Annotated in this window: 178 protein-coding genes, 1 tRNA gene, 2 pseudogenes and 1 other annotated feature (1 of these 182 running past the window's edge); of the genes and pseudogenes, 93 read left to right on the forward strand and 88 right to left on the reverse strand. The window is 54.1% G+C overall.

The genetic code is table 11. The features are described 5' to 3' along the window. From LARV_RS06065 to LARV_RS06195, 27 genes are all read left to right on the forward strand, one after another. On the forward strand, nt 1-617 hold the 3' portion of the coding sequence (locus tag LARV_RS06065) for a glycosyltransferase family 2 protein (RefSeq protein ID WP_075072790.1). 331 nt of this gene lie to the left of the window's left edge; the window shows 617 of its 948 coding nt (coding positions 332-948); its start codon lies off the left edge, out of view; its stop codon occupies nt 615-617. Beyond that, the gene (locus LARV_RS06070) at nt 604-1,329 is read left to right on the forward strand and encodes a GNAT family N-acetyltransferase (protein ID WP_075072791.1); all 726 of its coding nucleotides are present in this window, start codon (nt 604-606) and stop codon (nt 1,327-1,329) included. Before LARV_RS06065 ends, LARV_RS06070 begins: the two co-directional genes overlap by 14 nt. Nucleotides 1,330-1,340: 11 nt before the next feature. Further along, nucleotides 1,341-2,492, forward strand: a complete 1,152-nt coding sequence (rffA, locus tag LARV_RS06075; RefSeq protein ID WP_075072792.1) for a dTDP-4-amino-4,6-dideoxygalactose transaminase — start codon at nt 1,341-1,343, stop codon at nt 2,490-2,492. Nucleotides 2,493-2,580: 88 nt separating this feature from the next. Continuing rightward, nucleotides 2,581-6,285 carry a hypothetical protein gene (locus LARV_RS20565; protein ID WP_075072793.1) on the forward strand — a complete coding sequence of 1,235 codons (3,705 nt, stop codon included), beginning with the start codon at nt 2,581-2,583 and terminating at the stop codon, nt 6,283-6,285. Between the two features lie 91 nt (nt 6,286-6,376). Next, the gene (locus LARV_RS06085) at nt 6,377-7,969 is read left to right on the forward strand and encodes a hypothetical protein (RefSeq protein ID WP_075072794.1); all 1,593 of its coding nucleotides are present in this window, start codon (nt 6,377-6,379) and stop codon (nt 7,967-7,969) included. 17 nt (nt 7,970-7,986) lie between these two features. Further along, a complete protein-coding gene (locus tag LARV_RS06090; protein ID WP_075072795.1) occupies nt 7,987-8,850 on the forward strand; it encodes an ABC transporter permease in 864 nt (287 codons plus the stop codon). Further along, the gene (locus LARV_RS06095; protein ID WP_075072796.1) at nt 8,847-10,118 is read left to right on the forward strand and encodes an ABC transporter ATP-binding protein; all 1,272 of its coding nucleotides are present in this window, start codon (nt 8,847-8,849) and stop codon (nt 10,116-10,118) included. The genes LARV_RS06090 and LARV_RS06095 overlap by 4 nt, the downstream gene beginning before the upstream one ends. 16 nt (nt 10,119-10,134) lie before the next feature. Further along, nucleotides 10,135-11,379 carry a polysaccharide pyruvyl transferase family protein gene (locus tag LARV_RS06100; RefSeq protein ID WP_075072797.1) on the forward strand — a complete coding sequence of 415 codons (1,245 nt, stop codon included), beginning with the start codon at nt 10,135-10,137 and terminating at the stop codon, nt 11,377-11,379. After that, nucleotides 11,376-12,659 (forward strand): glycosyltransferase family 4 protein, encoded by a 1,284-nt coding sequence (locus tag LARV_RS06105; protein ID WP_075072798.1) that lies wholly within the window; start codon nt 11,376-11,378, stop codon nt 12,657-12,659. Before LARV_RS06100 ends, LARV_RS06105 begins: the two co-directional genes overlap by 4 nt. After that, nucleotides 12,646-13,875: a glycosyltransferase family 2 protein gene (locus tag LARV_RS06110; protein WP_075072799.1), complete on the forward strand. Its 1,230-nt coding sequence runs from the start codon at nt 12,646-12,648 to the stop codon at nt 13,873-13,875. Before LARV_RS06105 ends, LARV_RS06110 begins: the two co-directional genes overlap by 14 nt. Nucleotides 13,876-13,892: 17 nt before the next feature. Beyond that, nucleotides 13,893-15,032 carry a glycosyltransferase family 2 protein gene (locus LARV_RS06115; RefSeq protein WP_075072800.1) on the forward strand — a complete coding sequence of 380 codons (1,140 nt, stop codon included), beginning with the start codon at nt 13,893-13,895 and terminating at the stop codon, nt 15,030-15,032. 36 nt (nt 15,033-15,068) lie between these two features. After that, nucleotides 15,069-16,211 carry an NAD-dependent epimerase/dehydratase family protein gene (locus tag LARV_RS06120; RefSeq protein ID WP_075072801.1) on the forward strand — a complete coding sequence of 381 codons (1,143 nt, stop codon included), beginning with the start codon at nt 15,069-15,071 and terminating at the stop codon, nt 16,209-16,211. Nucleotides 16,212-16,260: 49 nt separating this feature from the next. Beyond that, nucleotides 16,261-17,532: an ArnT family glycosyltransferase gene (locus LARV_RS06125; protein ID WP_075072802.1), complete on the forward strand. Its 1,272-nt coding sequence runs from the start codon at nt 16,261-16,263 to the stop codon at nt 17,530-17,532. A gap of 22 nt (nt 17,533-17,554) precedes the next feature. After that, nucleotides 17,555-18,820, forward strand: coding sequence for an ArnT family glycosyltransferase (locus LARV_RS06130; protein ID WP_152031724.1), 1,266 nt, complete (start codon nt 17,555-17,557; stop codon nt 18,818-18,820). A 31-nt stretch (nt 18,821-18,851) separates the two neighbouring features. After that, on the forward strand, nt 18,852-19,703 hold the full coding sequence (locus LARV_RS06135) for a PIG-L deacetylase family protein (RefSeq protein ID WP_075072804.1): 852 nt from the start codon (nt 18,852-18,854) through the stop codon (nt 19,701-19,703). Continuing rightward, nucleotides 19,700-20,677, forward strand: coding sequence for a glycosyltransferase (locus tag LARV_RS06140; protein ID WP_075072805.1), 978 nt, complete (start codon nt 19,700-19,702; stop codon nt 20,675-20,677). The genes LARV_RS06135 and LARV_RS06140 overlap by 4 nt, the downstream gene beginning before the upstream one ends. Next, a complete protein-coding gene (locus LARV_RS06145) occupies nt 20,677-21,888 on the forward strand; it encodes a glycosyltransferase family 4 protein (RefSeq protein ID WP_075072806.1) in 1,212 nt (403 codons plus the stop codon). The genes LARV_RS06140 and LARV_RS06145 overlap by 1 nt, the downstream gene beginning before the upstream one ends. Nucleotides 21,889-21,891: 3 nt before the next feature. After that, nucleotides 21,892-22,785, forward strand: coding sequence for a glycosyltransferase family 2 protein (locus LARV_RS06150; RefSeq protein WP_075072807.1), 894 nt, complete (start codon nt 21,892-21,894; stop codon nt 22,783-22,785). A gap of 9 nt (nt 22,786-22,794) precedes the next feature. Further along, nucleotides 22,795-24,030 carry a glycosyltransferase gene (locus tag LARV_RS06155; RefSeq protein WP_075072808.1) on the forward strand — a complete coding sequence of 412 codons (1,236 nt, stop codon included), beginning with the start codon at nt 22,795-22,797 and terminating at the stop codon, nt 24,028-24,030. Next, complete coding sequence (locus LARV_RS06160) at nt 24,017-25,480, forward strand: O-antigen ligase family protein (RefSeq protein ID WP_075072809.1); 1,464 nt, start codon at nt 24,017-24,019, stop codon at nt 25,478-25,480. Before LARV_RS06155 ends, LARV_RS06160 begins: the two co-directional genes overlap by 14 nt. 11 nt (nt 25,481-25,491) lie before the next feature. Then, complete coding sequence (locus tag LARV_RS06165; protein ID WP_075072810.1) at nt 25,492-26,406, forward strand: glycosyltransferase family 2 protein; 915 nt, start codon at nt 25,492-25,494, stop codon at nt 26,404-26,406. 26 nt (nt 26,407-26,432) lie between these two features. Next, nucleotides 26,433-27,590: a prenyltransferase/squalene oxidase repeat-containing protein gene (locus LARV_RS06170; protein WP_075072811.1), complete on the forward strand. Its 1,158-nt coding sequence runs from the start codon at nt 26,433-26,435 to the stop codon at nt 27,588-27,590. A gap of 18 nt (nt 27,591-27,608) precedes the next feature. Further along, entirely contained in the window at nt 27,609-28,811 is a 1,203-nt protein-coding gene (locus LARV_RS06175) for a glycosyltransferase family 2 protein (RefSeq protein WP_075072812.1), read from the forward strand. Nucleotides 28,812-28,814: 3 nt separating this feature from the next. Continuing rightward, nucleotides 28,815-30,116 carry an ArnT family glycosyltransferase gene (locus LARV_RS06180; RefSeq protein ID WP_075072813.1) on the forward strand — a complete coding sequence of 434 codons (1,302 nt, stop codon included), beginning with the start codon at nt 28,815-28,817 and terminating at the stop codon, nt 30,114-30,116. Next, a complete protein-coding gene (locus LARV_RS06185) occupies nt 30,113-31,321 on the forward strand; it encodes a glycosyltransferase (RefSeq protein WP_075072814.1) in 1,209 nt (402 codons plus the stop codon). Before LARV_RS06180 ends, LARV_RS06185 begins: the two co-directional genes overlap by 4 nt. A 109-nt stretch (nt 31,322-31,430) precedes the next feature. Further along, nucleotides 31,431-32,984 (forward strand): polysaccharide biosynthesis tyrosine autokinase, encoded by a 1,554-nt coding sequence (locus tag LARV_RS06190; RefSeq protein WP_075072815.1) that lies wholly within the window; start codon nt 31,431-31,433, stop codon nt 32,982-32,984. A 60-nt stretch (nt 32,985-33,044) separates the two neighbouring features. Next, nucleotides 33,045-34,547 carry a DNRLRE domain-containing protein gene (locus LARV_RS06195; RefSeq protein ID WP_075072816.1) on the forward strand — a complete coding sequence of 501 codons (1,503 nt, stop codon included), beginning with the start codon at nt 33,045-33,047 and terminating at the stop codon, nt 34,545-34,547. 61 nt (nt 34,548-34,608) lie between these two features. On the opposite strand, the gene LARV_RS06200 is transcribed toward LARV_RS06195, so the two are convergent. Together LARV_RS06200 and LARV_RS06205 are read right to left on the reverse strand one after the other, a co-directional pair. After that, nucleotides 34,609-36,273, reverse strand: a complete 1,665-nt coding sequence (locus tag LARV_RS06200; RefSeq protein ID WP_075072817.1) for an O-antigen ligase family protein — start codon at nt 36,271-36,273, stop codon at nt 34,609-34,611. Between the two features lie 2 nt (nt 36,274-36,275). Beyond that, nucleotides 36,276-36,782 (reverse strand): hypothetical protein, encoded by a 507-nt coding sequence (locus LARV_RS06205; protein ID WP_152031726.1) that lies wholly within the window; start codon nt 36,780-36,782, stop codon nt 36,276-36,278. Nucleotides 36,783-37,090: 308 nt separating this feature from the next. Between LARV_RS06205 and ppk2 the strand changes: the two genes are divergently transcribed. From ppk2 to LARV_RS06225, 3 genes are all read left to right on the forward strand, one after another. Further along, a complete protein-coding gene (gene ppk2 / locus LARV_RS06210; protein WP_075075132.1) occupies nt 37,091-37,927 on the forward strand; it encodes a polyphosphate kinase 2 in 837 nt (278 codons plus the stop codon). Between the two features lie 573 nt (nt 37,928-38,500). Then, entirely contained in the window at nt 38,501-41,263 is a 2,763-nt protein-coding gene (locus LARV_RS06215; RefSeq protein WP_075072819.1) for a cadherin domain-containing protein, read from the forward strand. Between the two features lie 436 nt (nt 41,264-41,699). Further along, on the forward strand, nt 41,700-45,902 hold the full coding sequence (locus tag LARV_RS06225) for an alpha-amylase family glycosyl hydrolase (protein ID WP_075072821.1): 4,203 nt from the start codon (nt 41,700-41,702) through the stop codon (nt 45,900-45,902). A gap of 3 nt (nt 45,903-45,905) precedes the next feature. Here LARV_RS06225 and arfB read toward each other — a convergent pair whose 3' ends face one another. From arfB to LARV_RS06250, 5 genes are read right to left on the reverse strand one after another with little or no spacing between them, the layout of a single operon-like run. Beyond that, nucleotides 45,906-46,334, reverse strand: a complete 429-nt coding sequence (arfB, locus tag LARV_RS06230; RefSeq protein ID WP_075072822.1) for an alternative ribosome rescue aminoacyl-tRNA hydrolase ArfB — start codon at nt 46,332-46,334, stop codon at nt 45,906-45,908. Between the two features lie 56 nt (nt 46,335-46,390). Beyond that, nucleotides 46,391-48,298, reverse strand: coding sequence for a beta-galactosidase (locus LARV_RS06235; protein ID WP_075072823.1), 1,908 nt, complete (start codon nt 48,296-48,298; stop codon nt 46,391-46,393). A 30-nt stretch (nt 48,299-48,328) separates the two neighbouring features. Further along, nucleotides 48,329-49,168: a carbohydrate ABC transporter permease gene (locus LARV_RS06240; RefSeq protein WP_075072824.1), complete on the reverse strand. Its 840-nt coding sequence runs from the start codon at nt 49,166-49,168 to the stop codon at nt 48,329-48,331. Between the two features lie 8 nt (nt 49,169-49,176). Continuing rightward, nucleotides 49,177-50,139 (reverse strand): carbohydrate ABC transporter permease, encoded by a 963-nt coding sequence (locus LARV_RS06245; RefSeq protein ID WP_083522362.1) that lies wholly within the window; start codon nt 50,137-50,139, stop codon nt 49,177-49,179. A 4-nt stretch (nt 50,140-50,143) separates the two neighbouring features. After that, nucleotides 50,144-51,478, reverse strand: a complete 1,335-nt coding sequence (locus tag LARV_RS06250) for an ABC transporter substrate-binding protein (RefSeq protein ID WP_075072826.1) — start codon at nt 51,476-51,478, stop codon at nt 50,144-50,146. A gap of 352 nt (nt 51,479-51,830) precedes the next feature. Between LARV_RS06250 and bglX the strand changes: the two genes are divergently transcribed. Beyond that, on the forward strand, nt 51,831-53,924 hold the full coding sequence (bglX, locus tag LARV_RS06255) for a beta-glucosidase BglX (protein ID WP_269084970.1): 2,094 nt from the start codon (nt 51,831-51,833) through the stop codon (nt 53,922-53,924). Nucleotides 53,925-54,006: 82 nt separating this feature from the next. Next, nucleotides 54,007-55,260: an ROK family transcriptional regulator gene (locus LARV_RS06260; protein ID WP_083522364.1), complete on the forward strand. Its 1,254-nt coding sequence runs from the start codon at nt 54,007-54,009 to the stop codon at nt 55,258-55,260. Nucleotides 55,261-55,497: 237 nt separating this feature from the next. Here LARV_RS06260 and LARV_RS06265 read toward each other — a convergent pair whose 3' ends face one another. From LARV_RS06265 to LARV_RS06340, 17 genes are all read right to left on the reverse strand, one after another. After that, on the reverse strand, nt 55,498-56,550 hold the full coding sequence (locus LARV_RS06265) for a DMT family transporter (RefSeq protein WP_075072829.1): 1,053 nt from the start codon (nt 56,548-56,550) through the stop codon (nt 55,498-55,500). A 186-nt stretch (nt 56,551-56,736) separates the two neighbouring features. After that, nucleotides 56,737-57,222 carry a hypothetical protein gene (locus LARV_RS06270; RefSeq protein ID WP_075072830.1) on the reverse strand — a complete coding sequence of 162 codons (486 nt, stop codon included), beginning with the start codon at nt 57,220-57,222 and terminating at the stop codon, nt 56,737-56,739. Nucleotides 57,223-57,251: 29 nt separating this feature from the next. Beyond that, nucleotides 57,252-59,393: a pentapeptide repeat-containing protein gene (locus LARV_RS06275; RefSeq protein WP_075072831.1), complete on the reverse strand. Its 2,142-nt coding sequence runs from the start codon at nt 59,391-59,393 to the stop codon at nt 57,252-57,254. A 37-nt stretch (nt 59,394-59,430) separates the two neighbouring features. Continuing rightward, complete coding sequence (locus tag LARV_RS20130; protein ID WP_152031727.1) at nt 59,431-59,679, reverse strand: hypothetical protein; 249 nt, start codon at nt 59,677-59,679, stop codon at nt 59,431-59,433. A gap of 248 nt (nt 59,680-59,927) precedes the next feature. Further along, nucleotides 59,928-60,455, reverse strand: a complete 528-nt coding sequence (locus LARV_RS06280; protein WP_083522365.1) for a cupin domain-containing protein — start codon at nt 60,453-60,455, stop codon at nt 59,928-59,930. A 29-nt stretch (nt 60,456-60,484) separates the two neighbouring features. Continuing rightward, nucleotides 60,485-61,027, reverse strand: coding sequence for a GNAT family N-acetyltransferase (locus tag LARV_RS06285; RefSeq protein ID WP_075072833.1), 543 nt, complete (start codon nt 61,025-61,027; stop codon nt 60,485-60,487). Nucleotide 61,028: 1 nt separating this feature from the next. Beyond that, a complete protein-coding gene (locus LARV_RS06290) occupies nt 61,029-61,595 on the reverse strand; it encodes a GNAT family N-acetyltransferase (protein WP_083522366.1) in 567 nt (188 codons plus the stop codon). Continuing rightward, nucleotides 61,582-62,091: a GNAT family N-acetyltransferase gene (locus tag LARV_RS06295; RefSeq protein WP_075072834.1), complete on the reverse strand. Its 510-nt coding sequence runs from the start codon at nt 62,089-62,091 to the stop codon at nt 61,582-61,584. The genes LARV_RS06290 and LARV_RS06295 overlap by 14 nt, the downstream gene beginning before the upstream one ends. 60 nt (nt 62,092-62,151) lie before the next feature. Continuing rightward, nucleotides 62,152-62,538 (reverse strand): hypothetical protein, encoded by a 387-nt coding sequence (locus LARV_RS06300; RefSeq protein ID WP_075072835.1) that lies wholly within the window; start codon nt 62,536-62,538, stop codon nt 62,152-62,154. A 26-nt stretch (nt 62,539-62,564) separates the two neighbouring features. Continuing rightward, nucleotides 62,565-63,296, reverse strand: a complete 732-nt coding sequence (locus LARV_RS06305; RefSeq protein ID WP_075072836.1) for an L-2-amino-thiazoline-4-carboxylic acid hydrolase — start codon at nt 63,294-63,296, stop codon at nt 62,565-62,567. Then, nucleotides 63,293-63,748, reverse strand: coding sequence for an NUDIX hydrolase (locus LARV_RS06310; protein WP_075072837.1), 456 nt, complete (start codon nt 63,746-63,748; stop codon nt 63,293-63,295). Before LARV_RS06310 ends, LARV_RS06305 begins: the two co-directional genes overlap by 4 nt. Next, nucleotides 63,741-64,169, reverse strand: coding sequence for a GNAT family N-acetyltransferase (locus LARV_RS06315; protein WP_075072838.1), 429 nt, complete (start codon nt 64,167-64,169; stop codon nt 63,741-63,743). The genes LARV_RS06310 and LARV_RS06315 overlap by 8 nt, the downstream gene beginning before the upstream one ends. A gap of 37 nt (nt 64,170-64,206) precedes the next feature. Next, the gene (locus tag LARV_RS06320; RefSeq protein ID WP_075072839.1) at nt 64,207-64,800 is read right to left on the reverse strand and encodes an HD domain-containing protein; all 594 of its coding nucleotides are present in this window, start codon (nt 64,798-64,800) and stop codon (nt 64,207-64,209) included. 5 nt (nt 64,801-64,805) lie between these two features. Continuing rightward, nucleotides 64,806-65,570, reverse strand: a complete 765-nt coding sequence (locus LARV_RS06325; protein ID WP_075072840.1) for a tryptophan-rich sensory protein — start codon at nt 65,568-65,570, stop codon at nt 64,806-64,808. 54 nt (nt 65,571-65,624) lie between these two features. After that, a complete protein-coding gene (locus LARV_RS06330; protein ID WP_236709933.1) occupies nt 65,625-66,452 on the reverse strand; it encodes an alpha/beta fold hydrolase in 828 nt (275 codons plus the stop codon). Continuing rightward, nucleotides 66,449-67,237 carry a hypothetical protein gene (locus tag LARV_RS06335; RefSeq protein ID WP_075072842.1) on the reverse strand — a complete coding sequence of 263 codons (789 nt, stop codon included), beginning with the start codon at nt 67,235-67,237 and terminating at the stop codon, nt 66,449-66,451. Before LARV_RS06335 ends, LARV_RS06330 begins: the two co-directional genes overlap by 4 nt. Next, nucleotides 67,224-68,084 carry a GNAT family N-acetyltransferase gene (locus LARV_RS06340; RefSeq protein ID WP_075072843.1) on the reverse strand — a complete coding sequence of 287 codons (861 nt, stop codon included), beginning with the start codon at nt 68,082-68,084 and terminating at the stop codon, nt 67,224-67,226. The genes LARV_RS06335 and LARV_RS06340 overlap by 14 nt, the downstream gene beginning before the upstream one ends. A 211-nt stretch (nt 68,085-68,295) precedes the next feature. Here LARV_RS06340 and LARV_RS06345 point away from each other — a divergent pair, with 211 nt between their 5' ends. Then, on the forward strand, nt 68,296-69,105 hold the full coding sequence (locus tag LARV_RS06345) for a glycerophosphodiester phosphodiesterase (protein ID WP_075072844.1): 810 nt from the start codon (nt 68,296-68,298) through the stop codon (nt 69,103-69,105). Here the strand turns inward: LARV_RS06345 and LARV_RS06350 are convergent. Next, nucleotides 69,102-69,539 (reverse strand): hypothetical protein, encoded by a 438-nt coding sequence (locus LARV_RS06350; protein ID WP_075072845.1) that lies wholly within the window; start codon nt 69,537-69,539, stop codon nt 69,102-69,104. The genes LARV_RS06345 and LARV_RS06350 overlap by 4 nt on opposite strands. 203 nt (nt 69,540-69,742) lie before the next feature. On the opposite strand from LARV_RS06350, the gene LARV_RS06355 reads away from it, so the two are divergent. From LARV_RS06355 to pheT, 4 genes are all read left to right on the forward strand, one after another. After that, nucleotides 69,743-70,300, forward strand: coding sequence for a nitroreductase family protein (locus LARV_RS06355; RefSeq protein WP_075072846.1), 558 nt, complete (start codon nt 69,743-69,745; stop codon nt 70,298-70,300). 96 nt (nt 70,301-70,396) lie between these two features. After that, nucleotides 70,397-70,652 (forward strand) — a binding site (T-box leader). 63 nt (nt 70,653-70,715) lie between these two features. Beyond that, nucleotides 70,716-71,759 carry a phenylalanine--tRNA ligase subunit alpha gene (pheS, locus tag LARV_RS06360; protein ID WP_075072847.1) on the forward strand — a complete coding sequence of 348 codons (1,044 nt, stop codon included), beginning with the start codon at nt 70,716-70,718 and terminating at the stop codon, nt 71,757-71,759. Nucleotides 71,760-71,824: 65 nt separating this feature from the next. Continuing rightward, entirely contained in the window at nt 71,825-72,349 is a 525-nt protein-coding gene (locus LARV_RS06365) for a four helix bundle protein (RefSeq protein ID WP_075072848.1), read from the forward strand. A gap of 13 nt (nt 72,350-72,362) precedes the next feature. Continuing rightward, on the forward strand, nt 72,363-74,897 hold the full coding sequence (gene pheT / locus LARV_RS06370) for a phenylalanine--tRNA ligase subunit beta (protein WP_075072849.1): 2,535 nt from the start codon (nt 72,363-72,365) through the stop codon (nt 74,895-74,897). Between the two features lie 318 nt (nt 74,898-75,215). On the opposite strand, the gene LARV_RS06375 is transcribed toward pheT, so the two are convergent. The 4 genes from LARV_RS06375 to LARV_RS06390 form a co-directional block, all read right to left on the reverse strand. Then, the gene (locus tag LARV_RS06375) at nt 75,216-76,178 is read right to left on the reverse strand and encodes an aldo/keto reductase (protein ID WP_075072850.1); all 963 of its coding nucleotides are present in this window, start codon (nt 76,176-76,178) and stop codon (nt 75,216-75,218) included. 131 nt (nt 76,179-76,309) lie between these two features. Further along, the gene (gene kamA, locus LARV_RS06380; protein WP_075072851.1) at nt 76,310-77,647 is read right to left on the reverse strand and encodes a lysine 2,3-aminomutase; all 1,338 of its coding nucleotides are present in this window, start codon (nt 77,645-77,647) and stop codon (nt 76,310-76,312) included. Nucleotides 77,648-78,023: 376 nt separating this feature from the next. Continuing rightward, nucleotides 78,024-79,610, reverse strand: coding sequence for a hypothetical protein (locus LARV_RS06385; RefSeq protein WP_075072852.1), 1,587 nt, complete (start codon nt 79,608-79,610; stop codon nt 78,024-78,026). Between the two features lie 75 nt (nt 79,611-79,685). After that, nucleotides 79,686-81,344 carry a sulfatase-like hydrolase/transferase gene (locus LARV_RS06390; RefSeq protein ID WP_075072853.1) on the reverse strand — a complete coding sequence of 553 codons (1,659 nt, stop codon included), beginning with the start codon at nt 81,342-81,344 and terminating at the stop codon, nt 79,686-79,688. A gap of 264 nt (nt 81,345-81,608) precedes the next feature. On the opposite strand from LARV_RS06390, the gene hrcA reads away from it, so the two are divergent. From hrcA to prmA, 5 genes are all read left to right on the forward strand, one after another. Further along, the gene (gene hrcA, locus LARV_RS06395) at nt 81,609-82,679 is read left to right on the forward strand and encodes a heat-inducible transcriptional repressor HrcA (RefSeq protein WP_075072854.1); all 1,071 of its coding nucleotides are present in this window, start codon (nt 81,609-81,611) and stop codon (nt 82,677-82,679) included. A 107-nt stretch (nt 82,680-82,786) separates the two neighbouring features. Next, nucleotides 82,787-83,296: a nucleotide exchange factor GrpE gene (locus tag LARV_RS06400; protein ID WP_172797795.1), complete on the forward strand. Its 510-nt coding sequence runs from the start codon at nt 82,787-82,789 to the stop codon at nt 83,294-83,296. A gap of 13 nt (nt 83,297-83,309) precedes the next feature. Further along, on the forward strand, nt 83,310-85,229 hold the full coding sequence (dnaK, locus tag LARV_RS06405; RefSeq protein ID WP_075072856.1) for a molecular chaperone DnaK: 1,920 nt from the start codon (nt 83,310-83,312) through the stop codon (nt 85,227-85,229). A gap of 105 nt (nt 85,230-85,334) precedes the next feature. Then, on the forward strand, nt 85,335-86,447 hold the full coding sequence (gene dnaJ, locus LARV_RS06410) for a molecular chaperone DnaJ (RefSeq protein WP_075072857.1): 1,113 nt from the start codon (nt 85,335-85,337) through the stop codon (nt 86,445-86,447). Continuing rightward, a complete protein-coding gene (prmA, locus tag LARV_RS06415; protein WP_075072858.1) occupies nt 86,440-87,357 on the forward strand; it encodes a 50S ribosomal protein L11 methyltransferase in 918 nt (305 codons plus the stop codon). Before dnaJ ends, prmA begins: the two co-directional genes overlap by 8 nt. A 109-nt stretch (nt 87,358-87,466) precedes the next feature. Here the strand turns inward: prmA and LARV_RS06420 are convergent, their stop codons facing one another. Further along, the gene (locus LARV_RS06420) at nt 87,467-87,646 is read right to left on the reverse strand and encodes a hypothetical protein (protein ID WP_075072859.1); all 180 of its coding nucleotides are present in this window, start codon (nt 87,644-87,646) and stop codon (nt 87,467-87,469) included. A 175-nt stretch (nt 87,647-87,821) separates the two neighbouring features. Between LARV_RS06420 and LARV_RS06425 the strand changes: the two genes are divergently transcribed. Then, on the forward strand, nt 87,822-88,592 hold the full coding sequence (locus LARV_RS06425; RefSeq protein WP_075072860.1) for a CPBP family intramembrane glutamic endopeptidase: 771 nt from the start codon (nt 87,822-87,824) through the stop codon (nt 88,590-88,592). 212 nt (nt 88,593-88,804) lie between these two features. Here LARV_RS06425 and LARV_RS06430 read toward each other — a convergent pair whose 3' ends face one another. The 3 genes from LARV_RS06430 to LARV_RS06440 form a co-directional block, all read right to left on the reverse strand. Beyond that, complete coding sequence (locus LARV_RS06430) at nt 88,805-89,206, reverse strand: nicotinate phosphoribosyltransferase (protein WP_075072861.1); 402 nt, start codon at nt 89,204-89,206, stop codon at nt 88,805-88,807. A 57-nt stretch (nt 89,207-89,263) separates the two neighbouring features. Next, nucleotides 89,264-89,662: a hypothetical protein gene (locus tag LARV_RS06435; RefSeq protein ID WP_075072862.1), complete on the reverse strand. Its 399-nt coding sequence runs from the start codon at nt 89,660-89,662 to the stop codon at nt 89,264-89,266. A 359-nt stretch (nt 89,663-90,021) separates the two neighbouring features. Continuing rightward, nucleotides 90,022-91,365: a nicotinate phosphoribosyltransferase gene (locus tag LARV_RS06440; RefSeq protein ID WP_075072863.1), complete on the reverse strand. Its 1,344-nt coding sequence runs from the start codon at nt 91,363-91,365 to the stop codon at nt 90,022-90,024. Between the two features lie 113 nt (nt 91,366-91,478). On the opposite strand from LARV_RS06440, the gene LARV_RS06445 reads away from it, so the two are divergent. Beyond that, the gene (locus LARV_RS06445) at nt 91,479-91,712 is read left to right on the forward strand and encodes a DUF2905 family protein (RefSeq protein WP_075072864.1); all 234 of its coding nucleotides are present in this window, start codon (nt 91,479-91,481) and stop codon (nt 91,710-91,712) included. A gap of 261 nt (nt 91,713-91,973) precedes the next feature. Here LARV_RS06445 and LARV_RS06450 read toward each other — a convergent pair whose 3' ends face one another. Then, nucleotides 91,974-92,777 (reverse strand): FTR1 family iron permease, encoded by an 804-nt coding sequence (locus tag LARV_RS06450; RefSeq protein ID WP_075072865.1) that lies wholly within the window; start codon nt 92,775-92,777, stop codon nt 91,974-91,976. 134 nt (nt 92,778-92,911) lie between these two features. Here LARV_RS06450 and LARV_RS06455 point away from each other — a divergent pair. Continuing rightward, nucleotides 92,912-92,983 (forward strand) — tRNA-Met (locus LARV_RS06455). Nucleotides 92,984-93,073: 90 nt separating this feature from the next. Next, a complete protein-coding gene (locus LARV_RS06460) occupies nt 93,074-94,087 on the forward strand; it encodes a tyrosine-type recombinase/integrase (RefSeq protein WP_075072866.1) in 1,014 nt (337 codons plus the stop codon). A gap of 71 nt (nt 94,088-94,158) precedes the next feature. Here LARV_RS06460 and LARV_RS06465 read toward each other — a convergent pair whose 3' ends face one another. The 21 genes from LARV_RS06465 to LARV_RS06565 all read right to left on the reverse strand — a co-directional run bounded on the left by LARV_RS06465 (nt 94,159) and on the right by LARV_RS06565 (nt 114,480). Further along, on the reverse strand, nt 94,159-94,368 hold the full coding sequence (locus LARV_RS06465; protein ID WP_075072867.1) for an AbrB/MazE/SpoVT family DNA-binding domain-containing protein: 210 nt from the start codon (nt 94,366-94,368) through the stop codon (nt 94,159-94,161). Beyond that, a complete protein-coding gene (locus tag LARV_RS06470) occupies nt 94,365-94,721 on the reverse strand; it encodes a hypothetical protein (protein WP_152031728.1) in 357 nt (118 codons plus the stop codon). Before LARV_RS06470 ends, LARV_RS06465 begins: the two co-directional genes overlap by 4 nt. Further along, nucleotides 94,690-95,124 (reverse strand): helix-turn-helix domain-containing protein, encoded by a 435-nt coding sequence (locus LARV_RS06475; protein ID WP_075072869.1) that lies wholly within the window; start codon nt 95,122-95,124, stop codon nt 94,690-94,692. The genes LARV_RS06470 and LARV_RS06475 overlap by 32 nt, the downstream gene beginning before the upstream one ends. 61 nt (nt 95,125-95,185) lie before the next feature. Beyond that, nucleotides 95,186-96,646 (reverse strand): AAA family ATPase, encoded by a 1,461-nt coding sequence (locus LARV_RS06480; protein WP_075072870.1) that lies wholly within the window; start codon nt 96,644-96,646, stop codon nt 95,186-95,188. A 199-nt stretch (nt 96,647-96,845) separates the two neighbouring features. Continuing rightward, entirely contained in the window at nt 96,846-97,313 is a 468-nt protein-coding gene (locus LARV_RS06485) for a hypothetical protein (protein WP_075072871.1), read from the reverse strand. 20 nt (nt 97,314-97,333) lie between these two features. After that, nucleotides 97,334-97,618, reverse strand: a complete 285-nt coding sequence (locus tag LARV_RS06490) for a hypothetical protein (protein WP_152031729.1) — start codon at nt 97,616-97,618, stop codon at nt 97,334-97,336. Further along, complete coding sequence (locus LARV_RS06495; protein ID WP_152031730.1) at nt 97,576-98,214, reverse strand: ParM/StbA family protein; 639 nt, start codon at nt 98,212-98,214, stop codon at nt 97,576-97,578. The genes LARV_RS06490 and LARV_RS06495 overlap by 43 nt, the downstream gene beginning before the upstream one ends. A gap of 45 nt (nt 98,215-98,259) precedes the next feature. Beyond that, the gene (locus LARV_RS06500) at nt 98,260-98,556 is read right to left on the reverse strand and encodes a hypothetical protein (RefSeq protein ID WP_075072874.1); all 297 of its coding nucleotides are present in this window, start codon (nt 98,554-98,556) and stop codon (nt 98,260-98,262) included. Nucleotides 98,557-98,702: 146 nt separating this feature from the next. After that, nucleotides 98,703-99,143 (reverse strand): MerR family transcriptional regulator, encoded by a 441-nt coding sequence (locus LARV_RS06505; RefSeq protein ID WP_075072875.1) that lies wholly within the window; start codon nt 99,141-99,143, stop codon nt 98,703-98,705. A 793-nt stretch (nt 99,144-99,936) separates the two neighbouring features. Beyond that, a complete protein-coding gene (locus LARV_RS06515; protein ID WP_075072877.1) occupies nt 99,937-100,779 on the reverse strand; it encodes a DUF2971 domain-containing protein in 843 nt (280 codons plus the stop codon). Between the two features lie 344 nt (nt 100,780-101,123). Beyond that, nucleotides 101,124-101,855 (reverse strand): hypothetical protein, encoded by a 732-nt coding sequence (locus LARV_RS06520; RefSeq protein ID WP_075072878.1) that lies wholly within the window; start codon nt 101,853-101,855, stop codon nt 101,124-101,126. Then, entirely contained in the window at nt 101,855-103,816 is a 1,962-nt protein-coding gene (pglZ, locus tag LARV_RS06525; protein ID WP_083522374.1) for a BREX-3 system phosphatase PglZ, read from the reverse strand. The genes LARV_RS06520 and pglZ overlap by 1 nt, the downstream gene beginning before the upstream one ends. Nucleotides 103,817-103,820: 4 nt before the next feature. Next, on the reverse strand, nt 103,821-104,120 hold the full coding sequence (locus tag LARV_RS20135; protein ID WP_152031731.1) for a bactofilin family protein: 300 nt from the start codon (nt 104,118-104,120) through the stop codon (nt 103,821-103,823). A gap of 98 nt (nt 104,121-104,218) precedes the next feature. Then, nucleotides 104,219-105,022, reverse strand: coding sequence for a hypothetical protein (locus tag LARV_RS06530; RefSeq protein WP_075072880.1), 804 nt, complete (start codon nt 105,020-105,022; stop codon nt 104,219-104,221). Between the two features lie 20 nt (nt 105,023-105,042). Then, nucleotides 105,043-107,742, reverse strand: a complete 2,700-nt coding sequence (locus tag LARV_RS06535; protein WP_083522375.1) for a DNA methyltransferase — start codon at nt 107,740-107,742, stop codon at nt 105,043-105,045. A 44-nt stretch (nt 107,743-107,786) separates the two neighbouring features. Beyond that, the gene (locus LARV_RS06540; RefSeq protein WP_075072881.1) at nt 107,787-108,077 is read right to left on the reverse strand and encodes a hypothetical protein; all 291 of its coding nucleotides are present in this window, start codon (nt 108,075-108,077) and stop codon (nt 107,787-107,789) included. 223 nt (nt 108,078-108,300) lie between these two features. Beyond that, complete coding sequence (locus tag LARV_RS06545; protein WP_152031732.1) at nt 108,301-108,930, reverse strand: DUF3800 domain-containing protein; 630 nt, start codon at nt 108,928-108,930, stop codon at nt 108,301-108,303. A 3-nt stretch (nt 108,931-108,933) separates the two neighbouring features. After that, entirely contained in the window at nt 108,934-112,710 is a 3,777-nt protein-coding gene (locus tag LARV_RS06550; protein ID WP_075072883.1) for a DUF6079 family protein, read from the reverse strand. 3 nt (nt 112,711-112,713) lie between these two features. Continuing rightward, nucleotides 112,714-113,193: a BREX-3 system P-loop-containing protein BrxF gene (brxF, locus tag LARV_RS06555; protein ID WP_152031733.1), complete on the reverse strand. Its 480-nt coding sequence runs from the start codon at nt 113,191-113,193 to the stop codon at nt 112,714-112,716. 10 nt (nt 113,194-113,203) lie between these two features. Continuing rightward, the gene (locus LARV_RS06560; protein ID WP_075072885.1) at nt 113,204-114,091 is read right to left on the reverse strand and encodes an ImmA/IrrE family metallo-endopeptidase; all 888 of its coding nucleotides are present in this window, start codon (nt 114,089-114,091) and stop codon (nt 113,204-113,206) included. After that, entirely contained in the window at nt 114,088-114,480 is a 393-nt protein-coding gene (locus LARV_RS06565; RefSeq protein WP_075072886.1) for a helix-turn-helix domain-containing protein, read from the reverse strand. The genes LARV_RS06560 and LARV_RS06565 overlap by 4 nt, the downstream gene beginning before the upstream one ends. A gap of 171 nt (nt 114,481-114,651) precedes the next feature. On the opposite strand from LARV_RS06565, the gene LARV_RS06570 reads away from it, so the two are divergent. Continuing rightward, a complete protein-coding gene (locus LARV_RS06570; RefSeq protein ID WP_075072887.1) occupies nt 114,652-114,888 on the forward strand; it encodes a DUF2188 domain-containing protein in 237 nt (78 codons plus the stop codon). A 52-nt stretch (nt 114,889-114,940) separates the two neighbouring features. Next, nucleotides 114,941-115,243 (forward strand): DUF3892 domain-containing protein, encoded by a 303-nt coding sequence (locus tag LARV_RS20925; RefSeq protein WP_075072888.1) that lies wholly within the window; start codon nt 114,941-114,943, stop codon nt 115,241-115,243. A gap of 490 nt (nt 115,244-115,733) precedes the next feature. Here the strand turns inward: LARV_RS20925 and LARV_RS06580 are convergent, their stop codons facing one another. The 3 genes from LARV_RS06580 to LARV_RS06590 all read right to left on the reverse strand — a co-directional run bounded on the left by LARV_RS06580 (nt 115,734) and on the right by LARV_RS06590 (nt 118,683). Beyond that, nucleotides 115,734-116,579, reverse strand: a complete 846-nt coding sequence (locus tag LARV_RS06580) for an SDR family NAD(P)-dependent oxidoreductase (protein ID WP_075072889.1) — start codon at nt 116,577-116,579, stop codon at nt 115,734-115,736. A gap of 88 nt (nt 116,580-116,667) precedes the next feature. Then, nucleotides 116,668-117,231 carry a TetR/AcrR family transcriptional regulator gene (locus LARV_RS06585; RefSeq protein WP_075072890.1) on the reverse strand — a complete coding sequence of 188 codons (564 nt, stop codon included), beginning with the start codon at nt 117,229-117,231 and terminating at the stop codon, nt 116,668-116,670. A gap of 33 nt (nt 117,232-117,264) precedes the next feature. Further along, complete coding sequence (locus LARV_RS06590) at nt 117,265-118,683, reverse strand: MFS transporter (protein ID WP_075072891.1); 1,419 nt, start codon at nt 118,681-118,683, stop codon at nt 117,265-117,267. 512 nt (nt 118,684-119,195) lie between these two features. Between LARV_RS06590 and LARV_RS06595 the strand changes: the two genes are divergently transcribed. From LARV_RS06595 to araD, 8 genes are all read left to right on the forward strand, one after another. Next, nucleotides 119,196-120,224, forward strand: coding sequence for a LacI family DNA-binding transcriptional regulator (locus LARV_RS06595; RefSeq protein ID WP_075072892.1), 1,029 nt, complete (start codon nt 119,196-119,198; stop codon nt 120,222-120,224). A 172-nt stretch (nt 120,225-120,396) separates the two neighbouring features. Further along, entirely contained in the window at nt 120,397-121,464 is a 1,068-nt protein-coding gene (locus LARV_RS06600; protein WP_075072893.1) for an ABC transporter substrate-binding protein, read from the forward strand. Nucleotides 121,465-121,741: 277 nt separating this feature from the next. Then, entirely contained in the window at nt 121,742-122,836 is a 1,095-nt protein-coding gene (locus LARV_RS06605) for an ABC transporter permease (protein WP_075072894.1), read from the forward strand. Further along, a complete protein-coding gene (locus LARV_RS06610; RefSeq protein ID WP_083522378.1) occupies nt 122,820-123,800 on the forward strand; it encodes an ABC transporter permease subunit in 981 nt (326 codons plus the stop codon). Before LARV_RS06605 ends, LARV_RS06610 begins: the two co-directional genes overlap by 17 nt. Before the next feature lie 45 nt (nt 123,801-123,845). After that, a complete protein-coding gene (locus tag LARV_RS06615) occupies nt 123,846-125,357 on the forward strand; it encodes a sugar ABC transporter ATP-binding protein (protein ID WP_075072895.1) in 1,512 nt (503 codons plus the stop codon). A gap of 432 nt (nt 125,358-125,789) precedes the next feature. Further along, complete coding sequence (locus LARV_RS06620) at nt 125,790-127,349, forward strand: xylulokinase (protein ID WP_201785885.1); 1,560 nt, start codon at nt 125,790-125,792, stop codon at nt 127,347-127,349. 92 nt (nt 127,350-127,441) lie between these two features. Then, nucleotides 127,442-128,920: an L-arabinose isomerase gene (araA, locus tag LARV_RS06625; protein WP_075075136.1), complete on the forward strand. Its 1,479-nt coding sequence runs from the start codon at nt 127,442-127,444 to the stop codon at nt 128,918-128,920. A gap of 1 nt (nt 128,921) precedes the next feature. Beyond that, entirely contained in the window at nt 128,922-129,611 is a 690-nt protein-coding gene (gene araD, locus LARV_RS06630) for an L-ribulose-5-phosphate 4-epimerase (protein WP_075072897.1), read from the forward strand. A gap of 256 nt (nt 129,612-129,867) precedes the next feature. Here araD and LARV_RS06635 read toward each other — a convergent pair whose 3' ends face one another. Together LARV_RS06635 and LARV_RS06640 are read right to left on the reverse strand one after the other, a co-directional pair. Further along, nucleotides 129,868-130,800, reverse strand: coding sequence for a heparan-alpha-glucosaminide N-acetyltransferase domain-containing protein (locus LARV_RS06635; protein ID WP_075072898.1), 933 nt, complete (start codon nt 130,798-130,800; stop codon nt 129,868-129,870). An 8-nt stretch (nt 130,801-130,808) separates the two neighbouring features. Further along, nucleotides 130,809-132,263: a PIG-L deacetylase family protein gene (locus LARV_RS06640; protein ID WP_083522379.1), complete on the reverse strand. Its 1,455-nt coding sequence runs from the start codon at nt 132,261-132,263 to the stop codon at nt 130,809-130,811. An 860-nt stretch (nt 132,264-133,123) separates the two neighbouring features. Here LARV_RS06640 and LARV_RS06645 point away from each other — a divergent pair. The 8 genes from LARV_RS06645 (at nt 133,124) to xylB (ending at nt 143,606) form a co-directional block, all read left to right on the forward strand. Then, nucleotides 133,124-134,143 carry a LacI family DNA-binding transcriptional regulator gene (locus LARV_RS06645; protein ID WP_075072900.1) on the forward strand — a complete coding sequence of 340 codons (1,020 nt, stop codon included), beginning with the start codon at nt 133,124-133,126 and terminating at the stop codon, nt 134,141-134,143. 201 nt (nt 134,144-134,344) lie between these two features. After that, the gene (locus LARV_RS06650) at nt 134,345-135,709 is read left to right on the forward strand and encodes an extracellular solute-binding protein (RefSeq protein ID WP_075072901.1); all 1,365 of its coding nucleotides are present in this window, start codon (nt 134,345-134,347) and stop codon (nt 135,707-135,709) included. 195 nt (nt 135,710-135,904) lie between these two features. Next, complete coding sequence (locus tag LARV_RS06655) at nt 135,905-136,849, forward strand: carbohydrate ABC transporter permease (protein WP_083522381.1); 945 nt, start codon at nt 135,905-135,907, stop codon at nt 136,847-136,849. 13 nt (nt 136,850-136,862) lie between these two features. Continuing rightward, a complete protein-coding gene (locus tag LARV_RS06660) occupies nt 136,863-137,732 on the forward strand; it encodes a carbohydrate ABC transporter permease (protein WP_075072902.1) in 870 nt (289 codons plus the stop codon). A 117-nt stretch (nt 137,733-137,849) separates the two neighbouring features. Continuing rightward, complete coding sequence (locus tag LARV_RS06665) at nt 137,850-139,994, forward strand: glycoside hydrolase family 3 C-terminal domain-containing protein (RefSeq protein ID WP_075072903.1); 2,145 nt, start codon at nt 137,850-137,852, stop codon at nt 139,992-139,994. A gap of 9 nt (nt 139,995-140,003) precedes the next feature. After that, nucleotides 140,004-141,170 carry a xylose isomerase gene (xylA, locus tag LARV_RS06670; protein ID WP_075072904.1) on the forward strand — a complete coding sequence of 389 codons (1,167 nt, stop codon included), beginning with the start codon at nt 140,004-140,006 and terminating at the stop codon, nt 141,168-141,170. Nucleotides 141,171-141,218: 48 nt separating this feature from the next. Further along, nucleotides 141,219-142,106, forward strand: coding sequence for a hypothetical protein (locus LARV_RS06675; RefSeq protein ID WP_075072905.1), 888 nt, complete (start codon nt 141,219-141,221; stop codon nt 142,104-142,106). Nucleotides 142,107-142,109: 3 nt separating this feature from the next. Then, nucleotides 142,110-143,606 carry a xylulokinase gene (xylB, locus tag LARV_RS06680; RefSeq protein WP_075072906.1) on the forward strand — a complete coding sequence of 499 codons (1,497 nt, stop codon included), beginning with the start codon at nt 142,110-142,112 and terminating at the stop codon, nt 143,604-143,606. Nucleotides 143,607-143,930: 324 nt separating this feature from the next. Here xylB and LARV_RS06685 read toward each other — a convergent pair whose 3' ends face one another. From LARV_RS06685 to LARV_RS06730, 9 genes are all read right to left on the reverse strand, one after another. Then, nucleotides 143,931-144,359 (reverse strand): DUF3795 domain-containing protein, encoded by a 429-nt coding sequence (locus LARV_RS06685; protein WP_075072907.1) that lies wholly within the window; start codon nt 144,357-144,359, stop codon nt 143,931-143,933. A gap of 14 nt (nt 144,360-144,373) precedes the next feature. Continuing rightward, nucleotides 144,374-145,393: an NAD(P)-dependent alcohol dehydrogenase gene (locus tag LARV_RS06690; RefSeq protein WP_201785887.1), complete on the reverse strand. Its 1,020-nt coding sequence runs from the start codon at nt 145,391-145,393 to the stop codon at nt 144,374-144,376. Beyond that, nucleotides 145,360-145,962, reverse strand: coding sequence for a hypothetical protein (locus LARV_RS06695; RefSeq protein WP_152031735.1), 603 nt, complete (start codon nt 145,960-145,962; stop codon nt 145,360-145,362). The genes LARV_RS06690 and LARV_RS06695 overlap by 34 nt, the downstream gene beginning before the upstream one ends. A gap of 14 nt (nt 145,963-145,976) precedes the next feature. Further along, a complete protein-coding gene (locus tag LARV_RS06700; protein WP_075072910.1) occupies nt 145,977-146,663 on the reverse strand; it encodes a DUF4386 domain-containing protein in 687 nt (228 codons plus the stop codon). A 53-nt stretch (nt 146,664-146,716) separates the two neighbouring features. After that, nucleotides 146,717-146,992 (reverse strand): hypothetical protein, encoded by a 276-nt coding sequence (locus LARV_RS06705; RefSeq protein WP_075072911.1) that lies wholly within the window; start codon nt 146,990-146,992, stop codon nt 146,717-146,719. A gap of 175 nt (nt 146,993-147,167) precedes the next feature. Beyond that, entirely contained in the window at nt 147,168-149,846 is a 2,679-nt protein-coding gene (locus tag LARV_RS06715; protein WP_075072913.1) for a LuxR C-terminal-related transcriptional regulator, read from the reverse strand. Between the two features lie 278 nt (nt 149,847-150,124). Beyond that, complete coding sequence (locus tag LARV_RS06720) at nt 150,125-159,067, reverse strand: GH36-type glycosyl hydrolase domain-containing protein (RefSeq protein WP_075072914.1); 8,943 nt, start codon at nt 159,065-159,067, stop codon at nt 150,125-150,127. Between the two features lie 2 nt (nt 159,068-159,069). Continuing rightward, nucleotides 159,070-160,158 (reverse strand): universal stress protein, encoded by a 1,089-nt coding sequence (locus LARV_RS06725; protein WP_075072915.1) that lies wholly within the window; start codon nt 160,156-160,158, stop codon nt 159,070-159,072. Between the two features lie 59 nt (nt 160,159-160,217). Then, entirely contained in the window at nt 160,218-160,973 is a 756-nt protein-coding gene (locus tag LARV_RS06730; RefSeq protein ID WP_075072916.1) for an SDR family oxidoreductase, read from the reverse strand. 162 nt (nt 160,974-161,135) lie between these two features. Between LARV_RS06730 and LARV_RS06735 the strand changes: the two genes are divergently transcribed. Further along, on the forward strand, nt 161,136-162,920 hold the full coding sequence (locus tag LARV_RS06735; RefSeq protein ID WP_075072917.1) for a sensor histidine kinase: 1,785 nt from the start codon (nt 161,136-161,138) through the stop codon (nt 162,918-162,920). Between the two features lie 12 nt (nt 162,921-162,932). After that, entirely contained in the window at nt 162,933-163,616 is a 684-nt protein-coding gene (locus tag LARV_RS06740) for a response regulator transcription factor (RefSeq protein ID WP_075072918.1), read from the forward strand. Between the two features lie 126 nt (nt 163,617-163,742). Here LARV_RS06740 and mgtA read toward each other — a convergent pair whose 3' ends face one another. Beyond that, nucleotides 163,743-166,346 (reverse strand): magnesium-translocating P-type ATPase, encoded by a 2,604-nt coding sequence (gene mgtA / locus LARV_RS06745; RefSeq protein ID WP_236709934.1) that lies wholly within the window; start codon nt 166,344-166,346, stop codon nt 163,743-163,745. Nucleotides 166,347-166,591: 245 nt separating this feature from the next. Here mgtA and LARV_RS06750 point away from each other — a divergent pair, with 245 nt between their 5' ends. The 21 genes from LARV_RS06750 to LARV_RS06850 all read left to right on the forward strand — a co-directional run bounded on the left by LARV_RS06750 (nt 166,592) and on the right by LARV_RS06850 (nt 182,441). After that, a complete protein-coding gene (locus tag LARV_RS06750; RefSeq protein ID WP_083522383.1) occupies nt 166,592-167,134 on the forward strand; it encodes a Dps family protein in 543 nt (180 codons plus the stop codon). 63 nt (nt 167,135-167,197) lie between these two features. Further along, nucleotides 167,198-167,434, forward strand: a complete 237-nt coding sequence (locus LARV_RS06755) for a hypothetical protein (protein ID WP_075072919.1) — start codon at nt 167,198-167,200, stop codon at nt 167,432-167,434. 212 nt (nt 167,435-167,646) lie between these two features. Next, nucleotides 167,647-167,952 carry a hypothetical protein gene (locus LARV_RS06760; RefSeq protein WP_236709935.1) on the forward strand — a complete coding sequence of 102 codons (306 nt, stop codon included), beginning with the start codon at nt 167,647-167,649 and terminating at the stop codon, nt 167,950-167,952. Between the two features lie 228 nt (nt 167,953-168,180). Then, nucleotides 168,181-168,696, forward strand: coding sequence for a YggT family protein (locus LARV_RS06765; protein WP_075072921.1), 516 nt, complete (start codon nt 168,181-168,183; stop codon nt 168,694-168,696). 332 nt (nt 168,697-169,028) lie between these two features. Next, on the forward strand, nt 169,029-169,238 hold the full coding sequence (locus LARV_RS20145; RefSeq protein ID WP_152031736.1) for a hypothetical protein: 210 nt from the start codon (nt 169,029-169,031) through the stop codon (nt 169,236-169,238). Nucleotides 169,239-169,663: 425 nt separating this feature from the next. Continuing rightward, on the forward strand, nt 169,664-169,879 hold the full coding sequence (locus LARV_RS06775) for a CsbD family protein (RefSeq protein ID WP_075075140.1): 216 nt from the start codon (nt 169,664-169,666) through the stop codon (nt 169,877-169,879). A 125-nt stretch (nt 169,880-170,004) separates the two neighbouring features. Next, nucleotides 170,005-170,259 carry a GlsB/YeaQ/YmgE family stress response membrane protein gene (locus LARV_RS06780; protein WP_075072923.1) on the forward strand — a complete coding sequence of 85 codons (255 nt, stop codon included), beginning with the start codon at nt 170,005-170,007 and terminating at the stop codon, nt 170,257-170,259. Between the two features lie 63 nt (nt 170,260-170,322). Beyond that, nucleotides 170,323-170,481: a lmo0937 family membrane protein gene (locus LARV_RS20150; RefSeq protein WP_152031737.1), complete on the forward strand. Its 159-nt coding sequence runs from the start codon at nt 170,323-170,325 to the stop codon at nt 170,479-170,481. Nucleotides 170,482-170,605: 124 nt separating this feature from the next. Beyond that, nucleotides 170,606-171,265: a rhomboid family intramembrane serine protease gene (locus LARV_RS06785; RefSeq protein ID WP_075072924.1), complete on the forward strand. Its 660-nt coding sequence runs from the start codon at nt 170,606-170,608 to the stop codon at nt 171,263-171,265. 402 nt (nt 171,266-171,667) lie between these two features. Continuing rightward, on the forward strand, nt 171,668-172,231 hold the full coding sequence (locus tag LARV_RS06790; protein ID WP_075072925.1) for a hypothetical protein: 564 nt from the start codon (nt 171,668-171,670) through the stop codon (nt 172,229-172,231). After that, nucleotides 172,228-172,797, forward strand: coding sequence for a hypothetical protein (locus LARV_RS06795; RefSeq protein WP_075072926.1), 570 nt, complete (start codon nt 172,228-172,230; stop codon nt 172,795-172,797). The genes LARV_RS06790 and LARV_RS06795 overlap by 4 nt, the downstream gene beginning before the upstream one ends. A 383-nt stretch (nt 172,798-173,180) precedes the next feature. Beyond that, entirely contained in the window at nt 173,181-173,516 is a 336-nt protein-coding gene (locus LARV_RS06800; protein WP_075072927.1) for a hypothetical protein, read from the forward strand. 15 nt (nt 173,517-173,531) lie between these two features. Then, nucleotides 173,532-174,806, forward strand: a complete 1,275-nt coding sequence (locus LARV_RS06805; RefSeq protein WP_083522384.1) for an AI-2E family transporter — start codon at nt 173,532-173,534, stop codon at nt 174,804-174,806. Beyond that, nucleotides 174,803-176,050 (forward strand): AI-2E family transporter, encoded by a 1,248-nt coding sequence (locus LARV_RS06810; RefSeq protein ID WP_075072929.1) that lies wholly within the window; start codon nt 174,803-174,805, stop codon nt 176,048-176,050. Before LARV_RS06805 ends, LARV_RS06810 begins: the two co-directional genes overlap by 4 nt. Next, nucleotides 176,037-176,930, forward strand: a complete 894-nt coding sequence (locus LARV_RS06815) for a YihY/virulence factor BrkB family protein (RefSeq protein WP_075072930.1) — start codon at nt 176,037-176,039, stop codon at nt 176,928-176,930. The genes LARV_RS06810 and LARV_RS06815 overlap by 14 nt, the downstream gene beginning before the upstream one ends. Before the next feature lie 81 nt (nt 176,931-177,011). After that, nucleotides 177,012-177,992, forward strand: a complete 981-nt coding sequence (locus LARV_RS06820; protein WP_075072931.1) for a diacylglycerol/lipid kinase family protein — start codon at nt 177,012-177,014, stop codon at nt 177,990-177,992. Further along, the gene (locus LARV_RS06825) at nt 177,985-178,740 is read left to right on the forward strand and encodes a phosphatase PAP2 family protein (RefSeq protein WP_075072932.1); all 756 of its coding nucleotides are present in this window, start codon (nt 177,985-177,987) and stop codon (nt 178,738-178,740) included. The genes LARV_RS06820 and LARV_RS06825 overlap by 8 nt, the downstream gene beginning before the upstream one ends. A 155-nt stretch (nt 178,741-178,895) precedes the next feature. Further along, the gene (locus LARV_RS06830) at nt 178,896-179,444 is read left to right on the forward strand and encodes a Dps family protein (RefSeq protein WP_172797800.1); all 549 of its coding nucleotides are present in this window, start codon (nt 178,896-178,898) and stop codon (nt 179,442-179,444) included. Between the two features lie 586 nt (nt 179,445-180,030). Beyond that, nucleotides 180,031-180,435, forward strand: coding sequence for a hypothetical protein (locus tag LARV_RS06840; protein WP_075072934.1), 405 nt, complete (start codon nt 180,031-180,033; stop codon nt 180,433-180,435). Between the two features lie 64 nt (nt 180,436-180,499). Continuing rightward, nucleotides 180,500-181,996 (forward strand): RNB domain-containing ribonuclease, encoded by a 1,497-nt coding sequence (locus LARV_RS06845; protein WP_075072935.1) that lies wholly within the window; start codon nt 180,500-180,502, stop codon nt 181,994-181,996. Nucleotides 181,997-182,117: 121 nt separating this feature from the next. After that, a complete protein-coding gene (locus tag LARV_RS06850) occupies nt 182,118-182,441 on the forward strand; it encodes a hypothetical protein (protein WP_075072936.1) in 324 nt (107 codons plus the stop codon). A 607-nt stretch (nt 182,442-183,048) separates the two neighbouring features. Here LARV_RS06850 and LARV_RS06855 read toward each other — a convergent pair. The 5 genes from LARV_RS06855 to LARV_RS06875 form a co-directional block, all read right to left on the reverse strand. Then, entirely contained in the window at nt 183,049-183,669 is a 621-nt protein-coding gene (locus LARV_RS06855; protein ID WP_075072937.1) for a putative hemolysin, read from the reverse strand. Continuing rightward, on the reverse strand, nt 183,666-184,373 hold the full coding sequence (locus LARV_RS06860) for an NAD(P)-dependent oxidoreductase (protein ID WP_075072938.1): 708 nt from the start codon (nt 184,371-184,373) through the stop codon (nt 183,666-183,668). Before LARV_RS06860 ends, LARV_RS06855 begins: the two co-directional genes overlap by 4 nt. 1 nt (nt 184,374) lies before the next feature. After that, entirely contained in the window at nt 184,375-185,079 is a 705-nt protein-coding gene (locus LARV_RS06865) for a DUF4386 family protein (protein WP_152031738.1), read from the reverse strand. Nucleotides 185,080-185,157: 78 nt separating this feature from the next. Further along, entirely contained in the window at nt 185,158-185,406 is a 249-nt protein-coding gene (locus LARV_RS06870) for a hypothetical protein (RefSeq protein ID WP_075072939.1), read from the reverse strand. 172 nt (nt 185,407-185,578) lie between these two features. Beyond that, a complete protein-coding gene (locus tag LARV_RS06875) occupies nt 185,579-188,212 on the reverse strand; it encodes a LuxR C-terminal-related transcriptional regulator (protein ID WP_201785888.1) in 2,634 nt (877 codons plus the stop codon). A gap of 564 nt (nt 188,213-188,776) precedes the next feature. Here LARV_RS06875 and LARV_RS06880 point away from each other — a divergent pair. Beyond that, nucleotides 188,777-189,790: an SMI1/KNR4 family protein gene (locus LARV_RS06880; RefSeq protein ID WP_075072941.1), complete on the forward strand. Its 1,014-nt coding sequence runs from the start codon at nt 188,777-188,779 to the stop codon at nt 189,788-189,790. Nucleotides 189,791-190,059: 269 nt separating this feature from the next. On the opposite strand, the gene LARV_RS20785 is transcribed toward LARV_RS06880, so the two are convergent. Beyond that, complete coding sequence (locus tag LARV_RS20785; protein WP_269084971.1) at nt 190,060-190,815, reverse strand: ATP-binding protein; 756 nt, start codon at nt 190,813-190,815, stop codon at nt 190,060-190,062. Further along, nucleotides 190,813-191,274, reverse strand: a pseudogene (locus tag LARV_RS20790) (uroporphyrinogen decarboxylase family protein); the annotation flags it as partial. The gene LARV_RS20785 and the pseudogene LARV_RS20790, both read right to left, overlap by 3 nt. 62 nt (nt 191,275-191,336) lie before the next feature. Here LARV_RS20790 and LARV_RS20155 point away from each other — a divergent pair. The 5 genes and pseudogenes from LARV_RS20155 to LARV_RS20570 form a co-directional block, all read left to right on the forward strand. Further along, nucleotides 191,337-191,495, forward strand: a pseudogene (locus LARV_RS20155) (transposase); the annotation flags it as partial. Between the two features lie 1,145 nt (nt 191,496-192,640). Continuing rightward, on the forward strand, nt 192,641-199,726 hold the full coding sequence (locus tag LARV_RS06895; protein ID WP_075072943.1) for an RHS repeat-associated core domain-containing protein: 7,086 nt from the start codon (nt 192,641-192,643) through the stop codon (nt 199,724-199,726). 8 nt (nt 199,727-199,734) lie between these two features. Then, nucleotides 199,735-200,454 carry an Imm5 family immunity protein gene (locus tag LARV_RS06900; protein WP_172797802.1) on the forward strand — a complete coding sequence of 240 codons (720 nt, stop codon included), beginning with the start codon at nt 199,735-199,737 and terminating at the stop codon, nt 200,452-200,454. A gap of 79 nt (nt 200,455-200,533) precedes the next feature. After that, nucleotides 200,534-201,415 carry an SMI1/KNR4 family protein gene (locus LARV_RS06905; protein ID WP_172797803.1) on the forward strand — a complete coding sequence of 294 codons (882 nt, stop codon included), beginning with the start codon at nt 200,534-200,536 and terminating at the stop codon, nt 201,413-201,415. Nucleotides 201,416-201,466: 51 nt separating this feature from the next. Continuing rightward, entirely contained in the window at nt 201,467-201,760 is a 294-nt protein-coding gene (locus tag LARV_RS20570; protein WP_075072946.1) for an SMI1/KNR4 family protein, read from the forward strand. Between the two features lie 114 nt (nt 201,761-201,874). On the opposite strand, the gene LARV_RS06915 is transcribed toward LARV_RS20570, so the two are convergent. From LARV_RS06915 to LARV_RS06965, 11 genes are all read right to left on the reverse strand, one after another. After that, nucleotides 201,875-203,695, reverse strand: a complete 1,821-nt coding sequence (locus LARV_RS06915) for an ASKHA domain-containing protein (protein ID WP_083522389.1) — start codon at nt 203,693-203,695, stop codon at nt 201,875-201,877. Continuing rightward, nucleotides 203,668-204,417: a DUF1638 domain-containing protein gene (locus LARV_RS06920; RefSeq protein WP_075072948.1), complete on the reverse strand. Its 750-nt coding sequence runs from the start codon at nt 204,415-204,417 to the stop codon at nt 203,668-203,670. The genes LARV_RS06915 and LARV_RS06920 overlap by 28 nt, the downstream gene beginning before the upstream one ends. Next, nucleotides 204,417-205,361 (reverse strand): uroporphyrinogen decarboxylase family protein, encoded by a 945-nt coding sequence (locus LARV_RS06925; protein WP_172797804.1) that lies wholly within the window; start codon nt 205,359-205,361, stop codon nt 204,417-204,419. Before LARV_RS06925 ends, LARV_RS06920 begins: the two co-directional genes overlap by 1 nt. A 47-nt stretch (nt 205,362-205,408) precedes the next feature. Beyond that, nucleotides 205,409-206,053, reverse strand: coding sequence for a cobalamin B12-binding domain-containing protein (locus LARV_RS06930; RefSeq protein WP_075072950.1), 645 nt, complete (start codon nt 206,051-206,053; stop codon nt 205,409-205,411). Continuing rightward, nucleotides 206,050-207,117 carry an alpha/beta hydrolase-fold protein gene (locus LARV_RS06935; RefSeq protein ID WP_075072951.1) on the reverse strand — a complete coding sequence of 356 codons (1,068 nt, stop codon included), beginning with the start codon at nt 207,115-207,117 and terminating at the stop codon, nt 206,050-206,052. Before LARV_RS06935 ends, LARV_RS06930 begins: the two co-directional genes overlap by 4 nt. A 3-nt stretch (nt 207,118-207,120) precedes the next feature. After that, nucleotides 207,121-208,911: a glycoside hydrolase family 13 protein gene (locus LARV_RS06940; RefSeq protein ID WP_075072952.1), complete on the reverse strand. Its 1,791-nt coding sequence runs from the start codon at nt 208,909-208,911 to the stop codon at nt 207,121-207,123. Beyond that, nucleotides 208,904-209,977 carry a uroporphyrinogen decarboxylase family protein gene (locus LARV_RS06945; RefSeq protein ID WP_075072953.1) on the reverse strand — a complete coding sequence of 358 codons (1,074 nt, stop codon included), beginning with the start codon at nt 209,975-209,977 and terminating at the stop codon, nt 208,904-208,906. Before LARV_RS06945 ends, LARV_RS06940 begins: the two co-directional genes overlap by 8 nt. Before the next feature lie 17 nt (nt 209,978-209,994). Beyond that, a complete protein-coding gene (locus LARV_RS06950) occupies nt 209,995-211,101 on the reverse strand; it encodes a uroporphyrinogen decarboxylase family protein (protein WP_075072954.1) in 1,107 nt (368 codons plus the stop codon). A 4-nt stretch (nt 211,102-211,105) separates the two neighbouring features. Continuing rightward, nucleotides 211,106-211,969, reverse strand: coding sequence for a sugar ABC transporter permease (locus LARV_RS06955; protein ID WP_083522390.1), 864 nt, complete (start codon nt 211,967-211,969; stop codon nt 211,106-211,108). Next, nucleotides 211,966-212,901, reverse strand: coding sequence for a carbohydrate ABC transporter permease (locus tag LARV_RS06960; protein WP_075072956.1), 936 nt, complete (start codon nt 212,899-212,901; stop codon nt 211,966-211,968). Before LARV_RS06960 ends, LARV_RS06955 begins: the two co-directional genes overlap by 4 nt. A gap of 65 nt (nt 212,902-212,966) precedes the next feature. Then, nucleotides 212,967-214,120, reverse strand: a 1,154-nt coding sequence (locus LARV_RS06965; RefSeq protein WP_075072957.1) for a sugar ABC transporter substrate-binding protein, incomplete at its 5' end; no start/stop codon positions are given.

A 214,120-nucleotide genomic window follows, 5' to 3' on the forward strand; every position in this document is an offset into this window, starting at 1 on the left:
ACGGCTACGACGTCGTCTATGGCCGGCCGGCGCAGGAACAGCATAATTTCCTGCGCGACCTGGCTTCGAAGATCACCAAGATCGCGCTGCAAAGCGCCATGGGAGCTGAGACGGCCCGCAACGTCAGCGCGCTGCGCGCCTTCCGCACCGCCTTGCGGGATTCCTTTGTCCAATACCTGGGCCCATTTCCCTCGGTGGATGTGCTGCTCACCTGGGGCACCAGCCGTTTCACCGCCGTGCCGGTGCATCACGAACCCCGCAAATACGGCGAGTCCAACTACACCTTCGGGAAGCTCGTCCGGCATGCCATGAACATGATGACCGGCTTCAGCATCGTACCGCTTCAATTGGCCAGTTGGATTGGTTTCATCTTTACCATTTTTGGCCTGTTGGTGCTGGCCTATGTCATCGGGCGCTACATCATCCTCGGCGGAAGCGTTCCGGGCTTCCCTTTTCTGGCTTCGATTATCGCCATCTTCTCAGGGGCGCAGTTGCTGGTACTGGGCATTATGGGCGAATATCTGGCGCGCATGCATTTTCGGCTGATGGACCGGCCAACCTATACTGTACGCCAGCAATCAGCCCGGCAGACTGAAGGGCAGCATGGACGCGGGTGATCGAGTCCGGTTTTTAACCTGGGACTCAGATTTTTTCAACCTGCGCATCGCGCGCATCCAGTCCGATCGCCTGGACGCGGCCGGCCTGGCGGAAATTTTCGCCTGGCGGCAGGCCGAAGCCGTGGATTGCCTGTATTTTCTCGCCGATCCCAACCATTCCGAATCGTTGAGGTTGGCCGAGAGCCACGGGTTTCGGTTGGTCGATCTGCGACTGACATTGGAATGGCGCGCTGAGGGTCAGGCGCCGGAGATGCCGCCGGAAGTGCGTCTTTTTCAACCGCAAGATCGGGCGGCGCTGCGCGCGATCGCGCGCGTCAGCCATACCGATTCGCGTTTCTATTTTGACGGCCATTTCGCGCCGGAAGACTGCGACCGGTTGTATGACACCTGGATCGATAAGAGCTGCGATGGCTATGCAGACGTGGTGCTGGTCGCGGATGTGGGCGGACAGGCCGTGGGGTACATGACCTGCAGCCGGGAAAACGGCGAGGGAATCATCGGCCTGGTCGGCGTTCACCCGGACTATCAGGGGCGGGCGTTGGGGAAGGCCCTGGTCCATTCATCCCTGGCGTGGTTCGCCGGACAGGGATTGAACCGGGTATCCGTCGTTACGCAGGGGCGTAATATTCGGGCCCAGCGCCTGTACCAACGCTGCGGTTTTCTGAGCCGGTCGGTTCAATTGTGGTTTCACTGGTGGAATGAATCCCGCTAAAGGATCAAACGATGCAATCCAACCCGAATCCCATCCAAATCCCATTCAACCGCCTCAGCCTGGTCGGAAGTGAAATCGAATACCTGCAATCGGCCATCCAGAGCGGGCATGTTTCGGGCGACGGCAGTTTTACAAAGCGCTGCCACCAATTGCTCGAAAGCAGCCTGGGCAGCGCCAAAGCCCTGTTGACGACTTCCTGCACGCACGCGCTGGACATGTCGGCCCTGCTGTTGGAGATCGAACCCGGCGACGAGGTCATCGTTCCCGACTTCACCTTCGTTTCGACGGTGAATGCCTTCGTGTTGCGCGGCGCGCGCCCTGTTTTCATCGATGTGCGCCCGGACACGCTGAACCTGGACGAACGTTTGCTGGAGGGCCTGATCACCCCGCGCACCCGGGCCATCCTTCCCGTCCATTATGCCGGGGTGGGCTGCGAAATGGACTCCATCCTGGAAATTGCCGGCCGGCACAACGTCCCGGTCGTCGAGGACAATGCCCACGGCCTGTTTGGAAAATACCGCGGTCGCTACCTGGGCACCTTTGGCTGCATGGCGACGCAAAGTTTTCATGAGACGAAGAACTTTTCGTGTGGTGAAGGCGGCGCGCTGCTCATCAACGATCTGAAATACGTCGAGCGGGCCGAGATCATTCGCGAGAAGGGCACCGACCGAAGCCGTTTCTTCCGCGGCCAGGTGGACAAATATAGCTGGGTGGATATCGGCTCCAGCTATCTGCCGTCGGATATGCTGGCGGGCTTTCTGCTGGCCCAATTGGAGAAACGCGAGCTGATCCAGACCCGGCGCCAGGCCATCTGGGAGACCTACCGGGATGCGCTGGACTACTGGGCAGCGGCCATCGGAGCGACGCTGCCGATGGTGCCGGCTTACTGCGAACAGTCCTACCACATGTTCTATCTGTTGATGCCGGATTTGGATTCACGCCAGCGCTTCATTGCCCACCTCAGAGAACGTCAGATCCTGAGCGTTTTCCATTATCTACCGCTTCACCTGTCTGTGATGGGCCAGAAGTTCGGCGGCCAACCCGGCGACTGCCCGGTGACCGAAGATGTCAGCGACCGCCTGGTGCGGCTGCCGTTTTTCTACTCCCTTGCGGAAAATGAACAGAACCAGGTGATCGAAGCCGTTCTGTCCTTCGAGGGCTGATGGGCGCAATCCTTAACGAACCCGAAGATATGGAACACCCCGGAAATGTTATATTTTAATATCGGGATAGTCGATATAAGGGGTTGATATGCGGCAAAACAGCAGGCTATTAACGGTATTTTCGTGGTTAACCATCGCGGTTCTGTGCGCGACCGCGTTCTTCGGGTCGGTGCAGCCGGCTCGTGCCCAGAGTTCAGCGACGCGCGCGGACGCGGTCGTGCTGGTAAACTCGGCGAGCCCGGCTTATTCTGATTTCCAGACCCTGGTCCAACCCTATCTGGACCAGTTTGGGGTGCCCTATCACATCATCGATGTGTCCACAACGCCTGTTCCGGCCGATCTTTCGACGTATGCCCTGATCATCATCGGGCACGGCCGAATCGACACCTCCGGAACGCTGTTGGACAGCGCCGAGCAGCAATCCATTTCCGGCGCGGTCAACCTGGGGACCGGGCTGGTGAATTTCGACAGCGTGCTCGTCAACGGAACCACGCCGTATTACGGGTACGTTCAGAGTATTTTTGGCTTCGGCTACACATCCGCCAGTTCCTCTTATTCAGTTCAGGTTAATTCCAACGCCGCGGTCGGCGCCTACATTCTGGCCGACCAATCCACCAATCAGGTCTATAACACGCTGGAACCGTTCACCCCGACCGGCGTCACCCTGCCGGCGAATGCTTCCGCTTTGTTGAGCGTTGGCGGGCAGCCCCTGCTGGTGGCGCGCAATTATGGTCAGGGTCGCGCCATCCAATGGACATCCATCGATTGGATCCGGCGCTATGTCTGGGGTCCACTGCGCGGCTGGGATGATATGGTCTGGCGCAGTCTGGTCTGGGCGGCCCGCAAACCTTTCGTGCTGCAGGGCATGCCGTCCTTCGTCACCCTGCGTGTGGATGATGTGGACGGTCCTTTTGGCTGGCTGCCCATCACGACCCAGTCCGGTTTTCGTCCCTGGTTGGGCATTTTCATGGACACGATCGTGGATGTACCCACCCTGAAACAGGTGGTGGATACCGGGAACGCCACCGTATCGATCCATTCGCGCGCATCTTACGACTGGTTCTATTTCGATCACATTTCGGTCAGCAACTGGCCGGACGCGACGGTTGCCAAGAATTTCGCCGACGGCACCGCCTGGCACACCCAGAATCAGATTCCCATCTCGAAATATGTCGTGCCGCACTATTATGAGTTCGGCACCAACGTTTTCGGCGGCCTGCGAGACTGGGGGGTCGAATTTATCGGCACCCCGACCCTTCCGGGGGACGAATATGGGGGCATGTGCCTGATCGGGAAACCCTACCGGCTGACGAATACGGATTGTTACAGCGCAGATAACAATCCATTTTATTACGCCGATTTCCTGCAGGTTCCGGGGCACCCCGAGTTCAACGGCCAATTTTTCAACGTCCTCACCGAAATTCGGGGCGAACCGGCTTACGAATGGGCTCCGGATAACGACGTGACCTCGACCATCAACCGCGGCGTGACGCACCTGAGCCGGGCCATCCAGGGCATGGACCTGGCGACCCTGTTCACGCACGAGACCTACATTCAGGGCATTACGACCAGTAACTGGGACGCCATCATGAGCGGTCTGGCGGCCGCCCTGCAGCCGTACAATCCTGAATTCGTCACCATGGATTACGCAGCCCAGTATGTGCGCGCCGTTTATACATCGAATATCTCGGACAGCGTCATTAATTCGAGCAGCGGGCTGCTGGAAACGACCCTGACCGGCTCGACGGACATGGCCACCCGGTTCATGTTATTCTCGGAGGCCAACGGGCAGATTCAGCGTAGTTCAGTATACGTGCCAGTCTTCTCGGGCAGCACGGTTGTGGTGGTCGATCCGCAATCCCCGCCGCCGCTGCCCACGGCCACGCCGACGGTCAGCCCCACGGCTACGCCGGTGAGCGCCACGCCGACGCCAACGCTTACGCCACTGCCTTCCTTTACGCCCACTCCCACCGTGACCGGGGTCATTCCCAGCCCAACGGCAACGAACACCGGTTTGCCGCCCACGTTGACGCCCACATCGGCGACTTCCACTCCGCTGCCGAGCCCAACACCCACGACCAGCGCCGGCACGCCCATTCGCATCAACCTGTATGAAGATAATCACCAGGACCCGGTGCTGGCGACAACCACCGACTCCGGCGCCTTGAGCGCGACCGACAACCAATGGACTGAGTTTCTCTACCAACCGCGCGGCTACCCGGGGATTTTTGCAGCCACGAGCGAGCAGCCGCCGTTGATGCGGTTCTATGCAACGATACCTTCCGGCACGTATACGCTGGTGGCCAATCTGTACCGGCATGCCAACCTGCGTTATTTCTGGGGATATTCCGCAAGCACCCCTCAGAGCAACTCCTACGATGTGACGACGGGCACGGGCGGAAGTTTCACTGAATTTACCCTGGGGACGGTGACGGTCAATAATAATCTGCTCGAAATCTACGTCAATCGCGCCGATTACCTGCCCGGAGCCAGCACCTATCCATATTACGGGTGGTCCTATATCCGCCTGATTCCACTTTCTGTACCGACGGCGACCTCTACTCCACAGCCGCCGACGGCAACCAGCATCCCATTGCCGACCGCGACCCTTACCCCGCTGCCGCCGACGGCCACGAGCACTCCGACCCCCGCACCGACTTTCACGCCGTTGCCTGTAGCAACCAATACGCCGCTGCCAACCGCGACCAATACCCCGCTGCCAACGGCGACCAATACGCCATTGCCGACGGCAACCAATACTCCGCTGCCAACGGCGACCAATACCCCCCTGCCAACCGCGACCAATACCCCGCTGCCAACCGCTACGAACACGCCGCTGCCAACCGCGACCGATACTCCAATCCCGCCAACCGCTACGAATACGCCGTTGCCGACGTCAACCAATACCCCACTGCCGACGGCGACCAATACGCCGCTGCCGACCGCGACCAATATGCCGTTACCGACGGCAACCAATACGCCAATCCCGCCAACCCCTACGAATACGCCGCTGCCGACAGCAACGAATAAACCAATCCCGCCAACCGCTACGTATACGCCGTTGCCGACGTCAACCAATACCCCACTGCCAACCGCAACCAATACGCCATTGCCGACGGCAACGAATACGCCAATCCCGCCAACCGCAACGAATACGCCGCTGCCGACCGCAACCAATACGCCGTTACCGACCGCGACCAATACGCCGCTGCCGACCGAAACCGATACACCAATCCCGCCGACGGCAACGAATACGCCGCTGCCCACGGCGACCAATACCCCGTTGCCAACGGCGACCAATACCCCGCTTCCCAGCCCAACACCGACCGCCACGCAATCGCCGATCCGCTTCGACGTCTGGGCCGACGCCAACCAGGAACCCATCCTGACCACGACCAACAATGTCGCGGATTTGATCGCCACGGATAACCTGTGGACCGAATTCCTGTACGAACCGCGCGGCTACCCGGGCGTGTTCGCCAGCTACAACGAGCAACCGCCGGTCGAACGCTTCTATGCCTCCGTACCGGACGGCACCTACACCTTCTACGCGGGCCTGTACTTCCACGCCAACCTGCGCTACTACTGGGGATTCTCGGCCAGTTCGCCCGAGACGAACAGCTTCGAGGTTCGCAAAGGCACACGCGGCACGTTCAATGAATACAATCTGGGCACCGTCACGGTGACCAACGGCGTTTTCCAAATTTACGTCGACCGCGGAGATTTCATCAACGGCAACGGCAGCTATCCCTTCTACGGCTGGGCCTGGATTCGCCTGGCGCCGCTGCCCTGATTTGATTTCCACCTTCCACCGATAGAGGTCCTGATCGATCAGAACCTCTATTGAGCGTTCAGATCCTCGACAGATACCTAAGGCGGACATTTTGAAGACCAACCCCTGGTTGCTGGCAATTGGGCTGATCCTGCTATCGATATTGGCGTTGATCCTGGGACGAGCCATGATGCCGGTTACGCCCGCGCTGACGCATGATTCGGCCGCTTACCTGAACGCGGCTGAAAACCTGGCTTCCTCTGGCCAACTGCGGATCGACATGACGCTGACGACCGCCCAGGAATCGTCCCGGCGTTTGTGCGCCTATATGCCCGGTTACGCCGTCTTCCTCTCCGGCCTGCTGCGCCTGGGGATTTCAGAAAGCGCGGCGCTCTACGGGTTGACCCTGGCCGGTCTGATCCTGATGGGCCTGATGGTGGCCGTACTGGTCCGGGAATTGACTCACAGCCTGTTCCTGGCCATCGCGGCCGGCGCAATTTTGTTGATTTTCCAGCCCCTGCTGGACACGATGACCTACGCGTTAACCGAGACGCTGTACATCCCGGTTTCGCTGGCGCTCATCTGGGTCATCTCGCGCTACGTCCGCAGCGCGCGCCCCGAGATCGGCGTGATCATCCTTCTTGTGGCCTCGATGGCGGCGTTATCCCTGCTGCGCATCGTCGGCGCCATGCTGGTGGCCGTGGCCGGGGGCGTGTTGGTGTTGCGTTCGCTGTTGAACCGGCGCTGGAGACGGGCTGCCGGCGAGGTCGGTCTGACGGCCTTGTCGCAGATCCCGGCGGCGGCCGTGCTGCTGGCCAACTACCAGCAGACCGGGCGCATCTACTGCGCGACGAACTCGGCGGGCTGGAACATTGAACGCACAACGCGCGGGCTGCTGGCGCAGTTGCTGCTCGGCCAGTTCAAGCCGGATCTCAGCCTGGGGTTGGGCCTGCGCGGTTTCGTCGAAGCCCTGCCGGGTATCGCGATCGGGATCGTCCTGGTTATTTTGGCCCTGGCGTTGGTATATCTGGCCTGGCGCGCGCGCAAACAACTCGGGCAGGCCGGCCGCGATCTGGCGACCTGGCCGGTGCTGGTGATGGTCCTCTATCTGGCCGTCTATTACGGATTCTTCTTCGTTTTTGGCAATACCTGGGCGCGCTGGGACTTTCCGCGCTACTTCGTGCCCGGTTATCCGTTCATCCTGATCCTGGGCCTGCTGGTCCTGGACGCCCTGTTCCGCCGGCTGCCGTATTGGCCGGTGCGCGTCGCCCTATTGCTGGGGCTGGCGGGTGTGGTCTTTGCCTATGCCCAGACCAGCCTGCGCCAGATTCCGGTGGCGGCCGCCGGGCGCGGCATCGAGGCTGCCGAGGTCGGCGATCAGCCGGTGATGGCTTACCTGCGCCAGAATTTGAAAGAATCCGACCTGCTTTTCAGCACGCGCGAGCCGACCCTCTGGTACTATTTTCGCAGGCCGGTGCGGCGCGTAATGGGGCTGACCGAAATTTCCTGCCGACAGTTGCAAGCGCCCCCGGCCGGCGGGCGCAGCCTCTTCGTGCTGTTCCCGGAAGGCAACTACCCGGGCGACCCGGCCAGCGCCGAAGACGAGAGCTGGTTCAGGGGGTGGATCGAATCCTGTGGAAGGGTCGCGGATCATCAGGTGTTTGGGGATAGCGCGGTTTACATCATCGAATGGAACAACCGGTAAGATTCTGAAAGGGTCGAATGACAGCATACGACTTGAAACATGACTTCCCTGCGGCCGGTTCGCAGATGACGACCGTGATTCAGGCGACACACGGTTGGGCATCTCTGGGGCTGCACGATATCTGGGAATACCGCGAACTGCTTTATCTGCTGGTCTGGCGTGAGATTCGCGGCATGTACCGCCAGACCGCGCTGGGCGCCTCCTGGCTTTTCCTGCGCCCGATCCTCAACGTGGTCGTCCTGACGGTTGTCTTTGGCGTTTTCGTGAAAGTGCCCAGCAACGATCTGCCCTATGCCCTGTTTTCGATGTCGGCGCTGCTGCCGTGGACTTATTTCTCCAACGCGGTGCTGCGCTCGGCGGGCAGCCTGGTCCAGAACATGGAGATCATCTCCAAGGTCTATTTCCCGCGCGTGATCATTGCCATCGCCGGGGTGCTCTCCGGATTGGTGGATCTGGCGGCTTCCTTTATCGTTTTTCTGGGCTTCATGGTGTATTTCAAACTGCCGTTGCGCATCGAGATGCTCTGGCTGCCGGCGTTCATTCTGGCATCCATCCTGCTGGCGTTGACGGTGGGATTATGGCTGGCCACGTTGTCGGTGCGCTACCGGGATGTCTCTTTCGCGGTTAATTTCATCCTGCAGGCCGTCATGTATTTATCTCCGGTCATCTATCCGATTTCATCGGTGCCTGAAAAGCTCGTCTTCCTGTACCAGATGAACCCCATGGCTGGCATCATCGAGGGTTTCCGCTGGTCGCTGCTGGGCGCCGGCAGCCCACCCGGGACGACCTTCTGGATCTCGCTGGGCATCATGCTGATCTTACTGGTCTTGGGCGCCTTTGTCTTCCGGCGCACCGAACGCACGATCGTGGATGTGCTATGAGCGAAATTGCCATTCAGGTCGAAAACCTCACCAAACGTTATCGCATCGGCAAGCTGCAGAACGGACAACCCAAGTCGCGTTCGTTGGTCCAGCGGGCGGCCGATCCGTTCCGTTATTTGGTCACCACGCTGCGCCCGCCGAGCGAAGCCGAAACGCTGTGGGCGTTGAACGGCGTTTCCTTCGATGTGCAGCGCGGCAATGTGCTGGGCATCATCGGGCGCAACGGCGCCGGCAAGAGCACGCTGTTGAAACTGCTCTCGCGCATCACCGAACCCACCTCCGGCCGGGCCATCATCCACGGCCGGGTGGGCGCGCTGCTCGAGGTGGGCACCGGCTTCCATCCCGAGCTGACCGGCCGTGAAAACATCTTCCTCAGCGGGGCCATTCTGGGCATGCGGCGGGCCGAGATTGCCCAGAAATTCGACGAGATCGTGACTTTCTCGGGCGTGGAACGTTTCATCGACACGCCGATCAAATATTACTCCTCCGGCATGCGGGTGCGCCTGGGATTCGCCGTGGCGGCTCACCTGGAGCCGGAAGTGCTGCTGATCGACGAAGTCCTGGCGGTCGGTGACGCCGAATTCCAGAAGAAGTGCCTGGGCAAGATGAGCGAGGTGGCCAATCAGGGCCGCACGGTCCTGTTCGTCAGCCACAACATGGCGGCCGTCCAATCCCTGTGCACGCATGGCATCTACATGCAGAACGGCAAGGTGCTGGTGAACGGTTCGATCCGGGACGCGGTGGAGATCTACCTGCGTCAGTTGGAAGAGCGCACCCAGGAGGACCTGGCCCTGCGCGTGGACCGCACCGGCCAGGGTGAAATCCGCCTGAACAGCGTGGAAATCTGGACGCAGACCGACCCGCCTTCCTCGACCCTGATCACCGGCCAGCCGGCGCGCTTCGAGTTCTACCTGAACCGCCCGGTGAAGAGCGTGCGCTTCGAATACCTCGATTTCACCATCTACGACTCCCAGGGCCGCCCGGTGGTCTACTTCAACAGCAGCGAACAAAGCGGCCTGGACCGGCTGGATGAAGGAATGGGCGCGCGTCTGGTCTGCGAGGTGGACGATTTGCTGCTGCTTCCAGGCCGCTACCGCCTGAATGTGGGTCTCAAAGCCAACGGCGACCAGCAGGACCATGTGGAAGGCGCGGCGTTCTTCAATGTTGAAGAGGGCGCCATCCAGGGGCGGGCCGTCGACCAGGCGCGCAGCCGCCGGCCGGGCAGCGTGTACTTCCTGCACCGCTGGGTGCGGCCGGCGTCCGAATGAGAGAGGACAGCTTCAAATGACCCTAAAACAACGCCTGGCCGGTTGGCTTCTGGAATTCTATACGCTGATTCTGCGCGTGCTGCGCCGGGCAGACCGCAACTGGGCGCGGCCCGATTCGGTCATGCTGCTGCCGCCGACATCGCCGGGCAGCCTGGGCGATCAGGCCATCATGCGCGCCTCGGTCGGCGAGTTTCTCGCGCAGGGCGTGCGGCGTATCGTCGTTGTTTCGTATCAGGAGGATGACGATTGGCGCTATTTGGCCGCGCCGCAGGTGGAGCTCCTGCCCATGCAGGATTACTTCGCCTATTCCGCCTGGCGCATGCGCTTCCGCTTCGCGTACCTGGCCAGCCGCCAGCGCCATTTCTATTTTTACGGCACCGATCAGATGGACGGTTTCTACCACGAAGCCTACCTGCTGAAACAGCTCGATCTGCTGCGCCTGGCGGCAAAGACCGGCACGCCGGGCACGATTGTCGGCTTCAGCTACAACAAGAAGCCCACCCCGAAAGCTGTTCAGGCGGTTCAGGACCTGCCCGCCAATGTGAGCCTGTGCGTACGTGATCCCATTTCCCTCAAACGCGTGGCCCGGCACATCCACCGCAGGCTCGAGTTGACCGCCGATGCCGCCTTTTTGCTGCGCCCGGCCAAAGACAGCCCGACGCTGGCCGAACTGCGCACCTGGATGCAGAAACAGCGCGCGGATGGGCGGGTGCTGGTCGGAGTCAACCTGAATTATCTGTTCCTGAACCAGGTCGCGAACTTCTCGGTGGACGAACTGGTGCGGACCTATCGGGCGGCGTTGGCGGAAATGCAGGCCAGGCACGGCAACCTGAGTTTCCTGCTTCTGCCGCACGACGCGCGCGGCGAGGTCAGCGACTTTGCCCTGGCCGGGGCGTTGCTGGCGTCCCTGCCCGAAGCGGACCGTCCGCGCTTCGCCTGCCTGCCGGATGCGATCCAGGCGGATGAGATCAAATCCGTGTGCGGCGAACTGGAAATTGTGCTCAGCGCGCGCATGCACGTGGCGATTGCCTGCCTGGGCATGGGCACGCCGGTAGCCTGCATGACCTACCAGGACAAGTTCGAAGGCCTGTACGAGCATTTCGGGCTGCCGGAGATGACCATCTCCCCCGAGCGGGCCCTGCAGCCGGGTGAGTTCGCCGGTTTCTTTCTGCCGCTGGTCCAGCGCCGGAGTGAATTGCGGGCCCTTATCCAGCGCGAATTGCCGCGCGTGATCGAGTTATCCAGGGCGAATTTTCAGTGAACATTCTGGTCGTTTCCCCCATGCTGCCCTACCCGCCGGACAATGGCGGAGCCGCCCGGCTGTATAACCTGTACAGCCGGCTGGCGCGCCAGCACGCCATCACCTGGATCTGCCCGGTCTGGGAGGGCGAGGAAGCCAACGTCCCCGGCGCGGAACAGTTCTGCCGGCAGGTGGTGCGTCTGCCGCTGGGCGAGCAGCGCCCACTGCCCGAGCGCGGCTGGGCCGGCCTGCTGAAAAAGGGAGTGGCTCACCTGCATTGGGAGCGCCTGTTCGTGTACTGTTTCGGTTACGTTCAGGCGCCGGGCATTTACTGGCTGCCGGCCACGCCGGAGCGCCTCGAAACCGTGGCGCAGACCTTCGCAGAAGGCGATTTCGATCTGGTGGTCAGCGAATTCGAAGGCAATGCTGAACTGATCCCGCCGACGTTGCGCGTCCCGCGCGTGCTCTCCACCCATAATGTCCTTTCCAGCATTTTCAACCGCATCCGCGGCGCGGGTACGGTCAGCCGGGAGGACCGTTTGTTCGCCGGGCTCGACCTGCAGAAAATCATCCGCTACGAAAAGAAGAATTACGCAGCTTATGACGGCGCCGTCGCGGTCTCGGCGGAAGACCAGCGCGTGCTACGCCAGCGCTGCCCGGCCCTGGCGGTGGAGATCATTCCGAACGGCGTGGATGTTGCCCGTTTCCACCCCGGAGACCTGCCGGTCGACGAGCATACGATGGTCTACGTGGGGAACTACAACTATCCTCCTAACGCGGATGCCGTCCTCTATTTTTGCCGTGAGATTTTTCCCCGGGTGCGCAGCCAGGAAAAGGACGCCCGCCTGGTGCTGGTCGGCGCCAACCCGCCGGCTGAACTGGCCGGCCTGGAGGGCGTGGAACGGGCCGGTTTTGCCGCCGATATTTCTCCATTCGTGCAGCGCGCCGGGATGATGGTGGTCCCGCTGCGGTTGGGCGGCGGATCGCGCCTCAAGATTCTGGATGGGCTGGCGATGGGTAAGGCCATCGTCTCGACGACCATCGGCGCGGAGGGCCTGAACGTCACCCATGGCGAGAACATCTGGCTGGCCGACCAGCCGGAGGATTTTGCCGCTGCCGCGCTGCGCCTGATGGCCGATCCGCAGACCCGCGAGCGCCTGGGCGCCAACGGGCGGGCTCTGGTTGAACTCGCATACGACTGGAACATCCTGGCCGGACGCATGAATGCCTGGTTCGAGCAGGTGGTCCGCGAATATCACGCCCGCGCGCAAAAATCGGAGAGGCAACGTGCCCAAGGTTAGCATCATCATCCCAACCTACAACAGCGCTCGTTTTCTGCCGGCCACTCTGCAGAGCGTGCTCGCCCAGACCTACCGCGATTATGAAATCCTTGTGGTGGACGATGGTTCCACGGATGATACTCCCGCGGTCCTGCAGCCCTACCGCTATGAGATCACCTATATTCATCAGGAGAACAAGGAACGGTCCGCGGCGCGCAACAACGCAATTGACCAGGCCAGCGGCGAATACGTCGCCTTTCTCGATTCGGACGACCTTTGGGCGCCGGAAAAGTTGAAACGCCAGGTGGCCGTGCTGGACGCTCATCCTGAGGTGGCACTGGTCTATTGCCAGGCGCGCTATATCGATGAGAACGGCCAGCCAACCGCCTTCTGCGGCGATTGGATCGACGGGCCCAAGGGCGACGAGCTGGTCATCGCGGATTATTTCGAAGCCCTGCTGGGCGGGAATGTCATCTCGGGCGGGGGCTCGACTTCGATGGTCAGGCGGTGGATGCTGAACCAGGTCGGGCCGTTCGATGTGACGTTGAACCACGGCGAGGATTGGGACGTCTGGCTGAGGCTTTCCCGCCTGGGACCCTTTGCGTATCTACCCGAGCCGCTGACCTCATACCGGGTCTATGGGTGGAAGCGGCTGCTCACCCACCAATCCACGTCCCAGGCCATCGAGCAGCACCTGCGCGTGATCGATAAGAACATGGCCGGGTGGGACGGCGATCCGGTGCGGGGTGAAAGGCTGCGCAAGAATGCCATGCGCGGCGCTTACCTGCTGGCCGCATTGGGGGGTTATCAACTGGGTAATTTCGCCAGCGCGATGGATTCCCTGGCCAGAGCGGTTCAATTGGATCCAAATCTGGGCGCAGAACAGGAAATCCTGTGGCTGGCCGTCGACCGCGCCAAGATCATCGAGCGCGCGAGTGGATCATACGCCGAAGCCATCGGTTTCATGGACAACGTTTTCGATCATTTGCCGCCCGAGCTTTCCGGCCTGCGCATTTCCCGCCGTCAGGCCGCCGGGTGGTTGTACATCAGCGGGGCGTTCGAACAGCACCAGCAGCGCAACGATGCCAGGGCGCGCCGTTTGTTGGTCAGCGGACTGCTGCGCGCTCCGCGGGCGCTGCGCAACCGGGGTGTGCTTTCCATCCTGGCGGATGTGAGCCTTGGGCGGCCGCTGGCTGCGTTTCTCAAGGGTCATCCCGATGAAGAAAAAGCGGCCTGAGACAGGGGTAAAAAGCTGTGCCAAAGGTTAGCGTTATCATCCCTTCTTACAATCGAGCCGATATGGTGCTGGATGCCGTGCGCAGCGTCCAGGCGCAGACCTTCACCGATTGGGAACTGATCGTGGTAGATGACGGCTCGAAGGATAACACCCGTGAGGTGATTGGCGAGGTGGCCGACCAGCGCATCCGCTATATCTATCAGGAGAACAAGGGGCTGCCTGGTGCGCGCAATACGGGCATTCGCAATGCGCGCGGCGAATGGATTGCTTTTTTGGATTCGGATGACGCTTTCCTGCCCGGGAAGCTGGCGGCGCAGTTGGCGGTGATGCAGGCCCGCCCCGGGCTGGGGCTGCTGGCGGCGGGTTTTATCGAAACGGATCGCGAGCTGCGCCCGCTGCGCGAGATGCGTCCCTGGGAAAATCAACCCACATTGACGCTGTTGGATTGGGTGCGGGGCTGCCCCATCTGCCCGGGCGCGCCGCTGGTGCGCAAATCCTGGTTGGAAAAAGCCGGCCTGTTCGACGAGCGCATGCCGTTCGTCGAGGATTGGGACCTGTGGCTGCGTATGGCTTACCTGGGCTGCCCGATGGATTGGCTGCCGGTTCCGGTGTGCTATTACCGCATTCACGGCGGCAACATGGTGCGGCAGGCCGTTCTGATGAAGAACGGGATGCTGACCCTGTTCGATAAGCTGTATTCGCACGAGGACCTGCCTGCCGAGGTACTGGCCCTGCGGGACCAGGCGTACGCCAACGCTTACCTCAACGGAGCGGCGCGGGCGTATGCCGGCAAAGACCCCGGAGAAGGCTGCACCTCATTGAGCAAGGCGCTGCGATTCGATCCGGATCTCCTGCAGGGCCGCCCGCCGCGAGCCTTGAGTTCGCTGATTTCTTTCGCGCTTTCCCCTTTATGTGGGGATGCGCCGGGATTCTTAAACAGCATGCTGGATGCGCTGCCGCCTGAGGCAAGCGGGTGGACCCGGCGCCAGGCCTTCGGCGCGTTTCACGCCGTGCGGGCTTTCGAAGCCGCGCGCTACGGCCATCCGGATACGATTTTCCGCGATGCCGCAGCGGCGGTGTGGCAGGATCCATCCTGGCTGGCCAACCGCGGGTTGATCGCGATCGCGCTGCGGTCCCTGCTCGGGTTGAAGGACTGAACCCCGTACTCGATTTCATTTCGGAAAAGGATGCACATGGCAAAAGCATTGGTGACCGGTGGGGCAGGCTTCGTGGGTTCGCATATCGTCGACCGTCTCTTGCAGGACGGTTATGCCGTGCGCATTCTGGATGCGCTGGATGAACGCGTGCATCCCAACGGAAAGCCGGTCTGGGTTTCCAATGAAGCCGAGTTCGTTCAGGGGGATGTGCGCGACCCGCAGACCGTGGCCAGGGCGCTGCAGGGCGTGCAGGTCGTCTTCCACGAGGCGGCTTATCAGGATTACATGCCCGATTTCAGCCGGTTCCTGCACGTCAACAGCGTCAGTACGGCCTTGATTTTCGAATCGATCCTGGCCAACCACCTGGAGGTCGAAAAGGTCATCGTTGCCTCCAGCCAGGCGGTCTACGGCGAAGGCCAGTACTGCTGTATGAATCCAACCTGCGCGATGAAGGGGCAGATCGTTCAGCCCCCCACGCGCGGCCAGGGACAGATGCAGACCGGCCAATGGGAAATTCTGTGCGAGCTCTGCGGCCAACCGATGGAAGCGCTGCGCCTGCGGGAAGAATATGCCAATCCATACAATGCCTATGCCATCAGCAAGTTCGCGGAAGAACTGGCCGCGGTCCGGTTGGGAAGATTGCACGACATTCCGAGTGTCGCGCTGCGCTATTCGATCGTTCAGGGGCCGCGCCAGTCCCTTTTCAACCAGTATTCGGGAATCTGCCGCATTTTCTCGCTGCGGCTGCTGAATGATCTGCCCCCCGTCATTTATGAAGACGGCCGCCAGACTCGCGATTTCACCCACATCCAGGACGTGGTGGATGCCAATATGGCCGTGCTGCGAGATCCGCGGGCTGATTTTCAGGTTTTCAACGTTGGCAGCGGGCAGTCCCTGGCGGTTCTGGATTACGCCAGGACGCTGATCCGCAAGCTGGGAAAATCCATTCCTCCGCTGGTTCCCGGCGAATTCCGGGTGGGCGACAACCGCAACAGCGTTTCGGATATCTCGCGCCTGCAGTCCCTGGGATGGCGGCCCCGGCACGGCATCGAAGATATCCTGGACGATTACCTGGGATGGATACGCCAACAGGACAGCCTCGAAAGTTATTTTCGGGACGCCGAGAATTTGATGAAGCAAGCCGGTGTCGTTCAAAAAGTACTGACCCAGTCAGCATGAGAATACCAGACCCGGGCCGGCGATCAGGTTTACAAAAGGAAAGCTACTCATGATCCAGAAACCATTTGCAATGGATCGACGCAGTGTCCAGGCCGGCATTCTGGCTTTGATCGTGTTGCTGGGATTAGGCCTGCGGGTTGCCTACCTGTTCATCTCCGGTTCTTGGGGCGCGCCTCCCGCGGATGACGGCATTGAGTACCAGATTTTGGCCGGCAATCTGGCGGCCGGCAAGGGCTATGTGACGCCTGCGGGGGACGCGTATATTTTTCGACCGCCCGGTTACCCCTTCTTCCTGGCGGTCGTGTACGCCGTGACCGGCCCGAATCCGGATGCAGCGCGCCTGGCCAATGCCCTGGTGAGCGCGCTGGCCTGCCTGCCCATCTACGGCTTCGCCCGCCGCCTGTGGAACTGGAAAGCCGGCCTCATTGCCGCGGCCGGACTCGCCTTTCACCCGCTGCTGATCTACCTGGTCGGGCTGATCTACCCCGAGTCGTTGACGGTTTTTCTGGTTGCTTTAAGTTTCTACCTGACCCTGGTCGCCCGCCAATCGTCCCGGGCCTGGCCCTTGCTCCTGCTGGCCGCGACCCTGGCGGAATTGATTTACGTGCGACCCAATCTCCTGATCTGGGTACTGGCGCTGATTCTTTGGGCGCTGGCTGCTTTCCGGACGCCACGCAGCCGGGTCCGGGCGGCCGTGATCGTGATCGGGGGCGCTGTGTTATTGATTGCCCCCTGGTCGCTGCGCAATGCCATCGCATTTGGCGAATTCACCTGGATGTCCACCAATGGCGGGGTGACTTTTTGGGCAAGCAACAATCCGCTGGCGGACGGCGGCTGGATCGAGCCAAGCGCAGCGACCTGGCAGGGCGCCGACCCGCCGGCCGACCTGCGCGGCTGGCCGGACCTGACCCCGCAGGAAAGCGAGCGCCGTTTTCAGGCCCGGGGCATGCAATGGGTTCGCGAGAATCCGGGGGCTTTCCTGGCCCTGATGCCCAGGAAACTGGCCCGTGCCTTCGAATTGAGTTTCGGCAATGAAAGCCGGCAGCTCAATCTGCCGGGCGCCGTGCAATGGCTGTATTATGGCTTCCTGGGGGTATGCCTGTTGGGCGCAATCGTCTCCTGGCGCCAGTGGCGCGACCTGCTGCCGCTCTACCTGCTGACGCTGGTCTTCCTGGCTTCCACGGTGGTGTATTACGGGTCGACGCGCCAGACGACGATGCTGATCCCGGTGATGATCGTATTCGCCGCGAAGGCCATCCTGTGGGCCGTGGAGAGTCTGCTGCGCATCGGGCGCAAAAATCCGGTTGTTGTTCCATCCTGAGCAGGCAGGCGGGTTTCGATTGTTGACTTCTCTGAAAAACAAATCCTGGATCGCGGCCAACTGGGGTCTGATTCTGATCCTGAGCGGCGCGGTCGTGTTGCGCGTCGGGGTCGCGGTATATCTCGGCAACAGCCCTTCCCAGATGCCGGGCATCTATGACGAAGTCTCTTATCACACGCTGGCCCTGCGCCTGATGGAAGGGTACGGCTACAGCTTCCCGGAAAACTGGTATCCATTCACCCTGGCGAATACGCCCACGGCGCACTGGTCGTTCCTTTACCCGCTGTATCTGGTGGGGGTCTACCGCCTGTTCGAGCCTGGCGTCCTGGCAGCCCGTCTGATCCAGGCCGTAATCGGCGGGGCCGGGATGGGTTGGTTGATCCATCGGATCGGAACACGCCTGGCCGGTCAACGGGTTGGCCTGGCCGGGACCGGGCTTTTCGCGGTGTACGGTTACTGGATCTATTACAACGCCGCCCTCATGACCGAGACCTTTTTCACGCTGGCGCTGCTGGTGGCATTGGATCGGGCGCTGGCACTGCAGGAAAAACAGACCCTGCGGCGCTGGGCCGGGCTGGGCGCGGCGCTTGGCGTCGCCAGCCTGTCGCGCCAGACTGCCCTCTTCCTCATCCCGGTATTCCTGGCCTGGCTGGCCTGGACGTTGCGGCGCAGCATCCAATGGCGCGGACTGGCGATGGCTGCGTTGCTCCCGGCCGTTTTTATCGCGCCGGTGACCCTGCGCAACCAGCGCGTTTATCACCAGTTTCTGCTGCTCAATTCGAACTCGGGCTATGCCTGGTACGCCTCGGTCAACCCGGGCCTGGGAACTCGTTGGGATGCGGATAAGGTGGTAGTGCCGGTGCCGGATGGACTGGCCGGGCTCAACGAGGCCCAACTCGACCGCGAGCTTTCGCGGCGCGCCCTGAACACTGTCCTGGCGGATCCGGGCCGCATCGCCGCCCTGACGATATCCAAAGCCCTGGATCAGTTCCGGTTCTGGCCTTCGCCCCAATCCGGCGGGTTCAGCAACCTGATCCGGGTGGGCTCTTTTGGATGGTATTTGCCGCTGATGCTGGCTGGATGGGTCCCGTCGGCGCGGCGCTGGCGGGTTTATCTGCCGGTTTATCTGGCGGCAGTCGTCCTGAGCGCGGTGCACATCCTCACCTGGCCGGCAGCCCGTTACCGCCTGCCCGTGGATGCGCTGATGATGCCGGCGGCCGGATTGGCGCTCGTGGCACTGATGGATTGGATCACATCTCGAACCCGACGGCGCGCCGTCGCAGCCTAGGGATGGGCTTTCTGGAGACCGTTGAACAAGGATGAATTTGGAACACATTTACCTCTCCCCCCACCTCGACGACGCTGTCTATTCCTGCGGCGGGCGGATTTTCAACCAGCGCCAATCCGGCCAGGCCGTGCGTGTGATCACCATTTGCGCCGGGCAGGCGGATGCGGTCTGGTTCTCGCCATTCGCGCAAGAATATCATCATCTGTGGGGCGATCCACCCGACCCGGTCGGGCTGCGTTTGGAGGAGGATCGCCGCGCGCTGGCGGTTTGGAATGTCGCGGGTATTTACTGGCCGACTCCTGACAGCATCTACCGCTTCCTGAACGATCTCCCGGTCTATCCAAACCAGACTGCTTTATTCAGCCCGCCGCATCAACAGGAGGCGCACGGCCTGCTGATGGAATGGATGCAGCGGTGGGAAGCGCTGGATTTGAATCTTCATGATGTCCGGCTGTATGCCCCCCTGGCTGCGGGCCGGCATGTCGATCATGTGCTCGTGAACCGGTTTGCCCGTCTGCTGGAAAATCTGGGTTGGAGTGTGTGGTATTACGAGGATTTCCCGCATGCTTATGATCGCGCCACACTAGATGCCGCCCTGGCGACGTTCGGCCCGGCGACTCGCACGGCGCACACCGAAAGGATCGACCTGCAGGCCAAGCTGACCGCCATGCTGGTTTATTCCTCCCAGGTCAGTATGATGTTCGGGGACGCGGACGGTTTGAAGGCGCGGGTGCGCGATTTTACGGCCGATCGCGCGGTTGCCATTGATTTCGGCGAGCGCATGCGCTGGTTGCTGGCCGGGGCCGGCGGGCGGCGCGAGCGGCTCTGGCGCTCGATCTTTGGCTATCACGCCTTTGCCGAACGCTACTGGAGCATCGAATGACGCAACTCGCGCAAAACGGCTATTTTCCCAGTGTTTCGATCGTCATCCCGGTCTACAACGGGATGCGCACCCTGCGTCCGTGCCTGGATGCCATCTTTCAGCAGGATTACCCGCGCGAGCGCTATGAAGTGATCGCCGTGGACAACAATTCGGTGGACGGTTCGCCCGAGTTCCTGCGCCAGTATCCGCTGCGGCTGGAATTCGAACGCGAAATCCAGGGACCCCACGCCGCCACCAACACGGGTGTCAGGGTAGCCACGGGCGAAATCCTGGTGTTCACCGATTCGGACTGCGTCCCCGAACCGGATTGGCTGCGAAAGCTGGTGGCGCCATTTTCAGATGAGTGCATCATTGGAACCGGCGGCCGGATCGAGGCTTACCGGCCGCAAACGCGCATCGAGCGCTTTTTGGATGCGATGAAGCCGTTCAAGAATGCCTACCAGGGATCGCCGGATTTTCCGGCCGCTTTGGTGACCGGGAACTGCGCCATCCGGCGGGCGGAGTTCATGGCAGCCGGGATGTTCAACCCAAACATGTACACCGGCGCCGAAACCGATTTAAGCTACCGCGTCCAACTGCAAACCGGCAAACGCGCCTGCTACGTGCAGGATGCGGTCGTCTATCACATGTACAATCCGACCCTGAAGCGCCTGGCGCGCCATTTCTACATCTACGGTTATTCCGAGATCTTGCTGGGTACGATCTATAAAGACACGCCCGGTTATCCCTGGCCGCCCAGGGTGCAGGCCGGCGTGATGGTTCGCCAGATCGGCGCGCTGGTGACGTACGCCGGATCGCTGATCTACCGGACATTGACCTATCCGTTTCGACGGGGGGTGGACAAAGACTATTTGTGGTGGCCGATCCTCTGGATGGTCGTGGAAAGCAATAACCTGCGCGGTAAACTGGAAGGGCTGGCCGTAACCCGATTTTACCGGCGTAAATTCTGGGAGGAAGGCGTGCGGGTGATTTGATGGCGCGCATCGCGGTCTTTCACAACCTGCCCTCCGGCGGCGCCAAACGGGCCCTGTTCGAATGGACGCGCCGGCTGGCCGAACGCCATACCCTGGATGTGTTTTCGCTGAGCACAGCTAATCATGGTTACTGCGATTTACGGCCGTACACCTCGGATTACCAAATTGCGGACTTCGAACCGCTGGCATTGTTTGCCAGCCCGTGGGGACGCCTGAACCAGCTCCAACGCTGGCGCGACCTGGGCCGTCTGCAAGCCGTCTATCGCAGGCTGGCAGCCCGGATCGACGCCGGCGGTTATGATGTGGTTTTTTCCAATTCCTGCTCGTTTACGTTCATTCCCCTCCTGCAGCTCTATTTACAGACGCCCAGCGTGTATTACCTGCACGAGCATTTTGCCAACCTCGTCCGCCGCGATGTTCACCGCCCGTACCTCAAACAGAATTCGGCCCGTCAGCGCCTGGACCGGATCGACCCCTTCATTCCGCTGTACCGCAACCGTCTGGCGACCCTGCAAGGCGCGGCCGTCAAGCGCACGCCGCGCTTGCTGGCGAATTCCGAATTCACCCGCCGGCAGTTCGAGTCCGATTTTCACGTCCCGGCGCCGGTGGTCAACCTGGGTGTGGACGGGGCTCAGTTTCATCCCCTGAATGAGGGAATCCGGGACAGGCATCTCCTCTCGGTGGGCGAATTGTCGCCCCGCAAAGGCTTCGATTTTCTGGTGGAGAGCCTGGCGCTGGTCGCGCCGGAGAAACGACCGGCGTTGCGGCTGGCCTGCAACAACCAGATCCCGGAAGAGCGCGCCTATATCGAGAATCTGGCCGCGCAGCGCGGCGTGAGGCTCGAAATTTTGACCAACCTGAACGGCGGACAACTGCTGCTGGAGTACAACCAGGCGCAATTGTGCGCCTATGCCCCGCTGCAGGAACCCTTCGGCCTGGTTCCGCTGGAGGCGATGGCCTGCGGAACGCCTGTGCTGGCCGTGGCGGAGGGCGGGGTATGCGAATCGGTGCGCGAGGGCTTCAACGGCCGCCTGACGCCGCGCGATCCGCGCCGGTTTGCCGCAGCGCTGGAAGATCTGCTGGAAGATCCGGTTGAACTGTCACGCCTGGGAAAAAATGGCCGCCAGGACGTTCTGGAAAATTGGAGCTGGGAGCGCTCGACCGGCCGGCTGGAAAGCCATTTGCTCGCGGCCGCGGCTCGAGAGTCCTGATCGATGAAGAATAGCATTGCCGCAGTGATCCTCAACTGGAAAAAACCGGCCGACACCCTGCTCTGTCTGGAAACACTGGGCGACAAGGTGAGCGCGGTGGTGGTCGACAACGGTTCACAGGACGGCTCGGTCGAACGCATTCGCATGGCGAAACCGGACGTGCCGTTGATTTCGCTGGAGAAGAACAACGGTTACGCCGGCGGGAACAACGCTGGAATCATCTGGGCTCTGGCTCAGGATTTCGAATGGATTCTGCTGATCAATGAGGATGCATTGCTTCCGCCGGAGGCTCTGGACAGGTTGGTCAAAGCCGCCAGACAGGACCCACGGGTGGGCTTTGCCGGTCCGTTGATCTTGCATGCCCAACCGGAAAACGTCATCCAGAGCGCGGGCGGGCTACTCGATGAGCGCTGGCGCGCCAGCCACCGCGGGCAGAACCAGGTGGATGAGGGTCAGTATACCCACCCTGAGGAAGTGCGCTGGCTTTCAGGCTGCGTGTTATTGGTGCGGGCCCGCATGGTCCGCGAGATCGGAATGTTGGACGAGCGCTTCTTCCTGTACGAGGAAGAGCTGGAATGGTGCCTGCGTGGAGCCCAGGCCGGTTGGAAGGCGCTGTTCGTGCCGTCGGCGCGCGCCAGCCACGCGGGCGTGAGCCTGGAGTATGAACCCCAACCCTACGTGACGTATTACATGACCCGCAACCATTTTCTACTTCTATCGAAACAGGGCGCCGGGCTGCTTCCCTGGTCCGACGCGATCCTGAGCACACTGCGCACGTTGGCCAGTTGGACCTTCAAACCCAAATGGCGTTCCAAGAACGCCCACCGCAATGCGATGTGGCTGGGAATGCTGGATTTCGCCCGGCGTCATTGGGGCGAGATGAAGGAAACGGTCTAGGAATTCGATATGCAGATCTTGTTTCTCTCCAGGTGGTACCCCTATCCGGCGAACAACGGCTCTAAATTGCGCATCTGGAATCTGCTGCGCGCCCTGGGCCGCCGGCATACGGTAACCCTGGTCAGCTTCGTCGATCCCGCGGAAGGGACGCCCGACCTGGAAGGCCTGCGGGGCATCGTCTCCGAAGTGCATACGGTTCCGTGGCGCGAATTCGACCCGGGCAGCCTGCGCGCCCTGGTGGGTTTTTTCGCGTTGGCGCCGCGCTGGATGGTGGATACCTTTTCACCCCAAATGGCGGAGACGATTCGTCGGGTTCTGCATTCGCAGAAGTACGATCTGGTGATCGCCAGCCAGGTGGTCATGGGCGCGTACGCGGGCCACTTCGAAAACGTCCCGGCCATCCTCGAGGAAGTCGAACTGGGCGTTTATTTTCAAAAACAGGAGCGCGCTGTCAGTGCGTTCAGGAAGATCCGCCACAGCCTGACCCTGTTCAAACTCAGGCTGTACCTGAGGAATTTGCTGAAGCGATTCTCGGGGTACACCGTCGTTTCCGAGCGCGAAAAAGGGTTGCTCGAGGGCATGGTTTCTGGCAGCGAGCGCGTGCGGATAATTCCCAACTGCGTTGAGCTGGAAGATTACCGCGATATTCGAATGCCCAAAAGAGAAAATTCATTGATTTATGCCGGGTCTTTTCGGTATGATGTTAATTACGAGGCCATGCAGTGGTTCGTTGGTGAGGTCTTTCCACGGATTCTGGCCGAAATTCCCACGGCGCAATTGACGATCACCGGGGATCCGGCCGGGAAGCGCATTGAACCCCGGACCCATGTGATGCAGGTCGGTCTGGTCCCGGACGTGCGGCCGGTGGTGGCATCGTCCATGATCAGCCTGGCGCCGCTTCAGACCGGCGGGGGGACCCGGTTGAAAATCCTGGAAGCCATGGCGCTGCGTTCGCCGGTGGTCTCCACCTCCAAAGGCGCCGAAGGCCTGGAGGTTCGCGCGGGCGAACATTTGCTGGTCGCGGATAGCCCGCAGGATTTCGCCGCTGCTGTGATCCGATTGTTGAAGGATGAAACCCTGCGGGAGTCGATCACCGAGGCGGGCTACCGGCTGGTGGAGGAAAAGTACAGCTGGCAAAAAGCGCTCATCTTTTTTCTGAAATGGATCGAGACGATCCCCACCGGCAGCCTTTCAGGCATTTCGCAGCTTGAAACCAGACATGTGGATGATGATGAAAAGAATTAGAAAGTGGATCGATCCGCTGCACTCCTTTAACTTTACCTGGCAATGGTTGGAGCAAAATCGCGCCCTGCTCATCCGGGCGATCGTGCTGTCCGTTCTGGCGATTTCCATCCTCTACATGGTTCCACGCATGGCGGTCGGCATGCATCGCATCCCGCTGCTTTTCATCGCCGCCATTATTGGTGTGGCAGGGCTGGCCGTGTTGATCGCGAATCCGTCGCTGGCCATCGTGGGCATCATTCCGGCGGCCCTGGTCATTCCGTTTGGCATTGGGACGGGCACCGGCACCGAACTGCATGCCGGCATCTTGATCGTCCTGGCGGCGACCGGCCTGTGGTTCCTGGATATGCTGGTGGTCAAGCGGGATTTTCACCTGCTGGCTTCCCGCCCGGTGGTTCCACTGCTGTTGTTGGTGGTGAGCACGCTGATTTCCTTTGGCTTTGGCCAAATGCCGTGGTTCTATCGCCAGCATGCCTCGATTTCCGCGCAGCTCGGCGGAACCATGCTCTACATCCTGGCGGCCTGCGCGTTTTTGGTAACGGCGCACCGCCTGAGCGAACGCGGCCTGGTCTGGGCGGTGGGGATTTTCATCGCACTGGCCGGCCTGTTCATGGTCACGCGCTCGTTCAGCGACCGTTTTCCAGGCCTGACTTGGCCCATTCTGAACCGGTATGCCGACGGATCGACCGGGAGCCTGTTCTGGGTATGGGCATTCTGCCTGGCGATATCGCAATTTGTGTTCAACAAGCGTCTGAAGTTGCGTTGGAAAGCGGCCCTTGGGGTTGTTTTGCTGGCTTTCTTCTTCACGGCCTTTTATCAGGCCCGGGATTGGACCTCGGGTTGGCTGCCGGCCTTGTTTGGGGCTGCGTTCATGTTCTTCATCAGTTTTCGCAAAGCCCGCGTCCCCCTCGTTCTGGCAGTCTTTTTGATCCTGGCCCTGAATTTTTCACAAATCCAGAATATGCTGATGGGGGGCGGCAATGAATACAGCATGGTAACCCGGTTGGAGGCCTGGCAAATTCTATTCAAGATCATTGCCATCAATCCCATCCTGGGGGTGGGGCCGGCCAACTACTACTTCTATACGCCGCTCTTTCCCATCCGGGGTTACTCGGTGCAGTTCAACTCGCATAACAACTACGTCGACCTGTTGGCCCAGACGGGCGTGATCGGGTGCGGGTTATTCGTCTGGTTCATGGTGGAGGTTACGCTTCTCGGGATGCGTCTTCTTTCCCGGGCGCCGGAAGGTTTTCCACGCGCTTTTGTTTACGGCGCCATCGGCGGTGTCATCGGAACCGCCGTGGCTGGGATGTTCGGCGATTGGATCATCCCGTTCGTCTACAACGTTGGGTTCGCCGGGTTCCGCGCCAGCCTGATCGGCTGGTTGTTCATGGGAGCCCTGGTGGCAATGGAACGCTTTTATCCCGCAAATACAGCTTCTCCAACGGCTTGAGGAGATTCTCCATGGAGCTATCGATCATCATTGTAGGTTGGAATGTAGCGGATCTGCTCAGCGCCTGCCTCGAATCGATCCTTGCCCATCCGCCGCAGGCTGAGTATGAAATCTGGGTGGTCGATAACGCCTCCAGTGATGATACGGTCAAGCGTGTCAGAGGTCAGTTCCCACAGGTCAAACTCATCGCCAACGCGCAAAACACCGGTTTCGCGGCCGCCAACAATCAGGCCATCGAACTTTCGCAGGGGAAGTCCATCCTTTTATTGAATCCGGACACGATCGTCTATGAGCGGACCCTGCAATCCATGCTGGATTTTTTGGAAAGCCATCCGCAGGCCGGAGCCGTGGGCTCGATTTATTTTTCCCCGGACGGCAATCTGCAAAAATCCTGCATGCCATTTCCGACCGTTTCCCGGGAATTGTGGCGCCTTTTTCATCTGGACGTCCTGTGGTCCTATGGCCTGTACGACATGGCTCGTTGGAGCAGGACAGAACCCCGGGAAGTGGAGACCCTGCAGGGCGCCAGCCTGATGCTGCGCCGTTCAGCGCTGATGCAGGCCGGTTTATTGGATACGGATTATTTCATGTACACCGAAGAAGTGGATCTGTGTTATCGCCTGTATAAATTAGGCTGGAAATTATATTGGCTGCCGGAATCCAAAATTACGCATTACGGCGGACAAAGCACGCGCCAGGTGGCGACCCGCATGTTTTTGAACCTGTATGGCAGCAAGATACTGTTCTTTCGCAAACATTATGGTGAAAAAAAAGTCAGGCAGTACAAGCGCGTCCTGGATTTCAGCTCGAAGATTCGGCTGGGAATTCTGCCGGTTGCCGCCGTGCTTCGACCCGGGCAATGTGAAAAATACAATGAAATTCATTCAAATTATGCACAACTCATCAAAGCCTTGCCGACCTTATGAATTTGAAAAAATAATGGAGACTTCGGATGGCTGATCGCCTTTTGTTCCCGTATGTATTGTCTCTGACTCAGAAAAATAAGCCCGCTCCCTATCCGCTGCGCGACCTGGACGAGCACCTGGATGCGGCGTTGCATTGGATCGAACAGGCCTCCCGGGCCGTGGGCGGCGCGGGGATCTCGAAAGGTTACGATTTGCTGCGCTCGCGCTGGTTCCCGGCTTACCCCGAAACCACCGGGTATACCCTGCCGACCCTGATCAACGCCTCCCGACTCCTGGGAAATGATGCCTGGCGCGAGCTGGCGATTGGACACGCGGAGTATTTGTTAAATTGTGTGACCGAAGATGGCGGGGTGCTGTACTGGAAGAAGAGCAGAAAGGCGAATCCGATCGTCTTCGACACCGGCCAGGTCATTCTGGGCTGGCTGGCCGTTTTTCGCGATACGGGGGCCGAAAACTTCTTGCGCGCGGCGATGCGTTCGGGAGATTGGCTGGTAAAGGTTCAAGAGCCAGATGGGATCTGGAAAGAACACCAGTATCGGAGGGTGTACAAGGTCATCGATGCCCGGGTGGATTGGGCTCTGCTGGTATTATTCCAGGCGACCGGGGAAACCCGCTATCGGGATGCTGCCGTGCGGAACCTGGAGTGGGTATTGGCCCAGCAGACCTCGGACGGTTGGTTCCAGAACTGCGGTGTTGTGCCCAACCAGGTTCCGGTCACGCATTATCTGGCCTATGCTGCCGAAGGTTTATATCTCAGCGGAGATCTGCTGAAGGAACCGCGATACCTGCAGGCCGGGAAAAAGACCGCCGATCGACTGCTCGATTTGCAGAGATCAGATGGATACCTGGCAGGCGCGTTTTCCGCGGATTGGAAGGAAACCGAGGCTTCCTGCTGCCTGACCGGCGACCTGCAGATGTCGATCTTATGGATGCTCCTGTGGGTCAAATCCGGAACGCCGGAGTATCACGAAGCTGCCCGGCGGGGATTGGAATTCGTGTGCCGGACGCAGTTTTTGGACACCCCGGATCTGAATATCCGCGGCAGCATCGGCGGTTCTTTTCCCCTGTACGGCAAATACGAGCGCTATAAATTGCCGGAATGGGCGGCCAAATTCCTGATCAGCGCCATTTTATGGGTCAAAGCGCTTGAGGGGGATCGTTTACCGGAATTGCTTCCCGGATAACCCGTTGTAGGGGGACTGATGACACTGATATCCATAATATTATTGGCCTTGTTTTTCATCCCAACCCTGTATTTGCTCGCCATGGCGTTGGCTGCCATTCGCCCGGCGCCGGCCGTACGTTGGCATGACCGCCAACCGCGCACGCGCTTTGCCATTGCCATCCCGGCCCACAACGAAGAAACCGTGATTGCGGGTACCGTGCAGCGCTTGATGGCTCTGGATTATCCGTTCGATCGTTTTCGAATTCACATCGTGGCCGACCATTGCACCGACCAAACGGCGCTGTTGGCGCGCCAGGCCGGCGCGGAGGCGCACGAACGCAACGAAGGCCCGCGCTCCGGCAAGGGCGCCGCGCTTTCCTGGTTGTTTGGGCGCATCCTTCAGGATGATCAGGTGGATGCCCTGGTGATCTTCGACGCGGATACACGCGTGGACGCCAGCTTCCTGCGCGTGATGGACGCGCGCCTGACAGACGGTGCGCAGGTGGTGCAGGGGCAGCACCGCATCAGCAATCCCAAATCCGGCTGGTTTCCGGCGTTGACCTGGGCGATGTTTCTGATCGACAACCGTTTTCAGAATCTGGGACGCAGCAACCTGGGCTGGTCGGCCAAGCACATGGGCGATTCGATTTGTTTTCGAGCGGATGTGCTGCGCCGGTTGGGCTGGGGGGAAGGATTGACCGAAGATTACCAGTTGCGCCAGCGGCTGCTGCTGGAGGGGATTCACATCGTCTACGAACCGGCGGCGCTCGGATTGGGCGAAGCGCCACTCACCTGGCAGCAGGCGCGCGCCCAGCGAGCGCGCTGGCTGCGCGGCACGCACGATGCGAGCCGCCAGTTCGCCGGACAATTGCTGCGGGAAGCGCTGAAACGCGGCGACGGCGCCTTATTGGATGGAGCCCTGCAGGCCTATTTACCCTCCTATTCGACGCTGACCCTGCTGGCAGTTTTACTGCTGGTCGTGCAGTTGGTCCTCTTGGGGTTGGGCGGGACCATCGCTGCGGGCGCCAGGATCGGTTGGGCGGCGCTGGTCGGGCTACTGTATGTGTATCCACTGTTCGGGCTGGTCCTGGAACGCGCGCCGCTGCGGGCTTACGCGGCCATCCTGACCGGACCGGTGTTCATGCTCTGGCGAAGCGGGCTGGCCTTGCAGGCCCGTCTGGGCCGCCGGCCGGTGACCTGGGTACGGACCGCGCACGGGGGAAGTGAAAAAGGCAAATAGACCATGAGAAATTTCATCAAACACAATCTGTTGATCCTCATTCTGGGGTTAGCCGTGCTGCTGCGCGTTGCTGCGGCGGTTTACATGGGCGACACGGTCCAAGTGCTGCCCGGCACCTCCGACCAGGTTTCCTATCACAATCTGGCGTTGCGCGTGTTGGGCGGGCACGGTTTCAGCTTTGGCGAAAATTGGTGGCCGGCCACGCGCGCCAATGAGCCGACCGCGCACTGGAGCTTTTTGTATACCCTGTATCTGGTCGGCGTTTACGCGCTGTTTGGTCCCCATCCGCTGGTCGCGCGCTTGATTCAAGCCGTGATCGTCGGGCTGCTGCAACCCTGGCTCACTTATTTACTGGGCAAACAGTTGTTCAATGCCCGGGTGGGGCTATGGGCGGCCTTTCTCAATGCCATTTACGCTTATTTCATCTATTACGGCGGCACCTTGATGACCGAGCCGTTCTATATCACGGCCATCCTTGGCGCGCTGCTGCTGGCAATTCGGCTGGTTCAGCCGCCGGATGAAAATACCCGGCGTGGGTTGCTGGCGGTCGGGTTGGGTCTGCTCCTGGGGGCGGCTGTCCTGCTGCGTCAGCTCTTCTTGCTGTTCATCCCGTTCTTGCTGCTGTGGATGTTTTGGGCCAGCCTGCGCAGGCACAGCGCATTGAAGTGGGTGCATTATGTGCTGCCACTGGCGGTGGTGGCGGCGATGATCGCGCCCATCACGATTTACAACGCGCAGCGCTTTGGCCAGTTCGTGCTGCTCAACACTAATTCGGGCTATGCTTTCTACTGGGGAAATCATCCCTATTACGGCACTCATTTTCAACCCATCCTGAGTAATGAAGAATACCAGCAGTTATTGCCGCAGGATCAACTGAACCTGGACGAAGCGGCGTTGGATAAGGAATTGCTGCGCCGCGGAATGCAGTTCGTTCTGGAGGATCCCGGGCGGTATGCGCTTTTGAGCCTGAGCCGCATCCCCGCCTATTTCGAGTTCCTGCCCAGTTCTGACTCGGGGACAATCAGCAACCTGAGCCGGGTCCTTAGCTTCGGCATCCTCTGGCCGTTCATGCTGGCCGGCCTGATCATGGCCTGGCGCAAACGCTCGCACCGCTTCTGGGACGCGCTGGCTTCGCCAAAATTCCTGCTGGTTTTGTTTGCCCTGGTTTACACCGTTATTCACGTCCTCACCTGGACCTTGATCCGTTACCGTCTGCCCGTAGACGCGACTTTACTGGTATTCGCGGGTGTGTGTTTCGACGGCATCGCCGTTTACCTGTTTCAGAGAAAGAAGCCGGCTGGATGAAGATTCTATTCGTGGTGCCGTATACGCCCAACCTGGTGCGGGTGAGACCCTACAACCTGATTCGCGCGCTGGCCGCGCGGGGCAACGCCGTGACCGTGGCGACATTGACCGGCGGGCCGGACGACACGGCGGATGTGCGCCGCCTGGAGGCGGCTGGCGTTCGCGTGATTTCAGCCCGCCTGACTCGCTGGCGTTCGGCGCTGAATTGCCTGCTGGCCGTACCCTCGCGTATGCCGCTCCAGGCGGCTTTCTGCTGGCAGCCCGAACTCGCCGCCATGATCCGGCGCGAAATGGCGGCGGGCGGTTTCGACGCGGTGCACGTGGAACATCTGCGGGGCGCGCGTTTTGGTCTGGCCCTTCTGGATGGCAATTCTGTTCCGGTCGTTTGGGACAGCGTCGACAGCATCACCCACCTTTTCCGTCAGGCCAGCGCCCGGGCCAATTCGATCAAGAGCAAGGCCATGGCCCGCGTCGAACTCAAACGCACCCAATCCTATGAAGGTTGGCTGGCGAGGCAGTTCGCGCGTGTGCTGGTCACATCGCCCATCGACCGCCAGGCCTTTCTGGAACTGGCGCCGGATTGCGAAGATCGCCTGGTCGTATTGCCCAATGGCGTGGACCTGGATTATTTTCGGCCGGATGGAGAAGCGCCGCGCGCGCCGGCTGAACTGGTGATCAGCGGCAAGATGAGCTACCACGCCAATATCGCCATGGTGCTGCATCTAGTGAAGGATATTATGCCGCAGGTGTGGGCCGAACGGCCGGACGTGAAATTGACCATTGTGGGCAAAGACCCGCCGCGCCAGGTGCTGGCCCTGACCGAAAATCCGTCCATCCTTGTCACCGGCTCGGTGCCGGATGTGCGCCCGTATCTGCAACGCGCCACGTCGGCGGTGGCTCCCATTACCTACGGCGCGGGCATCCAGAACAAGGTGCTGGAGGCTCTGGCCTGTTCGACCCCGGTCGTCGCCAGTCCGCAGGCGGTATCGGCCCTGCAAATTCGAGCCGGGGAAGAAATCTTGGTCGCCGGCGAACCGCGCGAATTCGCGCGCCAGTTGCTGCTGCTGCTCGCCGATCCAGCCTTGCAGCATCGCCTGGGTGAAGCCGGGCGCCAATTTGTGGAACGCCAGCATTCATGGGACAGCGCAGCAGCTCGATTGGAAGAAATCTATCAGGCGGCCGGCCGCGAGAACCGTCCAGCCTGATCCGGCATGCTGCGGGAGTGACTTGGATTGCAAAAGTTGATAAAATAGATAGCAAGAGTTGGGCCGACGCTGAATGCCTGTCCGTTCGACACCGGCCAAAGGATCAATTATGACTTTCAACGACTATATCGCTCCGCTCCGTAAATGGTGGTGGCTTCTGGTTGCAGCAACACTGGTGGCCGCGATTGCCAGCTTGCTGTATTCGTTTACCCAGCCAAAGATTTATCAGGTGCGTACGACTCTGATGGTGGGAAATTCCCTCAATGCAGCCAACCCCAACGGCGGCGAGTATTATCTGCAGCAACAGTTGGCCGGGATTTACGCGGATATCGCTTATCGCGAACCCATCCGCCAGGCGACCATGGGGGCGCTGGGCATCGATTTTCTGCCGGAATATTCGGTGCGCGCGCTGCCCAACTCGACATTGATCGAAATCGTCGTCAACGACACCAACCCGCAGCGTACTGCGGCGGTGGCCAATGAGCTCGCCAATCAAATGATCAACCGCAGCCCCACCCTGGAAGGCGAGGATGCCCAGGTGCAGCAGTTCCTGCAGGATCAATTATCGATCATCCGTGGACAGATCGAAACGACCCGCAAGGACCTGGAGAGTTATCAGGAGCAGCTCACCAAACTGACCTCGGCGCGCCAGATTTCCGAAGTTCAGGGCCAGATTTCGCTGCTCGAAAGCCGCCTGAGCAATTTGCAATCCACTTACGCGGCCCTGTTATCGAATACCCAGGGCGGCGCGACCAATGCGCTGTCCGTGATCGAGCAGGCCGAAGTGCCCACCCAGCCGGTTGGACCCAACCGGTTGATGATTGTCCTTCTGGCGGCGGCGGTTGGTCTGGCACTTTCGGCTATCGCAGCCTATGTGATCGAATTTCTGGATGACAGCGTCAAGGGCCCGGAAGACATCAAGCGCATTCTGGATGTGCCCATCGTCGGCGAAGTCGGAGATTTCCCGCCCGGCAAGGACCCGTGGTCTTACGTCATCGAAGAACCGCGTTCACCGGTGGCGCACGCCTTTCGGGTGATGCGAACCAACCTGGATCTGTTGAACCCGGACGAGCCGCTGCATTCTTTTCTGGTCACCAGCGCGGGCATGTCGGAGGGCAAATCGACCATCGCCGCCAACCTGGCGGTGGTGATGTCGCAGGGCGACCGCAGGGTCATCTGCGTCGATGCAGATTTTCACCGCCCGATGCTGCACAACGTGGTCAGCATCGATAACGAACATGGCCTGAGTGATGTATTCAAGGGCTCCATGGAGCTGCAGGACGTGGTGGTGCCCTGGAACACCGGAAAACTCAAGCTGATTCCTTCGGGGATCATGCCGCCCAATCCTTCGGAACTGCTCGAGTCGAAAAAGATGAACGCGATCATCGACTCGCTGACCCAAATGGCGGATGCCATTATCCTGGATGGGCCGCCGTTCTTCCTCTCGGATGCATCCGCCCTGAGTACGAAGGTCGACTGCGTGGTCCTGGTGATCCGGCCCGGATATACCCGCAAAGATGCCGTACGCGCCATGAAGGAGGAAATCGCAAAATTGCGCCTGAAAAAGGTGGTGGTGGTGCTCAACCGTGTACCCAAGAGCGAGTCGTATTACAGCAAATATTATCCCTATGAATACGAAAAGCGAGCCAAAGCCAAAGTTTAGGGCTTTTAAGGATTGCGCCGTTTGACAGAAAATCGCTGGCTGTGATATAAGTCTTGGTGTATGAAAAAGATTCACATTATCGCCATACTCCTGACTTTATTGGCTTTGCCAGTTAACACCACAGCAACATACGCAGCGCGGATAGGGGGACCTTCCCGCGCTGGTTTTTATCAACAAAGCAACGCTGGTTCAAGCAACACGGTCTTTCTGCCGCTGGTTTCATCGGAAGAAAGCACTCCCGTTGTCACTCCTTATTCGAATCCTTACCGCATCAACGCCCGCTCTCTGTCCGATGACACCTGGCTGGCCCCAACGGCCATCTTTTGGTTTGGGCAATTGAGCCTGTCCGATAACTATGTGGATGCGCGCGTGGGATATACACCGACCGATCTGGTCGTGCGGCTGACCGTTCTGGACCGCCTGCTCTTTTACGATACCACGCCTTCAGCGGCCGACCTGACGAATTACGACGCGGCCGTCCTGTTCCTAAGGACGAACGGCCCAACCGGATCGGCGCCGGACGCGAACAGTTTCAAATTCGTGGCCCAGCAATTCCCCTTCGACAAGGATCCAACGCCTTTCAAGGCCGCGTATCAGGGAAATGGAACGAACTGGCAGGCCGCCAACCTCTCCTTTAACATCAAACCGGTTTACCGCGGCGGCGGCGGTTTTAACAACATGAAAGACAATCAAGGCTGGTCGATCACCTATACCATTCCTTACGCCAGCCTGGGTCTTTCCGGGCAGCCTGCGACCGGCACGGTGTGGGGAATTGGCGCCACCGTTTACGATCGGGACGATCCAACCGCGTCGGTCCACAGCATAAGCTGGCCGCCCGAGATGGAACAGACCGTCCCCTCGAAGTGGGCCCAGTTGGGATTCGGACTCCCACAGTACACGGCCCCCGCGCACAGGAACGAACAGTCGATCACCATCCGGCGCGGCTTGAACGCAACCAACGTGCCCGATGCCAGCGTTGGCGGCAGCACGGTTTGCGGCCTGGGCGTCGATAATTACTTCCTCGATTGGGGAAATAAACCTGAAAGTTTTTACGCAAACAGAACCGTCAATAACACCCAGTTCAACATTCAAAATCAAGGCGACCTGTCCGATTTCCCCTGTTTTTCCAAGTATTACGTCACCTTCCCGTTGGATGCCATCCCGGCTGGAAAGGTAATCGTTTCGGCCAAACTCGTACTGCATCATTGGGGCGGAGCGGCGACGTATTCCGCCACCGAATCGCTCATTCATGTGATGTCCGTCGCGCAGGATTGGAATGAATCCACCCTGACCTGGAACAACGGGCCTCTGCCGGTCGAGAACTTCGATGCCAAGTGGATTCAACCCCTGCTCAACGATCCCGGGCCGGTCGGCATCCCATATGAGTGGTCCGTGTCGCCAGCGTTGGCCGGCGCTTACCAATCCGGCCAACCCCTGCGCCTGGTGCTGTACTCAACGGATGAGGCAATGGACAGCGGCAAGTATTTCTGGGCATCCAACCGACCGGACGGCGAAGAATCGCGCCCGACGCTGATCGTAACCTATGCTGATCCGGTAAATTAAGTGGATCCATCCTGAAATTGAATAAACGCCGGCCGGGATTTTCTCCGGCCGGCGTTTATTTTTACGGCTCACCCAGTTTATTCTGGAGGATCCGGATCATTTCCCGGGTGTCGGATTGGTCCGGCACGAGGCGGTCGAGCAATCGATAGGCGTACAGGGCAGTCTGGTAATGGTACAGGTCGTTGTATTCCCGCCAGGCGAGTCCCTGGAGTTCTTCGATGATCTCGGGCATTCCGCCGAGCACCGCCTGGGCGCGATCGAGATCGCCGCTCCACAGGTACGCCAGCCCCAGCCCTTTGCGCCCGCCGATGTGGTTGGGCGCGGCCCGCCAGGCAATTTCGAGATGCGGGATGGCTTCGGAAAAGCGACTCTCTGCCAGCAGGAGCAGCCCATAGCGCCGGTTGATCGGGGTGCTGCCCGGATCCTGGCGCAGGGCGCGTTGAAACAGGCCCTCGCTTTCGCTGCGCATAGCCGAACGAAGATCGGGCGTGAGCGTTTCATCGAGGTCGGCGCGGGTTTGAAGCAGTGCGGCCTGGTTGGCATTCCAGGCGGCCGCCGGCGGCCAGGAATTCGCCAGAACGCCCCCCACGAGGACCGCGGTCGCAATCCCGGGCAGAAGCCAGCCCAGCCGGGGACGAGATAAAGGCCGGGCGTGCAATAAACGCGCGGCGCACAACCCCAACAGGTAGAAGAAGGGCAGCCAGGTCCACAGGGATGGATACTGGCGCGCGTCGCTCAATCCGTGCAGCAGCGTTGCCGTCAGACCGGCGCAGGCAGCCTGAAAGCGCAGGTCGCTTTTGAAAGCCGGATAGCGCAGCAGGGAGGTGTACAACGCGGCGACCAGCCAAACAAAAGCGGCGGCTCCGAGCAGGCCTTGCTGCAGCCCGACCTCGAGCAGCAGGTTGTGCGAATATCCCAGGAAGGGCACATCCAACAGCAATTCGTAGCTGGAATAGACCCTACTGAAGGCGTTGCCCAGGCCGATGCCGCTGAAAGGTTGCTCGGCCAGCAGCGCCAGGCTGTGGGAGTAGACCTGTAGCCGGTCGGGGCGTATGAAAAGCGCTCCGGCCAGATTCCCCGCCACGGGAATTTCCGCCAGGGCGTGGATATCCCCGCGAATCAGCACGAACAGGACCATCCCAAGCGCGCCAAGCCCGGCCAGCAGCGCCAGCCAGCGGGCGGGTTTCCAATGCACGGCGGCCCAAAGCAGCGCGGCGCCGAGCACACCCAACCACGCGCCGCGCGAAGCCGAGAAGAGAATGGCGACACTGAGCAGGCCCACTGCCGCCCAACCCAGGATGCGCCGGCCCGGTCGTTCTTGCAGCAGGGCCAGCCCGGCGGTGAGGAAGAGGATGCTTTCCAGAAAGGTCGCCAGGCTGTTGGGCACCGGCTTCCAGATGGGAAAAGCCGGCAGGATCGACGAAACCCATTTAACAACCCGGTCGATTGCCCCGATTTTCTCGTCGTAGGCAATATGCCCGGCCTGAGTGATGAAATAGAACGCGGCGAGTGCGCCCAGTCCGGCCAGAAGGACGGAAAATTCATCCCAGTGCCGGTCAGAAACGGCGACGCGCGAGACCAGGCCGTACAGGATCAACATGCCGAGCAGGGCGATCCACGTGCGCTGGCCGAGTCCGCGGTCGTAAACCACGGCCAATCCCAGCCACGCACTGGCTCCAAAAACGGCCAGGGAAAGGTCGAAGGGCGCCAGGCGGATGCGTTTCAAGGTCAGCCCCCCAGGTTGCGGATGTCCTCGCGGCAGCGTTCGATTTCCCGGTTCAATTGCGCGCGCTGCCGCAATAGAAGAATGGTTCGCGCCGATATGTAGATCAGGGCCAGCCCGCCCAGGATCATCAACCCATCCGGTAGAAAACGGATCCAGCCCGAATCGGGGGTGAAGACCAGCCAGCGCCTGAGAAAATAGCCCATTCCAAATACCAGCAGGCTGACAAAAATAACCCGGGTCCGCTCTTTGAGAGTAGCCGATAATTGCCCAAGCTTGATCAACAGCCCGGGCAGCGCCTGCGCCGAAACAACCCGGCGGCTGTTGGTCTGCAGGTCGTTCAATTCGGACTTCACCTGGTCGAAGTTTTTCTGCAATTCTTTCATCCAATCCGGATGATCGCTCAAACGATGGATCGCCCCGCAGTAAGGGCAAACATAGCTATCCTGTCCGGCAGATTCCAATGTTCCGCCGCAGTTGGGACATGTCAGGGTGATCAAAGGGGTTGGCAAAAGCGCTCCAATCTGCCTCCATGAGCGATTCGGATCCGTTTGGATGAAATCGACTGCACGGAATGCAGAAAACCTTCCTATAATAAAAATATCCAGAAAACGGGTGCGGATCTAGAGTGATTCTAACCCGGAATTCGAACCAGGGAAAGCAGCGGGAGGCGAGTATGTCCAAAAAGGATAAAAACGGACACAAGCCGCATTCGGATGGCAAACACGGCCGCAAGTCAAAAGAAGATGCAGCACCGGCGCCGGTCGAGCAGGCCGTTCAGGCTGTCTCTGCCGTCCAACCCACACCGACGGCGCTGCACATGAGCACGCCGGCTGAACCGGAGGAACAAATCCACCTGACCAGGAAAGCCTACGATAAAGAACTGGCCAGACTGCAAATCGAACTGGTCAAAATGCAGGAGTGGGTGCGGGCCAGGGGGCTGAAGGTGGTGATCATTTTCGAGGGGCGCGATGCGGCCGGCAAGGGCGGGGCGATCAAACGCATCACCGAGAGCCTGAACCCGCGCGTGTGCCGGGTGGTGGCCCTGCCGACGCCCACCGAGCGTGAGAAGACGCAGTGGTACTTCCAGCGCTATACCGCCCACCTGCCGGCCGCCGGTGAAATGGTGCTGTTCGATCGCAGTTGGTACAACCGGGCCGGCGTGGAACGGGTGATGGGGTTCTGCAGCGAGGACGAATACCGCGAGTTTCTGCGTTCGGTGCCGGAATTCGAGCGCATGCTGGTGCGCTCCGGGATCATCCTGATCAAGTACTGGTTCTCGGTGAGCGACAAGGAACAGGAAAAACGTTTCCAGGCGCGCATCGACGATCCGACCAAGCGCTGGAAGCTCAGCCCGATGGACATGCAATCGCGGGCGCGCTGGGTGGAATATTCCAAGGCCAAGGATGAGATGTTCGCCCACACGGACATCAAACAGGCGCCCTGGTACGTGGTCAACGCGGACAACAAGATGTGCGCGCGCCTGAACTGCATCCGCCACCTGCTCAGCCTGATCCCGTACGAGGATTTGACCCCCGAACCGATCGTCCTGCCGCCCCGCCAGCCGGACCACGGCTACGTACGCCCGCCGATCACCGACCAGACCTTCGTGCCCCAGGTCTACATGCCGCAGGATGAGAAAGAGGACCAGGACTGACGGGCCGCGTCATAAATCGAATTGATTGGTCCAGGCGTTGGGAAACCAGGTCGGGATGGTGGCGTCCGGGGCGGTCGCGGGCGGGCACGGCCGCACGCAATTCGTAAGCCCTTGCGATTTTGTCTTTGCCTGCGAAAAGCAAGGGCCGATTATTCGTAAATCCGTTTGATCTTCAACGAGTGGGATTGGGCTCCATTTTCTGATTGAAATTCAGAATGGAGTTTTTCGCAGTTGTATCCATGGATAAAACTTCATATACTATATCTAAATAAGTATTGGTAAAGAATATCCTTTATATATTATCTGTGCTGGTATTGATTAAAAACAGAGGCATAAAGCACTGAACAGAGACTTCTTCTGCGCGCGTCGCTAAAGGAGGAAAAAGTCCTGATTGACCGCTGGTGAAATCAATCGATTCAAGTCTTCGGCGCGCGACCGTGGGGAATAACCCACCTGCCGCCGTTGAGAGGGATTGCACGCCTGGGCCGATCAGAGTGAATTCGATTACCCGTAGGCCGGAAATATGGGTAGGTCGGACCTGCAATTGTTTTCGAAGCAATACCGGAGGGTCTGATGTTCAACCGAAAATCCATCTCAAAATCGTGTTCCATCCTGTTCATCCTCGTGATTCTGCTCGCGCTGGCCTTCAATCCCCAGTATGGCGCGTCTGCCCAGGCGCCTGCGATTCTCTATGCGACTCCGAGCGGGACGGGCAACTGTTCGACCTGGGGAAATGCCTGCACCCTGGCAGCCGCGTTGACCAGCGCGGTTAGCGGCGACGAGATCTGGGTCGCGGCCGGGCTGCACCGGCCGACCACCGGCACACTTCGTTCCGCCACCTTCCAACTCAAGAGCGGCGTCGCGGTCTATGGCGGATTTTCCGGGACGGAAACCGAGCGTGCCCAACGCAATCCCATGACCCATGTCACGATCCTGAGCGGCGATTTGCTTGGCGACGACGTGGGTTTCACCAACAACACTGAAAACGTCTATCACGTGGTGATGGGCGCGAACAGCGCGATCCTGGACGGTTTTACCATTACGGGTGGGAATGCGAACGGCCTGACTGTGCCGGATGACACCGGTGGGGGCATGTTTATTTACCAACGCAACCCATCACTGACCAACCTGACTTTCTCATACAATAGTGCTTCCACCATGGGCGGCGGACTCTACATCGACAATGGTACTCCCGCGCTGACGGATGTTAGCTTTACGAACAACTCGGCCACCTGGGGCGGTGGGATGAACGGTTATGCAAGCAGTCCCATATTGAACCGGGTTACCTTTTCCGGTAATGCAGCTCAATCGGCTGGCGGCGGACTGCTCATCTGGAGCGGCGGCACCACTTTGTTAACAAATGTCACTTTCTCAGGGAATTCGGCGACGGATCACGGCGGCGGAATGATGATCGAAGGTGACAGCAATGCCACGCTGACCAACGTGACCTTTGGCGGGAACACTGCCAATCAAGGGGGTGGAATTTACAACTCCGGCACAGCGCCGTTGATCCGGAACGCAATTCTTTGGAACAACATTGCAGCCGGCGGCGGCGCTCAAATCTACAACAGCAGCACCGCTTCCGTGGTGACCGACGGGGTCGTACAGGATGGTTGCCCGGCAGGGAGCACCTGCACGAATATCATCATCGCCGATCCACACATTGGAGTCCTTGGCAATTATGGCGGCGCCACACAAACCATCCCGCTTTTGCTCGGTTCATCGGCGATCGACACCGGCAATGATTCTTTTTGCCCGGCCACGGACCAGCGCAGCATTGCCCGCCCGCAGGGGGCCCATTGCGACATCGGCGCGTATGAGTTTGTGAATTTGGCTCCCACTGATATCCTCCTCTCCAACAGCACGGTGGCGGAAAATGCCAATCTTAATACGTTGGTAGGCGCTCTCTCCAGTGTCGATCCGGACCCGGACAATACCTTCACCTACAGCCTCGTTCCAGGCGGCGGCGACACGGATAATGCCTCCTTTACGATCTCCGGCGACACGCTGCGCACTTCGGTGGTCTTCGACTTTGAAACCCGCCCCAGCTACTCGGTACGCATCCGCACCACCGACCAGGGTGGAGCCTGGTATGAAGAGGCCTTCACGATTACCATCACCAATGTCAACGAAACCCCCACCGATATTCAACTTTCGCACACCTCGGTGCTGGAGAACGCCGCAATCGACACTCCGGTGGGCACCCTTTCCAGCGTCGATCCGGATTCGGGCAATACCTTCACCTACAGCCTGGTTTCAGGGAACGGTGATACGGATAACACGTCTTTCAATATCTCCGGCGACGCGCTGCGCACCTCGACGGTCTTCGATTATGAAACCCGTTCCAGTTACTCGGTGCGGGTGCGCACCACCGATCAGGGCGGGCTGTCGTATGAAGAAGCCTTCACCATCACCGTCACCGATGGCAACGAATTCCCCACCGATATCCAGCTCTCACACAGTTCGGTGGCCGAGAACTCCGTAATTAACACTGCGGTGGGCACCCTTTCCAGCACCGATCCTGACCCGGGCAATACCTTTACCTACAACCTGGTTCCCGGCGACGGGGGCGCGGATAATACCTCCTTCAACATCTCCGGCAATACACTGCGAACCTCGGTCATTTTCGATTTCGAAACCCGGCCCAGCTACTCTGTGCGCATCCGCACCACCGACCAGGGCGGTTTGTCGTATGAAGAGGCCTTCACCATCACCATCACCAATGCGAATGACGCGCCGGTGTTGGCTTCGATTGCGAATGCAACCATCGATGAAATGGCGGCATTTACCTTTACCGCCTCCGCAATAGATGTGGACCCCGCCACCGTTCTCACCTACAGCCTGACCGGATCGGTTCCGGCGGGCGCAACCATTAGCCCGACCGGCGGCGTCTTCAACTGGAGACCCACCGAAGTCCAGGGACCGGCGTCTTTCACCTTTAACGTTCGGGTGTGTGATAACGGCAACCCGTCCCTGTGCGATCAGCAGGAGATCACCCTCAGCGTGAGTGAAGTCAATCTTGCGCCCGTCGCCGGGAACGACGCCTATTCTGTAATGGTGAACCAGACGCTCAGCGTCCTTGCCCCGGGCGTGCTGATCAACGATGGGGATGCCGACCTGCCGCCCAATACGCTGACTGCGATCCTGGTGGCGGATCCGGCACATGGGACGCTGACATTGAACGAAGATGGCAGTTTTACCTACCTGCCCAATAATTGGTACGGCGAGGACCATTTTACCTACCGGGTATTTGATGGAGGACTGTCCAGCCCTCCGGCCACGGTGACCATCACCGTTACGCCTTTGACCGTTTTCATCCCCTTGGTCTTGCGCTAAATCGGGGACCATTGCCGGCTGACCCGGAAAACGAAAATATATAGCAAATCAAAACCACCCGCTACACGGGTGGTTTTGATTGTAAAAATATCCATATCCGAAGCAATAAAAGGCTGTCTGGAATCACCCATCAGCCAGTCCCGATCCTGTTACCGCAGGGAGGATCCTTGATAATCCGATCAGACGATGTTCCTCTCATCAAAATGAAATTCATTCAATGGCCCGTTCCGTATTCAGCGCTGCCCAATGATGTTGGCTTCGGGATTTCGATAATTGACTTGATCTATCGATTTTGCTACTATATTTTTACTGGCACGTATCAGCCTGCATCGAATTGCCTGACCGCCAACATTCAGGAGGGAAATCAGTTGGCTGTTTTATTTTAAGCCTCTGGTTCTTCCGCTCTTTTTTCAGGGATCCAAAAAGGAGCAAGTAAATGAATGCGCACCATTCTTCGAACACGATTCTGAATCTGTGCTGGAACCTGATGGTTGTCGTTAGTATTTTGATATCCCTGTCCTCTGCGACGCCGGTCAAGGCCGCCGACACGCCAGACCCGACCGCGGTAACCATCGCCGGCTCGCTGCAATCCGAGCTGGGCTGCCCCGGCGACTGGCAGGCGGATTGCGCGGCCACGCACCTGGCCTATGACGCGAACGACGACGTCTGGCAGGCAGCCTGGACGGTTCCGGCCGGCGCCTGGGAATATAAGGCCGCGCTCAACGACAGTTGGGCCGAAAACTACGGCCTGCATGCCGGTCGCGACGGCGCAAATATTCCACTGAGCCTGGGCGCGTCCACCCCGGTTAAGTTTTATTACGATCACAAATCCAGTTGGGTGACCGATAACGTGACCTCGATCATCGCCACCGTGCCCGGCAATTTTCAGAGTGAACTGGGCTGCGCGGGCGATTGGGATCCGGGCTGCCTGCGTTCCTGGCTGCAGGACGTGGATGGGGACGGTACGTATACCTTCAGCACCACCGTTCTGCCGCCCGGCAATTATGAAGCCAAAGCGGCCATCGCTGAATCCTGGTCCGAAAATTACGGCGCGGGCGGGGCGCGCGACGGCGCTAATATCCCCTTTGCGGTCGTTGTGCCCAATTCGACGGTGGACTTCAGCTACGTCGGCAGCACGCATCTTCTCACCATCACAGTGACGTCGCCTGGCCCAAGCCTGGACAACAACGTGGAATGGGACGGCCTGCGGCATGACTCACGCGATACGCTCTACCGCACGCCCGGCGGGGCGGTTGCGGCCGGAACGCCGGTGCTGCTTCGCTTCCGCACCTTCCACAATGATGTGAACAGCGTCAGGGTGCGCATCTACGATCTGAACTCCGGTTCGCAGCGCATCGAGAGCATGGCGCTGGCGGCCGGCGACGTGTCGTGTTACCAGGCCGGCCTTGAGGAAGACCGCTGCGACTTCTGGCAGGCGGCGCTGCCGAACGAGGAGCCGGACAACCTGTGGTACCGCTTCATCATCACCGACGGCACCAAGACGGTGTATTACGCGGATAATACTACGGCGCTGGACGGCGGCCTGGGCAGCCCCAGCGACGATCCGATCGATAACAGCTACGCCTTGATGGTTTACGATCCGTCCTTCAGCGCGCCGGACTGGGCGCAGGACGCCGTGATCTACCAGATCTTCCCGGATCGCTTCCGCAACGGGCGCGCCGATAATGATCCGAAAACCGGCGATGTTCGCTATGACGATCCGGTCCTGAAACTCCCCTGGAACACGCTGCCCGAAGGCTACTGCCGGGGCTATAGCGACGCGCTGATCAACTGCCCATGGCGCTTTGGCGATCCGCCGGCCTGGGGCGTAGGTCAGCCCGAAACCCCGCGCGGCCGGGATTACATGGGCGGCGACCTGAAGGGCGTGGACCAGAACCTGGGTTATCTGGTGTCGCTGGGCGTCAATACCCTGTACTTCAACCCGATCTTCGACTCGGGTTCCAATCACGGTTACGATACCCAGGATTACTACAAGATCGATCCCTACTTTGGCACGCAAAAGGACTGGGAAAACCTGGTCAAACACGCCAACCAGCTCGGGGTGCGCATCATCCTGGACGGGGTGTACAACCACATGTCCTCCGACAGCGCCTTCTTCGACCGTTACCATCACTACAGCACGCTGGGCGCCTGCGAATCGACGGCATCCCCTTATCGAAGCTGGTTTACCTTCCATGAGGTGGCGGCCGGAACCGGGCCGTGCGCCGGAGCGAGCGGTCCGAATTCGGCCACTTACGACGGCTGGTTTGGCTTCGACACCATCCCGGTGCTGAACAAATCCAACCCCGAAGTGCAGGCTTACTTCCTGACCAACGCTGACAGCGTGGCGCGTTACTGGCTGGTGAACGGCGCCAGCGGCTGGCGGTTGGATGTGATGGGCGACTCTTCCTTCCCGAACGGCTACTGGGAAAGCTTCCGCCAGGTGGTGAAGGCCAAATCGTCCGATACCTTGATCATCGGCGAGTTGTGGCAAAAGGACAGCACGCTGCTGCGCTTCCTGCGCGGCGATCGGGCCGACACCACCATGAACTACCGCCTGCGGGATGCCGTGCTGGGCCTGCTGACGCCCGGAGCTTTCGATTCGAAGGGTTTTGGCGACAGCGGCCGGCAGATCAGCCCGAGCGAATTTGCGGCCCGCATTTCCTCCATCCAGGAAGATTACCCGCAGAGTGTGCTGTATTCCACCATGAACCTGCTCGACAGCCACGATACGGTGCGCATCCTGTGGGCGCTGACGCCCGGTCTGGCCAACCGCGCCGACAAGGAGTTCAACGCCGCCAACCTGGCAGCCGGCAAACAGCAGCAAAAGATCGCCTCGCTGATCCAATTCACCCTGCCCGGCGCGCCGACCATTTATTACGGTGATGAAGTTGCCCTGACCGGCAATGACGATCCGGATGACCGGCGCACCTATCCGTGGGCCGACAAGGGCGGCAGCCCGGATCTGACGATGTTCACGCATTACCAGACCCTGGCGAACCTCCGCAAGACCCATCCGGCGCTGACGGCCGGCGACCTGCGCATGCTGCTGGCGGACGACGCCGCTGAAACGGTGGCGTACGGGCGCAAGACGACCGATCAGGCCGCGCTGGTGGTGATCAACCGCAGCACCGAAGCGCGCACGGTCGACATCCCGGTGGCCGGCTATCTCCCGGACGGCGTGACGTTCAACTCGTTGTACGAGGTCGGCAACGGCGGCGCCCTCTCGACGGTTTCGGAGAACGGCATGGTCAACGTGTGGGTTGCCCCGCGCAGCGCCTGGCTTCTGGCCAGCGGCGCGGTCGATCTGCTGCCGCCGGACGCCCCGACCGGGCTGACGGTGGAGGAAGGAGACGGCCAATTGTCCCTGGCTTGGAACGCCGTGGCCGGCGCGGCCGGGTACAATGTCTACCGCAGCCCGTTGAGCGGAGGCGGCTGGGTGAGGGCGAACGAGGCACCGATCACAGGGATAACCTTCGTCGACAGCGGGCTGATGAACACCCGTCCGTATTTTTACGTGGTTACCGCACTGGACAGCGCGGGCAATGAAAGCGCGTACTCCACCGAAGCCAGCGGCATTCCGCACTACACCATCGGCTGGGCCAACCTGCAGTGGCCGCCGAGCATGACCCATACCATCAGTGCCGTCGACCGCACCGATACCGCCTACGGGCAGGTCTGGATCGACGGCGTCACCAACCAGCCTGGCCCAACGCCCGGCCTGATGGCCCAGCTCGGATTTGGACCCGAGGGCAGCAACCCGGCCGGCAATCCGGATTGGACCTGGGTGGATGCCGCTTTCAACATGAACGCGGGCAACAATGACGAATTCATGGCCAGCCTGCTGCCCGAAAGCGTGGGCGTCTTTGATTACCTGTTCCGTTACTCGACCACGAACGGCCGGGATTGGCTGTATGCGGATCAGAGCGGCCCGATCGCGGCCGGAACTCTGCCACCCAACCCGGGCAAGCTGACCGTTGCCAGCAGCGGAGATACCACCCCGCCGGCAGCGCCGGCCAACCTGCGCGCCGAATCGGCTTCACCGGCGGCAATCGAGCTGGCCTGGGATGGGGTGACAGGCGACCCGACGCTGTACGGCTATGAGGTGTTGCGCTCGGATTCCAGCGGCGGCCCGTACCTGCTGCTGGGGTTGGTGGTGGGCGCGACCCAATTCAGCGACACGTCGGTGGGTGAGGGCGCCACCTACTTCTATGTCGTCCGTTCGGTCGATCTGTCCTTCAACCGTTCGGGATACTCCAATGAGGTCGAGGCGACCGCTGAACTGCGCACGGTGACGGTAACCTTCAACGTGACCGTGCCGGCAGCGACGCCCGTCGACCGCAGCGTCTACATCGCGGGTTCGCTGGACCGCCTGGATGGCAGTCTGCCCTCGTGGGACCCGGCCGGCGTGGTGCTGACGCAGGTGGATGCGACCCACTGGACGATCACGCTCAGCGGCAAGGAGACCACCCAGATCGAATACAAATACACGCTGGGCAGTTGGGATTACGTGGAGAAAGGCGCGGCCTGCGATGAAATCGCCAACCGTACATTGACGCTGAGTTACGGCGCCGACGGGAATATGACGGTCAATGATACCGTTCTGAACTGGCGCAACCTGGGAGGTTGCCCCAACTAAGATTTAATCTTCCCAATCCGCCGGGTTATAACGGCGCGTGCGCTTGACGGCGCCGCGCCGTTTCTTATCGTCCACGCGCGCAGCCGAGGCCGTGACACTGGGGCGGGTCTTTTTGCGTTCTTTGGGCTTTTCGAGCGCCTTTTGCACCAGCGCGATCAGCCGCTGGATGGCGTCCAGGCGGTTCTGCTCCTGGGTGCGGTAGCGCCTGGCCTCGATGATCAGGACGCCTTCATCGGTCATACGGCTGCCGGCCAGTTTCATTAGGCGTTCCTTGACCTCCGGCGGCAGGGCAGGCGTGGAGCGCACGTCCCAGCGCAACTGGCAGGCCGTACTGACCTTGTTGACGTTCTGTCCGCCGGGGCCGGCCGAACGAATGAAGTCGAATTGCAGTTCGCTTTCGTCAAGCTGCAGGGATGGGATGATCTCGACCATGCGATAAGTATATCTGAATTCACCCCGGCCTGCGCCAACATTCCGGGGGATGAAATTTACTGCAGGCGAAATGCCTGTACGGAGCGCGCGGGCAGGGCCAGGGTTAACCTGTTTTGCACGACCGGAACACTGCGCTGATCACCCATGAGAGAAACCCATTGGTGAATTCCGGCATCCCGGATCTCGAATTCGCAATCCAGCGCGGCGGCGTTTGCATTCAATACAAAACAGACCCGCCCGGATGCATTCTCATGGATCGTCGTGATCACTCCCCCGGCGGTCGGCGAAATTTCCGGACGGATGGACCATTGCGCCAGCCGGTCACGGATATTTTCAGCGCTGGTCTGGCCGGTATTCGACGGATCCAGAACGATCCTGCCTTCGCCATAGCGTTGAGACTCTGCGTTCGATAAAGCCTGGAATTTTCCAGCCGCCGCCAGGAATGGCCCGGGATCGGCCGCGAAAATGCACAAGGTTCCACCGCGGGCGGCGTAATCCAGCAATTGGGCCAGGACCTGAGGCTGGATGTCTTCCTTCGGCGTGTAGTAAATCGCTTCGAATTGGTCCAAGTCAATCGGCGGAAGGTCGAAATCGATGATAGCCGGGTTGAAATTCGCCGTGAAAAGGGCATCGAACGCGGCGCGAAATCGCTGATAGCCATTCATCGTCTGGGTTTCAGGGCTATCCGCGCTTCGCGCACTCTGGATGTAATCCTGGCGCGCATCGCGGTGCGCAAAAACAACCCCGACCTGGGAATTCTTCTGGAGGGAAAAATAATCCGGAATTCGTTTGAGGAGCTGGATCAAGTTTTTGACGCTCGAATAGGTGCTTCCGGGTCGGCCTGCCACGGTCACGGGCGCATCCGCCCAGTTCTCGCGGTTGACCGCCATATAGAAGTTGGCGCCTTTCAAACCCAACGCGAAGGCGGAATACTGGAAGAATGCCAGATCCGACAATCCGAAGCCCGGGTGGTCCTCATCCACTCCGGGAGAGATCCAGATGCCGGCCATCAATTCCGGCGCCCACACCAGTGGAGCGACGGCCTGGCTGTAGCTGATGGCAAAGGCCATGTTCACACAATCCTGCCATTTGAACGGCGGAATGAAGTAGTAGTCATAGCCGATGAAATCACAGGCCTTTTGCAGAAGCATCCAGTTGTTGGGGGTTGCCAACTGGGGATGCTCGTTGATGTTGAGGGTGTATAAAACATCCAGCGGGCGCTGCCCTTGAAAAGCCTGCTTTAGGAACTGGATGTGATCCTGCAGAAGAAATTCTTTGTATTCCGTCCAGTCGAACAAATCCTGAGTGGAAGCATGATCGAAGGAACGCGGCGCGGAAGAAATCGGCGTTCTGCCGGGATATCTGGATTCGAGCCAGCGCGGATAAAGCCCATTTTCGGCGACGATGCTGGGATTGTAATCGCCTTCGAACAGGCGATCGTGAAAAGTCATGCTGGGTTCGTTATCGAGCTGGACCAGGATGATGGGTCCGTGCGGGTAGAAATAGCCCTCCAGCGCGGCGCGGACGGCTTCCAGCCATTTCCGGGCGTAGGACCGGTATAAAGGATGCGCATAACTCGGGATCGGCGCCCGAAAGGGCGGGTTATACCCCTGGATGATCTTTCCCTTGCTGTCGAGCGCCAGGAGTTCACGGTGTTCGATCAACCAATCCGGATATCCTCCGTTTTTTTCCTCGGCGCAAATCCAGGGGCCGGGCTTGAGATGCACCCGGACATGATGCTTCTGACAAAGGTCCAAAAACCGCCTGACATTCAAACGCGGATCGGTCCTGCCGTCGAAATCGAATTGACCGGGAGCGGGTTCGAACCGGCGCCAGCTAAAATAGGTGGCCACGATTTCGAAGCCGATATCCTTGAGCGCCAGCAGGCAGGGTTCCCAATCGGCCGGGTCCAACCTCCAGAATTGAATCTCAGCGCTGAGCAACGGCGCCGTTTCAGCGCCCATGCGTATTCCAGACGAGTTGACCTGCATGCATTAACCCTTGACCGAACCGGAAATGAGCCCCTGGGCGATATATTTCTGGATGAGTAGGAACAGAATCAAAACCGGGATGGTCGCCAGCACGGTGGCCGCCGCCAGTTGATTCCACTGAATTTCATAGGAGGTGATGAAACGCGACAGGCCAACCGGCAGGGTGCGGATGGCCTCGCTCGAGGTGAAGGTCATGGCGTAAACCAATTCATCCCAGGAGCCGATGAAGACATAAATGCCGGAGGCGATGATTCCGGGCAGGGCCAGGGGTAGGATGACCCGCACCATCGCTCCGATGCGCGAGCAGCCGTCGATCATGGCGGCTTCTTCCAGGTCGTGGGGAATCTGGTCGAAAAAGCCTTTCAGCAGCCAGGTGCAAAGCGGGACGGCAAAGGTCGTGTTTGCCAGGACCAGCGCGCCCATGGTGTTCATCATGTCGAAGGCTTTGATCAATCGAAAAAGTGGGATGATCAGGAGAACGCTCGGGAACATCTGCACCATCAGGAAGCTAAACAGGACGAACTTGTGGCCTGGAAAATGGTAGCGCGAGAAACCATAACCAGCCAGAAGGCTGACGAAGAGGGACGCGATGGTTGTGCCAATGCCGACCAGGAAGCTGTTGCGAAAATACAGGCCGAACGATCCGCGCTTCATGATATAGGAATAATTCTCGAGGGTCGGATGGTCTGGAAATAATTTCGGGATGCTGGTATACAGCTCTGAACTGTTCTTGATGGAGGTACTCATCATCCAGACGAAAGGCAAAACCGAGAAGATGACCAGCAGAATCAGAATCAGAATCGAAATCCATTTTATCCAGCGGTTGCTAAACAATGCGGTCATTTTCTACCCTAGCCTTCATTCATCCCGTTCCGGGCCGATAGTTTTATGTATCCCAGGCAGAGCAAGAATACAATAATGAACAATGCCACGGATAACGCTGAAGCATACCCAAAGTGGAAGAAATCAAAACCATTCTTATATACATAAGTCACCAGAATATCCGTCTTCCCGGCCGGTCCACCGCCGGTCAGAATATAGATATAGGTGAAGTTGTTGAAGGTCCAGATCCCGGAAAGCAAGGTTACGACGAAAATAACCGGGGTCAGCAGCGGCATAATGATGTATTTGACCTGCGGCCAGAAGGTGGCGCCGTCGACCGCCGCGGCCTCATACAGTTCCGTGGGGATATTTTGAATCCCTGCCAGAAGCATCAACATCATGAATGGATAGCCGCGCCAGGCATTCGTCAGGATGGCGGCCGCGGTGGCGATATTGGCATCTCCCAGCCAGTTGATATTGTGGGAAACCAGATGTAACCCCACCAAAATGTAGTTGAGCAGGCCATATTGGGCGTGGTACATCCATTTCCACGAAAGCGCGCCGGCGACGCTGGGCATTGCCCACGGGATCAAGATGAGCGCGCGGGCCAGGCTCCGGCCGCGGAAGGATTCATTCAAGATCAGCGCCGCGACCATTCCAAGGAGGAACTGCAGGAGCACCGATCCGAAGGTCCAGATGGCCGTTTGCAGCAGCGCGTGGCTCAGATCCTGGTCTTGAAGGATTTTCAGGTAATTTTTCAACCCGATAAAGTATTCACCCGCGTGACGCAAGGGCTCGATATCATACAGACTCATTCTTACCAACGTCAGCAACGGGTAAACCATCACCACGGTCAGCAATAATGCAGCCGGCAATATCAGGAAGCAGCCCATCCGGTTTTTGCGGAAGGATTCTTTCCATTGCTTGAGGGGGAGGGGAACGCCCCTCAAATTGCTTTGAGAGGCGCTCCCTTTGAACGTGTGGATCGACATTCTGTTATTGTTTCAAGATCTCAGCAGCTTTGGCAGCTGCATCGTCGAGGGCTGCTTGCGGGGTCTGACCGCCGGAGAGGGCAGCCTGAACCGCTTTGCCGAACAGGTCATCGATTTCTCCAGCCTGGCTGATGGTCGGGCGGGAAAGCGAATTCTCCAATGCGGCCGAGAAAACCTGCATGAAGGCATCGTCCTTGAAGGTCGGGTCCGAATACATCGATTTCTTCAAGGGCAGCAGGTCCAGCGATTTGGCCCAGTCGACCTGAACCTCATCCTGCAACAGGTAATTGATGAAGCGGGCAGCCTGTTCTTTGTGGGTGGATTGATCGAGAACGATCAGGTCCATGCCGCCCAGAACGGACGCAGATTTTTTACCGGCGGGTAATGGAGCGATGGCCCATTTGCCGTCGATCTCGGTATTTCCCTTCAGGCTGGCAACCGTCCAGGGACCGGAGGTGAACATGGCGATTTGGCCGGCGACGAACGGGCCCTTGATCTCATCTTCGCCATAGGTGGCCGTACCGACCGGCATGACTTTGTACTTGTTGGCCAGATCCACCCAGAACTGCAGGGCAGACACGCCTTCGGGGCTGTTGAACGCGGGGGTTACGGCGCCGTTATCGTTATTGAGCATCACACCGCCAGCCTGCCAGAACCAGGGATAGAATTCGAAAGCGCCCCATCCACCGAACAGGCCAATGCCGTAGACTTCCGGATTGCCGTCATTATTGGTGTCCTTGGTCAGAGCCTGGGCATCTGCGAGCAGCTCATCCCAGGTTGCGGGCGGGGTCGCGATGCCGGCTGCTTCGAAGAGATCGGTGCGATAGTACAGGACCATGGTGGAAACATCCTGGGGCACACCATACAGCGAGCCGTCTTTTACGAGTGGCTCCAGCGTGCCGGGGAAGAACTGATCGCGCAGATCTGCGGCGATGAATTCATCCAGGTTCGCGGCATAGCCGGCCGAAATATATTGCGCGGCCTTGACCGGTTCTACGCGGGCGATATCCGGGGCGTCTTCACCCAGGATCGAGGTCACCAGTTTGTCGTAGAAATTCGAGTCGTTATTGCGCTCGACCTCGATTTTGATATCCGGATTTTCAGCTTCGAATTTCTGGATAATCTCATCCAACTTGGCGCTTTCGGTGTCGGAGAACTGGTGAGCAAAGCGAATGGTCACCGGTTCAGCAGCCGGAGCTTCGGTCGCCGGGGCCTGGGTTGGGGCGGCTTCCGTTGCAGCCGGTTCAGTTGCGGCAGGTTCAGTCGCCGCGGGGGTCGCCTGAGCGCAGCCAGCCAACAGCATGCTTGCGACCACCATGAGCCCGATAAGAACGAACATTTTCTTCTTCACAGTCTCTACTCTCCTTCTTCAAATTTTTAAGTATACGCGATGGCAACGGGTTTGGGTGAAATCTGGTCAGGTCACGGAGTTCACATTTTCAGCGCCGGCCGCGCATACCTAATTACTGGGGGTTATGAATATTGACACGGATGTAGAATGTGCTATATTTAATGAGTTATTTCAAAGGTTATTTTATATCAAAAAATATCGTCTGTCAACTACCCATGACAACGAAATCTCCAGCAAAAGAAAGGTTTTTTCTGTTATGGCGTCGCCCGCTTCATCCATCATCAAAAAGGAAGCCCAAAATTTACCCCGCGAGGAATTCTGTTCCAACCTTCTTTCCCAAATGACGCTGAAGGAAAAGGTGGGTCAGATGGTTCAAGCTGACCTTTCCTGGAGTGAAAATGTAAAACAATTACTGCGGGAGGGCAGAATCGGTTCGCTGCTGACCATTCAGGATGTGAGATCCATCAACGAACATCAACACATCGCCGTCGAAGAATCGCGCCTGGGAATTCCGATCCTGGTGGGGAATGACATCATCCACGGCTATCGCAGCATCTTCCCCATTCCGCTGGCGCTTGCCAGCAGTTGGGATGTGGACCTGGTCGAAGCCGTTGCGCATGCGTCCATTTCCGAAGCCATTGCAGCCGGGACGACCTGGAATTTTGCCCCGATGGTGGATATCACCCGCGATCCGCGCTGGGGACGGATTGCCGAAAGCGCCGGCGAGGATCCTTTACTCAATTCGAAAATCGGCGCGGCCTGGGTGCGCGGATATCAAGGTTATCGGAGTGAAACCGGGCGGCAGGCGGCCGCCTGTGTAAAACATTACGCGGCCTACGGCGCGGTCGAATCCGGCAAGGATTACAACACCACCGACATGTCCGAGCGCCGCTTGCGCGAAGAATACCTTCCGCCGTATAAGGCCGCGATCGACGCCGGCGTGAAGACGATCATGACCTCGTTCAACGATTTGAACGGCCTTCCGGCCACCATCAACCCGCTGCTGCTGAAACAAATCCTGCGCAAGGAATGGGGCTTCGAGGGCGTCATCATCAGCGATTATGACTCGATTGGCGAATTGATCTTTCATGGCGTCGCTCGCGATCATAAAGAAGCGGCGCTACGCAGCATTCTGGCCGGCGTGGATATCGACATGATGGGAAACGCCTATCATTATCACCTGGCCGACCTGGTGCGGGATGGGCAGGTGCCCGAGGCGCTGCTCGATGAAGCGGTCCTGCGCATTCTGCGCCTGAAATACGATCTGGACCTGTTCGATCACCCCTACGCAGAAGAATCCCGGATCTCATCCTCCCTCATGCGGCCGGAAACATTAAACCTTGCCGCTGAAGCGGCTGCGAAAAGCATCATCCTTTTGAAGAACGATCCCCGGTTGCTGCCTTTGCACCTGGAAGGAAAAACAATCGCCCTGATTGGGCCTTTCGCCGATGAGCGTCAAAGCCTGTTGGGCTGCTGGAGTTTTGACGGTAAGGCCGGGGACGTGGAGACTTTGCATGAAGCCATCGAACGAAACCTGCCGCCTCGCGCCAGCCTGAGGGTTTGTTCGGGCTGTTCGTTCGACGGTGATGCTGCGGATCTGGCTTCGGCCGTTGCGGTTGCCCGGCAGGCAGACGTGGTTCTCCTGGCGGTGGGTGAGACGGACCGCATGAGCGGCGAAGCCCATTCGCGCGCGCATCTCGGGCTGCCCGGCCGGCAGCAGGAACTGGTGGATGCCGTGGTCGCAACCGGAAAGCCGGTGATCGCCGCAGTCTTTACCGGCCGCCCGCTGGCAATACTGAAATTGGCGCAGGAAGTGCCTTCGATCCTGCTCGCCTGGCACGGCGGGACCCGCGCCGCGCAGGGCCTGTGTGATGTTCTTTTGGGTCGCGTGAATCCTTCCGCGAAGCTGAACGTTTCATTTCCGCGCAGCGAGGGCCAGATCCCGGTCTATTACGCACACAAGAGCACCGGACGCCCGGCCGAATCGAGCGGCGTTATTCAATTCAACGAAGCCGATAAATCCGTGTACCTGGATGAAAGCAACGATCCCCTGTTTGCATTCGGTTTCGGGTTGAGTTACACGAATTTTACCTATTCCGATCTGCGGGTGCTGACGCCGGTCGTGGAGAAGGATGGGTTCCTGCGGGTCTCTGCGACCCTCACGAACGCCGGAAATTTTACGGGCACGGAGATCGTTCAATTGTACGTGCGCGACCTGGTAGGAACGGTGACCCGACCGGTGAAGGAGCTGAAAGATTTTCAAAAGATGACTCTCGCGCCCGGCGAGAGCTGTTCGGTGGAGTTCGATTTGCCGGCCGGGGAGCTGGCTTTTCTCAATGTCGACCTCAACCCGGTCCTCGAAGCCGGAGAATTCAAAGTCTGGATTGGGCCGGATTCAACCCGGGGACTCGAGGGCCATTTTGCCGTCCGGTAGAATGGATTGCCAGTATATAATGGATGAGCTCACATTGAACGAATCCAGATGAAATTATTCCTTCACTGCATGGATAGGGTCGATGAAATATAAAAAACCAACTCCTCAAGATCTACGGCGGGTCAACCGGGCCGAAATTCTGCGCAAGATCTACTTCGAAGGGCCCATCTCGCGGCTCGAAGTCAGCCAGCAGATCGGCATCAGCCCGGCCACGGTGACGAATATCGTCAATGCCCTGCTTGAAAAGAAGATTTTGATCGAGTCGGGAATCAAGCGCTCCGAAGGCGGCCGGCCCAGCACGCTGATTACCATCAACCCCGATTATGGATATTTCTTTGGCATCGAGGTCGGAGAGACCTTTATCCAGGTCGAGTTGTTCGATATTCTTTTCAACTCCTGCCAGGGAGCCTCGTATCCGCTGGTCGAACCGCAAATCAATTCCCGCCAGATCGTTTCCGGCATGCTCCAGGGCATCGAAGAGGTGATGAAGAAAGCCGGCATCCAGGAAAAGGATGTCATTGGGGCCGGGATCGGCTTTCCGGGCATGGTCGACCCCGCCAAGGGCGTTTCGATCTTCACGCCCAACTGGGGATGGCACAACGTATCCATCACCAGCGCTTTACGCAAGCGCCTTTCGATCCCGATGTACCTGGATAACGGCGCCAAAGCCATGGCAATGGGCGAGGCCCTTTTCGGCGCGGGCCGGGGGGTGAACAACCTCGCGGTTCTGCTGGTCGGCACGGGCGTGGGCAGCGGAATCATCACCGGACGCGAGCTGTTTCGTGGGTCTTCGAATAACGCCGGCGAGTTTGGCCATACGACCTTGAACGTCGATGGGCCGCTGTGCCGCTGCGGCAGCCACGGCTGCATGGAAGTCTATATCGGCGCGAACGGCATCATCGACCGGTACTGCGGGTTGATCCACGATGAAAAACAGCCTTCGCGGGGTGACCAGGCGGCCTTTATCCAGTACCTGATCGCGGAAGCGGAACGGGGAAAGCCAGAGGCCGTCCAGACCATCGATGAGACCATCCGCTATCTTGGCGTCAGCATTGCCAATCTCATCAACGCTGTCAATCCCGAATTATTGCTTTTGGGCGGCTGGTCCGGGCTGCTCCTGGGCGTGAAATATCTGACCCGAATCGAGGAAGTTGTATCCCGATACGCGCTGCAGCAATCCCTGGCCAAGACGACCATCCGGTTGTGCCAGTTGGGCCAGGGGGCGGTCGCCAAGGGCGCAGCCGCGCTGGTGCTCGAACATTTCTTCGAGACGGCCGGCGAATCGGAAGCCTTCATGGTCGGCGGCGAAGCGATCGATAAAGCCAGCAAGGCCTGATCGCTATTTATATATAGGACAATAGACATTAAGTGTCTATTATCCTATATGAAATCGAAGATTCTCTCTTCTCTCGAACCTTTGCCTTATTTCACCATCGAAGCAGTCAGGCAGCTTATGGGGGATCAAACCGTTGCCGGCACGCTGCCGGCCGAATTTTAGTGTTGGATGAAATCCGGGCAGATCCTCCAGTAATAATATCCTCTCCGCGATAGAGTCCACCTTTTGCGCAGATATTCAATCCCCATTTGCGTGCAAATGGCGGTGGTGCAGATCCGGCCAGTGGGGATGGGAATGAATGTTCTCCGGGTGATAATGCGGGTGAATGTGGCGCGTGGAAGCCGGTAAACCGGGATGGCTGTGCAGGTGGTGGCCGTCGTCATGCGAGTGCAGGTGCTCGTGGGCCTGCGCCAGGTGATGATGGCGGTGCGAATGCTGCTCGCGCGCCAACAACAGGATGGCCAGGACCAAAATAACGGCGGCGGCCATTTGCTTCAGGCTGAGCGATTCGCGCAGGAAAAGGACCGACAGCAACACCCCCCAGAACGGCGCGCTGGAGAAAATAAGCTGGCTGCGCGTGGCGCCCAGCGACTGCGCGGCGGTGATGTAGAGCACGATGCTCAAACCGTAAGAGATGAAACCAATCCCCAGGCCAAAGGCAATCCAGCGCGGCGCGGCAACCATCGGCGCCAGGCTGAGGCCGATGATCAGGTTGGTCGACCCGGCGGCCAGGCCTTTCCAGAAAGTCGATTGAGCCGGGCTAATCCCGTCGATCAGCGCCGTGAAGTGATTGTCCAGTCCCCAGCACAGGCAGGCCAGGGCCACCAACGCGCCGGCTTTCACTGCAGCCGCGCCGTCTCCGGCGGCCAGGATCAAGGCGGCGATGAAAATGCCGGCAGCGGCCGCCCAACTGCGCCGGGTGAGGTAATCCTTGAAAATGAAATGGCCCAGCAGGGCGGTGAATACCGTTTCCAGGGTCAGCCACATCGAAACCGAGGTCGCCGAAGCCAGGCGCAGCCCGGCCAGCAGCGCCAGCGGGCCGAAAATGCCGCCGCAGAGGATGGACCCGGCCAGGCGGACGGCGTTATCGCGATCCATGCGCCAGGGCAGGTGAAACCTGTGCTCGCGGAATAGAATGGGCAGCACGCCGACCGCAGCGCCCAGGTAGAGCAGTCCGGCCAGTTGAAAGTCGCTCAGGTTCGCCAGTAAGGGTTTGCTGATGGGGGTGGCTGCGCCGAAGAAGAGCGCGGAAATCATGGCTAATGCGAACGGCAGGGAGGACCGCTTCAATGGCTTTTCCTGAGAGGAGATTTAGTAGAGACTAATTTTACTTCCTTATTATCCCGTAGAACTGATGAATGAATTTCAGTAGAAAGGTGAATATTACTATCCAGCCGATAAATCATATAATTCATTTCCTTTACGAAATGAAATGATTAGAATCATAAATTATATTGAAGGGTGCTACAATTAAAATTAGTCTAATGGATGATCACTTAGATGACGGCAAGCTTGATCGATAGCTTCTTTTAACATTTGTTGGTTCTTTTCAAATGATTCTAAGCGTACTTCATCTTGAATAATTTGACACCAATATGATCGAATTTGGTTTGTTCTATTTATGAACCCTATGTAAGAAACTTTTAACAAAGCTTGGTTCGATATAATTTTTTCAAGTTTTTCAGGTGAACCTTTCCATAATCTACCAAAAGAAATAAATATTAGACCAATCATCAAAATAATTAAATTTAGGCTAATTTCAATACTTGACCTTGCATTTATTAGCAAGTGGAGTAAACCAAAAACTGAGATGATAACCCCTAAGGACATAAGAATAATGCCAATTATTCGATCAATAGTCACTTGAATTCTGACCAATTTCATAAAGTTATCTAAATGTTCCCTTGTTCTTTCTTCCAGGACGTCTAGCTTTTCAAAATTCACTTCTGGGTGCTGCATCATCGTTTTTCTCCTTTGGAGTTTTGGAATTATTATTCCATCTCTGATTCAAACCCACTTACCCCTGGAATATCACTAATAATTGCATTCTTAATTTGAGGTTGGGTATATATAGCATTGGTTAATTTGGTTCTTATAAGTATAGTTTTTGATAAATCAGCGCCACTCAAATCTGCATTTGATAAATCGGCATCAGATAAATCAGCGCCCGATAAGTTAGCATTCGTGAAATTCGCATTTTGCAGCTTCGCAAATTGAAGGTGGGCACCTATTAATCTCGCTCCTATAAAGCTGGCATTATTCAAAGTTGCATAGTTCAACCAAGCTGATGACAACTCGCATTCATCAAGGTTACTATTCACTAAATAAATATTAGACATTTCACTCTCTTGCAAAAATGCTTTCGAAAAATCGGAATTTCCCGCTATTGCCCCACTAAGTAGGCAAGGAGTCATAATGGCATTAGTAAATGAAGTGCTTGTTAAATTTGCCCCGGTAAAATCACTGAGTGTTAACACGGTATCATATTTACCAAAATCATGAGGATTTTCATAATATTTATTAAAGTAATTGTGTTGACATACAATAAATGTCCAAAGATTTGGAAATATCTTTTTCAGTAACCAAAACTTCTTGGATCGTAACAGTAAACCTTTATTATCAAAATAATGGTCATGACTAATTGGACAAATTTCAGAAGAAAAATCAGCTCCAACTAGTGTTGCTAAAGTAAAATTCGCTCTGTAGAGTTGAGAACCTCTAAAATTGTAACCAGATAAATCCCCATTAAAATCCATACCTGCCAACATAGCATCACTAAAATCAAGATTTTGGATACCTGCTTGTTCAATTCCATTGGTAAAATCAATAATTACTTTCCATTTATGTGAGAGAATAGTTTGATCGTCGATTTTAACATCGTTTAATACTGCCAATCGAAGATCAGCCCCGGCAAGATTCGCCCCACGTAAATCAGAGCCTGTTAAATCGGCCTCGTTAAAATTTGTTCGCCGAAGATCAGCATTCCGAAAATCTGAAAACCGGAGATTTGCTTTTGAGAAATTTGCTTTACACAGAATTGCCCCTACGAAAGACACGCCAGCTAAATACGCTCCATGTAAATCTTCGCCGACTAAGTATTGATTTGATGAATTCGAATTGTGAAGATATATTACAACAGCTTGTTTATAATCAAGAATCGTTGAGCTATCAATAATAGCTTCGGAAATATCAGTCTCTATAAATTCCACCTTTCTTAAATTTGCATGTGAAAAAATGGCATTTTCTAAAATGCAATTATCAAATAGACATCCTTCCAAATTACAACTACTAAAATTCGCGCCAGAAAAATTACAATTTATAAACTTTGCTTTTCGAAGTGAAGAGTTATTGAACCTAACACTAAAGAAATTTATACTCCGACAATCTACAGAGTCCCATTTAGATTTTATTACCCAAACACCTTCCAAATTCATATTTGTAAATTTCCGTTCACTCAGATCGGCATTAGAAAACCTTAAGCTTTTCAGATTTACTATTGGTGTGAGTTTATCCAATTCCTCCGGAGATAAATCTGATAACACCTCGGGGATTTCTTCAAATTCTAAATTTTCATTTACATTGTAATCTCTTGCTAATCCTAAATAGTAACTATCAAGGAGATCTATCGCAACACCAATCCAATGACCATGCAAATTCTTTAATAGATCTCTCGTATACGCTTGAATCATTACTCTTGATTTTTTCCCTTTTTCGTAATCAAAAAAAACAGGGTCTAAGTATAAAGTTTCTAAGGTCTCCAGGTATTTTTCAATTAATGCCGATTGTTGTCTTTCGTTTGCATCTCTAGATTCAATGGACTTAAACGCTTGTTCAAAAAAGATCGTCCCGATTGCAATTAAGACTGGAATAATTAGAATCTCAAAAAGATCAAATAGGGTTTTTGGTGCTCTAGGATTTGGGGACCTTATACCGAGTAAATTTACGAGATTTGGATTATTAGAAAAATCAAGTATATTATAGGCCTCAAGAAAACCAATCACAACAATTATCGATAATAAACCACCAACACCTATTGTAAATACCATTAAACATCGAACGACATTTATCCTTATTTTCTCTGACTGGTTATTATCATGGTAGAAATTTTCATTAATTTTTTTCCCTCCATGCATATTTTTCCCCCAATAGAAAGACCCGATTAGAAATTTTCTATATATCTATATCATTTTTCTTTTTTAAGAAATTCTTACTCGATTCTAATTGGTTCCTTTTAATTGTTTGTAATGCACGTAAATAATCTGGAACCATTCGAGGAGAAACGCCAGCTCGTTTTCCTATAATATCAAAAGAGGGCTCTTTACCATTATATGCATGAAGATAGTAATTATAAGCTTCTAGAACCCTTACTTCTGGACTTCTGAACTCTTTATTCTTATAATACATCATTCGATTCTTCATGAAATCAATCCATTTTTCTCTGATACATATATTTTTAAGTTTACCTGATTTAAACAAATTAGTCAAACCATAATTATAAACATAAAGATTATCCTTTCAATAGTCGTAATAGTAAATTTTGTTCATAGGCTCAATATTTTTTTCTCAGAACTACTTAATTGAACAGTGCCTTTATTATTTTTAACGGAATACTCTGACCTTTTACACCGTGTTATTAATTTTGGATGGCTTTTGTAAAATTGCGGCTATTACGGATTCGAGCGCGTCAGCGCGGCGATTCGCTCGCGTGCGCCGGGATAAGCCGCTGACAGGCTTTCACGATCCGCGGCCGCGAAATCTTCGATTTGAAACGCCGGCGCCATGGTGGTTCCAAACAGGGCGTACCTGCCGCCCGCCATCAGACGCGATCCCTGCCAGACGCCGGCGGGGATCACGAACTGCACCTGTTCCCCCGCGAACACGTTTTGCCCCAACGTCACCGTCTGGAACGAACCATCCGGGTGGAGCAATGTCAATTCGATGGGGTCGCCCAGGTAGAAATGATAGATTTCATCGGTTTTCAGACGGTGCAAGGCCGAAAAGCTGTCTGGGTCGTCGGTGAAAAGCATCAGAATAGCCGAGCCAAAGGCATGCTCCAGCCCGGCGTAGCGCGCGGGAAGCTGGTCTCCGGCGTATGTCCCTTCCGAGCGGTAGGTTTGAACAAACAGGCCACCCTCGAACGCGAGTGGTTTCAGATTGTACCGTTCGATGAGTGCTTCGACGACGGCCTTTGACATGGGATCTTCCTCGTATGTGGAGTCAAAACTCATTCCAGCGCGATCCAGTAGCGTTTGACCCATTTCCCGCTTTCCGGCGAGAGGCGCAGGTCTTCCAGCACGCCGCCGTTCTTCTCGATGGTGCGCGCCGAGCCGGTGTTGTCGTCATCGCAGGTGACCAATACGCGCGCCAGGCCAATGGCGCGGGCCCGCTCGAGCATCAGGGACAGTTGGCGCGTGGCGCAGCCCTGGCGCCGCGCCGACGGGCGCACGGCGTAACCGATATGCCCGCCTTCGATCTCCAGCGAGGGATTCAAGTGGTGGCGCAGGCGGGTGATTCCCAGCAGCCGGCCCTGCGGTTCGCTCAGGAAAAATGTGGTTTGCGGGACGTAAATCTCGGGTTTGTATTTCCCCCGCGCGCAGGTATCGATGAAATCGAGAAATTCGCGGAAGGAACGAAATTCCAGGTATTCGTTCAGCCAGCCGTAATGGGTTTCGCCGGCGGCAAGAAATTCCTGCATGAAATCCCGGCAGGCGGTTTCGTGCGCGGGGGTCAATTGGATGAGGGTGAGGCTTTCCAGATCGATGCTCATTTCAACCCAGTTTTCTGCGCAGAAACACGGCCACTTCGCCGTCTTCGGCGTCTTGATTCGTGTAGTACGACAGGTCGATGCCTTCGATGCTGAAACCGGCCTGTCGATAGAAATGGATGGCAGCCACGTTGGTGTTTTGCGTTTCGACCGTCAGCGCGCGCAATCCCAGGGCGCTGGCTCGGACGGCCAGTTCGTCCAGCAGGCGGCGGCCGATGCCCTGCCGGCGGTGGTCGGGGTGGACGTGCAGTTCCCACACGCTCAATACGCGGTTCCAGCCCTGAACTTCGGCCAGCGCGACGCCGATCCACGCGCCGTTCCGGTACGCACCCAGTGAAAATCCTTCGGCCAGGAAGCCTTCGTAACGCTTAAGGTCGTCCTCCGACAGACACTCCCAGTAGTTCCGGACGTGCGGCGCGGCCAGCGGCTCGAGTTCGAGCGCGATCACGGTGCGCCGGTCGCTTTCCTGTTTGCGCGCGGCATAGCGCTGGGTCGAGGTATAACCGGCCATGATCTCGCGCAGGCGCGGGCGGTCGAGCTGTTCGAGCGGGCGAATTTCAATTCGATCCATGCAGGTCCTTCAGCAACGGGATGGAAGTGGTGCCGTCAGCCTGTTTTTGCGGCGGGCCGGCGGAACGAAAACCGCAGCGCAGCCAGAAGCGCATCGCGGCGCGGTTGTTGACCTGAACGCCGCTGGCGATTTGAGCGGCGCGTCCTTCCTGACGGATGCGCTTTTCGATTTCAGCGACGATGGCGTGGCCCAGGCCCTGGCGCCGGTACGGTCTGGCGATCATCAACAGCTCGATATCGGCCGTGTCGGCCTGGCCTTCGAAGCCGCCGGCCCTCCAATCCGCCACGCCGATCAGGCGCCCGCTTTCGTCCCGGATGCCGTGGAACTGGCTGCCGGAGGAGCGTGATAATTCCAGGTCGGCCCTGACCATTTCGGGGCTGGCCTGCGGGTGCGGCCCCAGCGCGAGGAAATCTTCACAGCCGCGGTAAACTTCCAGCAGCGCGGGTAGATCGGTTTCGTCAACGGGGCAAAGGTGAAAAACGATGGGATGAGTCATGGGATTCAAAGCAGGGTTGGCCGGGGCGGTGCATGGATTGGCTGGCGTGCAAACGGGGGACTAACTTTGCTCGGCTTTACCAAACAGCTTGCGTTTTTCGAACCAGGGTCGCAGCAGCAGGTATACGCCCAGGATGATGAGCAGGAAGGCGCCTTCCATGTTCTTGACGCCCAGCAACTGGACCACGCCGCCGATGATCGCGAGGATGCCCAGGACGGTGGTAAAACCGCTCATCCGGATTTTGTTAAAATAGCGCGCCACATTCAAACCCAGCATGATCAGGCCGACGCCGATCGACCACAGGCCGTCCGGAGCCAGGTTCTTGGGTACGAACATGAACCCGCCCAGCATGACCAGAAACAATCCCCAGGCGGTGGTTTCGAGGCGTTTGTTAAGTTCGATCTTCTGGGTATCGATGGGGTTGGGAGTAATCGTCGAGTCGCTCATGAGAGACCTCCGGAAAGATTTCGAATTCAGAGTTGTTTTTCATTCATGAAATCGATCGAACGGCCGGCGGGTGTACAGTAGCGAAAATCGCAGTGCGTTTGGCCGCGGCCGAGTGTACCGCTGCGCTCGAACAGGATGCCGGGCGGCATTTGCCTGGCATCGTAATCATCCAGTGCGCAGAAGGTGCCGGTCAATTCCGGCGCGCCCAGCGTGGTCAATACATCCAGGTAGAAACAGCGCGAAATGTCCATGCCGATGCGCTGTTCGTTATCCTCGACCCATTGGGTCTCCCAGCCTTCCACGGGGAATTCGAACCGCATGATCCAACGCAGCGCGGGGCGCATCAGACGGAAGGGTTGCGGAAGAAGGCCCAGCATTTGCCAGAGCGGTTTGCGCCCGGGTACGAAATTGGCGGCCAGGATATGCCCGGTTTCTGACTGGGCTGCTGCCCGGTCACCCAGTTCGTCGCAAAGAACCTGATAGGTCGCCAGGCCGGGCAGAATATTGCCCTCAAGGTGCCAGCGCAGCGCCGGATGGCTGAAACGCGGCCGGTGGGCCATCAACTGGTCGTACTTTTCCTGGATCCGGCCGGCCAGGAAACCGGCGCGCACCTCGCCGTGCAGTTTGGCCAGGGCGCGTTGGGTGGCATATAAATTGGGCATACTGCGCGGTCGAGTGGCCAGCCAGGCGATGGCGGCGCCTGAGGCCAGGCCAAAAACGGCCCAGAACAAACCTGAGGATGAACGCTTCTGGATCATTCCGCTTCCTCCCTGAAGATCAAGGGTTGGGACGGCCAGCCCCGGGTTTGGGCGGTTTGCACCAACTCGATCAGCGGGCGCGGCAGGACCGGATAACGCTGCAATTCGGTCACCGGCAGCCATACCGGCAGATAGGTGCCCGATTCCGGCCGGAACGGCGCGGTCATTTCAGGCCCCTGGCCGCTGCCAAACTGGCCGCCGGTGACCGCGCACTCGAAATACAGTTGCTTCCGGCCGCGGTACCAGGTCTGCGCCACCAGGCGGCCAACGCTGATGACCAGGCCAAGCTCCTCTTCGACTTCCCGGGCGGCGGCCTGCTCGGCCGTCTCGCCGGATTCCTGCTTGCCGCCCGGAAAAACGTAGTACAACCGTCCGGCCTTTTCTCGCCGCATGAGGGCGATTTGCCCGTCCCGGACGATGACGGCGGCTGCCCGGCAGTCGGACTTAGCCATTCTTGATGTCATGCGACATGATTACCAGATCCACACGCTGCGCCCAGCCGGTCTTCTTCCAAAAGGCGATGGCGTGATAATTTTGCTCGTAGACGAACAGGTGGCACTTCTGGATGCCCTCGGTGCGCAGGTGTTCCAGGCAGGTTTCGGCCAGGGTGCTCCCGATATTGTGCATGCGGTACGGCCGGGCGACGGCCAGGTGGTGCAAATATCCGCGCCGTCCGTCGTGACCGCACAGCACTGCGCCAACCAATTTTTCACCTTCGCGCGCAACCACGCTCAAATTGGGGTTGCGCTGCAGGAAAAGGTTGATGCTCCGGCGCGAATCAGCGTCCGATAGCCCAACCCCTTCGGTTGTCTTCCACAGGTCTATGACTTCATCGTAATCATCGATCGTCATCGGACGGTATTCAATGGCCATGGATGCCTCCTCGAATGAATGCACACCACCGATATGATTATACGAGATTTGTATCCCCTGAAACCAACGATTCCAGTTCGAACACAGCGCTGGCAAGCTCGTCCAGCAACGCGGGCGGCAGGCAGGAACGCTGTTCGAGGGCCGTGTACATTGCCCGGCTGAACCACAGTGAGCCATCCCGCCCTCCCCTGAAGTCCCGCCACAGCTCCTCGCCAAGTTCGCGGTACTGGCGAGCCAGGGAACGAGTGTTGTGCAGCTTGTCGGCGGCGATGACCAGGCAAGCGGATGGCGAAGCGGTCCGGATGGACTCGATGAAGGCTTCTTTCCGCGCGCGCCAGGGCGGCTTGGGGTGGGTCTGGGTGTCGCTGCACGCTTCGACGATCGCCAGCACCGGCTTTCCAAACAGGATTTCGATTTCTTCCCGCGTCTGGCCGTTCTTTGGCTGATCCTCCAGTGCATCGTGCAACAGGGCGGCAATGGCTTCCTCCTCACTGCTGCCGTATTCGAGCACGATTCCGGCCGTGATCAGCAGATGGGCTACATAAGGAGTCTGGCTGCCCTTGCGCAACTGGCTGGCGTGCAATTGAGCCGCATAGGACAGCGCCTGTTGAAACCGTTCGCTTAGAGACATGGTGTTTACCTCGCGGTTGGCCGGCGCAGCCAGCGCAGGCTGCCCGCCACGACCAGCACCAGCACGGCTCCCAGGGCAGTCCAGGCGGCTCCCGAAACCAGCGGATCGGCGGCCTGCCGGACGGCAATGCCGGCAAAAGCCCACATCAGCACCAGGCCATAGAGTCCATCATGCCGCAGAAAGCTGGCCAGTCCTCCCAGAATGACCGCGACACCCAGGACGATCAGGGTCCAGATTTGCGGCGCCAACCCCAGGCCGTCCCATTTCAGGCTGGTCAGCAGGATGGCGGCATTGGCGATGGTGGCCACACTGATCCAGCCCAGGTAGATGCTGAACGGCGCGCGCGCCAAAAGCTGTTCGGAAAGCGGCGCCGGGCTGCGGCCGATTTCAAGACGCACGTAAGCCATGATCAGGCTGCCGAGCAGCACCAGCATGGCCAGCATGCTGAGCGGAAATTGAAGATAATGCCAGCAAAACAGCCAGGCCATGTTGGCGATGCAGCTTAACACAAACCACCCGCCGGCGGCGCGCAAACGCGGATTGTCCTTCTGGGGAGCCAGGGCCTGGTAAACGACATATACCAGGAGCAAAAGATAGATCAATCCCCAGATGGCAAAGACATAGCCGGCCGGGGTGAATAAGGTTGGATAATCATTCGAAATTTGGCCGGTATTCAGACCATTGAAGGGAATGATGTTGGCCAGAGCGTTGACGATTACGGTTGCCAACAGAAAAACGATCACTGCGGCCTGTCGCAAACTGTCCTTCATATCGCCCTCCCTAGAAATACCAGTTGTTCTCAATCGATCGATTCTGATGCCATTTTACAAGACGCTTTTTAAGAAATCCTCCAGCAAACGATTGAACTCAGCGGGGTGTTCCAGACCCGGCAGGTGACCGGCATCAGCGATCATGGCCAGGCGCGCCCCGGGGATGCTGCTCGACAGCTTTTCCGTGTACGGAGCCATTTCCGGGATGTCCTCTTCGCCGCCGATGACCAGCGTGGGCGTGTGGATTTCTCCCAGGCGCTGCACTGCAGGGGGAGCCGGTCGGACTCGATTTCCCAGGCCCTCGGGCGTATCGAAGCTGGTGCGCAGCATCTCCTTGACGAAGTCGCGCACACGCGGATTCACCTCTTCTGGTTTGCGGCGCGGCCCGTCGATCCACAGGTGAACGACGGCCTCGGCATAACGATCGAAGTCATGCCGCTTCTGGGCTTCCACCGCAACCTGCCACTGGCGCTCCGATTCCGGGGTATCCTGCCCCTCGAAGCCGTCCACATCCGAACTCACCGTTACCAAAGCCAGGACGCGATCCGGGTTCTGCAGGGTGAAGTTGATCACGGTGTTGCCGCCCATCGAGCAGCCGATGACCACCGCTTTTTCGATCCCCAATCCATCCACCACCGCCCGCAGGTCGTCCGCGAGGTAATAATCGCCGGCCGCCATGGCGGTCTGGCCGTAACCGCGCAGGTCAAAGGTGATCACCTGGTAGCGCGCTGAAAAATGCTCCACCTGTGGCTGCCACATGCGGCTGTCGGCGATGCCGGCGTGCACGAAGACCAGCGCCCGACCCTGCCCGGTGCTGGTGTAGTGGATGCGGGTGTTGTTGTAATCGATAGACCCTTCTCGGATTTGAGGTGCAGTCATCATTTCAGCCATTCTGGCCGGTTGTCCTGCACGGCCTCGCCCGGCCTGAGGAACTCGCGAATTTGTTTGGCGGTGGCTTCCTTGCCACGAATGCCGCTGCTGTATTCGGTTGTCAGCGGCAGGTGGCCGCCATCGCGGGTGACCAGGGCAATGCGGCAGGTGTTCCGGCCATATTCCAATACCGCGTCGGTGAAATCGCTGAGCGGATATTCGCCCTCGCGCACGCCCGTCAGGCCGGTGCGCTTGAGCGTGACCAGACCGGTGACGCGATCGAGGCGCAGGGTAACGATCTGGCCGATGAAAAGGATCATCAATAGACCGGCCAGGGAGAAAATGCCGCCAAAAAGGGCGGCGAACAGGCGGTCGTCCTGGCGGATGTTCAATTCGGTCTGGCTCTGGTTCTGGATGAAGGTGTTGATATTCTGAACAACGTCATCTTTTGAAGACCATCCGGAGGAATAGACCTTCGTCAGGGGAATCCATTTTCCCTGAACCTGAAAGGCGACCCGGTAGGTATCCCCGTCGTCGCTGTCTTCGGAGACCTGTAATTCAGCGGCCTGCAGGTCTTCAACGGCGAAGGTCATGACGCTGGCCGGGCCGATAAAGCCGCGGGTACTGAACTGGCATTCGCCGCCTGAGCCGGATCGCTGGCAGTGCAGGGTGGCCAGTTTACCAACCAGCATTCCGCAAACCAGACCGACGCCGATGAACACCAGGCTGAACAGCCAGATTCCGATGGGGACGCGCCGCAGCGCAAGTGTGGTGGGGGAGGATTCAATCGTTTTCAAAGTGATACTCGGTGTAATCGAAGATGGGACGATAGCCAATGTGTTGATAGATCGCGTTGGATACCGGGTTGGCAAGATCGGTAAACAGCGTGCAGAATTGATAGCCTTCATCCAGCATATGTTGGCTGAGCACGGCCACGCAGTTGGAGGCATAGCCCCGGCCGCGCTGGCGCGGCGGCGTATACACAAAACTGACCGAGATGCCGTGCGGGGTTGGCCGCCCAACCGCGGCCATCGAGACTGGTTCGTTCGCATCCCAGACGTACAACTGCCGGTCATCGATTTTAAGCGCTGTCATCGCGCGAGCCTGTTCGAGGGTGAGGTCTTCATGCAGTGCATCCTGATAAAAGGCGCGCGCCCATTCCGTCAGCAGCGGCAGATCGGACAGTTCGGCCGGCCGGAACCGGCCCGGGGCAGGCAGCGGCGGGATGACCTGGCGCAATTCGAAACCGCGTTGTCGCTGGTGGACGCGCGCCTGACAGCCGGTACGCTGCGCCCAGCGCTCGGCAAACCGTTCACTGATGGCCGCCGGGCCCAGAACCCCCGGGATTGCCCATCCCTGGGCGATGAGGTGCCCGGCCAGCATCTCCAGGATCGATGGATCGCAGGTCTCAGCGCAATGCAAAATAAGATTGTGCGGCGGCGTCATGATGGCGGCCAGAACGATCTGATGCGGCTCACGGTCGATCGTAAACAGGAACGGCGCGGCCAGGATGCGTTCGGGATAGTCGCGCAGCCGGATGCAGATGCCCAGCATCAGGCCGTTGGCCGCTTCATCTTGCAGCAAGGTTGTCTGGGCGTGCTGCAGGAAGGCGTCCGCGCTGGCAAATTGAATGGGTGAAAGCATGTCCCGCCTCTGGAGAATCGTGGATACGGTGTAAAAAAAGTATATCCCAGCCGGGCGGGTGATTCAATGCAAGGATGGAGGGAATTCAGCGTTCTTTCGAAACCGTTATCCCCCTTCCCTTTGGCGCGGAGGACAGTACAATGGAGAAACCGAAATTTTCCATCCTGGGGCCGACGATTTTTTGCCCGCTCCGACTGAGGAGAACCCGAACATGAGTGTATTGAACATTGCCCACCGCGGCGCGCGTTCGCTGGCGCCGGAGAACACCCTGCTGGCGGCTGAGAAGGGTCTGGCACTGGGCGCCGACCTGTGGGAGCTGGACGTGGCCGTCACCCTGGATGGCGAGCTGGTGGTGCTGCACGACGACACCCTCGAACGCACTTCGAACGTCGCGGCGGTATTTCCGGAGCGCCGGCCGTGGTCGGTGTGGACGTTTGCCCTGGCCGAACTGCGCCAGCTCGATTTCGGTTCCTGGTACGCAGAGAAGGATCCGTTCAGCCAGGTCCGAGCCGGCGCCGTCAGCGCCGGCGAACTGGCTCGTTTCAAGGGTGCGCCCATTCCGACGCTGCGTGAGGCGCTCGAGTTTACCCGTTCCCATCAATGGCGCGTCAATATCGAGATCAAGGATGCCGCGCACACCCCGGGCGACGCGTTTGTGGTCGAGAAAGTGGCCGGGCTGGTCAAAGAACTGGACATGCTCGACCGGGTGATCCTCTCCTCCTTCAACCACGACTATATCAAGCGCGTTAAGACGGCCGACGCGGATATCGTCACGGCGGCGCTGGTCGATCAACCCGCGCCCGATCCGGTGGCACTGCTGGAAAAAACCGGCGCGCAGGCTTACAACCCCAACGGAAAGTTCCTCGACGAAAAAACCGTGCGCGCGGTGCGCGCCGCCGGTTACGATGTGCTGGTGTGGACGGTGAACGAAGAGGCAGATCTGCGCGTCCTCATGGAATGGGGCGTGAGCGGCATCTTCACCGATTTTCCGCAGCGGCTCAACCGGCTATTGGGGCGTTAGGTTGTCTCAACGGGTTTTCGACGCTTGAGCAGCAGTCCCAGCAGACCGGCTACGGCCAGGATTCGGGCAGTATACAGCACGTGATCGCCCGATAAGATCGGAATTCGATAGGATTCAGGTATTAAACCGTGCATACCCGCAAACGCAACCAAAGGCGCGTAAAAGGAGATCAACAATCCGAAGATGAGGAATAGCCAATGGATCATCGGTCCGCGCGCCGAACCGTCGATCACCCACAGGGCTAACAGGAAGGCGAGAAGCACGGTGAGCAGTCCCAGGGCATAAAATCCCCACCAGCCCGGCAGCAGGACGAATTCTTTGGCTGTCTGAATGCGAAGTCTGATCAGTAACTGGTCGACGTAAGAGGCGGCGGCAATGAGCGCCGACATGGCAAGCAACGCAAAAACCTGTTTGGTGGCTGTGCTTTCTTTCATGGTGCCCTCCTCGTTGAATCTTAGCAATGGATCGGCAACTTTACAACAGTCCCTGGCCCGGGTAAGTCTCCGGAATATTGCTCAAACGGCTCATCCAAAATGGTACAGGCGCAATATAATTCCGATCGAATCAATTTCCGCAGATGCGCTTCGATCAACAATCTTGCGATCGTAAAGTGAAAAAGAATTAAGGAGAACCATCGATGAACGAAACATTGAACGTTATTCATAATCGGCGCAGCATCCGCAGCTATACGCCGGAACCGATTACGGATGACGAACTGCACGAAATCATCCAGGCTGGCATCTATGCTCCCAGCGCTCGCAATTCACAGGACTGGCACTTCAGCGTGGTGCGCGACGCGGCGGTGCTGGGCAAATTAAAAGAGATCATGAAGGAAAACATGCTGAATTCGGGCGTCGAGTTTCTGACCAAACGCGCCAGCGAGCCCGGTTTCGTGGCCTTCTTCGATGCACCCATGCTGATCCTCCTCTCGGCGGACGAGAAGGAACGTTTCGCGGCCATCGACTGCGGCGCCGCGGCCGAGAATATCGCCCTGGCGGCCGAATCGCTCCACATCGGCACCTGCCTGATGACTTCATCTGAACTGCTGTTCGCCAGAGATGCAGATGGCAAATTGAAGAAATCCCTGGGCATCCCGGACGGGTACCGACACGTTTGTGCCCTGACCGTTGGTCACAAGGACGGCGAACAGCCTGCTCCCGCGCCCAGAAAAGAGAATCTGGTCAATACGATCTGAGGCTAGAGGCGGCGCCATGTCTCGTTCAGCGTTGCCGGCCCGAAACGCCCCTTGACAAGGGCGGTCTTTTGTCGATAATAGAGTCCACATTATGAATCAAAGGCTGTGACGGAGAAAAGTAAGCCGGCGCTAACGCCCAGGGAGGCAGGGGCATTGACTGAGACCCTTGCCGCGTGAAGTCCGGATGAAGTTCCCTCCCGAGCCGCTCAGGGGAAAGCCCTTTCCGGGCGAGTAGTTTGAGACGCAATGCCAGCGTTACAGGGCAAACCAATCGCCAGACAGGCTGGCCGTTGGAGTGAGTGGACCCGAAAGGTCAAACAGGGTGGTACCGCGGATAAAAACCGTCCCTATCCAGGGACGGTTTTTTGTTTTAACCACGGATGATCCGTGAAGCAGGAGAGATGAAGGAGGTTCCATGAGCGAAGGTAACGATATCCTGACCGAGTTGGATGCGATTCGACAGCGCGCGATCGATGCGTTGGCTGCGGTGCAAGATGAAAACACATTGCAAACCTGGAAGACGGCCCACCTGGGCCGCTCGGCGGCCGTGATGCAGATTTTCAGCCAGATCGGGCAGGTGGATAAGGCGCTGCGCGGGCAGGTGGGTCAAAAGGCCAACCAGGTGAAGCAGGCGCTGGAAGCCGCGCTGGCCGAAAAGGAACAGGCCGTGCGCGAGGCCGTTCTGGCGCGCAAGCTGGTTGCCGAGAAGTTGGATGTGACTCTTCCGGGGCGCAAGCCGGCCTACGGGCGGCTGCATCCGGCGACGCTGGCCCTGGAAGATATCTGCCAGAACCTGATGGAGATGGGTTTCCAGATCTATCGGTCGCCTGAGGTGGAAACGGACGAGAACAACTTCGAGCTGCTCAACATCCCGGCTTACCATCCGGCGCGGGACATGTGGGATACCTTCTACACCACGAAACCGGGCGTGCTTCTGCGCACACATACCTCCCCGGGGCAGATCCGGGCCATGCGCCAGGTGGCGCCCAAACCGCTGCGCGCGATTCTGCCGGGCATGTCCTACCGCTACGAGCAAACCGACGCCAGCCATGAGTCGCAGTTCGACCAGGTGGAGGTGATCGCGGTCGGCCCCGGCATTACCTTTGGTGACCTGAAGGGTATGATCGAGGACCTGGCGCACCGCATGTTCAGCCCGGACGTGCACATTCGCCTGCGCCCGTCCTACTTCCCCTTCACCGAACCCAGCGCTGAAGTCGATATCGAGTGCTTCATTTGCGGCGGCAAGGGCTGCGCGGTTTGCAAGGGCGGCGGCTGGCTGGAAATCGGCGGCTGCGGCATGATTCACCCGACCGTGCTGCAAAACGGCGGCTACGATCCGTCCAAATTCTCCGGTTTCGCCGCCGGCTTGGGTCCCGAGCGCATTGCCATGCTGAAATACCACATCGAAGACATCCGCTATTTCTGGGGAAATGATGCGCGGTTTTTGGAGCAGTTTTGAAGGAAGTGATGAGTGAAGAGTGAAGAGTGAAGCGTGAACAGTAAAGTGTGATGAGGCAAAGAACCATGAACGATCAAACCGCGGGACAAAACACCGATGCCGGCATTGAAGGCTTGTTGGTATGGCGAAAAGCCATCGATCTGGCGGTGTATCTATGTCACGATGTGCTGCCGACTTTCCCGGATTATGAACGATATGCACTTGCCAATCAACTCCGCCGTTCTGTTCAGAGTGTACCGGCAAATATCGCAGAAGGATATGGCAGGTTCTACTATCAGGAGGCCGTTCGGTTCTGTTACATTGCACGGGGCTCATTGGAAGAAACGCGTACTCATTTAGTCCTGGCATCTAGACTGGGTTATATCAATACGGATGTCTTCCAACAACTTGATCGTCACGCTGTGGAAATTCGAAGCCTTCTCAATGGATACATTTCGTTTCTGAAGCGATCAAAACGGGGTATCAACGAGCCGGGTTCTACGATAAACGAACCATCCGGATTCTATTCCACCGATTCCCTAGAAGATCTTGATGAATCTTCTCTTCCTCAGAACTCAGAACCCATTGACTCAGAACTTGATAGTGAATGAAAAGGAACACAACATGAAAATACCCCTTTCCTGGCTGAAAGATTACATTGATATCGACCTTTCGGTCGAGGAGCTGGCGCGGACACTGACCAACGCCGGACTCGAGGTGGAAGAGATTACCCTGATCGGGCTGCCGCGGGTCGAAGGCGAGCGGCGCGAGTTCAAGATGGACGGGTTGAGCTGGGAGCCGGACAAGATCGTGGTGGCGCAGATCAACGAGGTCATGCCGCACCCGAATGCTGACCGGCTGACACTGTGCCGCCTGGACGACGGCACGGGCGAATCGGTCGTGCTGACCGGCGCGCCCAACCTGTACGAATATAAGGGCAAAGGACCCCTGCCCAAACCGCTCAAGGTGGCCTATGCCAAAGAGGGCGCCCGAATCTACGACGGCCACCAGCCCGGGCAGGTGCTGACCACGCTCAAGAAGGCCAAGATTCGCGGCGTCGAATCCTCCTCCATGGTGTGTTCGGAAAAGGAACTGGGCATCTCGGAGGAGCACGAAGGCATCATCCTCCTGGATGACGACGCACCCACCGGCATGCCTCTGGTGGACTACATGGGCGATGCCGTGCTGGAGCTCTCCATCCTGCCGAACATGATCCGCAACGCCAGCGTGATCGGCGTGGCGCGCGAACTTTCGGCTGCCACAGGCAAACCCCTGCACAAACCCCAGCCCGAATTGGATCCGAACGGCCCCAGCATCGCCGGCCAGGTCAGCATCCAGATCGCGGACCCGACCCTCAACCCGCGCTTCGTACTCGGCCTGGTGCGCGGCGTTGAACCCCGACCCAGCCCTTACAAAATTCAGCGCCGGCTGCGCCTGGCGGGCATGCGTCCCATCAACAGCATCGTCGACGCCACCAACTACATCATGCTGGCCACCGGCCAGCCGCTGCACGCCTTCGATTACGACGTGTTGGTGAAACGCGCCGGCGGCAAGGCGCCGACGATCATCACCCGTTCGGCGCAGGCCGGCGAAAAACTGACTACATTGGATGGCGCAGAACGCACGCTCGAACCGGTTACCATCCTGGTCTGCGATACCGCCGGCTCGCTTTCGCTGGCTGGTGTGATGGGCGGGCAGGAGAGCGAAGTCACCGACTCCACGCGCAACGTACTGGTGGAAAGCGCAAGCTGGAACTTCATCAACGTGCGCCGCACGACCACCTACCTGCACCTCAGTTCCGAAGCCGGTTACCGCTTCGGGCGCGGCGTGCACCCGGCCCTGGCGCCCTACGCCGCCCAACTCTGCATGGCCTGCCTGGTCGAATGGGGCGGCGGGCAAATGACCCGCGACCTGGTGGATGCCTACCCGCGGCCGGTTGTCGATCCGACCGTCGAACTCGCGCCCAAGGACGTGATTCGCATGCTGGGCATAGCCATTGCCCCGCAGGAGATCGTCGGCATTCTCGAACGGTTGGGTTTCACCTGCCGCATCCAGGGTGATACGGTGATCGCCAAGGCACCGCCCAACCGCCTGGATATCGGCGAGGGGATCATCGGCAAATCCGATTTGCTGGAAGAGGTGGCCCGCATCTACGGCTACAACCGCATCCCGACCACGCGCATGGCGGATCCGCTGCCCGAGGCGCACCTGCGCCCTGAACTGACCCTGGAAACCAGCCTGCGCCACGCGCTGGCGCGCCTTGGAATGCAGGAGGTGATCAATTACCGGCTGACCTCTCCGGAGCGCGAGAAGCTGCTGTACCCGGCCGGCCAGGAACCCGCCGCGCCCGAATATATCCGCCTGAAGAACCCGCTCTCACCCGAGCGTTCGGTTATGCGGCGCAGCCTGCTGGCCTCGGTGCTGGATACGCTCGAGAAAAACGCCCGCCTGCGCGACCGTCTGGCAATTTTCGAGATCGGACCGGTGTTCGAACCCCGGGCTGACCAGGTGCTGCCGGATGAGCCCGTCAAACTGACCATGGCGATCACTGGAACGCGCCTGCCGCAGGCCTGGGACCGCAAAGACACGGCAAAATTCGATTTCTATGATTTGAAGGGTATCGTTGAAGGAATGCTGGAACAGGTGCACGCGCAGCAGGTGCATTTCGTCGCGGCCGGTTACCCCAGTTACCATCCGGGCATGTGCGCCGAGGTCTACGCCGGTGAAACCCGGCTGGGCGTGATCGGCGAACTCCACCCACTGGTCAAGGAGCGCTACGATTTCATGGCGCCCCCAGTGATGGCGGCCGAATTCGACGTCAAGGCGCTGCTGGCGGCGACCACCAGCCATTACGACACGAGCGGCGTTTCGACCTTCCCGCCGGTGCTCGAGGACATTGCGCTCATCGTGGATGAGTCAGTGCCGGCCGATCAGGTTGAACGCCTCATCCGCCAGACGGGCGGCAAGTTGCTGGCCGATGTGCGCCTGTTCGACGTCTTTCGTAGCGAACTGATCGGCGCCGGCAAGAAAAGCCTGGCTTACAGCCTGACCTATCAGGCGCCGGATCGCACGCTCAACGATCAGGAAGCCTCGCAGTTGCGCGGGCGCATCGTGAGACGGCTGGAGATCGAATTGGGCGCGAAACTGCGCAGCAATTAAGCGAAGATAGCCACAGAGTACACAGAGAACACAGAGTAAAACCTGTAGGTCGGGTTGGAGGGGGAAGAATGCCAATAAGTGATATGGGTATTTACTTCCCCCGTAAACCCGACGTCCAAAGACGTGGCGTAGACGTCGGTTCTCCGGGGAGAGCATGAGACCAATAACGGCATGTCTCTGCCACCGCCAAAGAGGAATCAACCACAGAGACATTATGCCCGAAGGGTACAGAGTAAACGGAGAAGATAATAAGAAAGAAGAGGAGATCATCTCCTCTTCTTTCTTCGATATTCTCTGTGTTCTCCGTGACCTCTGTGGCTACTTTTCTTCCAATGGGCTGATGATGCGGAAAATCTCATCCACCAGCTCTTCGCTGAGCTGTTCGTGGGCCTCGATCGCGCCCAAATTTTCATCCAACTGCTCGATGCGGGTGGCGCCGGTGATCACACTGCTGACCTCTTTACGGCGCAGGATCCAGGCAATGGAAAGCTGCGCGGTGGTCAGGTCGAGGCTTTCGGCCAGGGAAGTAAGCTGGCGCACCGCCGCAATGCGCTCGGGGGTGATCTGGTCGCGAATCCAGCTCATCTCGGGCAGGGTGGCACGCGAGCCGGCCGGAATGCCGTTGTTGTACTTGCCGGTCAGAATGCCGTAATGCAACGGGCTCCAGGTGGTCAGGCCTATGCCCAGTTCACGGGCGACGGGCATCAGGTCGTTCTCGACGCGTTTGCGATGGAACAGGCTGTACTGGGGCTGCTCGGCGGCCAGTGGAACCAGGTTGTACTGGCGGGCCGTCCCGTAGGCCTGCGTCACCTGGGATACCTCCCATTCGGAGGTGCCCCAGTAGAGCACCTTCCCCTGATGCACCAGGTCGTCCATGATGCGCACCACCTCTTCGAACGGCGTGTCGGGGTCATAGCGGTGGCAATAGTACAGGTCGAGGTAGTCGGTATCCAACCGTCGCAGGCTGGCATGAACAGATTCGAAGATGTGCTTGCGCGACAGACCGCGCCCGTTGGGGCCCGGCATGGTGGGCCAGAAGACCTTACTGGAAAGCACCAGCGCCTCGCGGGGCAGGCCTTTGATGGCCTTGCCCAGCGCCACTTCGGCTTTTCCCCCGGCGTACATGTCCGCCGTGTCGAAGAAGTTGACGCCCTGGTCGTAGGCCGCGCGGATGATATCAATGGAAGCCTGTTCATCCACCTGGTTGCCGAAGGTGACCCAGGAGCCCAGCGATATTTCGGATACTTTCAGGCCGGTCCGGCCAAGTCGTCGGTAATGCATGGTATTTCTCCGTAAGAGTTGATGCGTGATGAGTTGATGAGGTCTGAGGGAAGCCTCTGAATTATTTTCCCAAGCCTTTATTATCATAACTCAGAACCCATAACTCATAACTCAGAACACATCACCTTATTTCACTTTTCCTCGCCCGGACCAATCCCGAGCGGCTTCCATTTGCTCGAATCGGCGCGCAGGCGATGTTCGCCGCCGCCGCGATTGTGCAGTTCGTCGAAGCCCTCGGGTTTGATGAACATCTCGTCGCCGTCCAGCAGGCCGGTGATACCGATCTGGCCGGGCTCGACGCGTTTGTTCTTGCAGTACTCGCAGGTCTTGGGATCGTGTGGCTTGTAATTGATCGGCTCCTCGTAGGTGGTGACGTAACCTTCGTAGTTGCGCAGGATGATCTTGTGGTCCGACATGCTGATCTGATAATTGGGCATCAGTGGGATCTTGCCGCCGCCGCCAGGCGCGTCGACGACGTAGGTGGGCACCGCAAAACCGGAGGTGTGGCCGCGCAGCCCTTCGATGATCTCGATGCCCTTGGCCACCGGCGTGCGGAAGTGCCCGGCGCCTTCCACCAGGTCGCACTGGTAAAGGTAGTATGGCCGGACGCGGATGCGCACCAGGTCCTGCACCAGCTTGCGTTGAATGTGGACGCAGTCGTTGACGCCGGCCAGCAGCACGGACTGGTTGCCCAGCGGAATGCCGGCGCGGGTCAGCCGGTCGGCTGCCTGAGCCAGCTCGGCGCTGATCTCGTTGGGGTGGTTGACGTGAATGTTCATCCACAACGGGTGATACTTTTGCAGCATATCGCACAGCTCGGGGGTGACGCGCTGGGGCATGAAGACCGGCACGCGCGATCCGATGCGGATGATCTCGATGTGCGGGATCTCCCGCAAGCGCATCAGCAATTCCTCGAGGATTTTGGGCGCCAGGGTGAGCGGGTCGCCGCCGGAGAGCAGCACATCGCGAACCTGGGGGGTGCGGCGCAGGTAATCAAGTTGGGCTTCGAAATCCTGGTGCGAGAAAGTCGCGCTGGGATCGCCGACGATGCGCGAGCGTGTGCAGTAGCGGCAGTAGGAGGCGCACTGCGTGGTCACCAGCATCAGCACGCGGTCGGGGTAGCGGTGCACCAGGCCAGGCACCGGTGAATGGCGGTCTTCGGCCAGCGAATCTTCCATCATCCCGGTGAAGGGCACGATTTCATCTGCGCGGGGCACGACCTGCTTGCGAATGGGATCGTCCGGGTCGTTCGGGTCGATCAGCGAAGCATAATAAGGGGTGATGTCGACGCGGAACAATCCCTGCGTCGTCAGAGCTTTGCGTTCGCTGTCGGTGAGGTTCAGGACTTTTTCGAAATCCTCTGCGCTGTTCAGGCGATTGCTCAACTGCCAGCGCCAGTCGTTCCATTTTTCGTCAGGCACATCCTGATAGATGGGGGCGCGTTTAGAAATGAAAGGGGAAGGGGTCATGTCTTATAGACTCCAGTAAGTTTGAATTCGATTGCGCAGCATGGGCGGATGATCGGGTTAATGCCACTGCGAAAGGTGATAAACGGGCAAAGCCTCTAAGAGGCCATAATGGTCTGGTGGTATGCCAGGGTTACTGGCGGATCATGATCTGTGCGCCAGAAACCTGCCAGAAACAGATACGATGTCCAAAGAGTCATCATAACACTTAATTGTATAAAAGAAGGCGCGTCAGGTCAATTTGAAATGCCAATTGAAATTATCACGCCATTATTTTTTTTCAGGCCGATATGACCGAAATAATACAAATCCAACGTCGACTGAGTAACGGATTTGGCATTGTAATCGGGCGGCCCAATAACCACCGATGGATGCCTGATTAGTATTTCTCGTTGAGATATTGTGTAACATTCGTTAGCGCGAAAGGCGATAAAGACGATGCGAAATATTGGCTGTTTTCCAAATAGGGAAAGTCGGAATTGAAGCAGGTGTTGAAGATGTATCTGAATGAGTTGACAGGTGTAATATCGTTTGGTATTGGGTTGTCCGAACCACAAGGAATATAAGAAGCATATAAAATTGCGTAACGCTCTTCCAAATGGTCCGATTCTAATGTCAAAGTATTAAATTGCGACCCGGGACCGTGATCGCCATGGATGATGATAATAGGAGGTGTGTTGGATTTTTCGAAAATTTCCTGGACGGTTTTGAGTATCTCTTGGTTAATATATGAAACCTGGTTGGTATAACCGGTCCGATATTCTTCCAGTGTGCCGAAGAGCATGAAATCTGAGGCATCAAATGTCGAGTAAGGATGGTCAGGAGTGATACTTTCACCATTGGCTCCAAAAACGAAAGGAGGATGTGGTGAAATGATATGTGCAAATACAAAATCAGGCCCAACCTGCGTGCCAGCTTCAGCAATATAGTTCAAAGTGAAACGCACTTGTTCGCGATGAATGTTGTGCAACTGGCTGTTCCATAAAAGCCAAAGAGGAGTGGTGGTGATTACAAGCATCTCGAATTCATTTGGATATAATGTTGGATGGAATAGTTCATCTGCGGCAATAAACTCAATTTCTGAATTACCGGTTGCAAAGGTGTTCACACGATAGCCAAGACGGGAAAGCTGGTCTACGACCCGATTATCTCGAGTAATAGTATTAAGCGGTGAGTAATCGAAAGCATCGCCGTAGTCCTCTTCAAGCCAATTGATAAAATCCATGTTGAGTAGAGATGCAAGAGCAGGATTGGTTTGCTTGTAATTTGCACGGCTATCCTTCGCTACTGAAAGGCCAAGATCTTTGAGCGAATTCAGGAAAGACTGGTTATCAAACCCATAAAACTTTTCAAGAATATCATCGCGACCGTAGCCATCCAAAACAATATAGTAGATATCTGGAAGCGTTTGACTTGCCTGCAAATAATTTGGCTCCGCCTCCAATGTTTTATGCCACTTATTAACAAGGCGATTTGAATCCATCGACTTCTCATTTCCCCTTTGTTGGATAAGGGTAACGGTGGATGATCCCATGACAATTCCTATTAAGCCGATGGCAAAAATGTTCGCCATGCGGTTTGCAGTTCTTGGTTCTTTTTTGCTGATTAAAATAATCAAAAAAATGAAGCAATACAGGATGCTTAAAATAATCGCACATGCTTTGGACGCCTGTTGATAAGCTGGCACTTCTGTATGCTGGACAATCTTATTAAGAATAAGCAGTGATAGCTTCGTGATGCTATCGAGATTGAAGAAGAAAATGAAGAAAATGCTTGCAAGGAATGCTGCTTTTTCAAATGAATGGCAGATACGATATAGAAAGAAGTAAATCAGGACGCTTGATATGAATACTATTAACAAGGATAAAAGGATATCTTCAATGCCCACTTTATTCAAGTTTTGAGCAAAAAGATAGAAAATAAAAAAAAGTGGAATCACGATTACATGAAAATTTATGCGTTTCAAGGGTGACATCCTTTTTAAGCAATGCATGGAAAAATGATGTAAATCTTCGTTATTTCTCGAAGTTAAAAAGGGTGGTTAATTCTTTTCAGTCTTATGCCACAAAATGACATGGCTATTCTGACCATCTTTATTGTTTGCCGTCACTTTTTCGGTGACATCTGTAACCAGATAGGGTGTCTCATTAGACGAGTAATATTGCCGATTTTCCAGGTAAGGCAAATCTGCACGAAAACAAGCATTGAAAATATACCGAAAAGAATTAACCGGTGTAATGTCATCAGGTATTCCACTCCCGTGAGAACATGGGAGAAAATACGCAAAAAGGATGGGATAACGTTCCGAAAGGTTGCTGTTTTCGAGGATCTGATGACTGAATTGAGATCCGGGCCCGTGGTCACTTTGAATGATGATAATGGGCGGGATACGGGATGTTTCAAGAATTTCCTTTACGGCGTCGATAACTTCTTGGTTAATATAAGCGAGTTGGTTGATATAGCCAGTTTTATATTCTTCAACCGATCCATCCGCCAGAAAATCAGCGGCATCGACTGTCGTAAACGATCGATCTGGAGTAATACTTTTTCCTTGCGAGTCGAAAACAAATGGCGGATGGGGGGCAGGGATATGCGCGAAAATAAAGTCAGGTCCATCTTGATTTCCGGCTTCTGCCAGATTACGCAAATTATATTTAATCCTTTCTCGGTGAATTGTGTAAAGCTCCTCATCCAAGAAAAGGCTGATTGGCGTTGTGCCAGTCTCCATGATTTCAAATGTATTGAGGGAGGCTTTGGATCGTAAAGTTAAATCTGCGGTTTCTGATTCCAGGGTTTTGAAACCAGAGGAGAAGACATTGATATGGTATCCAACACGCCGGAGTTGTTCAGAGGTCCGGTTATAATCGAAAATTAAGTAGAGTGGTCCATAATTGCGATTTTCCTTGCCGATTTCATCTCCAATCCAATTGATATATTCCATATTTAAAAGAGACGCGAGGGATAAATCGGTCTGTTTGTAATTACTCAGGCTATCCTCACCCACTGTAAAGCCTTCGGCAGTGAGCGCATCGAGAAACGGTTGATTGTTATAAGCGTAGAGTTCCGCCAATACATCGTTCCGGCCATAGCCGTCCAGGATAATATAATAAAAATCGGGAAGCTCGCCTTGTGGATGTAGAAGATCGGGTTCATTATGAAGGGTATCTACCCAGCGTTTTGAAAATTCGGTGAGGTTTCTTTCGGAATTACTTGTTATTTTTTCTATTGAAAAGGAAATTGAAGTACCTACCAGGATGCCTATCAAACCGATGGAAAAGAAATTGGCGAACCTGGTTAAGGACGCCGGCTCATATTTTTTCTTGACCAAAGCTAACAATGCAAGGATGAAAATTGCCCCGATACCGAATGCGCAAATTTTCTTTACATCAAGAAATGCGAAAGTGTCTACTTGATCGCCTGTGATGATTATTCGAAAATAATAAAAGATTTTTGAAATAGTCTCATGATTGAAAAACAGCAAGGAGAATAAGGCTGTCAGTAGAGAAGATTTCTTCCATGAGCGGGTAATTAACCCAAGAATGACAAAGAGCAACCCGGTGGATAGGATGGCAATCCACAGCGAACGGAGGATATCCTTAAAAGCGACGAGATTGGCATTCTGCCAGTAATAGAAGAGTATAAAGAAAAGTGGAATTGTGAAAACATTGGCAAATGACAGCCAATCCAATCTGGATTTCATCGAGTATTTCCCCCTTTTATTCGATTCTTACATTTCTAAAACAGCTAATAGTCTACTTTGTATTAAATTTGGTGCCTTCTTTCATTTACAAAATAGAAGATACACACAATTATATTGCAATAATTCAATTTTGTATCCAGCCAATTGGATTTATTAATTCTTTATCAGAATGCTCGAAGCATGCTTGACGCTCATTTTCGGGCATGGTATCATCAATACCAGGTTGTTAGCACTCGAAGCCTTAGAGTGCTAAAACGGATAACAATGGACGAGCTGACTGAACGCCAAAAACTGATCCTCTCGGTAGTGATCCATGAGTACGTGCGAACCGCCAATCCAGTGGGTTCGATGCACCTGGTGGAACGCTACCATCTGGATATGAGCTCCGCCACCGTGCGCAACGAACTTTCGACGCTGACGGAGATGGGCTATTTGCGCCAACCGTACACCTCGGCCGGGCGAGTTCCCACCGAGGAGGGTTACCGGTATTTCGTCGGCCGTTTGCTGCAGGAAACCAACCTGCCCGATACCACCCGGCGCACCATCAGCCACCAGTTCTATCAGAGCCGCAACGACGTCGATCAGTGGATGCGGCTGGCCGCCTCGGTGCTGGCCCATCAATCACGGGCGGCTTCGCTGGTGACCGCGCCGCATCCGGCGCGCGCCGTAATCAAGCATCTCGAATTGATCTCCACGCGCGGGCGGCAGGTGCTGTTGGTCCTGGTGTTGGTGGGCGGTGAGGTTCACCAGCGCTTGATCACGTTGAGCGAATCGGTCTCTCAGGAACAACTTTCGACCTCGGCCAGCCATCTCAAGCAACTCTTCCAGGGCCAGGATGTCGAGGGCGTGCAGGCTCTGTCGGCGCAACTGCCGCCCCTGGAGGCCGAACTGACCGAGTATGTGGTGGATGAAATGAACCACATGGACGCGCTTGTCTCTGGAGAGGTTTACCTGGATGGCCTGACCAACGTCCTGGCTGAACCGGAATTCTCCGGGTCGGATGATGCGCGGCGCGCCATCCGCGTGCTGGAAGAACGGTCCATGTTGCAGGAATTGCTGGCACGAACTGTGCTATCTTCCAATTCGATGAACGGCGTCCAGGTTTTGATTGGCGGCGAAGGCACTTCGTGGGACGAATTACGCCAATGCTCGATTGTACTGGCGCGTTACGGAACACCCGGCCTGACCACCGGCACATTGGGCGTATTAGGTCCCATGCGCATGCCTTACGGTCGAACCATTTCGGTCGTGCGTTTCCTTTCCGGGCTGCTCAGCGACCTGGTTTCGGAAACGATGGAGGAAGAGCTCTCAAACACTTCGGGTGAGGTGAATTGATGGAAGAAGAAAAGAAGAAGCATACGAAAGCCGCTGTGGGTTCAACCGGGAAAGAACCGACAGCGTCGAAAAAACAATCGGCCCCGGTCGAGCAACAGGAAAAAGAATTGGAAACAGAAACTACCGCAGCAATCGAAGAGAAATTCATCGCCGAAAACGCCGCGCTCCGCGAAGAACTGGATCAGGCGTTGCAAAAGGCCAAAGAGAATATGGATGGCTGGCAGCGCGAGCGGGCTGATTTTATGAACTACAAAAAGCGCATCGATCGCGAACAAGCCACCCTCAAAGAAAACATCACCGGGGAAATTCTGAAGAAATACCTGGTCGTTGTGGATGATCTCGAGCGCGCGTTGAAGGTTCGGCCTACGGAAGGGGACCTGGCCGCCTGGTCTGAAGGCGTCGAGCTTGTCTATCGCAAGCTGATTGGCATCCTTGAATCCGAAGGCGTCAGGCGCATCCCGGCCGAAACAGAGAAATTCGATCCGAGCCGCCATGAAGCCATTTCGCATGAAGACAACCCGGATCATGAAAGCGACGACATCATCGAAGTCGTTCGTCAAGGTTACACCATCGCCGACCGCGTGCTTCGCCCGGCCCTGGTGCGAGTTGCCCGCTAGGAGGAATTAATCAATGTCAAAAATCGTCGGTATTGATCTTGGAACCACGAACTCTGTCGTCGCTGTCATGGTAGGCGGCGAACCAACCGTCATCCCCACCGCAGAAGGGGAACGGTTGCTGCCCTCAGTCGTGGCGGTCAACAAGAACCATGAACGTCTGGTCGGGCGCTCAGCGCGGAACCAGGCCATCACCAACTCGGAAAACACGGTTTTCTCGATCAAGCGCTTCATGGGTCGCAAGTTCGAGGATCCTGAGGTGCAGCGCACCATCAGCCGTGTTCCGTACAAAGTGGCCAAGGCGCCCAACGGCGACCTGCGCGTGGTGATGGATGGCAAGGAATATTCACCCCCGGAAGTCTCGGCCATGATTCTGGCTAAGTTGAAGACGGACGCCGAGGCGTATCTTGGCGAGCCGGTGACGCAGGCTGTCATCACGGTTCCGGCCTACTTCAACGACGCGCAGCGCAACGCCACCAAAGACGCCGGCAAGATCGCCGGGTTGGAAGTGCTGCGCATCATCAATGAGCCGACGGCTTCTTCACTGGCCTACGGCCTGGATAAGAAGAAGAACGAAGTCATCGCCGTGTACGACCTGGGCGGCGGCACCTTCGATATTTCCATTCTGGACGTGGGCGACGGTGTGTTCCAGGTCAAATCCACCAGCGGCGACACCTTCCTGGGCGGCGATGATTTCGATATCCGCCTGATGGATTATTTGATCGATGAGTTCAAAAAGGAAACCGGCATCGATCTGCGCAACGACCGCCAGTCGCTGCAGCGCCTGCGCGAAGCGGCTGAAAAGGCCAAGATCGAGCTTTCGTCGACCATGCAAACCGAGATCAATCTGCCGTATATCACGGCGGACGCCTCGGGCCCCAAACACCTGGTCAAGACGGTTACACGTGCCAAACTCGAGCAAATCACGGCCGATCTGGTGCAGAAATCGCTCGATCCCGTTCGCCGGGCCATTTCGGACGCCGGCCTGCGCACCTCGGACATCAATGAGGTGGTGCTGGTGGGCGGTATGACCCGTATGCCCGCCGTGCAGGAAGCCGTGAAACGCGAATTCGGTAAGGAGCCCCACAAGGGCGTCAATCCGGATGAGGTGGTGGCGGTTGGCGCTGCCATTCAGGCGGCCGTGTTGGGCGGCGAGGTGAAGGATATCCTGCTGCTGGACGTGACTCCGCTGACCCTGTCGGTGGAAACGCTTGGCGGCGTGGCGACCCCGTTGATCGAGCGCAACACCACCATCCCGACCCGCAAGAGCCAGATCTTCTCGACCGCTTCCGATTCGCAGACCTCGGTGGAAATCCATGTGCTGCAGGGCGAACGCCCGATGGCCGCGGACAACAAATCGCTGGGTAAGTTCGTGCTGGATGGCATTCCCCCGGCGCCGCGCGGTTTGCCGCAGATCGAAGTGACCTTCGACCTGGATGCGAACGGCATTCTCAAGGTGACCGCGTCCGATAAAGCCACCGGCCGCAGCCAACACATCACCATCACCGCTTCGTCCGGCCTGTCCGACTCGGAAATCGATAAGATGCGCAAGGAAGCCGAAGCGCATGCCGAAGACGACCGCCGCCATAAAGAATTGGTGGAAGTGCGCAACTATGCCGACAATTCGGCTTACGCCGCCGAAAAAGCACTGCGCGATTACGGCGACAAAGTCGACGCTGGTTTGAAATCGCAGATCGAGGAGAAGGTCAAAGCGGTGCGCAATGTGATGAGCAGCGAAGACCCCGAAGCGATCAAACGCGAGACCGAGGCCCTGGGTCAATTGATCCAGAAGATTGGCGCGGGAATGTATCAGCAACCCGGAGAAGGCCAACCGGGCGGCGCCGGCGGCCCGCAGGGCGGCCCTGAGCCCGGTTCAGAGGGCGGTTCCGGAAAATCTGGCGACGATGTCGTAGATGGCGAATTCAAGAACATCTAACCAATCCTCTTCGTCGAGGTAAGAAATTTCCCCCTTCTTCCCGCTGGTTCTCTTTCAGTGGGAAGAAGGGGATTATGATTTATAACGATTGGATGAATAGAACGCATGGCTTCGCGCGATTATTACGAAGTGTTAGGGGTAAATCGCAATGCCTCGCCGGATGAGCTGAAATCGGCCTTCCGAAATCTGGCGCGCCAGTATCACCCAGATGTAAACAAGGCGCCGGATGCAGAAGAGCGGTTCAAGGAAATCAACGAGGCGTATGCTGTACTTTCGGACGCCGACAAGCGGGCTGCATACGATCGCTACGGACAGGCCGGGTTGAACGGCATGGGCGGCGCGCCTGACTTTAGTACAGTCGATTTTTCGGACATTTTCGAAGAATTCTTTGGCTTTGGCGGCGGTTCCAGCCGGAGGCGAAATGCGCCCCGGCGCGGCGCTGACCTGACCTATACGGTTACATTGGCTTTCGAAGAGGCCGCGTTTGGCGTCGAAAGGGAAGTGGAAATCACCCGCGATGAGACCTGTTCCACCTGCCGCGGCAGCGGCGCCGAGCCGGGCACCAGCCCGGTGCGCTGCGCCACCTGCGGTGGCAAGGGTGAGGTCCGTCAGGTGCGCCAGACCTTCCTGGGTTCGATGGTCCAGGTGACCACCTGCCCGACCTGCAACGGCTCAGGCGAGGTGATCAGCACGCCCTGCCATACCTGCCGCGGGCGCGGGTTGGAACGCAAGACGGTCAAGAAGACGGTGCCAATTCCGGCCGGCGTCGATACCGGCACCCAGATTCGTTTGGCCGGAGAGGGGCAGCCGGGTTCCAACGGCGGCCCCAACGGCAACCTGCTGCTGGAAATCCAGGTCAAGCCGCATGCTTACTTCCGAAGAAAGCAATATGATATCATTCTGAATCTGGGCATCAATCTTGCCCAGGCCGCATTGGGCGCCGATATCGAAGTGCCCACCCTGGAGGGCAAATCCAAATTGTCCATTCCGGCGGGCACGCAACCCGGAAAGGTGTTTACCCTGAAGGGGAAAGGCATTCCGCACGTGCGCAGCACGGGACGCGGCGATGAACTGGTGGTGGTGGATGTGGAAGTGCCCACCCGCCTGACCGATGAACAGCGTGTGCTTTTCGAGCAGTTGGCCAAATCACTGGGTAGCGAAGTGCACACCAGGGAAAAGAGTTTTATGGACCGGTTAAAGGAGGTGTTGGGTGGCTGAAGCACGCTGGCTTGAAGTTTCTCTGACCGTGGATGGCGAGTTGGCTGAGGCGGTTTCTGAAGTGTTGAACCGTTTTGTATCCCAGGGCGTAGTGGTCGAACAGGCGGTTCGCTACAATGACGCGGAAGATGTCGGAACCCCGTACGGCCCGGTGCGGGTTTTTGGATATCTACCGATCGACGAACAGGTGGAAGATACCCGCCAGCGCCTGGAAGAAGCCCTCTACTATCTGGGGCGCATTCAACCTCTGCCCAAACCCGAGTTCCGGGATATCGCAGATGAGAACTGGATGGAATCCTGGAAGCAGCACTATCATCCCATCCCGATTGGTAAAAAACTGCTCATCCTGCCGGCCTGGATCGAGGAATATGATCGGGAACGCATCCCGGTGCGCATAGACCCCAGCATGGCGTTCGGCACCGGCACGCACCCGACCACACAATTGTGCATGGAGATGGTGGAAAAATATACCCTGCCCGGCAAGCCCATCATCGACGTGGGCTGCGGTTCGGGCATCCTGTCCATCGCGGCGCTCAAACTGGGCGCCAGCCGGGCGGTGGGTGTGGATATCGACAGTGCTTCCGTCAAAGCGACCTACGAAAACGGCGCGGCCAACGACGTGGAAGACCGGTTGGAGGTCGGCGTCGGTTCGGTGCGCGAACTGCGCCAGGGACATTTCAGCATCCGGCACGCGCCGGTGGTGGTGGCTAATATTTTAGCCCCGGTCATCATCCGTTTGTTCGACGCCGGCCTGGGCGAACTGCCCGAACCCGGCGGCACGCTGGTGCTCTCGGGCATTCTGGCCGAACAGGCTGCCGGCGTGGAAGAAAAGGGCAAGGAAATGGGCCTGGAGTTCGTCGAACGCGTCCAGCAGAAGGATTGGGTGGCGATTGTGATGAGGCGCCCATAGGGTGCAGGCGCCCATAGGGTGCAGGCGCCCGTAAAAGGAACGAGACAGTTGGATTGATAACCTTGCAGCGGCCAATTTTTGGCCGCTGCGGCTGTTTAATCGGTGGGCGTCAACCAGCGGCCTTTCGGCCGGTCTTGAGAAGATTGAAGACGCCAATCACAATCCAGAGCCCGGCCGTCAGGTTCCCATACGTGACCTGCAGGGTCTGCAAAGGATGCAATTGTGACTGGATGGGCGCCCGTCCCAGGAGAATCAACAGGCAGTCGATTGCCAAGAACAGAACGGCCACTGTTGGCACTATTCCACCATCGCGACGAGTATAAACATCGCCCAATGAAGAAGGCCGGCAGATGTCACCGTTCATTCGGGCTGTATTCGCAACATGAAGCTATAATTCAAGAGAAGGGACGTCCCTCAAGCCAAATGGCTTCTTGCTGCTTGAAAAGGAACATGGGAGATAAACAGTGGCCATCGATCAAGAACTACCTCGAAATCCATACAAGAACAACGACCTTTCATTGCTTAAGGTGATTCTTCTGATTTTTATTCCTACAACGGTATTAACCTCCATCTATTTGCTTGTGGGTTATGCACATACCACAATCCCTTCCGTTATATTGTTCTTCCTTTTAGCCATGCTGTTTCTTTTTCCGGTCGAAATTGCGATCGTATTGCGAGCCAGCAAGAAGGAATTCGGCAGTTATTCGTTTCGAAGCGCGTTTGTAAATCAGGGGAAGGCCGGGTGGAAAAGAACGCTGATCATCGGCCTGCTGTTGTTTGGCTTTGCCGGAATTATGTCGATTACCTTGGGCCCTCTTGAGAAATCTCTGACAGCTTCCCTTTCGGCCAAATTGGCTGCCGTTCTGCCTGCATATTTTGATTGGACCAACCTTGACCACTTTAGACAATATTCTGGAGTGAGTCTGCTGTTGATGAGTACGGTGTACTTAATTCTTAATGGCTTTGTTGGACCAATCGTAGAGGAACTCTTTTTCCGGGGTTATCTCACCTCAAAATTGAGTCGCTATGGCAAAGTAGCACCCGTCATCGTAACGGTGCTTTTTTCCCTCTACCATTTTTGGCTTCCATTTCAGAATTTGTTTCGCATCAGCGTCTTTCTGCCGGCTGCCTATCTTACGTGGAAGGAAAAGAATATATACATCGGTATGGTATTTCATTGCATCAGCAACATCTTTACAGTCATCAGTTTTCTTGTTGCCCTGTATGCTGTATAGACCGGCGCCATAACCGGAACGATGCTTAATGCCTGTTCTTGAAAGATATCAAAATGGGTCGATCAAAACCGGCAACTGCGCAGTGGAATGACGGAAGAAATACCATCCTGCCGAGCCATTTCTGATCGTCCTGCCAAACAAGGGAAAAACCGTGGATGGATATGCCAGAAGCTTTCCGGCATCGATAATTCCAACAGCGGAAATTCAAGTGATCAAAACTGCCTTCCAAGGGATATCTCATTGGAAGGCAGTTTTTTTAGTTGGCCTGTCATTCTGGATTGGATTCCCGGCAGGGATTGGCAGATCCGTTCGAGATCGGGATTATCCACGGCGTGGCGGCCGACCTTGGCCAGGTCCACCCACGTGTCGCGCACCTTCACGCGCACCACGTCGGCGGTGTAATCGGTGATCGTGCCCTCGTGGTTGTCGAAGAGCGAGGAGCCCACCGCGTAAACGTCAACCGGCACGCCCAGTTTTTCAAAACGCGTGATGCGTTCGGCGTTGAAACCGCCCGAAACCACGATTTTCACGCCGCGGCAGAACGCGCGGGCCTGATCGCGCAGCCGTTCGGGAATGTCCCAGCTTTCGGCAGCCGTGTCCAGCGCCTGGCGCATGTTGGAAACCAGGCAGCGGCTTATTTTTTACCACTGCTTTTGTATATTCGGTGGGCGTCAGCCAGCGGCCTGCCGGCCTGGCTTGAGAAGATTGAAGACGCCGATCACGATCCAGAGCCCGGCCGTCAGGTTCCCATACGTGACCTGCAGGGTCTGCAAAGGCAAGGGAAGCAATCGCGAGCGGATGGGCGCCCATTCCAACAGGATCAACAGACAGCCGACAATCATGAACAGGATGGATGGGAACAGCGCCAGCCGGTCCTTTTGCGTGGCGTGAACGACCCCATAGAAAAGACCGAGAAAAATGAAATTGGCGAGGAGCAGGAACAGGATGCCCGGCGTGAAGTTGAAATTCTTACCGGAATCCGCTTTGAGCAACGCTTTTCCGTAATCGGCGCCGAACGCCAGCAGCGTAATCAGGATCATCATTCCGACAGACCACAGTTTTTTATTCATACGAATCCGTGTCTCCATTTTATTTAGCCATTTCCTCATTCAGGTCATAAGTTTAGAAGAGAGGTATACACATTCATCAGGATGTGCCTCCCAGCTTACACTTGCACCTCCCTACACCACGCGATCTATTGGCTCACGGCTGGATCCATCACGAACGAGAATGTTACCAACTCGATATGCTGATAATCTAAATCACAAATCATTATAGTTGGACCAGGCCAGGATGGGTAATGAGAATGTGGGGTCGATTCTTGAAAATCAATCCGCTGCAATCATAAAAACTGCCTTCCAATGCGCCAAGCATTGGAAGGCATCCTCGTAGATTGATCGGTTTTTCTGGATCGGCTGGTCGGCAGAAATTACCAGACGCGTTCGAAATCGGGGTTGTCGACGGCGTGGCGGCCGACCTTGGCCAGGTCCACCCACGTGTCGCGCACCTTCACGCGCACCACATCGGCGGTGAAATCGGTGATCGTACCCTCGTGGTTGTCGAAGAGCGAGGAGCCCACCGCATAAATGTCAACCGGCACGCCCAGTTTTTCAAAACGCGTGATGCGTTCGGCGTTGAAACCACCCGAAACCACGATTTTCACGCCGCGGCAGAATGCTCGAGCCTGATCGCGCAGCCGCTCCGGGATATCCCAGCTTTCGGTGGCCGTGTCCAGCGCCTGGCGCACGTTGAAAACAAGACGCGGGGTGACGCCCATGTCGAGCGCCGGATCGCCAATCGGCTGGACGGATACGTCGCGCAACGAGGCGCTGGTATCCATGCGCACGCCGTACAGGCGGTAACGTTCGGCCATTTCTTTATTCCCGGCTTCGAGGTACTGGATGTAGCGGTCGAACATCAGGCGGCACACGCGCAGTGAGACCGCCACGCAGTCGTTCGAGAAGTCGACCAACGCAATGCGCGGCACCGAGACCGGCATGACCTGCGAGAAGGCCAGCATGGCCTCGGCGGAATCGCCCAGGAAGCTGGCGATGCCGGAATGCGAGACCGTGCCGCCGCCGTAGCCGCCCCACCAGTCGCCCTGGGCATCGGTCGAGACGAACGGGCCCAGCTTGGAGGCGTAGTCCATGTTGAAGCGCTGCAGCGCGATTTGATAGGCGTAGCCGTCGGCTGCCTGGACTTCATGCAGGTCGAAGCGCGCCGGGAAGAACATCATGGGTTTGCCGCGCGCGGCGATCAGCGTCTCGTAGACGTTGGTGGCCACCCGGCTGGCGCGGGTCAGAATGCCCAGGATGGGGGTTTCGAGTATGGCGAAATCGCGGTAGCGACCTCGTACGCGCATCACCGGGCTGACATTGAGCGGATTGCCGTTGTAATGCACCGTGCAGCCATCCTGGACTGCCCAGACCTGTAATTTATCGGCCGTGTTGACGAACCTTTCGTCTTCCCAGTACCCGGTGCAGTGCTGCAGCATGGTGAGCGCCTTATCGACGCCGACCACGATGGTGGTGTTGGGACGGCGCGTGAACATCTGCATCTCGACTTCGATATCGCCGCAGGCAACCCCTTCCGGAGAGATGCCGGCGGGCAGGCGCTGGTCTTTGCCCTGGTAGGTATACCCTTGCTTCGAAAGAACGGTCAGCATATTCGCGATGTTGGTGAAGTATTTATCGGTGTACCAACCCCGGCGCATGCGCTCGATATCCAGCTTGAAGGCTTCGTTACTCAGGCGTTTCCCATCGAAGAGGCTCATGGACACTCCTTGGTGATCCAATATGGTTACTTTGTGTATTTGTTACACGATTATAAGCCGGAACTCGGGTCTGTCAAGATGTGATAGACTGTGGGGTGAAAAGCGAGGAACAGATGGGAAACCTAGAAAATTTGGGCAAGCTGCTGGTTGTATTGGGGGTGGTCGTCGTGGTGACGGGGGGAGTCATCTGGGTGGCGGGCCGTTTTTTTGGCAATCGGCAGCTTCCGGGGACAGTCCACATCGATTTTCCAGGTGGAAGCTGCATCATTCCCATCCTGGCATCCATTGTCATCAGCCTGGTGCTGACGGTTGTCTTGAACCTGGTGATCCGTTTATTGCATAAATAAGACGAATAATGTCATATGAGTCACCCGTACATTTGTCAGACAAACATAGGAGAAGGGTCACTACATCGATCCGGCGCGGATTGGTATAAATAGCCCTGTTCCTCTGGAACAGGAACGATTGGCTGCACAGAGAAGCGGCTGTACAGCCGGAACAGTGACGCAAGTCAATAGATTCTCTCCTCCTTTTGGGTCTGAGCTGGCTCACATGCTTTCGCGTGTGAGCCAGCTCTATTTAACCCTGAAGAGCGGCGCAGATCAGATTCAGGCGGCAGATTGCAGACGCGGCTGGCGCGGGCGGAAACCGATCCAGATACCGAGGATGAACAGATATCCTGAATAAACCAGTATTTCAACCAGAGAGGGCTTGCTGTTATAACCGAAGAGCGCCTTGAGCAGGCCGCCAACGACTGAATTTTCGCTGAGGATACGGTTGAAATCATAAACCGGTGAAATCAAACCCGGAAGCCAGCCGATTTCGATGAATTCGTGGACGCTGTGGGCCACCAACCCGGCCGCCACCAGGAGCAGAAGAATGTTCGTGGCCTGGAAGAAGGTTCGCAGCGAAAGGCGGTTGGAAGAATGGAAGGCCAGCCATCCAAACAGGACGGCCGCGCCCAATCCCAGCAGCGCGCCGCTGAGGGACTGCCAGGGAGCGGAATTGGCGCCAACGGCCAGCAGGAACAGGGCCAGTTCGATTCCTTCGCGGAAAACAGCCAGAAAGGCCAGCCAGAAGATCGGCCGGCGCCCGGTCAGCGAATTGCGGACCTGTTGTTCCACGCCGCTGCGTTGATGGTTCACCCTGAAGAGCACCCAGGTGAGCACAGCGGTGGCCAGAAGCAGGGTGACGCCCTCGAAGATTTGTTCGGCGGGTGCTTCCAGCGTGGCGTCGAAAAGGCGCAGCCCGATTGCAATGGCCAGGCTGACCAGCCCGGCGAGTCCGGCGCCTGCCCAAACGGGGCGGCTGAGATCGGTACGATTCAAGGCGCGCAGGGTGGAAAGGACGATGCCCAGGATCAGGGCAGCTTCAACGCCTTCGCGCAATGCGAGTAGGAAAGAGGGCAACATGGGAAGCGGGCTCCTTGGGAGGGTAAATTTTATAAATTTTACCTATAATATCTAAATAATACAAGGTCGAAGGATTGGAGTACGAGGGGCGACCTTGACGCGTGCTGGAAAGCGTGTATAATAATGAGACTTGATGCGGGGTAGAGCAGAGGTAGCTCGTCGGGCTCATAACCCGGAGGTCAGTGGTTCGAATCCACTCCCCGCTACTAACGAGAACCGTAGTCCTTGGGGCTACGGTTTTTTGATAGGCCTGAGGGTCGATGGTTACGAAAAATCACTTTTAGGAGGATTTTTCGATGAACCGTAATCCCTCAGGCCTGTTATTTTCTCTTTGTATTGACGGTTTCGTCAAATACAAAACCGCCGAAGGCTTAAGCCAACGGACGGTCGATTCGTATGAGTGGGTGCTGCAAAAGTGGCTGGAAAAGATGGGCGATCGGCCAGTTGGCAAGATCACTTCTGCCGACGTGCTCGATTACATGACCTATCTGCGTACCGAGTATGTCCCCCACACTTTTGCCAAACCGAACCCTGCACATGAAGCTTCGCCCCGTAAACTCTCCCCCAAAACCCTGCGAAACCACTGGGTTACTTTCAAAGCTTTCTTTAGTTGGGCGGTTGCCGAGTTTAAAATCAAGAATGCTATGGAAGGTATCCCTGGTCCACGCTACAAAGAAGCACCTGTGGCTGCTTTCACGCAGGATGATCTGGTTGCTTTGCTCAAAGCTTGTATCTACTCTCGTGAATACAATCCAATCAACAGGCATAGCTTCGTCACTCGTCGGCCCTCTGCTAAGCGGGACGAGGCGATGATCCTCTTCCTTTTGGATACCGGTCTGCGAGCATCCGAGCTTTGCAGCCTGAAAATCGGTGAAACGGATTTGCGAAACGGTAAGATCGTGATCAAGCACGGCGATGAAGGCGGCGCAAAGGGTGGCAAAGGGCGCACAGTATTCATCGGCAAGAGCACCCGTCGGGCGGTATGGCGCTACCTGGCTGAGCGCGAAGACCGCGATGATCCAGAAGCGCCAGTATTTATCAACCGCGGCAATCACTCGTTTAACTCCAACAGCTTGCGCCATTTGATCGTGCGCCTGGCTGATAAAGCGGGTGTCAAAGGGGCTCATCCACATAAATTTCGGCATACTTTCGCAATCACTTACCTCCGTTCAGGTGGGGATGTTTTTACCCTACAAGCCCTGTTAGGTCACAGCTCGTTGGATATGGTCCGTCATTATGCTCAAATCGCTGAGATGGACATTGAACGAGTGCATCGGAAAGCCAGCCCAGTTGATAACTTGAGGTTCTAAAAACGATCATTTGCTCTTTATGTAAGAGCTGGAGGAAAGGATTCGGCAAACCTTTCCTCCAGCCATTCAGGTTATTTGCGTTTTTGGGTCTGGCAGGGAAGTTTGCATGTTGGACGGAGCGACGGCGAATCGCAGCATTCCTTGCGCACCAAAATGATTGAACCATTTGCCATGACTTCATAATCCAGGCAGTCACCAGGTTGTAAATCCAACAGGTTACGAACCTTTTTAGGGATTGTGATAGCGTTGGTCGCGGTAATGATAATCGGTCGTTTTTTCAAATAATCACCTCCTTTCCTTCCGTGATTGCTGAAATTTTTATAATCCAGCTCAGATGGATATTTTTAAACTCATCCGGGAACATGGCTTTCGTCCACAAGAAAAAACGCTGGTTGGTATTCAAAATGTTCTGTAATTCTGCCTGATCCAATCCTTTATCGACTTTCTGAAAAAGGAAATCAGGGAGACTGGTGTTGAAAGCGGGCGCTGAACTGAGCGGTTGTGAGCCAGCCCAGAGAAGCAGCGTTTTAAGATGCTCGAAATCGTTAGAGATCTGAAGCGAAGAACGCCCATGAACATCTCGTGAAAATTTCAGGAACAACTTAACCTTGAGATAGTTCTGCCGATCCAGCATTCCAAATCCCGCGATTGACAATCCCGCCGCAGTTGGGGCATTTGCCTTTCAGATGGCTCAGGCGGCCTTTGACAGGGTGAATTTCCCCATTTTGAATTTTGACGATCGTATTGCAACGCATGCAAAAGCCTTCCCCTGTTTGAAGCGGATGGGTTGGTTTCTTTCTAACGTTCCGTTGGTTATCAACCCAGGTGGCAAATTGCTTGCCGTCGATCCAGATATGATTGGATTCGTCCCGGCTGTGTGGCGCGCCATGGTTGAGCCAATCTCGCAAGGTGGTTTCAGGAACGTTCAGGTCTTCAGCGATTTCCCGCGGTGTGTAAAGCATGGGCAGCAAACCGGGGGCTTTGATCAGGACATTCCTGGAAATCCGGCAATTTGAGCTATTTTGGTTTTCTGACATTCTTCTCCTTTGTATTTGTAAACTTTGCATGAAACAAACATACGCCAGCCATGCCAACCCCTTAAGGGAATGGCGTGGCTGGCGTATCCTCTTCCCATTGATAGGTGTTGAAAGATCCTCGTTTTGTAACTCTGATACGAGGATCAATATTGAGTTTTGAAAATGCTCGGTCGATCGTCCTGGTACTGCTGCTAATTTGCAGGGCTGAGATGAGCTCGTTCTTCTTGAATTCCTGCGCCGGTACACTCTGTAGATATTCCAGGACATCTGCAAAGATCAATTCCGCCTGACCAGGAGCGCGCAGCAGTTCAGAAGCATTCGCTTCAGAAAATCGAAGAGCGATGCTCTCTTCGGTCGATTCAATTTGGAACTGCAACTGCGCGGGTGGCAGGGATTCACGCACCTTTTGTGGAATGATCGTTCGCATCGAGTGTGCCGAATGCTGGTTTTCGTGGGTAACCACAATGGCGGTATCGACAGACCCCAAAATATCGGATGAGCCCCGAACGCGATAGGAAAGATCGGGATTTCCACCCTTATTGAGGTGATGAATCAGAATGAAAGTCGTACCGGTCTGGTTGGCAATTTCCCGCAGGGTGTTCATCATCGGGGAAATTTCTGCGACTGAATTTTCATCTGCACCAGGCATAAATTTGGCCATGACATCAAAAATGACGACAGAGGCATCCAATCGATGAATGCGTTGACGCAATGCCAGTACTTCGGAAGTGACTTTCAGGTTAAGCGGAGAAAAGTCGAAAATGAGGTTCGCTGGCGGTTGAATGCCCCGCGCGTGGCACAATTTGAGAACGCGTGAGCGCATACCCCGGTAGCTGCCATCCAGGAAGTGATACAGCACTTTGCCCTGGGTTACCGATCGGTTATCCCACGCCAGTCCAGAAGAAGCCATGCCAATTGCCAGGTCCAGAGCGAGAAAACTCTTTCCGGCTGCCGGCATACCGGCGATCAAGTTGATCCCCCCGGCCATAATCCAGTCTTTGAGAATCCAGGTCAGTTCACCCATCTCCGACAAACACAATTTCTCTGCGGTCATAACCATTCGCTCCGTGACACCCGACAAGGCAGATGAGCTGACAAAGAATTCTTCCATCTGCTGCAGAGCTTCAGAAAGCGGTTTATCTTGAATAGCATTTTGCGCAAGGTGTGTAGCGACCTCCAACGCTTTTCGCATAAATGCTTTTTCACGCACGATCTTCGCGTAAGACTCGGAGTGCATGGAAGTCGGAGTTGCATTGAGCAGCCCTGTGATGTACGCCGGCCCACCTATTTCCTTTAGTTTTCCGCTGGTATTCAAAGCATTACACAAAGTGACATGATCGATCTGTTGCTCAGATTCCAACAGGTGATTCATTGCTTCCCAAATCCAGCGGTGTGAGTTGCGATAAAAATATTCCGCTTTCACGATGGTGACCAAATCCTCAAATAAATACGGTGCAATCATGATCGAACCGAGCAAGGCCTGTTCGGCATCAATATTTCTGGGCGGAATGGGATCTGGCATCAAAGTCTCCAATTGGTTTAATAATTTCTCCATACAACAACACAAAGGTCATCTGAGAAAACGAAAAGCGACCGGCATAACAATTAACTTTGTTATGCGGCCGCTCCTACGATTTGATGGATGTCCAAGGAGATCAGCGACCCGAAACGATTACATTTTTATTCTACAAATAAATCAGGCATGATCCAAGGTGGTCAGGTTAATTCGTATGTTCAGCGATTTGGACAGGCCGGAACTGACAACCATACGCGGCAGGTTCACCCAGCATCGTCCAGGATAATCGCTCAACCGTTTTCCACCAGATATCCGGGATTTCATACCAGGCTGCGCCGGTAACATCCCGCGCAATATCCGGGTCCGGAGCGGTTCCCTTGGCCAATGCACTATCTGGATTGACCGCAACCGTTGTGTACACTACTGAATAGATTGGCCCAAGCGCAGCCAGTGACAGCATCATTCCCCATCCGCATTGAGACGTTTTGACCGTTTTCGCAGCATCGATCCGATCTGCCATGAATTCGAAATAGGTCATACCCTGTGGTGCCTGAGGAACGCTTATCGGCTGATTGCCCCGGTAAGCGATAAACAGAATGGTTGCCATCACCATCAGAAGCAAAGCGTTTTTGAAAATCTTGAAGACTAAATGAAATCCCTTCAACAGAAACATACCTTCCTCCAGAAAATTGATTAGCCAAAAACCAGACCCTGAATGGTCAAATCAAGATCATCCGTGACTGTAACGGATTCGGTTTTTCGTGAAACACCCCCAGCCCGTAAAGCGGCTTTCAAGGCTGCAGCTCGCCTCCGTTCGGGAATATCGGAAAAGAAGAAGAGCAGATCATCATCCTCCCCTTCTCGCAGACTCAGCGTAAAACGAATCTGATAAACCTTGCAATCCAGCTTTGGGCGACCGCGCTTTGAACCCACGTTTAGTTTTTTCGATTGTGGTTCTGAAATAGCGATAGTTTCCATAAACCCCTCGCAATCGATTGAACGGGATCGTCCGCCAGGATACCTTTGCCGTTGAAGAAATAAGGCAATGAGTTCTTGAGTAGGATCGCCCCACCGCCTACCAGGATGACGGCTGTGAAACGCCGCCAGGCTTTGCCCCACCGCTTTTCAATCTCTCCAGTGACCTCACGCTCCCAGATTGGTAGTGCCTGCGAAATGTCGAGCTTATTGGCGCGCAGGAGCGTGTCCAATTCACCCAGGGAGTAAAGCTGCTGACCGTTGACTAGCTCTAAAAGCCGGCGTACACCAGTGGTTGAAGCACCCGTAAAGCGTTGAACAGGAACTTTTTCGCGCACCACCAGCAATTCGGTCGTGTTCATGCCGATGGATACAATCCCGACCTCCTGGGTGTATGCGCTGCGTCGCTCAGGAACGATCTTGGCTTCATCATCCAGCACATAATCAAACAGTGCACCAGCTGGCTGAGAAGTAACCCGAACCTCGGTCACATTCAGGTGATGTTCCTGGTCATTGGCTTTCCAGATGTGATCAGCCTTCATCCAGCGCTGAATGCTCTCCACCGTGGTTCGTGCTTCCTCTCCGGAGAGGGTATCCAATGGCAAACCACAGGTGATGCTGACAGGCTGAGAAATATTCCCTGATCACAGGATCAAGCGGGTGAATGCCCCATAGAATAGTGCCAGCATCTCCGGCGAACCGGCAAAACGATCCATGCTCAGGTTTTCTACTGGCCGTCCACTGTCGTGTGCGCCGCTATCAACAAAAAACGTATTTCCCGACGGCAAAGCGATTCGCAGCGGCAGGCGGGAACTGCCCAACCCCAACATACGCCCTACCAGCGGGCCATTATTGACCGCGACCTGAGAGATCAATTGAATGCTCTGCTGATTCCCGTGCAGCTTGAGCGCTCCCATTCCCAGATCAAGTCCAAAATTCATTGTTTCTATCATGAAATCTCCTTTAATTCTACAAGATATAAGTTAACTTGGAGTAAATTGAGGTAAAAAAATCAACCTCATCGGTTGAATTTATTGTAGCATATTACTCCATGTTAATCAATATCATGTAGCAAACATTTTGGAGATTACTTTTTATATGGACGTCCCGAATCATCAAATGCCCATTTGCCCTGGCCGCTGTTTTGGCGATAGACTCTGGTGCAGTAAGCCACATCCGCTTCATCCAGCAGTGTCTTTCGACCCTCTTTTCCCAATTGGTGGATTAGACCGCGCTGCATCCAGCGCGTGAGGGTAGAAGTGTTGAGCATGTATTTCCGACCGGCTTCATTGATGCTGATCGGAACGCCTTTAAGGCCTGCGTTGAGCTGGTACTCAGGTAAGGCTTCCTTGGGTAGCAGATTGTTGACGCTGATTTGGCTGATACCAATACTTCTATCCGTCATCACGGCTGCCTGAAGTTTTCCCTCATCTGCCAATTGATAAATGGAATCCAAATCCAACCCAAGCTGTTTGGCGGCCTGTTCGGGAGTGACGTAATATTCCAATCGGGATTGATCGAGTTTCACGGACTACTCACAAAATTCGATTTACTACAAGTTAATCATACAGTGAAAGTGAAGGATCGTCCAGCAATAGAGGATTATTGCATGACCTCTGAAATTTAGGTTAACTGACCTGAAGGTTAAGTGACCTGAAAATCCGGATGACGTATCCTATTGTTTGGTTGATGGTTTCAAAGTCTAGAAAAGACTGAATAAAATATTCGACAAAAAATATGGGTCTGCGTCCTCGCTGACGTGCCGCAGACGCCTTGTTGACACGCCGCAGACGTTGACGCAGACCTTACCGCAGATGTTGATTGAACAGGAAGAGCGCTGAAGCGCCTTTTACCATAAAGGGATATGGAAATACCATTTGACCTGGAATGACCTCTCTATCCCGAAAACTTGACTCTAAATGGGCATAAATTGCACCACCATACATAGGTCAAATGGAGAATCTAGCAGATGAGAGACTGGAAATATTTGCACAAATAAATCGGCATATTTTTTTGTGCAAGGAAAAACTATCTTGATCCATTGGAACGGAGTGCACTCTGTTCCATCCACTTTGATCCCCTAGAGTCTTAAGGGGGAACGGGTCAACGGAGTGACACATCGTTCTCTGTTGGATGGTCCTTGATAGTTTTGAGAATATCACCCAATCGCCAGGGATGATACTCCCTGACCTCAATACTCATTTGATATGGTATGGTCCATGGACTGGCAATCGAGGTGCTGTTTTTATTCGAATAGCGCCTTTCATTGAAGCCTAGCTGAAAGTGGTCAGGAAGGATTTTTTTGTTTTGCTCCCCTAATTTCATATTTTTCTAGGCCTCATTGAATAGTACACGGAATTTTCAACGATTCCCATTTTATAAACTGGACAATTTAGCAATTTTCCGATTCTGACTAATTCTTTCACGTATTCAGCAGCACAATTCATGCCTATAAATATTTTTTTGACATGTAAGCCAGTTGATGACAAAGGTACTGTTTTCCCGGGTTTCTCTTCTTCATCGTTAAAATCGAAAACCCTGTATTCATGTTCATATTTCCATTCTGAACTTTTCGTGCAAAAAGTGAGAAATAAAATTCGGTAATAATGCCAAAAATCCGAACCAGGTTCTTTTCTCTGCTCATAACCATCTAAAAAAGCCTGACACAACTTGGTGACAATTGTTGCCGAGATTAATCTTTGATTAGAATAACGAACCGGAAAGATTTGATTCTTATCAGATATTCCATACTCAATGCAAAATCCTTGGTGATTATTAGCGTAATGGGCCCATAAAGGAATTCTTTTTCGAATTCCATTGCTAAAGCAACAGACCAATATATTTCTTGAAAGCTGGTTGATTATTTTCTCGCATAATTTGACATCCCAACCGGCTTTTTCAATACGTTTTAGGTCTAGGGTCAACGCTTTTAATTCAAATGGGTCATTTAATTTCTTAGGTGTGGATGTCCATATATTTTGGTTTTCCAGACTATTCAATCTGAGCTTATTTTCTTCGGAAAATTTTGAATGAGTGTCGTCATATAATGGAAAATACTTGTAGATTTTATCGGGTACCGATTCGTTCTTTATTCTGATAGTTTCATCCCAATTGTTATTATTTAAGGCATTGACAAATTCAATTCCCCACGCTTTAGCATTCATGTTTCATCCTTTTTTGAATTACGGCGTAATTATTCTCAATTTGCGATTATTACTCGTCCTGTGGGTCTGGTTGTTTATCCCGGTAGAATAAACACAAGTATGGTTCTCCTTAAGGCTTTACTCCACAAGTCACTGTGTGTACACTAGCACCTAATAACTGGTAGATAGAAGATGAATTACTTCTCCTGCAACTACCTACACCTTACACCTTCAAAAAACCGTTTTCAAATGCGCCGGGAAACTCGAAACGCATTTGGCCCTGTTCACAAGCACCCATTTGAGTCGCTATTAACCTTTAGGATGCTAAGCTCACAATTAATGAATTTGACATTTTATCTCCCCCTTTATTTTTCAGTTTCGGCTATTTTTACCATATCCAACCCGCCGCCCTGTCGTTGGACCTCAAATCGTCTATCCCTTCGTAGACAATCCACCCCGATAGTGATTCTGAATGGATAGAGCTCGGGTAAATGTACTAGGTCATCAAAGGGGATGGCATCGGATGGATGTGCTTGAAGAGCACAAGATAATAGCCAGCTTTGTAGATTTTCGGAGGAAGCAAAATTGTGCAGAAGGATTCGATAATTTTGTTTTTGTTCTGTATGTGCCAATATCCCCCAATTTGTCAGAGATGCAATGATGCGCTCAACAGATCGATCCAACGCCCCTAAGTGACCATATTCGCCTGCAATTCTGTCTTTGATCATTTTCCGGGTAATGATTTCTTCAGTACGGCTGATCTGACCAATGGCGGCTACACATTTCCTGAAGAAAGGATAGCAAACCAGGGTCAATCCATAATGGAGCCAGAGGCGTTCACCTGATGACGATAAAGTTGGAAACAACGCAAGCGCTTCCTGATGGATGCGAGGTGCTGTCTTCCCAGTTTTTACCCAAATTGCTGAAAGGACATCAATGGTTTTTCGCTGGGCATCAATGCCGGTAACGGTTCCTGAAATTGTGTTTGCTAAACGTTGTCGGATCCCTAAAGGGTCCATCTTTTGAACAACCAAAGATGCGGTCACATCCAACCAATCCAGTAATATCGTGCGGCTAAATCCAATACCTTTATCCATTATTTTCTCTCTTTTGTAATTTGAATAAATGGAACAATTACTTCATCAATGGAAATACCACCGTGGGTTACAACTACCTCCCCGGCAGTCGCAAACGCCTCGCGCTTTGCCGGCATTAACGCTGACATCTGTTCCAGTAAAAGGCCATCATTATCCCACAAAATAGTGCTTGCAAAGGCGTCTTGAACTCTCATAGCAGCCAGTCGATCCAAATAAATTCGAGCGCGTTTTCCACGTGTTTGTGCTAGCAAGCCTTCCGATGACTGACCGAAGCCAGTTGCTTCAACATGCCCATGATCGCTGGCAATAAATACGGAGAAATCGTGATCTAAATACCAATCAAGTTGACTTTCTATAACTAAAGAATTTTGCTCATGCGCAGGATCCAGCCATAATCGCAGTGAAGATTGCTGATCCGCTGCGCCGAGTGTGGCATTATGGGCTAATTTATCCAAAGTATCATCAATTAAGCACCAAAAATTCACCCTGGGATCTTGTAGCTCTGGTTGTTGGTCGATCTGTCGATCATAATAAAGGGGAAGCAGCTTGCATGTATCCTCACTGAAACCTTCGCGGGACCAGAAGAGTTCCCAGGCACGGGACTCGGGAACATTATGTTCAATTTCTCCAGCAAAATCAGCGGGACGGAGACCAGATATCAAGGCGTATCTCGAAATAGATGTGATGGTTGGAATTTGGGCAAGCAGGGTTTCTGTCTTGATCCTCCAATCGGCATGCCGTTTGGTCCAAACAGGAGAAATCACCCGCCAATCAGCCAATGAAAGACAATCCATGACAAGGAGCACTACTTTGCTCAGATTTCCGAGATTGTGAAGATAAGCCAAATAGTGCGGAATGTGGTTCACATGGTGAGGAGCGGGCAAACGCTGTACACCCAGCGCAGTATAGTTTTTCTGAAGCCAGTTTGTGAATAAAAGATCAGCGTTTGAAATAGAGTTCTGGAAAGTTGTTTTTTGGTGCGGTTGAATCACAAGACCCGCTTGAGCCATGAGGCTGCAAGTCTCAGCCCAATCCTGGGCAAAATTCTGCCAGGTATTCCAACCTATTTGATCAACTTTCATGACTGTCAATTGGTTCTCAATATTTTCCAACAATGTCTTCAGCCGTTGAAGGCGAACATCTATCATGGTGATGCCGGGTTGAGCCCATCTTGGCAATTCTTTTTGGTTATTTATTTTTACTGGCTGGAGGGTTCCCTGTCGAACAAGACTGGGTACTAAATCTTGCAATTGTGGATCACGAGAGAAAGGAATGAAATAACCAGCTGGAGTTTCTTTGATCTGTTTACCTGAAAGAGATTGGTCAATGGATAGCTGCCACTGATGTTGGACAAAATCCTGGAAAGTATGAGAATCCCTGATGAGAAGATCGATATTCCATTCCCGATATTCAGGAATTTCCCTTACCCGCTCTACCAGGTTGGTTCGTAAAAGTTCTGGGAGAGGTGATTGTCGGTGATGATAGTCATTTATCCAGGCAATCAAAGAGGATGGTTGAGAAAGCGAACCAGGATCAGCGTTGAAAACCTCTTGTAAAAGATAGTTAATGGTTTTTTGCCGGCTCAATGGTTGGACCGGCTGCAGGCGTGATTCAAGTATTTCAATTTGATCAGGGCTAAGCATTTGCAGCACCGGATACGCCAGGTTAGGGAAATACTGGTGCAAAGAAAGGTTGATACGATACGCGCCTTGATAAAGATCGTACGGCAGGTCTTCCAGTTGGCCTGTGGTGGTCAAGATGATTGGGTGATCTGTTGTAAAGGGTCGTGCTTCTTCCATACGATGGCGCAAGAGCGCCGGGTCAGTTTCCTGGATGACCTGAAACCCACGCTGGGTAAGTTCTGCCATCAGCGTTTCACCTGCCATCAAGCGGTCAGGATCGCTTACCAGGGTGAGGGGATGGATATGAGAAGGAAAGTAATTTCTAAGGGAAGCTATCATTAATTTATTTGTTTTGGATTAATGCATTTTTATCAATCAACGTGATGCCAGAAATTTCTAGCACACGACCCACTACTAATCCATACACCTCTAAATTGCCACCTCTGTTTTCTATGTTCCCTGATACCATGCCGTGAACAATAGCTTTGGCATTTTTTTCAACGATTAGGTTTTTTCCACATAATCCATGTAGAAAAAGTGAAACACCTGATAAGACCGTAATCGTTCCAGTTACCATTCCATGAATTTCAGCATCATCATTGAGACTTAAATCTCCGTTTATTTTTCCATTGATATTTCTCATCTTTCCTCGCATTATCTCTTGAATAAAAATTAGCTGAAAAATACATTAACTGGTCATGTTTATCATTCAGCTTACCTTAGGAAAACCAATGTGTTACATTAAGCCCCCATCCTTTTTAAAAACTTTTTCAAAACTTTTATAAGGCTTTGTTGAAAAAAAGGCCGATCCTTTTCTTCTATTAGTGTTCGTTGTATTCTCAAAGATTCTTCATCGGGAGATTCCACCAGAAGAGAATTAAAACCTTTCACACTTTTAAATTCTTTCACAAATGCATCAAGATCATTATGGATCGAGGATAAATGTTCCTCGATGCTCTTTCCTGGGACTGTTGCCTGTTTGAGATAAGATAAGTCAGTTTCAATACTTTCTGAAAACTTTTGATGACTTACCGAGTAATAAGAAATTGTGTAATCGAATTTGGTAGGTTTACCTTCTGCAAGTATTGTGAAACCATTATTGACTAATTGGCGATAAATCTGGCCGGGAACAATGAAACTAATCGGTTTTGAAAACAGTGAGACCTCTCCTAAAGGTCTTTTCGCATAATCAAGAGGCGCATTACCAAACTTGACCGTTACATCTACGGCAGGTGAATTGCCAAAGTTTTGGATGGTGAAATAGATCACACCGCTATTGCCAGAATCAAAAAAACCTTGGATGTAAGGACGTTCATTGTTCTCGCGTTGTTTCTGGGCTTCAACGGCAGATAATAGATTAGCAATCGCACTTATCGCTGCTAGAAAAGCCGAAATTGAGGCGATGCCGATCGCGATATTCTCTTTAGAGGATGTGCCAGTCGAGATTAGCCAGATCAGTAGAATTCCTACTCCGATGATCAGGATAGAAATGACAATAACGCTTCTCTGCCCTAACCAAGAAAGGAGCCCTTTGATTTTTTTCATTCCTCATCCCCTTTCATTTCCTACTTCTTCCTCAACAACGCGCTGTCATAGTACATCAGAAGATCGGGATCTTCGCGCAACACGTCTTCAGGTAACCGTTCGGCCACCGTGACGATGGTTTCGTAGTCCTGACGCTTGAAGCAATCGGCAAAGCCAGCACGCACCGCTTCACTGCGGAATACTTTCAGTCGACCACTGCTCTCGGTATATTCCTTGAATTCCTTCAGCAAGGCGCGCTGACGTACTTTTTCCAGGTCAGTGGCTTTGTTGTGATCCGGAACATACCACTTGCCTTCCGCGTCTTGCAGGAAGTTTTGCTTCAGGAGCTCGATCAGCTCCAGCGGCTGCTCGTGTTTGGCACGGTTCATCACACGGTTGAAATCATTGGTCAGGTCGCCCTGGGTCTTTGGTTCGCCGCCTGAATCTGGGTCAAGCTGCTGACGTAGCCAGGTGATGGCTGTCTTTTCATCATTGACGAACAGGGTGAGTTGTACTGGTTTTTTCGCATTGAGCATTGTGCGGTCGTACTCGGCTACTTGGTCAGGTAGGAAAAACATACCGTCGCGGCGGGTAAAGCGTTGCTCCAGCCCGGCGTAGAATTCAGGGGAAGAGAGCGGCACCATCACCCCGCGCTGGATGTGGAAGGCCACCATGCGATCAAACAACAGGAAAGCCTGGCGTTCCGCGTTGATAATGGCTGTGCCATTAGATCCGTTGACCACTGGCAACTTGCCCAGGTGGTAGCGCACAAATTCCCATGCGCCGTCCTCTGTTCCGGCTTTTAATCGGAAGTTTTCTTCCAAATTACCATTGGGTTTGTAGGCGGAGATGATCAAATCCTGTTTGACCGCTGCGGTTGTGTTGGCTTGTTTGAAGGTTTCTTGCTGTTTATCCAAGACACGTACATCGGCAATCACAAACCCAGCACGCTGCAAAGCCTCCTGGATGGCATTCCATACCGAGTTTTGTGAATTATGAAATTCAATCGTCATCCAGCGCCCGGGCTTTAATACTCGTAAGAATTCATCGAAACATTTTTGAATCAAACCCTGATATTCTACCAATCCTTTATGCTGCTCTTTGCTCATAATGGCTTCTGAGCGGTTATTGGTAAACACACGAAGCCAGGCTTCCCAAAGAAAGTTTAATTCTGAGTACATAAGATTCCCGCCAAAAGGCGGATCAACAAAAATATAATCTAGATAATTACTCTTAGAATGATTTTCAGAACTCGATTGAGTTGTGAGAATTATTGGATTATTCTCAATTTTCCTAATTCGTTCATCAAAAAGCTTTCCAAGTTTTCTTTGTAAAAAAGTGAAAGCGTTTGTTTCCCTTATTGTCGACCCAACATATAGGGTGCCAGATAGTTTGCTAGGTAACCCTGAAATTCTTTCGCGATTCAATTTTGAACTTCCTTCTGTCACACCGGTAGAAGCCCATATTTCAGCATCACGAAGATGGAGTAGGTTTTGATATTTCTTTACACAACCAATAAATATACTTATGGTCAACAAATTGCGACGAGTATAATAATGATGAACGTGAGTCAAACCTATAGCGTCATTTCTTCTGCTTTCCGATCCTTCAGGCATTCGATCCTTAGGAATTGAATATGAGATTTCACTATCTTCAATTTTGTTAATTAGCTCTAGGTCAAACAAATCTGGTTTTTTTTCAAAACGTTTTTTACCAATACTGTAGTTGATTAATACGGGTACTTGTTTAATTTGGCGAATGGTTTGCTTGAGCTCGCGGTCAAAACGTGTTTCCTGGCCACGCTCTGCCTTAAGTGCACTACTATCCCTTTTGGAACTTTTGGCTAATAAAGTTTCGCAACCTGGGCAATTCCACGTGTCGTGTATCTCTTCATTTACCTGATCTATAGCAATGTCCCAAAAAACAATTTCCTTACCGCAGTTTGGGCAAACGAAAACATCCGACCAGATGGTGTAGTTAATCCTGCCTTTTACTCTATTGGGGTCATCGCAATTTGGATGCCAGGTCTCGTACATCCATCCGCATTCCTGCTCCACCTCACGCAAAATTTGTCTGGCTTCGCGCTCGAAGGCGGCAGCATCCACCGGGGTGTTGTAATTGTAGGCAATAAAGGTGGCAGCCGGCGAAAGGTCGTTCAACACTGCCTTGCGCGCTCCCAGGCGCGAAATGGCTTTTTCCCCCTCCCAAACCACACCTTGGTTATCCACACGGTAGCCAAGCGATTCGACTTCTTTCTTATTTCCGCACAACTGCGCTGCCACACCGGTCATGCCCGTGCCGCAAAAACCGTCAAAAACGATATCGCCTGGGTCGGTGTAATGGAGAATGTAACGCATGATGGCTTTATGCGGTACCTTGGTGTGGTAGGAATGGGCGTTGTAGATCGGGTCATTCTTGCCTTCAGAGACATCCGCAGCAAAAGGTTCACGCTGGTATTTTTCTTCCTTCAACCCGAGTTTCTGCCGGATCTCCTCCCGCTCCTGCTGCCACTGATCGATGATCTCCGGCAGGAAGGGATTGGGGCAGGCGGTGTAATAGGGCGGGTCCGACAGCGCCAGAATGTCCTCATCCGTACCAATCGGGAAGCCCTCGGTGGCCCGGAAGGTGGGATCTTTGAGGTACTCGACCAGCCTGCGGCGGTATTCGTCGCGTTTTGCCTGCTCTTCAGGTGTCTCGGTTGAGTTTGTTTGGGGAATCAGTTCGGGTTGATGTTCGGTCATAGATTCACCTTATCGATTATTGAGATCCTTCATTAATTCCATCGCTATTTCAAATATCCTAATTCATGCAAAATCGCCCAGGCATAGGCCGGTCGGTCATCAGCAACCTGGTCGCGGTAGTCCTTCGGACCGTTGATTGCCACACCTGCCTGGAGTATGTGAACAGCTTTTTCCAGGTTTACGCGGCTGATGGTGTGCTCCTCTCCGGAACGAACGCGCACGGTTATTGTTTCTTCGGACGCTGCGACAACCTGAAAAGGTACTCTAGTTTTTGTCAGCAGAGTGGTCTTTCGGTCTGCAAGATTTTTGATTTCTTCCCAATTGAGTGTTATCATGGGGCAGTCTCCTTTCAGCAAGAACCATTTCTTCGGAATTGGGGTTTGAACTTTTTCATATAACGTTATATAATAATGTCAGAGCGGTATCGTAAAGCCTGGTGACCCCGGCCACTCGTAGAGTGTCCTAGCCTCCGTTGGAATGCGGCGGGAAATATTGAAATCAAGGCCCAGGGTGAGCCGCTCGTGAGATCCCCCAATGCGGGGGATTTTTCTTTAATGGTCACTTTGTCCAATCCCTTTCCTGAATTATTTCCTCAGCAATGATTTTTGAAGAGATCAATTCATAAAAACTGGCATTGTCGCGTTCATACTTCTGAAAAAAAGCCCATGCAACAGCATCTACTGCCTGCAATTCCTTGCGGCTGATGGAATTTTCTTGCTGGATCATGACCACTTTTTGAGGTAGATCCTGGATGGATTCTCGAATTTTTGATTCGAGTTCAAAACGATGGCGTTCATTGGTATAGCGACGATCCAAACAAATATTCACCCGTGGGCACTGCTCAACCAGCTTATATACCGTTTTTGAAACCGCTCGGCGGTATATTTCTTCCATTTCTGCGGGCGGTTTAACAATCACGCTTTGATCTACAATAGTTGCAAAAATCGATACATTCTCTTTGGCGATTTCAGTTAGTAAACGGGTAATTGCTTTTTCTTCGAAGTTCGCAGCTTTTATCTCACCACGGCTTAAACTTGGGCCGTATTTCTTCATAGCATGACGAATGGGCAATTCGATTTCTCGGGGTTGACCTGTACTTAAGAGAGCCACAACCAAAAAATGGGTGCCCCCAGGAATGCCAACCGTTCCTGATTCATCAATGAAGGCGAAATGCATTAAATCCGGCATCAATTATTGGTCCAGTGTCAGGCGAGTATTGCCAGCATCATGGCCACGCATTTGCTGGTCCAAAAATTGTTTGAAACGATTTTGCAATTCTTCACGCGTGCATGGCAGCCCCCCGGCTTTTAATGCTTGCATCAGCAAATCAACCGGTAAAGTTACCGCTTGTATCCCACGTAAAGCCTGGATAGCTGACGGAACAAAGTTCACCGGCAGGTTTTCTGCGTCATCGCCTTGCTGCAAGAAATCATCCACCGGTTTGCGTTCAGCTGGCGACATGGCTTCCAAGCTGTGTTGGGCGATATTACTGTTCAGGTTGTCGCGAAGCGCTTTGCGCCAATTCTTAAGCAGGTCGCTCAACTTGTCGTCCAGCAGGTGCACCAGGGCATCTGAATGGACTGCCGTGCGTAGTTGCGCTGGACGCAGATGACAGTAGGGACAGGTGGGTGAATCAGTCAACACACCTTCGTGGAACTCGCGGCACGAGACCAACCCGGTGAGCTGCTGCTTCCAGAATTCAAAATCACCACTTCGCGTCAACAACTCAATGGCGGATAGAGCACGCATGGAATCAAAACGCGCATCCCGATAGAGGCGCTGGCGCAAATCGTCTCCGCTGGCTGTGAGCACAGATTTGCGGTGCAGGTCACTGTAAATCTTGATATAGTCCTGTTTTAGCTTTGTCAATTCGCGCAGAACAGCCTGTTGATCAAAAGCTGCGTTGCCCTTCCCAAACCGCCGGATAGAGTCCAGTGTGTTTTTCTGAACTTGACGGGCATGTTGGGTCCATTCGTGATCTTCTGGTAAATTTGCCTGGGCTTCAGCCAGGTACGTGGTGTAAGGTTGGATTTGATTGACTGCATCTAAAAGTTGGCGCGCACGTTGAACGGTGAGCCGGTACTCCAAATTTTCCTGAATTTGCCCAGGGGTATAGCGCAGATTTCGCAATTTTCCGACAGTGGTGTATTTATTCAATTCTTCCAAAAATTGTTTATATCCGCGTAGGCCGGGTAAAAGATCCATGCTGGATAGAGAAAAATCTGGAGCATCGCTGCCTACCACAGTACCCTGTTCCACAACAAAGGTTAATCGATCGGTGAAGATCGGTGTGTTCCATAGTTGCGCACCCTGTTCCAACCGGTTTTGCAGTTGTACGACCATTTCTAATTCTGCATGTACCAGCCGCTGTAATTCAGTTACTGCATTTTCTCGTGTATTTTCATCCCGTACCAGGCCGGGCTGTAATCCTAATCCTTCGAAAATCATGCTCCATAGGTTGATGGGTAATGTACGTGGGCGTTTGTAGAACCGGAAGTTGATGATATCGGTCATTGAGCGGGTTAAGGCGCGTTCCAATGAGCCGGCATCCAATTCTTCGCGGCCGTCCAGGCTAAGAACAATATCGCCGTTATACACTAAAGCGGACAAAATTACAGAGATCCACTCCGGCTCAAGGTTATATTTGATATCTTTTTCCACTGGTTGGATTCCGCCAGCAACCTGATCAATCACTTCACCGCGATTGATCACCTGACCCTCAGGTTTGTCGTTGAGTAGCTTTAGGAAATGTCCTGTGTAGTGAGAGTCATAAGGCCGGATGTTGCCTTGTTCATCCAGGATACCTAATCCTTCCAAGACACCTGAACCCAAGTTGGAAGTACGCCCGCATAGACGGCGAATCGCTTCCATGGCACTGTTGGCGCGTGCGGTTTCGGTCACAGGTTGGCTCAATCTAGAGAACTTTGGATAATCAGGGTATCGGTCCTCAAATTCAGGCGAGAACAAGTGTGAGGAAACCAGGCGGATAAATTCCTCAACATTCTGACTGGCAGTGCTATGCATACGTGTTAGGACGGATTGAATAGGTTCATCCACACCTTGATAAATGATGTGCAGCTTCTCCACTAAATGGTCTTGCAGCCAGCGCATCAAATAGCGAAAATTGGTTTCAGCTTTGTTGGCGTATTCTGTTCGATATTCGGTAGATTCATTCGCCATAGATCGCGCGCCTGCATATAGGCGAATTTTCTCTTCAAATTCATGGTCCAAACCGGTAAGATAGAAGAGTACTTCATCTGGCAACTTTTGGTCATTGAAGGATCGATTCGGGAATGGCGGGAGGAAATAAATATAGAAATCTCGCGGCGGTTGAGCTGTAGTTCGTTCATCCGGTGGTCCGAAGAATAAATAACCAGGACGGGTTGCTTTATGGTTTGCCCATGGCAATTCATAGAACCAGATACTGTATCCTGTGAGATATGTAGAGTCGCTTAGATTGAGTGCTTGACGCAAGGCATCATAAAAATAGGTGTTAAGGTCTGACTTATCCATAAAGTCGCCGCGTTCATGGATTTTTTGATCAAAATCTACTGCCTTTTTCAAGTCCAGGTAATATTGACCATTTTCGGAATTATAGGATAAGAATTGACCTTGAACGGTCTTCATCATTTCTTTCAATGCAACCTGGACCTGATCCAACAAGAAGTCCGCATTATTTGTCTCCGCCGGCAAGCGTTGGAAAAGGCACAAACCGTCTCGTAGACTTTCTGCTGTCACACCAAGAGGCACAAACACATCGCTCGTGGCCAGCCGTTGCACACTCAACGCCCGAATGATTCGGATTGCCATCTCCTTAAGGTTGGGACGGGTATAGGCATTTTGGATCAATCCCTCCAGAATATTGCTTTTTTGAATCACGCGAGAGATATCATCAATGCTGCGTAAGCTGGGATCATCTTGGATCAATTTCCAATATTGATCATAAGAAATCAATCCAGGCTGGTCAGGTGGAACCTCTTGATCCAAAACGGATCGAATTGCAGTACTAAATGTTTTTAATACCTGACGTTTTTCAGCAATAGCCAAATTTTCAAACGTTTCTACATAAACTGGATGAATAGGGAAGAGGTCCACATATTCATCTAAACGATCAGCCATAGATTTGTATAGGGGCGCAAATTTCCGTAAATAGTTAGTAATCTTGGCTTTCTGTGCATCTGTCTTTTTGAGTAAGCGCTGAGAAACAACGAAAGTAATATCTTCGCGGGCAATATTGATTTGCTCAAAACGATCTTTAACACGGCGTAGCTGTTCTGCCACAAAACTAAATCGTGGATTTTCAAACAAAGTCTCTTGTAAGCCTCCCATAAACCGGAAAGGACAGGATGCGGCCACTTCACCTAATTCTCTTAAGAACCCCAAGTCGAGTATTAAAGCGCGCTGTTCGCGGGTGCGCAGATAATCCAACAATTCATCTACAACCAACAGAATTCCCATCCCGGGATATTTTTCCTGAAATGCAGCAACTGCTTGAATAATGACTGTTTTATTATTGTTTACTTGGTCAGCTGAAGGAAATATAAAAGATACACCCCAAGTATTGAGAGCGGACTGGAGTTCATCTAGCAAGATTTCTCGTAAACCTCTGGTCACACTGCCAATTTCTACACGGACAACTTTGAACTTGCCCGCAAAACTTCCTGATGCATCCTTTACCTTTTCATTGGTCAGTTGATCTTTTAGCTCAGCCCTTTCCGCAATTGCAGAAATGACAGACATTAAGTGGCTTTTACCGGTACCATAATTGCCAACTATTAAAACTCCCTTGTTATCTTGTGGCCGTTCAAATTGCAATTGGGGGAACGCCATATCGACCAGTTTATTCGCCATGGCGTCTGATATCACATATGTTTGCACAAGACTTTTCGCCGCAGGTTCTTTTTCTGCGTCGCGCAATTGGATGATAGATTCAATGGGTGTAAATTGGACGAGGTCTCTATACAGCATAGTTTATGCTCCTTGTGCAGCAGAGATAGGATAGATCGAGATTTTAGGTTGAATTAACAGTGATTCAGAAATTTTCCAGACTTCATAATGATGATGATCTGGAATAGCGTAGGTAAGTGTATCTTTAGAATATTCTCCTGGCCAGAGAATAATGACTTGTTTTATTCGAGCGACTTGACGGATCAAAGTGAAAAAATCAATTTTAAGCGAAGGATGAAAGAAGAGATCAGGGTGAGAACATAATACCGTTTTTTCTTTTAATTCTCTGAGAAGGTTCTTTAACCACTCTTCCGCAAAGAGTCCACGTTCGTTAGTTGGGATTGTCATCAATGCATTACCCAATTCCTTGCTTACATTGAGATGCATAACCCCAAAGGATTGAATTTTTTCTGAAATTTCATCCAGAATTTGAACTTGTGGATTTACCAAAACCAAACAATCATAAGGTTGTGCAAGCATTGATTCTAATGAATAGTTGGACAATTCCCCCTCCTTAAATATGTTCAATCAATGATAACACCTGCGTTCCACCATTCATGCTAAACGGTAGATTCTCGGTCCGAAACACTCGTGATTTTCTACCGTCCAGACACAAACGTTCTTCTCCCGAAGTAAAAGATCCTGTTTGACAAGCTTTGAAAATTAGCGAAGTTTCTTCTACCGATTTGTCTTTTGGAATAAATGGTGCACTATCACTTCCCATTGACCATTCGACTCGTAGCTTCATCGCTGGAAGGGAGCTTGAATCATCAAATAATCCTAATTGAGCATTCGATACTTCATTCTTTATTTCAGAAGGTTTATTCTTCAACTTCCATAGAACAACAGAATGATTTCCCCGGCTAGTTCTAGCAACCTGAACTAGCGCAGCTGATAGTGAGATCTCGCACTCACTTGAAATTATTCGGGCGCAATCAAAATTTGCACCATGCTGGTTTATTTGATTAGTCACGTATACAGGTGGCATTAATAAGTTTGCAGCTGTCCGATTACACAAATACTCTTTCATTGATTCAGTAAATCCCCCTGGTTTTTTCAACGTCCAACCATTGCCAATTTCTTTTTCATTGGGTAATGAGTTAAAAAGGAACTCGACTAATTCATGGGCTTGCGAGAACTTTTGCCGACTAGGTGGATCGTTCGAATTTATTACTACTATCCCATTGGTGGCATCTAATAATAGTCCCTGCTGACCTGGAAGTGGTTTTTGTATTGGTGTTGGAATTTGGAAACGCTTAAAAATAAGAGAAAGATCAACAGGGATAACATGATCCTGGCCTGATTCTTCCAGTAAGAAATCTGCATAGGCTAGTACATCTTGGGCAGAATTGATCTGCCCATGTTTATTAATGAACATCAGGCCTGGATCGATTACTTTCATGCAGTTTGATCCCCATTGATAAACTGACTAATGGCATCATATAAGGCTCGCCACTCGGCTACAGATTTAGGTTCTTTACCCCTCCTTGGAATATTTACTAATTTGTCAATCACTTCATAAGATAGATTGTCCTGAAGCGCTAATTCGCGTAGGGGGGGGGGAATCATAACGGTTGAAGGAGTTGAAGACTCACCAAGATCTGATGGGGATACACCCAAAGCGATTGCTAACTTATTGATAATTTTTATTGAAATACTCTCAGCCTCGCCTCGTTCTATTTGGGATACATAATTTCGTGAGATTTCAGCCATATCACCAAGCTGTTCCTGACTCCACCCCTTTTCTTTTCTCTTTGCCAAGACTTGACGACCAAGCTCCTTGGGATCCATTTCTCACCTCATATATAGAAAATAAGCAGAGCTTCATTTATTTAATTATAGATGCAAAGTTTATCCATGTCAACAAGAATGGTAAATTGACAACTAAAGCTTGCAAATATCTAAGAGGTATGCTATTATAAATGTGCAATGTAAACTAAATAGTGCAAAATAGGAGCAAATATGGCAGGAAAAAACCAACATGTTGTCCCCACGCCAAAGGGCAAATGGGGAGTTCGTGGTGAAGGTAACTCAAAAATAACAAAAGAGACCTCCACTCAAACACAAGCAATTGATATTGCTCGAGGTATAGCGAAGAATCAAGAATCAGAGGTGGTTATCCACAGGAAGGATGGAACGATAAGGGATAAAGATAGTTTTGGAAAGGATCCTTGTCCACCAGTGGATAAAAAGCATTGATATCCACCAAATAAACAATTTCCGATTTCAAACATAACCAAAGGAATATCCAATGACAACCTATCGTGTTATTTGCACGAACCAAGAGCCAGCATCTCAGCCACCACAACATGCCCATATCGTGGCTATCGGAGTAGGAAGTACCGCCGATCATTACTCTCAACGATTTTCGTTATCACAAGTGATCCAAATGATGCAAAATGGGGACCGATTCTACACTTTAGGCCCTCGAAGTGGAAAGACCGCTTGGGTTGAAAAATACTACTGCACCTATTGCCGACAATATCACATAAAGTCAGCGGCTGATGCAGTAGAGGACAACAACCTTGATAGTCTGCCGTATTGTCAAATATAAAGGAGGAAGTCGAGAAACTGAAGATTTAATAATTCAACAAAATATTGTCAAAAAAGGGGAGCGTCGCTTCCCTTTTTTTCTATTTGAAAACCTAGAAATGATTACAAACAACCATTGTCCTCCGGGTCGCGAGAAAACTACTACTTGACCCTGTCATGAAAAGTCGCTATCATACGTCTAATAACTCGTAACCAAAGATCCTCCGGCCTCTTCAGAAGAGCGTCCCTCAGGCCAGGCTAAAATGCGGAGCCTGAGTGAAAAACATTCCGAAACCAGGAATATCTCTCATAACCCGGAGGTCAGTGGTTCGAATCCACTCCCCGCTACTAGAGAGAACCAGAGTACATAGTACTCTGGTTTTTCGTTAACCCGGCGTACTGCGGGTAAATTTATCTCAGAATCGGAGGATTTTTCAATGAACCGCAGTAGGCTTAGCTCGTCAAAAAGACCGGATTTCCATCCCCATTTCCAAGGCGATCATCCAAAATACTTAACTCTTCGTTATTCGAACCTTAATTATGGGAGTTGAAATGGGAGCGTGGGTGATCCACCTCCAGAGTTCCTTGCCAACCCCGGCTATCAAGCGACCAAAAGACAGGAAGTTCACGATCAGTCCATTCCTGCGATCCGTGGCTGACGAAGCCATCCAAACCACTTTTCGGGCAGGCACTTCTGGCAGATTTCCCCAGAAACGGATGACAGTATTCAACGGCAGCACTTTCTTTTCAAACCCGACGATGGCATCCACCTGAGTTAGCATTTCTGTGATCACCAGCCCTGGATTAAAGGCCATCACTTCAATACCCGTCCCAGCATATTCCCTGGCAAGAGCCTGGGTGAAATTCTTGACCCAAGCCTTACTGGATGCATATGCATTCTGATAAGGCATCGGCCCAGAATCTCCGCGGCCAAGCAGGTTGATCAGCTTTCCAGAGCCTTGAGCTAAAAACTGCCGCATGGCCACATAGGAACCATGGTAAACACCTATGATATTTGTGTCCACTACTTTTTTAATCCGTTCCGGCGAGATGGACATGGTTGATCCATATGGAGCGCCAATTCCTGCATTGTTGACCCAAATATCCAGGTGACCAAAGGTTGAAACAGCCCTCTGTGCCAACCCCTCCACATCCTCAATTCTTGCTGTATCGCAGATGAAGCCTTCAGCCTGGTATCCCTGATTCTTCAACTCAGCGACGGCTGAATTGAGGGTATCTGCCGTTCGGGCCGCCAGAACAATGCTGGCTCCCTGCTCTGCAAACGCTTTGGCAATAGCAAAACCTAACCCTCTGCTTGAACCGGTAATAACGGCTGTCTTTCCTTCAAGTAATTTCATTAACCTTTTCCTAATTCGAATGATATAACTTCTGTTTTCCAAAGGATGGTATAGGTGATGATGGCTGCGGCCATGTTACGATCCCTTTTTAGCCCTTCTGGATGCCTTTCATGTACATACTGATAATGAGCTCAATCTTGTCAGCCGAAAGTGCAGAAAGACCAAAATGGTTGGGATACATGTAGGGATACAGTAAACCCAACAATCCCCAGATGGCAATATTCGTATCCATTTCGCGAAATTCACCGTCTTCTATGCCAGTTTGGATCATTGTGCTCAGCTTTCCGGTGAATTGGTTGTAGTATGACTCGTCAAATATCTGCCTTGAAGCAATACTTAATTGTGTGAATTCCTGTGTTCCGAGACGGATGACTGCACGCTGCTCCGTGGGTTGAGTCAAAACGTATTTCATGAACAAGCTTAATTTTTCATAACTGGTGACCGGCTGGTTGTTGATCGTGTCGATCATTCTGCCGATCTCTTCAAGGCCGTTTTTCAACACGGCGGAAAAAAGTTCCTCCTTGTTTTTAAAGTGATAGTACAAGGCAGGTTTTGAGACACCCACCTTCTCAGCAATCTCACGCATCGATAGACCGCGATAGCCGTGTTCGATGAAAAGGCTTTTTGCCTTTTCAATGATTGTGTTTCGCATGCTAGATTCTTCAACAACCATTTTCGACCTTTTTTATGATTCTGCCTGAGTGTCCAGTTGATTGTTTTGCACAGTAAGCAACTCATGCTGCCTGTTCTTCAACCCAAGGGCCAAAACGATCATGATCACTGCCATGAAACCCACCACACGATAGGCTCCGCCATAACCAGCTACACCACCGCCCTTTGATGCAGCAACTGCACCAATCAGCGCGCTGCTGGCCAATTGGCCAATACTGGTGAACAGCGAAATAAGCCCCTGAGCAGAAGTGCGATCCCTGGCAGTGGTTTCATTCAACATAATGTATCTCATGGGCGCACCCAACAGCGACGAAAGACCGAAGCCAATCACCACTCCCGAAAGAATGAATCCCCAAAGCGTCTCTGAGATGGCACTTGTGCTCAACAACATCATCCCGACCGCCAGCAAGAGCGTACCAGAAATCACCATAACCTTGGATCCGAACCGATCCATCAAACGGCCTACTAAAGGAGAACCAACAGACATGGCCAAGACCACCGGAAGTATCATATAACTTGAAGTATGTGAATTGATGATCCCTGGCAAAGCTGCCACTGCAAGTGCTGGCATGAACGATAAACCGGATTCGCCAAGGCCTGCACCAGCTGATAAAAAGCTTGAAAGCCTGATCTGTCGGCTGTGGAATAGACTCATGTTGACAATTGGATCACTGGCTTTCCGTTCGATGGTTGGAAATACCAACATCAAGACCAACCCGAGTAACAAGAACGGCAACACCCGCACGGAAACAAGACTGCTAAAGAAATGCTGGGTGTCGATTTGGTTGAGGGCGTAGGTTAATGAAGCCAGGAGCACACTCAATATGAGCAGCCCATTCCAATCAAAACGCAACTGTGAACCTGAACCCTTTGAGGGCAGCAGCCGCCAACCCATCACAATGACCACCAGCGCAATGGGCAGGTTTATGATAAACAACCATTGCCAGGTGGTGATCGATAAGATAACCCCACCCAGTACTGGACCGACAAGGAAAGCCAGGCCGAACACAGCCCCGATCAACCCCAGCGCCCTTCCGCGATTTTCAGGCGGAAAAGTATCGCCGATGACAGCGCTGGCCACCGGAAAAATGCCCCCCGCGCCAAAACCCTGCAAGGCTCGTCCGGCCAGCATTACAGCAAACGACTTCTGCGGAGACAATGCGACCACGATGGAGCCCAGGACAAACAGCACTACGTCCAGAATGTATATGAAACGCCGGCTGAATTTATCAGACAACTTAGCCATCAACGGTGTGCCGATCAGGTTAAACAGAACATAGATGGTGAAGGTCCAGGCTAGGATGCGTTCGCCGACGCCGAAATATTTTTGGATGGATGGCAGGGCGGGAGCCACAATGGCAATATCCAACGCGCCCATAAGAACACCCAGGAATAACACCAATAAGATCTTGTTGCGAGACTTGTCATTCACAATAATCAATCTCCTCTTACTTACCGGTCGGTAAGTAAATGGATTATAACCAGCAAAAATGTCAGTGTCAATGGGTTTTTGTAAGAGTTGGATTAGAAAATGAAAGGGATGAAAAAGGCCCTGTTTACAATTTGAAAGTCGTTATTTACGAAACTGGCCTGCCCCCAGCGACAATACGCGCCTGGAGCGCCGGTCTGGGCTGTTCAAACCGCACCGCCCACCAGGGCAGGTGCAAGTGTTTGCAGAACCCACCGCACAAACCCATGCACTTCGTGCAGGGCGTACCGGCGGCACGGATTCGGGATTTTGACTTACACCGCGCCGGGTGCTGGTGTACCCTAAAGGGTATTTCACGACCCGGAGGTAACGAAGTACTCCCTTGAAGATCATTTATGAAGAATATTAATAATTTCCCGATTACCCTCTTGACTTTTGTCTGCAAATTGCTAATATAGATGTGACCGGTCACGTGACCGGTCACAATCCCCCAACCGCTGTTCTTTGAGGCAGCCTTGATCAAAAAGAATAAAGCCACCATTTACGATGTCGCCGAAAAAGCCGGTGTGTCGAGGCAGACGGTTTCACGCGTTTTAAATAACCGACTGGAAGTGTCGGAGGAGACCAGGCAACGGGTTAAAGAAATCATGGCCGAACTCAACTTCCAGCCAAACGCTGTTGCGCAGAGTCTGTCCAGACAAAAAAGCTTTCTATTTGGGGTTGTAACCTCCGGCTTGAAATACCTGGGTCCTTCGCGGGTGTTAAGCGGAATTACGAACAAAGCCGAAGAATTGGGTTATGGCTTGCTGCTAAAAGAGGTCCAAAATTCAAATTCCGCCAATATCATCCCTGTACTGGATTGGTTTAAAGCGCATCAGGTGGATGGGATCATCTGGGCAGCTCCAGAGGTTGAAGATAACAGGCAATGGATTAAAGATGTTCTCCCCATGATCGATATCCCGATCATTTTCCTGACCATGGAAGAAGAAGAAAACGTCACGATTGTCACAACCGACAACTTTACCGGTGCCAGGGTGGCAGTAAACCATTTGATCCAGAAGGGCAGGAAAAACATCGCTCATATTTCTGGTCCGCTCGATTGGTGGGAAGCCAGGCAACGGAAGATGGGCTGGGAATCGGCATTAACAGAAGCCGGGATCCACGTGGACGATCGCATGTGGACACAGGGTAACTGGTCTTCGAAAAGCGGAAAAACAGCCTTTCTGGAATTGATTGAAAAATATCCCGAAGTCGATGGGATCTTTGCCGGGAACGACCAGATGGCTTTAAGCATCCTCCAGACTGCACCAGAAATTGGCAAAAGGATTCCACAAGATCTTTCGATCGTCGGGTTCGATGGGATTGCTGAGTCGGAGTTTTATATCCCGTCGTTATCGACTGTTTATCAAAATCAGGACGAACTGGGGCGTATTGCAGTAACTGAGTTGGTTTCACAAACTGAAATGAAATTGAAGGAAAACAAAGCCGTGGAGCCAAAATACATCACAATTCAACCTGAATTAATAATCCGCCAAAGTTCGTAAATCGAAGAAGGAGGTGGTTACTTTCACGATCTTGTTAATGCGGAAATGCTCCAATTGATATGGGACCAACCAGAGCATTTCCAGGAAAGACGAACAAACTCATGTGATGTTGAGTTTATTCGTTCGTTAAATTGTAACTCAAAACGATCAAACCTGTCATTAGGAGGAGAGTATGTCTATCCGGAAGAACTCGTTCAAGTTCCTGCTTCTGGCTGTGATTCTTACCATGGCTCTCAGCGCCTGCGGCTCTGCAGCAACCACCGCTGCCCCCGCTGCCACCACTGCCCCTGCTGCTCCTGCTGCCACCACTGCCCCCGTTGCCGAAAATACTGCTCCCTTCGGCCAGGCGGCCTGTGGCCCGAATTGTACCTACAAAGACATGGTAATGTGCTTCCCTCAGCTTGGCGCTGAAAGCGACTGGCGCACGGCCGATACCGCTTCATTCAAAGATGAAGCTGCAAAAGACGGATTCCAGTTGGTATTCTCCGATGCCCAGCAGAAACAGGAAAACCAGATCTCAGCGGTTCGGGCCTGCATCCAGCAGGGTGTCAGCGTAATTGCCCTGCCCCCTGTGGTTGAAGACGGATGGGACGCTGTGTTGACCGAGGCTCATAATGCCGGTATCCCCGTCATCATCGTCGACCGCTCCGTCAGCGCAGACGCATCCCTCTATGTTTCCCACATCGGCTCTGATATGAAGCTGGAAGGGCAGCGCGCCGCGGATGAATTCAATAAGAAATTCCCCGATGGCGCAAAGATTTTGGAACTCTCCGGTACCACCGGCTCCGGTGCTGCAGTTGGTCGGGCTGAAGGTTTCCGCTCCAAACTCAACGCAAACATCGAAATCATCGATTCCCAGACCGGTAACTTCACCCGTGCCGAAGCTGTTCCTGTAATGCAGGCCTTCTTACAGAAATACAAAGCCGGCACCGATTTCCAGGGCATCTTCATTCACAATGATGATATGGGCCTTGGGGCTATCGAAGCTTTGAAGGCTGCTGGTGTGAAACCGGGCGATCTCTTCATCGTTTCCGTTGATGGCACGCGCGGTGGTTTCCAGGCCATGATCGATGGCTGGTTCCAGGCAGATGTCGAATGCAATCCTCTGCTCGGACCGCAGGTTGCAGAGATGTCGTTGAAGATCATGAACGGCCAAGCAGTCGAAAAGAATGTTTTGACCAATGAGACCGTTTACTATCCCGATAACGCTGCCGAGCTGCTGCCAAGCCGCAAATACTAGATCGGGCTTGAACTCTGCGAGAAGTCTCCGCACTTCCGCATGAGTGAATCTGGTGTTGACAGGGAGCGGCATGGCAAGTACCTGCCGCTCCCTGCAGAGAAACGCAATGAATCATTGAGGATCTCATCGTTTCGGATGGGCTGACGGGTTGCAAGTGTAAAGAACGGACACTTCGCAGCAGTGATTGCAACAAGTTCCATTACGATCATGGCTGGGAAGTAAAGCGATCCGATCATGTCGATGATCAGTCTCCGATCTAGAGCGTGGCAGGAGAGACATGAACCAGAAGTCATTTTTTAGACGATTCCGTGACAGCCAGATTTTCTGGCCCCTTGTGGCCTGGATCATTATCCTGGTTTTCGATGCCATTATCGACCCCACCTTTTTCAAACTTGGTATTATTGAAGATCCGACCTACGGGAAGCATTTATACGGCAACATCGTAGATATTTTCAACAACGGCGCGCCCCTCATGCTGGTGGCCATCGGTATGACGCTGGTGATCGCCACTGGCGGCATCGATCTATCGGTCGGCGCCGTGATCGCGATTTCCGCAGCAATGGGCGCGGTATTGATCAACCCGGCGCTCGGAAACCAGTTGATCTCGAATGAGATCCTGACCAAGAATGCAACAAATACCCCTCTGCCGATCATCATTCTGGCGGATTTACTGGCGGGCACACTATGCGGGCTCTGGAACGGTCTTCTGGTCTCCAGGGTGAAGATCCAGCCGATGGTGGCTACGCTGATCTTAATGGTTGCGGGCCGCGGGATTGCCCAACTCATCACGAACGGCCAGATCATGACGATCTATTACACACCCTATTTTTGGTTTGGCAACGGCTATATCCTGGGATTACCAGTTTCAATTTATATCGTAGCGTTGATTCTGATTTTGGGTTGGGCTCTGGTCCGAAAAACATCCATCGGCCTGTTCATCGAAACGGTCGGGACCAATGCCAGGTCGGCTTATTACAGCGGTATCAACGAAAAGAATGTCAAATTATTTGCCTACATGTTCTGCGGTTTCTGCGGCGCGATCGCCGGTTTGATCCTCAGCTCCTACGTTCACAGTGCGGACGGAAATAACAACGGCTTGAATTACGAACTGGATGCCATCCTGGCGGTTGTCATGGGCGGTACGATGATGACCGGCGGGCGGTTCAACCTGCTGGCCAGCGCGATCGGCGCAGTGGTGATCTGGACCTTTACGGTTACGGTCTATCACCTGGGCGTGCCGGCCAATGCGCTGCTGGCAGCAAAAGCCATCCTGGTCCTCGTTGTCATCCTGCTTTATTCTGATTACACGCGCCGGTTTGTCAATCGAATCACCACGAAACGAAGAGTAGCCAAGCATGAAACATCAAATTAGCCGCTTCTTGATAAAAAACGGTGGTGTGCTCTTACCCTTTGCGGTTTTCCTCGTGATTTATTACGCCGGCGGAAAATTGTATCCCACCATGCAGAAGCCGCAGGTCTTCTTCAACCTTTTCATCAATGATTCCAGCCTGTTGCTCGTAGCAATTGGCATGACGCTGGTGATCCTGACGGGTGGGATCGATCTTTCGGTAGGTGGAATCATCGCCCTCGTCAGCACGGCTTCGGCGGCGATGCTGAAAGACGGTGTCAGTGCGTATATCGTCATGCCGCTGATGATCGTCCTCGGTGTTGCCCTGGGCGGCCTCATGGGTTGGATCATTCAGGACCTAAAAGTTCAACCCTTCATCGCCACCCTGATGGGGCTTTTCTTCGCCCGGGGCATGGCATATATCATCAGTCTGACCTCTGTTCCGATCAAGAACGAAGTCTATAAAACCATCGCCCTGACCCCCATTTACATTCCCTTCTTCCCGAAAACGTACATCTATATTCCCACACTGGTCGGTCCGATCATGCTTCTGGTGGTGATCTACCTGGCCTATTTCACGCGGTTTGGGCGCACGATCTACGCCATCGGCAGCAATGAACAATCGGCCATGCTGATGGGTTTGCCGGTGCGGCGTACCAAGATCATGGTCTATGCCTTCAGCGGATTGTGCTCAGCCCTGGGCGGGATCGTCTTCAGTCTGTCGTTATTGGCAGGCTACGGGCAATTTGCCACGGGCATGGAGCTCGACGCCATCGCGGCGGTCGTGATCGGCGGAACTGCATTGACCGGTGGAATCGGCAACGTGATCGGCACCCTATTTGGCGTGTTGATCCACGGCACGATCGTTTCCGTCCTCCAGTTCAATGGGACGTTAAGCTCATGGTGGACCCGTATCGGTGTGGGATTATTGACCCTGCTTGCCATTGGCGTGCAAAGTGCCTTCTATGTCAGGAAAAAGCGCTCCTAGGAATCTCATACTGACTGAGCCAACCGGAAAAGATCGAGGTAATGTATGAGCGAGACAGTGGACAAAATCGTCAACATGGAAGGCATTTGCAAAACCTTCTTGAGCGTACAGGCGTTGGATAACGTCGATTTCTCACTGATGAAGGGCGAGATCCATGCCCTGGTGGGCGAGAATGGCGCGGGGAAATCCACCCTGATCAAGATACTCACGGGCGTTGAACAACCCGATGCCGGCGTCATCCTGATCAACGGACAAAAAGAGGCCATCCGCTCCACGCAAAATGCCCAGGCACTTGGCATCAGCACGGTGTACCAGGAGGTCAACCTTTGTCCGCATTTAAGCGTGGCAGAAAACATCCTCATTGGCCGGGAACCGCATAAATTCGGTTTCATCGACAGAAAGGCCATGGACGCCGGAGCCAGGGAGATACTACGCGGGCTGGGCGTGGATATGGATGTTACCCAGCAGTTGGGGACCTGCTCTGTGGCTGTGCAGCAAATGGCAGCCATTGCGCGCGCTCTGGAAATCGCGAATGCCAAAGTCCTCGTGCTCGATGAGCCAACCTCCAGCCTGGATGCCAATGAAACGGCGCAGCTTTTCACAGTGATGCGCAGGTTGAAGGGCGAAGGTGTATCCATCATTTTTATTACTCATTTCTTGAACCAGATCTACGAGGTTGCAGACCGGATCACGGTTTTGCGCAACGGCAAGCTGGTCGGCACTTACGACGTCAAATCGCTGTCGCGTTTTGAATTGATCACCAAGATGATCGGCCGTTCCCTGGTGGAATATGACGAGATGGTGAATATCAAGAAGGAGAGCCGAAAATTCATCAAGAGTGAAGCCTGGCTGAAGGCGGAACAACTGTCCCGCGCCGGGTCGGTGGAACCGTTCGACCTGAATCTGCGCGAGGGGGAAGTCGTCGGGCTTGCAGGCCTGCTGGGTTCAGGGCGTACCGAGATCGCCCAACTCCTCTTTGGGATCGATAATCCCACAGGTGGGACGTTGAGCATCGATGGCGCCAAAATCGAAGATTTCGCGCCGCTGAAATCCATCGGGCGCGGGGTGGCGCTCTGCCCGGAGGACAGGAAGGAGTCCGGCATCATAGGCGACCTGACGGTTCGTGAAAACATTATCCTGGCCATGCAGGCCGGCCTGGGGTGGTTCAGGTTTCTTAAAAAGCAGGAACAATACGAAATTGCAGACAGGTACATAAAACTTTTGAATATTGCCACTCCATCTGCCGACCAACAGGTAAAGAATCTGAGCGGTGGTAATCAGCAAAAGGTCATTTTAGCCCGATGGTTGGCAACCAATCCCCGGTTGCTCATCCTGGATGAACCCACAAGAGGAATAGATGTGGGCGCAAAAGCGGAAATCCAGAAGCTGGTTCTCTCGTTGGCAGAGGAAGGTAAATCGTGTGTGTTCATATCTTCAGAATTGGAGGAGGTGTTACGGACCAGCCACCGGGTGGCTGTCATGCGTGAACGCAAGATGGTAGCTGAATTCACAGATGAATCCGGCGACCAGATCATGCAGGCAATCGCTGGAAGCTGATCGTGAAATGGATCGAAGTTTTCAACAGGAGAGGTTGATGTGATACTGAAAAACCCCGAACCCTGCCTGGGGAGTATTTATCATAACTGCTTTGTTCATTAAGAGATGAGTTTTATGCGGAGCGGCAGGGTAGGGCAGGAAACAACGGAATCATGGTTATTGCGCGAAAACCTCTCAGATTTTGAACAACCGGACGGATGTCTCATTGGAGACTCGCGGACGGGATCAATCGAACACCCGAAATGTGAATCCACTCCAGAGCTTTGGAGTGTGGTTTGGTTCAACAGCGCAGGATTCACTTTGACGAAATCAGGAAGATTCGGAAGCCGGATAAACGGGGCGCGTGGAAAAAGAGCTTATATGTTGGAAGAAAGGGTGGTGTGATCGATGGAAGGTTGTCAGAATTCACAGAAGGGTTACGAGTGCGGAAAAATGATCCTGGGGATCGAATTTGGATCCACTCGCATTAAAGCCATCCTGATCGATCAAAACCATGAGCCAATCGTCAGTGGCAGCCACGAATGGGAAAATCAGTACGTGAATGACTTTTGGACGTACAGTCTCGAAAGCATTTGGGTGGGTTTGCAGGATTGTTATTCAAAGTTGGCAGACGCTTTCAATCAAAAATTCCAACACCCATTATCGGCAGTCTCTGCTATCGGTTTTAGTGCCATGATGCACGGATATATGCCATTTGGAAAGGACGGTGATTTACTGGTGCCGTTCCGTTCCTGGCGCAACACAACGACGGGACAGGCCGCCGAACAACTGACGGAGCTATTCCAATTCAATATTCCTCAAAGGTGGAGTATCGCTCACCTGTATCAGGCGATCCTGAACGGGGAGAGCCACGTCGCAGACGTCCGTTACCTCACCACGCTGGCCGGCTACATCCATTGGAAATTGACCGGCCGGAAAGTTTTGGGCATCGGCGATGCGTCGGGTATGTTCCCGATAGATGGCAGCAGCCAAAACTTCGACCGGCACATGATGGAGTTGTTCAACTCGAAAGTCGCAGAGAAGAATTATCCATGGAGGCTCGAGGAGATTTTACCCGAGGTAGCCATGGCGGGTAACCCGGCTGGCTTTCTTTCAGAGGAAGGCGCGAGATTGCTTGATCCCAGTGGGCGGTTACAGGCAGGTATCCCCCTGTGCCCGCCCGAGGGTGATGCAGGAACAGGCATGGTTGCCACCAACAGCGTGGCGGAACAAACGGGCAACATCTCTGCTGGCACGTCGATTTTTGCCATGATCGTCCTGCAAAATAAGATTTCCAAAGTTTACCCGGAGATTGATATCGTCAGCACGCCAGCCGGTAAACCCGTGGCGATGGTCCACAGCAATAATTGCACCTCCGATCTCAACGCCTGGGTGGAGTTATTCCATGAATTCTCGAGCGCGATTGGCCAGGAGGTCAGTCAGCCCGAGATATTCGAAAGGCTTTTTCAAAAAGCGTTGGAAGGCGAGGCGGACTGCGGAGGTCTGCTCGCTTATAACTATTTTTCCGGTGAACCAATCACGCGTCTGGAAGAAGGACGGCCGTTGTTCGTCCGCATGCCCGATAGCCGATTTTCATTGGCCAATTTTATGCGGATGCATCTGTATTCGGCGATCGCCACTTTGCGGATTGGCATGGACATCCTCTTTATCGATGAACAGGTCAGGATCGGTCAATTGCTGGGTCACGGCGGTTTTTTCAAAACCAAGAGTGTGGGCCAGCGCATCATGGCCGCGGCGTTGAATGTCCCAGTTTCTGTTATGGAGACTGCAGGTGAGGGGGGCGCCTGGGGGATCGCCCTGCTAGCGGCGTACATGTTGAATAAGGGCAGCGGCGAGTCGCTGGAATCTTATCTGTCAAAAAGGGTTTTTACCGGTGCACCCGGCTCGACGATCTACCCTGACCAGGAGGATGTTCGTGGATTTGCGGTTTTCATGGGTCGCTACAAAGAAGGATTGATCATTGAAAAAACCGCGGTGCAATCCATGAAGTGATGAATATTGATCGTTGTTTTGGTCTGCGCGTAAAAAATTCCGCTACAGGACAACGAATTAACGATAAATGGAAAAACATGATGGAGGAAACAATGCCAAAAATTGAAGAGAATGAAGTCTGGTTTGTCGTGGGTTCACAGTCATTGTACGGATCCGAAGTTCTGGAGACTGTGGCGCGACGCAGCCAGGAAATGGCATCGTATATCAACTCAAACAAAAACGTTCCCTGTAAATTTGTTTACAAGGGTACGATCAAATCAAATGAAGAAGTCACCGCGATCGTCAAACAGGCGAATTTCGATGATAACTGTGTAGGAATCGTCGCCTGGTGCCACACCTTCTCTCCTTCAAAGATGTGGATCAACGGGCTTAACCTTTTACAAAAACCCTATTGCCATTTTGCGACCCAGTACAATGTCGAAATTCCCAACGAAGAAATCGACATGGACTTTATAAACCTCAATCAGGCAGCCCATGGTGACCGCGAGCATGGATTCATCGGAGCGAGAATGCGTCTGCACAGGAAAGTGATTGTCGGTCACTGGAAAGATGAAAATGTCTTAAAGGAGTTGGGGAAATGGATGCGTGCCGCGGTAGGTTATAAAGTTAGCCAGAACCTTTCCGTTGTCCGCTTCGGTGATAATATGCGCGAGGTGGCCGTCACCGAAGGCGACAAGATCGAAACGCAGATCAAATTGGGTTGGCAGGTCAATACCTGGCCGGTGGGAGATCTCGTGGACGAGATCAGTAAGGTGACAGACGAAGAAGTACAAGTGAAAGTCAAAGAATATCGGGCAGAATACCAACTCGACACCGATGATCTTCACGCCGTTAATTATCAAGCCAAGGAAGAAATCGCCATGGAACGCATCCTGCAAAGGGAGCATGCGGATGCATACACCAATACCTTCCAGGATTTGTGGGGGATGGAAGAGCTTCCGGGCATCGCCTCACAGCACCTGATGGCCCGGGGTTACGGCTACGGCGCGGAGGGTGACTGGAAGACCGCTGCGATGGTCCATATTATTAAAGCGATGACGCAGGGGCTCAAAGGCGGCAGCTCTTTCATGGAGGATTACACCTATCATTACGAAAAAGAGAATGGTTACTCGCTTGGCGCCCATATGCTCGAAGTTTGCCCGTCCATTGCAGCAGCAAAACCGCGGATCGAGGTTCATCCGCTTGGCATTGGCGGAAAAGATGCCCCAGCTCGACTCGTATTCGAAGGGCACGAGGGGAAAGCGGTGGTAATTTCTCTGATTGACATGGGAGGAAGGCTGCGCCTCATTGTGCAGGATATCGAGTGCGTCAAACCGATCATGGAGATGCCGAACCTGCCCGTTGCCCGGGTGATGTGGAAGATCAAACCGAACCTGCGCGAAGGCATTCGCCAGTGGATCACAGCCGGCGGCGCTCACCATACGGTGCTGACCTATGATGCAACACCAGAGATGCTTGAAGATTGGGCAGAGATGATGGATATTGAGTTTGTCCATCTCACACAGAACACCACTACTGAAGAATTGAAAAAGGAACTCCACGTCAACGACCTGCTCTGGAAATTGAGGTGATATGCTGGAACAATTACGACAACAAGTGTTGGAAGCCAACCTGCTTCTACCTAAATTCGGACTTGTTCAGTTCACCTGGGGTAACGTCTCGGGGATTGACCGTGCCAGTGGGCTCGTAGTGATCAAACCATCAGGTGTGAAATATGAAGCGTTGACCGCGGAGGATATGGTAATCGTTGACCTCGACGGAAAAACAATAGAGGGCAAACTCAATCCTTCCTCCGATACACCAACGCATATTGAACTCTACAAAGCATTTCCAAACATTGGTGGCATCGTGCATACTCACAGTCGTTGGGCGACCAGTTTTGCTCAGGCCGGTAAACCGATCGAACCAACAGGCACAACGCATGCAGATTATTTCTATGGCACAATTCCCTGCACCCGGCACATGACTTCCGCTGAGATTACCGGGAATTATGAGATGGAAACGGGCAAGGTGATCATCGAGACATTCCTGTCCCTTGATCCCGATTCGATTCCGGCGGTTCTTTTCCAAAACCATGGCCCCTTCAGCTGGGGGAAAACGCCCGAAAAAGCTGTCGAGACCGCGGTGGTTCTGGAGGAAGTTGCCTTTATGCAATACCATGCACTGATGCTCAATTCAGGCCTCCTGCCCATGCAGAAAGAACTCCTGGATAAACACTTCCTCAGGAAACACGGGAAAAATGCCTATTATGGACAGAGGTGATAAAAACGCAAAATATAAAGATCAGGGGAGGAATTTACTATTCTGTATAAATTGACAGCGATCACCTAGAGTATCTTGTTCGACAATACATTCTGCAATTAATGACCTGCCGAACCAAGTAAAACCGATTCGATACGAACGCTGATCGGCAATATCATCCCCTTGAAAAACCGCAGCATGAGCAGGCGTGGATACCTTACAGGGTGCTTCGTGATCCGAGTTCTTCAGTTTGCCCCTTTTATCTTTTTTAAAGTCCCTAAAACGAAAAATGTACTTTCTTTCTGTGCAAGAATTTAGCTAAATAATTGAGCAGAATCAACATCACCAAGGTTCTTATCAAAGATAGCCACGCTGGAGGCTCAAACCAAAGGTTTGGAATATGGAATAAGCCGATAAGCGCATAATGCGCCAAATAAAGCACCAGGGGGTTTTCACCCCAGTCACACAAAAAATCTCGGCGTTCTTCTAAATGAAACCATCGTCCTATCGCATCTACCGCCCCGAATATCGCGCCACATAACGCCAAGCTTACTAATATATAGCTCGCAGAAACGAGGTGTTTGGAAATGGGTGCAATGGGGGAAAGAGCGAGTCCCCCCAAAGCAAGCAATAAAACGGCGTAAGCCATGGTTAGCTTCTTTTGAGAATACATCTCAAGTAGAACGGTCGCCAATATCAGCATCGCGCCCCAGGAAATGGCACCCAGTATCCCGCCATGGAGATGCGTTAAAACCTGTTCTGAAAGCCAATAGGTTATCGAACACTGATAGATTGCGAGTATTGCCATCGCGATCAAGGTGCGCCATACTGGTTTCAAACGAATTACCGCAAGGGACATAAGCCCCGATACACCGAGTGCTTGAAGGACTCCCCAATCTGCTCCTTGTACAAAATAGACGCCGACTCCGCTAAATATTGCTCCCAGACCAATAAATGCCAGATTGCGCTTTATCATAGAAACATAGGCATCGACTTTATTATTGGCATATCGCTTTTGGAAGGATGCCATAAAGGTCAATCCCATGGCAAAGATAAACATAGGCGCAACAACATCAGCCAGAGTGTATCCAATGCCTGGCGCGTGTTTCAGAAAAGCAGGAATGCCATTGGCTGTGGCCAGGTCGTTAACCACCGCCATCAATAAGATTGCAAAGCCACGATATCGGTCCCAACTCAATATTCGCTTCATGCGATATCTTACGGAAGTGCGTTTTGGGGAGGAAATATCAGTTCCTGCCAGATGGTCTTGGATTCGACGCGCTCAAAAATGGATGCCGAGGTCTGAATAATACATGATTTTGTATCGACAAACTCGGAATACGGTATTGCGAGATGAATCCAAGCTTCGTTTGTTTGAACCAAATCAATCGAAGAATCGAAGCCGACTGTATAGACCTGTCCGTTCTGTACGGTGATGGTCGAGTGTGATATTTCCCCTGAATTACTTTCGGAAATCAGCATAAATTGATATATAACTTTGGGATTAACAGACCCTATCGTTTCAAGCATTAGATGTAAGATTCCATCCGTAGATATTTCCCCATAGAGGGCTTTAATATGCTTCGCATCGTCAGCAGAACGCGAAAAAATGCTGCCGGTAGGAGTGACGCAAATCTGGTTGTCCACGGAGGGTCGTATCTGGTCGCCAGTATGCTTGCCATATTGGAGCACCGGCTGTTTATAAACTGCAAATAGTTCATTATCGCGCGCAAAAGAATGAAGATACTTGTTATCAACAATCAGTTGACTGGGATATTGGTCAATGACATTTAGAGCCAATTGTTTGTCTTCTGCTGTGATGGGCAGAATCTGCCATTCAGTAACCGATAAGCGCAAGTTGACGGGGGGCACAAGGTACGGTCCCGCGTTTCGAGGATACATTGCCTGGGGCCAGGTGTTGAAGGCATGGTGTGTGAGATATAGATACTGAGGTATGCCATCCATTCCAAGGGAGCGTAGCGCAAATTGCATCATGGCATTAACCGATGCATGATCAAGATTTTCGTCATATGGATGCGGCATGATGATCAGGTCGGGCGAAACCTCATTAAGAACAGTTTTAATATCCTTAAACAGACTCTCACCTGCTAGTGCAGGCATATCGCCATTACTATTCTCATACGGAACGACACTTGATCTTGTCCAGGGGTCAAAGTAAGGAGCCTTAATAAACCAGTGGTAAAGTAGCATCTCCTGGCACCCACGATCCGGGTATCCAAAGAATCGAATGTTTTCAGGTGGAATGCCCAATAAGGCAAGGCCATTAATTGTCTCACGCTCACGAAGTTGCCCCAATCGAATATAGTCGCTGCCCGTCAGGTTCAGTTTCTTTGAGCTAAGCATGATGTCCGGCGTGAAGCCGTCTCCGTTAGTAATAATTGCGAAATAAACTTTGCTGCCCTGACTAAGAAGACGTTTAATTAGAATAGAATCAGTCAGCATCTCATCATCATTATGAGGTGCTACGACCAGAACTCTGCTTGCCTGGGGAATTTGCATTAATGGTAGAGTATGATAATAATCCGAATTGACTTTACAAAATATCAACCATACTCCTCCATAGCCTACAAGAGCAATTGCTAAACAAGCTAGAACAACCTTAAAGCTGCGTTTCAGACAAAGTCTTTGGCATTTTCCTTTTAAGGCCGTCATCGTTTATCCCTTCATAATAGCATCTCTCGCTTTTTCGTTAATCTTCGCTAAAAAAGAGATGCTAACAATTCTGAAATTCCACATCCGATGGTTTTTACCGACAAATTTATCCCAGAAGGGTGAAGGTTGTGGCTGAACACAATAAATTAAAGCATAGTTCCCTCCATTGTACGGCATATTAGCGATAAATTTCATAAACGAATGTGGAAATGCTTTTTCTCGGTCTGGTTCATTTACAAACAACAAATTGGGAAATAGAAACAGGTTTTTTCAGGAAAGACTTTTAGCTTAGCTATCTTGATAAGGATATTTTCTTGAGAGTTTCTACACAACACTTCTTGCCATTCTGATGATCCTTCCGGCTAGAAATATGTACTTCATGCGAAAGGTCTTGGTTTGTTGGTGGTATTCCGTTCCACTTGCAAGGTCCATCTTGCCTGCGCTGGCGAAGCAGGAACAGGTGAACAGTAGAATTTGGTCGTTATGCCACCCTCAGTACCTGAAAGATGGTTTCTTTCACCCAAAGGATTGGCCATCCGGGCAGGTGAATCCTCTACCCGCTCCTTTTTTCATTGCCCAATGGGCCGCGGACGCGAGCCCTGCGCACAGCGGTCGTAAAATGTTGTGCCTGTTTCCATGCATCGCGAACCGAAGAATGAAAAACAGCTCGGGACGAGCTGTCCACGTGACAATTGGCCTTGCGTTGAATCATCCGTTGTAATGAATCGGGAGGTAAGAATACCGTCATTTGGATGATTTTTTAACCTTAAAAATAGTTGTATTTCTGTTTGATGCATGTCATAATATCGGTATCGATACCGGTATCGTTACCGGTATCGATACCGAAAAGGTCCCCCCGCATGAACAATAAAAAACAATCTGTAACCATACAAGATGTTGCCAGGGATGCTGGCGTGTCCGCCTCCACAGTTTCTCGGGTGTTAAATGGCAAATCCGATGTTGCCAAAGAGACCCAGGACCGCATCCTTTCAGTCATTGAAGAATTGGGCTTCACCACCAATCTGGCCGCTCGCAGCATGAGAAGCCGGAAGAAGAACCTGATCGGTTTAATCATGCCGGATATTGCTTATCCTTTTGCAATTGAAGTCATGAAGGGTGTGAACCGGGCAATTGCGGAATCGGAATTTGATCTTCTGGTTTACACAACAGGTAACGTGCGCAAAAGCGGCCGTGCACACCATGAAAGAAAATATGTTTCTCTGTTAACCAAATCCATATCTGACGGGGTAATCATTGTTGCGCCCGTAGTGGGTGAATTCAATACCGATGAACCCATCGTTTCCATCGATCCGGTCATGAGCAATCCGACAAATCCTTCCATCCACGCCACCAACTATCAGGGCTCCATGGAAGCAATGGAATACCTGATCGGACTGGGGCACAGAAGGATTGGGTATATCGGTGGGCGTATCGAACTTGAAAGTTCGAACCGTCGTTTGCTCGGATACCGTGATTCCCTTAAAAACGCCAATATTCCTGTTGACGAAGAATTGATCGCTTCAGGCGATTTCACAACAGAGACGGGCATCAGTTGTTCTCGAACGTTACTCTCATTGCCAAATCGTCCTACGGCGATCTTTGCATCCAATGACCAGATGGCAATGGGTGTTTTTCAAGTTGCCGAGGAGATGGGGCTGCGCATCCCAGAAGATTTCTCCCTGGTTGGTTTTGACAATATCCCCGAATCAAAATACCTGGGCTTAACCACAGTGGATCAATTTATCTCTGAAATGGGATATATTGGCACGCAAATGTTGATCAAGATTATCAATGGAATTCCTCTGGATCAGCAGACTTATCGCATGCAAACACGATTGGTGGTTCGAAATTCCTGTCGTGCACTAGAACCCATGAAATGAAATAAATACTCAAATAATGCTCGAAAATTTTGAGTCATTGAATTTCAAGGAGAAGGGAGGTAAGGAGACTCAAACAATTGCATGAATAGCAGGTCTTCTCTTTGACCCTGGTGAGCTAAAAGAAGACCTGCCGATTTGTGTGGAGGATTTCTCCGCACGTCTCAATTATATCGTGTAAGTAACCTGAAAAGGAGAAGAATCATGGCTCGTAAGTTGTGCTCTTTACTCAGCGTTGTGTTCATTGCAGCTTTTTTGCTGTCTGCCTGCGCAACCCCTACAGCGGCGCCAGCTGCTGCCACGGATGCTCCTGCTGCTGCCACTGATGCTCCAGCTGCTGCCACGGATGCTCCTGCAACTGAAGTTGCTGCCGAACCAGTGACCATCACCTGGTGGCACATTTCCACCAAGGACCCTGCTCTTTCGGATTGGCAGAAGATGGCTGATGATTATATGGCTGCCCATCCCAATGTGAAAATTGAGATCACCGTCCTTGAGAACGAAGCTTTTAAAACCAAACTGACCACCGTGATGCAATCAGGTGAAGTTCCCGATATCTTCCAATCCTGGGGTCAGGGTGGCATGATCGAGCAGGTAAACGCCGGTTTATTGAAAGACATCACCGCAGATCTTGACGCCAATGGCGGCGAATGGCGCAACAGCCTCGGTGCCTTGGACGCCTTCGCTGTGGATGGTAAGAACTACGGCGTTCCCTGGGATATGGGCGCGGTTACCTTCTGGTACAACAAAGATCTCTTCGCCCAGGCTGGAATCAAACAGGTTCCCACCACCTGGACAGAATTCCTGGCCGACTGCGAAACTTTAAAAGCTGCCGGCATCACCCCGATCTCGGTGGGCGAAGGCGACAAATGGCCCGGTATGCACATTTGGGCTTATCTCGTCTCCCGTATTGGTGGCGCTGATGCATTCGCCGCCGCTGCTGCAACTGGCGATGCCCGAACCGGCACATTTGAGGACGAAGCTTTTGTTAAGGCTGGGTATGAACTGAAGAAGCTCGTCGATGGCGGCTACTTCCAGGAAGGTTTCTTGGGCGCGACCCACGATGAAATGAACGCCACGTTTGGCAATGGCAAAGCCGCCATGGAACTTGGTGGACAATGGTCTCCCTCTGTTGAGGCTGCCAACAGCGCCGATTTGGTTGGTGTTAAGAACCTCGGCATGTTCTCCTTCCCGGCAGTTGAGGGTGGCAAAGGGCTCGTGACCGATATTGTTGGCGGCGGTAATGGTTTTGCCATCGGCGCCAACGCTGAACCCGAAGCCATTGACTTCGTCAAATACCTCACCTCTCTTGACAATCAGAAAGTCATCGCCGCCTCCAACACCGGTATCCCGGTGGCAAAGGGCGCCGGCGTAGCTCTGGCCGATCCCAACATGGTGTTGGTATCGGATGCAGTTGCCAATTCCACCTACTATCAACTGTATTTTGACCAGGTGTTACCCCCCGCTATGGGTGGCATCATCAATGACGCAGTACAGAAGATCTTCGCTGGAACAGCAACGCCTGAAGAAGTCTGCGCCGAAATCGAAGCCGGTTTCTTGGCACAATAACCATCTTTGCCAGGTCTGACAGGTGCGTGGGAGGCTTTACTTGCCAACCCGCACCTGTCAGAAACTTGAACGATCATTTCCCCAGGTGTATTTATCGACATGAAGTTAACCCAGCAGACGCTTTCTATGGGGCTGTATTTGTAAGGTCGATTTTTCCCGGACGCCCGAATAGACCAGACGCAGAGAAAGAGCAAAATGCAATCCTATTCCGCCACTCAAAATTCTATCCTGCCTAAGAAAGGTTCACGCATCTCGCGTCGTGTGAATGATCGGTTGGTTATCGTTCTTTTTCTGCTGCCGGCTCTCATTATTTTCCTGCTTTTTGTGATTTATCCCATATTCCGTTCAATCTACTACAGCACTTTTGATTGGAAAGGTCTGGGGGCAGCGGTTAATAATGTAGGTTTGGATAACTATATAAAGATCCTTGATGATGAAGTATTTCTAAAATCTGTAAAAAACGTCCTGATTATTATTGTGCTATCTTTGGCGCTGCAGCTTCCCGCGGCGATCGTCCTGGCAAACATGGTTGGGCGCAACCTGCCGGGTAGAGCGCTGTTCAGGACGACATTCTTTCTACCTTATGTGCTCTCAGAAGTAAATACGGGCATCATGTGGATGTTGCTCTACAACCCCGATCCGGAACGCGGATTTATTAACGGCATTTTGGTTCAATTGGGTTTGCACCCTGTAAATTGGCTCGCAGATTTGAACGTGGTTCTCATCGCAGTCTTTATTTCCCTGACGTGGAAATACTTTGGTTTTCACTTGCTTTTGTATCTCACCGGGCTTCAGAACATTCCTACGGAAATTGAAGAGGCTGCACGCATGGATGGCGCGAATTCTATTCAAAGCTTTTTTTTCATCACCATACCGTTGTTGAGCAGCACAATTAAAACTTCAGTCTATATGTCAGTTTTAGGATCCATTCAGCAATTTATTTTGGTTTGGATAATGACAAGGGGTGGACCGGTAAACGCCAGTGAGACAATGGCGACCTATATGTACCGATTTGGATTTGTCAGATTTCAATTCGGATACGGGTCGGCAGTCGCGATCATCATGTTCATCATCTGTCTGATTCTCTCACTTGTTTACCTGCAGTTAACCCGTAAACCTGATTATCTTACCGGTTTATAGAAAGGGCCTCGTCATGCGAAAAATCATCCCCACCCCTCGCTGGATGCAGAAGAGTGTTCCAAGGATTTTTCAATATCTCATCCTTACGATTACGTCAATCCTGGTTTTCATTCCCATTGTGATCCTGCTTTTTGGCAGTGTAAAAACCACGGGGCAGATGTATTCTCATCCCTACTCGATTCCCAATCCGCCCAATTGGGATAATATCATCGGCATATTGTCGACGTCCAGTTTTTGGCGATTGATGAAAAACAGCTTGATCGTCATGTTGTCGACCACGACGATTACTGTTACTGTGTGTGCGTTGGTCGCTTTTGTTTTCGCACGCATGGAATTCCGAGGCAAGAATTTCTTTTTCAATCTTTTCACCCTTGGTTTAATGTTTCCCATTAACGTGGCGATCTTACCGGTCTACTTCGTCTTAAGGCAGATGGAACAATTCGGCATCAATGTGATCGACAGCCTGGCGGGTGTCATTTTAGTGCAAGCCGCATTCCAGTTGTCGGGTAACATTATGATTCTGCGTGGATTCTTCACAGCAGTCCCCCAGGATTTGCAGGATGCCGCCTATATCGACGGCTGCACCAATTTTGATTTCTTCTGGCGCATTATGATCCCATTAGTCAAACCATCCTTGGCAGCTGTGGCGGCGTTGGTCATGATTGCCAGTTGGAACGATCTGCTGGTTCCACTTGTGGTTCTCAATAGCGATTCATTGTGGACCTTGCCGTTAGGAGTCATGCAATTCCAGGGTCAATACGGTCAGGATTTAGCGTTGATCTCAGCATTTGTGGCGTTGTCATCCATTCCGACGATTATTTTTTACTTCTTTGCCGAAAAACAGATCGTATCGGGCTTGACGGCCGGAGCAGTCAAAGGGTAATCGTCTTGATGCGAATAATGCAATCCTTGTCAACGATCGGTTTACGATAACCATCCTGTCATTGGTTGTATCTACTAAAGGGAATTTATTTGGAGTCTTTGATCTAAGGAGCATTTCATGACCATTATTTCTACATCGGAGAAGCCAATTTATCTGGATTCATCGGTATCGGTTTCCGAACGGGTAAAGGATCTTGTCGGTCGTCTCACATTGGAAGAAAAAGTTGGTCTGATGGGCCATGAATCAAAAGGTGTACCCAGGCTCAATATTCCTCGATATAACTATTGGAGTGAAGCTCTTCACGGGATTGCCCGAAGTGGAAAGGCAACGGTGTTTCCGCAGGCAATCGGCATGGCCGCAACCTGGAACAAGAATTTAATCCGCGAGGTTGCCTCTGCCATCGGTGATGAAGGCCGGGCAAAATATCATGCCGCCTTGCGCCGTAACGGCTACACAGACCAATACCAGGGACTAAATATGTGGTCTCCAAACGTGAATATCTTTCGTGACCCGCGCTGGGGGCGCGGACAGGAAACCTGGGGAGAGGACCCATTCTTAACAGGCGAAATGGCAGCCGAATTCGTTCGCGGACTGCAGGGTGATCATCCAAAATACCTGAAAACTGCCGCATGTGCCAAACATTTAGCGGTTCATTCTGGTCCAGAAAAAGATCGTCATACCTTCAACGCCATTGTTACCAAACGTGAACTTTTTGACACATACCTGCCTGCATTTAGGAAATTGGTGGTTGAAGCCGATGTCGAAGCTGTAATGGGTGCGTATAATCGAATCCTGGGTGAGGTATGCTGCGCCAGCAAATTACTACTTGAAGATATTCTGCGCGACCAGTGGGGGTTTAAGGGTCATGTGGTCTCCGATTGTCTGGCGCTTGCGGATTTTCATCAAAGCCACAAGGTAACAAAAGATGCGGCAGAATCCGCTGCACTGGCGTTGAAACACGGCTGCGATTTGGGTTGCGATCATGTTTTCGATGAGATCCCTGAAGCCATTGCCAGGGGATTGATCACAGAAGCGGATGTTGACCGGGCGCTCGAGCGTTCCCTTGCCACCCGCTTCAAGTTGGGCATGTTCGACCCGCCTGAAGAAGTGCCTTATGCCTCCATCACCACCGATGTGGTGGGCTGCGAAGCTCACCGGCAATTGGCATATCAGACGGCTGCCGAAGCGGTGGTGCTGCTGAAAAACAAGAACAACATCCTGCCGATCAAACCTACCACCAAGAAAATATTCGTCACGGGGCCTACGGCAACCAGCGTGGAAGTCCTGTTGGGCAATTATTATGGATTTAACAATCAAATGGTGACGCTGCTTGAAGGGATCACCGGTCGAGTTCCTGAAGGCATGGGAATGGAATACCACTCGGGCGCCATGTTGAAACATCCCAGGGAGATCAAGGAAACCTGGGCACCGGCCATGGCGCAGAACTCAGATCTGGCAATCGTGTGCGCGGGGTTTTCTTCGTTTCTCGAAGGTGAAGAAGGTGAGTCTTTGCTCTCTCCGCAAAATGGCGATCGGAGTAGTATTTCCTTACCGGCCAGCCAGGCGAACTACATTAAAGAGCTTGCCATTCATGGCGTAAAGATTGTGCTTGTCTTGACCGGAGGCAGCCCCATTGCCCTGGGAGAGATCGAAGACATGGTGGACGCCGTGGTGTTCATCTGGTACCCCGGAATGGAGGGTGGTAGGGCGGTGGCCGATGTTCTGTTTGGTGATACTTCTCCTTCAGGCAAGCTACCGCTGACATTCCCAAAATCGCTGGATCAACTGCCTGCTTTTGATGATTACAGCATGAACAGGCGCACTTACCGATACTCAACCGAAGAACCGCTTTATCCTTTTGGGTTTGGCCTGAGTTACAGCCGATTTGAGTATACGGACTTGCAGATAGACAAACAGTCGATCAAAGCAGGCGAGGTTTTGCCCGTCAAAGTCACCCTTCGCAACCAGGGCAATCGGCGAGCTGCAGAAGTTGTGCAGTTATATCTGAGCGATCTCAAAGCATCGACGATTGTGCCGCTTCATCACCTGATCGGATTCGAGAAAGTCACGCTTGAAGCTGGAGAGAGCCGGGACATCCGTTTTTCTGTGACACCAGACATGCTGTCTTTCTATAATGATGATGGCAAACTAACGCTTGAACCCGGAGAATTTAAACTGGAAATTGGCGGGTGCTCACCCGGTAAACGCGGCCAGGAATTGGGCGCTCCATCACCTGTCATCGCTTTTTTCGAAGTCAAATAGGAGGAATTTATGGCAACTTATCAACCCAAACCCGAGGATAAATTTACCTTTGGATTATGGACCGTCGGGAATCGTGGTCGAGATCCGTTCGGATGTGAAATCCGCGAAGCGAAAACCCCCGCAGAAATTGTCTATATGTTGGGAGAAGTAGGGGCCTACGGGGTTAATTTTCACGATAATGATCTGATCCCCATCGATGCAACATCCGGCGAAACGGAAGCAATCAAAGGCGAATTCCGAAAAGCATTAAAAGATACGGGGTTGGTTGTTCCCATGGCAACCACCAACCTGTTTTATGACCCGATTTTCAAGGACGGGGCATTTACTTCAAACGATCCAAAAGTTCGAGCTTACGCGCTTCAAAAAACCATGAAAGCGATCGACCTCGGTGTAGAATTCGGTACCGGGATCTTTGTTCTCTGGGGAGGTCGCGAAGGTACGGAAACGGACGCCAGTAAAAACCCGGTCGACGCCATCAAGCGCAACCGTGAGGCCATAAATTTCTTGTGCGATTATGCGCTCGAAAAAAAGTATGATTTGAAGTTCGCCCTCGAAGCCAAGCCTAACGAGCCGCGCGGGGATATCTATAATCCCACCACAGGTCATATGTTGGCTTTTATTGCCACGCTCGATCATCCTGAAATGGTTGGCGTCAACCCTGAGGTGGCTCACGAACATATGGCCGGTATCAATTTCATGCACAGCGTGGCTCAGGCCTGGGAAGCTGGGAAACTCTTCCATATCGACCTGAATGACCAGTACCCCGGTCGCTACGACCAGGATCTGCGTTTCGGTTCGCGTGATCTCAAGGCAGCCTTCTTCCTGGTCAAGTTCCTTGAGGATGTCGGCTATGCCGGCTCACGCCACTTCGATGCTCATGCCTACCGCACCGAGGACTATGATGGCGTGAAAGACTTTGCCCGTGGCTGCATACGCACCTATCTTATGCTGAAAGATAAGGCTAAACAGTGGAATGCAGACAAAGAGATCCAATCTCTCGTTTCAGAGATCAATGCGGATGATGGAGCGATGAACTTGTTCCTCGGGAAGTACTCGGCGGCTAAGGCAGCTGCCCTCAAAGCGCAGCCCTTCGACCGCGCTGCAATCGCCTCCCGCGGATTGAAATACGAGCGGCTGGACCAGCTCACCATCGACCTGCTGCTGGGTAGTCGGTAGATAAGGAAGGGAGAGAGGGGTCGATCCTCCCTCCCTTTTGCATATCCTATGGTGAAAACGACCAACTTTAACGATCTCGAATGCATTGTGCTGGAAAATGATCTTCTGCAGATCCTGGTGCCGAAAGCACTGGGACCGCGGATTCTTTCCCTTCGATTCCGCGGAGGTGAGAACCTGCTGGCGGAACTGCCGGATGTCATCACCGAACGCCCGGATGGCAAGCCGTATCACTTTTTTGGCGGGCACCGTCTGTGGCTGGCGCCGGAGGACCCGCTGCTCAGCTATGCCCTCGATGACCAGGCGGTGGTGATCACCTCGTCAGAAGCCGGCCTGCTGATCCGCAAGGTGGTGGAAGCGGAGACGGGTGTGGAGAAGTCCATCCTGCTGCACCTCGACCCGCAGCAGGCGAGACTGACCCTGACGCACCGGCTCACGAATCGAAAACGCCTGCCGGTGGAATACGCTCCCTGGGCGATCACTCAGTTCCGGACAGGCGGATTGGCCATCCTCCCCCAGTCCGGTGCGCAAACCGGGCTCTTGCCAAATCGGATTCTCTCCTTGTGGCCGTATACGGATATTTCATCCCCGTGCCTTGATCTGGGGAACCAATACATTCTTCTGCATGCAAACATGCAGACGCCGCTCAAGGTCGGTTTCCCAAATCCGCGCGGCTGGCTGGCATACTGGATGGATGGCGTGCTGTTTGTCAAAAAGGCAGCCTTCGATTCGCAGGGGCGCTACCCCGATCACGGCTGCTCCAGCGAATGCTATTGCAACCAGTCCTTTCTGGAACTGGAGACCTTAGCGCCCTTGGTTCGGATCGAGCCCGATGCCTCCATTACGCATACGGAAACCTGGGAACTGCATCCAGATATTCCTCTGCCGAATGATGAATCTGCGATACAGGCAATCCTGCAAAAAATCGGATTGGAGTAAACGATGCCCTATTTTCTTGGTATCGATGTTTCCACCACAGCCACCAAGGCCCTGCTGATCGATTCCGCGGGGAAAGTGATCGCAGTCCATTCCACCACCTATGGCTTCGAGACACCGCATCCATTGTGGAGCGAGCAAGATCCCGCGCTATGGTGGAACGGGACCCAACGGTCCATCAGGGCTGTTCTGGATGCATCAAAGATTGATCCTTCGCAGATATTCGGTGTGGGCTTGACCGGTCAAATGCATGGCCTGGTGCTGCTGGATGCGGCAAAGAATGTCCTACGTCCAGCGATCCTCTGGAATGACCAGCGTACCCAGGCTCAGTGCGATAAAATTCACCAGCGGATCGGCAGAGAACGCTTCATCCAGATCACCGGCAACGTCGCCCTGACCGGCTTTACCGCTCCAAAAATTCTGTGGGTTAAAGAAAACGAACCGGAGATTTATGCTCGAGCCGCGCATGTGCTTTTACCGAAGGATTACGTCCGCTACAAGCTGACAGGTGAGTTTGCCATGGATGTGGCTGACGGCGCCGGTACCGTGCTGATGGACTTGCAGCGGCGCGACTGGAGCACGGAAGTTTTGTCTGCCCTCGACATTCCGCGTGATTGGGTGCCGCCCCTGTACGAGGGGCCCCAAATCACCGGACGGCTGACGCCGGCGGCCGCGGAAGCGACCGGCCTGTTGACCGGGACTCCCGTTATGGCGGGCGGCGGCGATCAGGCCGCCGGTGCGGTCGGGATGGGCGTGGTCAAGCCGGGTGTTGTCGGGCTGACGGTCGGGACGAGTGGCGTGGTCTTTGCTACCACTCCCGCGGCGTTGGTCGAGCCGGGAGGTCGCCTGCACGCCTTTTGCCACGCCGTACCGGGAATGTGGCATTTTATGGGCGTGATGCTCTCGGCGGCAGGCAGTTTGCAGTGGTACCGCGACACGCTCGCGCCGGGCGTTGGTTTCGATGAGCTGGTGAAGGAAGCCGAATCGATTCCGGCCGGGAGTGAAGGCCTGCAATTCCTGCCCTACCTGAGCGGCGAGCGTACCCCGCATCCGGATCCATTTGCGCGCGGGGCGTTCATCGGGTTGACCGTACGCCACGGACGTGGACACCTGACCCGCGCCGTGTTGGAGGGCGTGGCCTACGGGCTGAAAGACAGTTTTACATTGATCCAGAATGCCGGGTTGGGTGAGATTACCCAAGTCCGCGCTTCCGGCGGCGGAACGAAAAGCCGCTTATGGCGCCAAATATTGGCATCCGTTCTGGAAGCCGAACTTGTTACAGTGAACACAACGGAAGGGGCGGCTTACGGGGCAGCACTGCTTGCCGGGGTTGGTGCAGGTAATTGGAAGGATGTCGATGCTGCATGTAGGGCAGCGATTGTGATTACCGGAAAAGAAAATCCGGATGGCGCTCAGGTCGATTCATATCGAAAGGGGTATGAAATTTATCGGGACCTCTATCCAACCCTAAAAAGCACATTTCGGAAGATGGGTGGAAGTTGAGATTGATCGATCTCGACGTCAAGAAAACCAGGTTCGAAGAATGACGCTTGGCTAACCCATGGAAAAAGATACTGTACGGACGCCGATTAAGTATATCGTCCCCTGGTGGGACCGCAGCGTGCCCGGCAAGCATGGACCCTTTACAGGGGGCTGCGCGACCTAGAGTTCGTCAAGTCGGCTAATTGTAGAACTCGCCCAAGCAAACCCATGCGCTTCGCGTAAGGCGTAACGGCGGCACGGATTCGGGATTTTGACTCACACCCTCACGCAGGCGTTCCAGCCGCGCCGGGTGCTGGCGTCACCCGGAGGTTACGGCAGTGCCCTTTATAGTTCCGCTTTATAGTCTTTCACGGTTTGACCGCATTGAGAACAAGTCTCGTGATACCAGGAATGGGGTTCGCCGCATTTCTCGCAACGCCAGCGTTTGCTTTGCATTTCCAGCCATGCCGGAAGGCCAATCTCTTTAATCAATTCCATGTTCTTCATTACACATTGCCCATAAGGGTACTGTGTGTCCGACCTGAATTTAAGCATGAGGTCACAAGCCATCAATTTGTTGCATTGAATGCAGAATTCGAACTCCTTGTTTATAGCGCACGCTTTGATCCCGCATGTTTCGCAAAACCCTGTAGGTTTCTCACTTTTGCATCCGTAGCACTGCTGATCCTCTTCCAGCTTCCCGGTTTTTGTCGCCAACAAGATGGGGCAGGCACCGCAATACACACCACAATAACCATCCAGAACGTAGTCCATGTTTCCTCTCCGTGTTAACAATTAGGGGGCCATACATCAATTACGACTTTTTCCTTTGGATGTTCTTTCTCGAAGTATCGGAATGCCTCGGGGGTGTCCTTAAGCGGGTAACAGTCATCAATCACCGGTTTGATAGCTCCTGGTTCAAGTAATTCTTTGATAAAGAGTAGATCATTCCTGTGCTGTTCCAGGGAAAGAATTCTGATTTTTTGTTGATTTGAAATGTGTTTGTTGGTGCTCTCCGCCTGGATGAGTTGTCGTATAGAACCCCCGGCAACGACATAAGATCCATTCGGTTTTAATACACGGAGGTAATCTTTGATTGGATGATTTCCATTCACAGCCAGGATCAGGTCGTACTGCTGCCCTTTTTTAGTGAAATCTTCTTTCTTGTAATCGATGACATGGTCTGCTCCAAGAGAGCGCGCCATTTCGAGGTTCCGCGTGCTGCACACAGCGGTGACTTCCGCCCCAAACACCTTGGCAATTTGCACCGCAAACGTGCCAACGCCACCCGATGCGCCATTAATCAACACCTTTTGTCCGGGTTGAATATTCCCTTTATCGCGCAAGCCCTGCAAGGCGGTCATCGCCGTCAAGGGAACCGCTGCTGCCTGTTCGAAGGATAGGGTGACAGGTTTAAGGGTTAAGAACCTTTCACTGGCGCATACATACTCTGCAAAAGTACCGCGACCGGTTGTACTGGGTAGATACCCGAACACCTCGTCACCGGGTGCGAATAGCCTGACCTTGTGGCCAACCGCTTCGATCCAGCCGGCAAAATCAGCTCCCAGGATAGGATTCTTGGGGTGAAATAAGCTTCCCGGAGCAAGGCGGACGAAGAACGGCTTCGCCCGCAGGAAATGTAGATCGCGGGAATTGATGGATGCGGCTTGAATTTTGATCAGCACCTCATCTTCCTGCGGAACGGGTTTTTCAACCTCCCGCAATTGAAGAACATCCGGCGAGCCATATCGCGGGCAGATGATTGCTTTCAATTTCACACCTTTCTTTTTTGTTTTTCGAATAAACAATCCATGCTCCTGGCAAAATTGCCAGTCGCTTTACGAATTGATGTGATGCTTGCCATTTGCTTCGATTTGTGACCTGGGATACCATGATTGTGCCCTTCATCCAAACCAACTGGTCGCGCTGCAACTACGAAATGGCCCATGTTTTTGTACTTTCTTTTATACACACAGCCTATTGCAAGTCCGAGAGCAAGTATCCGGATCACGTTAATCACAGTGCTGATGATGAAATACCGCACGACATTATTCGTCGCATAAAAACTCGAAGGACCTCCAGGCAGGATCGTGACGATGACTAACGCAGCCGCGCTTAATGTGACTGACTTAAGAATTGGATCCTTTACTGGGATCCTGTCAAAGAAACATAACAAGGAATAGCTAACCCCAAACCCTATGGTCAAACCGCCAATCAAGGATTCCAGGAGCATTGGATAATAGGAAATTGACATGGCAGCCCTGTATTCCGCTGCAATGCTAGTTCTTGAAATCGCGAAGTTCGCCAGCCAGAAGGCCAGGTCTCCCACCAGGGTCAGTACGACAGTCTTTTTCCAGATTCCTTTTGAATTTTTCATCTTTACTCTTTTCTCTAGATAGGATTCACGGATAACCGAGGTTTCACCGCATTGATGGAAAGCCACAAGGCCAGGGATACTTCTGCAATAAAACTGATCACCAAACAGGGGTAAGCGATGATCGCGAGATCAGGGAGGATCAAACGCTGGCAGACATATACGAATTGACAAATTCCATCCGCGATCAACAACATGCCGAGAATCTTTGGAAGAAATCCCGATTTAAGAACGAGGTAACCTAGTGGAAAAAGCCAGACCCCGTAAGGCACCTGCGCTATAAAGGCCCCGGTTTTATATAAACCGAAGAAAAACACTGCCAGCGCCTGGAGTTGATCCGGTTGGTAAGCTTTGATGGCTTCTGGCCCGTTCAAGATCACCAGGCTGCCAAACAGGCAGAGCGAACTGAATAACCAGACCGCAAAACCGGCAACATTAAATAACAGGAAAAGTAAAGCCAGGTCTTTATTCACCGGTTTCAGGAGCACGTACAAAGCCCAGGCTGCCATAAGGAAAATAGCGGCTGAGAATAGGTTGATCACAAAACCAATGCGGAATTGGGTTGCATGGGTCAAAATGTGATTGACAGTGACCGGGGCTTCGACGAACACAAATTTGCCGAATAGATTGGCAACAACCGAGGTGAGAATGTAAAGCAGATACAGAAGGCCAGCGGTTCTGGCAATTTTATGGATTGAATTCATTTTTATCTCCTTACTGGGGTTGATTTTGGCGTAAACAAGCCGGCAACGCCAAATTAAGATCTGATATTTGTCCCATCTGTCTGGTCAGGTTCAACAGGACTGATCGAGACCAATGGCATACCCAGATCACGCACTTTTTTGAGTAACCCGTGCAATGCGGCTTGATCGGCCAAGGGGCCGGAAAGAAGCGTCGTGCCATTCTCTTCAAGTGTGATGGTCAAGCCGCTAAACCAGTCTTTCCACTGACTGTCCAGGTGTCCCTTAAGGCGGATTTCATAGCACGGTTGCTGGTTATTTTTTACGTTGTCGGCAGATTGGTTGTCTCTCATGCTGAGTCTCGCGTTATTCCTTTCGTTGTTTATCTGCCAAAAGGATACCGCCCGATATTGTGAGGTGTCATCACAACATGATGTGATTGGGGGTTGTGATTTTAGTGAAAATATAAAGCCCCACCAGATGTTTTTAGGACACCTGCCGGGGCTGGGGATGGAAATATCGGGCCAGCTAGAATAGTTCCAGATCTTCGGCGCGCCGGATTGCTGCCCGGCGATCGTTGACCCTCAGTTTAATGAAAATGTTTTTGGTGTGGGTGCGAAACGTGTTAATCGATACGCTCAGTCGTCGAGCGATTTCCGGTCCGCTTAAATCGCTTCGCAGCAGCTTGAGCACTTCAAGCTCACGTTCACTCAAAGGCTCTATCATGTCTGATTTTTGATGAATGATTTCCCTGGCCTGGCCAGGACGGGCTGATTTTGGCGCAACCACTGGTTGTGTAAAGGCAGCCAGAAGTTTGTCCGCATAACCGCTCTGTGGATGGTTTCGACTGTGCGATCGTTTTTCAATCAACAACCGCATCGCTTCGCCTTCATCCACAAAGGTACGAATATTGCCTCCCGGCTCTGCCAGAGCCAGCGCTTCACCCAACACTTGCACAGCCTTTTCCATTTCGCCATGTGCTTGCAAGGCGATTGTCTGCAGAACCATCACCTTGAGCAGTTCATCCTGCCAACCCTTTTCTTCCATCTGCATGCGCGAGGACTCCAGCAGTGCCAACGCCTTTGAGGTCTCACCTTGGGCCAAGAATATACGCGTCTGGCTGAGCGGGAGTGCATATTTTCCGGCCAGAACAGCGGCTGCCGCCTGCTTACCCTGTCTTAGCAGCACCAGTACCTGCGCGGCTGCAACTTCAGGTTTGCGATACTCAAAATTATCCTGGCGAACGGCCTGCTCGGTCGCCTCTAGCATGGCGGTTGCACCAGCCACATCTCCCTGAGCCAGTTTCAGGCGGGCGAGAAACACCTCACAGAGAATGTATCTGTCAATTACTCTTTCATATTGTCGAGCCAGGTGAAGGGCTTGCAGACCGTGCTGCTCAGCAGCATCCAGGTCATTCCATTCGTAGTATATCTGGGCCAGGCCGAGGTGTGATTCGCAGGCAATTGGCAAAGGTTGAGCGCCAAACAGTTGCAAGGCTTTCCGGTGAGTCTCAGCAGCCGTGTAGAGATTATTTTGCATAATTTGCATATTGCCAAGAGCCATTGTGGCCAGGGAAGTCACGAAGGTGTGTCCAGTTGACTGGCTGATGGAAATGGCATCTGAAAAAGTCTGGATGGCTGCAGGGCGGTTCCCTTTTTGCATAAAGCCTACCCCCAACGTGAAGGTGGTAATTGTACGGGTCGGAAGGTTGTCAGGGCTTAAATATTCCAATGCGCGCTGCGCCTGAACAATGACCTCGTCTGGTTGGTACTTAGTGTACGCCAGGGTAGCCCGGTTGCTGGCAATACATCCGATAATGTCCCGGGTTTCGACGCTCAACTCGGCGTCTTTCAAAGCAGTTTCAGCAGCCTGAAGTTTTTCTTCGACACCGCTCGCCTGACCGGAGGACGTTAACACTCTGGCGTACATCAACCATAACGCCGGTCTTTTATCAAGTTCTGGTTTTGGCAACGACTCCAACCAATCTAAAATAGGAACCAATGCACCGCGATGGTACAGGGGGATTCCTTTTCCTTCGATCAGACGCACGGCGTGGTCAACTTCACCTGCGGCAGCCGCATGCTGAAAAGCTTCAATATCCAGGTCATGATCTTCATACCACTGGCTAGCCCGGCTGTGCAGTTCGGCCACATTCATCCCATCTCCTCCTGCAGACGAGGAGGCGCTCTGTTGCAGTCGCTGCCGCAGCAAATCCGCAAAGAGATGATGATAGCGATACCAGCGCCGCTCGTTATCCAGGGGGACTATGAACAGGTTGGCGTGTTCGAGATATTTCAGGGTTTCTTGTCCAGAACCAGAGGGGGCAAGCAGAACTGCGTCACAAAGGGGACCACACAGGCGTTCGAGAATCGATGTGCGCAGTAAAAATGCCTGGACGCTCTTGGTCTGCTGTTGCAGTACTTCCTCCATCAGATAATCCAGCACAAAATGGTGACTACCGGTGAAGGTCTTGATAAAACTGGTGGCGTCTGACTGTCCTTGCATGGAAAGCGCAGCCAACTGAAGGCCGGCAATCCAACCCTCGGTGCGGGTTTCCAGTGCCTCTACATCTTCTACCGAAAGGTTCAAATCCATTACCTGGTTGAGAAATTCGGCGGTTTCCTCTAGGGTAAAGCGTAGATCGCCAGCGCGAAGTTCTTTTAATTGACCTCGGGCACGTAACCTTGCCAGGGGTATATCTGGATCTTCTCGTGTGGTGATGACCAGGCGCATCTGCTTGGGAAGATGTTCAATCAGAAAGGTGAGAGCCTTGTCAACTGGTTTGGAATCAATGGAGTGGTAGTCATCGAAGACGAAGATAAAGATATCGGGGACGATGGAGATCTCATTGATCAAGGTTGACAGAATCGATCCCGTGGACGGCGGTTGGGGGGATTGGAGCGAACCCAAAACTCCTTCACCGATAGTTGGTGAGATTGTCTGCAGAGCAGCAATGAAGTACACCAAAAAGCGTGTGAGGTCATTATCCCCATCATCCAGTGACAACCAGGCAACCGGACATCCGCAACTGGCAATCCATTCACTGACCAGCGTAGATTTTCCAAAGCCGGCGGGTGCGGAGATGAGAGTCAGTTTGCGGCTTTCCAGAAGACCCTCGTTCAGCCGCTCTATCAAGCGCGGACGGAGGACAACCCTGGACCGAGGTGGGGGGAGATATAGCTTGGTGGTTAAAATAGGTGCAGACATCCTGAAATTGATTATACATCGCACCTATTTAAGGGAAGTATAAAGATACTTTACGCACATCGATTAGTTATAACATCCCCTTGTAGGACCGCAGCGTGCCCGGCAAGCATGGACCCTTTACAGGGTGCTTCGCGACCAGAGTTCGTCAGGTCGGCTGACACCTGCACTGGCAGCAGGTGCAAGCGTCGGCAGAGTCCGCCGCACAAAAGGCACGGATTCAGGATTTTGACTCACACCGCGCCGGGCGCTGGTGTAATCCCAATAAACAAATCCATGTTCTAATTCCCCAGGGTCACAACCACCCGATGCGCATGCTTATCATCGACCAGGGCGATCGATCCATTGATCAGCGCTTGCTCATCCAGCAGAATCTGCCGGACATGTTGGCTTATATGATCGGGATTGTTCACCTGGATCTGGTAGACGGATCCCCCGAATTTGTAAATAACCTCAAAGCCATCCCAATCCGGTGGGATGACAGGATCGATGCGCAAGGAATTTCCGATCTTATGGAAGCCAAGGATGGCCTCCAACCCCAGCCGGTACATCCAGGCGGCCGAACCCGTATACCAGGTCCACCCACCCCGGCGCATGTAGGGTGGTTGACTGTAGATATCGGCGCAAATCACATACGGTTCGACCCGGTAAATCAGGGCCTTTTCTTCGCTATCGGATTGGAAGATCGGATTGAGCAGGTCAAAGAGCGCCGTTGCCTGCCTCCCATCGCCCAGGCTTGCGAAAGCCCAGGCGGTCCAGGTGGCGGCATGCGTGTACTGCCCACCATTTTCGCGGGTACCCGGTGGATAGCCCTTGATATAACCGGGGTCGCTCGAAGTTTTATCGAAGGGTGGGGTAAAGAGCAGCGCCAGGCGATCCTGAGGTCGCACAAGCCGTTCCAGCACCGACTGTATTGCCCGGCGGCTGCGCTGAGGGTCACCGGCCTGGCTGAGCACGGCCCAGGATTGGGCAATGGAATCAATCTGGCATTCCTGATCAAGGATGGAGCCGAGCGGCGTTCCACTGTCATCATAGGCGCGCCGGTACCAGTCGCCATCCCAGGCGGATTGCTCGACGGCGGCAGCATATTCTTTTGCCCGGGCTTTGAACCGGCGTGCGGTTTCGACTTCATTGTTTTGTTCGCAGATCACGGCAAAACGTTCCAGCACGTCGCACAGGAACCAGGCCAGCCAGACGCTCTCTCCCTGCCCATTTTTACCGACCCGGTTCAGACCATCGTTCCAGTCACCGGTGCCGATCAACGGCATGCCGTGCGGACCCGTGGTGGCGCCTTTCTCGATCGCTCGCAGGCAGTGTTCCATCAGCGAAAACGATTGTTCCGTGGTTGGAAATTCACCATAATGCTCATCTTCACCCGCCGGGAGAATGGGGGCATGCAGGAAAGGAATTTGTTCAGCCAGAATGCTTCGATCTCCAGAGGCTTCAATGTACAGCGCTGTGACATAAGGCAGCCACAACAGATCATCCGAAAAACGCGTGCGCACGCCACGCCCCGATGGCGGGTGCCACCAGTGCATCACGTCGCCTTCCTCGAACTGGCGCCGGGCTGCAATGAGAATCTGGCTGCGGGTAATCGACGCATCCACCGGCAGAAGGGCTAAAACGTCCTGAAGCTGATCGCGGAAACCAAATGCTCCGCTGGATTGGTAGAAGCCTGTGCGCCCCCAAATTCGGCAGGAGAGTGTTTGATAGAGCAGCCACCGGTTTAAGATCAAATCCGTAGCTGCCTGGGGGGTATTCACCTGCACAGTCCCGAGTAGCTGGTCCCAGAACACATGCGTTCTTTCATAAGCAGCGCTAACAAAGTTGGGATCATGATATTTCCGGGCCAATTCCAGGGCGTGTTCTTTATCCATTCCCTGCCCGAGCACGAAGTAAACCTCTTCGGTAGCCCCGGGTAGCAGGTCGATGTGGATTTGTAAGACAGCACAGGGATCTTCACCGGCCGTGATGCGCGTTTCGAGGCCCAGACGGTGCAGCGCCGCTGGAAAGGAGGGTGTTCCGCCGCGGCCAAAAAACTCGATGCGGTCAGCGGTCAGGCCGTGGAGGGATTGACTGGCAATCAGAAACGCAACCCGGCTGCCGAATTCTGGATTGTAAGGATTGCTGGCCAGAAGGCATTCCTGGGCAGAGTCATACTCCGGAATGATATAGGCCATGTTGGCTGCATGGGTGGTGCCCAACACCCACTCGACATACTGGGCCGCGGTGATCCTTCGGGTGTACTGCAGGGTATTTTCTACCTTTAGATGGATGATCTTCACCGGATCTTCCGGGCTGGCAAAAAGTGTCAGAATTTGACGAAGCCCATGTGAGTTGTGTTCGAAGATGGAATAGCCCGCCCCGTGTTTCACCCGGTAAGGCTGCCTGGAGCCAGCCGGCAGCGGCGTGGGGGTCCATACCTCACCGGTTTCTTCATCGCGCAAATAGAGCGCTTCGCCGGTTGGATCGCGAACCGGATCGTTTGACCAGGGGGTGAGACGGTTTTCACTGCTGTTGGATGCCCAGGTGCACTGGCTGCCGGCTTCGCTGACCAAAAAGCCAAACTCTGGATAGCCGATCACATTTACCCATGGGGCAGGAGTGGTCCTGCCGGGCAGTCGTTGATCTCTTTTTGGGGTTGCGGCATTCCAATCGATAATGTATTCGCGCCCATCGGCACTGAAGCCACCATAACCATTGTAGTTCGTCAAACTGCCCATTTCCTCAAGTGGAAAACATTGAGGAGGTTGGTCTGCAAATTCCTCTTCGGCAGGTCGGGTTGCAGTAAATTCGGGTAAATGATGCACCGGAAGGGCAAACCCCGGCATCTGATCCTCCAGCGATCCATTGGCTCCCTTGAGAAGAACGCAGGCTGCTGTTTGAAGCAGGGTGTGTTCTTCAGCCCCCATTTGGTCGTTATAAAGGATGAAGATTCCGCCGCGCTGGTGCAGCCATACTTCACCATCCATTTTGCTGACCATGCGATAGAGCATCCCATTCAACTCGGCGCCGTAATTGGTTGGCTGGCGATTGAGAATAACGATATCCATCTTAAACCGGCGGGTGTGCAGGTATCTGTGCACTTGCAGGGCTTCGCGCACCAGGTCGATCTGTTGGGGATCGTCCAACTCGACCAGGAGGATGGGATAGTCACCTGAGATTCCAAAACGCCACAACCCGGATTGCCCAAGCCGGTTCGCAGCAATCGTTTCTGAAGAAGCACGAGCGGCCTTTGATGGATAGATCAACGCCGACAGGATTTGCAGGGTGTTCTTCAGAGCTTGGGTGGCGATGTCTTGCTTCCCCAACCAGGCCTGAGCGGAGATATTCGCCTGGTAGAAGGCATGCCCAATCAGCGTCCAATTGTGATACCGTCTGGCCAGCGCGAGAATCCCTTCGCGGCTTTCTGCTGCGAAGGTCAGATAGGCCAAATCCGCACTGGCGTGTGGATACAGGCGGATTTCCTGCCCAAGGGCGAAGATTGGGTCGAGAGTCGCACCGGTTGCGCCAGTGAGATACTGTGGCGAGGTCAGAGCGGCTGGAGAGCGCAAGGATTGGTCGCGGCCAATAAACGGATTGCGATCTGCCTCATGCCGCGCGACTGCCTGACTCCCTTCGACCACCAGCATGTGCCCCAGGTAGATATTCGTTTCCTGATCGGAGCGCGGACGGCGCATGAAGATTTGTAAATTCAACTCCGGAATGAATTCACTCTCGATAAATAACTTGTTGAAAGCCGGATGGCGGGCATCGGCAGCCTGGGGCGCAAGGATCACTTCGCCATAGGATGTCAGTCGAACGTCGCGCGGCCGTCCGATGTTATTATGCAGGTGGATACGGCGAATCTCTACCGGATCGTCCGGAGCAACCGTGACCTGCATGGTAGAAGTCAGATCATTTTCTGTGCGCCGGAAGACAGCCATATGGGCGAAGAAAGTGACCTGCATATCCGCTGCATTGCCGGGAATAGGTTGGTGAGCAGCTGACCAGAGCTTACCCTGTCTTATCGGGTCCGCTCCAATTTCCTGGATGTAGATCCAGGTTCCCCACGGGTCCATTACACCGTCAGGTTGCCAGCGTGTTAGATCAATTTCGCGCCAGGAGCTGTATCCGCCGCCCATGTTGGAAAGAAGCACGTTGTAGCTGCCGTTTGAAAGAAGGTTGACCTGGGGAATGGCAGTTTGCACGGGCACTCTCCAGGGGATGATTTCTTCCGGAACCGCTGTCAGGCGTTGCACCCCCTTAACATCCTCAGCATATGGATCTTGGGATGGCACCGCATGCGGGATTTGCTCTTGTAGAAGCAACTCAACGCTTTGGATGCGCGGGTCGCTGTGCAGGCGTTGGACCATGATGTCTTCATGGAGGAAGTTGGCGATCGCCATCAGGATCATGCCCTGGTGGTGTGCCATGTATTCGCTCACCACAGCGGATGTTTCATCCAGCAACAAACGGTCAGGGGTGAAATCGATCGACTCATAAACGCCGTACAGGCCAATCATTTTTTGTTCGATCAGGCTGGTCAGGTTGTGAAGTACGGCATGTGGGTCATAACCAATGGCCATGAGAGAGGCATAAGGGGCAACCACCAGATCGTCTCCCAACCCACGTTTAAAGCCCAGCCCGGGTACGCCAAAAGCACGATACTGGTAATTCTGATTGGCATCGAAGCGGTAAAATCCGGATTCGGAGATGCCCCAGGGAACCCCTTTTGCTTTCCCATAGGCAATCTGATGAAGAACTGCTCCCTGAGCGCTATCAGCCAGCAGCGTGCCAGGGTAGGAGCGCAAAAAGAGCGGCGGCATCAGGTACTCGAACATCGTCCCGCTCCATGAGAGCAAGACGTATGAATTTTCCACTTTTGTCACCGGGCGCCCCAGGTGCAGCCAGTGCGTCTGTGGCACATCGCCTTTGGCGATGGCGATAATCGAAGAAATCCGCGCTTCTGAGGCCAGAAGATCGTAATAATTCTGGTCGAGCTGACCCGTGACGAGGTTAAAACCGATGTGGAAGACGCGGCGCTGTGTATGATAAAGGAAGTTGAAGTCCATCTCATTGACATACTGTTCGGCGCGCGCCTGGATTTGAGCATATTTCGTCACCAGCGAAACGGCATTCGCATCAGCATGCTTGAGTACCTCGACCATCTTTTCAAGCCATTCCCGCGCTGCGTCTCCTGACCAAAGGACAGGTTTATCGACCGTCTTCGGGATTATCTCTGCTTTTGGTAATAAATTACGCAGGCTTTCGATATGGCGATACGCTTCCTCGATGCGGTCGTGAACCTGCCCAAACGCAATATTATTGGGTAAACAGGTTCTCAGGGCGATCATGGTCTCCAACAATTGAGGTTCATGGAACTGTAAAGGGAGATTCTCGAATAAGGGAATCCAGGGTACCAACTCAGTGATCGTCCGCTGCACGGCCAGGTGGTGCCGTTCTGTCTGGGCGGCAACCTCCTGCAGCTTCCCAAGGGATTCCAGATTGAAAGCGGATCGGCCTACCATCACGAGTTTCATCAGGCGCTGCGAAAGATCCTGCCAGAACGGTCCGCTAACCTTCAGATATAGGGGGTACCACCGGTCGGGCTGCAGCCGGACAGCCAGAATTTCAGCGTGAATGGCTGTGATTCGTTGGTCGATTTCTTCGACTTGCGGATCGAATTCGGCTTTGCTCATCCATGTCAGCGTTTCGGTCAGGTTGGCAAGTGTGTCCAGATATCCCTGCCACAGCGCCCAGCGGAATATGGGTTCGTTTGGCATTGTCTTGCAGGCCTGGGTGGTCACGATGAGACTGGCCGCCAGATTACCGCTATCTACGGTGGAGATATAGCGTGGAAGCAATGGTTGCAGGGTCAGGGTATCGTACCAATTCATGAAGTGTCCGCGGTAACGCTCCAGTTGGCCGAGCGTCTCCATCGTAGTGGCCAGACGGGTTGCCAATCCCAATTGATCCAGATAGCCGAGATCATAAGCCGCCAGCGTCGAAGTAAGCAGCAGACCGATATTGGTCGGTGATGTGCGGTGAGCAATGGCTCCAATGGGTGATTCCTGATAGTGGTCGGGTGGCAGCCAGTGATCTTCTGGACCCACAAATCGTTCGAAGAAACCCCAGGTTCGGCGGGAAACCTGACGTAAGAGGTTGACCTGGTTATCGTTCAGAGGAATTGCATATTCGACGATCGGTCGATTAACCCACCAGGCAAGCAGGGGAGAGAGTACCCACAGCAGCAGCACCGGTGAAGCATACATCAGCACCGGCGCCATACCGCTTCCGGTCAGGCTCCAAATGAACTGCAACACCGTTGTGAGAATCAGTCCCAACCCGGCCACTACGATCATTTTTTGCCAGGAAACATTTCGGCGGGCTTGTAAACCAAACGCTCGGGCAGTTTGGGCAGCTGTCGTCCACTGCAAGAGATCGCGGCGGCTGATGAGGACGCGGTAAAGCGTAGTCAGCACAGCGTCTATCGAAAAATAGGCTTCATAAGGCAGGAAAGCGATTGCCAGCAGCCAACGGATGGTGTTCCAGGCCAATGGACGCAGGGCAATCCTCAAGACTTCGCCACCCAGGATTTGCACCGTGCTACGAGCCAGACCGGTAAATAGAGGAATGCCGAGAGAGAGCAAAATAATCGCTGTCCAAAGCCCGGCAAGACCGGGTAGAAAAACGGTGCCCAGCAGGAAGATCAGGAGGAGGGCTGGGGCGAGTAAGGCCCGGCGTAGATTGTCGAACATTTTCCAGCGATCGATCAATGAGAAAGTCACCCCAAACCGTCCAGGCTGGAATAACCAGGGTAGAAGCTGCCAATCCCCACGAATCCAGCGCCGTTGACGCAGGGCCTGGATGATGTAGTTTTGCGGGTAATCTTCGATCATGGTGATGTCAGTGACCAGCCCGGCGCGGCCCATCAACCCTTCCAGTAGATCGTGACTGAGAACGGTGTTTTCTGGAATGTGGTTATCCACACTGTTCATGAATGCGTCTACGTCGTATATGCCCTTGCCAACGTAGATTCCCTCCCGGAATAAATCCTGGTAGGCATCGGAAACGGCCAGCGTATACAAATCCAGGCCGGCATCTCCCGCGAAAAAGCGCGTGAACCAGGAGCGATTTGTACTTTTAGGATGAATCTCCATCCGTGGCTGTAACACCGTGTACCCCGAAATCACCTGCCCGGTCTTCTCATCGAATACGGCCCGGTTGAGCGGATGCGCCAGTGTACCAGCCAGACGACAGGCGGCTCCACGAGGCAGGATGGTATCGGTATCAAGGGTGATGACATAACGAACCTCCTGCAGCGCTGCGAGGTCTGCGTTCGTTTCCCCGGTTGCATCGGTAAGGGTCATAAAGGAAAGGTTTTCGCCGCCGCGCAGGAGTAGATTTAACTCATGCAGCTTGCCACGCTTGCGCTCCCACCCCATCCATTTTCTTTCGGAAGGGTTCCACAACCGCCTGCGATGCAGGAAGTAGAAGATATCGGCGCTGTCCGGATGCCCGTTATCTGGAGTCCTGCCAGGATCATCCTCGGGAGAAAGGGCCGCATATTTTTTGTTGAGCGTCTCAATCGCCGCCGCGGCGGCTTGCACCAGATTCTCATCTTCGGGAAGGGATTCATGGTCCGCATCCTGGAAGTCGGTGAGCAGCGCAAAAACCAGCCCGGGTTCCGGATTGCGCAGATAATGTTGTTCGAGTTGGTGGACGAGAGAGTCGATTTCCTTGGAATTGGTGATCATCGCGGGAATGACCACCAGGGTTTTGAAGGGCGCGGGAATCTCTTCCTTGAAATTCAGCTTGGGCAAAATATGCGGCCGGATCACCAGGGTGATCAGCCAATTGACCAGGCTGGTGGCAATCGATAAGGTTGGGATCAGGAACGCGAATATCAGGAATATAACAATGATCCATTGAGCCGGGACGTTTCCAGCACCGGGCATGAAACTCCAGAGAGTGCTGGCGGAGGGAAAAGGAATGGCTTTGAGCAATTCCGGCAGATGCGCCGCCAGCAGAAAAGACATTATGATCAGAAGGCTCAGCAGCAGAATAATCGATAAATAAAGGGCATCTGCGTGCCGATCAACCCAGCGCTTGAATGTGGTCTTCGGGTTGGGCTGGTAGCCAATCTGTCGTTCCAACATTGAGCGGCCATTCCCGAGCAGCACCTCGCCGATATGCATACCCGGGGCTGGTGAAATGAAATGATCTTTGGGCTCATTATCTTTCTTCGTCTGGAGTTGAGGGTCCGAATCCGTCCTTGAGACAGGCAATTGTGCTTGCGTAAAGATAGCCGGATCGCTCACCATTCCGGAACGGGCCAGGGTCACAAGGGTCTCGGCCAGTTCGTTTTCCTCCCGGCCGGTCGCCACGGAGAGTTTCTCGATCTCTTTGCGATAGAGGTCGCGGGTTTTGAAGTCCATTTGCGAATAGATCCCGGCCGGATCCCTGCGAAGCGTACGCTCCTGACGACTCACGGATTCAAAAAAATCACTCCAGTCCTGTTCGGAAATTGACCTCAGGCTGAGGATGATATTGGAAATACCATCTGTGGCAGCTTCACCGGGAGAAGATAAACCTTCTACCTCTGCAAGCGGCTGAGTTATCGCCGGTAAATCAGGTGGACTGGCTGGATGAATGGTCGAGACAAGTTCTTGCGCCAGAAACTCGACCAAGCCATACCTCAGGAAGATGGGTAAAGCCCATATTTCACCCATGGTCAGCGAAACATGGTCCTGCAGTTGGATCAAAATGGTCTGCAGGTCGACCGGCTCCAACAGAAGATGCTGATACGCGAGGATCGCTCGCGCAATGGCATAAATACGCGGAAAACCCTGCAACGGACCGTCGATCAGCCCTGGCAACTCGTTGTAAAACGAATATGGCAAATCCTCTTTGATCTGCTGGAGTGCCTGCCGGATGATGTAGTAATTGTCCAATACCCACTCAGAAGCATAGGTAAGGGGTGCTTTTTGTTGTGAGGCTTCCTGAAAGTAACGATGAGCCTCTGTAAGCCAGGATTCATACAACGCCAGGTTGTTGCCCGGCAGGTCTCGTTCTGGCGCGAATAATTTCGATACCCGCGCTGGTTTCTCCCGACTGACCTGCTGGTAATTGTTTGCCAGGGCGTCTACGAATTCCAGGATCTGTTCTGTTTTGGAACCCAATGAATTCACGCTGGAATCAGCGCCCTGTTCCAATGCCTGACCGATGCGGTCCTCCGACATGATTACCGCCCCCCAGATTTTTGAGCGGCAAGCTCAGCAGCTGTGAGCTGAACCTGAGAACGCGGAACATCCTGGATGACCAGAACGGGTTTGGTGCCATGTTCGATGTAATTCCGCGCGATGCTTCCATATGGCCACGCAAATTGCCCGGTATACCCGTGGGCGCACAGCACCACCAGATCAATGTCCTCTTCCTGACTGGCGAGTTCTTGAATGGCAGCCGACACACTGATGTTCTCGAGGACTCTCGTTTCGCATTCCACGGGTAAGCGTTCTTTCATTTCAATCAGGTAATTGCTCACCGCTTCACGGCTGATGTCCATCAACTGTTGCGAGAGCTGCTCGATTTCAATGGGGTACGGTTCCGGGATGGGCAGCTCAGGGGGTTTGATCACGGCAGTCAGGATGAGTTTTGTCGGGGCCGGAGAGACTACCGGCGCAGTGCGGCGATTCGTGCGATTATTCGGCTCAGACGCCAATCTCAGGGCCATCTCACCCCGGGCCAGAGCAATTCCCGCGGAAAGGGAACACTCTGCGCGGCGTGAACTGTCGATTGGGAGGAGAATACGACGGTAATGGACCCTGTCGACCAGAGTTGCAGGCTGGTGATAGGCACGCACGATGAGAACAGGTAAATAAATCAAATTGATTACTTTTTGGGTGACGCTGCTGATATTCCAGCGGCTTAATCCGCCCGCGCCGTGGGTACAGATTATGAGCAGGTCGATATTCTCGCTGTGGGCGAAATTTACAATGTTTTCCGCCGTTTTTCCTTCCCGAATGGAATATTCGACCTTCGTTTTTGTACCGACTCCAGCCTGGTCTTGTGTGCCTTTGGTGCCGAGTGGTTCTTCATGAAGATCTTCACGAACCCGGGCCGCGATCCCTTGCAGGTACATATCGGATTCGGTTTTACGGATCTGCCAGCTCAATGGATCGACCGAACTGGGGTTCTCATGATACGAAACCGGATCAAGGACCTGCAAAAGGATAATGCTGGATCCAAAGATGCGGGCAAACTGTTCAGCATGAGGAATCGCGCGCTCAGCAAGCGTCGACCCATCCAGCGGGACAAGGATTCGATTAAACATGATTTTTCTTCCTTATACCTTGCTCTTTCTGAATTGCGTTTTCGGACTGCATCGTCAGTTTAGCGGGACAGATAGCCTCCATCCACAGCATAATAGGCGCCGGTAACAAAGGAGGCGTGATTGGAACTCAACCAGATGACCAATTCGGCAACTTCCTCAGGCCTTCCCAGACGGCCAATCGGGTGAAGGGCGACTAAACCGTTTAACACATCTGCATTTTCCTCAAGTGAAGTGAGCATAGGGGTTCTAATGAAGGCGGGGCCGATCGCATTGACTCGAATCCCTTTTGCTGCGTATTCTAACGCTGCGGTCCTGGTCAATCCGATCACACCGTGTTTCGCTGCAACGTAAGCCGGTGCACCGGCAAAGCCTACCTGACCCAGGATGGAAGCCATGTTTACGATGACGCCTCCACCGACTTTGAGCATTTCGGCAATTTCATATTTCATACAGTAAAAAACACCGGATAGATTGACACCAATCACCTTTTGCCATCCCTCGATGCTATAATCGGCGGTCTGGCCTTGCTCTCCCCCAATGCCGGCATTATTACAGGCGATATCAAGTCGGCCATAATTCTCGATCGTCCTTCTAACCAGAGCTTCGCAATCCGCAGGGTTCGCCACATCCGTTTTGATGAAAAATGCTTCGCCAGATTTTTCTCGAATCAGCCGGACAGTCTTCCGTCCGCCTTCTTCATCAATATCTGACACAACCACATTCGCACCCTCTCGAGCATAAAATAAAGCGCTCGTCCGCCCAATTCCTGAAGCTGCGCCTGTTACTATTGCGACTTTTGCAGCAAATTCGACCATCGTATTCCTCTTTTCACAGGATCCCTAAGATTAGTTTATGAGGATGAGGCTATCAATGTCCCTGATACAACCTATAAAAAATCTATCAATTATTTCGGGACAGTTTCGATTCGGAAAGTGTCGACTTTGTAAGTCGACAAAGTAAGCTATATAATGAAAAGCATGAAAGAAGCTATTCGAGAATCGCAAATTCAAACCGGAAATGCGTCAGAGAATCGCAAGAATTCCCCTCAAACAGGGTCAGGAGAATTCCCGGCGGAGAACCCCAAGGAATCCATTCAGCAGAATTGGAGGAGCCTGGTTGAAAGTGAACTCCTCCTTAATCAGATCGTGCAAAATATCGAGCAAGTCATTTGGCTGCGCGATAATCGTTCGGGCCAGATCGTCTACGTCAGTCCGGCTTTTGAGGCGGTTTGGGGTCGATCTTGCGATAGTCTGTATGCCGACCCCTTCGTTCTGATCGAAAGCGTTCACCCGGAAGATCGGGTACAGGTCATGGTCGCCAGACCTCACGGCGATCACCAGCCCTTCAATCAGGCTTACCGGATTCTGCGCCCGGACGGTAGTCTACGCTGGATTTTTTCGCGCACATTCTTGATCCATAATAAAGCCGGAGAGTCAAATTATCTGTTTTGCATCGCCCAGGATATCACGGACCAGAAACAGGTTGAACTGGCGTTGCGCAGAACCCTGGATCGAACGCGCGAACAATTCGACCTCAGCCGCAAAATGAGCCTGGCTCGCAAGTCTGAAGCGGTGCTTAAAGCAGTCATGTCAGCTCACGAACTGCGTTCTTCTCAACGTGCGGCTTTGCTATTTTTTGACAACCCGGATGTCGGACCAACTCGTGGGGTGGAATTGCTGGCGACCTGGTTATCGAGCCAGACCATTTCTCCCTGGCTGAGCGAATCCAACCTTTACGAAGAGCCTGGTTTTTGGGAACTGCTCCAACCTCACCGGACGGTGGTCATTACAGGAATATCCTCGGACCCGCGTTTGACTCCTCTGGTGCGTGATTTTTTGATGGAAGGTCAAATACAAACGATTGTGATCTTCCCGCTGGTGACATCAGGGGAATGGCGCGGTTGTCTGTTGGTATATTACCATCAGGAGCATCCTTTCGATCATGTCGAATTGCGCCATCTTAAAGTACTCGTCGATCAGGCTGCGATCACCCTTTACAACCTGCAACTGCTCGAGGTGGAGGAGGAATCCCGGCATGAAGCTGAACGAGCCAACGAAATCAAAACTGAATTTCTTGCGATGATTACGCATGAACTGCGGACGCCGTTGACGTCGATTGTCGGGTTCACCACTACATTGTTGGCCGAGGATGTCGTCTGGGAACCGGACGAACAACGCGATTTCATCCAGACGATTCAGCGGGAAGCTGACCGGCTTCAAGAGCTGATCGATCACTTACTGGTTCTATCCCGCCTGGAAGCGGGCATGCTGCCGATTTCGCAGGAAATTCATTCACTCCATGAGATAATGGAGGATGCATTACCGCAATTGCGCACCCTGACCAGCGGCCAGACCTTTAGTATCCACCTGCCCGCCAACCTGCCGCCGGTTTATGTGGATGCAAAGCGAATTGCTCAGGTGCTGGTCAACCTGGTGCGAAACGCCTCCACCTATGCCCCGCAAGGAACAGAAATCGTTATCACCGCCAGCGTGCGGGGAAGCTTTGTGCAAATGAACGTCAGCGATCAGGGGCCGGGCATTCCACCGGCTGAGCACAAACGGGTATTCAAGGCCTTCCGACGGGGAGCAAACGTTGAGGATGGCTCAGCGCAAGGCGCTGGATTAGGATTGGCCATTTGCAGGGGGTTGATCGAAGCGCATGGCGGTCGCATTTGGATCAAACGGAAGACTACACCTGGAACGACGATGTCCTTTACAATCCCACTCGCTCCTTCGCATCTCCCGGTAAAGTCTGTAGAGTAGGAGGGGAGGCAGATGGGAAATATATTAATCGTCGAAGATGATCCAAGCATTCGCAAACTGGTGCGGGTCAACCTGGTGAAGCGCGGCTATACGGTAAGTGAAGCCGGCGATAGCCATCAGGCAATCGCCCTGTTTCAAGAGGTGCCCGTTGACCTGGTATTGCTTGACCTGCTGCTGCCCGGCCTGTCCGGAGTGGATATATGCTCCTGGATTCGGGCGCGCTCGGATGTGCCCATCATCATTTTGAGCGCCCGAGCGGAAGAGGATCTCAAGGTTGCCGCCCTGGATGCGGGCGCAGATGATTACGTGACGAAACCGTTCGGTCAGGAGGAATTACTGGCGCGAGTGCGCGCTTTTCTCCGGCGTTCCTATGTTTCAGCAAAAGCCAATGATTCAAGAATTCAGATTGGTGAGCTCAGCATCGATCTGGAAGCGCGGCGCGTCTTCATGGGTGAAAATGATCTCCACCTTACCCGCACCGAATATGCCATCCTGGCTGAACTGGCGCACCATATGGATGCCATCGTCGCCCATGATGAATTGCTAACCCAGGTATGGGGACCAGAGTATCGCGGATCGAATCACTATCTCCATACCTATCTCGGCCGTTTGCGCAAAAAGTTGGGGGAGTACGGCGACCTTCTGGAAACCGTGCCCGGAATGGGATATAACCTGCACTCGAAGAAAATCTTCTAGTACCGTATCAAACCTAGAAGTTGAATTTCGAAAGCGCATTTTGCGTGCAAAATGCGCTTTCGAAATATCATAATCCGGTTTGACCCGGCACCCGCCGGTTGCTCAAATATTTGGCGTTGGCGTATTCTAAGCAATAACATTCTCTACCCGGGAGTAGAAAATCTTCTTGGTTACCTCCGTAGCCAATACATAGAGCACTGTTAGTCCGAGCATTGCCAGCATGAGCGGTGCGGGCAAAGGGACAAAGCCAAACACAGCAATGAACGGCAGATATGGCAGCACAACGGCAATCCCAATGAAAATTAACGTACTCACCAGCAAGAGTTTGCCCGGGCGGCTGCGGAAGAAGACATGGCGCGTTCGCACAACCAGGGCGATGACCAACTCTGTGATCAGGGATTCGATGAACCAGCCGGTGCGGAACTCCTCGGGCGAAGCCCGGAACAGAAACAGCAATATTCCAAAGGTCAGGAAGTCGAAAATCGAACTGACCATTCCGAAGAGCACCATGTAGTTACGGATGAACCTGGTATTCCAGTGCCGCGGCTTGCCTGTCATTTCCGGATCCACATTGTCACTGGCGATCGTTATGGCGGGGATATCGGATAGGAAATTATTGAGCAGGATTTGCGGAGCGAGCAGCGGCAGAAATGGCAGGAGTAAGGATGCTCCGGCCATGCTAAACATGTTGCCAAAGTTGGCGCTGATGGTCGTGAGGATGTACTTGAGGGTATTGGCAAAGGTAGAGCGGCCTTCATCAATGCCCTGTCGCAAGATTGCCAAATCCTTTTTGAGCAGCACAAACTCAGCGGCGTCTTTGGCCACATCCACTGCGGTGTCCACCGAAAGCCCTACATCTGCAGCGTGCAAGGCCGGCGCGTCGTTGATGCCATCTCCCATATAGCCAACCACGTGCCTGGTCTTTTGCAGCGCAAGGATGATGCGTTCCTTTTGATTAGGGTCCACTTCCGCAAAAAGGGTGGTGCGTTCGGCAAGGTGCCAGAGGGCCTCGTCGTTCATCGTATTCAGGTCGCTTCCGGTCAATACACCCTGGAGCGGTAGGTTTACTCCTTCAGCAACATGGCGGGCTACTTTCTGGTTATCACCGGTGATGATCTTCAATTGGACACCGCGTTTCGCCAGATCGATAATCACTTGCTGTACATCGGCTTTGGGCGGATCCAGGAAGAGCAGGAAGCCGGCGAAAGCGAGCCCATTTTCATCCGTAAAAGAATAGGTTTCAACCTGTTTGTCGACTGATTTCGTGGCCAGACCGAGCACACGGAAGCCTTTTTCGCTCCATTCGCTATATTGTTTTTCAATCTCTGCCCTGGTTGCAGCTTCAAAGGGATGGATTCCATCCACAGATTGAAGCCCGGTACAGATACTCAGAATTTTATCCAGAGCGCCCTTGGTGATGAGGGTGCGCTCGCCCTGGGCATTGGCAATGACCACACTCAGGCGTTTGCGAATGAAGTCGTAGGGGATTTCATCCACTTTTTGCTCGGCGCTGATGTCCAAGTTCGCCTTCTGTGCAGCAGCTTGAATCGCTTCATCCAGCGAGTTGTTCAGCCCGGTTTGATAGCGCGCGTTGAGATAGGCATAACGCAAAACACTCTCCGAGGGCTGCCCTTGCGTATCGAGCGCGCCATCGAGATGGACGATCCCTTCGGTAAGCGTGCCGGTTTTGTCAGTGCATAGCACATCCATACTGCCAAAGTTTTCAATGGATGTCAGGCGACGTACGATCACGCCGCGTTTGGCCATCTGCTGTGCACCGTGGGCAAGCGTGATACTGATAATGGCAGGCAAGAGTTCGGGCGTCAGGCCGACTGCTAGCGCAAGTGCAAAGAGAAGCGAGTCTATGATCGGTTTGGCAAGAAAGACATTGACTGCCATAACGATAACCACCATTACCAGCATGACCTGAGTGAGCAGATTACCAAAATGCCGAATCCCGCGTTCGAATTCTGTCTCTGGTGGACGCAATCTCAGCCGATCCGCCACCTGACCGAACACCGTAGCCCTCCCCGTCTGGACAATCAATACCTGTGCGGTTCCGCTGCTGGCGCTTGTGCCCCTGAAGACGCAATTGATCCGTTGTGAAAGGCTGGCATTTTCGGGCACAGTCGCCGGTTTCTTCTCAACCGGGAAGGTTTCACCGGTCAGCACGGCCTGGTTGACAAAGAAGTCATTTGCCTCCAACACAAGACCGTCGGCCGGGATCAGACTGCCCGCGGAAAGCATCACCAGGTCGCCTGGCACTACTTGTTCTGAGGGTAACATTTGCGGCTGGCCGCCACGCAATAAGTTGGATTTAAGGGTGACCTGTGACCGTAATTTCTCAACAGCATTACTGGCGGTATATTCCTGCACGAAGCCAAGGATCGTGCTGCCAAGGATTATGGCAAGAACTATACTTGCATCCACCCACTCCCCTACGATTCCGGAGACAATGGCTGCGAAAATCAGGATGAGAACGAGAGGACTTTTAAACTGGCTCAGTAACAGGCGAAACGCGGTTGCTTGCTGCTGTGCTTCAATGGTGTTCGCCCCGTATTGTTTCAGTCGCTGCCCGGCATCTGCCGGTGTGAGACCGTTTCTTGATGTGTTTACTTCGGAGAAGAGTCGTTCCGGTGTAAGGCTCCAATAGGCTGTTGAAGTCGTCTGGGTGATCATTTCCCCCGCTTTGGGTGGTTTGCTTGCCGAAAGACCAGGAAGAACTTTCATACGACTTCTCCAGACTGGACAATCTTATCGTTTTGCTAAGGCATCAGACATTCATGTACAAGAATAATCCTTTTTTTAGCTTGTTAGTCGATGACCATTATTAAATTATACAATTCACGCTTTGAGTCATTCACGCTGCCAACCCGAATAATTAAGTTTTTTAATAGATTGTATTAGGGACCTTGATAGCTCCTTCCGAATAGGATGGTAGGGTAGCAACATATCATCTAGAGAAAGGACGCTACATGGAACACAATCGTAACGACGGCCACAACACGATGCTGCAAGTCCCCACCCAACCGAATATCGGGTTGGATAGTGATGCCCGCCATTCGCTTGTGGAAATCCTCAATCATGCACTGGCCAATGAGGCTGTTCTTACTGTAAAAACGCGCAGCGCACACTGGAACGTGAGTGGTGCAGGTTTCTTCGAACTGCGTATCCTTTTCGGGTCGCAATATGAACAACTTGATCAAATCTCCAACGAGATCGCTGAGCGAGTGCGGATCCTGGGCGGAATTGCGATCGGCAGCCTGCTGGAATTTATCAATTCCACCCGGCTGGATGAACAGCCTGGGGAAGTCCCCGGAATTATGGACCTTTTAGCCGACCACGAAGCCGCGACCCGTTTCCTGCGAGAGGACACCCGGAAGTGCGATGAGGAGTACGAGGATGAAGGTACCTTCGAAATGCTGGTCAGCATAATGCGCCTGCACGAGAAAATGGCCTGGATGCTGCGCTCTTATCTCGAGCCAGAACTCAGCCATGAAGAAAAAACGGTCGGATAACCGGGTATCCCGGTAGACCAGGGAACGATCACCTGCTGGGCAACAGTAAATGCGGAGGTGTTTATGAACGAAAAGCAAATGGCGCAGATTGTGGAAGGGTTCAGTCGAAAGGTTGATCCGGTGCCAGGGCAAGTCAAGGTCACGCGCGTACCAGATTACAAGACGGTCTACGTCGAGGAAATCGACGGCGTCGGACGCTCGATTGTCATGACAGAATACCAGGTGGATGGGAAAACCTACTGGGCAGGATACAGTATGTACAGCCAGACGGTTTTCTTGAGTCAGGCCAGTCGAGACTAAAGAGGAAGACCATCTCCTTTCAATTACTGCTGCCGAGGGTATCTATTGCGTATTGACTCCGGGCAGAACCACGGCGAAAGCCAGTAAAGGATAATTCGATGGATGACCGACAATTCGGTAGAAAAATTTTCAGGGACGCTGGCAAAGTAAAGAAGGACGTAAGCGCCCTGGTTGGAGATAGCGCTGTCCAGTTGGGTAGATTTGGAGATGATGTGAGTCAGGCGACTGACAAAGCCAGAGAGGATCTGACCACCTGGGCGGAGGATGGCGCTTCTCGAGTGAGTGAAGGATTTGAAAAGCTGAAGGGGGATGCAACGGATGCCGCTGCCACGATGCAAAAGGACGTTGGACATGGATTAAGCCAGTACAACGCGAAAGCCAGGGAAATTGCAAATAAAGTATCCGCCGGCATCGGCGAGAAGGTTGCCCGGTACCCCTGGGTCGCGATATCCATCGGCCTGGGTATTGGTTTCCTACTGGGCGTTTTGCTCAGGCCTGCCCGGAAGCTTCTTATGTAATTCTAAATTTGGGTTCAACCCTTTTTAACAGGAGAGAATCAATGAACCGCGATGGATTTGAAAGCTGGCAGTATCAAACCCTCAGCCAGACGATCGTCTGGCAGGGGTTACTCTCGACGATGACGTAGAAAAAGTCGAGGGTGAGTTCGAAAAATTGATCAGCTTGCTTCAGATCGAGTATGGTTATACACGGCAGCAAGCTGAGTCAGAATACAAAAGGAGGATGAAATGTCAGACTATCGGGAAGTAGAAACCACAGAACATGAACAGGGACGCGAGCAGCGGGTTGCCACCTTTAAGGTTACGCAATTGATCTGGTTGCTGCTGGGTATTCTCGAGGCTCTGATTGCACTGCGGGTTGTTTTTAAGCTGATTGGCGTCAATGCGGCCAATCCATTTGCGTCACTGCTTTACAACGTGACCGAAATTTTTGTGGCCCCCTTTGCAAGTTTGATCGGCGCCCCGGCAGCCGGCGGCATGGTGTTGGAAATCTCTTCCATCCTTGCCATGTTCATCTACTTGCTGATCGGTTGGGCTCTTGAACGGATTGTGTATGTGCTTTTCTATCGTCCGCGCGGACCTGTGAGCGTCAGGCAGACGACGATTGCCGAGCATACCCCTCAGCAAGCTCCCCCGGGTGTCAGCCAAACGACTACAACGGACCGTATCACGACGCAAGCCCCCACCGGTACCAGTCAAACGACCACTACCGAGCGTACGAATACTCCACCGGATTCCCGTTAATGGTGGAATAGGCACATCATTACCGGTTTCCTTATGAAACCACGGAAAAACGTAGAGTGAATAACACTCTGAAAGGAAAACTCAAGTGAACCTGATCCATTTCATTTTGTGGCTCTGCGTTGGGGCCGTTGTTGGCTGGTATGCCAGGTGGATGATTGAAAGTGACCAACGGCGGCGAATCGCTCAACTATTGTCGATCGAAGATCGCGAATCTACGGAGCGATGAACCGCGTTGGTTGGCTGGCCTGTGAGGATGCGGTTACCGCATCCTCCGGTAACCAAATTCAAATTCACATCACTGTGTGAAGACAAATCGATCAAAGGAGTAACCTATGGGACGAAAAGGTGTCAGTAAACGCAAGTCAATGAAGACCAAGCCGAAACCGTATGCCGGCGGAACTGCCAGCGGTAGTGTATCTTCTAACGCGCAGGCACCGGAGAGTCAGCCAGCCAAACCGATGGATACGGGTAAGGTGTCGCCTTCCACCAAAGGCAGCGAAAAACCCTCCACAAATTGGAAGAAGACCCCCAAAAAAGGATAATAGGGGGTGATGACTGCAGATTGATCGCAGATATCATCGGCGACAGGCCTGACGAATTGTCGGGTGGGAGGAAAAGAGAAGAATTCTGCGAATGTCAATCTTGCCCACCATAGGCTGCAATTATGGACAAACATGGCCACAACACCCTGGAGGGCAGTTAATGAATCCACAAAGGTTGTACCCAATTATGGTTACTCTTTGTGGATTTTTACTGTAAATGTGACTCAAAATTGTGTTTCGCGTGAACAATAATTAGATTTGATAGATTTTTTATAGATTGAATATGGGATATTGATAGCCGATTTCGTATAGGATGATTTCAAGGATCGATTCTAAACACGAATCGGAAGACTGGCGCGCCATGCTTCCCGGAGCGCCGGATAAATCGCAGAGGCAAGCATATTCGAAGGATGCGAGGTCAGATGATGAACAAGGATATTTTCGAAGGCAAGTGGAAAGAAATGCGCGGACAGATGAGAGAGTGGTGGGGCAAACTCACCGACGATGAGCTTGAAAAGGCAGCCGGTAATTCCGAACAAATCATCGGTTTGCTCCAACAGAAGTATGGCTACACTCGCGAGCGCGCAGTCGAGGAACTGAACAAGCATGTGGCGGAGTTCAAGACCGTTCTGAAAAAGTAGGCTTGAATCTGTCCCCGATAATCCATTGGAATGACTCCGTAATCCCCTCTACTCTTTGGAGGGGGCGGATGGCCAAGTCGACAAGACTATTCCAAGCAACTCAATACTTCCTATAGGAGAATAGAATGAACATCCTCATTTACCTGGTCGCTGCTGCAGTAATCGGCTGGATCGCAACTGAAATCATGCATGACCGCGGAGGCCTGCTGATCAATATCGTTGTAGCCGTCATTGGAGCTTTCCTGGCTGGTTACTTCCTGAGTCCTCTGTTCCATATCGGAACGATCAATGACGCGATTACTATTCCCACCATGCTGGTGACCTTGCTGGGAGCCATCATCCTGCTGGCGATTGTCCGTTTGATACGCCGCAGGAGATAGACGGGTCAAACGCCCCTCGTTCGACCTGTCGTTTTCCATCGCTAATTCAAAAGGAGTATCATCATGATCTGGACTATCATCGTCATCCTGGTTGTGCTTTGGCTGCTCGGTTTCTTTGGTCGGAATATCAGTCCAAGATTTCCGCGCACAGGTAATTGGATTCACACGCTAATCGTCATCGCCATCATCCTCGTCGTTTTGCACCTGCTCGGGGTGGTGTAATCCCCTGGTGTTTCGACGATTAGTCTGACTCAACCGAAGCTTATAAATCCTTATTTTGCGAGACCGCAAAGTAACCTACCACCCGGCCGAATAACCGGGTGGTAGGTTAAGAAAGGAACCCATTATGCTCCCAATCGGTGATGATAATCGCTCTCGCAGAACAATTCCGCTGGTCACTTATGCTTTGATCGTTTTGAATGTCCTCTTCTTCTTTGTAGAATTAAGCGGGGGCGACGCTTTTATTGAGAAATGGGCGTTTGTCCCGAGCCGCTTTCTTGCCAATCCGGGGGGTGACTTTCTGACCATCCTCACCTCCATGTTTATGCACGGCGGATGGGTTCACCTTGGGGGCAATATGCTTTACTTATGGATCTTCGGCGATAATGTGGAAGATCGTTTCGGCCATGTAAAGTTCTCAATCTTTTACCTGGTGTGTGGTGTTGCGGCAACTTTCGCACAGCTGGCTTTCAGCACGGGGTCGAATGTGCCGAACTTGGGCGCATCTGGAGCGATTGCGGGTGTGCTGGGGGCTTACATTTTGATGTTCCCGCAGGGAAAAGTCAATGTGTTGATGGGCAGAGGCGTGATTCCGATGCCTGCACTGGTGGTCATTGGGTTTTGGATTGTCTTGCAACTATTTAGCGGCATTGGTTCAATTGCAGCATCAGCACAGACGGGCGGGGTTGCCTATATGGCGCATGTCGGCGGATTCTTGGCCGGGTTAGTGTTGACATTTCTCCTGGGTGGAAGGCGTGGAACGACGGCATTGACTGGACGGGAATAAACCTGGCCGGTCGCTCCGCCAGGTTTGGCTTGTTTCCGGCCACCCCGAATGGCTGGGGCGGTTGAGCGCCACTTTACTCCAGATGGAAATGGAAATTCAGGCGATCCGATGATATGGAGGGTCCTCCCAGGTCTGTTCTGAATCCACGCGATGGGAAGCCTCGCGCAACTGCAGACGCCGAAGGATGGGAAACAAGGACCCGTGGGCGAACAGGATGTCCAATATTCCGTTATTTATAGTAATAATATAGGTTTTTTTGGGGACGCAGATAGCCGCAAATTCGTAACATGGGAGTGATCAAGTTGCAAATTACCGATATCCTCGCTATGCGTGGAAATTATGGTTGAAAAATCATGAGTGGTTTTTCAACAGAAGTACCATGGGAAATCCAGGAGGTGTTTCGTGAATTCGACTTACATCATCATCATCGTTGTTGTAGTCGTGGTGATCATCGGCATCATCATGGCTACCGTGTTTGCGCGCCGAAATCGTTCTACCCGGCTCCATGAACACTTCGGAGCTGAGTATGATCATACTGTGCAAGCCCTGGGTGACGAAAAGAAAGCTCAAACAGAATTGGATGAACGGCAGAAGCATGTTGCGAGCCTGGATATTCGCCCACTCACAGATCGTGAGCGCGAGCGTTATCTGGCTGATTGGACCGCCATTCAATCCAAATTCGTCGATGAACCGGGACAGGCGATCGTAGATGCCGATCGATTGATCATGGAAGTCATGCAGGTGCGTGCCTATCCCTTATCTGATTTTGAGCAGCGGGCGGCCGATATCTCGGTCAACTATCCTGCTTTGGTGAGTAATTATCGCGCCGCGCGGGTGATCGCGATCAAAAATAAAGATCACCAGGCCGATACTGAAGAATTAAGGCAGGCAATGATCTATTACCGGTCTCTGTTCGATGAACTCCTCAAACCAGAGGCAGGTGTTGTAGAGGAGAAATCGAAATGAATGAGCAGAATTACATTAATCCCACCGATATTTATGATCGAACCGAAAAGGCCCCGAACATCCCGGATGTAAATCCAGAACCCTTTACTGACCCCGTTCCGGTGAACGCGGATCTGATTCACGAGGTGCCGATGGAAGAGACGGATGCTCCGAACGATTTGGTGAACGAGCCTCTCCCAGGTGAGATCCCGATGGGTGAGACTCCGGTTGAAGCCGTCCCCGTTGCGGAAACGATGGTCCCTGAGCCCCCAGAGGATGGACCGATCACCCAGGATACTCCTGTTGGCGCGAATGTCGGACCCGTGGCTTTGCTAAAGCATGAAGACTCAGAGCATTTTCGCACGCGCTGGAATGAAATCCAGGGCATGTTTGTTGACGAACCGCGTGTTGCTGTCCAGCAGGCAGACGCGTTGGTATCTGAGGTAATGGAACAAATCACCCAGATGTTTGCCAGCGAACATGGCTTGCTGGAGGGCCAATGGAAACAGGGCAATGATGTTTCTACTGAAGACCTTCGCAAAGTCCTGCAGCGCTACCGCTCCTTCTTCAATCGATTGGTGGTTTGAAAGGTTAACGGTTCAAGTTGGGCCGATAAATATTCGGATTGCATCATGACCTGCCCCCTGTTTCTGCGGGTCAGGTCATTCGTTTTCACGGTCAATCAACGCCAAATGCCGCATTCCTGGTTCGTGTTGAAGTTGGCACGAGGCTGGTGGTTTCACCTCTGGCCGGATCCTCCTGGATTCGGTCTGGCGTAGGTTCTTTTTACTCAGAATCGCGAAGGTTTCTTTTTAAGGTTTTTTATAGGTCGTGTTAGGGACATCGTTAGCTCCTTTTGCTTACGATAATTGGTGACCATCAATACGCTTATCTTAAGCGTGTCGTTCAGGTGATAACCTCAAGATTAATCCTGATTCTTGGTAGAGGTACATCCCTCGAAGGTTATTTAATGAATAAGACCAGGCAGTGGATCGTATCGCCAGGCTTGCTAATCTTCATGGCCCAAATGCTGATGGGGTGTGAGAATTATCCTTTAACCACGCCTGCATCTTCATCCTCGTCTGGCATAATTGCATCACCAAATCCTGCTTACACTTTTGCCCAGGCTACCATGGATTATGGTCAGAGCCAGTTATTGGATTTATCTCGCAAGGCTACTCAGACCAGCCTGGACATGGCTCAGGCGGCGACAGTCTCACAATCAGCCTATCTGTTGAATGTAAGCCAGACTGAACAGGCCCAGGCGATACTGGATACTCAGATCGCGCAAACCAAAATGTGCTGAAAGTGTGCTGAAAACATGGAACTCAATCCAACAACACAACCGGCTCAATGGACATTTCGGCGTGTCATGTGGGCAACTCTCATCATTGTTTTTGTCGCCTTCTGCTTCTGGCTTCTCTATCGTTTCTACCAGGTTGTTTTCATCTTCTTTATCGCCATCGTATTGGGCACGGTGATCCGGCCAATCGTAAACTGGCTGCAACGGAAAGGGCTCCCGCGGATAGCCGGTATCCTTGTTGTCTTCTTCCTGGTGTTCGCCGCACTCACCGGCTTTGTATTGTTGTTATTTCCATTGATTTTTGAGCAAGGATCGACAATTACGACTGCCTTACCGGGTTATTACCAAAGCCTGCGTGAGTGGATGATGCTTAATCCCAATCCGTTGATTGCGCGCCTGAGTGAGTTCCTGCCGGCGGTGCTGCCGAGCCTGGTACCGACACAGCAATCCGGGCAGCAGATGTTGATACTTGCTGGGCAAGCGGCGGGCTATATTTCCATGGCGGCAAACGCCATATTTATCGCAACGGCTATTCTCCTACTGGTTTATCATTGGGCGCTCGATGGTCAGCGAACGATTCAATCCTTGTTGTTGTTTGTTCCAAAAGGCAGGCGCGAGAGCGTCAACCAATTGATTACCGATATATCCACCAAAGTCAGTTTCTATGTTGCCGGTCAGGCTGTTCTCTGTCTGACCATCGGCATCCTGGCGTTGATTGCTTATCTGCTGATCGGTTTACCCAATGCTCTGTTGTTAGCGCTCGTGGCAGGCGTGTTGGAGGCTGTGCCTATGATTGGACCGCTACTCGGCGCCATTCCAGCCAGCGTAATTGCCTTATCCATCGCACCTTCCAAGTTGGTGTGGGTAATCATCGCCACATTGGTCATTCAGCAGATGGAAAATATCCTGCTGGTGCCGCGCGTCATGCGAAAGGCGGTGGGAGTCAATCCGTTTGTTTCATTGTTGTCGATATTTGCTTTTAGCTCTTTGTTTGGCATTGCCGGCGCGCTCATGGCGATCCCTATTGCAGCCATTATTCAGCTTTTACTCGATCGCTTCGTATTTCATCCAGTCGCGGTGGAACCGGAGATTTCAACGGACCGCGATTATGCCAGCCGCCTGCGTTATGAAGCTCAGGACCTTGCCCAGGATCTTCGCCGGCAGGCACGGATCACAAAATGGGGCTCGGACTTAAGGGTTAAGCAGATTGATCAAGTGATGGATGAGATAGAGGCAATCACAACCGACCTTGATGCACTGCTGGCACAAGTCCGCCCTCCAGAGGCGCCATGACAAAGCGGTTGATCACCTACGCTATGGCAGTGATGACCACATTGCTGGCCCTGGTGGTATTGTGGCAATTTCGGATCGTTCTCGGTTATGCATTGATCTCGCTAATGCTGGCGTCAGTGCTGCGTCCATTGGCAAACCGCCTTGTCGGGCGACGTTACCTGGTGCGGGCGGCCTGGTTAATTTTATACCTGATGGTTTTGGCTGGTTTCGGCTTCTTCCTCTTTCTAACCGGCAAGTCAGCGGTCAAGGATATTCAACAGTTAGCCCAAACGGTGTCAGTGCAGGATACGTGGAGACTGCCGGTATGGCTGGAGGGCAGCTCATTCGAAAATGCTCTGGTAGCTCGGTTGCCGCCGCCAAGCAAGCTCTTCGAGGCAGTGACTGGCAGCCAGGGGCAGCTCGTCCTGCCGGCCATTCTTGGCATTACCCAGGGCATCAGCGGCGTCGTGAGCGGCGGATTCATCATCTTGTTCTTGAGTATCTATTGGAGCATCAGTCAGACTTCTTTCGAGCGACTCTGGCTCTCGTTGCTTCCATCAGAACAGCGCAAACAGGCGCGTGGTATTTGGCGGAGGGTTGAGCCAGATATCGGGGCTTACATACGCGGTGAAGTAATCCAAAGTATCCTGGCCGGGCTACTATTAGGTCTGGGTTACTGGCTTCTTGGTTCTCCGTACCCGGCCCTCTTAGCGCTAACAGGTGCACTGACCTGCCTGATACCTGTGGTTGGGGCAGTTCTGGCGCTTATTCCGGTGCTTTTGCTGGGGCTATTAACCAGTGCACAGCTTAGTATATTTACGGGGCTTTATACACTCATTGTCTTGATTGCGCTGGGAGTTTGGGTCAAGCCGCGGCTTTTCAAACGAAGATGGGATAATCCCATTCTCACCGTCGTCCTACTCCTCGCCCTTGCCAACGCATTTGGTCTGGTTGGCATCATCCTGGCGCCACCCTTATCCGTTGTATGCCAAATCCTGTGGAGCCGCCTGGTCAGCCATCGCCTTGTTGCAGGGTCAGCGGCTCTGATCTCGGATCTTAAGGAGCGGCAAGACCGGATTTGGGACATCCTAAAGTCGATGGATGAACCTCCTCCGCCTTTGGCAACCAGCAGTATGGAGAGGCTTACCCAATTGATTGCGAAAGCCGAACCTATTTTGCAGGTAGTTCAGCCCGTTGAACTGCCTGATCAATTATTGCATGGTGATTCCCAACCAGAGCAGGAAGCGCCTGATGCCCGCAAATAAAATAGCCAGGCAACTATCACGGCTCTGGCAGCTGGGTATCCGCAGCGCGAACCGAATGGATGAACGTGCGCACGGCTGGTTAGGGATTTTGGCAAACGCGATCAGGCACTCCCTAAAGCCAGACTCAGTGATTACGGCCGCGGCGATTGCCTACTTTGCTGTATTTTCCCTCTTCCCCTTCACTCTCTTGATCATCGCCATCGCCAGTTTAAGCCTCGGCTCGTTGGTGGACCAGCACCTTATCATTCAAAGGTTAGAGTTTATTGCACCTGCGCTTGGACAGTTGTTAGGTCAGAATATTGATGAAATCATTCGGGTGCGCGGACCGGTTACTATTGTGGCTTTACTAAGTCTGGTTTGGTCCGCCTCCAGCATTTTTTCCCTGCTTACCGTCACCTTAAGTAAAATTTGGGGTATTAAACGAAATCGTCCTGTCTGGACGCGGCGTGGTCTGGGTTTGTTATTAGTCCTGGGTCTCGTTGCCTTGATCCTCTTTCTGGCTTCGTTTGCCAACCTGATCACCTGGTTACCGGATCAGGTTCTTCAGAATTTGGATGGCGTTCGATTTGCATTGGCTATTTTGCTTGATATTGCTTTATTTTTTGTGCTTTATCTGATGCTCCCTCATGCAACATCTGGCTGGCGCGATATCTTGCCCGGCGCGATTGGGGCGGGTTTGCTATGGGAGCTTGCCAAAAAAACCTTTTTGCTATTCATCTCCACATATCTATCCATTTCAAACCTCATCTATGGTTCCGTGGCAGCCATCATTGCCGTCCTCAGTTGGGCCTATTTGAGCGGTCTTATCTTTCTTTTTGGTGCTTACTTGAGTGTTTCTTATCTCCAGTACAGGCGGCAGCAACAACAAACGGCCCCCTGAAAACAGTTGGCTAATACCTCCTAACGTTCGGCGAAAATGGAGACAAGGACCGGTGAAACTTGAAACAAAGGACAGAGTTTTATGAATGAAAATCAGGAGACGACAATTCATCCCACAAACAAACGATCCAAGCGAGCCATGCTGATCTTCAATCCCAGCGCGGGAGCGACCCGAGCATCACCGATCGAAATCGTGGATGTAATTCATGAGATGCAGGCCTGGAAACTGGTACCGGAAGCCTACCTGGTCGAACCGGGTTGGGATCTGGAAAAGGGAGTCCAGGATGCCGTTGCGCGGGGGATCCGTATATTCGTGGTATGCGGCGGAGACGGCACCATTTCGGCTGTAGCCAGAACTCTGGCCGGTACCCGCGCTACCCTGGGAATTATCCCCATCGGCACCCAGAATAATACGGCCCTTAGCCTGGGCATCCCTGCGGATATCGCAGATGCCATTGCCATCCTGCGAACGGGTAGGCGAATCAAAGTGGATGTTGGAATGGCGACCTGCGGAAAAGAAAGCATGCCTTTCCTGGAAGTATGCTCGGTGGGATTGATATCCACCCTTTTTCCATCCGCAGACGATATCCAGCATGGCAACCTGGCGCGGGTGGGCGATTTTTTGACTACGCTGGCAGCTTCCCCGCCGGCGGAAATTCACTTGTTAATGGATGGCAAGCCGGAAATCCATAATCTGGGTCATGTGGTGCTGGTTTCCAATATGCCATATATCGGTCTCCATTATCAGGTTGGCACTGCCGCCTCATTCAAAGATGGCCTGTTGGATGTGTTGTTCTTTGCTGATTTGACCAAGCTGGACTTGCTGAACTACGTTTTCCAGGGCGTGGGTATCGATAAGCCGGAAGACCCCCGTATCCAGCATTTCCATGTACACAAGGTGGTTATAAAAACGAACCCTATCATGCCGGTAATGGTGGATGGGACTGCATTAGGAGAAGGGCAGGTAAGTATTGAAGTGCGCCGACGAGTTCTGGCAGTGATGGTCGGACTGAACTTCGGCGAAAACCTTGTGCAGGAAAAGGATTCTGTGACCCTTGCCTGAAGTAAATGTCGGAATCTGGGGTCATTTTTCCATTTGGGTAAATCGGCATCAACCAATTGCCCGGTTGGTCGGCCTGACGATCGGCCTGGTTGTGTTTCTTGTATTCCTGCCGCCTGATATGCGGATTGCTTATTGGGAAGGTTTACGATCCCATAAAATCCTTGCAAGTATGCTTTTGGTTTTCAGCTTACTGGCGGTCTCTCTAGTATGGACGGCCGGCCAAAAGGTGGACGCCTGGGCTTTCCTGGCCTTTAATTTGTGGGGACCACGCCCGTTATGGTTGGATCGAATGATGTTAGGTTTTACCCAAATAGGCAGTGGAATAGCTGCACTGACGATTGGCCTGGTTTTGTTTTTGACCGGCAATCACCTGTTTTCTTATAAATTCCTTCTTGGCACATTGGCGTTATGGTTGGTGGTCGAATTGTTGAAATTTCTGGTACACCGATCGCGGCCTTTCATCCGGTTAGCCCAGACACGCACCATCGGCAATCGGGCCAATGGGCGATCTTTCCCCAGCGGGCACACCAGTCAGGCTTTTTTCATGGCAACGCTGATAGCCCAGCATTTTCATATGAGTGTTTGGGTGGTACTCCTGCTGTATACCACAGCATTCCTGGTGGGCATCACTCGCATGTATGTCGGTGCGCATTACCCACGGGATGTCCTGGCAGGTGCCATCCTGGGCAGCGCCTGGGGGTTGCTTGGCATGATGGTCAGTGGGAATGGGATGACCCGAATTGGGTAAAACAATCGAGAAAGAGGCGTCTTTCAGAACGCTAAGAATACCAACCCGTTTCATATTTGATTTGATAGGTTTTTTATAGGTTGTTTTAGGGACATAGATAGCATATTACGAATAGGATGGGGTTACAGCAAATATTGTTATGGAAAGGAAGTAACTTGGAGCGCAATCGCAAGGATTCAATCGACTCAAAGCTGCGAGTCTCTATCCAGCCAAATATTGGGCTGGATAGCGATGCTTACCGCGCGGTTGTCTTAATTCTTAACCATACACTTGCCAATGAAATGGTGCTGGCCGTAAAGACCCGCAATGCTCATTGGAATGTGACAGGAGCAGGATTCTTAGAACAGCGCATCATCCTTAATTCCCAATTTACGCAGTTAATAGAAGCCTCTGAAAAAATCGCGGATCGAATTCGAGTACTGGGCGGGACCGTCATTTGTGATCTGAAGGAATTTCTCCAGATCGCGCGCATAAAGGAACATCCAGGTGAGGTGCCTGGTTATTTGGATCTTCTCGCTGACCATGAGGTTTCCATCCGTTTCTTGCGTGAGGACGCGCGGAAGTGTTCGGAACAATATGAAGACGAAGTTTCCCACGCCTTACTGGTGGACATTTTGAATCTGCACGAAAAGATGGCGTGGATGCTGCGTTCGAATATCGATCCTGAGTTGACTGCCGGCGAAAGTAGAGGAAGTCAGGGGTAACGAAACCCAAACGCCTCCCGATCCGGTTGCCCGGCAGTTTACCTGTGGGATGATGATCCTTCAGACATGATTCGAATTACGATAGAACAAGGAGTAGTGCACCATGGCGAACAAGGTGAATACCAAGAAGGTCAAACGGTTACCCAAAGGCCAGCGCACTCACGTGCGCAGGTTGAAACAAGAAGCCATGAAAGAAGGCAGAGTCTATAAACCCGCTACCTAGGCGGGGTATCTTCCTCGGAGGGGTCGTAACAATAATGGTTCACGAGATGATCATCAAGCGAATACCCAAAAAACCTTATGGTAAGGTTCATGACTTGTTGAGGAAACATAGCGCTGAAGATCCAGACAAGATCAACCGGAAGCGCGAACAGTTTCTGACCCTTATTCGGAATCGGTATGGTTACACCAATGAGAAGGCTGTAGACGAATTGAAACGACTGCTCGGACAATTCTACAGGACGAACCGGAGCTTTAGCCAAGATCGCACACGTCTGAAACCAAAGCATTCGGCGCCTGAATAACCGCATCCCGGAAAAGGGTAGCGCCCCGCAGCGAATTTGAGCCGGGCGAAAAGGAAAAAGCTATGAAAAAGGAAGTGGGTTTATGGATCGATCATCGCAAGGCGGTGATTGTGACCATCGAAGACGAGATCGAAGTGACCCTGGAAATTCGATCGAACGTGGAGAAGCACGCCCGTTTTTCCAGCGGCGCGCAATCGAAAGATCCCAATCAGCCCAAAGGATCGACCGCTGAGGATATGCGTGATCGGCAGTTTGGCGATCACCTTGACAGCTTCTATGACGGGATTATATCGATGATCCGTAAGGCTGATTCCATCTGGATTTTTGGCCCAGGCGAAGCGAAAGGCGAGCTTGAAAAACGGCTCAAACTTGCAGGACTTGGTGAGCGCATCGTGGGTATTGAAACCGTGGATAAGATGACCGATCGCCAGATTGCGACCAAAATCCGCGACCGTTATCTGAGATGAAAGAAGGCCATCCATGGCCGTTTGTCAGGGGTCTCTTGATTTTCACATTTGAGCGGAATGTTTTATGAATGCATATGATCAAAACCATCGGGTTATTTTACAAAGGATCGCCCATCGCGTAATGCTTGAACGCGGCCTGCTGCCTGATTTCTCTACCGATGCACTCGCAGAGCTTGAGAGCCTGCACGTCCCAACGTTGACAACGGGTAAATCCGATGTGGGTTCACTCGCGTTTCGCGATCTGCGCAGCCTTCTGTGGGCTTCGATTGACAACGATGACTCGCGTGATTTGGATCAGCTGACCGTAGCCGAATCAATGCCCGGCGAAAAAGTAAAGATCTATGTTGCCATTGCCGACGTGGACTCTTCAATTAAGAATGGCTCCGCGATCGATGATCATGCGCGAAATAACACCACCTCGGTGTATACCGCGGCAGAGATATTTCCAATGCTGCCGGAAAAGGTTTCCACTTACATCACCTCCCTGAATTTCAGGGAGGATCGTCTTTCCATTGTCATTGAAATGTTGGTGGGCATTGACGGAACGGTGGAGGAATCGAATATTTACCGGGCCTGGGTTCGAAATCACGCGAAACTTGCTTATAACAGTGTGGCAGCCTGGTTGGAGAAGAGTGGAGAGATTCCTGAAGGCGTTGCTGCTGTTCCCGGGCTGGCCGAGAATTTACAATTGCAGGATCGAACAGCACAAAGGATGAAGAATTTACGCCACGTGCATGGAGCCCTCAGCCTGGAAACGATTGAGGTCAAACCGGTGTTTGACGGGGATCAAATTCGTGCTCTCGAAATGGAAGAAAAGAACCGCGCCAAAGAAATCATCGAGGATTTTATGATTGCTGCGAACGGCGTGACGGCAAGATATTTATCAGGCAAGAAGTTTCCCTCGATCCGTCGCGTTGTACGGACGCCAAAACGATGGGAGCGGATTGTCGAAATTGCCGCGGATCACAAGTACATGCTTCCTGAGAGCCCGAATTCAAAATCACTGGAGGAATTTCTGATCAGCCAAAAAGCAGCCGATCCGTTGCGTTTCCCTGATCTGTCATTGGCTGTGATCAAGTTGTTAGGCCCCGGTGAATATATTGCCGAACAACCGGATGGAAATATCCCGGGACACTTTGGCCTGGCAGTCAAGGACTATGCCCATTCGACCGCTCCGAACAGGCGTTATCCCGACCTGCTGACGCAACGCTTACTAAAAGCTGCTCTCGAAGATCAACCTTTGCCCTACCGCATGGATGAACTGGATGCTCTGGCCGCGCATTGCACCGAAGCAGAAGATGCGGCCAATAAAGTCGAACGTCAGGTTGGAAAATCCGCCGCAGCACTGCTGCTCGAATCAAGAATTGGCGAACAATTCGAGTCGATTGTCACTGGCGCAGCCGACAAGGGTACCTGGGTTCGGCTGCTTTCTGTGCCAGTGGAAGGGAAGTTGGTTCAAGGATTCGAGAGGGTCGATGTCGGCGATCGAATTCGAGTACAGCTCCTTTATGTGGACGTAGATAAAGGATTTATCGATTTCCAAAGGGTTGGGTCCAGGTAAGGCAGAATGAATTATTACCCGACGATCTGTCGTATGGTGGTGGTGAGAATTCACTGGGAAGAAGAATAATCGGTATTTTGTACGATGGCGAAAACTGCAGGAGTGATTCGGAAAGGAAATTATGAGCAAACAACCTGTACAAGTAATTATCGGGCGTGCGGTTCAGCTAACTTCGCATGGGATGTTAGGAAGGAAGTTTGACTTCTATCCCGGTCATACTTTTCTTACGAAAGAATGGTTTTATCCGGGTGAGCTGAATGAAAACGGCGCCCAGTCGGGAAACCTCCATGATCAGTGGAGTTTTGGGACCAATACTGGAAGCGATCTTCCTTTATTTTTTGGTGTTGAGGATGTTCAGGAAGTGGTTATTCCCTCTGATCCTGATACAGTCCAGGTTTTCAAAGGGGCACCCTTCAAGGTGATCATCCACGATCGGCAGTCATGAGATGAATAATAATTTCATTATTCTGGACAAACTCTATTTACCCTCATGCGTTTTCCCCATGCGTAAGGTGAATGGTCGTTAGCAATTCAGCAAACAAGCTTTCCTGATAAATTAACACGATCCGTTATTCCAAAACGGAACAATCGGTAGCATTGTTTATATGCCGTGAAAAAGTTACCCCTTGACTCTGTCATAAAAAAGTCGCTAATCTACGTCTACTAACTCGTAATCAAAGATCCTCCGGCCTCTTCTGAAGAGCGTCCCTCAGGCCAGGCTAAATTGAATAGCCTGAGTTAAAAACGTTCCGAAATCCGGAAAATCTCTCATGACCCGGAGGTCACGTGAGTACCCTTTAGGGCAGTGGTTTCATGGCTGCCACATCGCCCCGATGTCCTTCGGGAGTGAAGGACGAGTCCACTCCTTACTACTGTTTCCGAGACGACCTGAAATGGTCGTTTTTGGTTTTAACATACATCATTCCGCTGATTGTAATTCAATGGATCAATATCGGTAGGTTTTTACCTGAAAACCTATCCATGCCGATAGGTTTTCAGTGATTCCGGATTTCTTGAGGCTTGTGAGTCCGAAAAGGCATAACCGTTGTTATTTATCCTTCAACCTCGATACGATCCACCTGGATCTGCGAGCCGTTGTAGTCAGGGACGTTACTGAATAATGTGCCATAAAGGTGAACGATCTTGCCACTATCGCGTGCCGCTTCGATCTGTGACTGCACTTCTGGGATCGTGGAATTAATCCCAAAGGCAATGACTCCACCTAAATCCCGCCTCTCAAAATAATCGTCATATTGAGCGCCGGGCGGTGTACTCTTGACGACGCCCCACCAGTCTGATATTTCCTCCGTTGTACCAGGTGGCATGTAACCGCCCGAGCCATTTTCAACTGGATCGCGGGTTGCTTCCATAGTTGCATTAACCGTTACGCTGGGTGTGGGGCTGGTCGGGGCTGCAGGGCCGCACTCTCCCCGGTAATAAGCCCACTCGTCACAGGCGCTGCCGTCCGGAAAAACGCATCGTCCGCTTTGACTGCCATTGGCGGCGGTGACAATCTCAAGTTTGTTCCCGTTCTGCTCGCAATAGGCCGAAGCAGGATTGGGCATATTCACCGGAGGAACGCCAGTCGCAGTAGGTTCAGGTCTTTGGCCCTGGCGCGCCGAACACCCTGCCAGTGCCATCAAAATGATTGTAAAAATGAGAATCCTTTTCATTTTTTCATCTCGTATTGCTGAGCAGCGGCATATGCCAGCGCGGAAGGCGTTCGGCAGCCGACAATGGCCGGAGCCTCGTGGATAAGCGCGTTGTTCCTAAGCGCCTCAACCATGAACAGGGCGTAGTCCACACGACGTGTGATATTGCTGGCGAGAATGGGATCCCCTACGTGGAAGCTCCATACAGGCAGACCCTGGCTCTCGCCTTCTTCAAGATCGCTGCCGCGCACAACCGTCCATTGGGTATCGCTCGCAAAAATCCGCCGGCAGGCTTCCACCTGGTCGTCCATATCCGCGAAGGGAATAATCCGCGTCAGCCAGCGAACGATCTTCTCCTCTCTTTTCAAAGATGGCGGGTACACATCCTTGCCATCCCGCGTGATATGCCAACCGCAGGAGAAGATCAGGCGCGCGCCAGGTTTGGCAAAGTCGAGTACCGCCTGAGCGGTTCCCGATGCGTAGTGATCAGACCCCCACGGTACCAGCACGGTGAGAACGCCGTCACACCCCGCCACCGCCGACCGGATCACCGCGCGGTCATTGGTCATTCCTGGCACGATATTGATCCGTCCCTTGAATGCATCCAGCTTACTGACGCTGCGCTCACGGCACACCCCGACCACTTCATAACCCCGGTCCAGCGCGTGTTGGATCATGTACTTTCCGAGCTTTCCAGATGCACCAATGATGCAAACTTTCATCATTTCACCTCCCCTGGCTCGCCCTAACAGTTGCGCCAGACCAGTTCTCTGCTGCCTTGCTCACCTTACCGCGCAGGAGAATGACTCCCAGCCAGACGAACCAGATGATTTGGCTCAAGCCAAATACTCCGGTCATCAGTTCGGTCAAGCCTGGAACAAGAGAGATCATCCCCGCTGCCCCAACCAGTAAACCGAGGATATTCAGACGCTTGGGTAGTCCGCCAGCCCGTACCGCGGCCAGGCTGACCAGCAGTACAAAAAAGCCGCCCAGGATTTCGCCATTGCCGTTGCCCAGTCCGCTTGCCACGGATTCAATTCCCTGCCAGGATATCGCTGCCTGTGCCGGTTCTTTCGCATACAGGGCGACGACAGGATCGATCCCGGCATTTGCGACCATGCCGCTGGCAATCAGCGAGCCCGCCCAGATCAGCCCAATCGCGGTTGCTGCCTGCATCAATGCCGGTGCGCCGGACTTCAGCCGGTCGTACAGTGCCAGCGACAGTACAATCAGGAAAACGCCAAAGAACACGTACATAAGAAGGTTGGTCGAAAAGATGATCGCCTGTTTCTCGACGAGCAAAGCCACTTTTTGTGCGGGATCGGTGATGCTGGGGTAGTCCAGAACGGCGAGAAAGAGTACCATTCCAATCAGGTAGGCGGTTGCCAGGTACAGCGCGGCAAAACCACCCAATTTGTGTAAAGTTTTCATTTGATCTCCATTTTTGAAACAATCTGGATCACTTGCTTTGAATGAAACTGCTTGATATGTGTCAAATTGAATGAGGATTTATGTCTTGCGGACCTCCTTGGTATCTGGATGGGCAGGATTCACCGAGAGCAGGGTCAAACCCAAATTGCGTACTTTTTTGAGTATGCCATGCAGAGCGGCCTGATCTGCCACGGGACCGCTCAGGAGTGTGTCGCCATTCTCCTCCAGCGTGATGGTCAGGCCATCAAACCACTTCGCCCAGCGGGCTTCAAGATGTCCCTTGAGTCGGATCTCGTATTGCTGAATTTCAGTGTTCGGTGGGTGCATCGATTTATGCCTTTGGCATCTCTCTCGTCATCGATCTGCTATAAGATACCGTCGGGCGTGGTGAGCCGTCATCACCACATGATGTGATTGATGTGGTGATTGGCAGCAATGAAAAAGCCCCGCAGGTCGCATCGAAATCCTGCCGGGGCTGCAATGGGTACCTCCAGGAAAGCTAGAACAAACCGAGCTCCTCGGCGCGGTGTACGGCTGACCGGCGGTTGTTGACCCCCAGTTTGGCGAAGATGTTTTTGGTATGTGTGCGCAAGGTGTTGAGCGATACCACCAGCAGACGGGCAATCTCTGGCCCGCTCAATTCGCTGCGCAGCAATCGGAGCACTTCCAGTTCGCGTTCACTTAATGGCTCGACTACTTCGGGTTTCAAATTTATGAGCGCAGGTTTTTGGGTAGCGGCCTCAGTTTGCCGAAAAGCCGCCAGGAGTCTGTTCACATAGCCGATCAGTGGATGATCATGAATGTGCGACAGCTTTTCGAGCAACCTTCGCATCGTCTCGCCTTCATCCACAAACACGCGCACATAGCCTTCCGGTTCAGCCAGGGTCAAGGCTCGTTCCAGCACGGCCAGTGCGCATGGCTGGTCCCCTTGAGCTTGATGCGCCAGCGATTGCAGAATCTTGATCTCGATCACGCTGCCCATCCGCCCGCCTTCTTCCGCAGCTTGCAATAGACGTACCAGCAGTCCCAATGCCGCGTGAAGATCCCCTGCTGAATGTTCGGCCACGAATCGGGCGATGAGCAGGCGGACCAGTGTGAGATGCTCAAACTCACGCAGATAACTGAGCGCATCGTCAGGAGAAAGGCTCTGTTCACGCGCCCATTCCATTGCCTCGGTTACCCGGCCCTGCCGGAGCCAGGTCCGCGTCTTCAACGCCCCAATGGATCGATCCGGCAACGGATTTCTGACGTACTGACGTTCCGCATCGTCCAATAACGCGAGAGCGCCGGCCAGATCGCCCTGGGCTTCTTTAATGTGCGCCTGAGCAACGCATAGACGGTGTGGCCAGCCGGTCAGCGCGCCTCGTTCTCCCAGCTGCTGGGCCGTTCGCAAGTGCTGCATCGCGCCTTCGAGATCGCCCTGCTCGCACAGCAACTCGCTCAGGCCGCGGTATAAATCCGACGCACCCAGAAAAACCGGCGTGCCTCGCTTCGCCGCAAGCTGTAGTGCCTGCTGGTAAGCGCTGACCGCCTCCCGCAGGCGGCCCTGCACCTGCAGGATATTTGCCAGGATATAGGTGATGTTGATGGCATTGGCGGTGTCATCGGCCTGCCACATCAGCGCCTGAAACTTGAGGAATTGCTGCTCCGCGGCAGGCAAATTGCCCTCGGCATATTCAGCCATTCCCAGCAGGGCTGTCGCCTGCGTGCGATGGATGATTTCATCATCCGGAACAAGTTCCAGCACCTGTATCGCATACATTTTTGTGGCGGGTATATCTTCCAATGCCAGGGCGCGATAGGCGCGGGCAGCAGCGATCGAAGCGGGCAACGCGTGAAACTCAGCTTTGTCAACGACGACCATGCCGGCGGAGGAATGCTCGGATGGTTTTTCTGGCAAGTCCAGCCAGCGTTCGGCGTTTCGCAGGCGGCTTTCGCTGACTTCGATTTCACCAATGGCCAGCAGCGCCCAGGCAAAACCTACACACAACACCGGCCGGGCACGGATGACCTCTTCGGGAAGCGCCTTTGCCCAGACAAGCCAGGCAGCGGATTGGTAACTGAGATCCATCCCCAGCCAAACCCCTTCGATTAAGTCCGCCGCTCGTTCGAAATCTTTTGCGGCCAAGGCGTGGTGAATGGCCTCACCCGGCAGATCATTCTGCTCGAACCAAACGCTCGCCTTTCGGTGCAGGGTGGGCACCTGTTCGCCATACGCTTCATCAAGGAACGCTCGCAAAACCTCAACAAAGAGATGGTGATAGCGATACCACTGGCGCTGGTCGTCGAGTGGAATGACGAAAAGGTTGTCACGTTCCAGGGCCTCCAACATCGCTTTGCCATCTCCCTGGTCAGTTATGGCATTGCACAGAGGACCACATAAACGGTCGAGAATAGAGGTTTGCAACAAGAAGCGGCGAATGTGTTCCGTCTGCCGTAGTAAGACTTCTTCGACCAGGTAATCCAACACAAAGCGGTGGCTGCCCGTGAAGGATTTGATAAAACTGGCTGCGTCTTGACGGTCATGCATCGAGAGGGCAGCCAATTGCAAACCTGCAATCCAGCCTTCGGTGCGGGTCTCCAACGCCACGATGTCTTCTGTTGAGAGGTGCAAGCCCATTACCCGGTTGAGAAACTCGGCGGTTTCCGCGAAGGTAAAGCGCAGATCGGCCGCGCGCAGTTCGGTCAACTGACCCCGGGTACGATGTCGTGCTAGCGGCAGATGTGGATCCTCGCGTGTGGCAATAACAAGGTGCATCTGCGGCGGCTGGTGCTCAAGAATAAAGGTGAGGGCATTGTCGATTGGTTCAGAATCGATCAAATGGTAATCATCCAGGATCAGAAGGAATTTATCCTGGATGGTAGCGATTTCATTGAGCAGAGTTGTCAGAAGTGATTCGATTGGCGGGAGCTGGGAGGATTGAAGTGCAGCCAACAGCCCCTCGCCAATTCCCGCGACGATGGTCTGTAACGCCGCTACAAGATAAGACAGGAAACGCGCAGGATCGTTATCCCCCTCATCCAACGACAACCAGGCAACCCGCCTCCCACAACGATCAATCCATTCGCTGACCAGCGTGGTTTTTCCAAAGCCGGCGGGCGCAGAGATGAGGGCAAGTTTACGGCTTCCCAAGAGACCCTCGTTCAGCCGCTCAATCAAGCGCGGTCGGAGGACTATTGTAGACCGGGATGGAGGAATATACAGCTTCGTGGCTAAAATTGGCGTGGACACTCTTAATAAATTATACATCGCGCCAATTTATCCGTGGACTCGGGTAATAGGGCCTATATACACAAATCAACAATAACCTCAACGATATCCTGACTGAAGAGCGTTTTTCTGTTCACAATTCCATCCGCGTAGAACAGGCAGGACAGGTCGCTACCATTTTGAATAAAGGAGCCTACTCGAGCCGATGAGGTGAAGACGACTTGGCCAGGCAGAAAACGGACAATGTTTTCCGCAATATAATAATCAAAGAATATCTCGTGGGATGAGCTTCACATGAAATTCTGGGAATACACAACCGACAGCGACCATTCCTTCACGCTTGCCCTGGAAGATTATCAACGCGATTTTAAGAGGGGGGGTGCAACCAGAGCGGAACCCGACGGACCTCAGAACTACTCAGATTACCGAAGACCTGGCCAATAGAATCCGAAGGATATTCCCTGGCTTATTCCTTGTGGAGGTCGTATGCCGAAAATCGACTGGCGAGCATTTCTAAATAGATGGAACCATATTGTCAATAAATCTCCCGGGCTCACCCAAGGGTTACCCAATGAGGTGAACAGCACCGGCTTTCTCGGGCAGCCTGGCGCGCCTGATGAACAGATTTCTCAGGCGGAGGCGCGTTTGGGAATCCAACTGCCCCCTTCCTATCGCGCTTTCTTGCAGGTAAGCGATGGATGGTTTACCGGAACGGATGCCACAAGCCGGCTCTTCCCCATCCAGGAGACCGATTGGTTCGCCGTCCGCTTCCCAGATGTGCTGCAGGGCTGGCTCACGGGATTCCAGATGCAAGGTGAGCCTGAGCCGGTGCCGGAGAAAGAGTATCGGGTCTACGGCGAAACCCAGGATCCCAGTTTGGTACGCTCAGAAGACTTGCAGGCTAGCCTGGTGATTGGCATAGGCGCTGATGAATCGTTCTACTTGCTCAATCCACGGTTAATCGATCGGGGTGGCGAATGGGAAGCCTGGTTCTTCGCCGCATGGCTGCCGGGAGCCAAACGCTACAGCTCTTTTGGTGAGTTGATGCAGGCCGAATACCAGAAAGTCAAGGATTGGGTAGAAGAAGAAAAAGAGCACGTCAGATCCGTGAGATTGTCTGGCGGTATGAAAGCCAGCTTGCCGTCTTTACTTGCGGAGTTCCAGAAGGAGATTGCAAAGCAGTCCCAGGTCGCCAGCGGTGCATCTTGGATTGATGCGCCGTATGTGCAGTATGTTAGGGGAATTATCGAGGGATTACAGTATGGCGAGCTCCGGGTGCGCCAGATCCAGGAGCAGGCTCACGATCTAGAGGAGGTTCAGCCTGCATTGGAAGCTCTGACCGCTGAGTTGGAAAATCGCTGGCAGCAGAGCAACCGGGCCGCGAAACAAGAGGGTCAAATGGATATGGTGGAGCAGATGCGCCTGTATTCAGCGGTCGAAGGCTCTCGCCAGGCGATGGGAATTGTACAGTGGTTCCTCAAGGAACATAAAATGCTCTGATTCTCACAGTGATTGACAAAAATTGTTACGAAATGAAGGGATCCTTCTTCAATAATCCTATCGTGAATTCCTGAAGATCAGCAACGGTTGGCCGACCGGCGCCCTGCGGCATTGCTCGTTCTGGGAACTCATGCAGGCTGAATTGGATGGCTCGCAAAAATAACCCGGCGCGGGTCGAAAGCGTTTAGATTTGCTTCATCCATTGTCTCATTTACCGAAGGAAGCAAGATTCTTTTATTTGACTCTCACCAGGTGGGGGACGCGGCTGCCTACAAACTCAACGCCCGGCTGAAATGGTCCACGTAGCCCGCGTAGGTGGTTAATTCCACATAGTGCGCCTTCGAGGCGATTTCCCGGGCGGATTGGCGGGCGCTGGCGGATGCGAGCAACAAACAGGCGCCCGCGCCGGCCGCATTTCCGACCTGGGTAAACCGCTGCAAGGGTAGGGCCGGGAACATGCCGATGCGGAGCGCACTTTCCAGGTTGAGATAAGTGCCAAAAGCGCCGGCGATGATGATCTGGTCGACGCGGTCGGCGGGGATGCCGGCGGTTTCGAGCAGGATATCGATTCCCGAGCGGATGGCGCCTTTGGCAAGCTGAATCTCGTTGATATCCTTGCGCGTCAGCACGATATCGGCGCGGTTGCCGCTTTGGCCGGCCGGCACCAGGATGAATGCCCGCCGCGCCTTTTCTGAACTCGAGGTAAAGACGCCCCTGGAATCGATGCGCTCCTGGCGGCGCAGTTCGGCCACCGCATCCAGGACGCCCGAACCGCAAATTCCAACGGCCGGCGCATTTCCGACCGTTTGAACCCAAACCCGATCGCTTTCCAGGCGCACGCGCTCGATGGCGCCCGGCGCGGCCCGCATGCCCTGGTGGATGTGCGCGCCTTCAAAAGCCGGCCCGGAAGCGCACGAGCAGCAGTAATGCTGGCCGGCGTGAAACAGGCTGACCTCGGTGTTGGTGCCAATGTCGATGGCCAGGACTGTGGAAGAGGAGGTCACCTCACGCGCTGCAAGCAGCATGGCGACGTGGTCCGCGCCGACGAAACCGGCGATGTTGGGCGGGAAATAGCCATTCGCATTCGGCGCAATGGACAGGCCGATCTGGCGCGCGGGTATTTCGAGCGGCTCGGTGACCGCCGGAAGATAGGGGGCCGTGCCCAGCGACTCCACAGGCAGCCCGGCCGCCGGCTCGGCCAGGATGACGCCGTGAACGCCCTGCTGCTTGAAGGCGCGCGCATATTCCAACTCGAACCCGGTCGTTTTTTTGAGCAACTCCTCCAGCAATTCGGGTTCGGCGGCGGATAATTCCAGGCTTTCGCTGACCCCGAAGATGCGCCCGGCCAGCGAGAAAGGCCCTATCAGTTCGCCCAACACGGGCGAGCCGTTGGCCAGCCGCACCAGGCGGGCGGCGGCTTCGAGGTGCACGCCGGTGCGCCGGTCGCCGGGGCGCGGAATGGGAAGCGCGCGAATTTCTTCGGCGGTCGTCGCGCGGCGGCCTACGGGGTTTCAATCGACGCTCCCCGTGGGGGGAGCGACTTGTGCATGAAGGTCTGGGGGCAGCCAGAAGAGCTGTTCTCGGCAGTATACCGTGGCAAAGATGCCAGTCCCATTTGCAGCAGAATGCCGGAGCCTATGTGCCTAAACAATCTATGAAGGCAGAGGTGGCGGCAGATATTCGAGCCATGTTCAATGCGCCAAATTGAAGAGCGGCAGAAACATTCCCTTTGGCCATGTCCTTTCATTTTGACAGCAACCTGACAGTAACCGCAAAAATTGCCATGAAATTTACGCTCTTAATGTAGTAAATTAACACCATATGTGCTGTGTGAAATCACTATGAACGGCATATATACTGTATGTGCATAGTCTCTTTGAACTCTTAATCAGTGGGTTCAGGGTTCAAGTCCCTGGTGAGTCACACGAAGCCCATCCAACGATGGGCTTTTTTGTTTGGGTTTCGCGTATCCGGAAGGAGGATGATATTCGAGAATCCGGTAAGTCGCAATACAGATGGCGGTATGCGATTATGCGGATCTGTTGTTAATCTATTCTTCAACAGGGTGAACATTTCCAAGCATTTTAGAAATCACAATGGTTACCAAGGAGTTTCGTAGATACCGCCTCATTGACTTACTACCATTTATGACGGTGACAAGAACGAAGAACTGTCAATCCATCCCCATTGATTGGATTACGCAAGTCACCCATCAATTTTGGGACCGACAATATTCTTGTCTTAATTTAACTTGACTAATAATGATTACCTTATACAATAACAATAATAATTTTTACTTGTACGAATACCGTTAGTGGGGAATCCTTAAATTATTAACACACATCCACGACCATTAATTATTTTCCAATAGATTACAGTTGCATCGATTGATTACTCCAGGGGGATAGATGAATTATTTGTTGTTAATTTATTGTTTCGTCCCAATTTACGCAGTCTTTTCAAACTTGGAAAAATGGTTGGGAGGAAAACGAAATGAAAACAACCCTGAGATTTGTATATAAGATTTGTTCTGTCATTCTACTTTTCGCCCTGATCTTCAACCTTTCAGTCCCAGGGTTTCCCTCCGTGCGAAGTGTACAGGCAGCGGCTGAGGGGGTCGAGCCCGAAGGTTGCGAGCTGTACCCGATCGCTCTGTCGGCTGACTCTTTAACCGGTGTTGAAATCGGGGATACCATCCCGGATATTCTTAACGGAACGCAGCCCGGGAACTTCGGTTGGCTGAGTTGGGCTGGAAGCCCGAGTGAGCAAACACTTGCCACCAGTCTGACCCCACCTGGGGATAGTGCAACATACATCAACCCTGATGATCCTCAGGACACCGAGATCTCCATGGGTGATTGGGTCGGGGGAATGCCGGGGGTATCGAATGGTCACCCGGTTCGCGAAGCGCTGGACGCGTTGAAAACGGTCGACATCGCCGTCCCTGTCTGGGATGCGGTTCGCAATGAAGGAAGTTCCAGCGCATATCATGTAGCCTCCTATGCCCGTATTCGAATCCTGGACAACCGGATTCCGGAGGAAAATCGAATTACGGCTCTTTTCCTCGGCTATACCTGCCAGGGTGCGGTTCTCAGAATCAATAAAACAGTAGACAATTCTTTATTATCGTCAAAGCTGTCGGCAAATGTAACCGTTGACAAAGATAATGCAATTCCAGGCGATCTACTGACCTATACCAGCACCATCCAAAACAAAACCACAGATTTTGTGCTTAGCGGTACCTTAACGGCTACCAATCGCAGCGACGCCTCCGCGACGATCGCTTACCTGTATGACCTGGTGGATTATCAGGTAACGGACGAAACCGTCTGGGAAAATCTGGCCGGTTTTGAAGCAACTCTCGGTGATTACATTCCCATATCCCCGGCGTCCCTCCAAACGGGGTTAACCTTCTCGGCGGTGGGCCAACCTGCCGCCGGAGTGACCTATCCCACTGGAGGAGATGGGATCACCGGAACGATGTTGGCTTCCGGGAGTACCGCGCAATGGGAGTATTCCGCCACAGTATCACTGCAGCAGGATCAACTCAAGGGGCTGCTGGATTCAGCCAATGTTGCGCATATTCGAAATACGGTTCATTTCGAAGGTACTCCGGGCAGCGCTGAAAATAACCAACCCTTCACCGCGCCGGTGGAATTCACCCAGGCGCTTCAATCGCAGAATGGGATTCTCAATTCGGTTAACGCTCACCTTGCCCTGCCGGATGGCCAGATCGTCACTCTGAATGCGGATGTGATCCCTGCTCTGGCGGCGATTGAAATTGGCGCTTCCGTCGTAAATAAAACCCCCTTCACCGTTCAGCCACTGGGACCAAGGGCTGAGGATGAAGGGGAGGCGGATTATCTCGCACTTTTGAGCGCCGCGAATAGGTCATCGTTATCGGCGACATTAACCACGGCAGCCGAGGTCGGAGGGCAATCCATCCCGTCCGATCCGAGCCAGGCGAGCACGCTCCTTCGCCTGCCCATCGTCACCGTTCAGAAAAGTGGGCCCGAGTCCATCGAACGGGGCCAGCCGGCTGTCTATGCTTTAACCCTGACCAACCTTGGCGCGGCGTCTGCCGGAGATTTTTCGATCGTGGATCTTCTGCCCGACCAAACCGCCGGTTCGATTCCGGATATTCCGGTTGAATTGGCGGCGGGCGATTCGGTTGTTTTGCAAGCCACTCACCAGATCCCCTTGACGCAACCTTTGGGCGACCTTACCGATGTGGCGACGCTGCACTGGGAAGATGCCAATGGCAATACCTACGGCGCATTGAGCGATCCATTTACCAGCGTTGTCGTGCTGCCGGTTTCGGGTATGGTGCTGCAACTGAGCCCGGAAATCGCCGGTCCAAACATCACCGGGGCGCAACAAACCATCACCGCCACCCTGCGCGACGGTCAGCAAAATCCGGTCGCGGGTGTACCGGTTACTTTTGTAATTAGCGGTCCAAACGCCGCCACATTAACCCAGGAAACGGGCCCGGATGGGACAGCCGTCCTTACCTATACCGGTTTGACCAATGGTTTCGATAAGATCAATGCCTCTGCTGCCACCGAAGCCGGAACGGTCGTTTCGAATATTGCCACTGTCCATTGGATCACACCGGTGGAAACCGTCACCACGTCCACCATCTGGGGACGATTCTTCACGGCGGATAATTCGGGTGTTTTCAAAACCTCACCCGCTGCAACCCCGGTCTTCGGCCAGGCATTTCCCTCGATCAACTTTAACCCACCTTCCGGGACTGTCCCCGGCAATACCTCCGGCGCCAACGAGTGGTCCCGGCCGTTTACCAACGTCACCATGAATCTCACCGGTACCTACGCAGGAACCATCCCGGCGCAGGGAAATGGCTATCAGGCCGGCGTCGGCTCGCTCTATAATTTTGCCGCGGTCTTTACCGGCGAGTTCACCATCGCCGAGGCCGGCACGGTGATCTACGATTTTTATTCGGATGATGGATTTATGTTTGGCATCGGCAACGGCGCGACACGCGTCAGTGGGCCATGGTCCAACGTACCTGCTTCCGGGAAAACGCCATTCGAAAATTACGCCGTCATGGGGTCCTATAACCAACCATCCTCTCCAACCCGCAATAGCGTGACCGTCAACTTCCCGGCCCCGGGCGTTTACCCCTTCGAAATCGACTATACCGAATGCTGCGGAGGGCAGCTTGCCCTCACCCTGGCCGTGCATGAAACCGGTTACGGCGTCACGCCCACCGCATCGCTGGTGATCACCCCGAACTCAAGACAAAGCCATCCGGCAGGCGAGCAGCAAGACTTTACCGTTACAGCATTGGACGCTTCCGGCCTGCCGCTGCCGGATATGACTGTCATGCTGCGCATCCGCGGCACGAATACCCAGGAACTGACGGCGGTTACCGACGCGGCTGGCAATGCGACTTTCGCTTATAGCGGCTACTACCCTGGCACGGACGTGGTTCAGGCGCTGGCCTGGGCGCAGGGAAGCATCACCGCCTATTCGGCCGAGGTTAACGTGGTTTGGACGGCCGCGACGACGCCCACCCCGCCGCCGGCCGATGCGCCGCTATCCGTGCCGGGTTGGATCGGCAGCCCGGCCAACCAGGCTACGTTGACAGGGCTCGTACCCATCCAATTAACCAGCGGTATCACGCTCACGAGCGGCACCCTCGATTACTGGCCCGCCGACCATCCGGAAGCAGCGCAAACCCTGGCCGCCAATCTGAGCGGGTCGGGGACGTTGGCCACCCTCGATACCACCCAGTTAGCCAACGGATCCTATATCATTCGCCTGCAAGGGACGCGCACCGATGGCGTCCAGGTCAACAGCGGAATCCTGGTCACAGTCGCCGGGAATTACAAACCGGGTCGGGTGCGTTTTACCATCACCGATTTTACCGTTCCATTGGCCGGGATGCCGATTACGATTGGGCGCACCTATGACAGCCTGGAAAAAGAGACCTCGGGCGATTTCGGCTACGGCTGGTCGTTAGCCATCGGCAGCCCCAAGTTGGAAGTGAACCAGGCCAACGACGTTACCCTCACCTTGCCGGGCGGAAAACGCGTGACCTTTTACTTCAAGCCGTATCCGCCCAGTTCGTGGTTTGGCTTCCTGTTGGTGCCGCGATATCTCCCTGAAGCCGGCGTTTACGGCAGCCTGACCGCGGAAGGATGCGGTTTGCTGACCGTTTCGGGTGGCAGTACCTTCTGCTTCCCCGGAAACCTGTATGAGCCCACCGGATATACTTATACCGATCCGTATGGCCGCCAATATGACCTGGGAGCTGACGGCAGCCTGCATTCGATCACCGATATGAACGGCAACGTATTGACCTTCTCGGCGGACGGGATCAGCAGCAGCGTCGGCGACCTCAGCGTGCAGTTCATTCGCGATGGCGAAGGCCGCATCACCCAAATCATCGACCCGGAAGGCAATGCCTATGCATACGGGTACGACGATCAGGGCAACCTGGCTGCCGTCACCGCCCCTGGAGTGGCCACCTCGCTAGTGTATCACTACGGCACGGACCATTACTTCCTGGGCGCAGACGATCCCCGCGGCAATCCGCTCATCGTCGACACCTATTATCCGGACGGCCGGCTTGAAAGTGAGAGCGATGCGCTGGGAAATGTCTTCCACTATACCTACGATGCGAGCACCCGCACCACCATTGTGACCAATCCCGACGGCGGGACGGTCGTTTCTGTGTACGACGCCAACGGGAAACTGCTGCGCCAGACGGATCCCCTCGGCCATACGACCAGCTACACATACGACGCAAACCAAAACCTGCTCACGCAGACCGACCCGCTCGGGCACACCACATCGTATACCTATGATGCCAACGGCAACCAGACCTCGGTCAAAAACGCGCTGAACCAAACCTATTCCACGACCTACAACCAGTACGGCGGGCCCGTCACCAAGACCGACGCGCTGGGCAACGTGCAAACGATACATTACGATGCCCGCTATATGCCGACGAGCATCACCGATGAGCTTGGAACGATAACATCCTTCACCTGGGATGACCACGGCAGCGTCCTGACGCGGACGGACGGCAACGGCAAACTTACCAGCAACAGCTACGATGCTTACGGCAATCTGATCGGCGAGACCGATCCACTCAATCACACCAGAGCCTATACATACGATCTGCTCGGACAGCAGACCTCCGCCACGGATGCGCAGGGTCAGATCACGTCCATGGCGTACGATGCCTTGGGCCATCTCACGACTCTCACCGAGCCGTTGGGCAAGGTCACGCAGTTCGAATACGACGCCAATGGGAATCAAACCGCGGCGGTGGACCCGCTTGGAAATCGTACGACATACACCTACGATGCCGCCAACCATCAAACCCGGGTGGATTACCCGGACGGCAGCTTCGAGACGACCACCTATGATTGGCGCGGCAATGTCCTGACCCACACCGATGCGGCGGGTCACATGACCCGCAACCAGTACGATCTGGCCGGACAGCTCACCAGCGTGACCGTAGCGGATGGAACAGCGGACGCTGGCACGACCGGCTTCGGCTACGATGCGGCGGGGCGCAAGACCAGCCAGACCGATCCGCTGGGAAATACCACATCCTACACCTATGATAATGCAGGCCGTTTGCTGGCGATTACCGACGCCCTGAATCATACAACTTCTTATGCCTACGACGCCGCCGGGCGGCGCACCGCGACCACAGACGCCCAGAACCACACCACGCTCTATGCTTATGACGTCCGCAACCGGCAAACGATTACCACCTATGCGGATGGCACTACCACTGCGCTAACGTACGACGGCAACGGGCAGAAATTGTCGCGCACCGACCAGGGCGGCAAGACCACCCTGTACACTTACGATGACGCGGGCGAATTGCTGTCGGTGGCCGACCCGATGGGTCACCTGACTGCTTATGGCTATGATGCAGCCGGGAATTTGCTGACCATTACGGATGCCAACGGGCATGTCACGGCATTCGGCTACGACGAACTCGGCCGGCAGGTCGAAAAGATCTGGCCGGACTCCTCCTACGAAACCTTTGGCTACGATCTCAACGACAACCAAACCGGCCACCGCCTGGCTGACGGGCAAACCAACACTTACCTGTACGATGAAGTGGGCCGTTTGACCCAGGTCGATTATTTCGACGGCCAGCGGGTGAACTATACCTACACAGCAGATAGGCTGCAGCAGACGATCGTCGACGGTCGCGGAACGACGAATTACGCCTATGACAACCAGGACCGCCTGATTGGTGTCATTCAACCGGGTGGGCAAGAAGTAAGCTACAGCTACGATGCGGCCGGCAACCGCCTTTCCATGACGACGCCGGCGGGGACGACACTTTACGGCTATGATGACGCCGGCCAGCTTGCCGGTGTTACGGACCCTTCCGGGGGCGCCAGCAGTTACACCTATGACGCTGCCGGTTTGCGCACGCAGCTCGTTCTGCCCAACGGCGTCGCCATCGATTACGGTTACGACGCGCTCGACCGCCTGACGAGCATCGATCAGCATTTGGGCGCTGCGACGCTGGCTTCGTACGACTACACGCTTGATCCGGCCGGCAACCGCCTGTCGCTGACCGAAGCGAACGGCTCGTCGATCCAGTGGGCGTACGATGACGCCTACCGGCTGGCGAGCGAGACGCGCCGCGACGCCAGCAATGCGGTCGCCTACCAGGCAGATTTCGCCTACGACGCGGTAGGAAACCGCCTGATGCAGACGGTTGGTACGGCCACCACGCAATCCACCTACAACGATCTGGACCAGTTGCTCAGCGCCGGCACGGCGCAATACCAATATGATGGCCGCGGCAATCTGGCGCGGGTGACTGACGGAGCAGACGTCACGCAGTACAGCTATGACGCCGCCGATCGCCTGAGCGGTGTGACCCTACCGGATGGAACCACTGTCGCGTATACCTACGATGCGGCCGGGCGGCGCGTCCGGCAGAGCGTGGCAGCACAGGTCACCAACTACCTGTGGGATGAGCTCTCGCCTTACGGAGACGTGGTGCTGGAGACGGATAGCAGTGGTTCGGTGGTGGCTAGCTACGTTCTGGGCGGGGCGGAACTGCTCTCGCAAACCCGCGGCGGGGCGACGGGCTACTACCTGCACGACGGTCAGGGCAGCACCCGCGCGCTGAGCGACGTTTTAGGCGCGGTAACCGACACCTATGCCTACACGGCCTTTGGGGAACTTTACGCTCAGACCGGAACGACCACCAATGCCTATTTGTACACCGGCCAGCAGTTCGATTCGTTGACCGGATTGTATAGCCTGCGGGCCAGGTATTATGAACCGAATGGTGGGCGGTTCTTGAGCCGAGACATAGAATTTTTAGATATAAACAACCCGAATGAATTCAACCGTTATAATTATGCCTCTAGTAATCCAATAAACACCATTGATCCAAAGGGATCACAGGCTTTTGTTGAATATGAAACCATCCAAACAAATAATGAGCGGCGCAAATTAAATGCGTTCGCTGAGACAGAAAGGGCAGCATTTGAGGCAAAGGAAGCGGGCCGAAGGTTTGCTATTGAATCAAGGCAAATTGCGGCAGAATTACGAGCCGAATTAACTCGGCAGTATGGATCTAGGCAAGCATCAACTTATATGAGCCGAATCACAATTGGTACGACGAGAATTGGGGGGCAAAATATTGTAGCAGTTAATGGGGGTGCTCCTGCAGATGTTATAAGAGTTCTTGAAAGTTGGTATCCGGATAAGTTTGTTACATCTATGGGAAATGTTCATGTTGAACGCTTCTTATATGAAACTGCAGTTCGATATTCTACTAGTACTGGATTACCAATGAGTGAAGTCATTCAAGCTATTGGGATCGCAAATGTCAGTGGCCCATGCCCTTTATGCCTGCCTATAGCGAATGAAATCCCAATTTTTTTCTTAGGTAGGTTATTACCTTATCTCATATAATGGTTTTGATGACTTATTTCCTTATCGGATCCATTGACAATCGAAAGGTGGGTATGCAAATACCAGAAAACCTAGAATCTCTGATCAATTTTTTGTTGATGAATATCCAAAGCGATCCACATCATAACTTCTCGGCTCAAAAGAGGCAGGAGATCTATGAGGCCTTTGGCCCCAGGACGGATCACCAGGCCGCCCGTGCTCGGGGTTGGTTGGCGGTGATCACCGCGCGCCATGTGTTATCCATTTTCGAGCAAGCTCTTCCCGATGAAAACCATCCCCGGAAGTTGATTGAGATGGCCGAAGCAACTTTGCGTGGAAAATTTTCCGTGGAGGAGGCAATCCGCGAAGCTGCAGAAGGGCACGAAATCTCCGGACGGTTGTGGGGGCACGAGGAAACCGAAGTGACATGGAATGCCTATCTGGCAGGCACGGCTGCGCATCGCGCGTTGGCGGAGGCCGCCGGCGTGGATCCATTCATGAGGATATCCTGGATCCGGGCGAGCGATTCACCGGATCAGGGCGGACAACCCATACCATTCGATCAACTGCCGGATGAGAAATTGGCCGAGTGGCTGGGAGATACAGCAGCGGCAGCTGCCGTGGCACATGCTTATGATTCGGACCAACTCAAATCTGATCCCCAAAAACTCCTTGAGTTTTGGCGTTGGTGGCTTAAGGATGCAATAACAGCCGCATGGAATTGCATGGAGGCCAACGATGATTGCTGATCAATGGACCGATCTTTTACAATCCTGGAGCCGGCACATCCTGGCGACCGGCTATGACCGGAATGTTCTTCCTGCTGAAGTGATCGATCAAAAAAATCAATGGATTGGTTACTCGGGCGCCGGCGAGGAGCAGATTGCGCAGGCGGAAGCGCGCCTGAAAACAAGGCTGCCAGAATCCTATCGCGAATTTCTGAAGGTCAGCAACGGCTGGCCGACCGGCGGCCCTTACGTAGGGCGGATTTTACCCATTGAAGAAATCGAATGGGTTTCAGCCAGAAAAAGGGACTGGCTGGAGGGTTGGAAGCTGGGTTTCGGAAGTGATGATCCTTCAGTGTTCAGGGAGATAATGGGTTTCGATCTTCGCTTGTTGGAAGGCGGGCTTGAGATCAGCGATGAGAGGGACATCGGCGTCTATCTATTGATGCCGGGCTTGAAATCCGCGGATGGGGAGTGGGAAGCCTGGTGCTTCGAGGCTGAAGGCGGCGCCATGCGCTACCGCTCTTTTGATGAGTTGATGCAGGCAGAATATCGGAAAGTCAAGGACCTGGTGGATGAAGATAATGCAAATTTTGGGTCGCAGAAATCTCCGGACAGCGTTTGGAATGATTTATCGTCGCTGCTTGCAGAATTCGAAAAGGAGATCGAGGCCCAAACCAAAATTGCAAACAGCGAATCTTGGGAGCTGGCGCAATATGAGGTGGGTATCCGGGATGAACTACAATGTGGCTGGCAGCGGTTAAGCCAGATTCAGGAGCAGACTCGTGATCCAGAAGAGGTACGGCACGCCTTGGTAAGTCTGATGGGTGAGTTCGAAAATCGATGGCACCAAAAATTTCTGGATATGAAGCAAGAACCTGAAACGAAGATTCTAGAAAAAATGCGCCTGAGTGCGACCGGGGAGGGCGCTCGCCGGACGATGGGCATTATTCAGTGGTTCCTCAAGGAACATAAAGTGCTCTGATTTTCACCGTGAGGGAAAAATATTTCGAAATGGGGGGGGATTCTTCTGTCAATGATTGATTATAAATGGCCTGAACTCTTACAATCCTGGAGCCGGCACATCCTGGTGACCAGCGACTACCGCAGTTATCTACCCGAAGAAGTGATCGATAAACAAAACCTTTGGATCGTTTACCGGGGTGCCAGCGAGGGGCAGATTGCACAGGCGGAACGCCGTCTGAAAACGAGGCTGCTGGAATCTTATCGTGAATTCCTGAAGATCAGCAACGGCTGGCCGACCGGCGTCCTGCGGCATCGCTCGTTCTGGGAACTCATGCAGGCTGAACTGGATGGCTTGCAAAAATAACCCGACACGGGTCGAAAGCGTTTAGATTTGCTTTATCCATTGTCTCATTTGCCAAAGGAAGAAAGATTTATTTATTCTTATAATTGACACTCACTATATGAAGCGTGCGGCCGCCTACAAACTCAACGCCCGGCTGAAATGGTCCACGTAGCCCGCGTAGGTGGTTAATTCCACATAGTGCGCCTTCGAGGCGATTTCCCGGGCGGATTGGCGGGCGCTGGCGGATGCGAGCAACAAACAGGCGCCCGCGCCGGCCGCATTTCCGACCTGGGTAAACCGCTGCAAGGGTAGGGCCGGGAACATGCCGATGCGGAGCGCACTTTCCAGGTTGAGATAAGTGCCAAAAGCGCCGGCGATGATGATCTGGTCGACGCGGTCGGCGGGGATGCCGGCGGTTTCGAGCAGGATATCGATTCCCGAGCGGATGGCGCCTTTGGCAAGCTGAATCTCGTTGATATCCTTGCGCGTCAGCACGATATCGGCGCGGTTGCCGCTTTGGCCGGCCGGCACCAGGATGAATGCCCGCCGCGCCTTTTCTGAACTCGAGGTAAAGACGCCCCTGGAATCGATGCGCTCCTGGCGGCGCAGTTCGGCCACCGCATCCAGGACGCCCGAACCGCAAATTCCAACGGCCGGCGCATTTCCGACCGTCTGAACCCAAACCCGATCGCCTTCCAGGCGCACGCGCTCGATGGCGCCCGGCGCGGCCCGCATGCCCTGGTGGATGTGCGCGCCTTCAAAAGCCGGACCGGAAGCGCACGAGCAGCAGTAATGCTGGCCGGCGTGAAACAGGCTGACCTCGGTGTTGGTGCCAATGTCGATGGCCAGGACTGTGGAAGAGGAGGTCACCTCACGCGCTGCAAGCAGCATGGCGACGTGGTCCGCGCCGACGAAACCGGCGATGTTGGGCGGGAAATAGCCATTCGCATTCGGCGCAATGGACAGGCCGATCTGGCGCGCGGGTATTTCGAGCGGCTCGGTGACCGCCGGAAGATAGGGGGCCGTGCCCAGCGACTCCACCGGCAGCCCGGCTGCCAGGTGATGGATGGCGGTATTTCCAACCAGCACGACATCCAGGATCTGGCGCGGCGAAACTGCCGCCTGGCTGCAAAGATCGGCCAGCAGCCCCTGAACGGCGTCGATCAGCCGGGTTTGCAGGAGCTCCAACCCGCCCGGGTGCAGGAGCGTGTAGGCGATGCGGTTGATGACATCCTCGCCGTAAGCAATCTGGGGGTTGAGGATGCCGCCCCGGGCCAGGACTTCGCCACTGGTCAGGTCCACCAGATAGGCCGCCAGTTTGGTGGTGCCCATGTCCACAGCCGCGCCGATCAACGGCGCGCCGGCAGGCAGGATGGCAAGCCCTTCTCCGCGCCGCAGGGCCAGGCGCACAGGCTCACCGTCCTGGAATTTCAAGCCATCCGCGTCCGATATCCAGGCGGTGGATGGATCCACCTCCGCGCGATCCATGTGTCGCAGCGCGGAACGAAGCCGTTCACTGAGAGGCGCATTGCCATCTGCAGGGGTCACATCCAGAGCCGTGATGAGCGGATCCTCGCGAAATGGAAGGCGCAGCCCTTCCACCTGAAGCCGCTGGCGGGTTGCCAGGGTTTCGGGTGGGATTTCCACCCGGCAGTCATCCAGGGCGCGGGCCTGGCAGGCCAGGCGAATGCCAGCCGTCTGCTCGCCCGGAGTCAGCAGTCCGGTCTCGATGGAAGTCAGCGGAGAAAGGGCACCCTGTATCAGGCGAACCTGGCAGGCGCCGCAGGTGCCGTTTCCGTTGCACACAGCGTTGATCTCCACACCGGCCTGGCGGATTGCCTCGATCAAGGCTGTGCCTGCCTCCACGGCGATCCGTAGGCCGAGCGGTTCCAGATCGATCCGGATTTGATTTTCTGAAGGGGATGGATTTATCGCGGGCATGTGTCGAGGATGCATTCATTATAGGCCGTCTGGACGGTGCCCCCGGCCGGAACGTACAGAAAATCCCGGTTCCCGGCCGGCAGCCAGCCGCCGTTGACCAGTTCATGCGCCAGGCGCAGATCTGTCGCGTAGCGCTCGAAGGTCCATCCGCGCCGGGAGGCCTCTGCCTCGGCCTGCGCAATTGTGCCGTCCGAATCACCTTCACTCAATTCCAGGTACACCCCGCGCCGGTAGGATTTCCGCCAGGCGCCCATCACTTCCATGAGATAATCCGCGTTTTCCCGGCCGAATTTCTGCACATGGGAAGCATACGCATTCCGGAGCTCCTCATCCGAACCGGAGCCCATGGATAGAGCGGCTGCTTCACCGGTGCGGTGTTCCAACTGGTCGCGAGTATACCAGTAGGTGCCCGGGTGGTCCTCGAATTCCCGCTGATACCGCTCGCGGCTGCCGAGATAGAGCGTGATGCAGTCGTGCGCGCGCGGAATAACCAACGGGATGGACCGCGCTTTCAGGCCGTCCATCGCCTGCCCGCACAGTCCGTAGCCCAACAGCACCGCGTCATAGCCCCGGCCATCGACGGCGTCGATCCTGCCCTGGAGTTCTTCGCGCAGCTTTTTGGGGTAATCGTGCTGCCCGAGCGGCACAAATTCAAGGTCGACGCTGTGCGGGGAGCATGCGACGGCAGCCTGCAGCGGATGGGTGAGCACCTGGCAAGCGATACATCGCAAGCGCATCAGGCCGCAAATCCTTTCAGGGTTTCGAAAAAGGCATCCATGTTTTCGAGCGGCGTATCCAGCGGGAGGTCGCAGCCGGAGGATGGGATGAAGTTCCACCGGCCCTGGGCGAAACTCAACAATTCCTGGGCTTTTGCTTCCACCTCCTGGCGCGTGCCGCTCCGGAAAACCGCAGATGGATCCAGGTTGCCCGACAGGATCACCTCTTCTCCGGCCTGGCTCAGGGCGGCCCGCATATCCATCGGCGCGCCGAAGTGAACGCCTGCGACGCCGGATTCGAGGATTTGGGGCAGGTGGACCAGCCTGGCGCCGCAGTTGTGCAGGATGATGGTGAAGTCGTCGGATTGAAGTTCGTCGACGATCCGGTGCACCCGAGCCGAGGAGAAACGCGCCAGGCCGCGCGGAGAAAGCAGACCGGCCGCCGGCTCGGCCAGGATGACGCCGTGAACGCCCTGCTGCTTGAAGGCGCACGCATATTCCAACACGAAATCGGTCGTTTTTTCGAGCAGTTCCTCCAGCAACTCGGGTTCGGCGGCGGATAATTCCAGGCTTTCGCTGACCCCGAAGATGCGCCCGGCCAGCGAAAAAGGCCCGATCAGCTCGCCCAGCACGGGCGATCCGTTGGTCAGCCGCACCAGGCGGCCGGCGGCTTCGAGGTGCACGCCGGTGCGCCGGTCGCCGGGGTGCGGAATGGGAAGCGCGCGGATTTCTTCGGCGGTCGTCGCGCGGCGGCCGGTGACGGTCGGTATTTCACCCTCTTCCATGCGAACGGAGCACCCAAAGGCTTCCGCCTCGGCGCTCAGGTCCATGGCGGTCAGCAAAACCGGTGTGTGGAAGCGCTCATGCAGCGCCAAAATCGCATCCACCTGCGCCCGCGGATTGGTGACCAGGTCCATGACGCTCGCGCCGGTGAGCTGCGTGCCGGGATAGACCGCGATCGGCATGCCCACTCGAGCGGGTGACTCCCTGATGAATCGGGAAAGGCGCGAACTCATGCGGCCAGTCCCATCAGGCGCCTGGCCAGGGAGGCGGCCTGGCTGGCATCCGGTGAAAAGCCGTCCGCGCCGATCTCGGCGGCATACTTCTCCGTCACCGGGGCTCCGCCGACGATGATCTTGATCCCGTCCCGAACGCCGCCGTCTTTCAGGACCTGGATGGTCTTGCTCATATTGAGCATGGTGGTGGTCAACAGGGCCGACATGCCCACGATGTCGGGCCGATTCTGGCGAATGGCCTCCAGAAATTTCTCCGGGGCGACGTCGGTGCCGAGGTCGATAATCTGGAAACCGGCCCCTTCGAGCATCATACTGACCAGATTCTTGCCGATGTCGTGCAGGTCGCCCTTGACGGTGCCGATGACGACCTTGCCGGCGGGCCGGATATCCTGGGCAATCAAAACCGGGCGCAGGATGGCCATTCCGGACTGCATGGCGCGGGCCGAGACCAGCATTTCCGGAACGAAATATTCGCCTTCTTCGAACAGCCGGCCGACTTCTTTCATGGCGGCGATCAGGCCTTCGTTCAGGATCGTTTCGGCATCCAACCCTTCGCCAATTGCCAGGCTGGTTTTCTCGCTGGCCTGTTTCGCGTTGCCCTGCACAACTCCGGCATAGATTGCGGAAATGATGGGATTCATTTTTCCTCCGAGGTGTTCATCAAAGTCTGGTTCAACGGCGGGTAAAGGTATTCCAGGCCCGCAGGCATGTCATTTCGCCAGGCGGTGTAGTTATGGCCGGTATGGGTCTCGTGGTAATCGATTGCGTAACCCTTTTGGCGCAGTAAATTCCACATGCGTAGATTGTCCGCGTACAGAAAATCGAAGCGGCCCACGTCCATCCAGACGCGGATGGGGGGAATTTCCGGCCGGTCGATCAAATCGAAGATCGAAAAATCCTCCTCGAACATGCAGAAGGCGCCTGCTTGGCATAGCACGGAGCCAAACATGCGCGGGTTGCGCAGACCGGTGTAGAGCGCCATCAGGCCGCCCATGGAAGCGCCCAGAATCCCGTACGCTCCGGGGTGGGTTTGAACGTCGATCAACGGCATGTGCTCCTGGGCCAGCGGGACGACTTTATTCGTGATGAACGAAACCGTACTGTCGTTGCAGGCATATTCCACAAAACGGGCGGGTCCGGCGTTGGCTACCAGCGCCAGCGCCACGGGGCGGATGCGCCCGGCGGCCACCAGGTTGTCCACCACCTGGGTGATGGCGCCGCGGTGCAGGTAATCGGTGCCGTCATAGACCACCAGCAGCGGATACGGCCCGGGAGCGGCCGGCTGGTACAAAACGACCTCGCGGCGTAAATTCAAGAGCCGGATTTCGTCTTCTAGGCGAAAGCGCATCAATTCGCCCGCGCGGCTCCGTCGGCGGGTGAAGGGCGAGGGCGCGGCCTCCGGCATATAGAAATAATTGTTCCACGAGCCGGTGCCGTTGTTCACCTTATGCGGGTTCTTCGGATCCATGACCCGCTGGCCGTCCAGGATAAAGATGTATTCCATGTAGGTGTCGGCCGGGAAATCCAGGCTGACCTGCCAGCGACCTTTCCCCACGGGTTCAAGCGGTCTGGCGCTTTCAATTTCCCAGTTGTTGAAATCACCCATCAGGACCGGCGCGGCAGCGCCTTCCCAGGTGAACGTGGCGCGGCTGCCCTCCAGGGATGGATTGACTGCGTCGGGGTTGCGCATCTCATCTTTTTTCATCGATCATGCCTGCCTTCCACAACGCAGCACCGCGCCTGAACAGGGGTGAAGTTGGAGCGAACCGGCCGGGATGGGGATATCGGCCGGACCTGTTGGGGTGGTGAATATCAGGCGGTCGAATTCCGGCGGAATTGGAAAATCACAATTTTCCGGGGAAAGGTTGAGAACGATCAGCAGCCGGTCTTCGCCGATCGAGCGCCGGTAAGCGATGGCATTCGTGGAGAAGGATTCCAATTCCCAGCCGCCGCGGCGGAGCGCTTTTTCACGCTGCCGCAACGCAGCCAACTGCCGGTAATACTGCAGCAGGTCCTCATTCTGACCGGCTCCCCACGGCATGGGCAGGCGAGCCTCTTCCAGTTTGCCGAACCCCCCGCGCCGGTCGCGGGTGGCGCGTTCCTGCGATAGGCCGACCTCGGTGCCATAATAGATCAGCGGGGCGCCCGGCAGGGTAAACTGGCACAGCGCCGCCAGTTTGAGCGCTTCCGCGTTCCCGCCGGCAGCCCACAGGAAACGGTCCATATCGTGATTGTCCAGGAAAGCCGGACGGGAGAACTCGGGCGGGAACTGGCTGAAATGACCGGCCAGGAAGGCGGCGAACTTGCCGGCGTTCCACTGGCGGGTGGCAAACGTCTGGCGGAAGGCCTCCAACAGCAAGAAATCCAGGCAGCCGTCCAGCAAACCGGTAAACACGATTTGCGCGTTTGGCGAGTCGACCACCTCGCCGAATACCCAGCAATCCGGGTTGGCTTTGCGGGTGGCCAGGCGAAAGTCAGCCCAAAAATCTGGCGCGGGACCGATCGAATAATCCAGGCGCAGGCCGTCCACGCCGAAATTCAACCAGTACGCGGCTGCATCGCACATGTATTTGCGTGCGTCCGGGTTGCGCAGGTTGATTTTTGGCATGGACCTGACGTTGAAAAAACACTCGTATTCATCCGGATAGTGGGTGAAGGTATACCAGTCGCGATAGGGACTGTTCGGATCCGAGATGGCGCTCTGGAAGGTGGCGTGCTGGTCCGACCAGTGATTGGGGACGAAGTCCAGGATGAGACGCATGCCGCGCGCGTGAAGTGTATCCAGAAGCCGGCGGAAATCCGCCTGGGTTCCCACAACGGGATCGATGCCGAAGTAATCGGTGGCGTTGTAGCGGTGGTGGTTCGGGCAGGGAAAGATGGGGCTCAGGTAGAGCGTGTTGACGCCCAGTTGTTGGAGGTAATCCAGCCGCTCGAGAATACCGGACAGGTCGCCGCCGTAGATTTCATCGATCGAGGCCACCTCATTCCAAGGCCGGCCTCCACCGCGCGCGAAGCGGTCCACCAGGATGTGGTAGATGACCGCATCCCGCGACCAATCCGGCGGTGCGAAGGTATCCACGCAGTAGGCGTAATAGGCGCCCTCATCGGCAAAGACCTCCGTTCCATCGGCGATCTGAACACCAATGCGGTAGCGGACGATGGTTTGGCCTTGCTGGCCGGGGAGGGCGCCGCTCCAGGTGTGGGTGAAGCCCCAGGTGATGTCATCCCATTCGGCGCCGGCCCGGCGCATGCCCACCACCTGCCCGTGGGTCGCCTTGCCCAGGCTGCCAACCGGGTCGGAGCCGTCGCTGGTAAAGTAAATCCAGGCCGCGGCCGCGCTCTCGGCGGCCCCGACGCTGACCGTCAGATTCACCGGCTGCCCGGGCAGCGGATCACGCGGCGAGCGCCCGGAAAGATGGGAAATGTGCAGATGGGAGCGGCGGTGATGCTCCACGCGCAGCGCTTCGGTGTCCATGCTGCCAAAGATGAAATCATCCATGCGTTTCCATCCCCCGCACCCAGCTCACCAGGTCCCTGCCTTCGGCGGCGTCGTCGACGGTGGCGGCATAGGTAATGTTGTAGGCGGCCGTGATCCGGGCATAGCTTGACCTCAACTCGTCCGGGGTGCAGCCCACGGTGAGCGGAATGCCATTGCAGCGCGGCAGCAGGAAATCCAGCTTCTCGAACCCGCGCGGTACGTTGGGATCGTCGGAGATCTGCACGCCCAGGAGATGGTCGAGGCGGGTGATTTCCGGGATGGTGCGAACGCCCAACGAATGGGTGTGAATTTGCCCGTAACCGAAGGCGTCGATCACTTTCTGGGTGCAGGGACGCGCGAATTCGGCGTAGGTGCGCGGAGAGACCAGGCAGGCGATGTCTTCGGACATGCAGATGGTTCCCGGCATCAACCAGGCGCCGGCGATATTGCCGCCGAAGTACAGGCCGGTGATGCTGCGCAGGCGTTTCGCCAGCCAGATGATGGCGTCCGCGCAGAAATCCAGAAAGGCATGCACCAGATCGGGCGAGTCCATGAAATCGGTGAACAATTTTTCACCCCGCAGGGCATGCGCCAGGTCCAACGGCGAATAGTAGCCGCGGATGATCGGGATCGGCCCATCCGATGTTTGCCTGACGAGATGGCGCATGGCGCGTTCCATCATGCGCACCCAGTAGGCGTCTTCCATCAGGGTGAGGTCTTTGAAATCCGCGAGGTTTTCGAGCACCGGGGCCGCCCAGGAGGTGTCCTCGGTGAAGACCACGTCACCCTTGATGAAGGCGCTGTACTCGCCGATGCCGAAGTTCGGGCCGAAGGTCGGGATCAGGTCATCCAGCACGTCCCGGTTGTATTCGAGGGAGAGGCTGTAATTGCGCAGGCACAAATCGAGATAATCTTCCATGTGCCGGTCGAAGTCGATGCTGTTGAGCGGCGGGACCGGTTCGCCGCCCGGCGCTGGCGCCAGTGCGTACACGGCGACGTAGCCGGGCCCTTTCGCCGCGTACATCGATTTGAAACGCTGCACCACTTCTTCCAGATTGGGTTTGTAATAATGGATTTCTTTGAACATTTGCATCTCCATGAAACCTAACGCGTTGAAAGGGCGATGATTTCATCCATCATGGCCAGGTAATTCGGCAGCGGCACGTAATCGGGAATCGAGTTGCCCGAGCCGATCGCAAAACGGCCGCGCGGACCGCACGTGTCCATCAACTGGCACACCCGCGCGCGCACATCCGCCTGGCTGCCGGCGGAGAGGATGTTGATGTCCATGCCGCCCAGCACGCCAATTCGATGGCCGTATTTTTCCTGAAAGCGCTCCGCCGGAAGGATGGCGTCTTCGTAGGAATGCTTGGCGTCCAGGCGGACCGTATCGATCAGATCGGGCATGATCTTCTCCAGATTACCGCAGGAGTGCAGAAAATAGGGGACGCCGTGGGCGTGAGCCATTTCCGCGATCTGCTGATGCCAGGGAAGGAAATACTGGCGCAGCGCGGCCGGTGAAAGCAGGGTGGCGCTACGGAACCCCATGTCGTCGCCGGGAAAGATGGCGGCCAACCGGTCGATTTCCACGAGCTGGCGGTAAAAGGCAGCCTGGAGTTCGCCAACTTTTGTCACCACGGCCTGCACCAGGTCGGGCTGGTCGAAGAGCAGGTAGCATAACTTTTCGATGGAAAAAATCCACGAGACGCGTTCGAAAATGCCGCCGCCGTGCGCCAAGGCCAACCCCATCCCCTCGGGCAGATGCCGGCTCAAGTATTCGAAGGGGAAGAAATCGAATTCTTCGACCCGTGGGAAGGCGTACTTTTCGAAATCCTCCCACGAAGAGATCAGGCCGCCGCTTTCATCTGCCCAGGCGCGATCGCGGCTCGAACCGGATACGGTGTTTCCGGTCACCCGTGACGAACCCGGAAAGGGCAGCGCGGCTTCGAAGCGCAGCATGGCGTACCCCATGCCGTGCCAGAAGGCGATCAGGTTATCGAGATAACGGGTCTGCGATTCGCGATCCGCCCCCGGAGAAACCCACTCGCGCCCCAAAACGCTCACGATCACGGCCTTGAGGACCGGTTCGTCCACGATGAATTCGACCGCCGGCGGGTGAGGAAGCTGCGAACGCCCGAGCAGGTGATCGATAAAGCGGGTGATATCCGGCCGCGGGGTGAATGACGCCAGGTGAGGGTAGGAATCAAGCATGGAATTAACCTTTAACCGCTCCCCAGGTGAGCCCCTGTACCAGGAAACGTTGCAGACTGTAGAAGGTGATCAAAATGGGCAGACAGGCCAGGATCGAGGCGGCCGCGAACATGGCCCAGTTGGCGGCGTAGGGCTGGTTGAAGAAACGCATGCCCAGGGCGACGGTGTAATTTTGTTTGCCGCTCATGACGATGCTGGCGAGCAGGTAATCGTTATAGAAAGTGATCAGGTTGAAGATGAAGATGACGGCCACCATCGGCATGGCCAGTGGCAGCGCAATCCGGGTGAAGGCCTGCCAACTGGTTGCGCCGTCGATATAGGCGGATTCTTCCAGGTCGCGTGGGATCGTATCGAAATAACCGCGCATCAGCCAGGCGTTGAAGGGGATGGTGGTGCCTCCGTAGACCAGGATCAGCCCGGTCAGGTGATTGATCTGCCCGATGGTCTGGAGGATTTTGTAGATGGCCACAATGGTCGCCGTGGCGGGGAGCATCTGGATCAGAATGAGAACGAGCAGCCCGTACCGCCTGCCTTTGAAGCGGAAACGCGAGAAAGCATAGGCCAGGGTAATCGTAAAGAAGAGGGCCAGCAACCCGCCGCCAACGCAGGCAATGACGCTGTTCTTGATCCAGAGGAGAAAATCCGTGTTGGCGAACAGATCGAGATAATGTTTGAAGGTCAGCGATTTGGGGATGATGGACGAAGTAAACAGTGAGGCTCCGGTGTTGAGGGAGGCGGTGATGATCCACAAAACCGGGAAAATGGTCAACAGGCAGGCCAGAATGAGGATCAGGCGGCTGATATTCGTCACCAGGCTGGTTTTCAGTTTACGCATGGATCGGGTCGGGGGTCTGGAGTTCGCCGTCATGCATCCACCTCTTTGAAAGCGCCGGTCAGTTTGGAGTTGAGCAGTGTCAGCCCACCCACGATGAAGAAGAGCAGCAAGCCGTTGGCAGCCGCCATACCGTAGTCGAAACTGGCCGAGCCAAACGCCATTTTGTACATATAGGTCGCCAGCAGATCGGTGGAACCCGCCAGCGTGGAGGTTTTAATGAACGGGCCGCCTTCCGTGAGCAGGAAGATGGTCCCGAAATTTCCAAATTGCATGGCAAAACCGGAGATCAACAGCGGCAGGGTGGCCGAGCGCAGCAGCGGAAAGGTGATGTGCCTGAAAGCCTGCCAGGAGGATGCGCCGTCCACCTTTCCCGCGTCGTATAACTCCTCCGGGATGCCCTGCAGGGCTCCCAGGCAGGCGATCATCATGAACGGAAAAGCGAGCCAGATATTGACCAGCAAACAGGTGGCCCGCGCCCAGTTGGGGTCGATCAACCAGGGGACCGGATTCAGGCCGAAAGAACCGATCATGCGGTTGATGGGGCCGAAGGAGGAGTTGAAAAGGCCTCTCCAGGTGAGGATGGTAATCGTCGACGGCAGCGCCCAGGGAAGGATCAACAACATGCGGTAGACATTGCGTTCGCGAATGTTGCGGTTGTTGAGAAGCATTGCCAGGAAAAGACCGATGGCGAATGAGAGCAGGATGGACAGGACGGACCAGAGAAACGTCCATGTGAAAACGCCGAGGAATTCGCCCTTCGCGCTGCCCACCAGAATACGGGCGAAATTTCCAAGGCCGATGAAGCGCCAATTCGAAAGGTGGGTGAGCGAGTAATTGGTGAAGGAGTAATAAATGGTGAACAGTCCGGGCAGAATCACCGCCATGAACATGGCGAGCATCCCCGGGAGGATATACAGGTAAGGCGTCAGTCTGCTTTTCCGAATTTGGGTCTTGAAGAACGCCATTTTGCCTCCTTCATCCCGCAGGCGCTGGATGGATCGACCACCCAGCGCCTGGCAACGAGGATTGCTTACTTGTTTTCTGCGATGGTTTGGATGATCAAGGCCTGAGCTGCTTTCAACGCCACGTCGGCAGCCTCTTTGCCCTGAACGACGGATTGGAAGGCAGTGGTCGCGGGGGCCCAGACGAAGTTCATTTCGTTGATGCTGGGCAGCGGGTCGCTCTTGTCCAGTTGAGCCATCCAACCGGCCAATTCCGCGTCGTCTTTGAGGGACGGATCGGCGAGGATATCCGACAGCACCGGAATATTACCCGGATTGGCTTTGTAGATGGGCAGCGGCAGATTGGAGCCCAGGTAGGCAGCCAGCGTAGCCGCTTCGGCCTGGTTCTTGGAATACGCGCTCACCGAGAAACCGGTGTAGGTGGCAAACGGGCGCGGGTCGACGCCGTTGGGCGCGGTCGGGATCGGCGCCACGCCGAGGTTGATGCCGGCATCCTTGAAGGAGGGGACCATGGCCGGGTTGGTGATGATCATGGCCGACTTGCCTTCGGTAAAGTAGCTGTTCATCACTTCCCAGGTCACATCGCCGGGCATCAGTTTTTCGGTCTCGACCAGCGAGCGGATGTACTTGAGGCCCTCGATGGCGCCTTCGTTGTCGAAGCCGATATCCGTTGGATCCAGACTGGTGCCGGTCCATTTGAAGACATAACCGCCGTAGGCCGAGAAGAAGGGGTAGCTGTACCAGAAGCTGTCAATTTGATACAGCAGTCCGTACTGGTCGCCGGTGGTCAGCGATTTGGACAGGGTGACGAGTTCATCCATGGTCGCGGGCGGGGTGGCCACCAGATCTTTGTTGTAAACCAGCGCATTGACATCTGCGGCGATGGGAACACCCAGCAGGTGGCCGTCGAGGGTGAATGAATCGATGGATCCCTGGGTGTATTTGGCCTTTTCTTCGGCCGTGAGGGCATCTTCCACCGGGACGATGAGCTGGGCGGCATAATGACCGCCGATGTAGTTGTTGACCGTCATGAACAGGTCGGGACCTTCGCCGGCGGGAATGGCGACCGGAATTTTGTTCATCATTTCGAACTGGTTGCCTTCGGTCACAATGACGGTGTTGCCGGTGTCAGCAGCCCATTTCTCGATGATGGTTTTCACTTCTGCCATGGCCGTGGTGCCCACCCGGTCCATGATCCAGACGTTCAACGTGACCGGTTCTT

It is taken from the genome of Longilinea arvoryzae, assembly GCF_001050235.1.
Taxonomy (GTDB): Bacteria; Chloroflexota; Anaerolineae; order Anaerolineales; family Anaerolineaceae; genus Longilinea; species Longilinea arvoryzae.

Excerpts from the sequence above, each read along its gene's own strand:
- LARV_RS06070 (WP_075072791.1), top strand. The coding sequence starts at position 604 with ATGGACGCGGGTGATCGAGTCCGGTTTTTAACCTGGGACTCAGATTTT.
- rffA (WP_075072792.1), top strand. The coding sequence starts at position 1,341 with ATGCAATCCAACCCGAATCCCATCCAAATCCCATTCAACCGCCTCAGC.
- LARV_RS20565 (WP_075072793.1), top strand. The coding sequence starts at position 2,581 with ATGCGGCAAAACAGCAGGCTATTAACGGTATTTTCGTGGTTAACCATC.
- LARV_RS06090 (WP_075072795.1), top strand. The coding sequence starts at position 7,987 with ATGACAGCATACGACTTGAAACATGACTTCCCTGCGGCCGGTTCGCAG.
- LARV_RS06095 (WP_075072796.1), top strand. The coding sequence starts at position 8,847 with ATGAGCGAAATTGCCATTCAGGTCGAAAACCTCACCAAACGTTATCGC.
- LARV_RS06100 (WP_075072797.1), top strand. The coding sequence starts at position 10,135 with ATGACCCTAAAACAACGCCTGGCCGGTTGGCTTCTGGAATTCTATACG.
- LARV_RS06120 (WP_075072801.1), top strand. The coding sequence starts at position 15,069 with ATGGCAAAAGCATTGGTGACCGGTGGGGCAGGCTTCGTGGGTTCGCAT.
- LARV_RS06125 (WP_075072802.1), top strand. The coding sequence starts at position 16,261 with ATGATCCAGAAACCATTTGCAATGGATCGACGCAGTGTCCAGGCCGGC.
- LARV_RS06135 (WP_075072804.1), top strand. The coding sequence starts at position 18,852 with ATGAATTTGGAACACATTTACCTCTCCCCCCACCTCGACGACGCTGTC.
- LARV_RS06140 (WP_075072805.1), top strand. The coding sequence starts at position 19,700 with ATGACGCAACTCGCGCAAAACGGCTATTTTCCCAGTGTTTCGATCGTC.
- LARV_RS06145 (WP_075072806.1), top strand. The coding sequence starts at position 20,677 with ATGGCGCGCATCGCGGTCTTTCACAACCTGCCCTCCGGCGGCGCCAAA.
- LARV_RS06150 (WP_075072807.1), top strand. The coding sequence starts at position 21,892 with ATGAAGAATAGCATTGCCGCAGTGATCCTCAACTGGAAAAAACCGGCC.
- LARV_RS06155 (WP_075072808.1), top strand. The coding sequence starts at position 22,795 with ATGCAGATCTTGTTTCTCTCCAGGTGGTACCCCTATCCGGCGAACAAC.
- LARV_RS06160 (WP_075072809.1), top strand. The coding sequence starts at position 24,017 with ATGAAAAGAATTAGAAAGTGGATCGATCCGCTGCACTCCTTTAACTTT.
- LARV_RS06165 (WP_075072810.1), top strand. The coding sequence starts at position 25,492 with ATGGAGCTATCGATCATCATTGTAGGTTGGAATGTAGCGGATCTGCTC.
- LARV_RS06170 (WP_075072811.1), top strand. The coding sequence starts at position 26,433 with ATGGCTGATCGCCTTTTGTTCCCGTATGTATTGTCTCTGACTCAGAAA.
- LARV_RS06175 (WP_075072812.1), top strand. The coding sequence starts at position 27,609 with ATGACACTGATATCCATAATATTATTGGCCTTGTTTTTCATCCCAACC.
- LARV_RS06180 (WP_075072813.1), top strand. The coding sequence starts at position 28,815 with ATGAGAAATTTCATCAAACACAATCTGTTGATCCTCATTCTGGGGTTA.
- LARV_RS06185 (WP_075072814.1), top strand. The coding sequence starts at position 30,113 with ATGAAGATTCTATTCGTGGTGCCGTATACGCCCAACCTGGTGCGGGTG.
- LARV_RS06190 (WP_075072815.1), top strand. The coding sequence starts at position 31,431 with ATGACTTTCAACGACTATATCGCTCCGCTCCGTAAATGGTGGTGGCTT.
- LARV_RS06195 (WP_075072816.1), top strand. The coding sequence starts at position 33,045 with ATGAAAAAGATTCACATTATCGCCATACTCCTGACTTTATTGGCTTTG.
- ppk2 (WP_075075132.1), top strand. The coding sequence starts at position 37,091 with ATGAGCACGCCGGCTGAACCGGAGGAACAAATCCACCTGACCAGGAAA.
- LARV_RS06215 (WP_075072819.1), top strand. The coding sequence starts at position 38,501 with ATGTTCAACCGAAAATCCATCTCAAAATCGTGTTCCATCCTGTTCATC.
- LARV_RS06225 (WP_075072821.1), top strand. The coding sequence starts at position 41,700 with ATGAATGCGCACCATTCTTCGAACACGATTCTGAATCTGTGCTGGAAC.
- arfB (WP_075072822.1), bottom strand. The coding sequence starts at position 46,334 with ATGGTCGAGATCATCCCATCCCTGCAGCTTGACGAAAGCGAACTGCAA.
- LARV_RS06235 (WP_075072823.1), bottom strand. The coding sequence starts at position 48,298 with ATGGGCGCTGAAACGGCGCCGTTGCTCAGCGCTGAGATTCAATTCTGG.
- LARV_RS06240 (WP_075072824.1), bottom strand. The coding sequence starts at position 49,168 with ATGACCGCATTGTTTAGCAACCGCTGGATAAAATGGATTTCGATTCTG.
- LARV_RS06245 (WP_083522362.1), bottom strand. The coding sequence starts at position 50,139 with ATGTCGATCCACACGTTCAAAGGGAGCGCCTCTCAAAGCAATTTGAGG.
- LARV_RS06250 (WP_075072826.1), bottom strand. The coding sequence starts at position 51,478 with ATGTTCGTTCTTATCGGGCTCATGGTGGTCGCAAGCATGCTGTTGGCT.
- bglX (WP_269084970.1), top strand. The coding sequence starts at position 51,831 with ATGACGCTGAAGGAAAAGGTGGGTCAGATGGTTCAAGCTGACCTTTCC.
- LARV_RS06260 (WP_083522364.1), top strand. The coding sequence starts at position 54,007 with ATGAAATATAAAAAACCAACTCCTCAAGATCTACGGCGGGTCAACCGG.
- LARV_RS06270 (WP_075072830.1), bottom strand. The coding sequence starts at position 57,222 with ATGATGCAGCACCCAGAAGTGAATTTTGAAAAGCTAGACGTCCTGGAA.
- LARV_RS06275 (WP_075072831.1), bottom strand. The coding sequence starts at position 59,393 with ATGCATGGAGGGAAAAAAATTAATGAAAATTTCTACCATGATAATAAC.
- LARV_RS20130 (WP_152031727.1), bottom strand. The coding sequence starts at position 59,679 with ATGAAGAATCGAATGATGTATTATAAGAATAAAGAGTTCAGAAGTCCA.
- LARV_RS06280 (WP_083522365.1), bottom strand. The coding sequence starts at position 60,455 with ATGTCAAAGGCCGTCGTCGAAGCACTCATCGAACGGTACAATCTGAAA.
- LARV_RS06285 (WP_075072833.1), bottom strand. The coding sequence starts at position 61,027 with ATGAGCATCGATCTGGAAAGCCTCACCCTCATCCAATTGACCCCCGCG.
- LARV_RS06290 (WP_083522366.1), bottom strand. The coding sequence starts at position 61,595 with ATGGATCGAATTGAAATTCGCCCGCTCGAACAGCTCGACCGCCCGCGC.
- LARV_RS06295 (WP_075072834.1), bottom strand. The coding sequence starts at position 62,091 with ATGACTCATCCCATCGTTTTTCACCTTTGCCCCGTTGACGAAACCGAT.
- LARV_RS06300 (WP_075072835.1), bottom strand. The coding sequence starts at position 62,538 with ATGAGCGACTCGACGATTACTCCCAACCCCATCGATACCCAGAAGATC.
- LARV_RS06305 (WP_075072836.1), bottom strand. The coding sequence starts at position 63,296 with ATGATCCAGAAGCGTTCATCCTCAGGTTTGTTCTGGGCCGTTTTTGGC.
- LARV_RS06310 (WP_075072837.1), bottom strand. The coding sequence starts at position 63,748 with ATGGCTAAGTCCGACTGCCGGGCAGCCGCCGTCATCGTCCGGGACGGG.
- LARV_RS06315 (WP_075072838.1), bottom strand. The coding sequence starts at position 64,169 with ATGGCCATTGAATACCGTCCGATGACGATCGATGATTACGATGAAGTC.
- LARV_RS06320 (WP_075072839.1), bottom strand. The coding sequence starts at position 64,800 with ATGTCTCTAAGCGAACGGTTTCAACAGGCGCTGTCCTATGCGGCTCAA.
- LARV_RS06325 (WP_075072840.1), bottom strand. The coding sequence starts at position 65,570 with ATGAAGGACAGTTTGCGACAGGCCGCAGTGATCGTTTTTCTGTTGGCA.
- LARV_RS06330 (WP_236709933.1), bottom strand. The coding sequence starts at position 66,452 with ATGATGACTGCACCTCAAATCCGAGAAGGGTCTATCGATTACAACAAC.
- LARV_RS06340 (WP_075072843.1), bottom strand. The coding sequence starts at position 68,084 with ATGCTTTCACCCATTCAATTTGCCAGCGCGGACGCCTTCCTGCAGCAC.
- LARV_RS06345 (WP_075072844.1), top strand. The coding sequence starts at position 68,296 with ATGAGTGTATTGAACATTGCCCACCGCGGCGCGCGTTCGCTGGCGCCG.
- LARV_RS06350 (WP_075072845.1), bottom strand. The coding sequence starts at position 69,539 with ATGAAAGAAAGCACAGCCACCAAACAGGTTTTTGCGTTGCTTGCCATG.
- LARV_RS06355 (WP_075072846.1), top strand. The coding sequence starts at position 69,743 with ATGAACGAAACATTGAACGTTATTCATAATCGGCGCAGCATCCGCAGC.
- pheS (WP_075072847.1), top strand. The coding sequence starts at position 70,716 with ATGAGCGAAGGTAACGATATCCTGACCGAGTTGGATGCGATTCGACAG.
- LARV_RS06365 (WP_075072848.1), top strand. The coding sequence starts at position 71,825 with ATGAACGATCAAACCGCGGGACAAAACACCGATGCCGGCATTGAAGGC.
- pheT (WP_075072849.1), top strand. The coding sequence starts at position 72,363 with ATGAAAATACCCCTTTCCTGGCTGAAAGATTACATTGATATCGACCTT.
- LARV_RS06375 (WP_075072850.1), bottom strand. The coding sequence starts at position 76,178 with ATGCATTACCGACGACTTGGCCGGACCGGCCTGAAAGTATCCGAAATA.
- kamA (WP_075072851.1), bottom strand. The coding sequence starts at position 77,647 with ATGACCCCTTCCCCTTTCATTTCTAAACGCGCCCCCATCTATCAGGAT.
- LARV_RS06390 (WP_075072853.1), bottom strand. The coding sequence starts at position 81,344 with ATGAAATCCAGATTGGATTGGCTGTCATTTGCCAATGTTTTCACAATT.
- hrcA (WP_075072854.1), top strand. The coding sequence starts at position 81,609 with ATGGACGAGCTGACTGAACGCCAAAAACTGATCCTCTCGGTAGTGATC.
- dnaK (WP_075072856.1), top strand. The coding sequence starts at position 83,310 with ATGTCAAAAATCGTCGGTATTGATCTTGGAACCACGAACTCTGTCGTC.
- dnaJ (WP_075072857.1), top strand. The coding sequence starts at position 85,335 with ATGGCTTCGCGCGATTATTACGAAGTGTTAGGGGTAAATCGCAATGCC.
- LARV_RS06430 (WP_075072861.1), bottom strand. The coding sequence starts at position 89,206 with ATGCGCCAGGCGCTGGACACGGCTGCCGAAAGCTGGGACATTCCCGAA.
- LARV_RS06435 (WP_075072862.1), bottom strand. The coding sequence starts at position 89,662 with ATGAATAAAAAACTGTGGTCTGTCGGAATGATGATCCTGATTACGCTG.
- LARV_RS06440 (WP_075072863.1), bottom strand. The coding sequence starts at position 91,365 with ATGAGCCTCTTCGATGGGAAACGCCTGAGTAACGAAGCCTTCAAGCTG.
- LARV_RS06445 (WP_075072864.1), top strand. The coding sequence starts at position 91,479 with ATGGGAAACCTAGAAAATTTGGGCAAGCTGCTGGTTGTATTGGGGGTG.
- LARV_RS06450 (WP_075072865.1), bottom strand. The coding sequence starts at position 92,777 with ATGTTGCCCTCTTTCCTACTCGCATTGCGCGAAGGCGTTGAAGCTGCC.
- LARV_RS06460 (WP_075072866.1), top strand. The coding sequence starts at position 93,074 with ATGAACCGTAATCCCTCAGGCCTGTTATTTTCTCTTTGTATTGACGGT.
- LARV_RS06470 (WP_152031728.1), bottom strand. The coding sequence starts at position 94,721 with ATGCTGGATCGGCAGAACTATCTCAAGGTTAAGTTGTTCCTGAAATTT.
- LARV_RS06475 (WP_075072869.1), bottom strand. The coding sequence starts at position 95,124 with ATGTCAGAAAACCAAAATAGCTCAAATTGCCGGATTTCCAGGAATGTC.
- LARV_RS06480 (WP_075072870.1), bottom strand. The coding sequence starts at position 96,646 with ATGCCAGATCCCATTCCGCCCAGAAATATTGATGCCGAACAGGCCTTG.
- LARV_RS06485 (WP_075072871.1), bottom strand. The coding sequence starts at position 97,313 with ATGTTTCTGTTGAAGGGATTTCATTTAGTCTTCAAGATTTTCAAAAAC.
- LARV_RS06490 (WP_152031729.1), bottom strand. The coding sequence starts at position 97,618 with ATGGAAACTATCGCTATTTCAGAACCACAATCGAAAAAACTAAACGTG.
- LARV_RS06500 (WP_075072874.1), bottom strand. The coding sequence starts at position 98,556 with ATGAATTTTGGACTTGATCTGGGAATGGGAGCGCTCAAGCTGCACGGG.
- LARV_RS06515 (WP_075072877.1), bottom strand. The coding sequence starts at position 100,779 with ATGAATGCTAAAGCGTGGGGAATTGAATTTGTCAATGCCTTAAATAAT.
- LARV_RS06520 (WP_075072878.1), bottom strand. The coding sequence starts at position 101,855 with ATGGATAAAGGTATTGGATTTAGCCGCACGATATTACTGGATTGGTTG.
- pglZ (WP_083522374.1), bottom strand. The coding sequence starts at position 103,816 with ATGATAGCTTCCCTTAGAAATTACTTTCCTTCTCATATCCATCCCCTC.
- LARV_RS20135 (WP_152031731.1), bottom strand. The coding sequence starts at position 104,120 with ATGAGAAATATCAATGGAAAAATAAACGGAGATTTAAGTCTCAATGAT.
- LARV_RS06530 (WP_075072880.1), bottom strand. The coding sequence starts at position 105,022 with ATGAAAAAAATCAAAGGGCTCCTTTCTTGGTTAGGGCAGAGAAGCGTT.
- LARV_RS06535 (WP_083522375.1), bottom strand. The coding sequence starts at position 107,742 with ATGACCGAACATCAACCCGAACTGATTCCCCAAACAAACTCAACCGAG.
- LARV_RS06540 (WP_075072881.1), bottom strand. The coding sequence starts at position 108,077 with ATGATAACACTCAATTGGGAAGAAATCAAAAATCTTGCAGACCGAAAG.
- LARV_RS06545 (WP_152031732.1), bottom strand. The coding sequence starts at position 108,930 with ATGCCGGATTTAATGCATTTCGCCTTCATTGATGAATCAGGAACGGTT.
- LARV_RS06550 (WP_075072883.1), bottom strand. The coding sequence starts at position 112,710 with ATGCTGTATAGAGACCTCGTCCAATTTACACCCATTGAATCTATCATC.
- LARV_RS06560 (WP_075072885.1), bottom strand. The coding sequence starts at position 114,091 with ATGAAAGTAATCGATCCAGGCCTGATGTTCATTAATAAACATGGGCAG.
- LARV_RS06565 (WP_075072886.1), bottom strand. The coding sequence starts at position 114,480 with ATGGATCCCAAGGAGCTTGGTCGTCAAGTCTTGGCAAAGAGAAAAGAA.
- LARV_RS06570 (WP_075072887.1), top strand. The coding sequence starts at position 114,652 with ATGGCAGGAAAAAACCAACATGTTGTCCCCACGCCAAAGGGCAAATGG.
- LARV_RS20925 (WP_075072888.1), top strand. The coding sequence starts at position 114,941 with ATGACAACCTATCGTGTTATTTGCACGAACCAAGAGCCAGCATCTCAG.
- LARV_RS06580 (WP_075072889.1), bottom strand. The coding sequence starts at position 116,579 with ATGAAATTACTTGAAGGAAAGACAGCCGTTATTACCGGTTCAAGCAGA.
- LARV_RS06585 (WP_075072890.1), bottom strand. The coding sequence starts at position 117,231 with ATGCGAAACACAATCATTGAAAAGGCAAAAAGCCTTTTCATCGAACAC.
- LARV_RS06600 (WP_075072893.1), top strand. The coding sequence starts at position 120,397 with ATGTCTATCCGGAAGAACTCGTTCAAGTTCCTGCTTCTGGCTGTGATT.
- LARV_RS06605 (WP_075072894.1), top strand. The coding sequence starts at position 121,742 with ATGAACCAGAAGTCATTTTTTAGACGATTCCGTGACAGCCAGATTTTC.
- LARV_RS06610 (WP_083522378.1), top strand. The coding sequence starts at position 122,820 with ATGAAACATCAAATTAGCCGCTTCTTGATAAAAAACGGTGGTGTGCTC.
- LARV_RS06615 (WP_075072895.1), top strand. The coding sequence starts at position 123,846 with ATGAGCGAGACAGTGGACAAAATCGTCAACATGGAAGGCATTTGCAAA.
- LARV_RS06620 (WP_201785885.1), top strand. The coding sequence starts at position 125,790 with ATGATCCTGGGGATCGAATTTGGATCCACTCGCATTAAAGCCATCCTG.
- araA (WP_075075136.1), top strand. The coding sequence starts at position 127,442 with ATGCCAAAAATTGAAGAGAATGAAGTCTGGTTTGTCGTGGGTTCACAG.
- araD (WP_075072897.1), top strand. The coding sequence starts at position 128,922 with ATGCTGGAACAATTACGACAACAAGTGTTGGAAGCCAACCTGCTTCTA.
- LARV_RS06635 (WP_075072898.1), bottom strand. The coding sequence starts at position 130,800 with ATGAAGCGAATATTGAGTTGGGACCGATATCGTGGCTTTGCAATCTTA.
- LARV_RS06640 (WP_083522379.1), bottom strand. The coding sequence starts at position 132,263 with ATGACGGCCTTAAAAGGAAAATGCCAAAGACTTTGTCTGAAACGCAGC.
- LARV_RS06645 (WP_075072900.1), top strand. The coding sequence starts at position 133,124 with ATGAACAATAAAAAACAATCTGTAACCATACAAGATGTTGCCAGGGAT.
- LARV_RS06650 (WP_075072901.1), top strand. The coding sequence starts at position 134,345 with ATGGCTCGTAAGTTGTGCTCTTTACTCAGCGTTGTGTTCATTGCAGCT.
- LARV_RS06655 (WP_083522381.1), top strand. The coding sequence starts at position 135,905 with ATGCAATCCTATTCCGCCACTCAAAATTCTATCCTGCCTAAGAAAGGT.
- LARV_RS06660 (WP_075072902.1), top strand. The coding sequence starts at position 136,863 with ATGCGAAAAATCATCCCCACCCCTCGCTGGATGCAGAAGAGTGTTCCA.
- LARV_RS06665 (WP_075072903.1), top strand. The coding sequence starts at position 137,850 with ATGACCATTATTTCTACATCGGAGAAGCCAATTTATCTGGATTCATCG.
- xylA (WP_075072904.1), top strand. The coding sequence starts at position 140,004 with ATGGCAACTTATCAACCCAAACCCGAGGATAAATTTACCTTTGGATTA.
- LARV_RS06675 (WP_075072905.1), top strand. The coding sequence starts at position 141,219 with ATGGTGAAAACGACCAACTTTAACGATCTCGAATGCATTGTGCTGGAA.
- xylB (WP_075072906.1), top strand. The coding sequence starts at position 142,110 with ATGCCCTATTTTCTTGGTATCGATGTTTCCACCACAGCCACCAAGGCC.
- LARV_RS06685 (WP_075072907.1), bottom strand. The coding sequence starts at position 144,359 with ATGGACTACGTTCTGGATGGTTATTGTGGTGTGTATTGCGGTGCCTGC.
- LARV_RS06695 (WP_152031735.1), bottom strand. The coding sequence starts at position 145,962 with ATGAAAAATTCAAAAGGAATCTGGAAAAAGACTGTCGTACTGACCCTG.
- LARV_RS06700 (WP_075072910.1), bottom strand. The coding sequence starts at position 146,663 with ATGAATTCAATCCATAAAATTGCCAGAACCGCTGGCCTTCTGTATCTG.
- LARV_RS06705 (WP_075072911.1), bottom strand. The coding sequence starts at position 146,992 with ATGAGAGACAACCAATCTGCCGACAACGTAAAAAATAACCAGCAACCG.
- LARV_RS06715 (WP_075072913.1), bottom strand. The coding sequence starts at position 149,846 with ATGTCTGCACCTATTTTAACCACCAAGCTATATCTCCCCCCACCTCGG.
- LARV_RS06720 (WP_075072914.1), bottom strand. The coding sequence starts at position 159,067 with ATGTCGGAGGACCGCATCGGTCAGGCATTGGAACAGGGCGCTGATTCC.
- LARV_RS06725 (WP_075072915.1), bottom strand. The coding sequence starts at position 160,158 with ATGTTTAATCGAATCCTTGTCCCGCTGGATGGGTCGACGCTTGCTGAG.
- LARV_RS06730 (WP_075072916.1), bottom strand. The coding sequence starts at position 160,973 with ATGGTCGAATTTGCTGCAAAAGTCGCAATAGTAACAGGCGCAGCTTCA.
- LARV_RS06735 (WP_075072917.1), top strand. The coding sequence starts at position 161,136 with ATGAAAGAAGCTATTCGAGAATCGCAAATTCAAACCGGAAATGCGTCA.
- LARV_RS06740 (WP_075072918.1), top strand. The coding sequence starts at position 162,933 with ATGGGAAATATATTAATCGTCGAAGATGATCCAAGCATTCGCAAACTG.
- mgtA (WP_236709934.1), bottom strand. The coding sequence starts at position 166,346 with ATGAAAGTTCTTCCTGGTCTTTCGGCAAGCAAACCACCCAAAGCGGGG.
- LARV_RS06750 (WP_083522383.1), top strand. The coding sequence starts at position 166,592 with ATGGAACACAATCGTAACGACGGCCACAACACGATGCTGCAAGTCCCC.
- LARV_RS06755 (WP_075072919.1), top strand. The coding sequence starts at position 167,198 with ATGAACGAAAAGCAAATGGCGCAGATTGTGGAAGGGTTCAGTCGAAAG.
- LARV_RS06765 (WP_075072921.1), top strand. The coding sequence starts at position 168,181 with ATGTCAGACTATCGGGAAGTAGAAACCACAGAACATGAACAGGGACGC.
- LARV_RS20145 (WP_152031736.1), top strand. The coding sequence starts at position 169,029 with ATGGGACGAAAAGGTGTCAGTAAACGCAAGTCAATGAAGACCAAGCCG.
- LARV_RS06775 (WP_075075140.1), top strand. The coding sequence starts at position 169,664 with ATGAACAAGGATATTTTCGAAGGCAAGTGGAAAGAAATGCGCGGACAG.
- LARV_RS06780 (WP_075072923.1), top strand. The coding sequence starts at position 170,005 with ATGAACATCCTCATTTACCTGGTCGCTGCTGCAGTAATCGGCTGGATC.
- LARV_RS20150 (WP_152031737.1), top strand. The coding sequence starts at position 170,323 with ATGATCTGGACTATCATCGTCATCCTGGTTGTGCTTTGGCTGCTCGGT.
- LARV_RS06785 (WP_075072924.1), top strand. The coding sequence starts at position 170,606 with ATGCTCCCAATCGGTGATGATAATCGCTCTCGCAGAACAATTCCGCTG.
- LARV_RS06795 (WP_075072926.1), top strand. The coding sequence starts at position 172,228 with ATGAATGAGCAGAATTACATTAATCCCACCGATATTTATGATCGAACC.
- LARV_RS06800 (WP_075072927.1), top strand. The coding sequence starts at position 173,181 with ATGAATAAGACCAGGCAGTGGATCGTATCGCCAGGCTTGCTAATCTTC.
- LARV_RS06805 (WP_083522384.1), top strand. The coding sequence starts at position 173,532 with ATGGAACTCAATCCAACAACACAACCGGCTCAATGGACATTTCGGCGT.
- LARV_RS06810 (WP_075072929.1), top strand. The coding sequence starts at position 174,803 with ATGACAAAGCGGTTGATCACCTACGCTATGGCAGTGATGACCACATTG.
- LARV_RS06815 (WP_075072930.1), top strand. The coding sequence starts at position 176,037 with ATGCCCGCAAATAAAATAGCCAGGCAACTATCACGGCTCTGGCAGCTG.
- LARV_RS06820 (WP_075072931.1), top strand. The coding sequence starts at position 177,012 with ATGAATGAAAATCAGGAGACGACAATTCATCCCACAAACAAACGATCC.
- LARV_RS06840 (WP_075072934.1), top strand. The coding sequence starts at position 180,031 with ATGAAAAAGGAAGTGGGTTTATGGATCGATCATCGCAAGGCGGTGATT.
- LARV_RS06845 (WP_075072935.1), top strand. The coding sequence starts at position 180,500 with ATGAATGCATATGATCAAAACCATCGGGTTATTTTACAAAGGATCGCC.
- LARV_RS06850 (WP_075072936.1), top strand. The coding sequence starts at position 182,118 with ATGAGCAAACAACCTGTACAAGTAATTATCGGGCGTGCGGTTCAGCTA.
- LARV_RS06855 (WP_075072937.1), bottom strand. The coding sequence starts at position 183,669 with ATGAAAAGGATTCTCATTTTTACAATCATTTTGATGGCACTGGCAGGG.
- LARV_RS06860 (WP_075072938.1), bottom strand. The coding sequence starts at position 184,373 with ATGATGAAAGTTTGCATCATTGGTGCATCTGGAAAGCTCGGAAAGTAC.
- LARV_RS06865 (WP_152031738.1), bottom strand. The coding sequence starts at position 185,079 with ATGAAAACTTTACACAAATTGGGTGGTTTTGCCGCGCTGTACCTGGCA.
- LARV_RS06870 (WP_075072939.1), bottom strand. The coding sequence starts at position 185,406 with ATGCACCCACCGAACACTGAAATTCAGCAATACGAGATCCGACTCAAG.
- LARV_RS06880 (WP_075072941.1), top strand. The coding sequence starts at position 188,777 with ATGCCGAAAATCGACTGGCGAGCATTTCTAAATAGATGGAACCATATT.
- LARV_RS20785 (WP_269084971.1), bottom strand. The coding sequence starts at position 190,815 with ATGCTGCTTGCAGCGCGTGAGGTGACCTCCTCTTCCACAGTCCTGGCC.
- LARV_RS06895 (WP_075072943.1), top strand. The coding sequence starts at position 192,641 with ATGGGTGATTGGGTCGGGGGAATGCCGGGGGTATCGAATGGTCACCCG.
- LARV_RS06900 (WP_172797802.1), top strand. The coding sequence starts at position 199,735 with ATGACTTATTTCCTTATCGGATCCATTGACAATCGAAAGGTGGGTATG.
- LARV_RS20570 (WP_075072946.1), top strand. The coding sequence starts at position 201,467 with ATGATTGATTATAAATGGCCTGAACTCTTACAATCCTGGAGCCGGCAC.
- LARV_RS06915 (WP_083522389.1), bottom strand. The coding sequence starts at position 203,695 with ATGCATCCTCGACACATGCCCGCGATAAATCCATCCCCTTCAGAAAAT.
- LARV_RS06920 (WP_075072948.1), bottom strand. The coding sequence starts at position 204,417 with ATGCGCTTGCGATGTATCGCTTGCCAGGTGCTCACCCATCCGCTGCAG.
- LARV_RS06925 (WP_172797804.1), bottom strand. The coding sequence starts at position 205,361 with ATGCCGATCGCGGTCTATCCCGGCACGCAGCTCACCGGCGCGAGCGTC.
- LARV_RS06930 (WP_075072950.1), bottom strand. The coding sequence starts at position 206,053 with ATGAATCCCATCATTTCCGCAATCTATGCCGGAGTTGTGCAGGGCAAC.
- LARV_RS06935 (WP_075072951.1), bottom strand. The coding sequence starts at position 207,117 with ATGAAAAAAGATGAGATGCGCAACCCCGACGCAGTCAATCCATCCCTG.
- LARV_RS06940 (WP_075072952.1), bottom strand. The coding sequence starts at position 208,911 with ATGGATGATTTCATCTTTGGCAGCATGGACACCGAAGCGCTGCGCGTG.
- LARV_RS06945 (WP_075072953.1), bottom strand. The coding sequence starts at position 209,977 with ATGTTCAAAGAAATCCATTATTACAAACCCAATCTGGAAGAAGTGGTG.
- LARV_RS06950 (WP_075072954.1), bottom strand. The coding sequence starts at position 211,101 with ATGCTTGATTCCTACCCTCACCTGGCGTCATTCACCCCGCGGCCGGAT.
- LARV_RS06955 (WP_083522390.1), bottom strand. The coding sequence starts at position 211,969 with ATGACGGCGAACTCCAGACCCCCGACCCGATCCATGCGTAAACTGAAA.
- LARV_RS06960 (WP_075072956.1), bottom strand. The coding sequence starts at position 212,901 with ATGGCGTTCTTCAAGACCCAAATTCGGAAAAGCAGACTGACGCCTTAC.